This is a genomic window from Photobacterium sp. 270122K (assembly GCF_059941365.1).
Genome location: NZ_JBPOEN010000012.1, coordinates 1 through 182496 on the forward strand (window position 1 = coordinate 1; position 182496 = coordinate 182496).

The 182496-nt window shown below is 47.3% G+C and carries 124 protein-coding genes, 6 tRNA genes and 3 pseudogenes; 54 read left to right on the forward strand and 79 right to left on the reverse strand.

Annotated elements, in window-relative coordinates; genetic code table 11:
- From ACSF8W_RS19165 to ACSF8W_RS19195, 7 genes are all read right to left on the reverse strand, one after another.
- Positions 1-1792: retention module-containing protein (locus ACSF8W_RS19165; RefSeq protein ID WP_500848762.1), on the reverse strand; the 1792-nt coding region annotated here is incomplete at its 3' end.
- A gap of 15 nt (positions 1793-1807) precedes the next feature.
- Entirely contained in the window at positions 1808-3727 is a 1920-nt protein-coding gene (locus ACSF8W_RS19170) for a bifunctional diguanylate cyclase/phosphodiesterase (protein WP_500848763.1), read from the reverse strand.
- Position 3728: 1 nt separating this feature from the next.
- Positions 3729-4361 (reverse strand): transglutaminase-like cysteine peptidase, encoded by a 633-nt coding sequence (locus tag ACSF8W_RS19175; RefSeq protein WP_500848764.1) that lies wholly within the window; start codon positions 4359-4361, stop codon positions 3729-3731.
- A 43-nt stretch (positions 4362-4404) separates the two neighbouring features.
- Positions 4405-5016 carry an OmpA family protein gene (locus tag ACSF8W_RS19180; RefSeq protein ID WP_500848765.1) on the reverse strand — a complete coding sequence of 204 codons (612 nt, stop codon included), beginning with the start codon at positions 5014-5016 and terminating at the stop codon, positions 4405-4407.
- Positions 5017-5019: 3 nt separating this feature from the next.
- Positions 5020-6324: a TolC family outer membrane protein gene (locus ACSF8W_RS19185; RefSeq protein ID WP_500848766.1), complete on the reverse strand. Its 1305-nt coding sequence runs from the start codon at positions 6322-6324 to the stop codon at positions 5020-5022.
- A gap of 42 nt (positions 6325-6366) precedes the next feature.
- Complete coding sequence (locus tag ACSF8W_RS19190; RefSeq protein ID WP_500848767.1) at positions 6367-7734, reverse strand: HlyD family type I secretion periplasmic adaptor subunit; 1368 nt, start codon at positions 7732-7734, stop codon at positions 6367-6369.
- On the reverse strand, positions 7724-9856 hold the full coding sequence (locus ACSF8W_RS19195) for a type I secretion system permease/ATPase (RefSeq protein WP_500848768.1): 2133 nt from the start codon (positions 9854-9856) through the stop codon (positions 7724-7726). Before ACSF8W_RS19195 ends, ACSF8W_RS19190 begins: the two co-directional genes overlap by 11 nt.
- Positions 9857-10496: 640 nt before the next feature.
- Between ACSF8W_RS19195 and ACSF8W_RS19200 the strand changes: the two genes are divergently transcribed.
- The 7 genes from ACSF8W_RS19200 to ACSF8W_RS19230 all read left to right on the forward strand — a co-directional run bounded on the left by ACSF8W_RS19200 (position 10497) and on the right by ACSF8W_RS19230 (position 12638).
- Positions 10497-10573, forward strand: a tRNA-Val gene (locus tag ACSF8W_RS19200).
- Positions 10574-10608: 35 nt separating this feature from the next.
- Positions 10609-10685, forward strand: a tRNA-Val gene (locus ACSF8W_RS19205).
- Between the two features lie 51 nt (positions 10686-10736).
- Positions 10737-10812: transfer RNA gene (locus ACSF8W_RS19210), tRNA-Val, on the forward strand.
- 9 nt (positions 10813-10821) lie between these two features.
- Positions 10822-10898 (forward strand) — tRNA-Val (locus ACSF8W_RS19215).
- A gap of 35 nt (positions 10899-10933) precedes the next feature.
- Positions 10934-11010: transfer RNA gene (locus tag ACSF8W_RS19220), tRNA-Val, on the forward strand.
- Positions 11011-11060: 50 nt separating this feature from the next.
- A tRNA-Val gene (locus ACSF8W_RS19225) sits at positions 11061-11136 on the forward strand.
- A gap of 353 nt (positions 11137-11489) precedes the next feature.
- Positions 11490-12638 carry an S-(hydroxymethyl)glutathione dehydrogenase/class III alcohol dehydrogenase gene (locus ACSF8W_RS19230; protein WP_500848769.1) on the forward strand — a complete coding sequence of 383 codons (1149 nt, stop codon included), beginning with the start codon at positions 11490-11492 and terminating at the stop codon, positions 12636-12638.
- 56 nt (positions 12639-12694) lie between these two features.
- Here ACSF8W_RS19230 and ACSF8W_RS19235 read toward each other — a convergent pair whose 3' ends face one another.
- The 6 genes from ACSF8W_RS19235 to ACSF8W_RS19260 all read right to left on the reverse strand — a co-directional run bounded on the left by ACSF8W_RS19235 (position 12695) and on the right by ACSF8W_RS19260 (position 19031).
- On the reverse strand, positions 12695-13192 hold the full coding sequence (locus tag ACSF8W_RS19235; protein WP_500848770.1) for a DUF3299 domain-containing protein: 498 nt from the start codon (positions 13190-13192) through the stop codon (positions 12695-12697).
- A 34-nt stretch (positions 13193-13226) separates the two neighbouring features.
- A complete protein-coding gene (locus tag ACSF8W_RS19240) occupies positions 13227-14486 on the reverse strand; it encodes an ABC transporter permease (protein WP_500848771.1) in 1260 nt (419 codons plus the stop codon).
- Complete coding sequence (locus ACSF8W_RS19245; RefSeq protein WP_500848772.1) at positions 14483-15199, reverse strand: ABC transporter ATP-binding protein; 717 nt, start codon at positions 15197-15199, stop codon at positions 14483-14485. Before ACSF8W_RS19245 ends, ACSF8W_RS19240 begins: the two co-directional genes overlap by 4 nt.
- Before the next feature lie 137 nt (positions 15200-15336).
- A complete protein-coding gene (gene zrgA, locus ACSF8W_RS19250) occupies positions 15337-16002 on the reverse strand; it encodes a zinc uptake protein ZrgA (protein ID WP_500848773.1) in 666 nt (221 codons plus the stop codon).
- Positions 16003-16045: 43 nt separating this feature from the next.
- The gene (locus tag ACSF8W_RS19255) at positions 16046-16342 is read right to left on the reverse strand and encodes a DUF2607 family protein (RefSeq protein ID WP_500848774.1); all 297 of its coding nucleotides are present in this window, start codon (positions 16340-16342) and stop codon (positions 16046-16048) included.
- 139 nt (positions 16343-16481) lie between these two features.
- A complete protein-coding gene (locus ACSF8W_RS19260; protein ID WP_500848775.1) occupies positions 16482-19031 on the reverse strand; it encodes an Ig-like domain-containing protein in 2550 nt (849 codons plus the stop codon).
- A gap of 468 nt (positions 19032-19499) precedes the next feature.
- Here ACSF8W_RS19260 and ACSF8W_RS19265 point away from each other — a divergent pair, with 468 nt between their 5' ends.
- Positions 19500-20582 (forward strand): TonB-dependent receptor, encoded by a 1083-nt coding sequence (locus tag ACSF8W_RS19265; RefSeq protein WP_500848776.1) that lies wholly within the window; start codon positions 19500-19502, stop codon positions 20580-20582.
- A gap of 38 nt (positions 20583-20620) precedes the next feature.
- A complete protein-coding gene (locus tag ACSF8W_RS19270; RefSeq protein ID WP_500848777.1) occupies positions 20621-23269 on the forward strand; it encodes an ExeM/NucH family extracellular endonuclease in 2649 nt (882 codons plus the stop codon).
- Between the two features lie 100 nt (positions 23270-23369).
- Here the strand turns inward: ACSF8W_RS19270 and deoR are convergent, their stop codons facing one another.
- Complete coding sequence (deoR, locus tag ACSF8W_RS19275) at positions 23370-24143, reverse strand: DNA-binding transcriptional repressor DeoR (protein ID WP_500848778.1); 774 nt, start codon at positions 24141-24143, stop codon at positions 23370-23372.
- Positions 24144-24634: 491 nt separating this feature from the next.
- Here deoR and ACSF8W_RS19280 point away from each other — a divergent pair, with 491 nt between their 5' ends.
- The 3 genes and pseudogenes from ACSF8W_RS19280 (at position 24635) to ACSF8W_RS19290 (ending at position 30583) form a co-directional block, all read left to right on the forward strand.
- Complete coding sequence (locus tag ACSF8W_RS19280; RefSeq protein ID WP_500848779.1) at positions 24635-25753, forward strand: efflux RND transporter periplasmic adaptor subunit; 1119 nt, start codon at positions 24635-24637, stop codon at positions 25751-25753.
- A pseudogene (locus tag ACSF8W_RS19285) lies at positions 25753-28827 on the forward strand (efflux RND transporter permease subunit); the annotation flags it as partial. The gene ACSF8W_RS19280 and the pseudogene ACSF8W_RS19285, both read left to right, overlap by 1 nt.
- Before the next feature lie 508 nt (positions 28828-29335).
- Positions 29336-30583: an NADH:ubiquinone reductase (Na(+)-transporting) subunit B gene (locus tag ACSF8W_RS19290; RefSeq protein WP_500848780.1), complete on the forward strand. Its 1248-nt coding sequence runs from the start codon at positions 29336-29338 to the stop codon at positions 30581-30583.
- 106 nt (positions 30584-30689) lie between these two features.
- On the opposite strand, the gene ACSF8W_RS19295 is transcribed toward ACSF8W_RS19290, so the two are convergent.
- The 3 genes from ACSF8W_RS19295 to ACSF8W_RS19305 all read right to left on the reverse strand — a co-directional run bounded on the left by ACSF8W_RS19295 (position 30690) and on the right by ACSF8W_RS19305 (position 36225).
- On the reverse strand, positions 30690-31559 hold the full coding sequence (locus ACSF8W_RS19295; RefSeq protein WP_500848781.1) for a GNAT family N-acetyltransferase: 870 nt from the start codon (positions 31557-31559) through the stop codon (positions 30690-30692).
- Between the two features lie 161 nt (positions 31560-31720).
- Positions 31721-33721: a diguanylate cyclase gene (locus tag ACSF8W_RS19300; protein WP_500848782.1), complete on the reverse strand. Its 2001-nt coding sequence runs from the start codon at positions 33719-33721 to the stop codon at positions 31721-31723.
- A gap of 146 nt (positions 33722-33867) precedes the next feature.
- Positions 33868-36225 carry an ATP-dependent helicase gene (locus ACSF8W_RS19305; RefSeq protein ID WP_500848783.1) on the reverse strand — a complete coding sequence of 786 codons (2358 nt, stop codon included), beginning with the start codon at positions 36223-36225 and terminating at the stop codon, positions 33868-33870.
- 312 nt (positions 36226-36537) lie between these two features.
- On the opposite strand from ACSF8W_RS19305, the gene ACSF8W_RS19310 reads away from it, so the two are divergent.
- Positions 36538-37644, forward strand: a complete 1107-nt coding sequence (locus tag ACSF8W_RS19310) for a phosphoribosylaminoimidazolesuccinocarboxamide synthase (protein ID WP_500848784.1) — start codon at positions 36538-36540, stop codon at positions 37642-37644.
- 179 nt (positions 37645-37823) lie between these two features.
- Here the strand turns inward: ACSF8W_RS19310 and ACSF8W_RS19315 are convergent, their stop codons facing one another.
- The 3 genes from ACSF8W_RS19315 to ACSF8W_RS19325 form a co-directional block, all read right to left on the reverse strand.
- On the reverse strand, positions 37824-38087 hold the full coding sequence (locus ACSF8W_RS19315) for a hypothetical protein (RefSeq protein WP_500848785.1): 264 nt from the start codon (positions 38085-38087) through the stop codon (positions 37824-37826).
- Between the two features lie 124 nt (positions 38088-38211).
- On the reverse strand, positions 38212-39276 hold the full coding sequence (locus ACSF8W_RS19320) for an efflux RND transporter periplasmic adaptor subunit (RefSeq protein WP_500848786.1): 1065 nt from the start codon (positions 39274-39276) through the stop codon (positions 38212-38214).
- Positions 39277-39371: 95 nt separating this feature from the next.
- Positions 39372-42491 (reverse strand): efflux RND transporter permease subunit, encoded by a 3120-nt coding sequence (locus ACSF8W_RS19325; protein ID WP_500848787.1) that lies wholly within the window; start codon positions 42489-42491, stop codon positions 39372-39374.
- Between the two features lie 424 nt (positions 42492-42915).
- Here ACSF8W_RS19325 and ACSF8W_RS19330 point away from each other — a divergent pair, with 424 nt between their 5' ends.
- The 3 genes from ACSF8W_RS19330 (at position 42916) to ACSF8W_RS19340 (ending at position 50042) form a co-directional block, all read left to right on the forward strand.
- Positions 42916-46158, forward strand: coding sequence for a hypothetical protein (locus ACSF8W_RS19330; protein ID WP_500848788.1), 3243 nt, complete (start codon positions 42916-42918; stop codon positions 46156-46158).
- A gap of 2 nt (positions 46159-46160) precedes the next feature.
- Positions 46161-47804, forward strand: a complete 1644-nt coding sequence (locus tag ACSF8W_RS19335; RefSeq protein WP_500848789.1) for a hypothetical protein — start codon at positions 46161-46163, stop codon at positions 47802-47804.
- 387 nt (positions 47805-48191) lie between these two features.
- Complete coding sequence (locus tag ACSF8W_RS19340) at positions 48192-50042, forward strand: reverse transcriptase family protein (RefSeq protein WP_500848790.1); 1851 nt, start codon at positions 48192-48194, stop codon at positions 50040-50042.
- A 241-nt stretch (positions 50043-50283) separates the two neighbouring features.
- Here ACSF8W_RS19340 and ACSF8W_RS19345 read toward each other — a convergent pair whose 3' ends face one another.
- Positions 50284-51483 (reverse strand): 8-oxoguanine DNA glycosylase OGG fold protein, encoded by a 1200-nt coding sequence (locus tag ACSF8W_RS19345; protein ID WP_500848791.1) that lies wholly within the window; start codon positions 51481-51483, stop codon positions 50284-50286.
- A 354-nt stretch (positions 51484-51837) separates the two neighbouring features.
- Between ACSF8W_RS19345 and ACSF8W_RS19350 the strand changes: the two genes are divergently transcribed.
- The gene (locus ACSF8W_RS19350) at positions 51838-54231 is read left to right on the forward strand and encodes a hybrid sensor histidine kinase/response regulator (RefSeq protein WP_500848792.1); all 2394 of its coding nucleotides are present in this window, start codon (positions 51838-51840) and stop codon (positions 54229-54231) included.
- Between the two features lie 93 nt (positions 54232-54324).
- On the opposite strand, the gene gnd is transcribed toward ACSF8W_RS19350, so the two are convergent.
- The 7 genes from gnd to ACSF8W_RS19385 all read right to left on the reverse strand — a co-directional run bounded on the left by gnd (position 54325) and on the right by ACSF8W_RS19385 (position 63826).
- Complete coding sequence (gnd, locus tag ACSF8W_RS19355) at positions 54325-55773, reverse strand: decarboxylating NADP(+)-dependent phosphogluconate dehydrogenase (protein WP_500848793.1); 1449 nt, start codon at positions 55771-55773, stop codon at positions 54325-54327.
- Between the two features lie 9 nt (positions 55774-55782).
- A complete protein-coding gene (pgl, locus tag ACSF8W_RS19360) occupies positions 55783-56505 on the reverse strand; it encodes a 6-phosphogluconolactonase (protein ID WP_500848794.1) in 723 nt (240 codons plus the stop codon).
- Positions 56502-58001 carry a glucose-6-phosphate dehydrogenase gene (gene zwf, locus ACSF8W_RS19365; RefSeq protein ID WP_500848795.1) on the reverse strand — a complete coding sequence of 500 codons (1500 nt, stop codon included), beginning with the start codon at positions 57999-58001 and terminating at the stop codon, positions 56502-56504. Before zwf ends, pgl begins: the two co-directional genes overlap by 4 nt.
- A 214-nt stretch (positions 58002-58215) precedes the next feature.
- Positions 58216-59808, reverse strand: coding sequence for an ABC transporter ATP-binding protein (locus ACSF8W_RS19370; RefSeq protein ID WP_500848796.1), 1593 nt, complete (start codon positions 59806-59808; stop codon positions 58216-58218).
- A 14-nt stretch (positions 59809-59822) separates the two neighbouring features.
- Positions 59823-60839 (reverse strand): ABC transporter permease, encoded by a 1017-nt coding sequence (locus tag ACSF8W_RS19375; RefSeq protein ID WP_500848797.1) that lies wholly within the window; start codon positions 60837-60839, stop codon positions 59823-59825.
- Positions 60840-60844: 5 nt separating this feature from the next.
- Entirely contained in the window at positions 60845-61933 is a 1089-nt protein-coding gene (locus ACSF8W_RS19380) for a microcin C ABC transporter permease YejB (protein ID WP_500848798.1), read from the reverse strand.
- 6 nt (positions 61934-61939) lie between these two features.
- Positions 61940-63826, reverse strand: coding sequence for an extracellular solute-binding protein (locus ACSF8W_RS19385; RefSeq protein ID WP_500848799.1), 1887 nt, complete (start codon positions 63824-63826; stop codon positions 61940-61942).
- 273 nt (positions 63827-64099) lie between these two features.
- Here ACSF8W_RS19385 and ACSF8W_RS19390 point away from each other — a divergent pair, with 273 nt between their 5' ends.
- The 5 genes from ACSF8W_RS19390 (at position 64100) to fusA (ending at position 69202) form a co-directional block, all read left to right on the forward strand.
- Entirely contained in the window at positions 64100-64432 is a 333-nt protein-coding gene (locus ACSF8W_RS19390) for a PBPRA1643 family SWIM/SEC-C metal-binding motif protein (protein ID WP_500848800.1), read from the forward strand.
- A 128-nt stretch (positions 64433-64560) separates the two neighbouring features.
- On the forward strand, positions 64561-65022 hold the full coding sequence (locus ACSF8W_RS19395) for an RNA methyltransferase (RefSeq protein ID WP_500848801.1): 462 nt from the start codon (positions 64561-64563) through the stop codon (positions 65020-65022).
- A 123-nt stretch (positions 65023-65145) separates the two neighbouring features.
- A complete protein-coding gene (locus ACSF8W_RS19400) occupies positions 65146-65463 on the forward strand; it encodes a c-type cytochrome (RefSeq protein WP_500848802.1) in 318 nt (105 codons plus the stop codon).
- A 37-nt stretch (positions 65464-65500) separates the two neighbouring features.
- Positions 65501-66688 (forward strand): PcfJ domain-containing protein, encoded by a 1188-nt coding sequence (locus ACSF8W_RS19405; protein ID WP_500848803.1) that lies wholly within the window; start codon positions 65501-65503, stop codon positions 66686-66688.
- A 426-nt stretch (positions 66689-67114) separates the two neighbouring features.
- Positions 67115-69202 carry an elongation factor G gene (fusA, locus tag ACSF8W_RS19410; protein WP_500848804.1) on the forward strand — a complete coding sequence of 696 codons (2088 nt, stop codon included), beginning with the start codon at positions 67115-67117 and terminating at the stop codon, positions 69200-69202.
- Between the two features lie 752 nt (positions 69203-69954).
- Here fusA and ACSF8W_RS19415 read toward each other — a convergent pair.
- The 4 genes from ACSF8W_RS19415 to ACSF8W_RS19430 form a co-directional block, all read right to left on the reverse strand.
- Positions 69955-71133, reverse strand: coding sequence for an amino acid permease (locus ACSF8W_RS19415; RefSeq protein WP_500848805.1), 1179 nt, complete (start codon positions 71131-71133; stop codon positions 69955-69957).
- Positions 71134-71590: 457 nt separating this feature from the next.
- Complete coding sequence (locus ACSF8W_RS19420) at positions 71591-71842, reverse strand: hypothetical protein (protein ID WP_428476086.1); 252 nt, start codon at positions 71840-71842, stop codon at positions 71591-71593.
- Positions 71843-72023: 181 nt separating this feature from the next.
- The gene (locus ACSF8W_RS19425; RefSeq protein ID WP_500848806.1) at positions 72024-72458 is read right to left on the reverse strand and encodes a DUF6691 family protein; all 435 of its coding nucleotides are present in this window, start codon (positions 72456-72458) and stop codon (positions 72024-72026) included.
- A gap of 20 nt (positions 72459-72478) precedes the next feature.
- Complete coding sequence (locus ACSF8W_RS19430) at positions 72479-72898, reverse strand: YeeE/YedE family protein (protein WP_500848807.1); 420 nt, start codon at positions 72896-72898, stop codon at positions 72479-72481.
- Between the two features lie 191 nt (positions 72899-73089).
- Here ACSF8W_RS19430 and ACSF8W_RS19435 point away from each other — a divergent pair, with 191 nt between their 5' ends.
- The gene (locus ACSF8W_RS19435; protein WP_500848808.1) at positions 73090-74745 is read left to right on the forward strand and encodes an FAD-dependent oxidoreductase; all 1656 of its coding nucleotides are present in this window, start codon (positions 73090-73092) and stop codon (positions 74743-74745) included.
- 102 nt (positions 74746-74847) lie between these two features.
- On the opposite strand, the gene ACSF8W_RS19440 is transcribed toward ACSF8W_RS19435, so the two are convergent.
- Both ACSF8W_RS19440 and ACSF8W_RS19445 read right to left on the reverse strand, forming a co-directional pair.
- Entirely contained in the window at positions 74848-75741 is an 894-nt protein-coding gene (locus ACSF8W_RS19440; RefSeq protein WP_500848809.1) for a hypothetical protein, read from the reverse strand.
- 148 nt (positions 75742-75889) lie between these two features.
- The gene (locus tag ACSF8W_RS19445; RefSeq protein ID WP_500848810.1) at positions 75890-76267 is read right to left on the reverse strand and encodes a DUF805 domain-containing protein; all 378 of its coding nucleotides are present in this window, start codon (positions 76265-76267) and stop codon (positions 75890-75892) included.
- Positions 76268-76457: 190 nt separating this feature from the next.
- On the opposite strand from ACSF8W_RS19445, the gene ACSF8W_RS19450 reads away from it, so the two are divergent.
- Positions 76458-76832, forward strand: a complete 375-nt coding sequence (locus ACSF8W_RS19450) for a YcgJ family protein (RefSeq protein WP_500848811.1) — start codon at positions 76458-76460, stop codon at positions 76830-76832.
- Between the two features lie 11 nt (positions 76833-76843).
- Here the strand turns inward: ACSF8W_RS19450 and ACSF8W_RS19455 are convergent, their stop codons facing one another.
- The 9 genes from ACSF8W_RS19455 to ACSF8W_RS19495 all read right to left on the reverse strand — a co-directional run bounded on the left by ACSF8W_RS19455 (position 76844) and on the right by ACSF8W_RS19495 (position 87419).
- The gene (locus tag ACSF8W_RS19455) at positions 76844-78100 is read right to left on the reverse strand and encodes a hypothetical protein (protein WP_500848812.1); all 1257 of its coding nucleotides are present in this window, start codon (positions 78098-78100) and stop codon (positions 76844-76846) included.
- Positions 78097-79479 carry a DUF3131 domain-containing protein gene (locus ACSF8W_RS19460; protein WP_500848813.1) on the reverse strand — a complete coding sequence of 461 codons (1383 nt, stop codon included), beginning with the start codon at positions 79477-79479 and terminating at the stop codon, positions 78097-78099. The genes ACSF8W_RS19455 and ACSF8W_RS19460 overlap by 4 nt, the downstream gene beginning before the upstream one ends.
- A 22-nt stretch (positions 79480-79501) precedes the next feature.
- Positions 79502-80896: a DUF3131 domain-containing protein gene (locus ACSF8W_RS19465; RefSeq protein ID WP_428476096.1), complete on the reverse strand. Its 1395-nt coding sequence runs from the start codon at positions 80894-80896 to the stop codon at positions 79502-79504.
- A gap of 24 nt (positions 80897-80920) precedes the next feature.
- The gene (locus ACSF8W_RS19470; RefSeq protein WP_500848814.1) at positions 80921-82240 is read right to left on the reverse strand and encodes a DUF3131 domain-containing protein; all 1320 of its coding nucleotides are present in this window, start codon (positions 82238-82240) and stop codon (positions 80921-80923) included.
- Positions 82230-83936 (reverse strand): glycosyltransferase family 2 protein, encoded by a 1707-nt coding sequence (locus ACSF8W_RS19475; RefSeq protein ID WP_500848815.1) that lies wholly within the window; start codon positions 83934-83936, stop codon positions 82230-82232. Before ACSF8W_RS19475 ends, ACSF8W_RS19470 begins: the two co-directional genes overlap by 11 nt.
- Positions 83937-84210: 274 nt before the next feature.
- On the reverse strand, positions 84211-84663 hold the full coding sequence (locus ACSF8W_RS19480) for an ATP-binding protein (RefSeq protein WP_500848816.1): 453 nt from the start codon (positions 84661-84663) through the stop codon (positions 84211-84213).
- 11 nt (positions 84664-84674) lie between these two features.
- The gene (locus ACSF8W_RS19485; protein WP_500848817.1) at positions 84675-85862 is read right to left on the reverse strand and encodes a nucleotidyltransferase family protein; all 1188 of its coding nucleotides are present in this window, start codon (positions 85860-85862) and stop codon (positions 84675-84677) included.
- A gap of 13 nt (positions 85863-85875) precedes the next feature.
- Complete coding sequence (locus ACSF8W_RS19490) at positions 85876-86208, reverse strand: STAS domain-containing protein (RefSeq protein WP_500848818.1); 333 nt, start codon at positions 86206-86208, stop codon at positions 85876-85878.
- Positions 86160-87419 (reverse strand): PP2C family protein-serine/threonine phosphatase, encoded by a 1260-nt coding sequence (locus ACSF8W_RS19495; RefSeq protein ID WP_500848819.1) that lies wholly within the window; start codon positions 87417-87419, stop codon positions 86160-86162. Before ACSF8W_RS19495 ends, ACSF8W_RS19490 begins: the two co-directional genes overlap by 49 nt.
- A gap of 212 nt (positions 87420-87631) precedes the next feature.
- On the opposite strand from ACSF8W_RS19495, the gene ACSF8W_RS19500 reads away from it, so the two are divergent.
- Positions 87632-88627: a hypothetical protein gene (locus tag ACSF8W_RS19500; protein WP_500848820.1), complete on the forward strand. Its 996-nt coding sequence runs from the start codon at positions 87632-87634 to the stop codon at positions 88625-88627.
- Positions 88628-88855: 228 nt separating this feature from the next.
- Positions 88856-93712, forward strand: coding sequence for a beta strand repeat-containing protein (locus ACSF8W_RS19505; protein ID WP_500848821.1), 4857 nt, complete (start codon positions 88856-88858; stop codon positions 93710-93712).
- A gap of 50 nt (positions 93713-93762) precedes the next feature.
- Here the strand turns inward: ACSF8W_RS19505 and ACSF8W_RS19510 are convergent, their stop codons facing one another.
- From ACSF8W_RS19510 to ACSF8W_RS19535, 6 genes are all read right to left on the reverse strand, one after another.
- Positions 93763-95085: an IS4 family transposase gene (locus ACSF8W_RS19510; protein WP_500847844.1), complete on the reverse strand. Its 1323-nt coding sequence runs from the start codon at positions 95083-95085 to the stop codon at positions 93763-93765.
- A 116-nt stretch (positions 95086-95201) separates the two neighbouring features.
- The gene (locus tag ACSF8W_RS19515) at positions 95202-96395 is read right to left on the reverse strand and encodes an ISL3 family transposase (RefSeq protein WP_500848873.1); all 1194 of its coding nucleotides are present in this window, start codon (positions 96393-96395) and stop codon (positions 95202-95204) included.
- Positions 96396-96513: 118 nt separating this feature from the next.
- A complete protein-coding gene (locus ACSF8W_RS19520; protein WP_500848822.1) occupies positions 96514-96780 on the reverse strand; it encodes a hypothetical protein in 267 nt (88 codons plus the stop codon).
- Between the two features lie 13 nt (positions 96781-96793).
- The gene (locus tag ACSF8W_RS19525; protein ID WP_500848823.1) at positions 96794-98101 is read right to left on the reverse strand and encodes an HlyD family type I secretion periplasmic adaptor subunit; all 1308 of its coding nucleotides are present in this window, start codon (positions 98099-98101) and stop codon (positions 96794-96796) included.
- 1 nt (position 98102) lies between these two features.
- Complete coding sequence (locus tag ACSF8W_RS19530; RefSeq protein ID WP_500848824.1) at positions 98103-99854, reverse strand: type I secretion system permease/ATPase; 1752 nt, start codon at positions 99852-99854, stop codon at positions 98103-98105.
- Positions 99855-99946: 92 nt separating this feature from the next.
- Positions 99947-102034 carry a tetratricopeptide repeat-containing diguanylate cyclase gene (locus ACSF8W_RS19535; RefSeq protein ID WP_500848825.1) on the reverse strand — a complete coding sequence of 696 codons (2088 nt, stop codon included), beginning with the start codon at positions 102032-102034 and terminating at the stop codon, positions 99947-99949.
- A 510-nt stretch (positions 102035-102544) separates the two neighbouring features.
- Here ACSF8W_RS19535 and ACSF8W_RS19540 point away from each other — a divergent pair.
- Together ACSF8W_RS19540 and ACSF8W_RS19545 are read left to right on the forward strand one after the other, a co-directional pair.
- Positions 102545-103993, forward strand: coding sequence for a DUF3131 domain-containing protein (locus ACSF8W_RS19540; RefSeq protein WP_500848826.1), 1449 nt, complete (start codon positions 102545-102547; stop codon positions 103991-103993).
- 336 nt (positions 103994-104329) lie between these two features.
- Complete coding sequence (locus ACSF8W_RS19545) at positions 104330-105061, forward strand: family 16 glycosylhydrolase (RefSeq protein ID WP_428476109.1); 732 nt, start codon at positions 104330-104332, stop codon at positions 105059-105061.
- Here the strand turns inward: ACSF8W_RS19545 and ACSF8W_RS19550 are convergent.
- From ACSF8W_RS19550 to ACSF8W_RS19565, 4 genes are all read right to left on the reverse strand, one after another.
- Positions 105055-105318, reverse strand: coding sequence for a hypothetical protein (locus ACSF8W_RS19550; protein WP_428476110.1), 264 nt, complete (start codon positions 105316-105318; stop codon positions 105055-105057). The genes ACSF8W_RS19545 and ACSF8W_RS19550 overlap by 7 nt on opposite strands.
- Before the next feature lie 203 nt (positions 105319-105521).
- On the reverse strand, positions 105522-106739 hold the full coding sequence (locus ACSF8W_RS19555; protein WP_428476111.1) for a NupC/NupG family nucleoside CNT transporter: 1218 nt from the start codon (positions 106737-106739) through the stop codon (positions 105522-105524).
- A 287-nt stretch (positions 106740-107026) separates the two neighbouring features.
- Positions 107027-107947 (reverse strand): LysR family transcriptional regulator, encoded by a 921-nt coding sequence (locus ACSF8W_RS19560; protein ID WP_428476173.1) that lies wholly within the window; start codon positions 107945-107947, stop codon positions 107027-107029.
- Between the two features lie 130 nt (positions 107948-108077).
- Entirely contained in the window at positions 108078-109706 is a 1629-nt protein-coding gene (locus ACSF8W_RS19565; RefSeq protein ID WP_500848827.1) for a methyl-accepting chemotaxis protein, read from the reverse strand.
- 372 nt (positions 109707-110078) lie between these two features.
- On the opposite strand from ACSF8W_RS19565, the gene ACSF8W_RS19570 reads away from it, so the two are divergent.
- From ACSF8W_RS19570 to ACSF8W_RS19595, 6 genes are all read left to right on the forward strand, one after another.
- Positions 110079-110897, forward strand: coding sequence for a phosphate ABC transporter substrate-binding protein (locus tag ACSF8W_RS19570; protein ID WP_428476113.1), 819 nt, complete (start codon positions 110079-110081; stop codon positions 110895-110897).
- Positions 110898-110997: 100 nt separating this feature from the next.
- On the forward strand, positions 110998-111909 hold the full coding sequence (gene pstC / locus ACSF8W_RS19575) for a phosphate ABC transporter permease subunit PstC (RefSeq protein ID WP_428476114.1): 912 nt from the start codon (positions 110998-111000) through the stop codon (positions 111907-111909).
- A gap of 5 nt (positions 111910-111914) precedes the next feature.
- Entirely contained in the window at positions 111915-112781 is an 867-nt protein-coding gene (gene pstA / locus ACSF8W_RS19580; protein ID WP_428476115.1) for a phosphate ABC transporter permease PstA, read from the forward strand.
- Between the two features lie 19 nt (positions 112782-112800).
- A complete protein-coding gene (pstB, locus tag ACSF8W_RS19585) occupies positions 112801-113550 on the forward strand; it encodes a phosphate ABC transporter ATP-binding protein PstB (protein ID WP_500848828.1) in 750 nt (249 codons plus the stop codon).
- 297 nt (positions 113551-113847) lie between these two features.
- The gene (locus tag ACSF8W_RS19590; RefSeq protein WP_500848829.1) at positions 113848-115536 is read left to right on the forward strand and encodes a mechanosensitive ion channel family protein; all 1689 of its coding nucleotides are present in this window, start codon (positions 113848-113850) and stop codon (positions 115534-115536) included.
- A 330-nt stretch (positions 115537-115866) separates the two neighbouring features.
- The gene (locus ACSF8W_RS19595) at positions 115867-116307 is read left to right on the forward strand and encodes an META domain-containing protein (RefSeq protein ID WP_500848830.1); all 441 of its coding nucleotides are present in this window, start codon (positions 115867-115869) and stop codon (positions 116305-116307) included.
- Between the two features lie 123 nt (positions 116308-116430).
- Here the strand turns inward: ACSF8W_RS19595 and ACSF8W_RS19600 are convergent, their stop codons facing one another.
- Together ACSF8W_RS19600 and metE are read right to left on the reverse strand one after the other, a co-directional pair.
- On the reverse strand, positions 116431-118092 hold the full coding sequence (locus ACSF8W_RS19600; RefSeq protein WP_500848831.1) for a sensor domain-containing diguanylate cyclase: 1662 nt from the start codon (positions 118090-118092) through the stop codon (positions 116431-116433).
- 301 nt (positions 118093-118393) lie between these two features.
- Positions 118394-120703, reverse strand: a complete 2310-nt coding sequence (gene metE / locus ACSF8W_RS19605; protein ID WP_500848832.1) for a 5-methyltetrahydropteroyltriglutamate--homocysteine S-methyltransferase — start codon at positions 120701-120703, stop codon at positions 118394-118396.
- A gap of 329 nt (positions 120704-121032) precedes the next feature.
- On the opposite strand from metE, the gene metR reads away from it, so the two are divergent.
- On the forward strand, positions 121033-121944 hold the full coding sequence (gene metR / locus ACSF8W_RS19610) for an HTH-type transcriptional regulator MetR (RefSeq protein ID WP_500848833.1): 912 nt from the start codon (positions 121033-121035) through the stop codon (positions 121942-121944).
- Positions 121945-122052: 108 nt separating this feature from the next.
- Here the strand turns inward: metR and ACSF8W_RS19615 are convergent, their stop codons facing one another.
- Both ACSF8W_RS19615 and ACSF8W_RS19620 read right to left on the reverse strand, forming a co-directional pair.
- Positions 122053-122241, reverse strand: coding sequence for a DUF4250 domain-containing protein (locus tag ACSF8W_RS19615; RefSeq protein ID WP_428476123.1), 189 nt, complete (start codon positions 122239-122241; stop codon positions 122053-122055).
- 95 nt (positions 122242-122336) lie between these two features.
- Complete coding sequence (locus ACSF8W_RS19620; protein ID WP_500848834.1) at positions 122337-123014, reverse strand: HI_1241 family integral membrane domain; 678 nt, start codon at positions 123012-123014, stop codon at positions 122337-122339.
- Positions 123015-123343: 329 nt separating this feature from the next.
- Between ACSF8W_RS19620 and glpA the strand changes: the two genes are divergently transcribed.
- Genes glpA through glpC form a run of 3 tightly spaced genes read left to right on the forward strand, consistent with a single transcriptional unit; the run spans position 123344 to position 127568 of the window.
- Positions 123344-125041 carry an anaerobic glycerol-3-phosphate dehydrogenase subunit A gene (gene glpA, locus ACSF8W_RS19625; RefSeq protein WP_500848835.1) on the forward strand — a complete coding sequence of 566 codons (1698 nt, stop codon included), beginning with the start codon at positions 123344-123346 and terminating at the stop codon, positions 125039-125041.
- Positions 125038-126360: a glycerol-3-phosphate dehydrogenase subunit GlpB gene (gene glpB, locus ACSF8W_RS19630; protein WP_500848836.1), complete on the forward strand. Its 1323-nt coding sequence runs from the start codon at positions 125038-125040 to the stop codon at positions 126358-126360. Before glpA ends, glpB begins: the two co-directional genes overlap by 4 nt.
- Positions 126357-127568, forward strand: coding sequence for an anaerobic glycerol-3-phosphate dehydrogenase subunit GlpC (glpC, locus tag ACSF8W_RS19635; RefSeq protein ID WP_500848837.1), 1212 nt, complete (start codon positions 126357-126359; stop codon positions 127566-127568). Before glpB ends, glpC begins: the two co-directional genes overlap by 4 nt.
- A 126-nt stretch (positions 127569-127694) precedes the next feature.
- Here the strand turns inward: glpC and ACSF8W_RS19640 are convergent, their stop codons facing one another.
- Complete coding sequence (locus ACSF8W_RS19640; protein ID WP_500848874.1) at positions 127695-128975, reverse strand: glycoside hydrolase family 18 protein; 1281 nt, start codon at positions 128973-128975, stop codon at positions 127695-127697.
- Between the two features lie 598 nt (positions 128976-129573).
- Between ACSF8W_RS19640 and dcuC the strand changes: the two genes are divergently transcribed.
- Positions 129574-130941: an anaerobic C4-dicarboxylate transporter DcuC gene (gene dcuC / locus ACSF8W_RS19645; RefSeq protein ID WP_500848838.1), complete on the forward strand. Its 1368-nt coding sequence runs from the start codon at positions 129574-129576 to the stop codon at positions 130939-130941.
- A 298-nt stretch (positions 130942-131239) separates the two neighbouring features.
- Positions 131240-133690, forward strand: a complete 2451-nt coding sequence (locus tag ACSF8W_RS19650) for a YgiQ family radical SAM protein (RefSeq protein WP_500848839.1) — start codon at positions 131240-131242, stop codon at positions 133688-133690.
- 126 nt (positions 133691-133816) lie between these two features.
- Here the strand turns inward: ACSF8W_RS19650 and ACSF8W_RS19655 are convergent, their stop codons facing one another.
- Together ACSF8W_RS19655 and ACSF8W_RS19660 are read right to left on the reverse strand one after the other, a co-directional pair.
- Positions 133817-133972: a hypothetical protein gene (locus tag ACSF8W_RS19655; protein WP_500848840.1), complete on the reverse strand. Its 156-nt coding sequence runs from the start codon at positions 133970-133972 to the stop codon at positions 133817-133819.
- Between the two features lie 218 nt (positions 133973-134190).
- Complete coding sequence (locus ACSF8W_RS19660) at positions 134191-134937, reverse strand: YggN family protein (RefSeq protein ID WP_500848841.1); 747 nt, start codon at positions 134935-134937, stop codon at positions 134191-134193.
- 197 nt (positions 134938-135134) lie between these two features.
- Here ACSF8W_RS19660 and ACSF8W_RS19665 point away from each other — a divergent pair, with 197 nt between their 5' ends.
- On the forward strand, positions 135135-135617 hold the full coding sequence (locus ACSF8W_RS19665; RefSeq protein WP_500848842.1) for a LabA-like NYN domain-containing protein: 483 nt from the start codon (positions 135135-135137) through the stop codon (positions 135615-135617).
- A 123-nt stretch (positions 135618-135740) separates the two neighbouring features.
- On the opposite strand, the gene ACSF8W_RS19670 is transcribed toward ACSF8W_RS19665, so the two are convergent.
- Positions 135741-136454 carry a cation efflux transmembrane domain-containing protein gene (locus ACSF8W_RS19670; RefSeq protein ID WP_500848843.1) on the reverse strand — a complete coding sequence of 238 codons (714 nt, stop codon included), beginning with the start codon at positions 136452-136454 and terminating at the stop codon, positions 135741-135743.
- A gap of 189 nt (positions 136455-136643) precedes the next feature.
- Here ACSF8W_RS19670 and ACSF8W_RS19675 point away from each other — a divergent pair, with 189 nt between their 5' ends.
- Positions 136644-137528 (forward strand): LysR family transcriptional regulator, encoded by an 885-nt coding sequence (locus ACSF8W_RS19675; RefSeq protein WP_500848844.1) that lies wholly within the window; start codon positions 136644-136646, stop codon positions 137526-137528.
- A gap of 162 nt (positions 137529-137690) precedes the next feature.
- A complete protein-coding gene (gene aqpZ, locus ACSF8W_RS19680; protein WP_500848845.1) occupies positions 137691-138383 on the forward strand; it encodes an aquaporin Z in 693 nt (230 codons plus the stop codon).
- Between the two features lie 93 nt (positions 138384-138476).
- Here aqpZ and ydiJ read toward each other — a convergent pair whose 3' ends face one another.
- On the reverse strand, positions 138477-141545 hold the full coding sequence (gene ydiJ, locus ACSF8W_RS19685; RefSeq protein WP_500848846.1) for a D-2-hydroxyglutarate dehydrogenase YdiJ: 3069 nt from the start codon (positions 141543-141545) through the stop codon (positions 138477-138479).
- Positions 141546-141705: 160 nt separating this feature from the next.
- Entirely contained in the window at positions 141706-143175 is a 1470-nt protein-coding gene (locus ACSF8W_RS19690; protein WP_500848847.1) for a phosphatase PAP2 family protein, read from the reverse strand.
- Positions 143176-143522: 347 nt separating this feature from the next.
- Between ACSF8W_RS19690 and ACSF8W_RS19695 the strand changes: the two genes are divergently transcribed.
- The 6 genes from ACSF8W_RS19695 (at position 143523) to ACSF8W_RS19720 (ending at position 152683) form a co-directional block, all read left to right on the forward strand.
- Positions 143523-144350, forward strand: a complete 828-nt coding sequence (locus tag ACSF8W_RS19695; RefSeq protein ID WP_500848848.1) for a pirin family protein — start codon at positions 143523-143525, stop codon at positions 144348-144350.
- Positions 144351-144696: 346 nt separating this feature from the next.
- Complete coding sequence (locus ACSF8W_RS19700; protein ID WP_500848849.1) at positions 144697-146841, forward strand: TonB-dependent receptor plug domain-containing protein; 2145 nt, start codon at positions 144697-144699, stop codon at positions 146839-146841.
- Positions 146841-147383 carry a YfiR family protein gene (locus ACSF8W_RS19705; RefSeq protein ID WP_500848850.1) on the forward strand — a complete coding sequence of 181 codons (543 nt, stop codon included), beginning with the start codon at positions 146841-146843 and terminating at the stop codon, positions 147381-147383. The genes ACSF8W_RS19700 and ACSF8W_RS19705 overlap by 1 nt, the downstream gene beginning before the upstream one ends.
- A 694-nt stretch (positions 147384-148077) precedes the next feature.
- Complete coding sequence (locus ACSF8W_RS19710) at positions 148078-150114, forward strand: TonB-dependent receptor plug domain-containing protein (RefSeq protein WP_500848851.1); 2037 nt, start codon at positions 148078-148080, stop codon at positions 150112-150114.
- The gene (locus tag ACSF8W_RS19715) at positions 150114-150674 is read left to right on the forward strand and encodes a YfiR family protein (protein WP_500848852.1); all 561 of its coding nucleotides are present in this window, start codon (positions 150114-150116) and stop codon (positions 150672-150674) included. The genes ACSF8W_RS19710 and ACSF8W_RS19715 overlap by 1 nt, the downstream gene beginning before the upstream one ends.
- Positions 150671-152683, forward strand: coding sequence for a diguanylate cyclase domain-containing protein (locus ACSF8W_RS19720; protein ID WP_500848853.1), 2013 nt, complete (start codon positions 150671-150673; stop codon positions 152681-152683). The genes ACSF8W_RS19715 and ACSF8W_RS19720 overlap by 4 nt, the downstream gene beginning before the upstream one ends.
- 121 nt (positions 152684-152804) lie before the next feature.
- On the opposite strand, the gene ACSF8W_RS19725 is transcribed toward ACSF8W_RS19720, so the two are convergent.
- Together ACSF8W_RS19725 and ACSF8W_RS19730 are read right to left on the reverse strand one after the other, a co-directional pair.
- The gene (locus tag ACSF8W_RS19725) at positions 152805-153281 is read right to left on the reverse strand and encodes a DUF2947 domain-containing protein (RefSeq protein WP_500848854.1); all 477 of its coding nucleotides are present in this window, start codon (positions 153279-153281) and stop codon (positions 152805-152807) included.
- Between the two features lie 159 nt (positions 153282-153440).
- A complete protein-coding gene (locus tag ACSF8W_RS19730) occupies positions 153441-153659 on the reverse strand; it encodes a hypothetical protein (RefSeq protein WP_500848855.1) in 219 nt (72 codons plus the stop codon).
- 361 nt (positions 153660-154020) lie between these two features.
- Between ACSF8W_RS19730 and ACSF8W_RS19735 the strand changes: the two genes are divergently transcribed.
- Both ACSF8W_RS19735 and ACSF8W_RS19740 read left to right on the forward strand, forming a co-directional pair.
- Entirely contained in the window at positions 154021-155565 is a 1545-nt protein-coding gene (locus ACSF8W_RS19735) for a long-chain-fatty-acid--CoA ligase (RefSeq protein ID WP_500848856.1), read from the forward strand.
- Between the two features lie 107 nt (positions 155566-155672).
- On the forward strand, positions 155673-156449 hold the full coding sequence (locus ACSF8W_RS19740; protein WP_500848857.1) for a DUF3108 domain-containing protein: 777 nt from the start codon (positions 155673-155675) through the stop codon (positions 156447-156449).
- 70 nt (positions 156450-156519) lie between these two features.
- Here the strand turns inward: ACSF8W_RS19740 and ACSF8W_RS19745 are convergent, their stop codons facing one another.
- From ACSF8W_RS19745 to ACSF8W_RS19765, 5 genes are read right to left on the reverse strand one after another with little or no spacing between them, the layout of a single operon-like run.
- Positions 156520-156771 (reverse strand): hypothetical protein, encoded by a 252-nt coding sequence (locus tag ACSF8W_RS19745; protein WP_500848858.1) that lies wholly within the window; start codon positions 156769-156771, stop codon positions 156520-156522.
- Position 156772: 1 nt separating this feature from the next.
- Positions 156773-157333, reverse strand: coding sequence for a gamma-glutamylcyclotransferase family protein (locus tag ACSF8W_RS19750; RefSeq protein ID WP_500848859.1), 561 nt, complete (start codon positions 157331-157333; stop codon positions 156773-156775).
- A gap of 19 nt (positions 157334-157352) precedes the next feature.
- Positions 157353-158309, reverse strand: a complete 957-nt coding sequence (locus ACSF8W_RS19755) for a 5-oxoprolinase subunit C family protein (protein WP_500848860.1) — start codon at positions 158307-158309, stop codon at positions 157353-157355.
- Complete coding sequence (gene pxpB, locus ACSF8W_RS19760; protein WP_500848861.1) at positions 158294-159040, reverse strand: 5-oxoprolinase subunit PxpB; 747 nt, start codon at positions 159038-159040, stop codon at positions 158294-158296. The genes ACSF8W_RS19755 and pxpB overlap by 16 nt, the downstream gene beginning before the upstream one ends.
- Positions 159037-159777 carry a 5-oxoprolinase subunit PxpA gene (locus ACSF8W_RS19765; RefSeq protein WP_500848862.1) on the reverse strand — a complete coding sequence of 247 codons (741 nt, stop codon included), beginning with the start codon at positions 159775-159777 and terminating at the stop codon, positions 159037-159039. Before ACSF8W_RS19765 ends, pxpB begins: the two co-directional genes overlap by 4 nt.
- Positions 159778-160250: 473 nt before the next feature.
- On the opposite strand from ACSF8W_RS19765, the gene ACSF8W_RS19770 reads away from it, so the two are divergent.
- On the forward strand, positions 160251-162224 hold the full coding sequence (locus ACSF8W_RS19770; protein ID WP_500848863.1) for a methyl-accepting chemotaxis protein: 1974 nt from the start codon (positions 160251-160253) through the stop codon (positions 162222-162224).
- 10 nt (positions 162225-162234) lie between these two features.
- Positions 162235-163545: an ABC transporter substrate-binding protein gene (locus ACSF8W_RS19775; protein ID WP_500848864.1), complete on the forward strand. Its 1311-nt coding sequence runs from the start codon at positions 162235-162237 to the stop codon at positions 163543-163545.
- Positions 163546-163731: 186 nt separating this feature from the next.
- Here the strand turns inward: ACSF8W_RS19775 and ACSF8W_RS19780 are convergent, their stop codons facing one another.
- The 8 genes from ACSF8W_RS19780 to dpdE are packed head-to-tail and all read right to left on the reverse strand — an operon-like array spanning position 163732 to position 180306.
- Entirely contained in the window at positions 163732-164952 is a 1221-nt protein-coding gene (locus ACSF8W_RS19780; protein WP_500848865.1) for a hypothetical protein, read from the reverse strand.
- Positions 164933-165496, reverse strand: a complete 564-nt coding sequence (gene dpdK, locus ACSF8W_RS19785) for a phospholipase D-like domain-containing protein DpdK (RefSeq protein ID WP_500848866.1) — start codon at positions 165494-165496, stop codon at positions 164933-164935. Before dpdK ends, ACSF8W_RS19780 begins: the two co-directional genes overlap by 20 nt.
- Positions 165493-169926, reverse strand: a complete 4434-nt coding sequence (dpdJ, locus tag ACSF8W_RS19790; protein ID WP_500848867.1) for a protein DpdJ — start codon at positions 169924-169926, stop codon at positions 165493-165495. The genes dpdK and dpdJ overlap by 4 nt, the downstream gene beginning before the upstream one ends.
- Positions 169926-170660, reverse strand: a complete 735-nt coding sequence (gene dpdI, locus ACSF8W_RS19795) for a protein DpdI (RefSeq protein WP_500848868.1) — start codon at positions 170658-170660, stop codon at positions 169926-169928. The genes dpdJ and dpdI overlap by 1 nt, the downstream gene beginning before the upstream one ends.
- On the reverse strand, positions 170650-173838 hold the full coding sequence (gene dpdH, locus ACSF8W_RS19800) for a protein DpdH (RefSeq protein ID WP_500848869.1): 3189 nt from the start codon (positions 173836-173838) through the stop codon (positions 170650-170652). The genes dpdI and dpdH overlap by 11 nt, the downstream gene beginning before the upstream one ends.
- Positions 173835-174800: a protein DpdG gene (gene dpdG / locus ACSF8W_RS19805; RefSeq protein WP_500848870.1), complete on the reverse strand. Its 966-nt coding sequence runs from the start codon at positions 174798-174800 to the stop codon at positions 173835-173837. Before dpdG ends, dpdH begins: the two co-directional genes overlap by 4 nt.
- Before the next feature lie 5 nt (positions 174801-174805).
- A complete protein-coding gene (gene dpdF / locus ACSF8W_RS19810) occupies positions 174806-177214 on the reverse strand; it encodes a protein DpdF (RefSeq protein ID WP_500848871.1) in 2409 nt (802 codons plus the stop codon).
- 2 nt (positions 177215-177216) lie between these two features.
- Complete coding sequence (gene dpdE, locus ACSF8W_RS19815) at positions 177217-180306, reverse strand: protein DpdE (RefSeq protein ID WP_500848872.1); 3090 nt, start codon at positions 180304-180306, stop codon at positions 177217-177219.
- Between the two features lie 534 nt (positions 180307-180840).
- Here dpdE and ACSF8W_RS19820 point away from each other — a divergent pair.
- Positions 180841-181185: pseudogene (locus ACSF8W_RS19820) on the forward strand (transposase); the annotation flags it as partial.
- 60 nt (positions 181186-181245) lie between these two features.
- Here ACSF8W_RS19820 and ACSF8W_RS19825 read toward each other — a convergent pair.
- A pseudogene (locus ACSF8W_RS19825) lies at positions 181246-182172 on the reverse strand (IS5 family transposase).
- Between the last annotated feature and the right edge of the window lie 324 nt (positions 182173-182496).

A 182496-nucleotide genomic window follows, 5' to 3' on the forward strand; every position in this document is an offset into this window, starting at 1 on the left:
TCGCAGTGACCGTACCATCAGCGCCCAGTTCCTCACCGTTGTAGACGCCGTCGCCGTTGGTGTCGCCTAACAGTTCGACAGTCGGAGCGGATGCGGCTTCTGCATCAACCAAGGTACTATCACTGGCTTCAGGAGAAATATTGCCAGCGGCATCTTCCACTTGCGCCGTAACGCCCACATTATTGCCGGCACCAACCGGCACCTCGACCTGAATACCGTTATCCAAATCATCTTGGGTGATCACGCGATCGACAAGAATCGAGCCATTCGTATCTTTGATGATGATACGGTCGCCGACTTCGGTGCCATCAGTAAGCGTTACATTGGCGGTAATGGTGCCATCAACGCCAATTTCATCGAGATTAAAAATGCTATCGCCGTTAGTATCACCGACGAATTCAACGCTTGGTGCCGGACAAACAATGTCGGCATCCGGTGCAGTTTCAGATGCCAAATCGGACGTATTACCCGCCGCATCGGTGATCTGCCCTGTCACCGTCTCATTTGGGTTAACTTGAATCTCAACTTTACCCGCCGCAATTTCATCGTCCGTCAAAGAGTGTTCAACACCATTAATCACGAGCTTGTCTTTGCTTGGGTCAAAGTCATCCGGCAAGGTTACCGTTGCTGTTACCGTGCCGTCTGGGCCAAGTTCGGCTTGGTTGTAAATACCATCTGCACCTGGGTCTTCAAACGTAATGCTTGGTGGCGTCGCAACGGTATCAATTGTCAGGGGATCGTCGAGTTCACTGGTCGCCGTATTTCCGGCCTCATCAGTCACTGTAATGGTGACATCATAGTCACCATCTTCAAGCGGTTCAGAAGGGATAAACACCCAACCATCATCGGTTTCAACCGCTTCACCCGTAATCGTACCAGAAGGGCCCGTTAAGGTGACTTCTACATGGGTAATGTCATCGTCGATGTTGCCGAGGTCTAAGGTTGGCTGTGTTACATTAGTGATCTGATCATCTTTATCACCACTGTTTGAATCTGGATTTAAAGACACGGTGGGCACAGAGATCTCAGTGTCTACCTCATACTCGATCTCATCGTTCACATCGCTATCAGCCGCTAGTTCTGCCGACACTTCCGTGTCTTCTGCTAACTGCGAGCCCGGCACCGACACGGAGAAATTCCCTTCGCCATCCACAATCGCAACATAGGTCTCATCCCCTACCGTTACGATCACTTCCGCACCCGGCTTTATACCGCCCGACACCGAACCGGTAATCGTAATATTCACTGACGTCTCTGCGTCATTGATAATATTATCATCTGTAATCGGTCCATGCAGTGTAATGGCAAACTCTGGGCCATCGTCATCGGACTCACTGCCCTTCAACTCAACGTCATAACCATCGAGGAAAACATTCCCCGTATCGTAGCCCGCTTCCGCGATGGTTTGACTATTCAAACGCGTAATTTCAACAAACCCAGCATTGGTCGACGAAACCGCCATCCCCCCCGCAGGGGCTTCAAAATCTTCTGTTGGATCGGCACCTGCTAGAATGGCGTTCTGCAATTTCGCGATTTCATCGTCCGATGCCAATGCTTTAGAAACAAAACCACGATCATCATCGTCACAGGTTGCACACTGCCCAGCGACACGGAACTGACCACTGGATGAATGAATTTCATATTCAGCACCGGAAAGACTCACCACCACCGACCCGGCAGGGATCAGATCACCCGACTTTACAAAAATCTGCACACCATTCGCATCAACATAAAAGACGCGGCCTTCTACGTTCTCAATGACAGCTGTTTTAGAAAAAGTTTGTAATTCCATAAAAATCCATCCACCTTACTCAGTCACAGTCGTGTGTGACTTTGTGATATATCCCTGATAACCATCCACACCAAGCTCAATAAATTTCGCTTTTTGAACGTTATTTTCAATTCTTGTCGCATAAACATCAATATCGATGTTATGCGCTGATTTAATGATTGCTTCTATAAGTTCGGCACATGACTGCTGACGAGACAGCATTGACACATACAAATAATCTAATTTTACGTAATGCGGCTTATACTGAACGACAACATCCAGTGATTTATAATGACGACCAAAGTTGTCTACCCCCCATTTAATACCGTGCTTATTCAGTATCGTGATAAATTCTTTTATATTGCTCTCGAAATGAATAAATGCTTGTTCCGGTATTTCAAAGGTACAATTTTTAAATGCATACTTGTTTTTTTGTAATACTGCATCAACCCAGTCTACAAACGATGCGTTTGTAAATGTATTGACCATTAAGTTAATGGCGATATTTCTCTTATCCATCACCGTCGTAGTAATATACTCCACCACGGAACGGTCAAAGATAGCACATAATTGATGTTGCTCGATGATGTGAATAAACTCACCGGCATTGTGTACCGTGTCTTCGTCGCAAATTGAAATAAAAACCTCATCATGAACGATCTTTTTATCCGTCAATGACAAAGTAGGAATACTGCGTAACTGATAATTTTTGTGTTCAATAGCAAACTGGATTTTTTTCAGCCATGCCGATTTACTCAATACAGATTGATCATCCTGATAAATACTGTACCCCCACACCAAACCTTTTGACGACTGAAGTGCGTTGTCCGCCATAGAAAGCAATTGTGTAGGAGAGGATGCCGAGTCAGTAACAGCGCCACCAATATGCACCTTGATATCAGTGAGATCGGTATAGGGTGCAAAGGCCTTCTTAACCACCTGATGAAGCTTCTTCGCCAGCTTTTCTGACTCCATCACCGACATACGAGATAAACACACCGTAAATTCGGCAGCAGAAATCCGCGATAATGCAACAACTGTGGCATCGCTCATCAGTGACTCTAAAGAGCAACCAATTTGCTTTACCACTTTGTCACGGGCTTCAAAGCCATACACCTGATAGATGTCCTCTAAACTGTCGCAGGCAATCAAAAATGCGGTACAACTCTTGGTTTCGTTTAAATACGACGAAACGTGATCAGTAAAATGACCACGATTACCCAAGCCAGATACGCCATCTTGCTGTACTTGCTTACGCAGGCTATTCACCACATGCTGCTGACGCTCATACTCCGACTTCAACTTCGACGCCATCTTCTGCATGGCCTGATTCAATGTCTTTAATTCAGACACGGTGGTTTGAGAAACATGCGCTTCAAATTCATTGTTTCCAAGCTGTTCTGCATAATGCGTCAACGCGGCAAGCGGCCGGAAAATATAGGTAATAATGCGATTGATAATTAGCGCGGTCGCTAAAAAGGCAGCGAAAAACCACATCGATAAATCTAACGTGCTTTTCCATAATTGATCTTCCGCCATGCTGGTATTGCTGATAACAACCAACTCTCCCACTTGCGCCCAGCCAGACGTAATCACCACACTTTCTCTTACTTCCTTGAAGCCATAAGAATCCGCAAACCATGCAGGGACATGGCTTTCATCATTACTGGCTAAGCGAGTAACGTAATCATCCTCTTTATAAAGCAGGAAGCTAATTTCTTTGTAATAGCCGCTGTCAAACGCAGCAAAAATGGCGGCTTCAACGCCTGAATTGCCATTTTCGTCATACTGATGAGGAATAAGCAGAGACAGTGAACTCACGGTATTATTCACCGTATTCACTTGCTGTTCATGAAGATAATTTTTAACCGATGCGTACTGAATATAAAATACAATGCCGTACAACACCGCAAAAACGCTTAATACGGAAATCAGAATTCTTTTGTACAAACTCATATTATTCACTCAAATTAATCAGAGGCTTTTGAAGCTCACCACGACTATACCTATTGCGCATTTTTGTCCATTTGCTCAATCTGGACGCCGTGCCTGCAAGTTGTCCCCTTCCTCGTTCTTTCATGAGCCAAAGATGGTCGGCATTAAAACTGTATATAGGTATTAAGTCTTCACGCTGTGTAGCTAATTTCACTTCGCCGTCTAAATTATCAAGAATCAACGGTATCGCATGTTTTTCTGGATAGTAGGCCAACACCATGTGAAATTGGTTTATCGACGTCGCTTTAACATAAATCAGGCGCATTTTTTCATCAGACACACCCAATTCACGCAGCGTAAAATATTTAGCTAGGCTGAAATCTTCGCAATCTCCGCCTTTTGCCCCCAGAAACTCAATCGGTGTGGCCCAATAATCTTCTCGCCCCCATAGTTTTTCATCATCAATAAACACTAACTGATTAAAAAACGTATTAACGGTATTGAGTTGTTGTGTTTCCGGAATAGGGGCGCGTAGCAAATCATGCACGATGTTTTTCCATGCAAGAATGCGCGCCTCCGCAGTGTGCCCATAAACGGACACGGCATTGGCTAAGTCGATACTGTCTAGCTCTCTGAGCGCGCTGGCACGATTCATTAGCATGCCAGCGCAAAGAGCAACGATGATCAAGCGCCTCAATTTACACCCCGCTTCGACGAGGCTCCATCGAATAAATATGCCACTTGAGATCGGTCGCTTCATCCATCAGCTTAAACTGTGCCGTGACACGGCGGTTTAGTGATTCAGCCTGTAACGTTTCATCTTTCAGTAACAGCTTTGACTCGCCCAATGGCTTAATATTGATACGGTTACTCGCCACCCCTTGTGCGATCAACGCCTTGCGTACTGCTGATGCACGGGATTTCGACAAACGCTCATTGTAATCAGACGCCCCTGAAGCACTGGCATGCCCTTCAAGTACAATCATCAGCTGCGGGTTTTGCAGCATTTTCTGCACGGCACGGTTAATTTCCACTTTCTGTACCGCATCAATCAACGAAGAGTCATGCTCGAATAACACGATCAAATCGTTCTTCTTGGCATTCGATACCACCGCAGGGCAGCCATCATTATTGATTGTGGCTCCCAACAAGGTATCCGGACACTTATCGCGTTCATTAATCACGCCATCGAAGTCATTGTCTAACTGATCTGCCACTTGCTCTGCCGCCGTGCCAACTGGTTCGCTGGCACAACCTGTTAATAACAAACTGCCGGTGAGCAATGAAAGTACGAGTCCCTTATTTGTCATCGCTTATTCTCCTTTTTCCCATTCTTCTGGCGTGTTGACATATAAAGCGTCAAGCAACTGGCCCGTCGCATTCAGCAAACGATATTGTGAATCGATATGTTGATAATCCGCCGTCACAAACGACTTTCTTGCTTCAAACAATTCGTTTTCCGTGTTTAACACATCCAAAAGTGAGCGTGAGCCAAGCTTAAACTGACGCTGATACGCTTTAAGGGTCTGATAACTTTGCTCAACATGCTGACGGTAGAACACTTTTTGTTGGTTAAGAATATCCACTGCACTCCAAGCAAGGCGTGTGCCTTCTTCAACCTGACGCACCGTATTTTCACTGATGTTTTTCGCCTGATCTAAACGCGCAACAGACTCCGCCACTTTCGCGGTATCACGCCCACCACCGAACAAGTTGTAATTCAAACGTACCATGGCGCTGAAGTCATCATCGCTGCCACGCGTGCCGTCATAATCTTCACTCAGGCGCTGTTCGACATAGACATCGATCTCTGGGTAATAACCCGATTTAGACGCTTTATATGCCGATTTTGCAGCATCGATATCTTTAACAGAGGAAGACACCGTTGGGTTATTTTCTTTCGCAAACGCTAATGCTTCTTCTAGACTGGCTGGCAAGAAACGATCATCCACATCTGGCTGAACGAGATCTTTTGGCCATGCATTCACGAGACGTAGAAATTGGTCATTCACGTCGATAAGGTTATTTCGTGCTGACAGCACATTGGCTTGTGCTCGGGCCACACGGCCGTTAATTTGCGAAACATCAGCCGTCGAACTCAACCCTGACTTCACTTTTTTCGTGATGTCACGTTGATACTTCAAATGCGTCTTGAGGTTTGATTCTGCTAATACCAGCAATTTTTCTTCCCGCAACACATTGAGGTAAGCATTCGATACACTCAAGGCATAATTCTCGGCGGAGAATAAAATACGGTAACGTTCAGCCTCGGCTTCTGCTTCTGTGCGGTCGATATTTGAACTCACACCAAAACCATCAAAAATAAGCTGACGTAAACGTAATGACACTTGACGGGCAGTGAGGTCTTCCGTTGAACTGTACGTATCACGATCTTTCTCTCGACGCTGATAACCCACTTCGCCAGATAAATCCAATGAAGGCAGGTAATCTGCGACGGCTTGATCAGAAAGTGCAAGACGTGAATTGTAGCTTGCAACCACTTCTTTAACTTCTGGGCTTGTTGCCAAACCTTGTGACACGGCCTCTTCTAAAGACATTGCCCATGAGGTAGGCACACATAACGCCCCTATCACTAATGATAACACCTGCTTTTTCATAATCTCTCCATGAAACTCAATCACCTAAAAAACAAAACGTGGTTAGCGCTCTCTCAACGCGCTTTGTTTTGCTTTCAGCAATGGTTTTAATAAGTAATCCATTACTGTTTTTTTACCGGTCATAATGTCTGCTTGAATTAGCATTCCCGGAATAATTTTGTATTGCTTATCCCCTGACGATAATTCGTTGGTATGTGTTCTTACGCGCACAATATAAAACTCGTTGCCTTCTTCATCTTGAATGGTGTCAGCCGAAACATGCTCAACCACGCCATTCAAACCACCGTATATTGTAAAATCATAAGCGGTGAATTTAACGATGGTTTCTAAACCATGGCGAATAAATGCGATATCTTTCGGATTTATATTGGCCTCAATCAATAAAGAATCCTGACTTGGCACAATTTCAAGTAACTCCATGCCAGGTTGAATAACCCCGCCAACTGTATTGATATTTAACGTTTTAACAATGCCATCAACCGGTGATACCACCATGGTCCGCTTAACTCTGTCTTGAAGCCCGACAGAGGTTGCGGTGACGGCACTGAGCTTTTCGTTTAAATCATTTAATTCTGCTTGTGCTTCATTACGAAAAACAAAGGCCGCTTCTCGGTAACGCGTAATCGCCCCCATTTGTTCCGCTTCCAATTTAGGTACGGATAATGTCAGCTGACTCACTTGGCCACGAAGATCATTTAATTGGCGTTCTAATTTGAGAATATCCACTCGCGATACAATGCCTTCTGCGGCTAAAGGCTTGCTCATCGCCAATTCTTGACGGACTAACTCAACACTACGCTTTAACGTTTCAATTTTTGATTCAGTTTCTTTAATCGACTGCTGCTTTTCATTCACCTGAAGAGAAATGGTCTGCAATTGATTATTCAGTTTTGCTAAACGGGTTTTCTTCTCACTTTCTTGGCCTTGTACTATCGCCGGGTGTTCTTGAATGAATAACGGTGAATAAGCAATCGGTGCTAACGAGACCGACACTGTTTTTTCCCACTGTGCATGCTGATCTACCGAGCTGACCTGAACGCTCTCGACTTCATGCTGCAATCGAATGACGGCCGCATTCAAGCTGGCAATTTCCCCTTCTCCCGCCACCAAATCGGAACGAAATAAGGTGTCATCAATTTCTAGCAAAGGCTGTCCTTTTTCAACGGACTGCCCTTCTTTCACCAAAATGTGTTTAACGATGCCACCTTCAAGGTTTTGAATCACTTGAACTTGATCGGCCGGTATCACTTTGCCGACACCGACAGTGACTTCATCTAGTTGTGCAATGCTCGCCCAGATAATCGCGACAAAAACAAACGCAAACGATCCCCACACCAACGCGCGCGCTTGCTTAGGCACATCCAAAACGACAGCGGCAGCTGTCTGACTATAAAAAGCATTATGCTGCATGCGCCCTCCCTGGCTGGCGAATTCGCCCTTCAGCCAACGCCTCTAACACCTGCTGGCGCGGTCCATCTAAGACAACGCGGCCTTGATCGAGCACAATCACGCGATTCACCACATCCAACATCGAGGTTTTATGGGTCACTAAGAGCAAAGTCTGATCATCCGCTAAACCCGCTAGTTGCTGCTTCACATGATTTTCCGTACGCGAGTCCATCTGTGATGTTGGCTCATCCAACACATACAGTGACGATGTACGCAAAAATGCACGGGCTAACGCAATAGATTGTCTCTGGCCTCCCGACAAATAACGGCCCCCTTCGCCTACTTGGCGATCCAGACCTTCAGCATCATGACGCGTAAACTCTGTCACGCCAGCCATTTCGGCGGCGCGCTGAACGGCTGAAGCCGAGATGGCGGGTTCACCCAGCATGATGTTTTCACGAATGGAGCCATAGAATAGATTGATATCCTGTGGCACGACCCCGATTTGCTTACGAACAAAGCTGGGGTTGTATTGCTCGATATTGATATCATCAAGCAGGATCATACCTTTCGATGGCTGATAGAGATTAAGCAGAAGCTTTTCAACGGTTGTTTTGCCCGCCCCGATACGACCAATGATGGCGACCTTTTCCCCTTTTGCGATGGAGAAAGAAACATTAGACAGAATGTTTGGCGCATCATCGTCATAACGGAAGCTGACGTTACGAAACGCCACTTTGCCATTGAGTTGTTCCGCATGAAGATAACGACGCTGCGGCTCTTGCTCTTGCGGTGTGGCCATGATGTCATTCAATTGCTGATATGACGTGATCACCTGCGAGTAACGCGTCGCTAACCCCGCCAGTTGTAACATCGGCTGTAAACAACGGCCCGAAAGCATCACTGACGCAATGATCGCCCCCATTGAGATGGCATTGTCAGCCAACAAATACACGCCGAAGACAATCAATCCAACGCTGACTAACTGCTGCGCAAACCCGGCAAACGTTAATATCGCGCTTGATAACCAACGAGTCTTGTTGCCCCATGTCGCCATATGGCCAACGGATTGTTCCCATTTAAATTGATATTGCCCTTCGCCCCCATGCAGCTTCACGGTTTCGATGCCGTGCAAGCTTTCGTATAAGTTGGCATTTTTCTGTGCCGACAGTTGGTTCGACTCATCAATGGTGCGATTAAGTGGCGCTTGAACTAAAAAACTGGCCAATGCGACAATCAACATGGCGACGATCGGGACAATCACTAAAGGGCCTGCAATCATCGTCAATACAATCAACATGAATACGGCAAAAGGCAAATCAATCAACGCAGTGATCGTACTGGACGCTAAAAAGCTACGTACCGATTCAAATTCATTCAAATGTCGGCTATAGACCCCGACTGACTCTGGGCGGTACTTTAACTTCATGCCCAAGGTGCGTGCATAAATATCAGCAGACATCAATATGTCCGTTTTTTTCCCCGCCAGATCAACAAACCAGTTACGCATTAATTTGAGTATCAGGTCAAAAACAAAAACGATCACAGCCCCAATCGCCAGTACCCATAATGAATCAAAAGCTAAATTCGGCACCACACGATCGTAAACGTTCATGGTAAAAAGCGGCGTCGCCAGTGCAAACAGGTTAATCAATATAGAAGCAACAAAGACGTCAACATAAATACGCTTTGCACTCAATATTGGCCCCCAGAACCAATGATCGGTCAATGCTGTCTTGTCACTGACACGGGCTCTTTCTTCTATTACGGGTAATGCTTTTAATACAGCAACATCTTGCTGAGTCATTTGGCTTAATGCCGCCACAGACATCGTTATTTGTCCATGCGATGTTAAACATGTCGCTTCTGTTTTATTGATCTGGGTAATAACCATGCCTTTATTGTCATTGATAACAATAAAAGGTGAGGCCAATTGGATCAGAGCATCCACATTAAAAGGTACCCATTTTGCTTCCAATCCAAGATTTTTCACTGCCGGTGGAAGCTGCGAATAATGGAATACGCCGTCAGGCATCGGAATGCCTGAGACTAATAATTCGTGTGAATATGCCAAATTAAAATACGTTGTCACTAATCGAACAGCATCTGTCAATGTTTCTGATACATGATTATCGTTTTTCATATTCACCCTCCTTATCAATAAGCGTCACTATCTTGACGCTTATATTACCTGTTTTTTTTCTTCTGTCTTGCCTCTGAACGATGTTATTAGCGCTATTACTTACCGTCAGATAACTATTTTATACGGGCGCTCAAACCGTAAAAGTGGAATACATAACCAACAGGGCATAATAAATTCCTAAGGCGTATTTGATATTCCGCATTAAAGTCGCTCAGCGCTATGGAGCAGGCGAATAATTGATATTGAGTATATTGATTTTAAATGTATATTTTTTTGTTAATTTACTTCATCAACTTAGTTATGAGTCAATTTTGCAGCATATTCACTCAGTTTCAAGCGCCAAATAATTAACTACACACTCAACAAAAGTAACCAAGCGATATAATATGCTTCACATACCGCCATATGTAAGACTATCCGTTCACCAACAGCTTTGGGACTTTCTTCAACAGTCATTAATACCTCCCCCCTCCATCTATGTGACTCAAATCACGTGTTCTTATCCATGCATCGTTCATAAAAAAGCCTTGCAGCTCAAAGCGTAAGCAAACGATACGTAAAGGCTAAAAAAAGCCTGTTGAAAGGCTTGCACCGACGATCATCACTCGCTAATATGCTCAACGTTCCTTGAGAACACTGTACGACCGTAGCTCAGTTGGTTAGAGCACCACCTTGACATGGTGGGGGTCGGTGGTTCGAATCCACTCGGTCGTACCAAACATCTTGCCTAACCAGTAAGATGTACAAAATTTGGGTCTATAGCTCAGTTGGTTAGAGTACTACCTTGACATGGTAGGGGTCGGCGATTCGAGTTCGCCTAGACCCACCAAATTCCAATAATTGCACTGTTTCTTCGGAAACACCCCAACGCGATTATTGAGGGCGATTAGCTCAGTTGGGAGAGCACCTGCCTTACAAGCAGGGGGTCACTGGTTCGAGCCCGGTATCGCCCACCATTTTATTGTACGACCGTAGCTCAGTTGGTTAGAGCACCACCTTGACATGGTGGGGGTCGGTGGTTCGAATCCACTCGGTCGTACCAAACATCTTACCTAACCAGTAAGATGCGAAAAATTTGGGTCTATAGCTCAGTTGGTTAGAGTACTACCTTGACATGGTAGGGGTCGGCGATTCGAGTTCGCCTAGACCCACCAAATTTGATAATCGCATCGTTTCATTAGAAACACCCCAACGCGATTATTGAGGGCGATTAGCTCAGTTGGGAGAGCACCTGCCTTACAAGCAGGGGGTCACTGGTTCGAGCCCGGTATCGCCCACCATTTTCGTAAGAAGTAAAAAAGCCTGCTCATTGAGCAGGCTTTTTTGCGTCTGGGCACTTCCCTGCTTTCCCTTTTTCCCCTTGTACGCCTTCCTTTATCATCCCTCCTCTTTTGATATCCATCCCATGCACTGACGGTCATTCTTTCCCTGCAAACAAAACACATTATTACATATAGGTAATATTCATTTTCGTTTTGATGGGATTATCAAATTTCCACAATCCCCTATACTGCCCACCAACAAGGCGATAGAGCAAATGAGGGAGCTTAACGACACTCATACACATGCTCATCCTTACCCCATTTTTTTCTGTTTATTTGTCTATCAAGACGTAAGCAATAAGGACAATCCAATGGCACTTGAAATCAAACCAGGTCAAACACACATTAAATCTAAAGCAATGGTCGCTTGGGCGGCGGGCGAACCGCTAAAAATGGAAGAAGTGGATGTACAGCTTCCTAAAGCGGGCGAAGTGCTTGTTCGCATCGTTGCAACCGGTGTTTGTCATACTGATGCTTTCACTCTATCGGGTGACGATCCTGAAGGTATCTTCCCTTCTATTCTTGGCCACGAAGGCGGCGGCATCGTTGAAATGATCGGCGAAGGCGTAACAAGTGTGGAAGTTGGCGACCATGTTATCCCACTTTACACTGCTGAATGTGGTGAGTGTAAGTTCTGCAAATCAGGCAAAACAAACCTTTGCCAAGCGGTACGCGTCACTCAAGGCCAAGGCCTGATGCCTGACGGTACTAGCCGTTTCTCTATTAATGGTGAAACCATTTTCCATTACATGGGTTGTTCTACGTTTTCTGAGTACACGGTTCTGCCTGAAATCTCACTGGCGAAAGTGAACAAAGAAGCACCGCTTGAAGAAGTGTGTCTACTTGGCTGTGGCGTAACCACCGGGATGGGCGCAGTACTTAATACGGCGAAAGTGGAAAAAGGCGACAACGTGGCAGTCTTCGGCCTAGGCGGTATCGGCCTTTCTGCCATCATTGGTGCACGCATGGCCGGTGCTGATCGCATCATCGGTGTGGATATCAACGAGAGCAAATTCGAGCTAGCAAAACAGCTTGGCGCGACTGACTGCATCAACCCAATGAAATTCGACAAGCCTATTCAAGATGTGATTGTTGAAATGACAGACGGTGGCGTTGAATACTCATTTGAGTGTATCGGTAACGTAAACGTGATGCGTCAAGCACTTGAGTGCTGCCACAAAGGTTGGGGCGAATCTGTCATCATCGGTGTTGCCGGTGCGGGCCAAGAGATCTCAACCCGTCCATTCCAGCTTGTGACAGGCCGAGTATGGCGTGGTTCTGCTTTCGGTGGTGTTAAAGGCCGCTCTGAGCTACCAGAAATCGTTAACCGTTACATGGCGGGTGAATTTGGTCTGCAAGAGTTCATCACCCATACCATGGGTCTACAAGACGTTAACGAAGCGTTTGAACTGATGCACAAAGGCGAATCTATCCGTACTGTTCTACACATGGATAAGTAAGCTGTCGATGAGCCTTCTTCGGAAGGCTCATCACGTTAGCGATACAAGACAATCACTCACATATCATCATATTCAGCAATCTCTGTTCCTTCGATGACATAACCCACTTCTGCCAATTCATGGCTTACGTGCACGGTTTTCAGCCTACCAATCACATAAATCACATCCCATAACGCTTGCACTGGCGCACCTTTGGGGAATTTTACGTAAATAATCTGGTTTGCTGGCGGCGGTGGCACATGGATACAGGCCCCAAAGTAAGGCACCAACAAAAACTCCGTCACGACTTTCTCATCACCTTCTAAAGGGATAACAAAGCCGGGAATTTTCACGGTACTGCCGTTTAACTCTGGCCTCACCTTCCCGACCGTTGATTGTTGTACCTGCTCCCCTGAATGATCAATCATTGGCATACCATTCAGTTCAAATTGGTTGCGTTCATTTTCTGGCACGAGATCAATCCAATCCAAAACGAGGAGATCATCAGAGGCGTAACTGATCGTCGGAACGAGGGTGGCTATAACACATAGCAGTGATAACAGTATTTTTTTCATGTTTGTATTCATACCCGTCTATTCATATTCGTATTTAAATTCGAATTGTCATACCATCGCTAAGCGACTGTTTATACGCACTGAGTGCAGGAATAAAGCCCATTGCCATACCGGCAAATTGTACGATCCCCAGTAACATCCATTCATATGCCGTCATCCCCGTCAATGCGAGGTTGATACCATACTGTTGCTGAATAATGGGATGGGCAACACCCAACACAAGGTATAACCCTGCCACACCGACAAGAATACCGGCGAAGGTTAGCGCACTGGCTTCACTGATCAGCAAGGCAAAAACGTGCTTAGGTCTTGCCCCCATCGCTCTCAGGATCGCCATTTCACGCCGTCTTTCCTGTAAGCTGGTCAATAAGCTGCTGAGCATGCCGAGCAACCCTGCAATCACAACAAAAGCAGACACCGCCATCAACGCTTGTTCAGCGACAGACATCATGCCCCACAACTCATGCAATGCGACCCCCGGCAAAATGGCGCTCAACGGCTCTTGGCTGTAAGTGTTGATCTGCCGTTGTAAAGCAAAGGTCTGAATTTTCGATTTCAGTCCCAGCAACATCGCAGTGATTTGCTTCGGCTGGAACTGATGCTGAGTCAATTGTTCTGCCGTCGGCGTGCTACCGAGATGGGCACCCGACTCCCACCCCACATGAATGGCTTCGATGGCTTCTAACGACACATGCACCGTTTTGTCGACAGGTGTCCCTGTTGGTGCAAGAATACCCACGACCTTAAACGGCAACTGATCATGGCGGCTAAAGCCAACATCACTGATACCGTGTGCAATGATGATTTCACTGCCGATGTGGTAACCCAGCGTTTTGGCGACATCCGCCCCAATCACCGTATCAAACAACCCTGCAAACGCTTTGCCTTGTGAGAACGCCAGTGGCTGTTTACGGCCATATTTAAAATGCGCGAAGTACTGGTCGTTCGTTCCCATGACTCGAAAACCTTTATGCGAGTCCCCCAGCGAAATCGGGATCGCCCACTTCACAGCACGATGCTGACTAAACGCCTGATAGCTTTTCCAGTCGATATTATTGGTGGCGTTACCTATGCGAAAAACAGAATAAAGCAGTAAATTAACCTGACCCGATCGGCCGCCAACAATAAGGTCGGTCCCTGACAGGGTATTGGCAAAGCTAGTCTTAGCTTGCGTACGAATGCGCTCCACCCCCAGCAACAGAATCACGGAAATCGCCACCGTGAGTATCGTTAGCATGGCCGTAGCTTTACGGTTCATCACGCTTTTCCAAGCGAGCATCGCAATCGCTTTCATGATGCCATCTCCGCGTGATTCAGTTGCTGTAAATCAATGACGCAATCAAACAACGGTTCGAGAGTGGGATCGTGACTCACAAAGATCAGTGTTGATTGGGCAGCGTTCGCTTGTTCCATCAGTAATTGAATAAAAGCATGGCGATTATCATGATCCAGCGCTGATGTCGGTTCATCGGCAATAATTAACGCAGGCGATCCAATCAGTGCTCTTGCTGCCGCGACACGTTGTTGCTGACCAATACTGAGCGCGACAACTGCCTTGTTGAATTGCGCTTCAGGCAAGTGCAAACGTTGCAATAAATGCCTTGCCGTTTCGTCGGCAGGCATCGTGAGTCGCTGTTTTCTTTGTTTAGAAAAGTGACAAGGCAAGATAACATTTTCAATCACATTCAAATAAGGCAATAGATTAAACTGCTGGAAAATATAGCCAATATGGTCCGCTCTGAATGTGTCTCTTTGGCTGGCGGTCAATTGACTGACATCCGTCCCCAAAATCTCAACTCGCCCGTGCTGGGCTTGGTGAATACCGGTTAACAGGCCGAGCAAGGTCGATTTACCGCAACCACTCGGGCCTTTAATAAATACATGCTCCCCTTGGCCAATCGTGAGTGCTGGAATGCTCAATACGGGGGAAGACGCTTGTGGCCATGAGAAAACCACCTCACGCAATGTCACCACTGGGGGCGTTATATTCACTGTTACATCACTCATTGTACTGTCCACATTCATGCTTGTAGGGCAGAGGCTACCCTGCCCTACAAACCTGTTACCTTAAAATCAATCACCTCAAAACTGGCACCTCAACATCAGGCACCTTGAAATCAAGCATTTTGAAATCAAAAACCTGACTATAACGAAATCACTGCCTTACCTGCAGACAGCTCAATGGCTGTTTGAGCGTTATCCGTCAGAAGGTTAACGTGAATCATTTGGGTGTCAGTAAAATGAGTGAACCACTGAGTTTCAATACGTTTTAAATCGGCAATATCATCACAGTGGTAGTGATACTCGACAGTAAACGCACCATGCCCGTCATTGTGATTATCATGATGCGCATCTGTTTCATGTTCATGATGGTCGTGATCATCATGAGAGTCATGTTCTTCGTGAGACGTATGGTCTTTATGAGCATCATGATCATGGTGCTCATCGTGTTTAGCGTGAGCATCCATCTCACCGAGTGTGTGATGCACCGATGCCTGTTCAAGTGTGCACTGTGCGCCACGATTAAGGGTAAACAGTGTATTTGCCTGAGCAAGTTGCTCCGTCGCTTGGTTAACGTGTTGCTGCTGCTTTTGGGTTTGTGGCTGATGTTCAAAACCAACAACATCAGCCCCTGGCGCGGTGATTTCAATCAATAAATCATGGCCATCTTGAGCGATGTTAAACTCAACTTGCCCGTGCACATGGGCATCATGCTGGCGAAAATGATCCTCTGCAAACGCAGAAGCCGTGAAAATAGTGGCACTTAAAACAAGCCCCACAGAAAGAGCAACGTGAGATTTGGCCGTCATGAATCCAATCCTTAATAATCAATAGTCAAAATAGTAAACGTGATTAATCAGTAAGGAACGGCGGTGAACGCGCAAGATAAGCAAAATGCTGGGTTCTGGCTTTTTCCGTGAAAAAAGTAACATCAAACCCTTCAAATGATGGGATAAGGGGCACGACAGGCACGGCTTGAGACAGGCCATATTGCGCGGCTGAGAATAATTCACAGTGGTGATGTAGATGGTGGCTTGGATCACTGTCGACCTGGTGGCTTACCACCGCGACATTGAACCATATCGCTAGAACGATCGCACACACCGCAATACAACGCGTTTTTAAATGGTGAGATCGGCGACTAGCCATGACTGAATACTCTTCATCCTTGATATTGTTATAATATAACAATACCGAACAGCCGTGTCAGTGCTTTGTGAAAAATAAAACCGCCAGCGCATAGGCTGGCGGTTTGATCATTTATCGAGAAATAACAGAAGAATGACCGTTACTGCCCCGCATTCATGGCTTTCAACTTATCGCCCACAGGGCCAGAGAAGTTGTAACCGTCATGCTTATCCCAGTTGATAGACCATGTCATTACCCCACCGTAGTTCGGGTAATTAAACGCAGGTTTCACCGTGCCACACTTGGTGCCTTTGGTCAGACAGTCCAGTGCGTCCAAAATGTTCTGCGTTGGCGCTTGACCTGAGTTGGCTGAACTTGGGCCTGATGGCAAACCAATCGCGACCTGATCATCACGCAGTGGTGCAAAGCGCTGACCATTGGCCAATTCAAAACCTTCAATCAACATCTTAGACTGTGCCACCATCATATCCACAGAGCCTTCTGGCGCAGCACCGGGTAGGTATGGGTTTGGCATGCCACCATTGTTATAAAGCTGAACGTGTAGGAGATCTAACGTATCACGTAGCTCATCAATCAATGGAATGTATGCGCCCCAAATACCACTGTACGCAATCATACCGCCTTGTACGTAAGGGTGTTCTGGTGCCATAGTCAGGTACATATCCCCGCCCATGTTTGCTTCAATTTGTTTCAGTGCTCTCGGTAAGCGCGCCTGAATTTGTGTGCCATGCAGCAAGTTAGAACCGCTTTCTAAGTCGATGTCTAACCCGTCAAAGCCCCACTCTTTCACGACATCCGTCAAGCTGCTCACGAAGTTTGCTTCATCGGTATCGGTGTTTAGCGTAATCGTGCCTTCTGCACCACCCAGCGACAGAACAAACACTTTGCCTTCGGCTTGAAGCGCTGCCATATCTTGCTTGAATCGCTGAGGGTCAAGTGCCGGACAATCACTGTGAATGTCGCCGCTGTAAAGATTAAAGTGAACGGTACCGTCACTGCCACGATCATTTTCTGCAAATGCGATATCAATGATGTCCCATGCTTTCGACATTTCGCTCAAGTTCATCGGACAGCCTGCGCCGTTAACAAAGTTGTGCCAGTAGCCGATCAACTTATGTTTCACCGCAGATTGCTCGAACACTTTCACAGTTGCACCCGCGGTCGCCGCCGTTAAGCCCGTATTATCCGTCGCAAGCGCAGAAATACTGTAGCTACCTACCGCACCAGGCATCCACGTCGCGGTGTAAGGTGCAGACGTATCGGTTGCAACCACGCGGCCGTTAACCAAAAACTCCACTTTTGTCACGGTACCGCTCATCGACGTTGCTTCAGCGGCCATGTTGATCGCTTTCCCTAAGCCGACCGTCGTACCGCTGGTTGGCGAGGTTAAAGAGGCAACCAATGGTTGATCGCTCACTTTCACCAAGACACCGGCTTTACCTTCATTCCCTTCATTGTCGGTCGCGACCGCACTTAGGCTCACTTCGCTGTTACCACTGGCTAGCCAATTCGCGCTGTACGGTGCTTGTGAGTCCACACCAAGGCTCTGCCCTGCGGCAAAGAATTCGACACCGCTGATTGAACCGTCGGCATCCGTTGCTTCTACCGCCAAGGTCACGGTTTCACCCGCTAATACCGTGGCGTTATCCGCTGGCGTAGTGAATGTGACAACAGGGCCAATGGCACAAATGCCCAGCTCTGTCCAAGCTTCCTGCCAGTAAGCGCCCGTGTTTGGCTCATACGCCCACGCTGAATCCGATGAACACCAACCGGCAATGTCACACTCGTACTTGTAGTTCATGTTCTGAACCACATCGCCTGCCGCGTATTTCGTACCCGCTTTATATTGCGGCACTCCGGCACAACCGCCAGTGCCCGTTGCCCCTTCGACAGCAACCGTCACGTCTTGTGACCATACGGCCAAGTTATCCGAATCGATAGCCTTCACTTTAAAGCTGTGCGAGCCTTGTGTCGCTGCCCATACCGTTTCAAAAGGCGCGGTGTCATCACTGCCCACCAGCTGGTTATCCACGTAGAACTCAACGCGCGTCACCGTACCGTCTGCATCAGAGGCATTGGCCTTCAAGACGACTTGTTCACCGTCTTTGATCTGTGCGTTGGCTGTTGGGTAAGCCAAGTCCACCACCGGAGGGACGCCACCGTCAGCGGGGTTAACCGTGATTTTCACCTTATCTTGTGTCACCGCACCTTCATTGTCGGTCACCACTGCAGTGATGGTGTGTTGGCCAGTCATGGCTTTCCATGTCAACGTATAAGGAGCAGTATCAACGACCCCGACGCTTGAACCGTTCAACAAAAATTCAACATCACGCACACTACCGTCGCTGTCTGCAGCCGTTGCTGAAAGCGTAATACTATCGCCGTCCGTAAATTGGGCATTGTTCAAAGGAGAGGTTACGTCGATAGTCGGTGGCTGGTTTGTGTTACCGCCATTATCACATTGGCCAAGTGATGACCACTCTTGCCATTGTCCGGAATGTTGATCAGGACTATTGCCTGACGACCACCAGTTGGATTGATACGCTTCGCCGCCCTGCTGGACTTTCGCCCCGCCATTATAAGCGACGTTACTTTGCCATTCTGGCAATGCCGTACAATCAAACGCTAACGCAGGATAAGCAGACGCCAAACCCAACGCTATCGCTGACGGTATAAAAATTTTACGCATAGTGAATGTCCTTACTCATAGTTACTTTAAAGGCATATTTATTTTTCCGATGGGCTACCACCAAGAATTCAAGATCCCTTCATTCATCATGCGTAATAAATCATTCAGTGCAGGGAATTCACACTTAATTTTCTAAACTATTAATAGAATATCCCATTTTAATTTCACCGTGTTACGCACTCTCTCATTACAACATGCATAACCATCACCTTTTCTCTTTAACCACCATGATGAACAACACAAAAATAACGTGTTGTCATTCGTGAAAATCCGTCATTTAACACCCAAAATCACGGGTCAATATTAACTCTTGATGATTACTACACGTCACATTTTACTCGTATTTCTCGCAAAACAATTGATAAAGGTCTCATTAGCTTTGTCGGGCATTTGATCATACCAACCATTGAATGTGAACATTGAAACAATAACAACGTAAATTGTTTTAATCATCACAAAGGTTGCATAATGGACATTGCCACACCTAAAAAAACAGCCATAGCTGCACTGCTATCTGCGCTATTTATTGCCCCATCGCTACACGCTGCAACGGTTTATCAAAATGATAATGGTGACCATTTAGACGTCTATGGTGAAGTTGGCATTGGTGGCCACTTCGGCGCAGACTATTCTTCTGGCGAATTTTACAAGGATAAGAGTTTCATCGACGATTCTTTTGCTACGCTGGGCGCAAAAGGAAAAAACGGTGACATTCATTACCGCCTAGAACTCGATTATGAGCGCGAGAACTGGAAATACGGTACAGGCGACATGAAACTGAGCATCGATAAAATGTTCTTGGGTTATGCCTTTAATCCAAATCATTACATTGAAGCCGGTATCACCGACACAGCCTTTGATGATTATGACAAATACGGCGATTTCACACTGGATACGACCGTAGAAACCGGTGAAGCTGGCGATCAGGCAGCGACGGTCAAATATGAAGGCCGCTTTAGCGACATCAAAGTCGGCGCTTCTTACAGCTACGATGCTGAATCAAGCTCAGGTTCATCCCTGGGTGATGTGATCAACGGTTACGCGGGTTACTTTGGTAAAACATTCTCTGTGGTACTAGGGCTAGAAACCCGTAATGGCGCTGCAGGAGAATCCAAGTACGGTGAACAACGCCTTGTCGGCCTTGGCGCTCGCCTTGCGTTAACGCACGACCTTTCCCTTGGTTTCAATGCATTCTATGAGCAAGAAGACATTGCTCAGGAAAAAAATGCGGTTGATGTGACCGATCCGAACAATGAAATCCACACCTACAACGATTACCAAACCCTTGATCACGAAGGGGCACTGGTGTCGGCAAAATACGTTATCTCACCGAAATGGGAAGTAACGGGTTCTGCAAACTATGAAGCCTATGAGCACTGGGATGAAGACAGTGAATATTGGGATGGCAAAGACAATGACTGGGGCAGCAGCCGCACATGGGGCACCTTAGGCGTGAACTATAAGCCTACACGTTCGTCTTTGCTGGCCATTGAAGGCAGCATCGGTGAAGCCGCGCAAGATGTGTATGCGTACGCCCGTGTTTACTTCTAACCCGCACTCTTTTTGCATCTTAGTGATATAGGTTTTCTATGAACAATAAACTTACCTTATTATCTGTGGCAGTTGCGACTGCCCTTTCCGCCCCAGCGATGGCGGGTATCAACATTGATACAACAACAAGCACACCAATAACTGTTACTGTTGGCGAAATTCAAGGGGAAGGATTTTCATCGCCTTTACTCGGGAAAGGTGAATACGAAAGTAAAGAAACGTATCAGGTCACAGGTGTTGTATCTGCGATCGTAACAAATGAAGATGCAGCACAAGGTTTTTATATCTACGCCGAAGATGGTGAGCCACTCACTTCTGACGGATTATTTATTGAAACAAGCAAAACAGCGCCAGAAAAAGGTCGTCAAGTCACGGTTATAGGCAAAGTAAAAGAAAATTACGGCCTAACGTTAATGATTCCTGAAAGCTGGTCTGATACTGGGGTTGCCCTCGAGGCACCAAGTGCTATTGATCTAAAAATAATCAAAAGCGATAACAACGATTTCAAAAAAACGCTTGAGCGTTATGAAGGTATGGTCGTTAATCTACCTGCAGATATCGACCCATCAACAGAAACATTAGAGGATATGCGCGTATCGCGTACCTTTAGCTATGACTACAAAGGCCGTAAAAATAACATGGTGCTGGCGTATAAACGCCCCAACATGCAGCCAAACCAAGAGCATGTCGCAGGTAGTCAGGCATCCAAAGATCAGGCTAAACAAAACGCTAATTATCGCTTATTTGTAGAAAGCGATCAAAACGCTCCTAATGGTCACATTCCATACTATGACGATTTTAGGGATAACGCCTCATCTTATAAAACAAAAGATTACATCCGCATTAATGACAGTGTAATTGGCTTAGAAGGCGTCATTCATTATTCATTCGGTGAATATCGTTTAATTGCAATGAATAAAATCGATAAAAATAACCTGAAACACAATACACCTCGTGCGGAAGGTTATGATGACCCGACCCCTACACTAAATGATAAAACCGAAGAAGATGCCTTTGCGATCCGCATCGCAACACAGAACGTGTTGAACTACTTCAACTCACCGTATGGTGGCTCAGACAATCAACACGGTTCCAACCGTGGTGCGGAAAGCCGAATTGAATTTGAGCAGCAACAAGCCAAACTGATTGAGGCCATTTTTGGCCTTAATGCCGACATTGTTGGCTTGATGGAAATTGAAAATAACGGCTTCGGTGATTTTGGTGCAATCAATGAATTCTTGAATGCCCTTAATGCTAAATATGATAGCGAATACATGGATGATCCTGAGTCCATTCATAACCGCTATACCTTTATCGGATTTGATTCCAATGGCGATTCGATTCTCGATGAATTAGACAGTATTGGGGGTGATGCGATCACGTCTGGTTTAATTTACCGTCCAAATAAGGTTTCATTGGAATCTTCAAAAATTATCACAATGCCTCGCCAAGACGCCCCTATGGTTACCTATGAAGATGGCAGTCCAATCATAGATAAAAAAGGTGAACTACGCGAAAGTGGGAAAAATTACCAACGTGATACCGTCGCTGCTACCTTCAAGCTTCACAACACCGGCAAAACGCTTACTGTCGCCGTCAACCACTTTAAGTCGAAAGGCTCTAATTGTTGGGAAGAGTGGCAAGGTTGGGAAAAATGGGAAGACTTCTCACCTAAATATGACAGCGTGAAAGACATTGATTTCCAAGGCTCCTGTGAAGCCTTCCGTGTCGCTGCCGCTGTTGAGCTTGGCAACCAAATGGCGAAAATTGGTGGCGATCAGGTTGTGATGGGTGACTTCAACTCTTACGGCCAAGAAGATGCGATGTTGGTACTGACTCAGATCCCAGCAAAGCTGCCAGCCGGCAAAACGATCCGTGCAGCACGCGATACGTTCGTGGGCTATAAGCCACAGTTTGGCGAAAGCGGTGCAGAAATCACGCAGTCTTTCGGCTTCCTAAATGCCGTCGCCATGAAAGATGCCGAGAAAAAGCAATCAAGCTGGAGCTACTCGTACAATGACGAAATTGGTTCATTGGACCACGTACTTATCACGCCGTCATTGGAAGCGAAACTCCTTGATGCAACTGATTGGCACATCAACTCTGTTGAATCAACATTGTTTGACTACAAGAACAGCTACAAAGATTCTCAAGACTACGGTAACAATCCGTTCTACGCTGAAACACCGTACCGCTCATCAGATCATGATCCTGCAATCATCGCACTAAGCTATAAGTACGGCGAAACTGACGGTGAACCGGTTGTGCTGGCAGCGAAGAGCGGCCGCATGGAAGTGGCCTACCCGATTAGCCTAGACACAGCGAAAGCCGGTGACATTGCGACAATTTCCTTCTCGCCAACACCGGAAGAAATGGATCGCGTTACTTTACCGAAAATTACGTTGAAAAAAGACGGTAAACAAACGGTCTTCTTTGATGTGAACGGTGTTGATACCGGTCGCTACAACGTCACAATGACACTAACACGCCCAGCAGAAACAAAAGCGGAAAATGCTGATCTTGCAGATGCGAAAGTCGTCATGACTGTGGATGTGGTTAAACGTGATTCGCTAGAACCTGAAATCACCATTCCACCGTATGACGGTACAGGCGGTGGCGGTTCGACAGGCCTAATGGGTCTGCTATCCCTGCTTGGCTTGGGCTTTATGCGTCGCTTGCGTAAATAACTTTCCCCCAACGTCATAAACAAAAAGAGGCTGAAATCAGCCTCTTTTTTTATCTCTTCATTCCGCCAAAAAACAGAATGCTTGCCCCTAAGCCGACGCATTAAGCCAAATGGGATACATCTCTTGAATGTTCGGCCATGCGCGTCGTCCACTCAATCGGTAAGGGTTGGTCAGATATCACGGAGTCGACGGCTTCAAGCGCACATACTGCGGCTTTACGCACAACGCCAATTTTGCTGCTGTCCACCACCAATATGACAGATTGTGATTGCTTCATCGCTTGGCGCTTATACGGTATTTCCGTGAAGGCATGGCATGTGATCCCCTGCTGACCGTCCACTCCCGCCGCAGAGGCAAACATGGTATCAATGCGTAAATCGTCCAGTTCATTATTCTCTGAAATCGGATAAAAATGATTACATTGCGGATCAAATCCACCACCACATAGAATTGGGCTGCAATTGGGTTTGTTTTTTAAGGCTAAAAATACATTGAGAGAAAAACACACACCGGTGAATGCAATACTGTCATCGATAGCATGAATAATATGGACGATGGTTGTACCATTATCAAAAAATGCCGTGTCGTTATTTTTAATATACGCAGCAGCTCGCTTGCCTATCTCAATCTTTTCTTTCAAATGACTTTCATGCTGTTCATTTAAGCAATAAGAAAAATCATCTTCATGGCGCAGATTATTAATAATATACCCGCCAATCACACTGAGACCGCCATGGGGTTCAATGAGATCACGCCGCAATGTCATCTCAGACACAGAAAGCGCTTCAGACGCCTGTTTTAAATGTATTTTTTCTTTCCTATGTAACAACTCCACCAGTTGCCGGAGACGTTTCTCCTGCTTGGTTTCAATCATGGTGCTTCCTGTTCAACGATTCTTTTATTTATTGTTCTGTAAATTATACGCAGTCATTGATGAATGATTAATTTTCTCTTTCCAGCACTGTGACCCAACCCATAAAGTCATTACCCTTATTTTCATCCCTCTCTCTTACGTAAGCGATATCTGCATTTTTACGCAAAAAAAACATCACTATAAAAACCTTCGCAAGCATAAATCTGCATTCATTTTTTTATTTTTCGTCAACGTTAATTAGTGCTCGTGTAGTGGCAGAGAGGCACGGACGTTAACCACGAAACATCGGCAATATTCACCTTTTGTTTATCCCGCATCGGTGTATAGAGCAATCCTTACCTGTGATTCGCGAGTCAAAAACGTCACAACAACCCTTGCTGTAATGCTGATATTTATTTACATCGCATTAATATTTACCAAACATTAACAACGTGAATCCAACCTGATAGAGTCTAGGTAATAACGATCCGTCGGCTAGGATGAGACGAACCATGAGCATAACAAACACTTTTTCTCGAAAACCTTGGATACTGTCAGTATTGATACTGATTGTGATTGCACTCTGGCTATTGAGCGGATTGGGTTCCTCTTCTTCAACGGATGATAAAGAAGAAGGATCATCAACAGAGAGCACCACTCTTACCGCGACCCAGCAAACCATTCCCTTGGCGACCGTGAAAGTGGATCAGTTTCACACCCAACCTGTCACCCGCACCCTCTCCTTGTATGGCCGAACGGCACCTAATCGACAAGCCACACTGGCAGCAGAAGTCTCTGGCACCATAGAGAAATTACTGGTCAAGAAAGGGCATGCCGTCAAAGCTGGACAAGCCTTGGTACAATTAAGCAAAGCCGACCGAGAGTTGCAACTAAAACGCGCCCAAGCACGCTTGAAAGTGCACAATCAAGAATACAAAGCAGCCCAATCATTGCGTAAGCGTGGCCTGCAAGGTGAAGTGGCGCTAAGTAAAACCGAAGCGGCATTGGTAGAAGCAAAAGCGACCTTGCGCAGTGCACAGCTTGCGGTTGAAAACACCGTGATCTATGCGCCGTTTGACGGCATCTTAGAGTCTCTGCATGTTGAAAAAGGCGGCTATGTCGGCATCGGTGATCCGGTTCTCAATATCGTCGATTTGGGTCCCTTAGTCATCAGCGCTGATATCAGCGAGCGCCATGTAAATCATGTGTTCAAAGGCCAAAAAGCCACGGTAGAATTGGTTTCTGGCCACCAGACCGAAGGCAAATTACGCTACCGCGCCTCTGTCGCCTCCGCAAACACCAACACCTACCCCATTGAAGTGGAAATCAGCAACCCTGACATGCGTTTCACCGCGGGCACCAGCACCAATCTGGAACTCGTACTGGAAACCCAAGCTGCGATTAAGATGACCCCTTCCATGCTCGCGCTGGATGAAGCGGGTAACTTAGGGATCAAAACCGTTATCGACACAAACAAGGTCAAATTCATTCCGATTGCGGTGGTGAAGGTGGAGCCTGACGGTGTATGGCTGGGTGGCACACCGAACCCTGTGGATGTCATTACTGTCGGTCAAGGCTTTGTCCGTGATGGTGATAGCGTGATCCCAACACGCGAAGACGGGAGCCAATAATGCATAGCTTGATCGATGCGGTACTGAGCCGCTCCCGCACCATGCTGACACTGTTGGTGTTGATCCTTATTGCAGGCATGATCACCTACAAGGTGATCCCGAAAGAATCGAATCCTGACATCACCATCCCAATCATTTATGTCTCGGTATCACACCAAGGGATCAGCCCGGATGATGCAGAAAGGTTGCTGGTTCGCCCGTTAGAGCGTGAACTGCAATCAATCGAAGGGGTGAAAAAGATGACAGCCACGGCCTCTGAAGGCCATGCTTCGGTTGTCTTGGAATTCAATGCCGGCAGCGATATTGATATTGCCCTCACCGATGTCCGTGAAGCGGTGGATTTGGCCAAAAACAAGCTGCCCGAAGACAGCGATGAACCCACCGTCAACGAAATTACGTTGGCCAACGAAGTTCCCGTGCTGTCGATGGTCCTTTACGGTACCGTGCCAGAGCGCACCACCATCCAAATTGCACGTAAACTGCAAGACAAATTGGAAAGCTTTCGCCAAATATTAGAAGTCGACATTGCCGGTGATCGCCAAGATGTGGTGGAAGTGATTGTTGATCCCCTATTGATGGAAAGCTACGGCTTAGACCAACAAGATGTCTTCAACTTAGTATCACGTAACAACCGTGTCGTCGCAGCAGGCTTCGTCGACACAGGCTACGGCCGATTTTCAGTCAAAGTGCCTTCGGTGTTTGAATCACTTAAAGACATATTAGAACTGCCGATCAAAGTCGATGGCAACACCGTCGTCAGCTTTGGGGATGTGGCGACCATTCGCCGTGCATTCCGTGATCCGAACAGCTTTGCTCGCCTCAATGGGGAAAGCGCCGTCGTATTAGAAATAAAAAAACGCGCGGGCGAAAACATCATTGAAACGGTGGAGATCGTCAAAGCCGTGATGGCCGAAGCGCAAAAGCGCGACGAGTGGCCGGATAACCTATTGGTGGAATACACCCTTGATGAATCTGAAGACGTTAATAACATGCTCACCGATCTTCAGAACAATATTTTGTCCGCCATTATTCTGGTGGTTGTCGTTATTCTCGCCATCTTAGGGGCTCGCACCGCGTTCCTGGTTGGTATTTCCATTCCGGGTTCTTTCCTCGCGGGGATTCTGATCCTTGCCATGGGCGGGGTCACGATAAACATCGTGGTTCTGTTTGCCCTTATCATGGCCGTCGGGATGCTGGTGGACGGGGCTATTGTCGTCACAGAATACGCCGACCGTCGAATGCAAGAAAACATCCCACCCGCACAAGCGTACCGTGAAGCCGCCAAACGGATGGCTTGGCCAATTACGGCCTCAACCGCGACGACACTCGCCGCGTTTGCCCCTCTGCTATTCTGGCCAGATACCACCGGTGAATTTATGCGCTATTTGCCGCTAACCCTTATTGCCACGTTATCAGCATCCCTGCTTATGGCCCTGCTGTTTGTGCCGGTACTCGGCCAAGTATTGGGTAAACCCCAATATGTCAGCAAAAAAGAACAAGCCCGTAAGCAAGCATTAGAGCAAGGTCGTTTTGACCAGGCAACCGGCATGACCAAGCTGTACCTCAACAGCTTATCTATCGCGATTCGCCACCCTCTGAAAGTATTGGCCGGTGCGATTGTGTTTGCGATTGGGGTCGGTTTTGCCTACGGCAAAGCCGGTTTGGGGATGGAATTCTTCCCTGATGTCGATCCCTCTCGATTCACCGTGAATGTCCGTTCTCATGGTGACTTATCTATCTATGAAAAAGACGCCTTAGTCAAACAAGTGGAAAAACGCTTGATCGGCCATGAAGGGATTGAAAATGTCTACACCCGCACCGGCGGCAACGGCCTGATCGGCACACTCCAATTCAGCGCGGTCGACTGGCAAGACCGTGAACCGGTCAACGCCATCATTGAAGATATGCGTGAACAAGTGCGCGATCTACCCGGGATAGAGATTGAGTTTAAAACCGAAAATGCAGGCCCATCAGGGGGGAATGATCTCGAAATCGAAGTCGCTGGCACCCATCATGCCGCCATGCAAGATGCTATCTTTCAGGTGAAACAATGGCTATCAAGCCAACCCGCCTATACGAACTTGTCAGATTCGGGGGATAAACAAGGCATCGACTGGCAAATCAACATTGATCGTGATGATGCCGCACGGTTTGGTAGTGATGCCACCTTGGTCGGTAATACCGTTCAATTTGTCACGAATGGCCTAAAAATCGGCGACTTTCTCCCGGATGACACCGACGATGACGTCGACATTTTAGTGCGCTACCCACAAGATAAACGAGACATTGGCCGCTTTGACGAGTTACGGGTGAAAACCCTGTACGGCATGGTGCCCATCACCAATTTCTCTGACATTAGTCCTGCACCAAAACAAAACACCATTAACCGTACCGGCGGCAAACGGGTGTTGGAAATTTTTGCAGATATGTCTGAAGGCTACAACTTGAGCCTTGAACTGCCAACAGTGACCGCGGCCATTGAAGGCATGAGGTTCGCTGATGGCGTCGAAGTCAAGATAAAAGGCCAGAATGAAGATCAGAACAAGTCATTGGTATTTTTACAGTACGCCTTCTTAATGGCGATTGCCGTGATGGGGCTGATATTGATCACCCAATTCAACAGCTTTTATCAAGCCTTTCTGATCCTCAGTGCGGTGCTGTTTTCCACCGTGGGTGTCTTCCTCGGGCTATTACTTTTCCAACGTCCGTTTGGCATTGTCATGTCGGGGATTGGGGTGATTGCATTGGCGGGTATCGTCGTGAACAACAACATCGTGTTGATCGATACCTACAACCAGTTGAGAAAAGACGGATTAGATAAGGCCAGCGCCATTATGCACACTGGTGCCCAGCGTCTGCGTCCAGTGATGCTCACGACCGTCACCACCATTCTGGGGTTAATGCCTATGGTGTTAGAAATGAACATCGATTTAATTAGCCGCAGTGTGGAATTTGGTGCGCCGAGTACACAATGGTGGACATCGCTGGCAACAGCAATTTCAGGCGGGTTAGCCTTTGCCACCGTACTCACACTGATCCTCACACCGTGTTTGCTGATGCTAGGACGTGATAAGTCACCGGTAGAAAACGCTGGATCCACACCGCAACATGCGCAATCACACAACACTGACGCACACGAAACACACACGTCAATGCAAACGGCCTCGCGCTCATACGCAAACAGCGCGCAACCTGCATTGCACACGGCATCCACACACGGTGATCCCGCTGACATTGTGCAGCAAGAACTCAGCAAAGCGTTCACCGCCTCAGCAGTAACACCAACATCGTCACCAGCAACATCTACGGCCACAACGCCGTATACGCCGTTGAAGAACGATAAAGAATCAACCCGTTAACGCAACAAGGTGGGACGCAAGTCGTCCCACTTTCCTCCTTCACGTCACTGCACTTCCTTCGCTTCAATGCGCCTCTCACTTCATACGCCTCTCAGCGCGTCAAAAACGGGCTTATCGCCTATGATTAAAAAGATGTCATCTTTCTTACCACTCAGCCCGTAACAATAGTGATGTATTGGCGAATCGACTCGCCTATTGATTTTGCTACCGTGAGGGCTAATCCATGAGTCTGAAATCTGCGTTAGAAAAACTCGAACCCGCTTTTGAACCTGGCGGCAAATACCAAAAATGGCACGCGTTGTATGAAGCGGTCGCCACCTTGCTGTATACCCCCGGTCAAGTGACCCAAAGCCATACCCATGTACGCGACAGTATCGACCTGAAACGGATCATGATCATGGTGTGGCTGGCTGTCTTCCCCGCCATGTTTTGGGGTATGTATAACGTTGGCCAGCAAGCCATTATGGCGTTGCACTCGCTGTACACGCCTGAGCAACTGGCGGCCATTGTGGCAGATAACTGGCGCTACAGTGCCACGCTTGCGTTAGGTGGCAGCTTGGCTGAATCTGCAGGCTGGGGCAGTAAAATGTTGCTCGGTGCCATGCATTTTTTGCCCATTTACCTCGTGGTCTTTCTGGTCGGGGGATTTTGGGAAGTACTGTTCGCCATGGTCAGAAAACATGAGATCAATGAAGGCTTTTTTGTCTCTTCAATTCTGTTTGCGCTGATCGTGCCGCCAACATTGCCACTGTGGCAAGCCGCTCTCGGTATCACCTTTGGTATCGTTGTTGCGAAGGAAATCTTCGGCGGAACAGGACGTAACTTCCTCAATCCCGCGCTCGCAGGTCGTGCTTTTCTCTACTTTGCCTATCCGGCACAAATTTCCGGTGGTTTAGTTTGGACGGCCGCTGACGGCTACACAAGTGCAACGCCCTTAAGCCAATGGGCAGATAACGGGCAATCAGCATTGGTGCATAACACCACGGGAGAAACACTGACTTGGATGGATGCCTTTATCGGTAATATTCCGGGCTCGATCGGGGAAGTCTCGACCCTGTTTTTACTCGCCGGCGGGCTGATGATCATCTTCATGAAAATTGCCTCTTGGCGCATTGTAGCCGGGGTTTTTCTGGGGATGGTACTTACTGCCAGCCTGCTTAATGCTATTGGTTCTGACACGAATCCGATGTTTTCAATGCCCTTCTGGTGGCACTTAGTGTTGGGAGGCTTTGCCTTCGGGATGCTGTTTATGGCGACCGATCCGGTCTCTGCCGCTTTTACTAATAAAGGGAAATGGGCGTATGGGATCTTGATTGGGGTGATGACGGTCTTCATTCGTGTAGTGAATCCCGCTTACCCAGAAGGGATCATGCTGGCGATTCTGTTCGCTAACTTGTTTGCGCCACTGTTCGATAATATGGTGACTCGGGCCAATATTCAACGCCGACTGAAACGTCATCCCGTCAAATAATGCAGTAACATAATGCAGTAACATAATGCAGTAAAATAACGATATGCCGCCACGTGACTTCAGGAGTATGTTTCTATCTCATATCCTGCCAATCACACTGGCGGCCTCAAAACAGGCTATCGACAAAAATCATCGGTTCTTGGTAGCGCACCGCATACCCTTCATCAAGCAATTCATCCACCAGATCATCGGCCATTTCGACAAAGGCTTCGCTCAGTATGTCGCACACCGCTTCGCCCCCTTCTGTAATGGCTAATGCGGAAAACCACAATTTGACATTCATCCCCAAGCCTGACACCTGCCGATAAATAGACTCACTGTCTTTACGCGCGATATTCACGATCAACGTCGATAATGCTGTGGCAATCCCAACACCGCGATAGTCCGCTTTCACATACACCGTATGTAAGGCAATTTCGTAATACAGTTCAGAGGATTTCGTCGGAAAACGGTGGTCTTCTAAATATCGGCTAAACGTCGCGAGGGCAATTAACTCACCTTGATGATACACCGTCAGGGCAATATCATTTTCTTGCTCTGACTGACGATGCAACGGGGAATACAGTGTGGTGTCTTTGGCGGCGGCTTGCGACAGCGCAGAAAACGCCGCGTAATCGTCATCCAACCCGTTAATATCAAGCAATGCGTTTTGTAATGGGCAAATCAGAATGGACGCATTATCTATCGATAACGTCGGCGTCAATGCGGAAAATGATAAATTAGCCAGTGACGTTAACGCCAACGTATTGAGCAGAGGAGAGGCGCAATGGCCCGTCGGTGTCATCACGCCAACCGCGTCGACACTGAACACATCAGGTGCCCCTTCAGCCGCATGCGCATCATATAACCAACATGCTTTTCCATCGGTACTGCGTTGCTGAATCGCGGCGAGTGCATCAAGCAGAGCATCATACTGCCCCGCTAGGGTGATTTCACTGTCACTTTTGATAAAGATTTGATATCTAAACGCTTTCATCCGTTTCGCCAACTCATCTTTCGTGGCTTCAGTTTATCAAAATTTGACGATAACAAACGACGTATCGCGATAAGTTGTGATGCCACAGACACTCCGAGCATGTAAGCCGAATAGAATTCGGCCATAATGACGAGAACATCATCAAATATATTTCTCTCTCGTTATGTCACGATTTCATTCGGCTCTGCCGCAGGCATTGATGGCATAAAATGATAGCCATTTCGACCTGACGATTTCACTTGATAGAGTGCTTTATCTGCCTGAATCAAAATATCATCCCAATGATCAATCAATGCGCCCGCATTAGGCACAAACATCGCCCCCATCGACACCGTCACCTGCTGCTCACCACAACTCAGCGCAAAGGGTTCGCCCGCAATCTGTTCACAAATACGTTGCAAGCAGCGCTCACTGTTTTGTTCATTACAGACCAACATCAAGATGAATTCTTCTCCCCCCCAACGCACCACAAGATCATGGCTTCTGACCAACTTTTTCAGGCGTTCCGCAATACTGACCAACACCTCATCACCAATATGGTGACCCAGCCTGTCATTGATTTGCTTGAAGTGATCGATATCCACCACCACCACAGCTAGCCCTTGTGGATAATCATCCCGCTTCAGGGCCACCTTCCACTGTGACAAATAACGACGATTACTCAGACCGGTTAATGGATCGGCCACCAGCTCAATTTCCAGTTTTTCGTTAGATTGGACCAAAACAGATTTGTCTTTATTCACCGCAGAATAACGACGATACAATAAATAGAACAGTAAAAGAATAAAGCCCGATGTCATTCGCAGTATATTGGTACCCGCTTTTTTTTCAGCCAAGGTCGCGGTTGCCTGTGCATTTTCTGACTTTAACATCGCGATTTCATTTTCATGCACTTCTTCATCAAAACGGTCTTGCAGATAAAATAACTCGTTATGACGAATATCGAATAAATACGCTTTCCCTGCATCGGAATACGCTTTATAAAAAGCCAACGCCTGCTGATAATTTTCAGAACGTTCATAAATTTCTGCCAGTAACTTGTAAGTTTCAAGCAAGCGGATCTTCTCGTGATACGCCTTATAACCGACCATCGCTTTTCTGGCGAACTGCAACGCATCAGCATATTGCCCCTTGGCCAGAGCAACGTTAGCCAAACTTTCATTACAATTAGCCGTATTAATGGGATGTTGGTCAATCTCGCTGTTGGCGACAGCAACACACTGTTGGGCGACATCAAACGCACGATCATATTCGCCTCTATCGACATAATAAGACGATAAATTCATGCGAGCGATCACTTTCGCACGCACAACCGGCGTGCGATCAGCCAACAGAACAGCACGCTCAACGTGTTTTTTACGATCATATTGCCCCATTGAATGCGCGGCAATTTCACCTAAATTGATGTGTAATAACGACTCAATGAAAGGGTTATTCAAACCATGATCGTGATACAACGCTAAGGCACGTTCGGCATACGTTTTCGCCTCGCCCCATTCTTCCATATGGATATATACCGTGGTTATATTTGAAAGAATGAGTACTAACTGCGGATAATTGCCACACTGTTGGAAGATACGATATGCACGCTGATATTTATTCAGTCCCTGTTTATATTTCAACGCTTCAACGTCAATGTTTGCTAACCACTTTAGGCTACGCGCTAATAAATGCTGATTATTTGAAACCTCTGCACGCATTTTCGTCGCCTCAAGCTGCGCTTGAGCAAGCGAGTAATCCTTATTATCGTAATGATTAAGCGCCACTAAAAAAGCCACTTCATCAGTGAGCCAACGCTGTTTTGTCTGTACAGCAAGCTCAGATAATTGCTGTAAAATCTGCGACGGCTTATGCGCACTCTCTTTTTTGTCTTGCGCAACTTTATACTGTGCCAGCAGATAGAGAGCTGTCTCAGTAGGATGTGTGTGCTTTTTACTGTCGATATCTAATTGACCAGACAATTCATCCGCCAAAACAGGGCTATTAATGGCCAATTGATAATATTTCAGATAGACATTTGATGCGGAAACATCATGCTCAGATAAAGCCGGGTGGCAAATTGGAGCGATGATCGGGTCTGCCCACGCTAAAGAGGCATCGATACATACCCCCAAAAAAAGCAGGCAAAAACGCGTTAAAAAATACGAAATATTACTAAACATTAGACACTTGCGTTGATGTAAATAGACACAATCCGTTGTCTTGTTATTTCCAGCCGCATTTTTAACAGACTATAAGGAATAAATATAGCCCTGTAGGAATATTCCCACCTTGTTATGGGTGGTCTCGCCTAAAATTTCGCCAGTAATTATCGTCTAACTCGACTTCTCGCATTCACCGCCACAATAAGGCGATTAATCAGCACCTGCTTTTTCGTTTGGCTCACAGCGCCCAATTCGCGCAAAATGCGACTAATTTCTGAGTCCAAATATTTGGCCGTTTTGGTTCTAACCATGGCATGGATAACCTTCTCTGCCTTATCCGGTAACGGTTGAGCCAGTGCCCAGGCAAAACTGTAAACTTCATCATTACTCTTAGTCCGCTGACGCTTCACGCTTTTTTCTGGGATCGCCACATCCTGCTCACGCCCTAAACGGCGGCAATATTCTTCTGCAACTGGGCTGGAGTAATACGGCAACGGGCCTTCTGAATACAATTGAGGGCCCAAGTCATTGGCCAATGCCGCTTTGGCTTCTAACACAAAACGGCTGGCGTTAGTCACTCTCCCCAATGATTTGTCTGGTACGGTGTAATACACACAGGCTTTCTGTTTCGCTCGCGTCATTGCTACGTAAGCCAATCGGCGTTCTTCCTCAATATCTGCCCCCATCGAACCGGACGCCTTGTTTACATAAGGGAACGCGTCTTTATCCCAGAACGGCAAATGCACATGATCATACTCACACCCTTTCGCGCGAAAAATAGTGGTCAGTTGCACACTTGCCTGCCCCCCCTCCGGATCAACAGGTGCCTCTGCGCCCATCATCGGTGGCATATTCTGCGGCGCCGTCTGAGTGTTTGGCTGATTGACGGACTGGTACAGGTAATACTCAAAATACTGCAAGGCTTTGGCACAATCCTGATCCATCGTGTCCAGTACCGTACCCACACTGTCGAGCCGTTCAATGGCTTCTTCTATTTCACTCGCCGTCGCTTCCGTTTTCCAAATCCAGGTATCTAAACCACTTTCATTGCGGTATTGCTTGTAGACCACAGCCGCTTTAAAACTGCCTTTACGCATCAGTTGTACCAACAGCAACAACCGATCGGTCAGGTTATCCAATTTCAAGCTGCCATTGGCCTTCTCATAACGGCCAATAAAGGTCATCCACGTATTCGGATCCATCCCCGCCAACTGGTCGCATAAGGGCTTCAGCGTTTTGTTGGGAACATAGCAGTGTGGAAAACACAGCAAATTAAACAGCAATGTTGATTTCGCAGGGGTCGCCAATTCGGTAAAGCGGCCTGTTGCTAACGTCATTAATTCAATCAGCAATTTGACTTCACGACTATTGGCCAAGACGGAAGGCACCGGCATGTGGTACGGCACTTTCTTACTGAGAAACGCCAATTCAAATAACAAGGTCTGCGACCAACGGCGTACCAATATTGCCACTTCAGACGCTTTACCGCCCTCACTCAAATACGTATGAATGGACTGCGCGATTTCACCCACTTGGCGCGCCGAACCACATTCAACAAAATCCGTATCGGTGATCCCCTCACCGGATGTGGTCAAGAAATCACTGAAGCGTTGTTTGTTATTGGCAATCAAGTGGCTCGCTGCTAACGCCAAGCTGTGACCAAAGCGGAACGTTTGTGACAAGGTGTAGGTCGTCGCTGGCGCAAAGTCTTGCTCGAAGTTGAGCATGAATTGCGGCGCGCTCCCTCGCCACTTGTAGATACACTGATCCACATCGCCCACTGCCAGTAGTTGCGTCTCTGCCCCTAACAACTGTTTCAATAAACGGTATTGGGCTGTGTTAATGTCTTGGAATTCATCCACCACTATCAACTTGCCTTGTTGATGGTAGTGCGCACGAATCGCGTCATTGCCTTCCAGCAGCTTTACCGACTCCACCAGCCAATCATCAAAGAACAACAACTTCTGTGCTTTACGACGGGTTTCAAACTCGTCATACGCATCCAGAATAAACAGATAATCGCGATTGATGTCAGCTAATTTGAACACTTCCATTGGCGAGAGCATGTAGGCTTTCACCAACCCAATGAAACTCAACAGCAGTTCGATGGTTTTCGGATCTTTGATCATCTGCTGGCGTTGATAGGTTTTTTCCAGCCCAGAAAGATCACGCAATACGTTCTTCACCAACGCTTTGTCACTTTCACCGCTTTGATAATCGACGCGGTAGCCCGTTTCCCGAATAAACCCGGTTTGGTTAAGAAACTTCAAACAAAAACTGTGGAAGGTATGCACAGGCACTGGCGCCTGAATCCCACTGGCTTGCAATTTAGCCTGAAAATCTAACCGAATATCACGGTTAAACATCAACACCAACATCTGCTGGGCAGGAATAGTGGCCAACTTTTGTGCTATTACGCCCACGAGTGTGGTGGTTTTCCCCGTACCCGCACCAGCAATGCACAAGGCATTACCTTGTTGGTGCTGAATGAATGCCAATTGTTCCGAGGTAAAACGCGTCATAGTGAGCCTGATCATCAAAGTGGAACCCGTGATTTTGCCACACTTGCTTGTCATACGAGGAATAAAATCTCGCCACTTAACCGTAACCTGCGCCTTGTCGCTGTATTCCCGACCGCGTTTCACCGTCTATCACATGAAATTCCCGCTGTACGATGAAAAATAAAATTGCGCAATCGTTTGCTTTTCTAGCTGAAAGCCACCTTGAGTTCTGTTATTATCGCCGCAACAACGGTCCAAACACCGTACTAAGGCAGACTTTTAGCCTTAACTGACAGGGTTACCTTCGTTTAACTTTTGAAATAGGAATTCGCCATGAGCCTTGCTGATCAAGTTCTCGCTGTAAATGATGACCTGCCCATTCGTACTGACAAGCCGGTTCACAGTGGTAAAGTACGCTCCGTATACTGGTTAACCGAAGCAGACAGCCGCCGTCTGATCAAAGAAAAAGGCTATAACGTTCAGCCTGATGCCCCACTGGCAATCATGGTGATCAGCGATCGCATCTCAGCGTTTGACTGTATTTGGCGCGCCGAAGGCGGTCTGAAAGGCGTACCAGGGAAAGGGGCTGCGTTAAATGCCATCTCTAACCATTGGTTCCAACTGTTCCGTGACAACGGCCTTGCTGACAGCCATATTCTTGATATTCCCCATCCTTTCGTATGGATCGTACAAAAAGCCAAACCAGTGATGGTTGAAGCCATTTGTCGTCAGTACATTACCGGTTCGATGTGGCGTGCTTACAGCCAAGGCGAGCGTGACTTCTGTGGCATTGCCCTGCCAGAAGGTTTGGAAAAAGATCAGAAACTGCCGCACCTACTGATGACCCCTTCCACCAAAGGTATTCTGAAAGGCATTCCTGGGGTGCAGGAAGTGGATGACGTGAACGTGACCCGCAGCGATCTGGAAAACAACTTTGCTGCCTTTAATTTCAGTCGGCCGGAAGACATCACACATTACGAAACCTTGCTGCGTGAAGGCTTCAATGTGATCAGCCAAGCCTTGGGTGAATTGGATCAGATTTTTGTCGATACCAAGTTTGAGTTTGGTTACGTAACCGATGCCAATGGCAAAGAAAAGCTGATTTACATGGATGAAGTGGGCACGCCGGATTCTTCCCGCATCTGGGATGGCGCGGCCTACCGTGACGGTGAAATCGTTGAGAACTCGAAAGAAGGCTTCCGCCAAATGCTGCTCAACCACTTCCCGGATCCCGATATCCTGTTGAACAAAGACCGCATGGAAGAGCGCTTTGCACTGGCGCGCGATAACGAACTCCCTGTTGAAGCATTGATGGATGTGTCCCGCGTGTATACGGGCATTGCAGAAAAAGTAACAGGGCAACCCATTGTGCTGAGTGACAACCCAAAAGCGGAGATCGTGGCGATCTTACGTGAACAGTATAATCTTATCGCGGACTAGCGTTAAGCGCAGTATTAAGAGCGATACCAGATAATAACGATACATCACTACAATAATTATTTGGCGTTCGCTATGACGCCAACACACAGAGATAAGTGACTGACATCCCCCCTGATAAACCGGCCTTGCGTTCGCGTCTATCAGAGGGGCTTTTTTTGATCATCCAAGATCAACGCTGATCAGCGTGCAGTGGTTATCCAGCCGTATACTTTCCTACCGATCACATAACCAATCGCCGCAAACGCGGTAAAGATCAAACAAGCAAACACATAAGCGAGCCAAACCGGTACACCCAAGCCCCACGCAAACGCAAAGGCGATCCCGTTTAATGCCTCAACTGGCCATAAATACACCACACTTGGCGCGCCCATGGCTATCGTTGCAATCACTGTCGCTAACACGATAAGTGCACCCACAATACCGGCGATATGTTTGTTATTCATTATTGTCCGCTTTAAAAGAAGTAAGCCATAAAAAATCGGCCAGATTCTATCTCTCAACGTACAATCACACCACTGATATCAACGCGTTAAAACGCTTTCTGCATGATTTTCTGTATTCGCTGCATTAACTGCCTTCTAACAACTGTACGTGCTGACCATCCACCAATCCGCTGGCACCCCGCACGACAACTTCCCGGCCAATCGCAATATCGCCTTTCACTGCGACTTTCCCGCCACTGCTATATAGTACGTCGACAGGGATGGATGTCACAGTAACATCCGCGGGGCTATCATCGGTACGTGCCACTTCACTGATCACAAACAACGCACTGCCCTGCTTGCTTGTCACAATGGCATCACGGGGCACTAATACGCCGCCAGATTTGAAACGCGTCGGGATCGCCACTTTTACGGGCTGGCCAATCGTCATGGTTTTACCTTGTGGCAATAAACGTAACTCAATCAAACGAGAACGTGTATCTGCACTGACACTGCGCGTATCCACGGTGGCCGTCAACGCTTCTGTACCCACGGTGACATCTAACGTGGCCGCCGTCGGCAATAACGCGGTCACTGAAATCGGTGCTTGCAAGCGGATTTCTTGCTGCGCAGTATTGACCAAATGCAACACACTTTCCCCTTGATTGATGTATTCACCTTGCGATTTGAAGACGCTGTTCACCGTGCCATCAAACGGGGCAATCAATTGGGTACGGGCTAATTGTTCTTGCACAACATTCACTTGCAGCCGCGCATTATCCAGTTCAATACGGCGAATCGCCAAATCATGCCGCGCTTGGGCTTGATCGGTTTCAGACACATTGCGCTTTTTTGCCAACTTGTTTAATCGGGCCAACTCCACCACCAAATGATCCACATACGCTTTGGCTTTGCGGGCTTCCATCTGCTCGATTTTTAACTGTAAGGTTAAAGAATCGGCATTCACTTCTGCCAATACATCCCCTTTCTTCACGGTCTGACCAAACGTGGCCACGGCCGTTAAACGGCCGGTGGCTTCCATGCTCAAACGCGCTTCTTGCTGACTCTGTACCGTACCACTGTACCAACTCACTGGCGCAGCTTGTTCTGCTTCAGCAACAGCCAATACCACCGGCTTGGCCGCCCAAAGAGGGAGCGCGGCCATCATCAGAACACTGCCGATCGCCACGCGTACACAACGTTTTATCATCGCTGATGTGTGCTTGTTTTGTCCTGTTGATGTGTATGCTTTTTGATCGAATCTTCGCTTACCTACTTCCATGGCTAATCATTTCCTTTTTGTTCTTATACTTCCGTTGCCAACAACGTTGTTTCTTTTTTTGTTTGAAGTGTACTGTTTGCCGCCTTACCGATGCGCAGCAACGCGGGCAGCAGGATCAACGTAAACAGCGTGCTGACCAACATTCCCCCCACAATGACCGCCGCAAGGCCACGATAAATCTCACTGCCCGTCGCAGGGCTCAACAAAAGCGGTAGCATGCCAAACACGCTGGTCAGGGTCGTCATGAAGATCGGGCGGATCCTGCGGGTTAATGCATCTTCCACCGCAAGGGATCGTTCCATTCCTTCACGCTCATTGGTGCGAGTTTGATGCACCAACAAAATGGCGTTGTTCACTACCAAGCCCAACAAGATCACGAAGCCAATCATGGTGAGCAGATCCACCGGTTGATCCACCAACACATGCATAATTTGAATGGCTATTACCCCGCCAACGGTCGCCAATGGCAGCGTCAATATCACCAACAGGGCATCGCGCAACGTGCCGAACAAGCCCCACAACAGCAACAATAAAATACACAGCGCAAACCCGAAGATGGAGAGCATATTATTAATGGCCTGTTTGAGGCTATCGGCATTGCCCGACAACTGCACCGTGCCGCCATCCGGCAGAATACGTTCTATCTTTTCAATGGCTTGATCTTGTAACTGCTCCATTGCCACTTCCAGCGTCATGTCATCACTGGGCTGCACGGCCAAGACAAACGCCCGCTTGCCGTCGATCCGATCAATCGATTTTGGCCCCATCACGGTTTCAACCCGTAACAGTTCTCCGAGCGGGACAATCGCCCCAGACGGGGTAGCCAGAGGAATTACGCCTAATTCTTCCGGTGACCCTGCACCTTGCGTCATTAGCATCATGTCGAGTTGCTGATTACCGTCAAAAAAGTTACCTAAATAACGTCCCGAGCCTAATGAGCGGATCACTGAGGGCAAATCCCCCCGACTCCAGCCGACTTCAGCCAGACGACGATCATCGGGGATCAACCGCAACTCAGGCGCAGTAAACTCTAACGATCCGTGTGGCCAAACCTGGGCATCCGGCATTGCTTCTTCTAAGATGACCTTTGCTTCCTTTGCAGCACGAAATAACTGTGGCATATCGTTCGCTTTCAGCACCACAAGGATCTCTTTGCCGGATCCAAAGGTACCAAATAAGGATCCTTGCCGCGCAAACGCCCGAACATCCGGCAGGCCAACGGTAATTTCATCCCTTACAATCGTTTCAAGTTCTTTAATGCGGGATTGATCGATCGCTCGCACTCCCATCGTGGCGCCACCAGGCCACATGATGAAGTAATAGTTTTTCAATGCGGGCTCTTTCTCGCCATCCATGTACGGCTGTAAGCGCTCCACCATGGTATTCATCACTTCTTCGCCGACGGCATTAATGCCAATGCCCGGTGCAATAGAGAACCACACATCCACCGCATCTCGCTTAACATCCGGCAAATAATCCATCTTAGGTAAACCAATACGGGTGAGTCCCAACGGCAATGCCAGTAAGGTCACAATGACGATACCGCGTCGGACTGGTGTGGCCGTTAAGCGCATACTCCACCCCGCCAAGCGCTGCCACACCGAAGCGTAACTATCCTGCAAACGGGTATCCGCTAACCACCGTGATGCCGCAACGGGTAACACTGTAACCGCTACAATAAGTGACATTGTCACGGCAACAGCAATGGTGATGGCAAGATCAGCAAACAACTGCCCTTCCACATCATTGAGCATCAATATCGGCAGGAAAATCGCCACCGTGGTCAGAGTGGATGCTAACAGCGCACTCCACACTTGTTGTGTGCCCTGCTCGGCAAGGCTAACCGTCTGATCACTCGCTGTATCCCGCTGGTTTGTTCCTTGCAAATTGGCTTGTTTCTCACGTAAACGGATGATGTTTTCCAGCACCACAATGGCCGCATCGAGCACCATGCCCACCGCAAAGGCCAAACCCGCCAGTGAGATCACATTGAGTGTTCGACCCGTCAGTTTCAGCACGCAAATGGTCAATAGAATACTGATTGGGATCGACATGGCGATGATCAAGGTCGCACGGGCTTTCCGAATAAAGCACCACAGCACTGCCACGGCGAGCAATACCCCGAATAATAAGTTACCCGTCACCATGTTAAGCGCCCGCACAATGAAAACGGACGCGTCGTAAGACATTTCTAAATGCACACCATTACGCGCCAAGACAGAATCATTAAGTTGCTTAATGGCTTCTTTCACCGACAGCAGGGATTCCAGCGCATTGGCACTGTTTTCCTTCATCACACTGATATTGATCGCCGGATTGCCGTTTTGAACCCGCAACGTACGCGGCACCGCACGTTGTACATTGACCTCAGCCAAGTCGCGCAGATACACGGGCAAGCCGCCCCGCCACGCCACCACCATGTCACCGAAGTCCTCCAATTCGTAGCGGCCGGCAAACCGCAATTTGTATTCTTTTCGACCAATGTCCAGTCGCCCAGCAGAGGCATCGCGCCCTGCAGATATGCGTCCGACTAATTCAGGAATAGTGATCCCTAATTCCGCTAACCGGTAAGGATCAAATCGGATCTCCACTTGCCGATCGCTTTCGCCACGCACCTGAATGCGCGATACCCCATCGACGGCGGTGAGCGCGGGTTCTATCTGGCTCTCCACCAAATCCTGATACGCTTGAATGGGGGTGTCATTGCCTGGCAGTTGCTGTAAAAAGAGGGAGGTTAATTGATCATTGTTTGAACCACTGTGAATAAAGGGTCCATCAATATCAGAAGGGAGATTCGTCGCTTGGTTAACCCGACTGATCACCTCCAACATGGCCTTGTCCATGTCAGTGCCAATTTCAAATTCAAGGTCGATTTCCGCCCGTCCGTTCCCCGCTTCGGTATAGACGGCTTTGGTGCCGGATATCCCTTGCAACACCTGTTCTAATGGCTCTGCGACTTCCGACTCCATCTCTTCGGCTGCCGCCGCACGCCAATGCACAGTGAGCGACAAACTCGGCCGAGTGATATCCGGGAATAATTGAATTGGCAGGGTTTTGATACTGAGCAAGCCAAACAAGGCTGTCAGTGCAACGGCCACCGCAATGACGGCGGGGCGAGAAATGGCATAGCGTGTGAGAAACATAACGTCCTGTCTTGTCTTTACTCTTGTTGTACGGTTCATACAAACCGCGTCATTCACAATATCAGCCCATCCATGGCCGCCTGATTGCGGTAACAATTTCGCAACAGCTACGATAGCAAAATTCACTGCCTTTTACAGAGTCTTGTTATGTTTTGGTTACATTTTCATAACGCACACAGTGAATATACCTAAGCCGGATAGTTTTTGAGTCATAAACGGCAAAATGGACCCGAGACTGCACACGCACGCCGTATTTTCACACGTCGAGATCCCCTTTTAAGGGGGGATTTTTTCTGTGAAGTGACTGCTAATTTCGCTTTCTCACCGCCTAAAGCCATCCACTGGGTGTGGTAATCTGGTGAATGATATTTGGGTATATACGTCTAACGGGAAAGGATGAATGAAGCGGATAAGGACATCGCGATTGCGCTTTCAAGAAGGCAATTCTGATAAAGTGTATGAGGTTGATCTCGTCGAAACATCAGTAATGACGGAGGCAAAATACCTCGTCAACTTTCGTTATGGTCGATACGGCAGTGCGTTGCGGGAAGGCACGAAAACAACCAGCCCCGTTCCTTTTAATCAGGCCGAAAAGATCTTTGATTCCGTCGTGGTGGCGAAAGAAAATAAAGGCTACCACTCAGAAGAAAGCCTGGTACTGAGCACCTCTTCTTCTACGACCGCTGATGACCCTGCCGTTGGATCGGTTTCCCATTACACCGAAGCCCTGCTAGCGCGGATCAGAAATGAAAGGCATGATCCTACGCGATCCCGACAGATCTGGCGTTTACCTCCCGAACCGCACCCTGAAGCCGCCACGCTCATCACTGGTTTTCTACAATCTCATGGCAAACGTAACGACTGGCGTGATGACTACAGCATATTATGGGTATTAGGCCGTATCGGTTCATCGCTGGATATCAACACCGTCACCCCGTATCTCAAGGATCGGAACCCTGTCATGGCCAGCCTTGCACTGGAAGTGATTTTGGCATTAACCGCAGCCGATCAACGCCAAGCCACGTATCAGGCACACTGCCCGTCGCCGATGCCCTTAACGCCTGACACACTCCACCAGCGTATTACCGAATTTTGTCACACCGCCGCTCAAGAAAAGTACATAGGTGCACCTGTAGAACACCCAATCAATACCGTATTAAAACACGCCTATTTACAATCTTGGTTTAACCCTGAACTCAAGCGGACTTTAGTGACATTATTGCCAAGCATTCCGTTTTCACCCGGCGCCTTCAAAGGGTTACGTTACCTGTTAAAAATGAGTGAGTTCCGCTTAGACAGCGAGATTCAGCCACTCATCAATATCCATTTAGAAGCCAGTGCGCCCCACTTTAACCGACAATGGACGTATTACTACAGCGTACACGGCAGGTTCAATGTGTCGGATGAGTTAGCGTCGGATAATGCCCGGTTAGCCCATTCACAACATACGCACCGCTATTTTACTGCGCGTTTCTCTCGCACATTGAAACAATTGGGGATCGCCAACAGCCCACTGTTTACTGTGATGGCCGAAAAAACGTTGTTGCACTATACCGACGAGCATGCCAAAGCCCCGCGTACGATTAACGACTACCACTATGATCGCAACTGGCAACGCCATGTCACCCAAACCCGTCATTATGATGGCTATGCGCACTGTTCAGCCCTGAATACCCTGCTGCATACCCATGCGAGCAACTACCTTAAAAACGCACGTGGCATTTGGCGACATAACCCAGACGAAGCCTTCACCGGTCGAGGAGAAGCCTTCCCTCACCTGTGGGATAACGCCCCTGAATCGCTATTGCGCATTGCATGCCATACCCGCTGTCAGCCCGTTGCAGATTTCAGTGTACGGGCATTGCGTGATAATACCGTGTTCTGCGAGGGCATATCGTCAGAATCACTGATCACGCTCTTACTCAAACCTTATGCCTCATTACAGCAGTTTGCCTTGCAGCAATTACGCACGCGGCAATCTGACACGCCACTGCCGGATCACATTATCAGCCAGCTGTTTTTAAGTACCTCTGACGATGTAATTGCCTTTGCCTTCACTGAACTGGATAAAATCCGTGATTTCAGCCGTTCGGTGCCATTACTGAGCACACTGCTGTGTATCGACCATGCGGCACTCCGTGCATGGCTGGATGACCCAACACATCGTAATACTTTCACACTCGTGAACCCCACTGCGCTGTTAGAAACGACACTCAATACCGTCACGGGCGTCAACGCCAACGCTGACTTGAATATGGATACCGACACAGAAAGTCAACTGTCTTTGCCTCCCCTCACCGACGCCCACGGCGAATGGCTGTTTCAATGGAACATGGAACACTGTCGCGAGGCCATTCAGCGACTCGCGATTGCCCCTGTTGAGACACTGATCCACAGCCCTTCACGCGCCGTTCGCTTGTTGGGATGTCGATTATTGGATGCAATGCCGATCCGCTATAGTCAAATATCCGAATCGACGTTGCATGTCATTGACCGTTCATCGTCTAAAGCCATACAAGCCTTCAGCTTTGCCCTGTTGAAGAAACTCGCCCCTGAAGAACTCAGCGAAAAAGTCGATTACCTTATTACACTACTTCCCCAATGTGGTTCTGATAAGCAAGCCGCTATCTTGGGCGTAATAGCCACGGCTATTCATGCACATAAGCCTTCTCGCGCCCTCATTTTCCAGCACATTGTCCACCAGTTGCACACCCGTGATCATGAGCAGTCATTGCAGCAACAACTCATCCCGTTTTTATCGCAGCATTTTGATACGGCGTTGGCTGCAAACAAAGCGGACGGGCTCTGGCTATTGGCCACCGCCCGCTCCACCATGGCGCAATCACTGGCGGCTGCGTATTTGGCTGCTCATGTCCAACGCACAGAGTTACAACCTGCTGACGATCCCATCCAGCATGGCAATGATCGTCTGGTTGATCATCAAACAAAACACGCGTTTTTCTCAGCAGACTTTTTATCCGCAAATCAGTGGTTTTCTCTGCTTTCCAGCCCCACGCTGTCACTGCGTAAGCTGGCAAGAACTTACTTTAGCCACCAGCCAGACACCTTTGTCGCGCAAATGGACAACATTTTGCAGGTCCTCGAGAGCCCGTGGCCAGACACCCAAAGTTATGGGTTTACCTTTTGCCGTGAGCACATGACAAAAGAAGATTGGCAACCCGATCAAATCATCGCGGTGTGCGACAGCGTGGTAGACGCCGTTCAACAATACGGCCGTGAACTCATTCAGACCTATTTTGACGAAGCCGATGGCCCACAGTATGTGCTGCAACTCAGTCAGCATCCTGCTGCGAACGTGGAATTATTTGTCAGCCAGTTACTGCCCCAATATGCCGCGGGCGATAGCGACATGATTGTCGCACTTCAGCCTTATTTCGTGTCGGTGTTATCACGGGTGAATTGTGGCCGCGTCGCAAAAGACAGGGTGATGGCCTTTCTTCAGGATCACGCTGACACCTCGCCGCAAACGCGAGAGATGACCTGTGCGTTACTCACACGGTTGTCTTTAACGTCCGTGCAGAAAGACAAAAGTGCATATCTGAAAATGATGCTGCATCTGGCCTCGCGCCATGATGCGCTCACGGCCGATTTGCCGATACACATCAGCCCGATCCCCACGTCATCACCGCGCCGGATAGAGGAATAAACATGGAAGTCGCTTACCGCTATGCAGCGTCATCACACGTCGGTTCAAACAGCAAACAGACGGACATGTCATTTGCCCCTGATCTTTCTCGTGCGCCCACATTTTTTGTCGGGGAGGTAAAAGATAAACGGCGCTTCAGAGAAGCCATTTCCTGCCTGCATGATGTGGTGATCTCTGATATGCGCTTTCAGCCGAAGAACCGCGAAGAGTATGAACGATGGCTCGCGGACGAAGAGCCCCGCTTGCTGGCTGAATTTGCCAGCCAATCCAAAAAAGTCAACGCCGAACTCGCCTCGGTCAACGCCGAGCTAAACGCGATGAATAAAGAAGCCCATACTGTAATGGCGCCTTACTATCACGCTCAGCAACAGTATTTCAAATACCTGTATAAACACGATATTGATGCATGGTATGTGCTCGATCCCGTGATCACCATTCATCCTGATCAGGTGTTCTTTGAATGCTTCTCAGAAGACGAATCCAGTTATGGCAAACTCACCTGTCACTATGATGTGTTCGAGCATGTCAGTGATAAAGCGTATGGCACCACCAACATTGATTATTCCACCGGCTTGTATCATGAATTTCAAAAAATTCGCGACTACCGCACTACGCGACTAAAAATCGACCCTGATGGTTTCAACATCCAAACCTCAGGGGCAGCGGCGTATGACGAGAAGAAAATTGACCTGCCAGACAGTTGGGTTCGGGGATTCTTGCAAGTCAGTTCAGCCATGACCTTACCCATGGTCACGCTGCGCTTACAGCCAATGGACATACATAACCTGTGCGCACAATTGAAACGCAGGAAAGAACGTGTCGGCCCCCGCGCCATGCGCTTTGAATTGGTACCCGGTCGCCCTGTTCGTGTGGTGATGGAGCCCTGGAATGAGGTGTTGCAGTTTGACCGCTCTATTTACCAAGGCGATACCCCACGCACCATTCGCGTGTGGGGACGCCGCCGTTTACTGATTCTTGAACGCTTGCTGCCAGTCGCCAATCATTTTGATGTGCATTTAATGGGCGATGGTTTGCCCTCATTTTATATTGCCAATATGGATAACCTGTCTTTCACGCTCGGGCTCTCTGGCTGGAGTGCCAACGACTGGTCAAAAGCCGGTAATTTTGATCTGCTTGCGCCGCGCGAACCAGTGGATCAATCCACCGCCCAAACCGTTTACAACGCCCTGTCGGCCCAGCATGTCGAAAGTGCACAGCGGCTGGCGACCCGTTTACAACTCGATATCAGCACCGTGAAATCGGCCTTGGCACAATACAGCCAGTTGGGGTTAGTGCTCTATGACATGGAGGGGGATGTGTATCGCCTGCGCCAACTCTACAACACCCCGATTGAGCTTAATGACATTCGTTTTAATAACGAGCGAGAGAAAAAAGCGGCCAATTTTGTGCAAGCCAACCTCGTCACTGTCGATAAGGTTGAAGCCAATACTCAGGGCACCGCCCTGTCTGGCAGTGTGCTGGATAACGCACGGGCGCATCAAGTTTTCCTCACCATCGATAAAGACCAGCGCTTAACGCAAGGCCAATGCGAATGCCATTTCTGGCACCAGAATAAATTACGGCTTGGCCCCTGTGAGCACATGCTGAGTTTACGATTACACGTCGCAGGAGCCGCGCTGAAATGAACCTAATTACGGGAGTCACTTCACTGTTCGCACACCCTCGTCTTGTATTGAATTTTGTAGCCAATAGAATTTGGATTAACGGTAGCGCGGCTAACGAACCTTGCATCGCGAATGGTGGATCACCATTCTGGTTTACAGGCTACCCACGCGTCACTGGTGAAATCTTAACTGGGCCGCACAGTCACCCATATCGCTATTGCGGTATGACTTCAAAGAAGTCAATGAGCGATATGGGTAACGTGCGGCATCGAGTTGATTACCCCAGTACTGAGAACTCTTCGAAGGAAGATGCCGCGCTACCGTTCCTCCCTCACCATACCGACAGTTCGCATTCTTCTCCTGCGTTTTTATTCTGTTCTTTCTTCCTGCCACAGGAGGTACGTTGCCATGCGTAATTCAGACCCAAGCCAAAACAACAGCAGCAACAACAACAACAGCGTATTGCCGCCTGAACCGTCACCCAAACTGACACGCCAGCAGATCTATGATCGCATCCGTCAATCGAGCAAAGAGGAATACATCCTCAGTGAAATGATCCGTTTAGGCTTCTGGCAGAAAGATCGCGCCAAACCCAGCATTGCAGAAAAATTCATCGAAAAACGCAGCGCATTACTCAGCAAATTGCGTGAACTGGCACGCCTTGAACGCCGTTATCAGGATCCTGAAAAAGCCCTGCTTGAACTGCATAAAGAACGCAAAAAAGCGGCGCTAGATAAACGCGAACAGACCCGGATTAACCACAACCTCGCCCGCTATGAAAAAGCCTTGCACTGGCACCAGAAACAGCAAAACCACTTCACCTACTTGGGCGATGCTGGCTATGGGGATAAAGCCTTAACGGCAGGACTGAAACAGACAACCAGCGATACCGCACGACTGGCTGAACACGGCTTGCCCAAGTTCAGTCATGTGGGTGATCTCGCCGAGGCGATGGGGATTTCCACCGCAGAATTGCGTTTTCTGTGTTATCAAAAAGACGTGTCGACCGTCAGCCATTACCAACACTTTGCGCTCAGTAAAAAATCCGGTGGCACACGGCTGATTTCCGCACCAATGCCAAGAATGAAGCGCGCACAATACTGGTTACTGGATAATGTATTAACGATGCTGCCCATCCATGATGCCGCACACGGCTTCATCCAAGGCCGCAGCATTGTGAGCAACGCGAAACCGCATACCAACAAGCAGGTTGTGATCAATTTTGACCTGAAAGATTTCTTCCCGAGCATCACGTATCCCCGAATAAAAGGTGTATTTAAGCAGTCGGGATACAGTGAAGCACTCGCCACCACCTTTGCTTTACTGGCAACGAAACCGGACTCACAAGCCGTCGAAATGGACGGACGGGTTTGGCATATTACGAGCGGTCAGCGCGTGTTACCGCAAGGGTCGCCTTGCAGCCCAGCCATCACGAATGTACTGTGTCGCCGCCTTGATGCCCGCTTGCAGGGCATGGCACACAAACTGGGTTTTACCTACACCCGTTATGCGGATGACCTGACCTTTTCCAGTCACGAGACCGATAACATTCAGTCTTTACTCTGGCGCTGTGAACGCATTGTCACTGATGAAGGTTTCACCCTGCACCCCGACAAAACACGGGTCATGCGTAAACATCAAAAACAGGAAGTCACTGGCATTGTGGTCAATGATGGACTGTCGGTCGATCGCCCTACCCTGAAACGTTTTCGGGCAGCGCTGCGTCAAATAGAATTGGATGGCCCTGACGGGAAACACTGGGGTGCCGGCGAACTGTTCCAGAGCCTGACCGGATACGCCAACTTCGTAGCCATGGTCGCGCCAGAAAAAGGCATTCCGCTGCAAAAGCAAGTTGCTCACCTCAAACGCCAATACAATATTCCGGTCGCCAAAGGAAAGATCACCGCGCTGAATAAGCGTTTGTTCCGCCTGAAAGCCGCCAAAGGCGAAGCCCCTCGCGAGGCATGGTGGCAACCGGCAGAAAAAACGGCTCCGGTATTAGCATTGACGCAGCAGCAAATGGCCGCGCAAAAACAGCAAGCGCGTAAAGCGGCGGCGGCAAGCCAAAACAATACGCTCTCAGAGCAACGCGATGCAACACCTGACCATACCAATCCTATGTTCATTTCAGGTACGGGTTTTGGTGCCAGCGCTGAAGGCCACAGTGAAAGAAGTTCAGCGAGTTGGAATATCATCGGCAGCCCTATTGTGTGGCTGGTGGTGATAGTGATGTTGCTGTTGAAAATATTCGTGTATTGAACGGAGAGGTTCAGCGGCTAAACCACAGCCGCTGATTCGCGACTTGACCTATCAGCAGGCCAATCACAACGAAGGGGGTCATTAGCCTGCTGGTGTTGTAACTCATTTCTGGGCAATTTCGTGTTACCCGCCACGTCAACACTCCTTTTGACAAAGTGTCTCAGCGCTTTACTAATTTAGAAATCAATGAAAATTTCCTAGGTATACTAAGACAGCGGAATGGGCTGCCTTGTATCCACACCTATCGCCCTATCTTCTCAAACCCTCTATCCTTCGCAAGTTGCTGCGCTAACTTCTTAGCGACCTTCAACAGCGCACTATCTGTGAATTGTTCAGCTTCTGACTTGTTATGTACCAAATAACCACCGCGTAAATATAAAACTTTTAAAGATGAGTCGTTGCGCATTGCCTTATGGCTACCCGTTACAATTGCACCATCTTCACCAGAAAAGACACGATACCCTCGAGCACCAAGCCCGCCTTGAACAAGTGTTAATGGATCCTTTCCATACGGCTTATTTGCATCCAGTAAATCGATATTGGTTGATGTGTAAGCTGTTTTGTTTGTTGGGGATAAGTATACCGCTACAATGCGTGGCATTATTGACTTTCCCTTTTTTAGGATAGTTAAGGAATGCGACACTTTTTCTTTTGGGGTCCTACTAGGTATTGAGGTTAAAGTGTCGAATACTTCTGCGTGGCGATCCGCAACATACGATTCAAAGTAAAAGCGGGGGTTATGGCTTGTTTTATCTTTGGAGCGATTAGTACCAAAGATAAAACTTTCGAGTTGACTCACCTCTACATCACACTCATTCGCCCATCGATTCATCCGCAGAACAAAATCATTGAAAGCGGCACTGCGCATTGCTGATCGCAACTTAACATCAACGCCCTCTACTCTAGAAATATACTGCTTAGCTAATTGCTTATCTCCTTCATCAATAAGCAATGCGCAGTATGCAAGTCTTGTCCACTTATCAAAAATAGGTGAAATAATCGCTAAATTATCCGCCTCTGAAATGAAGAAAAATAACTTAGTAAAGTACGCATCGCCTAAGCCCTTTAGCTTTCCCTCTCGTTCCATGTAGTCGTATGCTAGAGAAAATAATTGTTGCTGCAACAATCGCTTAATAACCAACACTATCCCGTCTATTCGCCCTGGAGTCACATCTAGTAATTTGCTTAGGTTGTCTCCCGTTACGCCTCCAGTCGATACCCCGCCCCAAATCATTGCAGCAAAAAAAACTTTATAGTACTCGTGGTTCTTAAAATACTCGGTCACTTGCTCTCGACCGATATAACCATCTGAACAATCATGTAAGATGCCATCGATTACTTTATGGTGACGATAATTGAAATACCTATTTGCAATCTTAAAGCTTGGCTGCTTTGTCCTCTTTATTTTTTCAAGATTGCTTTTCAGAAACAGCGGAATCATTTTTAATTTTGCCTACTCTGTTTGTCATGGATTCAGTTCATCGAGATTCTACCAAATTAAAATAAGTGTAGAGGTAACTAACTCAAAAAGAAGCAAAAATGAGCTATCCCAAATCCCACCGTTAGCAAAAGTGTGGGTGTCATCTTTACGTTGTCATCTGCTCATTGACTCACGAAAGATGCCAATCTCACATATTTACAAAAATACCCTATCAAAATAGGCACTAAGCATCACTAAATGGGAATAGTTTAGTAAGTTAAAAGAGTAGATATTTTATGTTCAAGGACGATCACAATGATCTCGAAAAAAACACATTCAATACAAACACTGCTCTATTGGGGAACAGGCATTATCATGTCTTTTCTTCTCATATTCTTTTATGCCGACAACCAAGTAGATAAAAAAGAAAACGCGCTTCATCTGTTGCAACTCGACATCGCCCTCTCCTCTCAGCAAATGCTCATGATGCGCCGGCATGAAAAAGACTTCCTTGCCCGCCAAGATGATAAATACATTGCAAAAATGACGGATGAAGCCAACGCCATCAAAGCGCGTCTGAAGACAATCAATGACAACATGACATTGTATGGACTCGCCACCGATTTCGATTACAAAGAGACAGTATCCGCCATTGATGCGTACTTGGCGCAATTCAACCGCCTGACCGAGACGGTTTACCTGATTCATGGCGACAGCCAGAACAAAGGGGCGATTGATGACCTTAAACAATCGACATTGGCGTTTGAGCGCGTCGCCTTTACCGCAAATGATATGTTGTTAACGAACCAGTTAATCGACTTGCAGTCTTTATTGATTTCTTTTTTCAAAGATTTTGACACCGCGCTTATCCCAAAGATAAATGCGGCTTTAGATACACTTCAACAACAAGTTAACACCCATTCTTCGAATACGCTGCTCGCCACACAGTTCACACGTTTCTCCGACCATTATTCTGCCCTCAAAAATGACTTTGAAAAACTGGGCTATAGCCATAATGAAGGGCAACTGGGGCTGTTACGTTCCACCATCCACCGTGTTGAAACGAACTTAAAAACACTCTACGACGATATGCCTACATTGATAGAAAATAAGCTTTCTACTTATATGTTCTATCACAACCTATTGGCGGGCTTACTCGGGTTGTCTATTCTTGCGGTGCTCTATTTTGTGATTCGTTCCGTCTCGAATTTGGAATCTGCACTGCTTGCTTCCAAAGAAAAAGCCACCCGCGCTAACCGTGCAAAGAGCTCTTTCTTGGCCAATATGTCTCATGAAATACGTACCCCGCTAAATGGTATTATTGGTATGACGGAAATACTGGCGGACTCTAAGTTAACGGCTATTCAGAAAGACTATCTCACCACCATCAATTCATCATCACAGACATTGCTGATGTTAATTAACGATGTCCTTGACCTGTCTAAGATTGAATCCGGTCACTTGGAAGTAAACGCCCATACCTGCGATATTCGTGAAATCATATTCGACACCGCCGCGCTCATCGCCCCGAAAGCACAGCAAAAGAACGTTGATTTACGGATTAACATGGACGCGAATATTCCTGATTATGTACGTGCTGATGAACAGAAAATCCGCCAAGTCATGATGAATCTTGCCTCCAATGCCATCAAATTTACGCAAACCGGTTCTGTCACTTTCACACTCAATCTCGTTCAGCAAAACGATCACGGTTTTGATTTCTACTTTGCGGTCAAAGATACCGGGATCGGTATTGATAGCAGCAAGCACGACCAAGTGTTTGAAGAGTTTAAGCAAGAAAGTAATAGCACCTCGACAACGTATGGGGGCACCGGCCTTGGATTGGCGATTTCATCTAAAATGATAAAAATGATGGGAGGTGAAATTCAAATCACCTCAGAGAAAGGCCAAGGCTGTGAGTTCTACTTCACGATCCGTCTTGCAGAAGATCCTGAGAGAAAAGTGCGCAAAGGTGAGCCTAAATCCGTCATCTATTGCACCCCCAAACCGGATAGTTTGTTGATTCAAAATTTAAAGACGATGAACTACCCCGTCACGCTTATATCCTCACCAGAGGAAATCCGCCAACACCTAAATAGTGATACAGCGACTAACCCGCACGCTGTGCTTATTCTTGATGCTCCCTATTTTGATGGCCAAGTTAAGACGGTCCACCAGCAATACCCTCACCTGCCGCTTCTACTATCACGCCCTAACAATGCTGAAAAAGTGGATTATGGTGACATCATTGCTGGTTACATCACGCTGCCGCTGCTGGGCAGCCGATTAGACGCGCTCATTAAATCCGCAAAAGTACACGATCCCGAATCAAAAGAGAGTGATGAAGCAGCCGTAGCAAATGTACGCGAAGATTCCGCCGCGAACGGCATGGTATTGGTGGTTGAAGACAACACAGTGAATCAGAAAGTGGTTTCCATTAACCTGAAGAAACTCGGCTTCCAGTATGAAATTGCCAATAACGGTGCTGAAGCCCTTGAACTCTTCAAACAACACCATGATAAAACACGGTTAATACTCATGGATTGCATGATGCCGATTATGGATGGCTTTGAAGCGACGACTGAAATCCGTAAATTTGAGCATGAAGAAAAACTCAATGAGACGCACATTATTGCGCTCACGGCGTCCATTCTCGATGACGATATTCAACGTTGTTTTGATTCTGGCATGAATGATTACCTGCCCAAGCCGTTCCGTCGGGAAGTGTTAATCGAAAAGCTGGAGAAACATGCGGTTTGTGAAAGCTAGCGTACTGTTTATATAGGTACGCCTCTATCACAAGCATAAAAAAACGCGGGTTATAAACCCGCGTTTTTATCTGTTCAGTAAAGTAAAACGTGATTACACGTCGTACGTGGTCGATGAAATGTCGCCACCTTTACCTGTCCAGTTGGTGTGGAAGAACTCGCCACGTGGCTTGTCAGTACGCTCATAAGTGTGCGCACCGAAGTAGTCACGCTGTGCTTGCAGCATGTTTGCTGGCAGGCGTGCAGTGGTGTAACCGTTCAGGAACGTCAACGCAGAAGACATACATGGCATTGGTAGACCTGTCTCGAACGACTTCGCAACCACTTTACGCCATGCAGGTAGACACTGCTCTAGGATATCTTTGAAGTAGTTATCCAAGCCTAGGAACGCTAGCTCTGGGTTCGCTTCAAACGCATCACGGATGTTGCCTAGGAACGCACTGCGGATGATACAACCGCCACGCCACATTAGCGCTACGTTACCGTAGTTCAGTGACCAATCGTTCTCTTCAGACGCTTCGCGGATCAACATAAAGCCTTGTGCGTAAGAGATGATCTTAGACGCAAGCAGTGCCTGACGCAGTGCATCAACCCACTCAGCCTTGTCACCTTCAATCGCTAGGATTGGGTTGTTGAAGACTTTCTCTGCTTCAACGCGCTGATCTTTCAGTGAAGACAGGCAACGTGCGAATACAGAATCGGTGATCAGTGTTAGCGGGATACCGTGCTCAAGGGCATTGATACCTGTCCACTTACCCGTACCTTTCTGGCCTGCGGTATCAAGAATTTTCTCAACCAGCGCTTCACCGTCTTCATCTTTGTAGCCAAGGATGTCAGCGGTAATTTCAACTAGGTAGCTATCTAGCTCAGTCTTGTTCCACTCCGCAAAGATAGCTTGCATCTCATCCGCAGACAGACCCAAACCTTCTTTCATGAAGTGGTAGGCTTCACTGATCAGCTGCATGTCACCGTATTCGATGCCGTTGTGTACCATCTTAACGAAGTGGCCAGCACCTTCTTTACCGACCCAATCACAACACGCTTCACCTTGCTCGGTTTTCGCAGCAATGCCTTGGAAGATTGGCTTCACATGTGGCCATGCTTCAGGATCGCCACCTGGCATTATAGAAGGCCCGAAACGTGCACCTTCTTCACCACCAGATACGCCAGCACCGATAAAGCGGATGCCTTTTTCACGCAGTGCAGCAAAACGACGATTGGTGTCTGGGTAGTTTGTGTTACCGCCATCAATGATGATGTCGCCTTCGTCTAGCAAAGGTACTAGGTTGTCAATGAACTGATCCACGACATCGCCCGCACGTACCATTAGCATCACTTTACGTGGGCTTTCTAGCTTGCTGACAAGATCTTCCAGTGATGTTGCACCAACAATGTTCGTCCCTTTTGCCGGACCATTAAGGAACTCATCAACTTTAGCAACGGTGCGGTTATACGCGACCACTTTGAATCCATTATCGTTCATGTTCAGGATCAGGTTCTGACCCATTACCGCTAAACCGATAACACCAATATCTGCTTTCATTTTCGCTCCTTATGCCAGCTCTTTGGCTGCTTCTGAATCGAGATACCACTCGGTCACGCCTTCTTTGGCAATAACTTTTGCGGCAGGATAATTATCTGCTTCGGGTGCCTGCTCGGCAATCTGCTTCAATACAGTCGCTTTGCTTTCACCCAGCACTAAATACGTAATGCGTTTGGCGTGTGCCAATAGATGCGCCGTTTTGGAGACGCGGATCTGACGCGTTTCAGGATGCGCGGCAATCGTGGCTAATTCTGTCGAATCGTACTTGGTTTGCCCCGGGAACAACGATGCCGTGTGGCCATCCGTCCCCATGCCGAGCAATACCCAATCAAACGCCGGTACACCGTGTTCAAGTGGGATCTCGGTCAGCATTTCTTCCGCGAAACGCCCCACTTCCATTGCCGCAAACGCTTCACCTTGAATACGATGAATGTTTTCAGCAGGAATGTCGATATGCTTAAATAATAAGGCGTTGGCTTGACCATAATTGCTTTGTTCGTGATCCGGTGCCACGCAACGTTCGTCGCCCCACCAGAAGTGCAGGTTTGACCATGCAATCGACGTCGAAAACGCTGAATTGGCTAAGAAATCGAACAACTGTGATGGCGTAGTGCCGCCCGACAGCGAAATGTGCACCGGACGCCCTAACTGGCTATACGTTTCTAATTCCTGAGCAAGCGCTTCAACCACCTGTTGGGCGCTGTCAAAAACGTGGTAATTCATGTGACTCATAGCTCGCAGTAATCCGTGTTCGCCAAGTTTTTACAAGGGAAACGCCATTCGCGGTTATCGCGAGACAACAAATCGTCGGCCTCTTTCGGCCCCCATGTGCCTGCCGCGTAACCGTACAGGTGCTCTGGGTTCTCTTTGTAATCCAAGATTGGCTGGACAAATTCCCAACACGCTTTCACCGCATCAGAACGAGCAAATAAGGTTGCATCACCTTTCATGGAATCCAACAACAGACGCTCATAGGCAGTCAGCATGTGGGTTTCTTCCAAGCTTTCGTAGTGGAAGTCCATCGACACTTCTTTGGCTTCAAAGCCTGCGCCCGGCTTTTTCAGCCCGAAGCTCATCAAAATGCCTTCGTCTGGCTGAATACGGATGATCAGTTTGTTTTCTGGCGCATTGGCACCAAAAACAGGGTGTGGGGTTTTCTTGAAGTGAATAACCACTTCGGTCACACGCGTTGGCAAACGCTTACCGGTACGTACGTAGAACGGCACACCGTTCCAACGCCAGTTGTCGATAAACATTTTCAAGCCAACATACGTTTCGGTACGGGAATCTTCCGCAACGCCGGGCTCTTCACGGTAACCCAACAAGTGATTGCCACGCACATCTGATTCGGTGTACTGGCCAAGTACCAGGTTATTCTTCAGGTCATTTTCAGATAACGGCTGCAAGCTTTGGAACACTTTCATGACTTCATTACGCATGGTGTTCGCGTTAATCGCTGCTGGCGGCTCCATCGCAACCATCGCAAGCACTTGCAGTAAATGGTTCTGGAACATGTCACGCATGGCGCCAGAGCCATCGTAATAGCCGCCGCGTTCTTCTACACCTAAGAATTCTGCCGCTGTGATTTCAACGTAATCAATAAAGTTACGGTTCCAAAGCGGTTCAAACATGCCATTGGCAAAACGGAAAACAAGCAGGTTCTGTACCGTTTCTTTACCCAAGTAATGGTCAATGCGGTAAATTTGGTGTTCTTGGAAGTGATTATGCAGCTCGGCATCAAGCTGTTCAGCGGTCGCCAGATCGTAACCAAATGGCTTTTCAACGATCAAACGTTTCCAGCCACGTGCTTCACTGTTCAAGCCATAAGCGGACAAACATGCAGGGATCACACTGTAGAGGCTTGGTGGGGTGGCTAAGTAAAACGTGGTATTACCGTTGGTTTGATAAGCCTGATCGATATCATCAAGACGCGCTTTCAATTTAGCGTAGTCTTCAACATCTTTGGTATCAATCGCTTGATAGTGAAGACGCTGACAGAATTCCTCAAGGGTTTGTGGGTCAACTTTTTCGTTGGCCATCAAAGAGGCTTTGAGTTTCTGCTGGAATTCCTCATCAGAGTATTCTGTGCGGCTTACCCCCAAGATAGCGAACTGCTCAGAAAGGAGTCCGTTAGCAAAAAGATGGTAAAAGGCAGGGATCAATTTGCGATGGGTCAAATCACCCGACGCGCCGAAGATGACGATACAATTATTTTCAGGCTTAACCATAATACTTACCCACTTGTCTGACTCCGTCAGCACAAGTCATTCATATATTGAGGATCGCGATGTTATCACCAAGTAGCAAAAGTAACAGTAGGTTTTATCTATAAAATTAATAGGTAAAACCTTTCTTGGTGATATTTTAGTCAATTACAGAATTTACGTCGGCAAAATACGCCTGAAATGCTGATTTAACGCGCTTTCCATGTGGTATTACCAGCTAAACCGATGATAATGAAACTAATTGTTTAGTGTATTCCTCTTGAGGCTGTGAAAATAGCTTTTCGGTATTTCCTTGCTCCACCACACAGCCATTTTTTAGCACAACCGTATAATGACACAGTGATTTAACCACACTTAAATCATGGCTAATAAATAAGTAACTCAGTTGGTATTTGGCTTGTAAGGTTTTTAATAACGTAAGCACTTGGCACTGCACGGTACGATCCAACGACGAGGTGGGCTCATCCAGCAAGATAAATGCGGGCTTTAAGACCAGCGCCCGTGCAATGGCGATACGCTGACGTTGCCCGCCGGAAAACTCATTGGGGTAACGGTGACGAGTAGCCGGATCCAACTCGACCTCGCGCATCGCTTCACAGATGCGTTGATCGGTTTCTTCTGCTGTCAGGCTGTGATGCACGGTCAGCCCTTCCCCGATAATTTGAGCCACAGACATACGCGGGTTCAACGCGGAAAACGGGTCCTGAAACACCACTTGCAACTGGCTGCGATAAGGTAGCATCCCTTTGCGGTTTAACGTTGAAATATCGATACCATTATAAGTAATACCGCCTTCGCTCTCCAACAAACGCAATATCGCCATGCCCGTGGTGGATTTGCCAGACCCACTTTCCCCTACCAAGCCAACACTCTGGCCTTTTTGCAATTGGAAACTGACATCGGTGACAGCTTTGATGTGATCTTTTACCCGTTTAAGCAGCCCCCCTTTAATGGGAAACCAGACTTTTAATTGCGACACATCAAACATGGTTGGGGCATTCGCCGTCACCGCAACAGGCTCGCCAGACGGGTCGGATTGAATCAATTGTTGGGTGTAGGGATCTTGAGGATGATTAAAAATGGCATCACGGGTATTGGTTTCGACCACGCGCCCTAACTGCATGACCGCGACCCGATCCGCAAGTTGTTTGACGATGCTTAAATCATGGGTGATAAACAGCATCGCCATGCCCATTTCTTGCTGGAGCTGTTTTAATAAATCCAAGATCTGCGCTTGTACCGACACATCCAATGCGGTGGTGGGTTCATCGGCAATCAACAACTCAGGCTCGTTAATCAGTGCCATGGCGATCATGACCCGCTGACGTTCTCCGCCTGAGAGCTCATGGGGATACGCCATCATGCGTTTTTCTGCATCACGCAAGCCGACTTTTTTCAGCCATTCAACCGCCCGTTTCTCAGCCGCGGCCTGACGCATCCCGCGGTGCAATGCTAATACTTCACACAATTGACGCCCCACTCTGTGCAAGGGATTAAGCGACATCATCGGTTCTTGAAAGATCATGCCGATACGATTACCCCGCACTTGGCGCATATCACGCTCACTGCAACGCACCATATCTATGGCATCGTAATGCACACGGCCTGAAAGATAACGGGCGGAGCGTTGGGGTAACAAACGTAAAATGGCATTCGCGGTGACCGATTTACCTGAGCCACTTTCGCCCACCAAGGCGAGCGTCTCGCCACGGTAAATCTGCAAGCTCACATCGTGCGTGACCTGATCGACCGTCTGGCCACGCTGAAAGCCCATCGATAAATTATCAATAGTCAGTATCGGTTTTGTCATTCGCCTTCCCTCTGCTACCGCTGATGATGCGGATCAAACGCATCACGTACGGCTTCACCGACAAAAACCAATAAACTCAGCATGATCGATAACACGACAAACGCCGATAGCCCCAACCACGGGGCCTGTAAATTGGTTTTTCCTTGCGCCAACAATTCCCCCAACGACGGCGAACCGGCTGGCAGGCCAAAGCCGAGAAAATCTAACGAGGTTAACGTGGTGACCGATCCGCTGAGAATAAACGGCATCATGGTCAAAGAAGCGACCATGGCATTGGGGAGCATATGGCGCAGCATGATCCGCCCATCCGCAACACCCAGCGCTTGCGCCGCCCGCACATAATCAAAATTACGGCAACGGAGAAATTCGGCACGCACCACCCCCACCAGCCCCATCCAACTGAACAGCACCATGATCCCCAGCAACCACCAGAAATTCGGTTCAACAAAACTCGACAAGATAATCAGTAAGAACAGCGTCGGCATCCCCGACCACACTTCCATAAAACGTTGGCCAAATAAGTCTACCCACCCGCCGTAATAGCCTTGGCACGCCCCCACCACCACACCAATAACGGTAGAGATCACGGTTAACGCAAAACCAAACAGCACGGAAATGCGAAAGCCATAGATGATTCTCGCGAGCACGTCCCGCCCTTTATCATCGGTGCCCAGCCAATTCACACGGTCTGGCGGTGACGGCGCAGGCCCCGGTAAATCATAATTGATGGTGTCATAGCTGAAACGGATGATCGGCCAGATCATAAAGCCGTGGGCGTTGATCAAGTCAGCAACGTAAGGATCAGTGTAATCGGCCTCTGCCTCGAACTCACCGCCAAATTCCGTTTCCGAGTACGCGTGAAGGATAGGAAAATACCACTGTGATTGATATTCCACCAAAAGGGGCTTATCGTTGGCGATGATCTCCGCAAACAAGCTGATCACAAACAACAGAGCAAAGATCCATAACGACCAATACCCTCTTTTATGGGCCTGAAACCGCCCCCAACGTTCCTGTGTTAATGGGCTCATTTTCACTAGCGCGCCTCAAAATCGATCCGCGGATCCACCAAGGTATAAGTAATATCCGAGATAATGTTCAACAACAGCCCCAGCAGGGTCATGATATACAGCGAACTAAACACGACGGGATAATCACGCTGAATCGTGGATTCAAACCCCAGCAAGCCAATCCCTTCTAACGAGAACATCACTTCTATCAACATGGCACCGGTAAAGAAGATGCTGATAAACGCAGCCGGAAAGCCCGCAATGATGATCAACATGGCATTACGGAACACGTGACGATACAAGATCCCGCGTTCATCCAGCCCTTTCGCCCGTGCGGTAACGACATACTGCTTATTGATTTCATCCAAAAACGAATTCTTGGTCAGCATGGTCAACGTGGCAAAGCCTCCGACCACCATAGCAATAATCGGTAAAGTGAGGTGCCAAAAGTAGTCGGCGATTTGTTGATACCAGGTCAGTTGGTCAAAATTACTCGACACCAAGCCACGCAATGGGAACCAACTGAAATAGTTACCGCTGGCAAAAAAGATGATCAGTAAAATGGCAAACAAGAAACCGGGAATGGCATAGCCGACAATCACCAATGCACTGCTCCAGACATCAAAACGGGAGCCATGCTTGATGGCCTTGGCGATCCCCAAGGGAATAGACACCAAGTAGATGATCAACGTACTCCATAGCCCAAGAGAAATGGACACCGGTAAGCGCTCAATGATCAGGTCAATCACATTGCCGCCTTTAAACAGGCTTTCACCAAAATTAAAGGTGGCGTAATTCACCAGCATATCGACATAACGTTCGAGCAAGGGCTTATCGAAGCCGAACTGCTTTTGTATCGCTAACACTACTTCCGGATCTAACCCTCGCGAGCCGCGATAGCCAGTATTGCCTTCCCCACCCGTATCGGCAGTTACCACTTCTTGGCCACCGCCAGTGAAACGCTCCATGATGCCCGAGCTGTGACCTTCTAGTTGGGCAACAGCTTGCTCGACGGGGCCACCGGGCGCAATTTGAATGACGAAGAAGTTAATAGTAATGATCGCCCACAAGGTAGGGATCACCAGCAACAGGCGTCGTAGAATATAGGCTGACATAGGCGGTTACCGACGCTTTTCGGGTAAGCGCGCGGCTTTTTCTGGATCCACCCACCACGTATCTTTCCCTAAGGTGTATTTCGGACGGATTGCCGGGCGGGCAAACTTATCCCACGTGGCGACGCGAAACTTGCTGATGTGCCATTGCGGAACCACATAGAAATGCCATTGCAGCACACGGTCTAACGCACGCCCCAGAGGCAATAATTGTTCGGGATGTTCCTGCTGCTGAGCTATCTGCTCGGTCAAATAATCGATCGCCGGATCGCTCACCCCTGCGGTGTTATACGTACTATCAATGAACTGGCTATTCCACGCAATCAACAGATTAGGGCTGGGATAAGGGTTGGCACTGTAACCCGCTGACACCATATCAAAATCGCGATCGCGTAGGCGTTTGATATATTGGGTGGTATCGACCGTGCGTAATCGCATATCGATCCCCATCAGCTTCAAGTTTTTCTGAAACGGGATCGCCAAACGTTCGGTGGTCGGGCTGTACATGAGCAACTCAAACACAAACGGTTCGCCTGTTTCAACGTTTGTCATGACTTTGTTTTTTACTTCCCAACCTGCCGCTTTCATCAGGCTCAGCGCTTGGCGTAGTTGCGACCGAATACGGCCGGAACCGTCCGTTACTGGCGGTTGATACTCATCACTAAACACCCGTGCAGGCACTTTGTCTTTAATCGGGGCTAATACCGCTAATTCTTGTGCAGACGGCAACCCCTTGGCTTCGTATTCCGTGTTCTGAAAATAACTGCGGCTGCGGCTGTATTGGTTGTAGAACAAGCTCTTGTTCATCCACTCAAAATCCATCGCGTAAGAAAACGCTTCACGCACTTTTGAATCGGAAAACATCTCCTTTTGTGTATTAAACACAAAGGCCTGCAAGGTTTGAGGAATTTGATGGGCGATTTCTTCTTTGACAATGTAGCCATTATCGAAGTTTTTACCTTGGTACAAGGTAGCCCAGAATTTGGCGACGTTCTCTTCGCGGATATCGTACTCGCCCGCTTTAAACGCTTCTAATGTGACGGTTTCATCACGGTAATAATCATAGCGGATTTGCTGGAAGTTATGACGGCCAACGTTCACAGGCAAGTCTTTCGCCCAATAGGTCGGCATACGCTCATACGTCACACTCTGGCCGGGCTTATAATCCGCGATCTTATAGGCGCTGCTACCAATGGGGGGCGTATTTAACGGCTCACTGAGGTTTTTATCTTGCCAATAATGCATAGGCAGCACCGTCATGCCTTGCACTAAGGCTAATAGCACTTCGCGATTGGGGGTTTTCATGATGATGCGCGCGGTCAGCGGTTTGATCGCGGTAACGGTATCCACGTCTTTGAAGTACACCTTATATTGTGCGACCCCTTCTTTCATGAATTTGTCGAAGGTAAACGCAACATCCTCGGCGGTAATCGGCTGGCCATCATGAAAACGGGCATTGGGATTAATATCAACTTCCATCCACGCATAGTCTTGCGGATAACGGACTTTCTCTGCAATTAAGGGGTAATAACTGTCGATTTCATCGCTGGAGGAAACAAACAAAGTGTCATACAAGGTATCACTGCCGGCGACAGACACCCCCCGAGAGGCATAGCGATTAAAACTGTCAAAGGTTCCCACTTGCGCATACACCACCTTGCCACCTTTGGGGGCGTTGGGGTTAACGTAGTCAAAGTGGGAAAAATCATCGGCGTACTTCGCACTGCCAAAACCTACCAGCGAGCGTGACTCCACAATCGTGTCTGTGGCGTTGCTTATCGTGGTGTCTGCAGCGCTTTTTCCTTCGCTTTTTGCCGGATTTTCGCCCTGACTAACAGCATAACCCGGCAGTGCAACGATCCCGAGCAGTAATCCCCAAACGTGCCATTTCCCCATTTGTGCCTCCTTGCTGATACGTGGCGATATGGACGTTGTATGCCATTATCGCCCCCATCGATGCGGTTTTATGCGGGATATCTTCTTCATTGAATTGAGGAATTATCTATCTTCCCTCTAGTTACGATAGGTCATGAATGGGAAATCAACAAACCGCTATGCCGACAATGGATTATTGCAGAGGACTTGCGAGAACGCGGCTAAGCCGCTAATATCGCGCCCTTTCGCGCATGCGAACTCTTTATCCACTACTTCGCAAGACAGGTACAAACGATGTCTAAGTTCTTTTACAAAGGCCGCATTGAAAAAAAACCAAAGTACGAAAGCTTTGGCTACAACACGAAGCGCGCTCAAAAGCTCGGCACTGAAAGCAATCCATTACCGTTGATCGTTAACAGTGAAGAGAAAAAAGCAGAAGTAGAAGCCCTGCTGGCTGAACAAACGCTTTTCGCGACCATCACGGTCGACAGCCAAGCGGAAGAAAACTTGATGGAGCTGGAAACGCTGCTCAATAAGCCGCAAACCACCGTATTTGATAAAACACCTAACCGTAATGACCCATGTTCATGCGGTAGCGGTAAAAAATACAAGAAGTGCTGTGCATAATCGCAGGCTTCACGTTACACACAGTAAGCGCTGAGCGATACTCGTCGCGTCAGCGCTTACTGCGTTTTACCGGCACACACTTTGTGTACGTCGGCAGTCTTTCAAATCAAACAGGCAATAAAAACATTATGAGCAAGAGCAAAGGGTATTCTTGTGTCGGGTTATTTAACCCCAAAACCCCTGAAAACGTCGGATCGGTCATGCGTGCTGCAGGGTGCTATGGCGTCAACAGTGTGTTCTATACCGGTACACGTTATGATCTTGCTATGAAGTTTTGTACTGACACCAAAAACATCGTGGGTGATATTCCACTGATTGGTGTAGAAGATCTGAAAAAAATCATTCCGCATGACTGCGTACCCGTTGCGGTAGATTTAATTGAAGGGGCGAAACCGCTTCCTGAATATAAGCACCCGAAACGCGCTTTCTATATTTTTGGCCCTGAAGACGGGACATTGAAAAAAGAAATTACCGACTTTTGCCGTGAAACCATTTATGTACCGACTAAAGGTTGCATGAACTTGGCAGCAGCGGTGAATGTGATTTTATATGATCGCATGGCGAAAGGTGACTGCTTTTCCAATCATTAAATCGCGGTTCTGCGGTTGATACTTTCTTCTCTATCGCTTTGATTGTATAAAGAGAGAACATAGCTCAATGCCTACATGAACATGGGCTATGCTTCTCTGACTTTACTGGACAATCAATTTCCGATGAAAAATGCGCTTTTCCTCCCTCTTCTTGCCCTTTTGAGTTTCCCTGCCTTTTCAGCCATGCCTGAAGGTAATGCCGATATCGGTAAAAATAAGGCTTTTTCTTGTCAATTTTGTCATGGCACTAACGGTGTTGCGATGAAAGAAGGCTACCCTCATATCAATGGCCAGAACGCGTTATACCTCTATAAAGCAATGAAAGCCTACCAAGACGGCGAACGTTTGGGTACTTACGGCAAAATGATGCAACAACAACTATCAGCACTTAACGATCAAGATCTGGCTGACGTTGCGGCGTTTTATACCCAGCAACCTTAATGTTCTCCCCCTTTTTCTTTTCACTGACGAGGCCGCCATGCAACTTGCCCCTCAATATACGCACCATGACGATGAACGGTTCCAGATTGATCTGAGCCCCTTCGGTTTTCAGTTTTCCCTTGTCATTCACCCATGGCAAGATGGCCTCACACTTGAGCGCCACTATCATGATGGTACGATTGAAGCGCTTGAAGGCAGCATCGATTTTTCATTGAGCCAAATCGCTCATTCACCGGGTGGTGTGCATTGGGTCAATACCATTCCCGATCATTTCATTGATTTGGTCGAGCCCTACCCGGACTTAGGCGTGTACATGCTAAGCCTTGCGGCCACAAACCGGCGGGCAAAAGATTTGCTGATCACGCGCCCCATCATGCTGTACTTAATTTGTCAGGCTTACCCACTAGACAGAGAGCAAGCCATCGCTCTGTGCCAATTTGGTCAGCGTGAGATCTTACATATGCTTGGATTTGCATCGAGCAAAGGCGCATTACGCTTTTTGGATAAAATCGATGTGACTTTTAATAGTCGAACGACCCATACCCAAGTCACCCGTCTATTGCATCCTATTGCAGAACGGTACCGTTACTTTAATCATTACCCGACAATCAATGAACAGGCATTACAGTTAGATATGCTACTGCCTTATCTAACTGGCTCGAAATTAGCGCATGGCCTGACACAAACCAGCTTAAAGAATCGTGTTCGTTTGCCCACGCTACTGAACGAAACGGTACAGCTGGGGCTGCGTCTTGGCTATGAAGCCCCCATGGATATTCTGGGCCAGCTTGATAGCGTCGAAGCTGTTATCCAGTTACATGATAATTGGGTACAACGTCGCCGCACCAACGAGTACGTGCCATGCCCAACCCACAATAGTCCTTACCCTGTTGTCTTTACCGGTAACGTCCATATTGAACCGATCACACACTACTTTGCCCTGCGCGAAGAAGGGGAAATATTGCAGCATTGCGTAGAGGTTTACCACTCGCGGATTTTAAAGGGTGAATACTTAGCCTTTAAGATGACTGCGCCTGAACGCATGACAATCGGGATCCGTATCATTCTGCGCGATGATGCCCCGCCCTTTTATGATATCGAGCAAATCAAAGGGCTGAAAAACAAGGCCCCCAAAGACGCGACCATCAAAGCGGTCTACCAGTGGCTGGATGCTGAGAAAAAGCACCTGCATGCCACCGATCCAGCAGCAGATCGCTTGCACTGATCGCTTCTCTTGCCATTCTCGCTTCATCAGCAAACATCAGAGACGAGAAAAAGGCGACCACCCACTGGTAGCCTTTTCTGATAACGACTAGAATTAACCCGATTTGATGGCTTCGGGTTATCCCTTTAGCATTGGTGTATATCAGGCACTTGTCTGACAAACCCAATGATATTGGCAATTAAATCACCGATTTCGAGCGAAGTAAGCGGGCTCATGACAGCATGATCCTGCTATTTTGCGGAACAGATTATGTTATCACGTCAGCCTCTTGTGGGTTTATTGAGCGTTTGAGCCATAAATCTCTAAAAGGCGGAGCAAAAACAAGCAAATGTTCATTTTATCTCAAATGAACTATGTAATATTTGTCTAAATCAGTGATATACTCCCCCCCCGAATAGTGACAGTAATTGTTTATAGAGAAAAACAATGACAGATTTATCTAAATACAGAAACATTGGTATTTTCGCGCACGTTGATGCGGGTAAAACCACTACTACCGAGCGTATCCTTAAGCTTACAGGCCAAATCCACAAGATTGGTGATACGCACGACGGCTCAACGACTACTGACTTCATGGAGCAGGAAGCTGAGCGTGGTATCACAATCCAGTCTGCAGCTGTTAGCTGTTTCTGGAACGATCACCGTCTAAACGTTATCGATACTCCTGGACACGTAGACTTCACAGTTGAAGTATACCGTTCACTTAAAGTACTTGACGGCGGTATCGGTGTATTCTGTGGTTCGGGCGGTGTTGAACCTCAGTCAGAAACTAACTGGCGTTACGCGAACGAATCAGAAGTATCTCGTCTGATCTTCGTTAACAAACTAGACCGTATGGGTGCTGACTTCTTCAACGTTGTTGATCAAGTTAAAAAAGTACTTGGTGCTACTCCACTAGTTATGACTCTACCAATCGGCCGCGAAGAAGACTTCGTGGGTGTTGTAGACATCCTAACTCGTAAAGCATACGTATGGGATGACTCTGGTCTTCCAGAAAACTACGAAGTACTAGACGTTCCAGCTGACATGGTTGACGACGTTGAAGCTTACCGTGAAGAGATGATCGAAACTGCTGTTGAGCAAGACGATGATCTAATGGAAGCGTACATGGAAGGTGAAGAGCCTTCTATCGAAGACATCCAGCGTTGTATCCGTAAGGGTACTCGTGACCTAGCATTCTTCCCAACGTTCTGTGGTTCTGCTTACAAGAACAAAGGTATTCAGCTAGTTCTTGATGCAGTTGTAGATTACCTACCTGCACCAACTGAAGTTGATCCTCAGCCGCTAACTGATCCAGAAACTGGTGAGCCAACTGGCGAAGTAGCAACTGTATCTGCAGATGAGCCACTACGTGCTCTTGCGTTCAAAATCATGGATGACCGTTTCGGTGCCCTGACTTTCGTACGTATCTACTCTGGTAAGATCAATAAGGGTGACACCATCCTTAACGCTGCTACTGGTAAGACTGAGCGTATCGGCCGTATGGTTGAGATGCAAGCAAACGACCGTAACGAACTTACTTCTGCTCAAGCGGGCGACATCATCGCTATCGTTGGTATGAAGAACGTTCAAACTGGTCACACTCTATGTGATCCTAAGCACGAGTGTACGCTTGAGCCAATGATCTTCCCAGTTCCAGTAATCTCTATCGCTGTTGCTCCTAAGGACAAAGGCGGTTCTGAGAAGATGGGTATCGCTATCGGTAAGATGGTTGCAGAAGATCCATCATTCCAGGTTGAGACTGACGAAGAAACAGGCGAAACTATCCTTAAAGGTATGGGTGAACTTCACCTAGACATTAAGGTAGATATCCTTAAGCGTACTTACGGCGTAGACCTAGTTGTTGGTCAGCCACAGGTTGCTTACCGTGAAACTATCACGAAGCCTGTTGAAGACAGCTACACGCACAAGAAGCAGTCTGGTGGTTCAGGTCAGTTCGGTAAGATCGATTACCGTATCAAGCCTGGCGAACAAGGTTCTGGCTTCAAGTTTACATCAGTAGTTGTTGGTGGTAACGTTCCTAAAGAATTCTGGCCTGCAATCGACAAAGGTTTCGCATCTATGATGCAAACTGGTCCTCTAGCTGGCTTCCCAGTTCTTGACGTTGAAGTTGAGCTATACGACGGTGGCTTCCACGCAGTCGATTCATCTGCAATCGCATTTGAAATCGCAGCGAAAGGCGCATTCCGTCAGTCTATGCCTAAAGCAGGTCCTCAGCTTCTTGAGCCAATCATGCACGTTGACGTGTTCACTCCAGAAGACCACGTTGGTGACGTAATCGGTGACCTTAACCGTCGTCGCGGCATGATCAAAGACCAGCAAGCTGGTGTTACTGGCGTACGTATCAAGGGTGATGTACCTCTTTCAGAAATGTTTGGTTACATCGGTACTCTACGTACTATGACATCTGGTCGTGGTCAGTTCTCTATGGAGTTCGCACACTACGCACCATGTCCTGCAAACGTTGCTGAAAAAGTAATCGCTGAGCAGAAAGAAAAGAACGCTAAGAAGTAATTTTTAATTACGACTAACGTTTAAAAACCCGGTTGCTTCGGCAACCGGGTTTTATTTTATCTGTTGCTTACCATCCATACTCTTCTCTCGTCCCCCCCCTCTCCTACTGCTATCCTCCAGCTCCCCTTCTACTTATCCTGTCTAGAGAGATGACACTGAGTCTTCTAAGGGTATACGCGCCATGGGTTCATTGGTTCAGCTTCTCTCTCAATCTCTCCACCACTCAGCCTCGCAGCCTCGCAGCCTCGCAGCCTCGCAGCCTCGCAGCCTCGCAGCCTCGCAGCCTCGCAGCCTCGCAGCCTCGCAGCCTCGCAGCCTCGCAGCCTCGCAGCCTCGCAGCCTCGCATAATCATCCTTATTTGCTATATATCAACCACTTAAGTGTACTTTTTTCTTTACAGTTCACGCGTATTTACGGCAATCCGTCTTCCGCCACTATCTGGTTCATTCACGCGAAACTTTGTATTATGAATGCCATTGGAAACACGACTTTAGTTATGTATTACGTACTCCATAAAGTCTGTGTGAGGTTTTTGTTTGGTCACTAAAACTTCAAAACGGCATTTTTGTTTGGTCGCATCTTGCCATGATTCCACCTCGCTTTACCTCTGCTTAGGCAGAGACGTATCTGTTTAATAAAACACGGATACAAAAAAAGGGCGTTTACGATATCGTAAACGCCCTTTTCTCGTTGCTTTTTTTTACCAAGGTGATGCCCACATCACGGCGGTGTCACCTTGGTCGCTGTCAGATTAAATCAACTCCGCCATCAGCAAGAAACAACCGAATAGGAAGCTCAGTCCCATCGCCAGATGACCACCTGCAGCTTGATACACCACACCGGTTGCATCCACTTCATAATTGGCGTCATCGTTATCACGGCGTAGCTTAATGGTCATCGCCATCGGTACGAATACCGCAAGGAACACTAGAATAATACCCGCGTAGCCCAGTACCGACAAGAACTGGTCAGCGGCAAATAGCGCACCGATCAATGGGAAAATAAACGTCAGCACGTAAGTGACTGCACGGTTTTGACGGAAGGTATCCGCATTTTGGTCAAACAGTGCCATGGCAACACCCAAGAATGACGTTAACAGTGCAAGGCCCGTGAAGACTGACAGTACGGCATTAATCATGCTGTGCTGTGCGCCTAACGCGGCAATCAATTCAGACACACCGCCCAAATTCACCATTTGTTCTGCTGTCAAATTCCCCATCGCCGCGTATAGCCATAGCAAGTAACTGAATAGTGGAATAATAGAGCCCAATACCACCATGTTGCGCAGTTGCTTGTGTGTCGCTTCTTTGTTGTACGTGACCAGTGATGGAATAACCACCATGAAACCAAAGCTGGTGAACAAGACTGAGCTGGTTTTGATCAAGGCCACTTTGTTATCGCTGGTCGCAGACATCAAATTGTCAAACGAGATAGACGGTACAAGCGACATCAGGGTCATCCCTAGCGTCACAACCATGATGACAAACAGTACGCGGTTAATCTTATCAATCACCGCCGTCCCCGCCGCCACCACCAGACCGGCTAACAAGGTAAAGGCGATCTGGCTTTGCATCATTGTCAGTTCAATGCCCATGCCTGACAGCAATTGCAGCAACAGATCCCCGGCACCAATGATGTATGCCATCAACAAACACACCAGTAAGGCGTACAGCAAGCCGTTAGTCACTAACTGCCCACCTTTACCCAAGGTTTTACGCGCGATGGTATTCATGCCGAGGCCACCACCGGCTTTAATGCTGGCCTCAAGCAGCAAGAGTGCAGCGTAGGTTGTCCCCATCCAGATCACCAACATCAGGGTGGTTCCCCAGAATAAACCGAATTGGGCCAATACCATTGGTATAGCCAACATACCGGCACCCAGTGCCGTACCGGCAATGATTAACGAACTTCCAAGTAATTTAGTATTCACAATGTTGTCTCTAAAATTTATCGAGCATGCCTTGTATGGACACAAGCCGTGCTTCAAATTTGAAAAAAGAAGGGTGTTAAACGCCAGCTTTGCGTGATGCAAAGCGCAATTAACTAGTGACTAAATCGGAATGCTGAATAATAGCCAAATAGCATGTCGCTACCGGACGGAAGTGCGGATTGGTAATGAGAGGGTAATGTATGCGGCTGCGAATGTGCACCGACAGAGAGAGCACAAGCTCGCCCATCAGATCGTGTGTTCATGTATCGTACTCCAAAAAACGATATGTCCTTGTTACTCAGTAATCATCCTGTGATTACCTGCTTTTGTTTGGTCATTTAGCAACTTATATGGCTAACCAAGTCACATCAACTATCGTTTTTGGGATCTTATATTGCAATTTTATCAACAGGCATATTCACCTCTTCACGCTGACAGACTTTGTCTTTCTTGCGCGTTATTGCGCCTTCCTTGTCGAAGCGGCACAAGATGCCACAAGCGTCAGTTTATTGAATGACGTCGGGTACACACTGATACTGCTGCCATCATCAAATTGAATACCGTCGTAATACTGGCCCGCCCACTTAAGACGGGTAAACCGCGCATAACGCGCTTTACTGTATAGCGCTTCCAAGGTGTTGATTGCCCCTTGCTTGTTGATTTGCGCCATGATCGTTGTCGTAAGCAGTGTTTCCGCGACTGTTTTCAAAACGGTTCTCTTTTCCCTGATAGCTTGCCGTAACCCAGTTGTACCAAATCTCCCCACCATTGCAAACGTAGAGCCGATTAAACGTGTAAATGACGGGATACCATTACAGTGAGCGGGCTTCATTCAAACTCTTCGATGAAAACCCGCCCTGCTTTTCAGTCTGATTGTGCTGAATACGCCATTATCTGGCCTCTGCGGGGCGCTCAAACGCAGTAACGGCTTTCATTCCAATCAGCATTGCAATGAGAAAGACCCACATTGTGCTATTCAAACTCGGCAACGCGGTCACGACAGGACCGGGACAAATACCCGCTAAGCCCCATCCGACACCAAACAGCCCAGCCCCTATCAATAAACGCTTATCAATCTGCCTTTTTGTGCTTATCGAAAATGTGGATGCACACACCGGCTTCTGCCGAGGACGGATCACTAAAAAATACATCGGCATAAACACCAGCAGCGCGCCGCCCATCACAAAAGCAAGACTGGGATCCCACATACCTGCGATATCCAAAAAGCCGATCACTTTATTCGGATCAACCATGCCAGATAGCATCATTCCCATACCGAACAAAAGACCAGAAGCCAGAGCGGTTATATTGGTTAATCGTGACATCGTGTTTTCTCCTTTCTCTTTTAAAGCAGATGAAGACGGATAAACACCGTCACCATCGCCACCGCCATGAACATCAGCGTGGCCACCACCGAACGCGGTGAGAATCGCCCCATGCCACAGATACCGTGGCCACTGGTACATCCGTTACCGAGCTTTGTGCCAATGCCCACCAGCAGACCAGCCATCACCACCATGCCGATTGAGGTCACGGGGAGTTCAGTAGGAAACGACAAGCCCAATAACGGCGCCATGGCACCACTGACCAGCATACCGACCAAGAAGAATAGCCGCCAAGGCCACTCTCCCTTCTCTGGCTTCAGTATCCCAGACACAATGCCACTGATCCCGGCAATACGCCCATTCATCAACATTAACAATGCTGCAGACAGACCCAGCAACATCCCCCCAAGCAATGCTTGCCACGGAAATTCACCACTCATTCATGCCTCCTTGTTGGCGCCCAACTCTCAGATAACCTGCACACTTTGCATTATAGTGGCTTTTTTAACCATAATTAGTCAAGACTAAATTAGCATTTACTAATTTAACTTGTGTGATATTATCCCTTCATCATAAAGTAAAAGACTGATCTTATTTGTTGATTCCGCTGATGGGACGTATGGAGAGAACAATGGCAAAAACGAAAATTTTGATTGTCGGTGGTGTAGCCGGTGGCGCGTCAGCCGCAGCAAGAGCACGACGCTTAAGTGAAGATGCACACATCATCATGTTTGAGCGGGGTGAGTTTGTCTCTTTTGCCAACTGTGGCTTGCCGTACCATATCGGCGGGGATATTACGGATCGCAGCAAGTTACTGTTGCAAACACCGGCCAGCTTCCTTGCTCGCTTCAATGTCGATGTGCGTATCATGAACGAAGTCACACACATCAACCGCGACGCTAAATCGATCACGGTCAGCAACCTGCTTGATGGCACGAGTTACACCGAAAGCTATGATGTGTTGCTGCTCAGCCCAGGCGCAGCGCCAGTGGTACCGCCTATCGCCGGTATCGATAACCCATTAACGCATTCACTGCGTAATATCCCGGATATGGATAACATCCTCTCGACTCTAGACACCCACCAACCGACCCATGCAACCGTCGTCGGAGGGGGATTTATCGGGTTGGAAATGATGGAGGCCTTCCACCAGCGCGGCATCACTACCACACTGATTGAAATGGCAGATCAAGTGATGACGCCTGTCGATCGTGAAATGGCCGGCGTTGTTCATGACACCATTCGCACACAAGGTATCGACTTGCGCTTAGGCGTCGCCCTTGATGCGGTACAGCATGATGCTGCCTCAGGACAATTAACCTTAACCCTCAATAATGGCGACACACTGAACACAGGCATTCTGATCATGGCTGTCGGGGTACGCCCAGATACCCAATTGGCTGAAGCTGCGGGGCTGAAAATTGGCGAACTGGGTGGGATTTGGGTCAATGCGCAAATGCAGACCAGCGATCCTGCTATTTATGCCGTGGGTGATGCGGTAGAAGATCCCGATTTTGTCACAGGCCAAGCGGCACTTGTGCCACTGGCGGGCCCCGCTAATCGTCAAGGACGCATGGCCGCCGATAACATGCTGGGGCGTCAGGCGACCTATCAAGGCACGCAAGGCACAGCAATCTGCAAAGTCTTTGATCTCGCCGTCGCCGCTACCGGCCAGAATGAAAAACAGCTAAAGCGTGATGGCATTCATTACGAAAAAGTCTTCGTTCACACCGCCAGCCATGCCAGTTACTACCCGGGAGCTGAAGTGGTGTCGTTCAAACTGCTGTTCGATCCACAAACGGGGAAAATTTACGGCGCACAAGCCGTAGGCAAAGACGGCATCGATAAACGTATTGATATCATGGCGGTGGCACAACGTGCCGGAATGACCGTTGAGCAATTGCAGCATCTTGAGCTGACCTATGCACCGCCGTTCGGCAGTGCTAAAGATGTCATCAACCAAGCCGCATTTGTGGCGACCAACATCATGCAAGGCGATGCCACTCCGATCCATTTTGATGAGATTGATCATCTGACAGACACGCAGTTACTGCTTGATGTGCGTAATCCGGGTGAGCTGAAACAAGGCTACCTTGAAGGGGCGATCAATATCCCCGTCGACCAGTTACGTCAACGTATGCATGAGTTGCCGAAAGACAAAGAAATCATTATCTACTGCCAAGTGGGCTTACGCGGTAACGTTGCTTATCGCCAGTTAGTGAATAACGGCTACAAAGCACGTAATTTAATTGGTGGTTACAAAACTTACTTAGCAGCCAAACAGTAACGCACATTGATATCACCTAGACGTTTGCGTAAGACGTTCACACAAGGTACCTAGGCCACCATCGCATAAAAGCCAGAAGCCTGTCGCTTCTGGCTTTTTGCGTTAGTACGTTTTTTGCTGAGTGTAGTGTGATGATTCACGCCACGTATGATTCGACTCCGACGATGACTCTTTTCTGTATTGGCGATAACCGTTGTTATCATAGCGGTCATCTTGATAGTGATGATGACGATACCAATTGTATCTGTGTGGCCAACGGTATTTCACTTCTTTGAGTTGCAAGGTGAACAAACAATCAAAATGAATAGGATCACCGACAGATTGGGTAAATTGACTTAAATCCACCATTCCTGACAACCTGACCGGTCCTTGATGCCATGCATAGTCACCGTATGCTTTAAGCACACCGCTTTCATCACTGGAAGCTCCCGTGATATGTGTAATCATATTACCGTTCGGCGTGACCGTTTCCTGCAGTACGGGCTGTACCGTGGTAAGTCCTCGGGTCACAATGAGGCCATCCGGTAAATAAAAATACGTGGTGCCTATTAATTTGACTCCGCCACTTTCCTCGGTGATTTCAGACAAACAGTCTGTCGCATACCCGATAGATGCATTCGTTGCGGGGTCTTTCAAATCCACATCGAAGCACATGGCCATATCTGGTGTTTTATCACCGTCAATATCAGGCACCTCCCCCTCGTACATGTAACCCGTCCCCACAAGGTTGAGCACTAACCGTTTACTGTCATTCTGTTCACCGCCAGTCTCATCAGCATAATGATTGTCATAGGCATTGTCGCGATGTTTTCCCTCCTGTTTCTCTTCATGATAGTAAGCGGATGGCGAGCGTTGATACGAGGCATTATCCGTCGATGATGTGCGGTGTTGATAAGAGGGATAATGATTTTTTTCAGACATGACGGGCGCTTCGGCCGCACTGTGTCCGGACACACTCACACCCAATGCAATGAGTGCAACTTGATGAATTTTCATTGTATTACTCCACGAACTTCGATGGCATCACTGGAGTTTTTTTGCCAACTGGTCAAATATCATGAGCCTTTTATCGGCACATGCGTGAAGTAAGTGTAGATGAAATAAGACGCCAGTATGGTTAATGAGAACGCCGTAACATTCACCATCAAGACGATGTGGGCTGCGACGGTGGCGCATCCCCGTATTCATTCGGGTCAGGTTGCGTGGGTTGAACGAAGAAATAAATCAACACAAAAAAGCCAATGATAGGGATCAAACCGATAAGTAACCACCAGCCCGTTCGTCCGGTATCATGCAAACGGCGAGTCGCAACCGCCAAGCTGGGCAGCAAGACCAACAGAGAATAAATAAAACCAAACACACCGCCGCCTTCACCGTCCCCCGGATTACCGAGCAAGTTATTCACTAAGGCCAAAATGATGCTAATAATGATATTGAACAACACAAAGTACCAATACTCAGGCCGACTGGCGCGGCCCTTAAATACGGCATATTGCTTTAAGACATAGAGATACCACTGCATAACAACAACTCCTACATAATCAAACGCTCATGGAACATTCTATATAGATCTCGGTTGTCTCTTTTCTTAAACAACAGACACACCGAGGTATGCATAGACTTTTCAGTGACAACATTGTGTAGGCGACACATCAAAAAGCAGACATAAAAAATCAGCGTAGAAAACCCAGCATAGAAACCATAGGTAACGTATGAAACCGCTTTTATTATTACAAATTGCTCTGTTTATTGGCTTTGGTTTAGTCCAAGCGAAAACCGATTTCAATGAAACCGTTTACTCCCCCGACATGGGCGTCATTTGCGATAAGAAAGCCGGATTTTGTGTCGATAGTGATGGCATTTCAATGGCCTTTACCCAGATGTTCCTCGGGCAAGCTGCACAAGATCACTTCATGGCCATCATTGATGAGGTCGGCAGTAAAAATTTCGATACCCAACGCTTCTCCTTCAGTAACAACGTCTACTGCGATACCGAAAAAAAACAATGCGTCACTGACCGATTCAATAACACCCCAGAGCCCGATTACAATCAAATCCTCTTTCCCGAAACCAGTGACAGCGAATAAGCCCTCCCGCGTTATTCTTTAGCGCCTTCCGCTGCCGGTACATGCTGGCCTGTTGGTGCAAAACTACGTCGACGAATGGCTTCAACCCCCGCTTCCTCGACGGTTTCAAGATGACCACGAGCGATGACGCCTCTGGCGACCTCTTTATTCTCGGCCACCGTCACGGGATCAATCGGTGTCGATGTCGCCCGTTCATCCGACACGGCATTGGGTGAGGCAAGTTCGGATAAGGAGGTTTGTGTTGTCCGCGTTTGAAGTTCGGGGGTATGCGCGACAGCTGCTTGGCTTGCTGGTGTATCATGCATCGGTATAGGGGAACTGGGCCCTGTCGGCTGCTGGTTAGGCTTCAAGTTAGATTCATTAAAAACAATCGGTTTAACCGGCGTAACAATCACATTCGGCGTAGGGTTAATGTCACGTTGGGGTTCAAGCTTTTGCTCCGATTTCGGCGCTGGTTGTTCACTTAAACGCTTTATTTGAAAAGAAGACGCAGAAGCGGTAGGGACACGGGGTGGATGAGAATAAAGAGACTCATTGGGGAGCGCATCCGGTCCGGTAATGGGTACCGTGGTCGGGCGCCTTTTGTCATGACTGAATGTACTGTTAATACCACTCAATTTTTTACCTGTCGCAGACACGACCGGGCGAATATAACGGGGCTGAGCAGGCAAATCTTCATTGCCGTTCAAAGACACGGCGGGAGAGATCCCACCGCCGGCTTCACTCAACCCCAGCTGGGGAGAGGCAAAACGAAACAGCGTTAACTTGTCATCCCACACTTGCAGTAAACTTAATTCTTGTTGCCATGCATTGTCGACACTACTGACGACATCGGCCACCTGTACTTGTGTCGATAACAACGTATTGGCTTGCTCAAACCGGCGATGCATCCTTTTTTGTACCTGCGGCCAGTCTGTCCCTCCCGTCATCAAATAGCGCGTACTGTCAGCCCAATACTGGTAAGCCAGCGCACTGTTAGCTTTATCCGCTGCCATCGCCGCTAAAGCCGCAGACATGCCGGCATACTGCCACATTTTTTTTCGTCCAAGCTGAGCTTCTGCGCTCAAAAAGGCCAGTGATAACCGGTGCCATTGCTCAGCAGCTTGTTCATAACGACCGAGGGTGATCAAGTGCGTCCCTTTTGCAAACGGCGCGAGATCCAACTCTACCGCCGAGGCCATCACGCGTCCACTGCTGACTCCTACACCCAATACCAACGCACACAGTACGAACACATACACCCTGCCGAGCAACATCGTTATTTTCATCGGAACGTCTCCACCAAGCATTTTCCAGGATGGTAAAACCGAGAATCAAACTGTACGTCCCTAAACTCACGTTCGGTTGAACGTTGATACAGCTTGCCATTCGCTTTATATAACAATGCCTCTAGTACACCTGCATTGGTTTGCAATGAGATGGTTTTTTCATACGCACTGGTTAACTCATATCGCCCTTCATACCACCCTCGTGTTGGATCATACAATTCTTGCACCAAGGTCAACAAACGGTCGGTATAATCGGTTCGCCATAACGTCCACATTTGAAAGGCCACGCGGGTAGATACCAACGCTTTTTCATCATGATCGCTGCCATCTTCCGCCACTGAAATCCACGGCGTGCCTAAGGCATAAATGCTGTCGTACACAAAATACGGCTCCCCCGTGACCACATGCTCCCCGCGGGCTGTATAAATGCGTTCTCGATCCCAGCGCGAGGCTTGAAGCTGATACACCGCATCTGCCATCGCAGACAGCGTATGATTAGAATGAATGGCATCGTTTGAATGACTGTCACTGATCTCATCCCAATTAAACTCCATCCCCAACAGCAAGTAAGGCGTGCTGTAGACCGGACGTAACACATCGTAATGACGAGGATCGCGACCATCAAATAGCAGGTCTATCCCATTGATGGTGACGACTTCATACGGTTCAAGTAACATGGCTTTTTCAGGCACAATTTGCCAATCGAGATACCCATACGCGGTGTATTCCTCAATCCCTAAACGGCCTTCTTTGTAGCGATGTACCTGCCCGTTATTGATGGTGCCCCCAAACAGTTCACCCTCTGTACTGACTAATTCACAAAAATTCCAACGCAATACGGCTTTATCAATGTATTCAGAAAAGGTCGGATTACGCTGCTTGGTGATCGCCAAGACAATCAACAATCGGCCAATATCGATAGATGACCACCCTAACTCCCCCGGCTGATTCGCGTAGTCGACCATTTGCCCCGATGTGGTGCTGTACACTTTATTGGGAACACCTAACAAGCCTAATGGCATCTTGTTCAAAAAACTGATGACCAAGGTTAAGCGTTCATCGTGCTCTTTGCTGGTGATAAAGCCGAATTCATCGGCCGCCATTAACGCGACTAAATAATCGGCAATATGCGATAAATTTGTTGTTGGGTAATTATCAATAGAATTAACCAACCCCGTGGTGGGGTTGGTATTATTTTCCACATAAGTCCACGCCGTTTTCGCCCACGCCAGTTCATCTTCTGTGAGTTCACCGTATCGCCCCTGACGGATCAACTGTGACTCATTCACAGAAGTGATGCCGTCTTGCACGCCTCGATACACCACGCCACATGCGGCTAATTGGCACGCGACCAGCACAACTATTGCTTTTTTCAACATGGGCTCCCCTTACCAAGCCCCCTTATAATTGGGGCTTTTTCCGAGGCAAGCACTGTCCTTCGTAGCCAAACGGAGACTCGAGGGCTTTCTCCCACAGGCTAGGGGCAACATTGTCTTTATATGTCAACAGTTTCCCCTGCTCTTTATAGAGCAAGATCTCTAGCGTAATACCATTGTTATTGGACGTGAACGTATTAATTAGCCCTGTACCATTTTCAAAAATCCCTTCATAAAAGCCTTTTTCACGATCATAACTGTGGGAAATATGGTCAAATAACAAATCGGTGTATGCGGTGTCCCACAGTACCCACATCCCCATCGCCCCTTTAATGGCGACGGCAGCATACTGGGGTAAAAACTCGCCCACTTCAGAAATGGTGTTCCAGGCGAACCCATCCGTATAAATGGTGTCATAAACGAAATACGGCGGCCCCGCTAACTGATGCTCAGTACGGGCGGTAATGATACCAGTTTGCTTATAACGCTCTTCCTGTACGCGGTAAATTTGCAGTGCAAACTCAGCCATCCATTCATTAGAATAACGGTAATCGTGTGGTGATCGGTCACTGACCAAGTCCCAGCCCATCTCGATCCCATCCAAGACATAACTTTCTGTTACCACATAACTGTGCGCTTTCAGCTTTCGCGGATCACGGGTGTCATAAGGCACATCGTAACTGTAGAGATTGATGGTGCTATAAGGCTCAGGCATTGAGGCTTGCGTTGTGTCAAACCCCCACAATTCAAAGCCTTTCGCAGCATATTCTTCATACCCCAAACGCCCTTCCTGCAGGTATTGAACCGGCTTGTCTTTTTCAAGCAAGGCACCAAACATCGTGCCGTTTTCGTCCACCACGTTACAGAAATTCCAACGCAGCACGGCCGTGTCGATCCCTGTCGCATATTCAGGATAGCGGTGCTTGATGATATGAAGCCAAATCATCAATCGGCCCAGATCCAAGGCTGAATAGCCGATTTCCCCGGGTTGGTTGCCGTAGTCCACCTTCGCTGCCGTTTGGGTGTTATAGGCTTTGTTCGGTAACTCATTACGGAACAAATCAAGCTTATTGAGCGTGGTGATCATCTTACGCAAACGACGATCAAATTCCTCTTTGTCGATGATCCCCAGCTCATACGCACTGACCATGCCGGCCATATAAGATGCCGCATCCCACCACGTGACCGAGGGATAATTGTTTACCGCGTTGACCAGCCCGGTTGACTCCTGATAGTTATTCTCAAAATACTTCCAGGCAATTCTGGCCATATCCATTTCTTTTTCAGTCAACTTTCCTTGTCTGGCTTTGGGTGTCGACCAGTGGTTTTTCCGTTCAACCACATCATCAGAGAAGCGGTTATATTTATTACCACAACCGACAACCAACATCCCAATCAGACCCACGATGATATAACGCATCTTACACTCCTGACGCTACTGCTCTTACTGGACACCGACGCTCAACAGTGAACCATTTTCTATATATGCTAACGATTCCAACACAATCCCATTGGTATTGGCCGTTATCGCTTTATTGACTCGCCCATCGACTTCATAACGCCCCGAGAACCAGCCGTCTTTATTGGAATAAAGGGTTTTTGCATCCTCAATCAACAAGTCCGTATACTGACTGTCATACAAGGCGTACCAGCCAAAAGCGGCCTTGGTGGACAATGATTTCAAATGTGAGGCATCATCACCTTTATCCGTGATGGCATTCCATTCTTTCCCATCAGAAAAGACCGTGTTGTAAACGAAATACGGGGCCTCATCGGTATTATCTTCACTGACAGCGGTCAAAATACCCGTGCGCTTATAACGGTTTTCTTGTGCTTTATACACGCGATGGGCAAATATCTTCGACACACTGTCAGCCCCAAACTCCAAGCTATCCAAGATGTATGATTCGCTCACTACATAGTTGTGTGCATGGAACTTGGCGGGATCACGTAAGTCGGTTGGAATATCAATGCCATCAATCTCACGCATTTCGAGATAATCGATATATTTCATTGCATTAAAGACATCTCGACCCATCAGCGACATAGCTTTTGAGGCGTACTCTTCATACCCAATTCGGCCTTCTTGCACCCGCTCCATCACGTCACCGGTTTTCGCCGGACGTGAACCGTAAAGATAACCGTCTTTGATCATGGCGCCGACATCCCAATGCATGAGTACATCATTCACTTGCTTGTTGAATTGAGGGTACTGCCACACCATGATATTCAGCGGTACGAGAATGCGACCGATATCAATCGCTGACCAGCCAATACCGGCTTTAACCGGTTTATTGGTGTAATCCACCATTTCCAGTGTCTGCGTGTTATAGGCTTTATTGGGTAGTTTTCCTTCGACAAGCGGCAGGCGGGCTAACGTATGTAGCGCCTTTTCCATCCGCAATTCAAACGTTGATTGACTGATTACATTCAACTTTTCAGCTGAAATGAGCCCCATCAAATATGAAGCGGTATCCCACATGGTGGTGGATGGGTAGCCATTCACTGAATTAACCAGCCCGGTATTTGACTGATAGTTATTTTCAAAGTACTTCCACGCCGTATTCGCCCACAGCACTTCTTCTTGTGTCAGCACGCGATTCTCACGCAAGGGAATGGTTTCTGTCGCCTCAAACGTAATATTGCCCAAGACCCGACCGTAATCACGATCTTCAACAGTGAACGCAATTGCCAATGCGGAAAAAAGTCCCAATAAAAACACGATATGATGCCGCGCATTCAATGCTGCTTGTTTAAATTCCATATTTTAATTCCTCAGATCCTGCTTCTTCTTGGGTAGTTTCAGACGGTGGTGGTGACCAATACGCAGCAGCAATCATGCCCCACATCGCCATCATGTTATTCATGGTCCAGAAACTGTTAAATACGAGCCCACCAAGGGAGTAGTTACCGTAACCGCCGAGGAAATAACTGCCCCACGCATAGAGCATGCTCAGTAAACTCAATCCAAACACCGCCATTTGCGGGATCACCAATTGGCCAAACGTGCCACTTTTCCGCTCTTTCGGGGTGGTTGGGAAACTGATTTTCTTGCCACGTAGCACCGTCCACAAGGCTCTGAGATTAACCGGGAAGAAAGACAGGAAATTCGTTTTTCCTTTATAGCCTGCGACACCCCACGTCCCGACCATCATGGCCATTTCGGCGGTTAAGACAAACGGGATAAAGTGCAAATAAAAGGTCACATCGTACGCACTGACCGGGGCAATACTGGTTAAGAAGTAAATGATTGGGCAAGCTAAGAAAATGATGTTCCAGATCGCCGATAAATTCGACCAGAAGCTCGCCCCATACATCAGCTTCTGTTTCAGGGTCATGCCTTTGCGGAAAATCGGGTTGTCATTCATGAAAATATCAATCGACCCACCGGAATACTTAAAGCGTTGCACCGTCCACGTTTGCAGATCTTGTGGTGACAGCATCTTGCTTTCCACATTGGGGTGCATGACCGAACGCCAATTACGCGCACTGTCAGAATGCAGTACTATCGAGGTATAAATATCTTCAGAAACGTGAAATTTGTACGGGGTAAATTCCGTATCAAAAATTAACTCCTGACGCAGATTGTCAGATACCGACTGATCAACATTCTTTTCTTTGGTGATTTTTCGGATTTGTTTCTCAACTTCAGACTGCTCTTTGCTGATCTGCTCACTGTAACTACGCAATGCCGCTTCCATAACAGCTTCGCGACGGTGAATCGAACCGGCGCCGCAACAAAATGACGCATTCACCCAATTACGACGGCGTTGAATGACGTCATAAAACATCTGAGGGTCGTTCACATAAGGGTCTTGTCCAAGGGTAACGGGACCGTACACTTTTTCAACGGTGTGCCCTATCCATTTACCGACGCGCCCCACTTTGCGATTGAGCCATTTTGGCAAACGCTCACCTTCAGGCAAATCAAAGAACCACTGCGGGGTTTGTACCCATGCCACGTCTGGGTCACGAAAATACCCCATGGTATGTTCAAGAATCGTCGGGAAAGGACGCGTATCCGCATCACAAATAACAATGAAGTCACCGTATGTTTGCTCTAGCGCGTTACGTAAGTTACCCGCTTTGAACCCCACGTTATTTTCACGGGTGATGTATTCCACCCCCATTTCTTCAGCGAGTGCGCCCATGGCTGGACGTTTACCGTCATCAAGAATGAAGATTTTCATTTCAATATTGTGCGGGTAACGCACTTTCTGCGCATCGATAATGCTCAAACGAACCAGTTCAGGCTCTTCATCATAGGTAGGAAAGAAAATATCAATGCTGATCGGCCGTCCCGAACCGGCCTCAGGGCTATCATCAGCGACACATTCATCGATCAGATGCGGCGCTGGCTTGCGGGGTTCATCCTGCGTTTTCCATAAGTTAAAGGTAAATAACACCGAACCAATAAATGCACAGGACTCAGCAAAAACCAACGGAAAAGAAAACCACATGGCATCATAATTGAGCGCATATGACCATCGCCACCATAAATACCATATCCCCAGAGTTAAATTGCACGTCGCAAGATACTGGTACAATAACTCCCGCGATATACTGTGAGGGACAGGCTCTGGCGGTTTTCGGTGCTCAAACTGTTTAAAATAAAAATCCATTTCGCGCCTTCCAAAAATACATAAATCCGTGCATGACCGTGCTGAATCATACCGAGGATAACGCGGGCATTATCCTCAGCATGTTTATCAACAGTAGAATGAAGTCGAATGGTTATATATCGGCTCTTTTTAATATCTTGAATGTGTTTTTATCACCAACACTTTTATATTCAAGACCATCTGTAAGTTGCACAACAATAATGAAACCGCGCCCTGACGTCGTCCATGTTTCCGGATCCTCCGGATCCGGTTCGATGAACTCCCCTTGTATTGCCCGGCTAAATTCATCTTGTGACATGGCCTTGCCATAATCAGACACTTCAATCACTAATTCTTCATCTGAATTAAAGAAACAGGTTAAATCAATGGGCAGTTGGTCTGACGATTCGTAAGCATGTTCATAAGCATTATTCACGACTTCAACCAAACACAGTTCTACCTGTTCAACCATTTCATTCGAAATAGACTGGCTATTCAAAAATTGTTGCATGTCATCCGCAATATAACGCGACACATCTGATGAGCTTCGATACTGCTTGCTAAAGCTCCCACTAACCCTTTCCATTAGGCAAGCTCCTATTGATTTAAAATATCTTCCTCTGTACTAGCCGGATTAGATGGAACATAAGTTGGTATGCTACCGATGCTGCCTACCATCGCTTGAGTCTGTCGTCGATCTTTCAACATATGTACGGCATCCAGTTCAGATAAAGACTGGATATACCCGTCATGACTAATGAAGTAGTCACCAAATACGGTTTTATTATCCACGTAGGCCGCACCGGCAACATGAATATAGTCACTAACTAAACTCTGTTTAATTTCAGCACCACTTTCAATTTTACAATTAGCGCCGATAACCACAGGACCTTCGAGCACAACATTCGGCTGAATTTCACAACCGCTACCAATGATTACCGGTGGGATGACTTGGCACTGACTCTCATCAAAGACGGTATTGATCCCCACCCAAATACCTGGCTTTACTTGCGTGCCGGGAATCGGGTATCCAGGCACTTTGCCATGCAAAATTTCACTGGTGACGCCCCAAATATCACTAATATTACCAACATCCAACCATTGGAATTCCATGCTTGTGCCATAAAAGTCGACGTTATTCGCCACTAAAGCAGGAAACAGCTCGCTACCAATATCGTATTCTTTCTCGCTCGGGATATAATCGAAAATCTCTGGCTCGAAGATATAGATGCCTGTGTTGATCTCTGTCGATAGCGCATCTTCAATAGCGGGTTTTTCTTGGAAACTGGTGACTTTTCCTGTGTCATCGGTCACAACAACACCGTATTTGCAGACTTCTTCCAAAGGCACTTCACGAGTAACGATAGTGGCTATGCCCCCTTTGGCTTTATGGCGTTTTACCGCTTCTGTCAGATCAAGATCGATCCACGCGTCGCCACACACCACCACAAAGGTTTCGTCGAAGAAGCCTGAAAAATCCTGAATTTTTCGCATGCCGCCCGCAGAACCTAACGCTTTACTGACAAATTTACCGTCAACCATTTCCCCTTCATAGGAATAGGACAACTGCACATTAAAGTGGTGGCCATCACTGAAGTAATTCTCAATCACTTCGGCTAAGTGGCTAGTATTGACTACGATCTTATCAATGCTGTGCGCTGCAAATAATTGGATCATGGATTCCATAACCGGCTTGCCCAAAATGGGGATCATGGGTTTAGGAATGGTATGTGTAATCGGCTTAACCCGAGTACCTTTACCTGCCGCGAGAATCATCCCTTTCATTGCAAGCTCCTTGTTATGCCAATGCATCCAACGCTGTTTCGACGCTGTCGTAATGCGTGATCAGTTTGTCCATACGGGTAAGTTTCAATAATTCACGTACAGGACGCTGTGGGTTCACTACGCTGATTTTTTTCCCGCGTAGCATTTTATACACCGCCATTACAGCACCCAAGCCACTACTGTCCATGAAACGTACATCTGTCAGTTCCAACACAAGATGCTGACCAATCTCATCAATATTTTCTTCCACTGCGCCACGAAATGCAGGTGCCAGCTTGGCATCAAATCGTGCTTCTTTTACTTGAAGAATTGTGCACTGACCTTTGTGGATAATCTCATATTGCATGCTTGCTCTCCTTCTGGGTATCCTGTCCATTCAACAGCCATCACGCTGATGTCATCATCAAAATTATCGGCTTGCTGCCAATCACGAACGCTGCTGACCAATAGCTCTGTCTGTACTGAGGTCGGGTGATCTTTCAATGACACGACCAAATCTTTAAACCGCGGCTCTGAAAACTGCATGGCTCCATTTTCTGCTTCGGTAATGCCATCGGAGTAAATCCACACTTTATCGCCGGGCTCTAGCTGTATATAAGCCGTTTCAAATTCAGCAAAATCAAATGCCCCTACCACAAAGCTGTCTTGCCCGATAAATTCAGCCTGCCCGGTTTGCGCATGTAGCCACACCAACGGAGGATGCCCCCCCACTGCAAACGCCAGTTTCCCGGTTTTCACATTCAACGTGGCGTACACCATGGTGAAATACAGCATGTTCTCTGCCCCACTCAAATACAGTTCATTCAAGCGGCCCAACACTTCATGGGGGGCATTCAAACGGTAATAAGGCGCTTCAGATATGGCTGTTTTCACCACCGAGCCGTTATCAGAGTTCACCGATATACTTTGTTGCACAGAAAATGACATCAGTGCCGATGACACGCCGTGACCGGCCACGTCCAACAAGTAAAACGCCACATTTTCTTCATCGAGTTGCATGTAGCCCAGCATGTCACCGCCAATTTGCGCACTAGGAATCGATACATAACTCAACTCCACCCCAGTCAGCTTTTTCTCTTGTGGCAATAGCCGCTGCAGTAATTCACCCGCTGACTCTAAATCTTTCTTGATGGTGGCGTAGGCTTTGTCCAGCTGATGATTTTTTGACGTGATTTCATTGTGCAGAGACAGGGTTCTAAAACCCGCTTGAATACGGGCGGTTAACTCATCGATATGGGTGTTTTTCACCACGAAATCATCCGCGCCAGCATTGATCCCATTAATAATGGAGGCCTGATCGTCCTTGCCCGAGAGCAACACAAAAAAGAGGTAACGGGCGTAATCCACTGATTTCAACCGGCGGCACAGTTCAATCCCATCGATGCCTGGCATCATCCAATCGCTGAGAACAAACTGGATATCTTCCCTCTCTTCAAGAATTTTCAGTGCTTGTGCGCCATCATTAGCCGTCGTGATGTGATAGCCCCGCTTCGATAGCTGCGTTTTTAGCAGCAACAGCATGGTCCGGTTGTCATCTACGAGTAAGATCTCTGGCATACCGTTCACCACCCAAATAAGCACTTAAAGAATATAATCAGCATGTTGCATATTCATTTCTATTCTGTCAACACATATATTAAACCGTTCACATATACACAAGAGTCTAGTAACCTTTACTAACAGCAACAAAGAATTAGACAGTTTTTGTTTGCGCGATCAAAAAAATTCATGAGATCAATGTGCGATCTCTCTTTTGTTAAGGATTAACTGTGTGGGCTAACCGTTGGCATCCCCTCTTTTTCATTGCGATCACCTTGCCCTGCCACGCAGATACCTACTTGGCAGAAACGCGCAAACACGCCCCTGCACCACAGTCTCCCTCTCTGACGCTCGGCCAACATATGGAAGAAAATGATGACGTCGCCCCGTCTGAAGCGAACTTAATATGGAAAGGCGTTTCTAGCTCGTTTGCGCTGCCTTTTGAAGAATGGGAAAACGATGAAGATGGCACGTTTTTACAAGGACTCAGTGGTAACCTTGGTGCCGGTTATCCCCTATTATCGACCCCCGCAGCCAATATTCCGGCCAATGCCACAACGGGGCCCTCTAACAACAATGCCACGGGTACGCTGTCGCTCAAATACACCCTACTTGGCAATTGGTTCGTTTCTGGCACCTTCTATTATTATTTTGATGCCGACCAACAACAGCCTTGGAACCCCGATTTTACGTATGTGTTTGGCTACAGTGACTGGCGCCCCTATACCCTCAGTTTGGTGTATGCCAATTACGGGGGAAACCGCTTTAAAGCGACCGATGAGCAACCCATTACAGAGTTTCGCCAAGGTACGTGGTCGTTAGGCTGGAAATTCCCGATCACCGCGCCTTTCATTGATTGGTTCGCCGCCACGGATGAAGGGGCGATAGGCTGCCAACTCGATTTCAACTACACACCGGAATACTTCGACCTCGCCTCCACAACCTACAAAACCGGCCATAAAACACTGAGTTTGGGGTGTAAGTACGCCATTACCGGTAACTGGTACGTTAACGGCACCGCATTTTATTATTTCGACAGCAATCAAAAGCAACCTTGGAACCCTGATTTTACCTACGGTTTCGGCTATTTTGACTGGCGACCAGGCACCATCACGCTGCAATACAACAACTACTCCGGTAACCGTTGGCACCCTTCTGATCGCGGAGAAGAGACTGGCCGCTTTAAAGACGGCGCGATCACTCTTTCTTATTCGTTCGCCTTTTAAGTCAGGTTATTCGTGACAATGAAGAAAAATAGGCATTCGTGTCTATTATTCCGTCTATCCTTGTTTCATGACCAATAATGACTAGGTTGCATATAAAAGTCCCCAAGGAAATAAAATGCAACTCTGATCACATTAGCTGACAAATGACTCTCAACTTGGTGCACGTTGGCATAACGCGCGTCTGCTCAACAGTGTGAGTCTCGGCATGACCATCAAGCGAGGTGTAATATGGCAGGAACTAAATTCAATGACACGGTCACGGGAACCGATCAGGATGACAGCATCAACGTACGCTCTGGCAGTGATGACGTAACCGCCAAAGACGGGGATGATTATGTCGTCGGTGGCGAAGGAAGTGATCGCCTTGCAGGGAATGAAGGGAATGACACCATTTTCGGTGATCTTGAATACACAGACGAAGCCCCTGCTGCCCCTTCCCCGACCGATAATTGGGGCACCGCACAAAATGTGTATCAATATAACGCCGCGGAAGATAACAGCGAATCAATAAGCCACAGCGCCCGCCTAGGGAATTATCTGGTTGATAACAGTGGCCTCATTAATGCCTCTTTCACGACCTCTTCGACATACGAAACGGTGACCGTTGATCTCGTCGATGAGAATGGCAAAGTGGTCGATTCCACGCCTGCCACAGTAAATCCCGATGGCAGCATCTCGCTAGATTACACCTATACCCAAGATCAATTCGATACCGATGCACTGATTACGTTCCAATTACTCAATGAAAACGGTGACCCGATCACTGACATTGATACGGTGAGTATTGTCGCCAATAACATCTATGATGATGACATTTCAGGCGGTGCTGGCGACGATACGATCTTTGGTCAGCAAGGGGCAGATACCCTACTTGGCGGTGACGGCAATGATTTCATTGATGGCGGGATTAACAGCGATACCCTGCACGGGGGAACCGGTGACGACGTCCTGATTGGGGGTAATGCCGATGATACGTTATACGGTGATGAAGGTGCCGATACGCTGCTAGGCAGTGACGGCGATGACACCTTATATGGCGGCGATGGCGATGACACCCTGCTCGGGGAGCTGGGTAACGATACACTTTTCGGGGGCGAAGGCGCTGACATTTTGCTGGGCGATGACGGCAACGATGTTCTGTCTGGGGATGCCGGCGATGACAAACTGTTTGGTGGGCTCGGTGAAGACATAATCACCGGCGGCACGGGCAATGATGAAATTCACGGGGACGCGGGCGTCGATACCCTCAGCGGTAATGAAGGTAATGATTTCATTATGGGTGGCGCGGGGAACGATACCATCACCGGGGGCAGCGGTAACGACCACTTACTCGGCGGGGATGACGACGACCTCGTTTCTGGCGGCGAAGGCGATGACCAAGTCTACGGCGAGCTGGGTGATGATATTGTCGAAGGGGGTGCTGGTGACGATTTAGTCTTTGGCGGCCTGGGCGATGACACCCTCTCTGGGGATGAAGGCCATGACTTCCTCTATGGGGGTGAAGGCGACGATAAACTCGATGGTGGTGAAGGTAATGACCACCTTCATGCCAACGAAGGTGATGATACCATTATTGCGGGCGCCGGTGACGACTTTGTATTCGCCGGTGACGGGGACGATACCATTGATGGCGGTACTGGTAACGATACCCTCTATGGAGAAGGCGGTCACAACACCATTACCGCCGGTGATGGTAATGACATCGTTTACAGTGATGCGGGTAATGATGTGATTGATACCGGCAACGGGGCCGATGTGGTGTTCGCTGGCGCGGGCAACAACACAATCACCACTGGCGCCGATAGCGATACGGTTTACGCGGAAGGCGGCGATGATAAGATAGACCTCGGCGAAGGTGACAACACCGTATACGCCGGTGACGGTGATAATACGATTGTCTCTGGCGCAGGTCACGACAGTGTCTACACCGGAAGTGGTGATGACAACATCACCGTAGGATCAGGTAACGACCAAGTTTATACCGGTGATGGCGCGGATAACATTGATGCTGGCGCAGGTGATGATGCCGTCTTTGCCGGTGCGGGTGATGATGTCATTAAAGGACAATCTGGCAATAACCAACTGTTTGGTGAAGATGGCAACGATACCATTACTGCCGGTGCCAATGCGTCAAAACTCTACGGTGGCCAGGGCGATGATACGCTAACCGGTTCGGCAGAGAACGATTACCTCCATGGTGGTGAAGATAATGACATTCTCACCGGGGCGCTGGGGGACGATACCTTAGAAGGTGCGGCGGGTGATGACGTACTTACCGGCGGTGAAGGTAATGATGTCTTACTGGCCGGTACCGGTGACGATATTCTTGATGGCGGTACGGGTAATGACACCTTGGTTGGCGGGACGGGTAACGATGCCCTCACAGGGGGGGACGGTGACGACGTACTTGCAGGGGGAGCCGGTAATGACACCCTCGACGGTGGCGCGGGCATATCACAGCTGTACGGTGAAGCCGGTGACGATACCCTCGTCAGTGCCGATCAAGATGACTTCTTAGGCGGCGGTGAAGGTAACGATACCATTACCGCCAATGCCGGTAACGATACGATTTTTGCCGGCAGTGGTGATGATAAGATTGATGCCGGTGACGGGGATGACCTCGTGTACGGTGAATCAGGTGCCAATACCATAGTAACCGGGGCCGGTAATGACGTCGTTTATGCTGGGGTGGATAACGACACCATTACAACCGGTGAAGGCAACGATACGGTATACGGTGAGTCCGGTGCCAACACCATTGATACCGGCGTGGGTGATGACCTCGTGTACGGTGGGATCGGGGCTGATACGGTAACGACCGGTGACGGTGTTGACCAAATCTATGCGGGTGACGGTGACGATAACATTAATGCAGGCAGCGGGGCTGACCATGTCGATGCAGGTGCTGGCGATGACATTATTGCGGGTGGCGACGGGGATGATGCCCTCTTTGGCGGTGCCGGTGACGATACCTTGATCGGGGGCGCGGGTGCCGACTACTTGGCGGGTGGTGATGGCGATGATCAGATCACCGATGATGGCACCGATACCGTGCTCGGCGAAGGTGGTAATGACACCTTGATTGCCGCAGAAGGCGGGAGCCACCAAATCTTTGGGGGGGCCGGTGACGATACATTGGTCGGTAGCGAGGCCAGCGATACGCTCTACGGCGGGGCCGATGAAGATACTATTACAGGTGGCGGAGGCAATGACACACTGTTTGCGGGAAGCGGCAATGACACGGTCAACGCCGGTGACGGTGACGACACCGTGTATGGCGAAAGCGGCAATAACACCATTGATTTAGGATCCGGCGATAACACCTTATTTGGCGGCGATGGCGATGACACCGTCGTTGCTGGTGACGGCACAGACACCTTCTATGGCGCAGCCGGTAATGATGCTCTGGATGGCGGTGCCGGTAACGACATGCTTGACGGCGGTGAAGGCAATGATGTGCTCGACGGGAACGACGGTATCGATTTACTCATCGGTGGTGCCGGTAACGATACCCTGCGCGGCGGAACCGGTGATGACAAACTCTTTGCGGGTGAAGGCAACGACACCCTCTCTGGCGGCGACGGCGATGATGAACTGCATGGCACGGCGGGCAGCAATACCCTGTCAGGCGATGCCGGTGACGATACGATTTATGGTGGAATAGACCGCGATATCGTCGATGGCGGGATCGGCGATGACAAAATTGAAACCTTTGCTGGTAACGACGATCTCCAAGGTAATGACGGCAACGATACATTAGATGCTGGCGAAGGTGACAACACCTTAGACGGCGGTACAGGCGATGATATTCTGACGGCTGGCGACGGTGACAATACCGTTAATGAACTCAGCGGAGGGAATGACACCATCACACTGGGTGACGGGAATAACACCGTCTTTGCGGGTGAAGGGGTCGACAGCATCATTACCGGCGACGGCAATGATGTGATTGATGCCGGTGATGATAATGATACCGTCAATGCAGGTAACGGTGACAACACCGTCATCGGCGGCTTGGGCAATGACACCCTCATTACCGGCAGCGGTACCGATCGCCTTGAGGGCGGTGACGGTAACGATACACTCAAAGCCGGTGATGGCGATGACCGGGTTATCGGTGACCTCGGTAATGACAAACTCTACGGCGAAGCGGGTAATGATACCTTAGAAGGCGGTGACGGTAACGACAGCCTGTATGGTGGCAGTGGCGATGACCTCATCTTCGGGGAGGCAGGTAACGACACCCTGAAAGGAGAAAGTGGTAACGATACCTTGTATGGTGGCGACGGCAACGACACCTTACGCGGCGGTAACAATGATGACACCCTGTTTGGTGCCACCGGCGACGACAAGTTATTTGGCGACAGCGGCACTGACACCTTATACGGGGATGTGGGGGATGACCGTCTTAGCGGGGGGTCTGGTGACGACACCCTTTCAGGTGGTGAAGGCGATGATAGCCTCGCGGGGGGGAATAACGATGACACCCTGGATGGCGGGGTCGGTGATGACACACTCAGCGGTGACGCGGGAAGTGATTTACTGTTTGGTCAAGAGGGCAATGACACCCTTGACGGGGGTAGCGGTGTCGACCAGCTATTTGCAGGCAGCGGCAATGACACCCTCATCTTTGATACGGATGACATAGCGGGCTCAGACGGTACCACCGTCCACTTTAGTGGCGGTTCCGGTTTCGATGTATTAAGCGTCGGCAGTGATGGCGATAGCCAGATCATCGACATGACAGCGACGGCTTTCCAAGAAATCGAAGCCGCAGTGATCACCGCAACAGATGCAGAGCTCAAACTAGGGCTCGATAAAATCTTAGCCAACAACACAGCCGAAGACAGTAACGCCCAATTTGTTACCACAGGGGCAACCAAGTTGGATCTTGAAGGGTTTGGTTGGGAGCTGACGGCGAATACCACCGATATGCCGGAAGGACTACAAGGGGCCTACGAAGCCAGCAATATTGATACGCAGTCTCTACAAGGCTATACCTTCACCAATTCCGATGGCCAAGAAGTCACTATTTGGAGTGATAACGAAAGTGAAGACATCAGCTTTAACGGCGGCGATATCTAACCCATCGACATAAACAGACTCAAGCCCGGCCAGTCCGTAATGCATGTAAGTTAAGATAACTTACGTTTCTTCAGAGGCCGAGTCGCATAGCGACTCGGCCTTTTCTTTACTGCTCTCGGATAACTCCGCTCTTTTCTATCGGGCAAAACAAAGCTTTCCGCCATATCCAGTATGTAATTCATCACTTCTGGTATACGACCCGGTGCTACTGCGGGCAGGAGTTGAAGTTGGCTGAGTAAGAAGATTGATGCTTGTTTAAAACCTATTTGGTACGGCATTACTGATTTCAGTGAGTAGGCCATTTGGCACATCATGAACCGTAATAGGTTGTAAGCTAATAACATTCCCCATAGCTCTTGGGTCACTAACTCTGGAGTCTTGCTTCTCAGTGTTAGGTTGTTTTGCAGCATATATTGCTTCATTTCCCGATAACCCAACTCTATTTCCCAACGGTGACTGTATAGCTCAGCGATATCAGCCCCCGGATACCGCATCGGATCAGTCATTGAGGTCAACAGTTTTACCTCTTTTCCTTTAATTGTTTTTGTTATTAAACGAGCTTGCAGTGTCTCAGGTGCATCCGCCCATTTCTTTCTCGCTTGAGGGGAAAGTCTCAACTCCACAAGTTCCTGGCCTTTACCTAGCTTGCCTATCGTTGTGTATTGTGCACCTTTGCGTAACGGGATTAACCAATGCTTTTCTTCACCACTACTTTGCCAACGGTGAAGTAATCCTAAGGCATAAAAACCTCGGTCAAATACGGTAAGGCTGTGGGATGGAGATTGGTCAACAAGTTGAGCAGTCAGGTCAACTTCACTCACTGATACGGAGTCAAAAGCAGCACTATTGAGAAGGTGACTCGTGAGTTCCATATGGCAAACCATACGAACTTGGGGGTAATCCGAAATGGTCGTCTTGTTACCTGTTCGACCAAAATGCGCGTCATTACCAGCCGTGTCCGGTGTTCGCCACACTACGCCATCTACAGCATGTAATGTTAAGCCGTGCCAGTCTGGATGCGGTGTTTTCTCATGCCAAAGTTGTTGTGTCTTGTTAAATACGGCTTCAACCGGTTCATGCCCCAGCCGTTTTCGAGCTTGAATGACAGCACTCGGTGCGACAAATGGCTTCTTACCCGGCAAGAGAATATCGAGTTGAGAAACAACTTTTTCCATAGAAAGATGCCGATACAACGACATCCCAACGACACTCCACACCATTAGCTCCATTGGTAGGCGTCGTTTTCGAATTGTGGCAACGCCGGTATCGTTTAAGCACTGTTCAATGATGTCTGGAGACAGGAGATCTGATAACCCTGATAGTTCTGTTGCTGAAAATGAGTGGACTTCATGAAGTGCTTGTCTGAGGAACATAAAAAAATCCGAGTGCAGTGAATACACTCGGATTTTGACATGCTGTAAGGATCGTTCAACTGATCATTTTTTCGTTAACTGATCAGCATTACGGCCAGTCCGGGCTTTTTTATGGTTCATCGCGGCTTTCCGGGGAAAGCCGCTTTGATCTTTAAGAAGAAGTAATCGGTATCTCGGTAACCATAGTCCATCCGTTTTATTAATTTTATCTTGTTATTGATCCCTTCAAGCGTACAGGTGTTCAACGGATAGCGTGCTGAAGCGGTAATCCCATGAAGGTAAGGACTGAGCTTTCGGGCAAACTCTTGTAGGGGTTTAATTCCACTTTCATTGACTTGAGCCCACCACACCTTCCATAAGCTCTTTGCCTGATGCTCTGACTCACAACGCCAGAGTTCCTTCAACTGTGCGCCCAATACATAGGTCGTCATCAAGTCCTTATTTATCTCCAATATTTCATTGAGATAGCTGTTCTGCTGTGTATTTAAATTATCTCTATTTTTCAATAATACCCAGCGTGACCGCTTTACCCATTGCCTCGCTTTCTTATCATGTTTTAGCTTATTGGCTTGGTCGACTCTGACCCTATCCATCACTTCTCGACCGAACTTTGCTACAACGTGGAACAAGTCATAAACAATACGTGCATTTGGGCAATGCGCTTGAACCTCAAGATCAAAAGCCGTATTCATATCCATGGCTACCGCTTCGATATTCTTGCCATGTTCGCCTAACAACTCGAAGAATGGTCGTATATCTTTGCGGCTGCGACCTAGACCAATCCAGATAACCTGATGACTTTTCGCATCTGCAATGACAGTGGCGTAGCGGTGCCCCTTAAAAATGGCGAACTCATCCATGACGAGTTGCCTCAATTCACCCCATTTAACTTGAGGTACCACTTGTTGAAGCCGGCGCTTATCTATCTCTTTGATGGTGTGCCAATGCACTCCTGTCATCTCGGCGATATGCTTGATCGGCAAAAGAGGCAGCAGTTGTTCGATATAACTTCGCATGCGATTGGTGATACGAGCATAAGGCTCCAGCCAAGATAATCGCTCCGTTCTAATACCGCAGTGACTGCATTTAATCCGCCGAGTTTGAACAAAGAGTTCAACTGGCGTTCCAAGCAGCGTTGCTTCCTTCACGTTACGCCATTGGTACTCATGCACGGATTGAGCATTAAGTCCGCAAGGGCACTTTGCGATAGAGTGAGGTTCAAGCGTGAGCGTAATAAGTGATGCAGTCTGATGAGACTTTACTATCTGAAAGCCTTCCCAGAATGAAGATAGGAAAGTATGATTCGGCATGAAAACGGTAGTTTGTGTTGGTTTTGTTTGGCGATAAAACTCTATCACTTACTACCGTTTTTGTTTTGAGTTCCCGCTTATCCGCGATGAACCTTTTTTATACCTTAATAACGAGGAATTATTTTGAAGCAGATTTTATCTGTCCCCTCACCTGCGCAGTACATTTCGGACAATAATACGACTTATAGTGGATTTCCGCCTGACAAGCCCCGCAAACAATATGCTTTTTATCTTTGCTGAAATACATCAGCAATGCCCCTATCGGTCCGAGCACATAACCCAGTAAGATACCGGCGATAAAGTGCCCTTTTTGGTAGCCAATTACCGACGAAATACAAAAAAACACCAGGTAAAATCCGAACCAAAACCACGTGGTCAATTCCATTTTCCCCTCCTGCTTATGATTCACGAAATGCGCGGTAATACGAATTAAACAGCGGTGCCGTGAAATACTCCCACAGCGTTTGTTGCTCGAGCAAAATGAACACTTCCGTTGGCATGCCTGGGTACAACTTGATAGACGCTAACTGCGCAATTTCCGCTTTGTTCAAGCGCACTTTCACCCAGTAACCGGTCGGTTGATTGTCATTTGATAGGTTCACCCTGTCTGCCGCCACATGGATCACTTCGCCGGTCACGGGCGGCGTTCGACGCACGTTATAAGCACTTAACCGCACTTTCGCCTGTAAACCGTCATAAACCACATCAATGTCTTTCGGACTGACCAGCGCCTCTACTATCAACTCATCACTGTCTGGCACAATTTCCAAAATGACATCACCGGCATTGATCACGCCCCCCACTGTATGTACTTTCAACCCCACAACCGTTCCCGTATGTTCACTACGGATAGTGACGCGCTCTCGCACATCTTTTGCCACTTTTAAAGATTGTTTTACATCGCGCCATTGCGCATCCAACGTGGCTAACTCCGTGGCCAATAGCTTATCTGTTTCAAATTGATCCGCTTCGTACTCTTGATCCAACGACCGCAACTGCCCGCCAAGCACTTCTTGTTCGGCTTTTAATTCTGCCGCTTGTGCCTCAATACCCGCTTGGTGGCGCTGTAATTCCAGCATCCGTGTTTTTGACACAAACCCTTTTTCCAACAGTTTCGCCGTCATACGGATCTCTTGATTCACCAAACTTAACTGACGCGTAATGGCCTTCAATTGAAAACGCACACCGCGCAATTGCTCATCAAGCACCAATTTACGTTGCTGATATTGGCTTTCTTGCAACGACAACCGCATTACAGACTGCTGAAACTGCAACTGCTGCGCATTCAGTATGTTATTGCGTGCAAGCGCCACATCGGGTGACGTATTCTCGGTCTGAAATCCACTCCAATCGACATTCTTGGCATCATCCAGTTCCGCTTGCAGGCGAAGACGCTGCGCTTGTAACGCCATGGCTTTTAACCGTAAGCGATGAAAATCCGCTTCCGCTTTACTGTTTGCCAACTCCAACAGCACATCCCCTGTTTTCACATGCTGGCCTTCCCGCACATGAATGGCTTTTACCCAGCCCCCTTGCAAGTGCTGCACTTTTTTCCGTTGAGACTCCACCACTAACGTACCCGGAGCGATAGTGGCCGCACTCAGTTTGGCCGTCATCGCCCAAAACAGAAAGCCGCCGACGGTGATCGCAATAAACACACAGCCAAACACAATGAACTTGCGCGTGCTAAAGGTTGCATTATCCATGTTAGGCCTCTTTCTTTTTGGTTGTGGATCGCGTGGCTGATGATGCCGATTGTGCGCCTTTTCCTGCCGCTTTTACTGCAGAAGGTTCATCCACTACCTCACTCACATTGCCAAGGAATTGATCACAAGTACCGGCTTTTTCTATCTTGCCGTCTTTCAATACAATGACCCAATCCATTTGACGCAGGAAGCCCGGTCGATGACTAATCATGATCACGGTGATACTGCGTTCTTTGCAGTACTGCAACACAATGGCTAATGCCACCTCGCCTTCCGGATCCAAATTGGAATTCGGCTCATCTAACACCAACACACTGGGGTTAGAAAAAATGGCACGCGCTAACCCTATTCGCTGCTTTTGACCACCGGATAACTGCACGCCGCCTTCACCCAAATACGTGTCATAGCCTTGAGGCAAGGAAATGATCAATTCATGGATACAGGCTAACCGTGCGGCATGAATAATGTCGCTCGACGCCGCCTCTGAAAAACGGCAAATATTTTCCCCGACAGTACCGGCAAGTAGCCCCACCTCCTGCGGCAAATAACCAATTGATTGTCCGAATTGATCTTCCGGCCAAAGCGCGATGGAAGCACCATCAATTTTAACCGCCCCCATCGTGGGCTGGTGGATCCCCATGATCAACGCAGCCAAGGTGGATTTACCGGAACCACTGTTACCCATAATCGCCAATGCATTACCCGCCCCGAGTTTAAAGCTGATATTTTGCAGCACCGGTTCATTCATATGACGAAAACGCAGCCCGACATTGTGGAGTAACAACTCACCTTTAGGCGCCGGTAACGCCGTTTTATTCTCTGCTCGCTGCTGCGTCGGGTACGCTTTAAGGCGCTGATAAGCACGGTAAGCACTCAACCACGTTTTCCACCCCGTAACTGCTTGTTCAAACGGCGATAAGACACGTGCCATGATAATGGAGCTGGCAATAATCGCCCCGGCTCCCAGTGCATTTTGCAGCACCAACACAACCCCTACGGTCAGAATAATGGCTTGTAACAGTGAACGAAAATACCGACTGAGTGCTAACAATTGGCCCGTTTTTGCGTTTAGCCCCCATTGCATCATTAACAACTGTGCGTTGCGCTGACTCCATAGCCGCCCAATACTCTCCGCCATCCCCATTGCGCGTAGCATAGGGGCATTGCGCAGAAAGTCGTTCAACTCCATGCTGGTTTTATTGCCTTGGGCTTTCACCGCCTCCGTAGAGTCTTTGGCGGTATAGAGCATGACCACGGCCAGCACGCAAAAAATTGCACTGCCGATACACGCAACCAACCCGATGTAGGGATGTAAGAGAAACAAAATGAGAAGAAACAGCGGTACCCAAGGAATGTCAAAAATGGCCGATGTCGATGGCGTTACCAATAGCTGGCGCAACTCGGTCAAATCTTGCAATCCTTGTTTTTCAATCCGGTTTTGTTGAGAGGAATGGCGAATACTGTCAGCGAGGAGATCGGCGTTCAACGCCGCATCCAATTTCAGCCCTGAACGTTGTAATAGCAAAGTTCTGACATGCTCAATCACGGCTTGTGCCGTTAACAACCCGACTACAATCACAAAAAGCATAAGCAACGTATCGAGACTGCCACTGCCCAGTACCCGATCAAACAGCTGTAAACTGTAAATCGGCAAACTGAGCACTAAAAAATTGATCGCTAAACTAAACAAGGCAACAAATAAAATGTCCCTTTTACAGGCGCGCATCGCCTGACTGTATGTATCCCTGTTCAAGTTTCGGCTCCATGTATCCGAGAACAATACATAAAGTATAGACAGCGATGTTGATAAAAATAGGCAATAATCGTCGATATTGCCTACAGGTTTCAACTTGTGGGATAGTGCAGATGCACAACACAATTTCGCCCCTGTGCCTTGGCAAGGTATAGTGCCTTATCTGCCACGTCCATCAATTTAGAGGGTAATCCCGTCGACATGCTCTCCCCAGTCGCAATGCCAATACTGAGCGTCACACTATCACTGACCTCCGACATGACATGTGGAATGTGTAACATTGCCATCGCCGGTTGGATACGGGTCGTGACGACATTTTTCGCCTTTTCAGCGTCTGTATTTGGCAATACTAAAATAAACTCTTCACCACCATAACGACCGACAAAATCTTCATTTCTACAGCAATTACGCAAGGTTTTCGCCACCTGTTTTAAGGCGTTATCCCCTTCGTGATGGCCATAGTGATCATTAAAGCGCTTAAAATAATCAATATCGATCATGACTATCGAGCACATATTATTTCGCCCTACAGGCATATCTTTCCATGTTTGCCAAAAATGCTCCAATGCATGACGGTTTGACACCCCTGTCAGGCCATCGGTAAAACTGAGCATGGCTAATGATTTATTTAACTCTGTGATTTTCCCATTTTTATACTTGAGCAGTACCGCAAATAACACCATGCAAAACAATAATAATAGAGATAAAAACAAGGATATTCTGGACGTTTCTGATTGATGCTCTAACTTTTCAATTTTCGCTTCTTTGTTTTTTACATCAAACTTGCCGTAGATATACTGGGAATACTGCTCATTGTGGTCATCTCGCTGACCTTTAATAATAACATTGGCTTTTTCAAGGTAATCAATCGTCAAAGCCAGTTCACCTTTTGCCTTATAGCTTAAGTAAAGCTTCTGGTAAACATCATCATTCAAATAAAAAATATCACGCTGAACAATTAACTGCTCTGCTTTTTTATAGTAATCTATCGCTGGATCATATTCTTTTTTACGTCGATGAATATCACCATAAAGCAGATTTAATTTAATATCGAAATGATACAATTTCGTTGCTAGACCATCTTGAAAACGTTCTTTTGCCAACTTGATGTGTTGTAAGGCAATGTTATGATTGTTTTGACGAGAAAAAAAGTCCGCCTTGATCAAGTGAAGGTATGTAATCTGATTATCTTTAATGAATTGACGTGAGATCTGTTGAATTTTTTCTTCTGCGAGAAGTAAGTATTTTTCTGCGTTGGTAAAATCACCTAATTGAGAATACGCAGTATACAATTGATTCGCGATATAATAAACCGACTCTCCACCAGGTTCTTTCCCTTCGACTTCATAGTTAATCGCGTTAGTTAAGTATTTAATGGCATTCTTTTCATCGCCAAGTAACAGGTAGTCGATACCGATATCAGTCAGAATATGAATAACATCTTTATGTCTGTTCTTTTTACTATATATCTCTATCGATGTTAATTTATAATTGATCCCTTGAACGATGCGTTTTCCATTCCAGTAATTCAGTCCTAATGTGTAATACACATGTTCAATTTTTTTATACTTTGTTGCTTTGGCTAAGGCTAATGTTTTTTCCGTCTGCTGTATTGCTAGTTCAGCTCCTCTGTCTGAGTGTGATAAGTCATATGCACGAGCCAGTAAAATAGGGATCAACAAATTAATATCGCTCTTACCCTCATCGTATTTGTCAACGAGAGAAAAGCTTTCATTTGATAAAACAACCAACTTTAATTTCAATTGTACATAGCTTAATTCATAATAGAATCGAGCACGGAGTTCATCATCAACCGTCTCGTCAATATTATCCTTAGCTATGTTTAAGTAATCTAATCCAGATTGATATTTACCCTTATTTAACTCACTGTACCCGATAATAAAATGACTGATAAAACGCGTTGTTTTACTCTGACTATTAAGCCAACCCGCTTTCTTGATTTTCACCACTATATCGTTGTAATCGCCTTTTCTCATTGTGGGATTTTGATTAACAATACTATAGATTTGGTCAACAATAATACGAGGGACATCTTCTGAGTAAATTTCGACGTGAGATAACTTATTATCCTCTTTAGGCATCGTGCAATGCACATATATACCTATAGCGGAAATCAAAAAGAAACCAACCAATAATGTTATTTTTTTATTATTTATCATTTTTGTAGAATAACCATGAAATTTAACGCGAAAAATGGCACTTTTTTAGATTAAACCGACCATTTTTCATTCATGCTAATATAACGGAAAAAATACACATGCATTTTATAAGTGTATTATTTAGGAACGTCTGATAGTAATTTATCTATGAAAAATGATGAAGCGAATCCCCTCTTTTTTGCACTATCTGTGCGCTGTAGCACAGACCTAGACCCCTTTACCATCGCACTTTGACACTTTCATCACGGCATCGCACGTTTAAATGCGCCAAAAACATCCCCCATTTATAAAAAGATGCCCCCATTCGCAAAAAGAATATGTATCACGATTTGATCGCGCACCACATAGTACATTCACACACTTATATGAACGCACCCGCATACTTTAGCCAAAAACAGTGTCACCGTCATAGATACGCTAGAAGAATCTCTTGCATCAAACGTTTTATGGCAATTTCTCACTATAATCTGTTAAGTTATCATACTGTTTTACTTAGAGATTGGAGCGTCAATGGCTGATGGACAATGCCATTTATCATTCTACCGCAAGGGACTTGGCCTACTCATGGGCATAATGAGCCTTGCGGCTGTTGCCGATCCCGTTAATCATGAAGCCACATCCCCCAGCTTTTATGGTCACCGCGCGGTTACCCAAGTTGCCATTGAAGATACGCCTCCAAAAATTGAGTTTCAACGTCGTGCCATTGCGCCACCCATTGTGCTGACAGATACCGTCAACAATCATCAGGAATCGCCAACCACACCGCAATCCACCAGCCAAGATTTCCTCCACCCTCTTTCTGAAAAAGCGCTGACATACACAAAAGGTACGATTCCTTTAAGCCGTGATGAACGCTTGCTGGCCAAAAAAGCCCAATATTACATTGATAGAAATTGGCAAGCAGAAACCGGATTCATTAATTCGGTACAAGGCTACCCACACAGCACCATGTGGGACATTGCGAGCGGCCTGTCGGCAATATTGTCATTGGAAGGACTCGGCTTGTATTCCACTGAAGAAACCGAGCTTAAAATACAGCGTACTCTAGATACCTTATCATCACTGGTATTGTACGATAATCGACTACCTAATCGGGAATATAGCACTCACACCGCACAACCTTCTGGCAGCATGAGCCAAACCGCTCAAAAAGGTAATGGCTGGTCAGCGCTAGACATTGGGCGCTTGCTCATTTGGCTGGAAATCACCGCACGACACAAACCCCAATTAAAATCGGATATTACAACGATTTTGACCCGCTGGCAGCTTGATGACGCCGTGCACCAACAAACACTCTATGGTGAGAAAAACACGTCATACAAACGCTTTTATCGACAAGAAGGGCGCCTTGGCTACTTGCAATACACTGCACATGGATTTGATATGGCGGGCTTTGATGTCCGCAAAGCGTTTGCCGATGAACCGACCACCACAGCACAACTTAACGGTCATACACTCTACATTGATACGCGTAATCTGCCCTACTTTACCTCCGACCCGTATGTCTTACATGCTATCGAACTAGGGCGTACTGATGCATGGTGGGATCAACTCGATACACTCTTTACCCTACACAAGAAACAATCCCAATCAGAAAAAGCCTTGTGGATTTTTGCTGAAGACGCGCTCAATCAGGCGCCATGGTTTTCCTATAACAATATTTTCATTTACGGGCGAGCGTGGGTGAGCACGGCTCCCGGAGGTAAGCCAATTGAAAATCCACAAATTTTTAGCAATAAAATGGCGCTGGGTTTCAGCGTCCTGTTTCCTGAGGATCCCTTTGGGCAACAGTTACATCAACAAGTCATAGATAACAGTCTGCCTTACCGCGCGATACCGACCGGTGTGCTCCGCGATGCGGCACCCAATCTCGCCTTCAACATCAATACCAACGCCTTTATTCTGTCGGCGCTGTGGTACAAACATAGGGCCTATCAACCGCTGATCCTCGCACCATAGTCTTTTCACGCACCTGACTTTTCAAGCTGTCATTCTGTTACATGCCTTTTCATAGAAATTAATACCCACTCGCATTATAGGGTTTATCGTTCCCAACGCATCTCTTGTGCATTTGCATTTTGCTAAGATCAATTAGGCAAGCCTGTCTGCTTTATTTGCAAAATACAAATATGTCTCAGTATTGAAACACAATACCCGTTATATCGCGGTGTATCGACTGCTAATTTAGTAGTCACATATTTGCATATTGCTCACAGGGAACATTTTACTATGATGAAAAACCCGCTTATCTCCACACTGATTATTTCCGCCTTCAGCGTATACACGGGAGCGGCCATGAGTAACTCAGGCGTGTTTGATGATCCATTAACAGAACTGAATACCGCCATTTGGTGGAAAGCTGATGGGTGGAGTAATGGATTTCCTTTCTTGAGTCGATGGGAAGGTGAATCGGTCACTTTTGATGAAGCGGGCATGACATTGCACTTAATGCATGATCCCATTGCAGAGAGTGAATTGGCTTACCGTGGGGGAGAGCTGCGCAGTCATCATTACTATGATTACGGCTGCTTTGAAGCGGAGATTAAGGCGGTTAATGCCCCTGGGGTGATCACGGCATTCTTTTTGTTTGCGGGGCCTTACGATACCCCACCGGGCGGAAATGGCCGCCACAATGAAATCGACATTGAATTTCTCGGTCACAACACAAACCTACTGCAAGTCAATTACTGGACCAACGACGACAATTACGCCTATTCCAATGAGCGGATCATTTTTCTTGATTTCGATGCGTCGGAAGATTTCCACCACTACAGCATAAAATGGTCATCGGAGGCAATACGGTGGTACGTCGATGGTGAATTGGTGTATCTGGTGCATCAAAACACGACAACCCCCATCCCGAGCTCGGCGGATAGTCAATTGCGGATCATGGCAAACCTGTGGGCAACCGACCCAGCCATTGCGAATTGGGCGGGCACCTTTGATGAGGCTAGCCAAGCGAGTCATCAAGCCCATTATCGCAATTTTCGCTTCACGCCAGGCGATGATTGCGAGATAACTCAGTAACGTTTTATCCGTACCACTTTCATGTATTCGATGGTGAAACCCGCAATCACTTCACTGGCGGGGTAATAGGTCATATTCACCTTTGCCCCTTTTAAACTTTGGTATTTTTTCTGTCGTTTGAATTTAAACGGCACATCCACATTCTTGATCATCAAGGTGTGAAGGATCCAATCTTCGTCTTCACGCTGAGTGTGTGACACGACTTGTAGCCCTTCAGAATGCACGAGTTTTTCATGCGCACTCAGTAGCTTATCCATCTCTCTATTTTTCAAATGGCTAACCTGCGTATTAAAAATAAGACAACTTAGGGCATCTTATCTCACTACATTTAACTTGTCCTTAGGTCTTACCTCGTAACACTGGGTGCTATATGTTGCTTAACGCCACAATAATGCACCATAAACAAAAACAGAGTGCATAAGCACTCTGTTTTTTTCTATTCGCGATGGCAACTATCCAATCAAAACGAAAGGAATACGCCCGCGATCGTTGCACTCATCAAGTTTGCCAAGGTCGCCGCGAAAATCGCTTTAAAACCAAGACGCGCAATGTCTGGACGACGGCTTGGTACTACGCCCCCTAGACCACCCATCAACATCGCAATCGATGTCAGGTTAGCAAAACCACACAGGGCAAAGGTCACGATAGCCTGAGAATGCGCGCTCAGCTGATCTTTCACTGCCATAAGGTCAGCAAAGGCGACGAATTCGTTCACCGCAATTTTCTTACCGATCAAGCTTGCTGCAACCGTGGCTTCAGACCATGGCACACCAATCAACCAAGCAACTGGCGCAAACAGGTAGCCGAAAATCAGTTCAAGACTCAGGTTATCAAAACCGAACCACTCACCCACATGACCCAAGCCACCATTGATCAAAGCAATCAAGCTAATCACAGCCAACAAGCTCGCACCCACAGCCATCACAATTTGTAGACCGTTAAGCGCACCTTGTGTCGCCGCATCAATGATATTTACGGGATCATCATCGTGACTTTCTTCTTCGTCGTTAGTTTCATTGATGATTTCAGTTTGTGGCACCAAGATTTTTGCCATCATCAAACCCGCAGGGGCAGACATAAAGCTCGCCGCAATCAAGTAGCTGATGTCAACGCCAAGGCCGGCGTAACCCACTAGCGTACCGCCCGCAACAGAAGCCAAACCACCGACCATGACAGCAAACAATTCAGAACGGCTCATTTTCGCAAGGTAAGGACGAACAACCAATGGCGCTTCTACTGAACCGACAAAAATATTCGCCGTCGCAGACATAGATTCCGTACGGGTTGTGCCCAGTACGCGCTGCAACAGGCCGCCGATAGTGCGGATCACAAAACCCATTACACCCAGGTAGTACAACACAGAAATCAAAGCCGAGAAGAAAACGATGGTTGGCAGTACGTTGACTGCAAAAATGAAGCCCAGCTTAAATTGTGCAAGTTGACCGAACAGGAACTCAGTACCAACACGACCGTAGTCAATGATGCCTGACACCCCTGATGACACGCTGTTCAGGATCTCACGACCGACAGGGACATAAAGGATAAACCCCGCAAAGATCAATTGAATAGCAAACGCACCACCGACGGTACGCCAATTGATTTCACGACGATTTTCAGAAAAAAGAACTGCAACCGCAAAAAGCGTAATAACGCCTAGCGCACTGACCAGATAATTCACGGTCAAACTCCACAAATTTATTAGTAAACGATTGCGGAGGCATTCTATTCAGATTAAAAACTGTGACAAGGATCAACTTGTTACACCTGTTTACAGTTTTTATACATCAAGGCAGGATATGGCGCATTCTTCGTCGAATACGGCGAAATATGTGAGATTGGTTCAAATGCGGGATACTATTGTCACACTGAGTGACAATAGTGCCGTTACTACGAGGAAAAAAACCAGGTAAACGTTCTCGTTATGATTAATTTGAATACAGCGGACACCAAGTATTCTCAAAAGGCCTATTTCAGCACTTTATCCCAATAAACAGGCTCACCGATGTGATGTCGAATGAAATCAACAAATGCCTGCACTTTTTGGGGTAAATACTTATGTCGAGGGTAAACCGCATACAACGGCATGTATTGGGACAAATGCCAATCCGGCATTAAGCGAACCAAACGCCCTTCTTGAAATTCTTTATCCAATAAATAAGTGGCGAGATACCCAATACCATGTCCAGAAACCGCCGCGTCAAGAATGGCATCCGCCGAGTCGACCCGAAAATTCCCCGTGACTTTCACGCTCAGTGACGCTTCACCTTGCTGGAAACTCCACAGATTGTCTTTACGTTCACGGCTGTAATACGTAATACAGTTATGCTGCTTAAGATCATCCGGATGATACGGTACGCCATGTTTAGCCAAGTAATCTGGGCTAGCAGCCAACACAAAGTGGCAATCAGCCAGATGACGCGCGACAAACCCTTCGGGCGGCGAATCGGTCATGCCAATCCATAAATCCAATTGTTCTGCAATCAGATCAACACGGTGATCAAACAAGCTCATTTCCACATCGAGCTGTGGGTATTGCAAATGAAAATCGGCGATATACGGGGAGAGATGGTGGCGGGCAAAAGATTGTGCACTGCCTACCCGCAGTACGCCTTGCAAACTGTCTGTGCTTTGCAGCAATGCGCTTTCTGCTTCATTTATTTCACCCACAAGGTTCGCGCAATGTACCGCAAACCGTTCACCGGCTTCGGTTAAGGCAAACGAGCGCGTGGTACGTTGCACCAATTGCACCCCTAGCCGTTCTTCAAGCTGTTGGATTTGCTTGCTCACTTGGGTACGGGAAATATCGAGCAGTTGTGCAGCTTTGGTAAAGCTACGTTGATGGATCAGTGCGTTATACACCACCATTTGTTGGGCTTTTTTTATCATCATCGGCTGTTTTGTTGCGGATGGGGTATCCCCTGTCTGTGGTTATCATAACCCATTTCCACAGGGAGCGACCAAAAGAAAAAGGGCCTTAAAAAAGGCCCTTTCGATCAGTCAGTTGAAAGTGCCGTGCTTACAACTTAAAGAATGACAACTGTTGCTTCTGCTGTTCAGCAAGGCGTGACAATTCATTACTCGCCATCGCGCTCTGGCTAATACCAGCGACATTCTGATTGATGATCTCAGACATGTTGCTCACATTACGGTTAATGTCTTGTGTTACCTGAGACTGCTGCTCAGCAGCGGTAGCCACTTGCGTGTTCATATCACTGATCTGCAATACCGATTCGGTAATGCCCACCAGCGCATCATTGGCTTGGCTAGCTAAAAGTTGGTTACGATCAAGCATTTCAAGGCTGACTTGCATGCTATCGTTCGCATTATTAGATTGTGATTGCAGCTCTTCAATGATGGATTGAATTTCTTGTGTTGACGATTGGGTACGCGCCGCCAGCATACGCACTTCATCGGCGACCACGGCAAAACCACGGCCAGATTCACCGGCACGGGCCGCTTCAATGGCGGCATTCAGTGCCAACAAGTTTGTTTGCTCTGAAATACCGCGGATCACTTCGATCACTTTGCTGATCTGCTCAGATTGATCGCGCAAGCGCGTCACCACACCCGCCGCTTCAGACAGCGTTTGTGACATCTGTACACTGGCACCGCTGCTTTCTTCAAAGATGCTCAAACCTTGGCGTGCCAGTGCATCGGTTTGCTTTGCCGTTTCATCGGCAGCCGTCGCATTATCACTCACATTGTCAGCGGTACTCGACAATTCGTTCACTGCAGACGCAACCTGATCGATCTCATTTTGTTCTGACTGTGCGTTCGCTTCCGACTGTGTCATCACCGCCGCCAATTCGGTGGCTGCTGACGCCACATCTTCACTGATGCGGATCATTGAATCTACCGTGGTGCTTAATTGCTTCACCGTATTATTCACATGACCACTTAACTGTGCCATTTCATTGGTACCGTCTTGCTCAGCACGCACGGTTAAGTCACCGGCCGCGACGGCTTGCATCACCTGCTGTAGTTTCAAGATCGGATTCACAATTAAGCCCGACAACCACCATGCCATCAGCAGTACAACCACAAATACCGAGCTAATCACCACGGTTGCTGTCGACATCACTGCATCATTGTCCGCATTACTTTGCGCCAATTCACGCGTTGATACATCGTTCACATGTTGTGATAGCTGATTAATCGCCGTCACCATCTCATTACCTACATTGCGGTATTGGTTAGTGAAGTTGGTGAACTCTGTGCTCGTCACTTCGCCGCGCTGATAACGGTCAAAAAAAGCCACAGCACGTTTTGAGTAATCAATATACGCGTCAATCGCTTTACCCACTTGCTGGGCCTGAATGCGGAACGCGGCTTCTTGCGCAATCACCTGAATATCATCACGCAGCGCACTGCTTGCTGAATTTAATTCATTCATAAAGCCGCTACGGCGGTTCGCATCGTAAATCGCATAGACCGCACTGATACGTAACGGATAAACACGATCACCGATTTGCGCTAACGTGTCTTTATACGTAATTAATTGCTGTGTGGTTGAAGAGACTTCGTGTTGTTCTTCTACAAGTTTGGTTTTCGTCGTTAATAGCGCAACAAAGAGCACAACAACCATCAACATAACAGGCAATAGAACCTGATAACGAATGGAGATGTTTTTTAATGAAAATTGCATGATAGCCCCAAGGGAAGTAATTTGTGCCGCTTCCATGCGTCTATTTTTCGTGTATTTCCAGCGCGCGAATATAGATCTTGATCGCAAAAATGTCTATCGGTAAACACTGATTAATCAATAAGATAGATGGCATATTTTCGTCAGTTTCCAGATGAAATACAGCCATTATTTTGACCATTCAAAAATTACCCATTGTTTTTCAATGAGATAACCAAACACCTCTATATTTATTGCTTTAAAAATAGCCTATTAGCATGACCGTCATAGAGTGTTCAAACTTCTGAAACATGATTGTCATATTTCTTCCCTAATCTTGGCCTCGTTCATTCAAAACCTATTGGCAATGTAGCCAAACGAATAAGGATTAGGAAAATGAAAACACAGGTTATTGGTGCACTAGCCCTAGCAGGTTCAATGGTATTCAACCCCGCTGTCGCTAATGAGACGGTATCCGTTGTAGGTTCTAGCTCCGTATCCCCAATCATGGAAGTATTGGGTGAAACCTACGCACAATCACACGATGTAACGGTTGAGGTACAAGGCCCTGGCTCTTCAGCGGGTGTACGTGCTGCACACGACGGTTCATCAGACCTCGGCATGAGTTCTCGCGACCTTAAGAGCTCTGAAAAAGCCGATAACATTAAAGAAGTGGTCATTGCTCGTGACGGTATCGCCGTCGTTGTTCACAACAACAACACAGTGACTGACCTCTCTAAAGAAGACGTAGCAAAAATCTACAAAGGCGAAATCACTAACTGGAAACAAGTGGGCGGTGAAGACAAGCCTATCGTTGTTGCAACCCGAGATACCGCATCAGGCACACGTGGCGCATTTGAAGACATCATGAAGCTGAAAAAGAAAATTAATGGCATCAAAGTGTCAGCGATTTCACAGCGTGCACAAGTGGCAAGCGGTAACGGCCAGCTAAAAACCATCGTTGCGAACAACCCTTTTGCTATCGGCTATATCTCTCTTGGCTCGGTTGACGCTTCAGTGAAACCACTGGCTATCGACAACCACAAGCCTTCGATTGCAGCCATCAAAGCGGGTGACTACAGCGTACAGCGTCCATTCCTTGTCGTGTACAAAGAAGGCCGCCCTTCTCAAGCTGCATTGAGCTTCTTAACATGGGTACAAAGCCCTGAAGGTCAAAAAATCGTTGCAGATAAAGGCTTCATCTCTATTAAGTAAACCCTTTTATCGGTCATCGTCAGGTGACGATGACCGATTTTTTTATTGATTCCTCGGTATTGGACTAAACCTTGTTTAACCGATATCTGGAGTAAGAACTATGACCATCGCGAATAATATAGCTACTTCAAGCAAAAACACATCGCTAAAGGCCAAAGACAAAATTGATTGGCGCGAACTGTTTTTCAAATACCTTTTTCTTTCAAGTGCAGTACTTGGCACGCTTTCACTCATTTTAATTGGGTATTTCATTTTCCGTGAAGGCTATGCAGCTTTTGCCCATGCCGGTGTCGGTAACATCGTATTAGGCAATGATTGGCTTCCGCCTGCTTTATACGGTATTGCACCCATGATCGTTGCGTCTGTGGTATCCACCGCCGGTGCTGTGGTTATCGGTGTGCCGGTCGGTGTTTTGACCGCCATCTTTATTGCTGAAGTGGCACCTAAGCGCCTTGCCAACATCATCCGTCCGATGATTGAGTTACTCGCAGGTATCCCTTCGGTCGTATACGGTTTCTTTGGCCTTGTGATTATCGTGCCATTGATTCAAGACGTATTTAATGTACCTGCAGGTAACACCGTACTGGCGGGTATCGTTGTACTGGCAGTGATGATCCTACCTACCGTGATCACCGTGTCTGAAACCTCTATCCGTGCCGTACCACGCACCTACAAAGAAGGCTCATATGCCCTTGGCGCGTCACAGATGTTTACGATTTTTAAACTGCTTGTTCCCGCTGCACGCTCGGGCATCATGACCGGGGTTATCCTCGGTGTAGCACGCGCACTGGGTGAAACAATGGCTATCATCATGGTGATGGGTAACTCCCCAGCCATGCCAGAAGGTTTATTAGAATCGGCTCGTACGCTAACAGCCAACATTGCGATTGAAATGTCTTACGCAACCGGCCTACATGCAAGCGCACTGTATGCCACCGGTATTGTGTTACTCGTTTTCATCATGATGCTAAATGCTGTACTTCTTTATCTAAACCGTGAGCGTGCGAGGTAATTACTATGTCTTTACAAGGTACAAATACCGCAAAGCAGCGGATGAAAGATAACATTTCATTAGGCCTAATTTGGGCGGCTGCATCAATTACTGTGGGTTTTCTTTTATGGGTAGTCTGGTACATCCTGAGCAACGGTTTGTCTCATGTGAACTGGTCATTCATTACTAGCGAATACACCACTATCGGCCAAGAGTCCGGTATCTGGTCAATGATTGTTTCCACCCTGTACATGGTCGCCGCCTCTATCGGTGTTGCTGCACCGTTGGGGATCATGACTGCAATTTACCTAACGGAATACGCCAAAGTCGGCAGCCGTTTGGTGAAAGTGATCCGCTTTTGTACGGAATCACTGGCGGGTATTCCGTCCATTATTTACGGCTTGTTCGGTATGACGTTCTTCGTGGTCGTCATGGGCTTTGGTTACTCGATTCTGTCAGGCGCCCTGACGTTGAGCATCCTGATCCTGCCGGTCATTATCCGTACAACTGAAGAAGCATTAATGGCTGTACCACAAACCTACCGTGAAGGGTCATACGGTTTGGGGGCATCTAAGATTTACACCATCTGGAGACTCATTCTACCAAGCGCAATGCCGGGTATTGTGACCTCTATTATCCTCAGCGTAGGTCGTGTTATCGGTGAATCTGCACCGGTGTTCATGACAGCAGGCATGGTTGCACGTATCCCAGAGAGTGTTTTTGACTCTGGCCGTACCTTGACTGTGCACTTGTATAAGTTAACGCAAGAGCTTTACACCATTCACGAATGGAACCAGGCATATGCAACTGCCACCATTCTGATTGTGATTGTTCTGCTGATTAACTTAATGACCAAACTGATTGCTAGCCGTTTCAACACTGCGACTTACTGATTTTTGAGGAAGAGAAATTATGAACAAATTTAATATTGAAAACCTGAACCTTTTTTACGGCAGCAACCAAGCACTGAAAGAAATTTGCTTGCCTATTCCGAACCGCCAAGTAACGGCACTGATTGGTCCGTCAGGTTGTGGTAAGTCAACGCTGTTGCGCTGTCTGAACCGTATGAACGACCTGATTGAAGGGGTGAAAATCAATGGTCGCCTGACTATGGACGACCAAGATGTGTACGGCAACATTGATGTCGCGCAGCTACGCATTAAAGTCGGCATGGTGTTCCAGAAGCCGAACCCGTTCCCAATGAGCATTTATGAAAACGTGGCTTACGGTCTGCGTGCACAAGGGGTGACGGACAAGAAACAGCTTGATGACGTGGTAGAGCAATCACTGCGTGGTGCCGCACTGTGGGATGAAGTGAAAGATCGTTTGAAATCACACGCCTTCGGTTTATCCGGTGGCCAGCAGCAGCGTCTGTGTATTGCCCGTACGATTGCGATGCAGCCCGAAGTAATCCTGATGGATGAGCCGACCTCAGCGCTTGATCCGATTGCGACCAAAAAGATTGAAGATTTGATGGAGTCACTGAAAAAAGACTTCACCATTGTTATCGTTACCCACTCCATGCAGCAGGCACGCCGTATTTCCGACCGCACCGCCTTCTTCCTGATGGGTGAACTGGTTGAACACGATGACACCCACGCATTGTTCACGAACCCACGTGATGATCGCACCCGTGGTTACGTAAACGGTGACTTTGGCTAATCCCTACTCACAAACGCTATTCCACACAATAAGACTTCCTCAATGTCTTATATCGCGTGAATCGAATAATAACAGCGATGGTAAAACTTGCCCCCACTCGTTGGGGGCCTTTTTTGCCTGCTGATCCCCCGCTTATTTTCTCCACAGCAACATATATACATACCACATTACACACTAACGTTACGGTTATTTCTTTCTCGTTTTGCTTGCCTTGTCACCAAATAAGTCTCTCTGACAAAAAGAGAATTCACTACAATTAGTAATTATTCCGTCAGTGTCAGACATAGAGGTATCACAATGCGCTGGTCGTTACTTTTTCTTCTTTTCTTCAGTTTCCATCTTTTTGCTGAATCGGCGCCTGCCGAGTCACCCACAACCGCAGATAGCGCAGAAGTAGCTGAAGCTCGCGTCACACTCTCCCCGTCAGAAAAAATTCTCGAAAAAATTGATACGCTTGATGACGATCTCAAAGTCTTAGCCAAACAAGCGTCGGGCAAAACCGGCACAGCCAAAAATGTCATCGACATGCAGATGCTAAAGAAAAATGAAGAGATCCGTACCGAAGTGCAATCTCTGCTCAATCAGCATAATGACGATGAAAAACCGTTAGTCATCAAGCTAGTTAACGAGCAAGTGGCCTATTTAAAGTCAGCTATCGACTTTTTATATAAACAGCTCACCGATCAACAAAATGAAATCGATAAAGCCGATCCTGAACAAAAACTGTTGATGCAAAAATCCTTACAGGAAACCACCGGCCTTTATCATCAAATGCTCAAAGAGCAATGGATCAATTTCCGTTGGTTAGATCGCCTTGGTGTACCCAAACCCAAAGAAGCGGCGGCACTGGTAGAAACCGTGCGTCAACGATTAGATTTCATGTCGGCCATGCTCAGCTTTGACAGCCAACAAGAAGAAACGCTGAACAATCAGTTGAAGGCCGCGGCGGAAGGAGAAAAAGCCACACTGCAACTGCAACAAATTTTAGCCCAGCGTAAAGTCGAAGGTGACATCAATGCTGTGCAGTATCTGGCGGATCTCGGTAAAGAGATGGGACTGGAAACCACCGACTACACCAAACAGCTGTTTGAAACCACCGGTAACCTGACCAACGAACTACTTAACGTAAAAGTGATCATTTCGATCCTGTCCGGTTGGTTCGATAACATCAAATCTTGGTTACTTGAGAACACCCCGCAAATGCTGTTCAAGTTGTTCATCTTCTTGCTGATCGTATTTGTGTTTAAAATTCTGAAAAACATCACCCGCCAGATTGTGACCCGTGCAGTGTCATCCCCGACCCTGCGTATGTCGCAATTAATGAAAGATTTCTTTATTTCCATCACGGGTAACGTGGTGTTGTGTATCGGGCTATTGTTTGCCTTGGCACAAGTCGGGTTAGATCTCACCCCTATCCTGACCGGTTTCGGTGTGGCCGGTGTGATCATCGGTTTCGCGTTGCAAGATACCCTCTCCAACTTCGCCTCAGGCATGATGCTGCTAATATACCGTCCGTTCGATGTGGACGACTTTGTCGAAGCCGGCGGAACATCTGGCAAGGTGAGCCACATGAGTCTCGTCAGTACCACGATTAAAACCTTTGATAACCAAATATTGATCGTCCCCAACAGTAAAATTTGGGGCGATACCATCAAGAACATCACCCATGAGCGCGTACGTCGCGTCGATATGGTGTTTGGTATTGGTTACAGTGATGACGTTGAACTCGCCGAACGTGTACTGCATGACATTGTGACTGAACACCCAATGGTACTGCGCGCACCGGAAGCCATGATCAAGTTACACTTGCTCAATACCTCCTCGGTGGATTTCATTGTGCGTCCATGGGTAAAAACCGAGGACTATTGGGATGTGTACTGGGACATTACCCGTGAAGTGAAAATGCGCTTTGACCGTGAAGGGATTTCGATTCCGTTCCCACAACAAGATGTGCACATTATCACCACGCCAGAAAAGAAAGCCTGAATCGCGCGCCAAACCGTGTGATCCGGTACCATCAACACAGGGCAGCTTAATCTGCCCTGTTACTTTGTCTCATGGCTAGATTTCATGAAAGATGCATAGTGAGATAGCCCCTGCTCCCAGTTTTCATTGTTATTCACACAGGCATGACATAACGAACCCACATTTCTATTTCTTCTTTTGCTATCCTGAGATATATTTGCTTGTAAGCAATAAAAAACAACGTGCAATTGTGCTTCGTTCAGCGATTCGCCAATACGTAGTACAAGGGCACTGGATTTCTGCCCCGATGCAGAAACCACACACCGAAGCCACTTTTTTGGGACAAACAAAATGAAGAAACGTTTTCTTGCCGCGCTAGTACTACCTATGATGCTAGCGGCTTGCGCCTCTAACGACAGCAACAACGAACAGGTACAGACGATGACAAATCAAACTGATATCGCTGCACAGAACTGGGTATTGACTAAAATCGACAACCAAGTGATTTCGACAGAAACTCAGGCGCCAAACCTTCAGCTAGCGTCTGACCTAAATGCAAACGGCAACGCGGGCTGTAACCGCTTCTTTGGCCAAGCAGAGCTGCAAGACGGTAAACTGCGCATTGAAAAAATGGGTCTAACCATGATGGCATGTCAGGGCCCTGGCCAAGACATGGAACAAGTGATGAGCAAAATGCTGATGGACTGGAGCACGGCGACAGTTGCTGGTGACGAGCTAACGTTGAAAAATGCATCACACAGCCTAACATTCTCTCGTGCTGACGCTGAATAATCGCTTCTGCCGATGAATACCTGAAACGCCTGCCTCTGCAGGCGTTTTTTGTTTCTACGGCTGAAAAACGCAGGAAGTAGATAAGAGAACATGGATGAGCATGGGTGAACATAGGTTAAACCATTAACGAATGTGGCTCAGTACCGCGGTTGGCTGGGACTGGGCTTTGATCTTTGTCGCCCGAATCATATTTCGCCCACTGCTTTTGGCTTCATACAAAGCATTATCGGCCAATTCATAAATGGTTTCTGTGGTATGATGCGCTACAGTATCTAATGACACCACCCCAATAGAGATCGTGACCAAATCCGACGTGCTTGATCCCCCATGCGCGATCCCCAACCGTTCTATCGCCATACGGCACTGCCTTGCCACCACTTCACCATTGTTGGTATTAGGCAAAATAACACCAAACTCTTCCCCACCGACTCGCGCTAACATATCCGCAGGACGCCGCAATACCCGCTCTAATTCACTCGCCACGAGTTTTAAGCAGCGATCACCCGCTTGATGGCCATAGGTATCATTAAACGCTTTAAAGTGATCAATATCGATCAACAATAACGCCAGTGGCTTACCTTCTCGGCTCGCTCGGCTGAATTCTTTCACCAAGGTTTCATCAAAAAAGCGGCGATTTGCCACCCCGACCAATGCATCCATCCGGGTGAGCCGTTCGAGCTTTTTGTTACTGGCACTTAACTGTTGATTATGCGCATCCAAATTCTCGAGCAATACCTGATGACGACGCATTAACACCCGCCCGTAATACGCCAACACACTAAATAGCAATAACACACCCGCAAAAACATACAATGGAAGTGCTGTGCGCCGCTGATCAAAATACGCTTGCATGGGAACCGCCTCTATCACCCACTCTCGCCCGCCTTTGGCAAGCACGGTGCGTGTCACTTTCTCTGTATCCAGCCAAAATCCAACCTTTGATGTGACTGCGACGGGCGATGTGGCTGTGACAGACGGGGAGGCAGGCGTAACATTGTATAGTAGGGCATGATCAGGGGAGGCTTGAAGATCCATCACGCGATAATGCATCAGGGAAGATTCAGCGACAGGGAAAAGGGCCTGCATAATGTCAGATAAGCGGATATAACCGAGAATAAAACCTTCCAGCATTTGTCGACGCATTGTGCGCGTCAATGGTTCAACCTGACGATAGACCGGTAACACCAACTGCACACTGCCATTTGTTTGTGGCAGCATTCCCCGCTCGACACGTTCAGAAAGCTGCAACGTGCCGCTGTCACGAGCCTGATTTAATAAGGTGCGTTGCAGTGCATTAGAACCTAAATCGTACCCTAACACCGCTTCATTACCCGCCAGCGGGGCGACACTGTGTAACGGATAGTAATCCGCACGTTCTGTCGCCGTCACCATGTCACCCGACGCCACACGTTCTGTAAAATGGTAATCAGAGAGCACTTTCGCCGCGGAATCTTCATGCGCCGTTCGTTGTGCCGCCGGTACCCAGGGTACCCACGCTAACGCTTGCAGAGGGGAATGTTGCGCCATCACCTGTTCAGCCAACGCAGCGAAGTTGTCTCGCGCCAATACGCCCTGATATTCGTAGGCGAATTTCAGGCTGTGTAATGCACGAATATGCGAATCTATCGATTGTGACAAGGAATCCGCTTTTTTGTCGACCTCTCGTTCAAAGTCGCGCTGAATATGGGTCGTTTCTAATTGGTAGACAATCCGAAACAATACGCAGGCCAGTATTATCCCAATGACAACAGCGCACACCGTGATGGAATACAGTCGGCGTATCATGTGAACCCTATGCTTGAATGACGATGCCTTAAGTAAAGACAACTCTGTTTAAAATTCAACTTGTTGCTTATTTTTCCCTGCGAAAATAGGGGCATTTCACAGAACCCATGCGTCATGATGATAATTGCCGAGCAATGACTCTTTCTTCATCACACTGTCATGCTTTTGAGGTATTCATAAAGAAACCGCCACAACACGCTGGTTTACACATAAAAAAAGAGCGCCACTGCGCCCTTTTTACCGTTCATCGTTAAACGTTTTACCTGCCTGATAAAGATTCACCTCACCGGCAGAACACCGCTTACACCGCCTTCGCTTGCCACTGCTTACGCAACTGTTTTGCCGCTTCGACCATATTGGTCAGTGCCGCTTCAGTCTCTTCCCAGTTACGGGTTTTCAGACCACAGTCTGGGTTGATCCACAAACGCTCAGCCGGTACCAAACTTTCCGCTTTTTCCACCAAATCCACGACTTGCTCGACAGTCGGAATATTCGGTGAATGAATATCGTACACGCCCGGACCAATTTCATTCGGATAGGAAAACGCTTCAAACGCTTTAAGCAATTCCATGTCTGAACGCGAGGTTTCAATGGTGATCACATCCGCATCCAATGCCGCGACAGACTGAATAATGTCATTGAATTCGCTGTAACACATGTGAGTGTGAATTTGCGTGCCCGGCTCCGCGCTGGCGGCCGAAATCTTGAAGGCTTTCACGGCCCAATCGAGGTACGTTTGCCATTCACTCGCTTTTAGCGGCAACCCTTCACGAATAGCAGGCTCATCAATTTGAATCACCTTAATGCCTTTCTCTTGCAAATCCGCCACTTCATCACGCAGTGCTAACGCAATTTGGTTGGCAATGGCTTCACGGGTCAGATCTTCACGCGGGAACGTCCAACCCAAAATAGTGACGGGGCCCGTCAACATGCCTTTGACCGTTTTCTCCGTCAACGACTGCGCATAACGCGTCCATTCAACGGTCATCGGTGCGGAACGATAGATATCTGACACAATCACCGCTGGCTTCACACAGCGGGAACCATAACTTTGCACCCAACCAAAACGCGTGACAGCAAAACCTTCAAGCAACTCGGCGAAATATTCCACCATGTCGTTGCGCTCAGGTTCACCGTGTACCAATACATCCAAATCCAAACGCTGCTGACGCTCAATGGCATCGGCAATGTGCCCTTTCATGGCCGTGTTATAGTCTTGCTCTGACAAGCGGCCGGCTTTGAAATCACTGCGCTGTGTGCGTATCTCGCTGGTTTGTGGGAAAGAACCAATGGTCGTGGTTGGCAGCAAAGGTAAACCAAGCGACTGACGCTGCACACGGGCACGTTCTGCATAAGGCAGTTTACGCTCCGCCAACGCATCGGTAATGGCAGCAGAACGCTGACGGACATCTGGATTATTTACCAAGGCACTGGTTGCACGGGCTTTAATCGGTGCGCTGTAATGGACACACCTTGCGATAGCTTCGCTGTCACCGTCCAAGGCACTTGCCAGTAACGTTACCTCGTGACACTTCTGCTTAGCAAACGCCAACCATTCACGCACCGTTGGGTCTAAATCGGTTTCTAATTCAAGATCGATGGGCGTATGCAGCAATGAACATGACGTGCCCACCCACAAACGATCGCCCAGTGCGTCTTTCACAGGTTGTAGGCGTTCAAGCTGCTCGCTCAAATCCGCACGCCACACGTTGCGCCCATTAATCACACCGGCTGATAACACCCAATCATTTGGCAAGGCAGCAACAACGGCATCTAGCTGCTGCGGCGCGGTAGCAAGATCGACGTGCAAACCGTCGACCTTTAGTTCAACAATTTTATCGAGGTGGTGCGTGATGTGGTCAAAGTAGGTCGTCAACAACAGTTTCGGTCCACCTTGGATCACTTGATACGCAATCTTAAATGCATCGCGCCAAGCATCTGGCAATTCGAGAGCAAAAACAGGCTCATCAATTTGCACCCACTCCACACCCAGTTTCTGCAATTTGGTCAGAATCTGTTGGTATGCCACCAGCAAACGAGGAAGCAGTGATAAACGGTCAAAGCTGTTTTCTTCCCCCACACCGTCTTTTTCTTTCCCAAGCCACAGGTATGACACAGGCCCCAATAGCACAGGTTTAACGTCTTTACCGCTAGCCTTCGCTTCCGCCACTTCTTCAAACAATTGCTGCCAGCTCACGGTGAACTCATCGTCAGCACTGAACTCTGGCACAATGTAGTGGTAGTTGGTGTTAAACCACTTGGTCATGTCAGAAGCGGCACACGCACACCCGGTTGGCGCTTTACCACGTGCCACACGGAACAAGGTATCGAGATCAGGAAAACCGTTACGGTGGCGTTTTGGCAAATGGCCCAGCAGCATACTGGTGCCTAATACATGGTCGTACCACGCGAAATCACCGGCAGAGACAAAATCCAGCCCCGCTTCAGCTTGGTCAGCCCAATGGCGCTGACGTAGTTCGCTACCCACAGCTTTCAATGCATCCTGACTGATCTCGCCGCGCCAATACTTTTCTTGGGCAAATTTCAGTTCGCGTTGGCTACCGACACGTGGGTAACCCAAAATATGTGTTTTGGTTGCTGTTGTTGTCATCTTTCATCCCTGCCTTTCAAATGCGTTGATTCAAATTGTCACGACGTATGCTTCATTCAGATACGGCGTTGATGAGAGGTACAATGAAGCAAGGCATTATGATGAGCAATTTCTAATGATTAATGTTAAACATGAGCATTTTTCATACACACATCATCAACACCCTTGTCTCTCGCCACGATTAGCGTGTTAAGCCTCGTCATAATCACTTAGCCGTCCAGATGTTTACACATCCGTATTTACAGCGTGCACGTTTACCCGTACAGTTGAGGTATTAACACACGGCAGGATGCCAAACGTGTGATTCACAGGGACAGAGAGAACGCATTTTGATTGAAATTAAGCACCTAAAAACACTGACGGTATTGCGAGAAACCGGCTCACTGACAGCCACGGCCAACACGCTTTGCCTGACCCAATCAGCCCTCTCACACCAGTTAAAAGATCTCGAACTGCGCTTAGGTAGCCAACTGTTTTTACGCAAAACCCGTCCGGTTAAATTTACCGCGGAAGGGGAAGTGCTATTGCGTTTAGCCGATGATGTGATCCCGCGTCTCGCCCGAGCGGAACACGAGTTGGCCAGTTTAAAAGAAGACACCAATGGCCGCTTGCACATGGCCATTGAATGCCATTCGTGCTTCCAATGGTTAATGCCAGCCTTGAAGGAATACCAAATTCACTGGCCAAACGTTACGTTGGATTTCTCCTCCGGTTTTGGCTTTGAGCCCTTACCTGCCCTCAGTGCTGGCGAATTAGATTTGGTGATCACCTCTGACATTCAACCGCGCAATGAAGTCCATTTTGAACCCCTGTTTGATTTTGAAATGCGCTTGATTGTGTCACCACAATCCCCACTGGCGAGCAAAGCCATCATTACGCCGGAAGATCTGCTTGATCAAACCATGATGACCTATCCAGTACAGAAAAATCGCCTCGATGTGGTGAAGCACTTTTTGCAGCCTGCAGGCGTAGAACCTGCAAATTGGAAACAAGCAGATAACACCTTGATGCTGATCCAGATGGTGTCAGCAGGATTAGGAGTGGCAGCGCTGCCGAATTGGGCCGTGTATGATTTTGCCCGCCAAGGCTTGATTGTGAGTAAACCACTCGGGGAAGGATTATGGCGTCGACTGTTTGCCGCGATTCGCGCATCAGAACGTGAGCGACATTACTTGTCGGCCTTCTTTGCAACGGCCAAACAGCAGTGCCAAACCCATTTAGAAGGCATTAAGGCGGCATAACCAATACGTAATACGTTTGGTCATACCGCCTTAATGATCACAACAGATAGCCGGGGCAATGGCGATCACATAACCGCTATTCGCCCCGCTTATCTTTACATTAATCGATTATTTAAATTGATTGTTGATGGGATCGTAATGGTAGCCCATGGCTTCCATTTTTTCGCTAAGCTCATCAAAATCGAGTTCATAACGGCTGACAAGCTCTTCAACGGTGGAGCATTCCAGGCGAAGTCGTTCATTCACGATCCCCAGAACAATGTTGCCATCCATGCCCAATAAATTGGTGATCTCCATGCCTACCTCCTTGCTAACGTGACGTTACTCAGTAAGCATAGACAGGATCATTAGGAAAGAAAAAGCCACCCATCACAGTTTATATACAAGCTCGCTTAGACAGCCATGATCAGCACAGACTCAAAATAGGCCGATCCTACCAGCAGCGCCGCCGCGGTCAGCAATTGCCAACGGTTGACGGTTTTGGCGCTCAATAAATGCATTGCCCATACCAGTAATGCCGCCACTAAACATACCAACGCTGCAATCATGGTACTCACCATTGCCTGCGCCTGTGCGTCACCCAATTGCATCGCCACCCATAACAGGCACAACACGCTGAGGATTGCACTCGCTACGCCCGCAAACGGCAATAAACGGTGGAACGCTTGTAAACGGGTACGCGCTTGCGTCAATAACAGGTGCGCCAACAATGCCCCAAACAATGGAATAGCCATCAGACTCAGTACCACCACAGGCAGCGACAGGCTTACCGCAGTCATTAACCACACCGCCGCCGCCAGACCGTCTGCGGCATAAAACACGTTAAGCGGCCCCGCATCACGGGTTTTACCCGTTTTCACCTTCATGGTGAAATACGCCAATGCCAGCAACGGCAATACCGCCAACGGCTGGAAGACGGTCGCGATCAACCATCCCACCAGCAAGACCGGCAAGGTTTTATGGACACGGCCACGCTGGCCGGGGCAGATCTCCCCTTTCGTGAGTACCATGGTCAAAACAAGTTGGGCGCCGAGCAGCGCGGGGATCAAAAAGGGTAAGCCTACGTTCATGGGTTGCGATCTTAAAATGCGAAAAAAAGAGCGGCGATAATACCAACTCCCTTCCCTGATACCAAATAGCACCGGTATTTTCGAGAGATAGGTCATTGGCAAGCCCGCCTGACACATTACTCATCTAACTCATTGCTCATCTAATACATTGCTCACCATTCGCGCATATTCGTGCCAAACGCACAGAAATGAAAATCAAAATGCTCGAACGCTCATAATTGCGCTTTTGATCACCAAATATCAGGTTCTTAAATGGCATATTGCTGACCATATTGAAAAGGAAGACACCCTTTCCTGAACCACGAACCAAACAATAAGCGAAAACGAACATGACTAGTTGGTTTGAAACAGATGTTGTGATTATCGGCGGCGGCGCGACGGGAACAGGCATCATGCGTGACTGTGCACTGCGAGGGATCCGCTGTATCTTAGTCGAAAAAGACGATCTCGCGTCCGGTACCACCGGGCGTAACCACGGCCTACTCCACTCTGGCGCCCGTTATGCTGTCACCGATCAGGAATCGGCCAAAGAATGCATTCAAGAAAACCGTATTCTGAAAAAGATTGCTCGCCATTGTGTTGAAGACACCCAAGGCTTGTTCATTTCACTGCCAGACGACGATCTGGATTTCCAGAAAACCTTTATGTCCGCCTGCCAGCAAGCGGATATCAACGTTGAACAACTCAGCCCACAAGACGCCCTGCGCCTTGAGCCAAACTGTAACCCCGCCATGATTGGCGCGGTCAAAGTACCCGATGGCACGTTAGATCCGTTCCGCTTATCGGCATCGAATGTGATTGATGCGGTCGAGCACGGCGCAAAGTTATTTAACCACACCCATGTCACCGGCTTGATCCGTGAAGGCGCAAAAGTCGTTGGTGTGCATTGTTTGGATTCAAAAACTGGCCAACGCATTGAGATCCGCGCCAAGCAAGTGGTTAACGCGGCGGGGATCTGGGGACAGCAAATCTGTGAATACGGCGATCTGTCGATCAAAATGTTCCCCGCAAAAGGATCGTTATTGATCTTGGATTACCGCATCAACAATTTAGTGATCAACCGCTGCCGCAAGCCGTCTGACGCTGACATTCTGGTGCCGGGTGACACTATCTCGTTAATCGGCACCACCTCTGAGCGTATCGACTACGACAAGATCGATAACCTCCATGTCACCAGTAAAGAGATCGATATTCTGTTGGCAGAAGGCACCAAATTAGCGCCTATCATGGCCAATACCCGTGTATTGCGTGCGTATGCCGGCGTGCGTCCGTTAGTGGCGGTCGATGGTGATACCAGTGGCCGTAATATAAGCCGTGGCATTGTACTGCTTGACCACGCCGAACGTGATGGCCTTGACGGCTTCATCACCATTACCGGCGGTAAGCTGATGACCTACCGCATGATGGCGGAATGGACAACCGATTTAGTGGCGAAAAAGCTTGGCAATACCCAACCGTGTATCACCCATGAAAAACCGCTGCCCGGCTCTGAACAAGCGAAACCGAAAAAAGCCCCGACTGCCAGCTTAGCGAAACCCGTTTACCAATCCGCCCTGTATCGTCACGGCGAACGCGCTGAAAAATTCTTGAGTAACGACAAGAAAAGCCAAGCGGTGATCTGTGAATGTGAAATGGTGACCTGTGGCGAAGTAGAATACGCCATCAAAGATCTTGATGTGCATAACTTGGTTGATTTACGCCGCCGTACCCGTATCGGTATGGGGCCATGCCAAGGCGAATTATGTTCTTACCGTGCGGCAGGCCTGTTTTCGGAATTTGGCAAGAAAACCGGCAACCAAGCCAGTCACCTGTTAGAAGAATTTTTAGAAGAACGCTGGAAAGGCATTAAGCCTGTGTTCTGGGGCGATGCCCTGCGCGAAGGCGAATTCACCTACTGGATTTATGAAGGCCTGTTTGGGGTCAGTGATTTACCGGAACAACAAAACCACAGCTCTGAGCAACAAAGCCAAAATGTTCACCCATCTACCCAAACAGCGACATCTGCAACGGACGAGGAAACAGCATGAAATTTGATAGCATCATCATCGGTGGCGGTGTCGCCGGCCTGAGTTGTGCCATCCGTTGCGTAGAAAGTGGCATGAAAACCGCCGTGATTACCGCAGGACAAAGTGCCATGCACTTCTCCTCAGGTTCCATTGATGTACTGAGCCATTTACCCAATGGCGATGCCGTCAGCGCCCCGTTTGCGGCATTTCCAGCACTTGCAGAGCAGTGCCCGGATCACCCTTACAGCAAAATTGGCGTAGACGCATGCCGCGAGGCCATTAACTGGTATCAGGCCATGATGGAGCAGTCTGGTGTGTACTTAACGGCGCAGGACGATGGCAGCAACCATTACCGCGTGACGCCCATGGGCACCTTCCGCTCAACCTGGCTATCGCAGCAAACGGTGCATCAATTCCCGATGCATAAACTGGCCGAAGGCATCAACACGCTCGCCTTGGTGACGGTTGACGGATTCCGTGATTTTCAACCGCAACTAGCCGCCAGCAACTTGGCCGCCCTTGACGCTTTCCGTGATGTGAAAATCAAGACGGCCACAGTCGAACTGCCTGACTTTGAAACCATGCAGCGTAACCCGTGCGAGTTCCGCTCTATCGATATCTCTCGCGTGTTGAAAGACGAAGCCAAATTACACGCCTTTGCGAAATCCTTGATCCAACAAGTGGGCAAAGCCGACTTGGTGATCTTACCTGCGATTTTCGGGAACGGTGATGGCGCGGCCACGATCAAACTGCTGGAAGGCCTGACCGGTTTCTCCCTTTGTGAGATCCCGACCATGCCCCCTTCACTGCTGGGGATCCGCCTTGAAGAAACCATGAAGTCCCACTTTAAACAACTCGGTGGCTTGCTGCTCATGGGTGATGAAGTGCAAGGCGGTGACATTGAAAACGGCCAGCTCAAGCGTATTTACACCCGTCACCATGAAGACATTGCGCTCGCAGCAGATCACTTTCTGATCGCCAGCGGCAGCTTTTTCAGCAAAGGCCTAAAAGCCGAGCGTCACTGTGTGACCGAGCCGATTTTTGGTCTCGATATCACCGATACCCCGCACCGCGATCACTGGTATCAGCCACAATTTTTCAGCCCAAGCAGCCACCCGTTCATGAAGATGGGTGTCGCGTGTACGGACAACCTGAACCCAACAATGGCCGGTGACGCCATCACTAACTTGTACTGTGCGGGCGCAATTCTGGCCCATTACGATCCGGTACAGGAAGGTTCTGGTTCCGGCGTGGCCATTTCAACCGGCCACTATGTCGCCCAACAGATGATCCGCGCACATAACAGTAAGACCGACACACAAGAAAGGACACACGCATGAGCCTGATTAAAAAAGACACCAGTTTCGATCAATGCATTAAATGCACCGTGTGTACGGTTTACTGTCCGGTCGCCAAAGCCAACCCGCACTATCCAGGACCGAAACAATGCGGCCCAGACGGTGAACGCCTGCGCATTAAAAGCCCAGACTTTTATGACGAAACGCTCAAGCTGTGCACCAACTGCAAGCGTTGTGAAACCGCGTGTCCGTCAGGCGTAAAAATCGGTGACATGATCGCCGTCGCCCGGGATGAGCACGCCAAACTGCCGATGAATATCAAAACCATCCGTGATTTTGTGCTCAGCCACACCGACATGATGGGCTCGGTCGCTACGCCGTTTGCCCCTATCGTCAATACCATTACCGGGCTCAAACCGGTCAAAACCCTGATGCATAAAACCATTGGGGTGCATGATCACAAGAGCCTACCGAAATATTCACACGGTACGTTCCGTCGCTGGTACAAGCAAAACTGCACCAGCCAAGCGTTGTACCCCAAACAGGTGCACTATTTCCACGGCTGTTACGTGAACTATAACCACCCGCAACTGGGCAAAGATTTTGTCAAAGTGATGAATGCGATGAGCATTGGGGTGCAACTGCTGGACAAAGAAAAATGCTGTGGCGTGCCGCTGATCGCTAACGGCTTCTTTGATAAAGCGAAGAAAAATGCCCGTTTGAACGTGAAAAATTTCTCTGCCGCGATTGAAAAATACGACAGCCAAATTGTCTCAACCTCTTCGACCTGTTCATTCACCTTGAAAGAGGAATACCCGAATGTGTTGAAGATCGACAACAGCGGCGTCGCAGATCGCATTGAATACGTCACACGCTTTTTGTTAAAGCAATTCATGAACGGCAATGCGCCAAAGATGAAGCCAATCAACAAAAAAATTGTGTATCACACACCGTGCCACCTTGAGCGTACGGGCGGCAGCTTGTATACCATTGAACTACTGAAAATGATCCCAGGCTTGGAAGTGACCGTGCTGGACAGCCAATGTTGTGGCTTAGCAGGCACCTATGGCTTTAAGACCGAGAACTACGAAACCTCCATGGCGATCGGTAACGATCTGTTCAAGCAAATCAAACGTTCAAAAGCCGACTTTGCGATTACCGATTGCGAAACCTGTAAGTGGCAAATTGAAGAGAACACGGATTTAGACACGATTCATCCGGTTTCTTTGCTAGCAATGGCGCTGGCCTGATCCGCGCTAGAGTGAGCGTTACCGCGCGCTAACCAACAAAGCCATTCGTCATCGGTTTTCAGGCCGGACGAATGGCTTACTTCTCTATCGTTTCAGGAGCATTTCAATATCGCTTCAACGTTGCGGCTAACGTTTCAGATTATCCGCCATGGTCTCGGTTAATACATTATCCGGATCGCCCGATAACTCCCACACGAACATCCCCGCATATTTGTTTTTCTTCACCCAATCGGCTTTGGCTTTTATCGAGCGCATATCTTCATAGGTGATAAAGACTTTTTTCTTCGGGTGCCACAAGAACGGCGCATGGGCTTTTTCATCATACCCGTTCTGGTAACCGTCCTTCACAGTGTAGTTACGCACTAAGTCCCAGTACATGAAGTACCCCGGCTCTTTCGGATCAGTACCGAATGTCGCACCTTTTTCTGACACTAAATCAGAGGCTAACGACTGGCCATCAAACCCTTTGGTGCCTTCCCAGCCACGGCCATAATATGCCGCACCGACAACGAGTTTTTCTTTCGGGATCCCCAAAGCGACCATTTTTTCAATGAACACATCCGTTCCCATGCCCCACCAGCCATCCGGCGTAGCATGCAAGTTCGTCAAGTGGCCTGTTTGCTGCCCCCACCCACCAAGGTAGTCATAGGTCATGGCAAACATGTTGTTCATCAATGGGGCGACCGCCGCCCAATCAATCCCTTCCGCTTTGGCGCCGACGCCGACAGCAGTTGACAACTCATACTCACGCTGTGTTTTCGCCGACAAGGTATCGAGCTCTGCACGCAACGATTTCACTAAATGGGTGTACGCGTCTTTTTCGAGGGCTTTTTGTGCATCGGTCAGCTTGGTTTCAGGGTTCCATGGCGAGGTTGTTAACCCGCCACCACCCGGGTATTCCCAATCCAGATCAATGCCATCAAAGAAATCATACTGCGCAATCAGTGCCACTGCCGTGCGAGAGAAATGCTCAATCGCCGCCTTGTCTTTTGCCATCGCATGGAAAGGTTCAGACATGGTCCAACCGCCAAACGACGGTAAAATGCGCACAGTGGGGTGCGCCGCTTTCAAGTCTTTTAACTGAGCAAAGTGTCCTTTGTAATCAACTCGGGCGTTAACGGGGCCAAAGTCATGCTCCAGCGCCGCTTCTTGATCGACAATAATCGCCGAGAACGGCTTTTTACCTTTGCAGGCTTCTGCCACTTGCTGCTGTACTTTCTTACTCGCGCCATCGTGAGGTCCACACATGCTCAAAAAGGCGTAGATAATATGGCTGAGCTTGTCAGCAGGGATATCATCCACGGTATAGGGGTTTTGTTCATTGTCATACTGCCAATCGGCAAAGTAGCCCGCCACAACGGGGGCTTGTGCCGAAGGCGCAGTTTGTGCCATTACAGTGGGCACCATGAGCAATGAGGCGACTGCCAGTGATACTGCCGTTTTCATGACGCTTTCCTTCTCATCGTTATTATTGCACGGGCCAGTGTAACGGCTGTATCGCTCATTTTTTGTACAGCACCCCCATTTTGACGTAATGCCCTTAATGGGTAATCAGAAATGCGACACGCTATAACGTTATTGATTGATGAGAAAATAGTTACATATCAATCTGTGATGTCATCCATTCCATTACAATCCCGCACAAGGTGTTAACAACAAAACCAATCAGCAACATCTCACTTACAAACCAATTCTCCATCGCTTTCTCTGGCGCAAACACAACCTTTTATTTACAAGCACTTGAATTGAAATTGTGCAAAATACAGCCGAAAATTAATACTTAACCGCTACAACACAGACAAAAATCAATTCATTTTCATTTCTGTTGCACAAGGCTAACAGGCTGCTAAAAATACGGCTTAAGATCATAAAGAAGCGGAATTTATGTCGAGTTAGATGATCTTTTTCGATAGATTTATCGGTAGTTTATTTGTAAGCAAGTACGTCACACTGACATATTTTGACTTATTCCATCAGCATTAATGGTTAAAGAGGATGTTTTACCATGTTGGAGCTATTTATTGGCCTTGCGGTCACAATTGCCGTTGGCTACTTCATTATCAAGGGATATAAAGCCGCAGGGGTGTTACTCGCCGCCGGTTTACTACTGCTTCTGATCACTGGCTTAATGGGCCATGATGTTCTGCCCGCCAAAATCAAATCCACCGGTAACTTTGTTACTGACTCGCTCGAATACATCAAATTCATGCTGCAAAACCGGGGTGGCGGTTTGGGTATGCAAATCATGTTGCTGTGTGGCTTTGCGTCTTACATGACGCACATTGGTGCCAACAACGTCGTGGTAAAACAATTTTCAAAGCCTCTGTCTATCATTAAGTCGCCTTACACCCTGCTGGTTGCGGCTTACATCGTGGCGTGTTTGATGTCGTTGGCCGTCAGCTCTGCAACGGGCCTTGGCGTATTGTTAATGGCGACCTTGTTCCCAATGATGACAGCCATGGGGATCTCTCGCCCTGCCGCTGTTGCCGTGTGTGCCTCGCCGGCCGCAATCATTCTGTCTCCGACGTCTGGGGATGTGATTGTTGCAGCAGAAAAATCAGGGCTGCCTCTGCATGTCTTTGCCGTTGAAACAGTATTGCCGGTTTCAATCTGTGCCATCATCGTAATGGCCGCCGCCGCGTTCTTCTGGAATCGATTCTTGGATAAGCGCGAAAATATCGTGATGGAAAAAGTCGACATTTCTGAAATGGAAGTGAAGGCGCCAGGTTACTACTCTATTCTGCCATTCTTGCCAATCATTGGTGTTTTTGCGTTCAACGGCGAAACGATTCCAGGTCTGACACTGGATATTTACACCATTGTGGTGATGTCTATCGTGATTGGCGCACTGGTGGATTACGTCACTAAACGTTTCAACGGTAAACAAACGTTGGAAGATTTAGAATCTTGTTACCAAGGCATGGCTGAAGCGTTTAAAGGCGTGGTGATGCTATTGGTTGCTGCGGGCGTGTTTGCACAAGGCCTGATGTCTATCGGTGCCATTGATAATCTGATTGGCTTAGCAGAATCAGCCGGTGCCGGTGGTTTTGCGCTGATGCTATTGCTGACAGGCCTGACTGTTGCGGCAGCTATTGCAACCGGTTCAGGTAACGCACCTTTCTACGCATTCGTGGAATTGGCCCCTGCACTGGCCGGTAAGATGGGCTTGAGCCCAGCGTTCTTGATCATCCCAATGCTGCAAGCCTCTAACCTGGGTCGTACTATTTCACCAGTATCGGGTGTTATCGTGGCAACATCGGGCATGGGTAACGTCAGTCCGTTTGAGGTAGTAAAACGTACCTCTGTCCCTGTACTTTGTGGTCTGTTGACCGTGATTATCGGCACCATGATACTGGTACCGATGCACGCTTAATCCGTCACTAGACAGTTATTCAAAACAACTTAGGCCCTGCATGATAATGCGGGGCTTTTTTTTCATTCCACATTCCTCCAACACTGATTCATCACCCAATAAGCTATGCTTCTGATTCACAGACAAAGACACAAGAAATCACCGCCTCTGCGCGCAACGGCTTGGATAAATCCCGTGAAAACACACCTTACCCCTATTTATAACAGGGTTAATAAGCCGCCAGCCCTGATGGGATAAGGGCTAGATAGTTGTTTTGCTAAGGGCTATAATTCCCGCCTTCAAAAATTGAGGTCAAAATATGCACACTGAAGTAACTCCTATTAACAGCTATCCTAAATACTGGGCAGAATGCTACGGTACGGCGCCTTTCCTGCCGACCTCTCGCGCAGAAATGGACGCCCTTGGCTGGGATAGCTGCGACATTATTATCGTTACCGGTGATGCGTATGTTGACCACCCAAGCTTCGGCATGGCGATCATTGGCCGCTTGCTCGAATCGCAAGGCTTCCGCGTCGGCATCATTGCCCAGCCTGAATGGCAAAACAAAGATGCCTTCATGGCACTGGGTAAGCCGAACCTGTTCTTCGGTATTACCGCGGGCAACATGGATTCCATGATTAACCGCTACACGGCTGACCGTAAACTGCGTCATGATGATGCCTACACGCCAAACAATGAAGGTGGTAAGCGCCCTGACCGCGCGGTATTGGTGTACTCACAGCGCTGTCGCGAAGCCTACAAAGATGCGCCTGTCGTGCTGGGTGGTATTGAGGCGAGCCTACGTCGCCTCGCGCATTATGATTACTGGTCAGACAAAGTACGTCGCTCAGTATTGATGGATGCGAAAGCCGATATTTTGCTGTTTGGTAACGCAGAACGTGCGTTAGTGGAAGTCGCACATCGCCTGTCTAATGGCGAAGACGTGAAAACGCTAACAGGCATCGCGGGCACCGCGGTCATGATGAAAGCGATCCCTGAACATTATAAGGAAATCGACTCATCTCGCATTGAAAAGCCGGGGCGTCCAATGGTGATGCAAAACCCGTATGCCACCGAAGAAACCTGCGCAACCAATAAAGAAGAAAAAAGCGAGCAGCCACAAGTGGTCCATGTGCGCCCATCACGCCACGATGCTGCGACCACCGTCGTGCGTCTGCCTTCTTATGAAAAACTGGCGAACGACCGTATTTTGTATGCACACGCAAGCCGTGTGATGCACTTGGAAACCAACCCGCATTCAGGCCGTGCATTGGTACAGAAACACGCAGATCGTGAACTGTGGATCAACCGTGCACCCATTCCATTGACCACCGAAGAGATGGACTTTGTGTTCGGTTTGCCGTTTGCACGTGTACCGCACCCAAGCTACGGCAAAGCAAAAATTCCCGCTTATGACATGATCAAAACCTCGGTTAACATCATGCGTGGCTGTTTTGGTGGCTGTTCATTCTGTTCTATCACCGAACACGAAGGGCGTATTATTCAAAACCGTTCACAAGCATCGATTTTGAACGAACTCGAAGAAATTCGCGATAAAGTCCCGGGCTTTACCGGCACAATCTCTGACTTAGGCGGCCCAACAGCGAACATGTATCGCCTTGGCTGTTCCGACGAAAGAGCGGAAGCCAACTGCCGCCGTCCTTCGTGCATTTTCCCGAAGATCTGTGAAAAGCTAAATACGGATCACCGCCATACGATTGATTTGTATCGTAATGCCCGTAACGTGAAAGGCATTAAGAAAATCATGATCGCCTCTGGCGTACGTTATGACTTGGCGGTTGAATCACCAGAGTATGTGCGTGAATTGGTGACACACCACGTGGGCGGTTATTTAAAAATTGCCCCAGAGCACACAGAAAAAGGCACGCTGGATCTGATGATGAAGCCGGGCATGGGCACCTATGACCGCTTCAAAAACATGTTTGAAAAATACAGTGCGGAAGCGGGTAAAAAGCAATACTTGATCCCGTATTTCATTTCAGCGCACCCAGGTTCCACCGATGATGACATGCTAAATTTGGCGCTGTGGTTGAAGCAAAACGAATACCAGTGTGATCAGGTACAGAACTTCTACCCGTCACCGATGTGTAACGCGACCGCCATGTACCATTCGGAAACAAACCCATTGAAACGCGTGAAATACAAAAAACGTGAAGATTTGTTTGTGGCCAAAGGGGAGCGTCAACGTCGCTTGCACAAAGCCTTGTTACGTTACCATGACCCACTGAACTGGCCGTTGATCCGTGAAGCACTGGTCAATATGGGCAAGAAGCACTTGATTGGTGATCGCGCCAATTGTTTGGTTCCTGCAGAAGGCAGTGATGCGGAATTGACGCCAGCAGAGCGTCGTGGTTCAGGCCGTCACGGTGCGAAGCGTTTCGCCACGAAACACCCGAATCAGCCGGATATCCGTAAAGATGGCAAACGCGGCGGTCAATCGTCTAACCGCAACCACGGCGGTAATCAAACGGGTAATCAGCATACCGGCGCGAACAAGCCCGCAGGTGCAGGCAAAGGCAAACCGGGGCAACGAGCAGGCGCAGGTACGGGTGCAAGTAACGGTAACAAGCCATCCGGTCAAGGCAAAGTGCGCAGCCAAGGTAATGGTGGTGGCAATGGCGGCAGCAACAATGGCAATCGCCCGCAACGCAGTAACGGGAAACCCGCAGGCCAACGCCAAGGCGGCGGTCAAGGTCGCGCTCAAAGTGGTGGTAAAGGTGGCAAACCGAGCCATTCACGTGCGCGTTAATCACGCCTATGCGTTGTAACTTAAAATGCCATTAAGCCAAACATAACACTTTTCAGCCCGCCTCTTGCGGGCTGTTTTTTATCGTGCTATCACTGTCGCTATTGCGGTATCGCTACCAAGGTATTGCTATCGCATCAACTCGTAAGCCATCACGCCGACGATATACAGCGCGCCTAACAGCCCCAATCCCAACACGAATTTCTTCTGTGATCTCTCATCCAAATATTTCGTCACCAACCCACCGACCAGTAACAATATAAAAATAACCGCCAGTTTAATCATCTTCGACTCCTTGATTGAGTGCTCACTCACCGCAAGCCTACCGACAACTTACTCATACCCCCACCCTATCAATAAACGGTTCAGTCTGTCTGCGCGATGACACCAATTTCGCTTTTTACGTCAAAATAAACAATCTCGGCCAATAAAAAAGCGATGGGTAACCATCGCTTTATGCTTACTTTTATATTCGTTATGTTGTTAAGCCTTACACGCTTGGCTTAGATTTCAAACATCGGGTAGTTTTTCAATTCAGGGATCAGCGTTTGAAGCTGCTGCTCTTCTTCTGCCAACGCCTTCACGTCACCACAGACCTCATCAGCCTGTTTCGCCACGACTTTTGAACGTTCTGTTATGCTCGTTTGCATGCGCGTTTTCAAATCCAACATCTTTTGCTGGAACTCGGTGAAGTTCAACTCGCCGTCTTTCATCTCCGCTGATAATGCAGCAAACATGGCCGCCATCGATTCGGCACTCACATGCTTCATCGCCTGCTCAAACTCTTGTCGCCAATCGCTTTCGACGGTAGAAAAAATATCAGCGGGCAGCACAAATTGCCCCTCTGGATAAAATTTCGCTTTGGCTTTCTCGCTGTATTGGTCGATCAAGGCATGCGTGCCCGCAAAGGCCTCTTCACCGCCCAAGCTTGCCGCTAATTCCGTCACGACCCCGTTGGCGATGGCGACACCATCATCCGCCAGTTCAGCCATTTTAGGCAAATACGCCTGCACATGTTCACGGTATGCCGCGATTGCTTTTTGCTGCGCGGCATCCAAATCCATTTTCTTTCCATTAATGAATAATTGATTATTTTCATCAATCACCATTTTTGCAGCACCTTGCTGATACAACGCCACCTGCTTATCGTTGACATGGATATCATTGGGCACGTTCACTGGGCAACTTTGCGCTTGCACGTTCAACGATGCAGGCAACAGCAACAGGGCTAATCCTAACTTTTTCATCATTAATCTGTTTTCTTTTTGTATCGAGTCATCATGCATATACTTTCACACGATTACGGTGCAGGGACAAGCGTTCTGACCAGCCTCCCTGTGATGATGTTTGCCCCACTTCTGTAACGAAACAAGGCGTTATCCATATTTTGTGACTATGGTGAGGATCTGTTACTCTACAGCTCTACTCATATCTAAGAAGAGTCACTGTGGAAAAAGTTGCCATTTTTGTTGATGTTCAAAACATCTACTACACCGTTAAAGATACGTATGGCTGTAATTTCGATTACAACGCCTTTTGGGCTGAAGCTACGCAAGGGCGGGACGTGGTGGCAGCCTTTGCTTACGCCATTCATCGTGGCGATGAGAAACAGGGGCAATTTCAAAATATCCTGCGCGGGATCGGGTTTGAGGTCAAACTTAAGCCGTTTATTCAGCGCAGTGATGGCTCCGCCAAAGGTGACTGGGATGTGGGGATCACCTTGGATGTGATTGAACAAGCACCGTCTGTGGATCGTGTGATCTTGCTATCCGGTGACGGTGACTTTGATCTGCTGGTAGAGAAAGTGCAGTCCAAATACGGAGTCGATGTCGAGATCTACGGTGTTCCAGGTCTAACAGCCGCTTCTTTAATCAATACCGCGAATCACTTCCGTGAAATTGAAGAGACGTTACTCCTTAATCGTAAATAGCGGTTAAACAAACGCCAAACAATCGTGACTGCGTCGTACGCACACATAAAAAGGCGGTAAGTAAAAACTGACCGCCTTTTTTGATCCTGACTATTCAGCATCGCTTTGCTCAGACCGTTCTGCTCAGCAATGTGGCATTGCACCTACTATTTTGCTGCTTTTCGCATGACATGATGTTATTGCCTGTTCACGAGAAAGTGCACGTAAGGTCTTTACTGCCCCCACCACCATTTTCATCGGAACCACTACAAAGTACAACGAAGCAATAATAACCATAGCCGGGTCGGCATACACCGCGTACTCACCCAGGCCGATATACGCCAAAACGGTCGCAACCACAAAACCCATCATGACTGCCGCACTGATCACGGTATCCATCATCCACTGTTTCGACTCTGCTGCAATTAATGCAGAACCGGTACGCGCACCTTGGGTTTTAATGATCCAGTACGTCGCCAAACAACCAGCAATGTTCACCACACCAAATGCCAACGCTAAACCGGTGTTCACTTCTCGACCACCGGTACTGATGGCTTCAGCCGCGGAAGCCAATGAGATACCGCACATCAGGGTAATGACCAAGCCTTTAATGGCGATCACTGCAGGCTCAATCATCTTCACGTTAGCCTGTTGGCGACCTCTTGGGGAGCGAATGTAACTGGCTGCCGCCAACGAAAGTACAGTCAGTGTCAAGCTTACCAAGGAGTAGGCACCGTCAAACACAATGACGAGTGATCCCATCCATAAGCCTAAGCCGATACCCATCAACGCAAACAGCAACGCTGACACTGTTGATAGCTGTAATAGTTTTCGTTCTAAAGATACATTACACTGCATATAAACCTCGAACCGACATGCTTTTCGTCAGTTACTTTTGAATTTCTTAACTTGATTCTTAGTTTACCGCCAAGGTTTACATTAGGATAATCACTGAGCGACAAGTTTTTCGTCGCTGAATATACTCTGTGCATTCTTACCCCCAGCACACCGTACGCTATCGTCTTGTATTTGTTTTGTGGACTAATCATGAAAATCAGCCAACTAGAGATGTTTATTGAAACCAGTTCGTGTGGTTCTATTGCGGAAGCAGCCCGTAAATTAGGCAAAAGTCGCACCACCGTGAGTGCCTCTCTCAGTGCATTGGAAGATGAATTGGGGGTAGCGTTACTCGAACGTTCCGGCAACCAGGTACTGCTGACCGAAATTGGCGAATCCATTAAAAACGACTGTGAACGCATCGCGATGATTGCAGGGGATATTCATGCGAAATGCCACCAGCATCATCAAGGGGTCGAGTCTGCATTGCGTATTGCCCGGGATGATGCCCTACCCGAACCGTTCTGGCGCCAATTAGTGCATGACATGCGCATACAGTTTCCCAATACCAGCGTGTCGGTCTACATGGCCCCGCCGCCAGAATTGGATGAAATGGTGGAACTAGACATGGTGGATGTGGCCTATTGCTTACTGCCAAACAGCGACAGTTTGCCGCATAACTACCACGGTAAGTTGGGACAAATTCGCATGATGTCTGTCGCGCACAGTTCGCACCCCTTGTGCCAACTGAGCAAAGTGGTGAGTGCCGATCTTGCCCGTTATACCGAGTTTGCCTTAGCAGCCATTGATGAAGAAGGGCTAAAGGCGGTATCTCCCGCCTCCAGTAATTACATTGCCCTGCCCTTTTATGAACACCTGCGTAACGCAGTGCTTGATGGTATTGGCTGGTCTAACGTGCCTTCCGTGCTGATTAATACCTATTTGCGTGACGGTACCGTAAAAGTGCTGAACCACTACCAAGCCATGAGATGGCAACCTTACGGTGTGATCCACAACAAGAACCGCCCACAAGGCACACTGACGCAGTGGTTGGCAAATCAATTACAAACCTACCTCGACGACGAATCCCACTGATTTTCGCCCCTATTTCACCTTATCCAGTGCGTACACGCACTGGCACATGATATTTGCCCAGCGTTTAGCCTGTTAGTGTCCGATCTTTTTACAGTCATCGGCCGACGAAGCCCAATGAAGCCCTCTATACTTTGCACGGGTCTTTAAAAAGGAATCATCATCATGCTCAAGAAGTTAGTGGCAGAGTTCATTGGTACGTTCTGGTTGGTACTCGGGGGGTGTGGCAGCGCTGTGTTAGCCGCCGCTTTTCCTGATGTCGGTATCGGCTTATTAGGGGTGGCGCTGGCCTTCGGTTTGACGGTTGTTACCATGGCCTATGCGATTGGCCATATATCTGGTTGTCACCTTAATCCCGCCGTCACGGTAGGTTTATGGTCTGGGGGACGTTTCCCCACCGCAGAAGTGATCCCTTATATCATCGTCCAAGTACTGGGAGGGATTGCCGGGGCGTATGTACTCTACATTATCGCCAGCGGCCAACCGGGATTCAGTCTCGCGGGCGGACTCGCCTCTAACGGTTACGGTGATCATTCCCCCGGTGGTTACGATCTCATGTCCGGCTTTATTATCGAAGTGGTCATGACGTTCATGTTCTTGATTGTGATTCTCGGTGCGACCCACAAACTGGCCACACCCGCCATGGCGGGGCTCGCTATCGGCTTATGTTTAACCTTGATCCATTTGATCAGTATTCCTGTCACAAACACTTCGGTGAATCCCGCTCGGAGTACTGGCCCGGCAATTTTAGTGGGTGATTGGGCAATGGCACAGCTCTGGTTGTTCTGGTTAGCGCCGATGATTGGTGCCGTGATCGCCGGTGTGGTGTATCGCTGGCTCAGCCCTAACGAAGAGTGATCACCGCAGATCAATATTGATCTTTCTGGTATAAAAAATGCGGCTTCAATAAGCCGCATTTTTATTGCTGGTACACAACATCAAATGCTGCCGTTATGGGTGTCCGTTCAGTACCTGCAACAGCACTTGTGTCGGGTGCTTCATTTTGATCTTCTCAAAACGCTTCACTTGGCTGCGGCACGAATAACCGGTTGCCATGCAATGCGCTGGATCAAGCTGTTCGATATTCGGTTGCCAGCTTAAATCATAGACACCGCGTGACATCTCGAGCTTATCTTTCTCATGACCAAACGTGCCCGCCATCCCACAACAACCTACCGCGACCGGCACCAATTTTGCGCCAAAGTGATGGAAAATGGCCGACCACTCTTTCTCTGCGTTAGGCATCTTGGTTTTCTCGGTACAGTGGGCAAACAAATACCAGTCGGTCGCCCCCAGTGAGGTCGCCGAAGGATGCGCCGGTAATAATGCCCCCAGCCATTCATGCGCCGTCAGTACCTGAAAGTCACCCCGCTTGTCGCCTAAGATCTCGGTATATTCATCGCGATAACACAACACCAAAGCCGGATCGACCCCCACCATCGGAATTCCAAGTGCGGCCAACTGATTTAAGAATGCAGCGGTATTGGTCGCGGTTTTGGCAAACTCACGCAAGAAGCCTTTAATGTGCTGTGCTTTACCGTTCGGTTTAAACGGCACGAGTACAGGCTTTTTACCCAGTTTTTCCGCTAACTGCACAAAGTCTGACACCACATCGGCATCGTAGTAACTGGTGAACGGGTCTTGCACAATCAGCACATAGCCATCTTTCGCTTGTACTGATAACGCTTGCAGTGCAGACAAATCAAACTGCGTGGCATCATGCCCTTTCAGCGTGTTCGCCAATGTCGGTACCGACAAGGCCGGCATATCCACATAGCCGATGGTCTTTTCTGTCAGCACTTGTGACCAACGCGGACGCATCACGGCATTAAACGCCACCGGTGCTTTGGCCATTAATGGCAAATAGCTTTCTACGTAGGCAACCAAATAGTCTTTGACTGGGCGCTGATAACGGCTGTAATAAATTTGCATGAAACGCGAGCGGAAGCTCGGCACATCCACTTTGATGGGACACTGACTGGCACAGGCTTTACAGGCCAAACAACCATTCATGGCATCCATCACTTCATGTGAAAAATCATAGCTATGACGATTTTTCCCAAAGCTATTTCTAAAGCGATCAATGATCTGCTTCACCGTGGGCGCTTTCTCCATCAGCTCTTTTTCTAATACTGTGGGATCGATGCCCTGTTCGGCAAGCTGACGTAACCATTCACGTACAAGGCCAGCACGGCCTTTGGGTGAATGACGGCGGTCGGCGGAGATCTTCATCGACGGACACATCGGTGAGCTGGTGTCATAGTTAAAACACAACCCATTACCGTTACATTCCATCGCTTGTTTGAAGCTGTCACGCACTGCGACGGGGATCTGACGGTCGTAATAACCCCGTTTCACCCCATCAACTTGCACCAGTTCTGCCGTGCTGTCGAGCGGGGTACAAATCTTCCCGGGGTTCATGCGGTTATCTGGGTCAAACGCCGCTTTAATCCGTCTTAATTCAGTAAATAACTCTTCACCAAAAAAGGCGGGGCCGTATTCAGAGCGGTAACCTTTACCGTGTTCGCCCCACATCAAGCCACCGTATTTAGCCACCAACGCCACGACTTGATCGGACACCGTCTTCATCAGTAATTCTTGCTCAGGATCGCACAAATCCAGCGCCGGACGCACATGCAACACGCCAGCATCGACGTGACCAAACATCCCGTAGTTGAGCTGATAGCTGTCGAGCAAGGTACGGAACTCCGCAATAAAGTCGGCGAGATTTTCAGGTGGAACACAGGTGTCTTCGGCAAAGGCCACTGGCTTTTTACTGCCTTTTGCCGCGCCGAGTAATCCAACGGCCTTTTTCCGCATGCCGTAAATTTTCTGGATGCCCGCCAATTCATTACACACTTGATAGCCAATAATACCGTGCTGCTGCGCGGCAATCATGGCATCCAATCGGGAGCACAATGCCGTAACTTGCTCTGCGTTTTCAGCGGGATCATTACTGGCGTACTCCACCATATTGATCCCCTGCATGTCTTTGCCCGGTACATCTTCCAGCAAATCACTCACGGTGTGCCAGACGATATCTTGTTTGGCGAGGTTCAGCACGCGAGAATCAATGGTTTCGACAGACAAAGCTTGTGCTTCCACCATCATCGGCGCGTTTCGCAGGGCGGAATCAAAGCTGTCATATTTGATATTCACTAAAGCCCTTGCTTTAGGAATTGGCGTGATATTCAGTTTGGCTTCGGCGATAAAGGCTAACGAACCTTCTGCACCACACAACAGGCGAGCGATATCGAAATGCTCAAGCGCATCATCAAAGCCATTTTTCAAATCATAACCGGTCAAAAAGCGGTTTAAGGGGGGGAATTTATCGACAATTTGCTGGCGTTTATCACGACAAACGACCGCTGCGGTTTTGAGTGCTTGGCTGGCTAACGTTGACGCATCCGGTAGGGCAAGAATCGCGTCGTTACTTAACACTTCCGTATCCAGCACGGAACCGTCCACCAGCACGGCTTTCAATGACAGGACATGGTCGGAGGTTTTACCGTATTTCAATGACCCTTGGCCGGAGGCATCAGTATTGATCATACCACCAATGGTGGCACGGTTACTGGTCGATAAATCCGGTGAAAAGAAGAAGCCAAGAGGGCGCAACGCATCGTTGAGTTGATCTTTTACAACCCCAGTTTCTACCCGTACCCAACCTTCTTCCGCGTTGATCTCTAGCACTTGATTCATATAGCGCGAAAGATCCACCACGATGCCTGGCGTCAATGACTGGCCGTTGGTGCCTGTGCCGCCGCCACGTGCGGAAAACGTAATGCTAGAATGTGCGCAGCCTTGGCCTGTGTGACCCAGCGTCACCAGATCATGATAATCACGAGGAAACACAACAGCTTGTGGGATTTGCTGATAGACACTGTTGTCTGTCGCGACCGCTAAACGGCTGGCATACGTCTGTTCAATGTCGCCTTTAAAGCCGGCATTGTCTAACGCATGAAGAAATGACAGAACCGCATCATCGGTACTGTCTTGATGAGTTAGTGCAGGTAACATTGCTCTCCTTGTCCAGTTTCCTGTCATATCCTATGACAACTGGCCTTCTCTATATCGGATGTGTGCTTCACTTTACCTCACCCATAGAGGGAAAAAAAGTGTGATGTTAAACAGGGAAATATCGCGCACATCACACAGTTACCTTTTTCTTTTCGCTAGCCTACGCACGTAATTGACGGTGGAGCCACGCCGTACCCGCCACTAACCACAATGTAATCACTAAGCAGCCGCTCGCTTTTATGCCGAGAACAATCAAGCTAACCGTGTTCTGACCGGCAATATACTGTAAGGCGCCATACAAAATGCCAGTGACGCCACCAATCACCACACAAGACAGTAACGCTTTCGGTACCGATAATCTGGCCGAGTCTGCCCTCTGTTTAGACGCAAATTCCACTGATAAGAAGATACCGAGCATCATCGCAAAAATATAGGCTTGCGCGGGTACCAGCGTGTAACTGGCAATAATACCGACAGCCATGGTTAAGAACAGCCAAAACCAACGGTTATACAGGTACGTCTGTAACGGTGGCTCATGCGTGCGCCACACAAGCAGTGACGACACAATCATGATGCCAAGCATCATGGTGATCACCACATCACTGATAAATTGTACCCCAAACCAAACGCGTGCCACCCCTTGCCCAATAATCAACAATGCCGCTATCACACCCATGATGACTTTCAGTGATGATGGCCGCTTTCGTGTCGTCACATGCCAGACACTCCCCCACAACAACGTCGCCATCAACGTGTGGCCGCTCGGGAAACCGAAACCGCTGGCATCAATACGTTGCAGTTCTGGCAGGGCAAAAAAAGGACGCGGTGACGCAATACCGTGTTTCAGTAATGAGGTGGTAAACAAGCCAATCAACAAAAGAAACAGTAATTCCACCAGCGACTTTGTCCCCAAACAGCCCGCAGTTAAGACGACCACCAGCATGATAAACCACACTTCACCGGGTAGGTTCAACACATAAGCGAGGCTCTCGAACACAGCTTGCGCCAACGGTGGCCATTGTTCAACGGCCTGTTGGAAAGCCTGAATATGACGAATTTCATATTGATGCAGTAGATTGACTTTGTCATCAAGCCGATCATACACCAGCACGTCACTATTGGGGGTGCGAGCCATCCAACCGGGCAGCAGTGAGACATCCGACGCGTAGCGATAATCCGACATAGCCACTTGTTGGGGATCAATCAAATATACACGCTCGACTTCAGAGGCGAAATGTTTAGAAAACCACGATGCCACGATCGGAAAACCGCGTTTATCACGAAATGATGAGACCAGAATGGGGGATGTCGCTTGGCAGGCATAAATGGCCGCTCGACCGCGGTATTGGAGTAAATCTCCCACGTGCACTTGAATGCCCGATTCTTCCAATGCCTCTCTGGCCGCCGCTTCTTTCGGCGTATCCGGCTGATCAATGTACCCGCCGGGCAAGGACAACTTTTTCGTGATAACTTCAGAGAGCATCACAATTTTATTGTCATGCCGAATAATACACACTGCGCCGACAAGATCATCAGGCACCTGCGGTGAGGCGGTTTCACTGGCTGAAACCCAACTACTAAACAGGTACAAACACAGTACACACCACCAGCGAATGACTTCCATTGCCATGACCTACTCTACAAACCGGGTAAAAGACCATCTATGATGGAGAAAAAGCGCGGTTAGCAATATCGCTAACTTATTGACTATCATAACTGTTTTTTACCGACAGGAGCAATCGATTGCCCAGCCAATCCGTCATTGAACTCGATGAACGGCCATTCAACGTAACATCATGCCAGCAGCACCATCATCCATTGCCTGATATTGCCTCCAACAACTCTTCTGCTATTCATGCCATTTTTTCATCTTCAACGTCATTTCTCACCTATTATTATTGTTATTAATAGCAATATTTTTATTAACGATAAGACCCGAGGGAAAAGGTCGAATAATCATGATTTTGGTGGCGGTTCATGAGCGAAACACGCAAAGTACACACAATTCGGTTTGGTAAAAAAACAGGCGCACTGACGGCTTATATTCACAATGAGGATCATCACCAACTCGACCCCTTTGTTCTCTGGGATCATTTCTCCGCCAAAGCGGTGATGCATTCTGCCGGGCTAGACTATCATGGCCACTCCGGTATTGATGCCATCAGTTATCCGGTTATTGGCAAACTTAACCACTGCGATTCTGCGGGCAGCCACATCACATTGGCCAGTGGTGATGTGCACATCATGACCAGTGGTAATGGTATTATTCATAAAGACACACTGACGCCTAAAAACGGACAAATTGAAGCGTTTAGTTTATGGACTGCTCTGCCTGCGGGAGAGTCCGAAATGGCACCGGCTTCCAGTACCCATATGCAGGCACAGCACTTACCTTTAGTCGAGGAAAAGTGCACCATCACCAAAGTCATTATCGGGCACTATCGAGATGCCAGCAGCCCCGTGCAATATAGCATCCCAATCACCTATCTTGATGTCATGATCGCGCCCTACAGCCGCTGGCATTTTATGCCTGACAGCCAGCAGCAAAGCGGATTTATTTATCTACAATCCGGTACCAGTTACGTCAGCGGCAGCCAAATACAATCTCAGCAGATGGCCACACTGCACCCCTCCTCGCTCCCGATTGAAATCCGGACAGGAAAAATCGCAGCCCGCCTCTTTGTCGTATTGGGGCAACCGCTTAAACAACCCTTCTGTGCCACCCCAAGCTCCGTTCACTCCTCTCAACAAAACCTGACAAAAGCGACCCAAAATATCGAGAATTTACTCCTCGCAAGAAAATAACACCGAGGAAACACACCACTTAATGTGAGCATGTTCACAATTATGAGGTTCCATTTTTTTGACGTTGTCAGTAGTACGGATTATCGCTACAGGAGATTGCCTCATCACATCATTCAACATTTTCATCAATTCATTTACTTCTTAAATGAAAACTTCATATTCGTGTCAATTTATTGTCTTCAATGCTCTCTATTTTCGGTGATAAATACGGCAATCATGCAAGTACGCCATAAAAAATGCCAATTTGTAACCGTCATTGAGAAACGAATGCCCCCTGCGCTCTGAAAGAAAACCCGATTTTATTTGGTAAAATATTCCGGTCTTTCATATCTGAATATTTATAAGTATGTCATCGCTTTTTTGTCACCCTGCTGGGGCGTTATTTCGCGCTAAGCCCATTGCCCTTTTCGTCTCATTGACTTGTTCCATTTCCATCGCGCATGCGAATACCGATCCGTTTGCTGATATCGATCAGCTTGATCTATTAATGTCGATGAGCCTAGAAGATCTTGGCAATGTTGACATCAGCATGACCTCTGCGGCAAAAAAAGAACAAGCCATTTCTGACATTCCCGCCGCAGCTTATGTGATAACAAACGAAATGATCCGCCGTAGCGGCGTGCGCTCTGTGGCTGAAGCGCTGGGGCTCGCGCCTGGTGTGCAAGTCACGCGTCTTTCAGAATACAACTGGCAGGTTTCACTGCGCGGTTTAAATACCATTCTCTTTAATCAGCTCCTCGTTATGATTGACGGGCGCAGTGTGTATAGCCCGCTGATGTCAGGAACCTTCTGGCATACCATTGATACAGTCTTTGAAGACATTGAGCGTATTGAAATTCTTCGCGGTACTGCTGGCACCATGTGGGGCGGCAACGCGGCCAATGGCGTGGTAAATATCATCACGAAAAATAGCCGTGATACTCAGGGCCACTATGTAGAAGTGGCAAATGGTGAACGCAACTATCAAGAGGTGAACTACCGTTACGGCACCACATTCAGCGATAAACTCACTGCCCGGGCGTTTGTGAAAGGGATCACTGGCGACTATTACAGTATCAATGATGATATTTGGCGTAATGTGCGCGGGGGGATCCGTGCCGACTACGATGACAACACCCGTAATATCACGGTACAGGCCGGGGGATTCGAGACAAAATCGGATCATGACTGGTTCTACGGTAGCTTTGACAACGTCAACTTTGGCGATAAAGTCATGTTCAACGCCGCTATCGTTGACGTGTATTCTCGTGGTCTCTATGCCAGCCTAGACTGGTTTGAAACGGTTAATGAAACCGACTACGAACTACACCTATGGACAGACTATAACTTTACCGATGAAGCTTCTGCACAAGGCGAATTTTATTCATTTGATGTCGATGCACTCGCGCGTAACCCATTAAATGAGAAACATGAGCTCACCACAGGTGCAGGCCTACGAGTGATCCACCGCCGAACAGAGCCTTACCCGGACAATTTCTATTCTAAAATGGAAGCATGGGGCCGCTACAGCAATGACCCTGTCGGTACCGATGTGAATGTAAACGGGTATATCCAGTTAGAATCGCAACTGAGCGATAAAGTGACGTCAACTATCGGCGCTAAAATGGAGTATTTCTCGCTCAATAATTCGGTGGAATTCCAGCCACAAGCACGCTTATTGTATGCATACAATGACGAGCAACAGTTCTGGGTTGGCGCTGGTCGTGCCGTCGTGACACCGTCATTTGTCGCAACCAAAACGGATTTCTACCAACTGAGTTATGCGCACCACGCTGAAGGCAACCAGTATGAAATCACTGGCGTCTTTATCTCTGAAGCCAAAGAAGATTTAGACAATGAAAGCGTCATTACCATTGATGCTGGCCACCGTTTTACCCCTATGCCATCACTCAACATTGATAGCACCGTATTCTATAGCCAATATGACAACACGCTGATGGAAGATCCTAGCCGACGACTGTGTATTGATGGTGGCTGTATTGATGGCAGCAGCGCTGAACATACGCTGCCTATTTATCTTGACAGTTACAATGATGACTTAGACGTTGAAACCTTCGGCTTTGAAACCGCTATTCGCTGGACGCCCTTTGACGCACTGACGATCAACACCAACTACACCTTCATGGAAACGAATGCCAGTTGTTCAGGGTATGCCGCTTGTGAAAACGACAACACCCCCGGCTACAACATGAAATATAACAACCAACCTAAACACTTTGTATCAATGCAAAGTCTGTGGGATTTTGCCCCCGGTTGGCAGCTCGATTTGTGGTACAAGTACAGAAGTGCAGTATCAACGGATAGTCCTTACTACAATACGCCTTCCATTAATACGGTTGATCTGCGTCTTGCGTGGCAGAAACAACCCAATTGGCCACGTGTCGAATTAGTGGTCGATGGGTTTGGTGAAGATGCCTACGCCGATCAGCCGGGTGCTTATCCGTCGCTGGAAGAAACCATTTACTTTAAAGCATCTTGGAATATCCAATAATGAATATTTCCCGCAAATACACCCTGTTGTTTTATGTTGTCAGCCTATGGGGACTGACAACCGGATCGGTGCGTGCTGAACTCGCTTTTTCCGAGTATAAAATCAAGGCGGTTTATATCTACCGCCTCACCAATTTTATCAGATGGGACAACGCTTCAACCGCTGCGCCGATTTTTTGCACCCTCGGCCAAGACAGTACCACTGCGATCTTAACGCAATTATTGGCCAAAAACGGAAACATAAAACCCGTTCGGCATATGAACAATTTAGAAGATGCCGATCATCACTGTGACCTCCTGTATATCACAGAGAAAGAACTTCACGCGCTGCATACACTACCGCAATACCCGGGGTTACTCACAATCAGTGACAGTGTGGATACGTTACAGTTAGGCGGTATGATTGAGTTGCGCACATTGGGCCAGCAAATAAAACCCGTTTTATCTTTATTAAATATTGAGAAAAACAACTTATCAGTGAGCTCGCAATTACTGCGTATTGCGATTCTATCGCCACCGCGAGAGACTGCGATTCAAAGTTAACCGCTCGGTAAGATATTACTGAACATAAAAAGAACGCGATAAGTCTTTATCGCGTTCTTTTTTTATCCACCGAACCCAATAACCCACTGAAAAATAAAATCACCGCTCACTTTTACATGCCTTCCCGCCCTTTAAAAACACACCGTTCAAAATATCCCACCTCAACAGCCCACTTAAAAACTGTCATAAACGACTCAAAACGCAAGCACTTTACCGCAATCACGAAAGTGATCTTCGTTCAAAAAACGCTATCGGAGAGATCTTTGTCACAATAATAAACATTCATTTTTTTGACATTACCTCGCCTGAGAAAATCATCAAAACGAGTCAAATCCATCACTTTATTCAACATCCCGTTATCGATATTTACACCTCAAGGGAAATACTCATCGCAGTGTCAAATTAATGCCTTTCTTCAAGTGCAATAATATGAACATAACCATTATTGGATGATTAATATATTCTTAATAAGAATATATTTCACGAGTGTATATTTTTCCATCAATGCTAAACCACAAGGAAATAACGTATTTTTTGATAAAATGTTTGTGTCAATTGCATATGGATTTGTCTCAGCATGTCATCACTTGTGTGCCCTCAATTACGTCCAGTATTTCGAATTAAACGCTTAGCGCTTTTTTTATCGCTTGCTTGTGCCTCAGCCTATGCACAGAGCGAAGAATTAGACCTATTAATGTCAATGAGCCTTGAAGAGCTTTCGAATGCTGACATCAGCATGACCTCTGCTGCGAAAAAAGAACAACCCATCTCCGACATTCCTGCCGCGGCGTATGTGATCACCAACGAGATGATCCGCCGCAGTGGGGTTCGCTCTGTGGCCGAAGCCCTTGCACTGGCCCCCGGCGTACAAGTCACACGTATTGCCGAATATAACTGGCAGGTCTCCCTGCGCGGTGTGAACGAAGTCTTGTTCAATAAGCTGCTGATAATGGTTGATGGCCGTAGTGTCTACAGCCCTTTAATGTCAGGTTCCTTCTGGCACACTATTGACACGATGCTTGAAGACATTGAGCGCATTGAAATTATTCGTGGCACGGCGGGCACCATGTGGGGCGGTAACGCCGCGAATGGTGTCGTCAATATCATCACGAAAAACAGCCGAGAAACACAAGGCCACTTTGTGGAAGTGGCGCATGGTGAGCGCAGCTATCAAGAGCTGAATTACCGCTACGGCACCACCATTAATGACAAACTCACGGCCCGTGCGTATGTGAAAGGCCTAACCGGTGATTACTACAGCATGAATGATGATCTGTGGCGAAACCTGCGCGGCGGTATTCGCGCCGATTATGAAGATGAAAACCGCCAATTCACCTTCCAAGTCGGCGGCTATCACACCAAGTCCGATCATTATTGGTATTACGCCAATTTCTACAATGATACTGACCATTTATATTACAATCCTGCTGATTTCTTTACCTATACGACCGTTGATATTTACTCACGGGGTGCTTATGCCAGTTTTGATTGGTATGAACAAACCCAAATTGCCGATTATGAACTTCACGTGTGGGCGGATAACAACTCAACCAACGAACCTTCTGCCCAAGGCGAATTCTATACCTTTGATGTCGATGCGCTGGCGCGTATAGATCTCAATGAACGTCACGAACTCACCACAGGAGGGGGAGTACGCATTATTCACCGCCGTTTTGAGGATTATCCTGAGGACTTATACAGTTACGTTGAGCCTTGGGGACGATTCAGCAATGAACCTACTGGCACAGATGTGATCGTCAACACCTACGCACAGTTGGAAAGCCAACTGACGGATAAACTGACCTCTACCTTAGGCGCAAAGGTCGAATACTTCTCACTGAATGACACAGTAGAGTTCCAACCGCAAGCCCGTTTGCTCTACAAACACAGCCAAGAACAGCAATTTTGGGCAGGCGTGGGGCGTGCCGTGGTCACGCCGTCTTTTGTTGATACCAAAACAGACTCTTATTTCTTAGGTACTGTCGAGATTATGGATGATATCGATGATGATGGTGTAAATGAAGTCGTTGATTTACGTCCAGGCGTTGTCTTTACCAAAGCCAATGAAGATCTGAAGAATGAATCAGTCGTCACCGTCGATGTCGGGCACCGTTATTCGCCTACATCAACACTCAATATTGATAGCACCCTTTTCTATAGCCAGTATAATAACACCCGTATGGAAGGTGATAGCAATTGGGATTGTCAGTATGGTCAATGTGACGATGGTTCAACCTTGCCTAACTACCTTTTTACGTTGGTTGAAAGTTACGGCGATGGACTCGATGTTGACAATTATGGCTTTGAAACTGCAGTCCGTTGGGCGCCTTTTGAGTCACTAACGCTCAACACCAGTTACAGTTATATTCAAACCGAGGCGACATGCTCTAATCATTACACGTGCGATATTGACGCACCAGCAGGAATAAAAACAAAATATAACAGCCAACCTGCACATCTAGTGTCAGTACAAAGCCTGTGGAATTTTGCCCCAGGCTGGCAATTGGATCTCTGGTATAAACATAAGAGTGCCGTTGATACCGATAGCCCGTATTACAAGGAATCTTCCGTTTCCACCATGGATTTACGACTCGCTTGGCAGCATCAGCCAACATGGCCACGCCTAGAGTTAGTTGTTGATGGTTTCGGCGAAGCATCGTATTCAGAACTGCAAGGAAAGGCACCCGTTGAAGAAACCGTTTATTTTAAAGCGTCTTGGAACATCCAGTAATGAATTTTACCAACCGGTATAAACTTCTGTTTTATATTATCAGCCTTTGGGGGCTGATGATCTGGCCTGCACAGGCTGAAAACAGTGCGCAAAAAGCCTTCTCGGAGTACAAAATTAAAGCGGTGTATATTTACCGCCTTGCCAGCTTCATCCGCTGGAATGACAGCGCACAAACCAGCCCGCGATTCTGTGTGATTGGACGAGACAGCACCACGGTGACACTGGAAAAATTATTTGCCAAAAGCAGTTCAAACAAAGCGTTACTGAGCATGACTAACCTCACTGAAGCCAGTGAGCAATGTGACTTGCTGTACGTGACCGAAAGTAAACTGCAACTGCTGCAGACGCTGCCCCAATATCCGGGGCTACTGACGATCAGTGATAGTACCGATACACTGCATGTCGGCGGCATGATTGAACTACGTACATTAGGCCAGCAAGTAAAGCCCGTTCTTTCATTGTCTAACATCGAAAAAGCTAACCTCTCTGTCAGTTCGCAATTAATGAGGATCGCGATAGTCAACGACCCAAAGTCGAACAGCGTTGGGGGTAGCTTATGAATTCTTGGATTTCCAAACTCAGCCTCAACCAACGCTTGTCTATTCCTATCATGAGCTTTATTTTGCTTGCGTTTTTAGGGTTTCAGTTCATCAGTTACCAAAGTTATTTGGCCATTGAACGTGACAACCTGCTGTCACGCACACAAGCATTAGCCAATGGTGTGGGTATGAACTTAACAGCCTCTGTCTTGTTTAATGATGCGCAATCCGCTCAAGAAATCCTCTCGGCATTAAAAGCAGATTCGCTGATTGTCGAAGCGCGTCTTGAGCTGAACAACCACGAACAGTTTGCCAAATACGCCAACAACAAATTTCAATCGGTCTACCCGACGGAGCAACAGCAACAGCTCATTATTCAAAATGGCTATCTTTTTGCCCCCGAGATGCTGTACCTGATTGTACCGATCACGATTGATGCTGAAGAAATCGCTCATATGCACATCGCGGTTTCACTGCAAGCATTGCAAGAAATGCGTATCTCACACCTTAAATACAGCCTCATCATGCTGGTTTTACTGTGTGCGAACAGTATTTATATTATCAATCGCCTTCAGCATTGGATTGTGAAACCCATCACCCAGCTCAATGAAGGCATGCGCCGCATCATAAAAGGGGATAAGCACCAGCCGTTGCCACAAAGCCAATACACAAACGATGAGCTCTATGAACTCACCGATGGCTTTAACAACATGGTGGATACCATTAACCTGCGTGATCTGGAAATTCGCCATACGATGGATGCACTAGGCCTAGAAAAAGCCTTTGCTGATGAAGTGGTCGAAACGGTACAGCACGCCTTAATTGTTGCCGATCCAAACGGCATGATCACGCTCGCCAACAAAGCGTGTGAGCGTGTGTTTAACCAAGCACCTGAACGTTTAATTGGCCAACCACTGATGACGCTATTAAAACCGGTTGAACGTGACGCCATGCAGCAATTGTTAAACAGTGCGCTGCAAAAGAACCATCAAATCGACCATTTATTAGTCGATAGTGCGCATGATACCGGCACACGTACCTATCAAATTGTCAGCCGTCCTCTTCTGCACCGTCTGCAAACCTTGTTTGCGGTTGAAGATGTCACGGAACATCAAAAAGCAGAGCGCCAACAAAAAATGGCCGCGAAAGTGTTTGATCACAGCCAAGATGCTATCTTGCTCTTTGGTCAAGACGGCAATGTTAGCATGGTTAACAATACCTTCTTGCGCCTGACGGGTTATCAGGAGCGTGACATTCTAGGCCAGCATTACCTTCAGCTGATCGACCCAGAAGAATACGCGCAAATTCAAGATGACATTCGCTTTTCGCTAATGATGGAAAACCACTGGAATGGTGAGATTCAGGTAAAAACCACTGACAATGAATTTGTGCCGTTACTGGCGCGAATTAACTGGATCGCCGATACCCACAATCAGGATAAACAAACGGTCGTGATCGCCTCGGATCTCCGTTCGATGAAAGAGATCAAACGCCTTGAACACTTGGCGAACCATGATCCTCTCACTAACTTGGCGAACCGAGTCAAACTCTATCAAACATTGCAAAATCAAATGGTATTGCAAACCACCACTCGTGAAACGTTTGCTGTTTTGTTCCTCGATTTAGATGGTTTTAAAGGGGTCAATGATACCTATGGCCACGATGTCGGCGATCAGGTACTGAAGATCATTGCGGAAAAATTACGCCGCACTGTACGTACCCGTGACATGGTGTCCCGCTTGGCGGGTGATGAGTTTGTGGTGCTGTTATCTTCCATGCACGATGTGGACATGGTGAAGCAAACTTGCCAGCGTCTGTTTGAGCGCATTTGTGAACCCATGCATATCAACGGCTTTACCGTCACTATTGGTGCCAGTATTGGTTGCTATTACGTGCATGCCAGCGATTATCAAGATGTGGATGATATTTTACGCCGTGCAGATAAAGCCATGTATGAAGCAAAACTACTGGGTAAAGGGCAAATCATTGAATATAACGCAGGGTTGCCACACCCTGTTCTGGCTTGCTAATCACACACAAGTCACGGCACATGTCCACTTGCCACAATAAAAAACGCCCCGTGCCGACTCATCGGTTCACGGGGCGTTTTTTCTCAGTTCAGCATCCGTTTATGCCTGCGGCTAAAAGCCGTTATTCACCGCGCAATGCAAGGCGGTAAGTACCTTTTGACGTAAACCATACCGCTTGCTTTTTCTTACGACCAAGCAAGATTGGGCCGTCATCAAAGAACAAGAAGTTCTTCCAGTTACGCTTAAAGACACCCCATTGGGTTTCAATCACATTGTATTTTTCATAGCAGAAGAACACCGTGGTGTTGTCTTCCCAGTCAATGAATTCCGCCATCTCCGCCGGCAGCGCCGTGTCATCCCCATCCCAGTCATCCTGCCAGTTAAACGCATTCGACCAGAGGCTGTCATTCGACGCCCAATCCCCTTGACCAAAGTGATCAGCATCGGGGCTTTGTTTACTGATGTGCTCAACCCAAATTTGCGAGGAACGCGCTTGGGTAAATGGCTTGATCAGCGCCAAATCGGCTTCCGCTACAGGCATGGAAGCATGGGTGAAAATCCACTTGCGGGTATAACTATTTAACTCTACGTAGTTCATGCGTTGACCTAACAATCTATGACGTTCAGAAATGTACCTGAGTCAGTCACATTCTGCCAGTATTAATCCACGTCACCGCCTTGTCTGCACGCACAAAAAAAGCGGCATCAATACCGCTTTTCTTCGCCTTTTCGTGGCCATTATTCTCAGTGTATCGAACTACTTTTTCGCGTCCCACACATTACTGACCCACCCCCCCACACTGTCGTCATAATGGCAGCCCGTAAACTGTTTATCGACAATGGGGCTTTTTTCATGGTGACCATCCAGCAATTCAGAAATGTGGCAAGCCATGGGATCACCTCGAGACGTTAAACGCCGACGCGTCGCGACTTCTTTGATGATTTGTAAACGATACGCTGAGTTCATTTTCTTCACCTTTCCACACCTCTGTCAGTTGAGCCCAACTAAAAATAGAAGTCGCTAACACAATCGTCAAATTAACGACATGAAACCGTCATCTCAGTGCGTTATGGCCCAATACTGTAATCCCCCTACCTTTCAATGGGTTAATAATGCCGTGAATGGCTATCATCTTATATCCTCCCCCCCCGTCCATCTCGATTCTACACGTCGCTTGGCTAACCCATTGGATAGAAAAATAAAAATCGCTGTCATGAAAAATTCGTATTCTCTGTGAAATTTTCATCAGAAAGACAATTATTACGCGGCAAAGCGCGCATCTTCCCCACGCTTGGGGTTAAAATGTTTATCAAATACTCAAAAACAAATAATCACTATGTATAACTTAGCCACCAACCTTGAACGCAACGCCGTATTTCGTGGTGATGACACAGCATTAATTTTCAATGATGAAAGCCTGAACTATCGTACCCTGAATACACACGTCAACCGTATTGCCAATCACCTTCTCGCCTTAGGCATTCAACCTGACGACAAAGTCGCGCTTTCATGCCCAAACACACCTGCGTTTGTCATTGGTTACTATGCTATTCAAAAAATCGGGGCGGTCACGGTACCACTCAATGTGATGCTAAAAGGGCAGGAAGTCGCCTATCACTTGGATGACTCTGATGCTATTGCGCTGATCAGCTTTGAAGGGAACAGCACCCTGCCATCCGGTGAATATTGCTTTGAAGGCTTTACCCAAGCGCCTCAATGCCAGCACTTCATTACCATCGAATCAGGTGCCAACACTCCAATCCCTGAAGGGGCACACCGCTTTAATGCCTGGTTGGAAAGCGATCACGACCAGTTTGATGCGGTATACCGTCATGCCGAAGATACTTGTGTCATTTTGTACACCTCAGGTACCACAGGACGGGCGAAAGGCGCTGAATTGAGCCAAAGCAACATGTTGTGTAATGCACAGGCATGCCAAGCATTAACCAACCAAAAAGGCACCGATGTCAGCATTGCCATCCTGCCGTTGTTCCACACCTTTGGCCAATCATTGATCATGAACACCTCCATGTTGGCAGGCAGTGCATTGGTATTGATCCCACGCTTTGTGCCAAAGAATGTGATGCAGCAGATGCAAAAACACAAGGTCACACACCTTGCTGGCGTGCCAACCATGTTCATCGGCCTGCTGGCTTTTGCTGAGAAACACGGGGCTGAATACATTGACGACATTGCTGCACACTTAAAAGTGGCCATTTCCGGCGGCGCATCGATGCCTGTCGAAATCCTCAAGCAATTTGAAGCCAAGCTCAACGTGCCGGTCATTGAAGGCTATGGCTTGTCTGAATCATCCCCTGTGGCGGCATTCAACCACCTTGAGTACGAGCGTAAACCGGGCAGCATTGGTCAACCGTTACCAGGTGTTACCATGAAAGTGGTGGATGACAAAGGCAACGACGTACCGCGCGGCAAAGAAGGTGAGCTGTTGATCCGCGGCCACAACGTCATGAAAGGCTATTACAAGAAGCCCGAAGAAACGGCAGTAACCGTGGTTGATGGTTGGCTACATACTGGCGATATCGTTCGCATGGATGAACAAGGCTACGTGTTTGTGGTGGATCGCCTGAAAGAAGTGATCATCCGTGGTGGCTTTAATATCTACCCACGTGACATTGAAGAAACGTTCATGACCCACCCTGACGTACACATGGTGGCCGTGATTGGGATCCCACACAAAACCTACGGTGAAGAAGCCAAAGCGTTTGTGATCTTAAAAGAAGGGGCAGAGATCACAGGTAAAGAATTGGTGGCATGGGGTAAAGCCCGCCTAGCCGATTACAAATACCCGCGTCTGATTGATGTGGTCACTGACTTACCGATGACGGCAACCGGTAAAATTCTCAAGCGCATGCTGAAATAACCCAACCAATCCATCAGGCCAGCTTGTGCGTTAACCGGCTGGCCTTTTGGCATAACCCCCCAATCCCTGCTAACTTCATACTGAATGCTCACCGTTATTGTCGAGGTATGGATTTGCAGGTACCGTCTTTTTTCACACTGTCCACATTAGCAACCTTGCTGTGCGCCACCAGCGTGTACGCCAAGCCCGCCCCCGACTTACACCAGTGTACCAAAACCTTTACCTATCAACTGTTTTTCAACAATATCAAAATTGGTCAACTCAGTCGGACATTGCGCTGGCAAGACAATCAAGCGCAAGTCAGTGCTTACAGTAATATTAATGTGCTCGCGACCAAAACCCGCTTTCGGCAACGTAGCCAAATATACTGGTCACCGGAGCAGAAATCCTTTCTCTCTAAGGGCTTCACCCGCCAAGTAGACGGCTTATTAGCCGGCAATACCCAGGCGACATTCAGCGCAGACGGTAAACATTCCACCGTGGATGAAGACGGGAAAACCCGTGAATTTTCCAGCCCCTCACAACCCTTGCTCGACAGCGATGCGGTCGGGAGCCAGATGCGTTTAGCATTGATTCAGGGCAAAACGCATTTCAACTTCAAGTTGCAAGACAGTGATGACGTGAACCATTACTATTTTCAGGTCAAAGGCAAGGAAACCATTAACTCGAACTTCGGCAAAATATCCGCGATTCGTGTTGAACAGGTAAGAAAAAGTGATCGAAAATTGGTGATGTGGTTTTCACCGGATGTGGACTATCAATTGGTACGCGCAACGTATCAGCGCAATATTTTAGATGTGAAAGCCGTGATGCTAAGCAAGCAAATTAGCTGTCCGGTCGCCGTCACGGCGAAAGCTACCGTGAAAGCCAGCGTGAAACCGTGAAACCGTGAAACCAACCGTGAAATCCAGCGCCACAGAAACAACATCAACGCGCCAACGTCCCTAACCGCCCTTATTTCATCGTGACTTTGCCACCAATCATTTTCAGGGCTGGCGCACCACGAATTAAGGTATCACGGGCAAACTGTCCCCCGCACTGCGGGCAGACCCCTTCCTGCTCGGTGAAATCTTTCACAATGCGCTCTTTAAAGCATTTCACCAATGCGCCTTTGCCGCCTTTTCGGTACTTATATAACGGGGCTTTGCACCCCGCACACGCGATATCAACCGTTTTGGTCGGTCCTTTTTTATTGGGTTTTGCCATGTTATTTCTGCTGTCTGACTCGTGCGACTAATCGATCGATATACGCCAAATGATCAGCTTCCACACCGGCATGATTACCGTATTTCGGCTGATGGCGATCATTTTCAAACGGATAATGCCAGCCTTGTGTCGTCTCGACAAACTCTTTGGCAAACTGCTCAGAAATACTCAAACACCCCGCCAGTACCGTATCCACATACGTTTGCATGATCGGCGACAGCGGACACGGCGGCGTTAACTGCGACTGCGTATACACCCATACCGGCAAATCGACATCATGCCCAAAGTGCGTGACCACCTGTGCCGGATCCAACTGCACCCGCTGATAACCGCGTTCACGTTGGTCAAAACACGCCAGTCCTTCATCGTCAACACGCACCAACACACCATTGCATTGGCCATCTCCTAGCGATGCCACTAACGGGGCAATCGGGTAGTTACCATTCACTTTCCCCCAATGACGCTGCAACCCTGACACCGTCGCGGGCAACGCCCCTTCTGTTTGTCCGGTGAGCTGGCGTGAATGGTGGTTAATCAAGCTTCCATAGCCAAATATATACATCGCGTTCCTTCCTCTTCATTTAAAACGGCAACGCAAAAAAGCGTGAAAACTGCTGCCATTCTTCCGTTAATGTTTCAATATCGCCGGGTTCAAAGCGTACCGTCGTGCCAGGACGCGCTTGTGCTAAACGGGGTAAATCCACCCGCGCCACACACCCTAACTTGGGGTAGCCCCCCAGTGTTTGTCTGTCATTAAGCAATACGATTGGCTGGCCATTGGGCGGAATTTGTATTGCCCCTTGCGCAATGCCTTCTGAGATAATCCCTTCCACGTCGCATTGAATTGATTCGCCTTCCAATCGGCAGCCCATGCGATCCGTCTCTTGTGTCACAGTATAGTGGCTCGCATAAAACCGCGCTTTTTCAGCCGGTTGAAAATGTGCCGCTTGATATGACTCCACCACCCGCAGCGTGATGCTTTCTGCGTAGTCAGGTACAAAACGGGACGGAATTTGAGGAAGGCGAATGTGAGGAGAATCGGAATGATCCTGAAGATCGTTCGGGGCCTCCCTGAAAGGCACCTGATCACCGGCGACTAAAGACCGCCCTTGGACCAATCCCCCTAACTGATTGCGTACAACCGTCGCACAACTGCCCAACACTGTCGGCACATCGAATCCCCCTTGTATGGCCAAATAGGCGCGCAGCCCATGGCGGGCAAAGCCTAATTTCAACGTTTGTCCTTGTCGGATAATCCCACTTTGCCAAGGCTCGACCGGTTCACCATCGAGGGTGGCCTGCATATCGGCTCCGGTTAACACAAACACGCAATCCTTAGTGGCGGTAAACTGGGCTTGCCCGAGGGTCACTTCCAAAACAGGCACCTCTGCCCTATTACCCACCAAATAATTGGCCCAACAGGCCGCATGGAGATCCAACGCGCCGCCTTGGCTTATGCCCTGATCGGCCACACCCAAGCGCCCCAAGTCCTGCAGTAAGGTCAACATCCCTGGGTGATCCACTACCAATGCGGCCATATTTCCCCTCCTTGTTGTAAAAACTGCGCACGGCTGATCGGTGTAAATTGCACCGTATCACCGACTGAAAACGGGCTCATCGGCGTTTTATCCGGTGTAAAAAGTGGCACCGGACAGTTACCGATAATTTGCCAGCCGCTCGGAGAAGCATTGGGGTACACCGCGGTCTGTTGATTCGCTATCCCCACACTGCCTGCGGGTACCTGTTTGCGGGGTGTCGATTGACGTGGCATCGCAATCTGCTCATCCACCGCCGCCAAAAAGGCAAAGCCCGGCGCAAAACCAATGGCGCACACGGTGTAAGTTTTCGCACAGTGCCGTGCAATCACATCGGCGACCGATAACCCAGCGTACTCTGCCACTGCCGCCAAATCCGGCCCCACAGCCTCATCATAAAAGACAGGGAGTGTCAGAATACGATCACCTGAGTCGTTATCTTGGCGTGAACGTTGACGATCATGGTGTTGGTGATCAGCACGCGGCTGTTGTGGAAACAAACACGCCCTTTCATACTGTCGTAACGCCGCGACCAATTGCGCGTAGCGAAGGTGATTCGGATGGTATTGCACAAGCACCGAGGTATAAGCGGGGATAACGTCAACGATCCCCGGTAACGGAAAATGTTGTAAAAAGTGGGTCAAACGCCCAATCGCTGGGATTAAATCAAGATCGATCGCTTTACCCAGGTAAATAATCAGGTGCGTTTCCGAAACAGGTTGAATGTCCATCATGCGCGTAAATCCTCAGACAAGGTTTTTACCAACGCAATGGAGGCATCGTTATCCCCATGCACGCACACGGTATCGACCTGCAGTGTCAAGCATTTGCCTGACAGCGTCTTCACCGTCCCTCGCGCTAACAAGGTCACTTGCTGACGGATCTGTGTCGGATCATGGTACACCGCATTAGGCTGAGTTCTGGGTACCAATCGCCCATCATCGTCGTAAGCGCGATCGGCAAAGGCTTCAAACAGCAATGGCACACCCTGTTGATCCGCCCATTGTTGATAGGTTTGATTGTCCACTCGCGCCAATATCATCAAGGCCAACGGTGTCGTTCGGTGCTGATTTAAACCGGCGATCGCGGCTACTATTGCTTGATACACCGTCTCATCGCGCATCATGTCGTTGTACAGTGCCCCGTGCGGTTTCACATAAGTCACCGCCGCGCCTTGCAACTGGCACAACGCGTCCAATGCCCCGACTTGATAGCCCACCAGCGCCGTGATGGCAGGTGTCGAATGCGGGATACTGCGGCGGCCAAAACCGACTTTATCGTCGTAACCGGGATGCGCCCCAATATCCACATGCCGAGACACGGCTAAGGCGATGGTCGCCGCCATATTCTCTGGATCAGAAGCATGAAAGCCACACGCGATGTTCGCCATGTCCACCCATGGCATCACAGCTGCGTCATTGCCCATGACCCAGCAACCGTAACTTTCACCCATATCACAATTGAGTTTCATCTTTCATCCTTGCTGATGTACACGCTGTTTTTACCCTATACCCACAGCATAATGGACGCAATCACTCACCTCTCATGCTGATGTATTCGCAGCGCGAAATTACCGTTTCCTCTTTTATCTCCTTAACCTCCTTCTATATTCCATTGTAAAACGTGAATTTGCGAAACAACCATAATGAACACTTCACTTCGCCGAACAATAGGCAAAAGGGATAACCAATGAGTAAAAAGAATAGCCAGCAACGCTTTCTTTTTTTATTTATTTTTTATCTAAAAATAAATGTGCGCACGATTGCAATTATCATTTTTGCCTGTCCATTATGTTTTTTAATCTTCTCGATTGATGTCACAATAAAAAACGAAAAGGACTTCCCGCAACGCCTTGTTATGGAATGTATATTCCGTATTTACAGCATCACGTGAAGTTAGGTATTTATCTCAGCGACTATTCCTCGCTGTTGTAGAGTGAACAACATGAAATTGTCCGTTGTACAAAGAACTGTCGGTGGCTTTGCATTAATGTTTGTATTAATGGCTTTGCTCAGTGGCGTCAGTTTATTCAATGCCCAATCCCTGCAAAATAAAGTGGAACACATCACCGAGCAAACGACGCCGATGGTGGTCACCTCTGGCCACTTAATGACTCAGCTCATTCAAACAAGCCTATTGATCAATACATTTCATGATGATCCGGCACAAATGCACCGTGTGAATCAAACCTTTTCCGATCAAAAGCAGGCATTTTTCCTGACACTGAAACAAGCACAAAGCGGTACACAAACCGCACGTGAGCGTCAGCAACTGGAGGCGATTGCCCAAGCGTCCACCCGTTACTTTACTCAAGCTGAGGCTCTGATTGCCTTACAGCAACGTTCCAATGCATTGATTGATCAACGCAATACGCTGGACTTACAATTCCTTCGCTTGGAAGACACCTATTTGTGGGCGGCAAACCTACTACTGCAAAAAGCATCCAGTAAGCGCTCGCTACATAACCGCGCAGAGTTGATCACCAGTGGCATTGCCCGTGACTTAAAATCCCTGCGTCGAGCGAACCAAGCCACAGATCTCACCCAGTTACGTACCGTGCTCGCGAAAGATATTGAAATAGCCTTTAAGCGCCTGGCCTTGATTGCCGTCGAAGACGATGTGAAAGCCCGTTATTCCCGCAACCTAAAACAGGTCGAATCCCTGACGTTGGGTGATAACGGCTTACTGGACGTACTGCAACAACAACAGCTGATCAACCGCCAATTACAGTCTGAACGTACCCGCACGCAAGACGAGTCGGCAACCATTCAACGCTTGTTGGAAAACTACGCCCAGCATGCGCAGCAATTAACGCAAACCAGTCGTTTAGATGCAGAAGCTGCCGTAAGCAACGCCTTCCTGTACGTCTTTATCATGATCGCCATTGCTGCCGTGATCAGCCTTTGGGTGGGGATCAGCACCACGCGCAGCATTCAACAGCCCCTCATTTTGATCAATGCCATGCTAGATAAAATGGCGGACGGGGACATGCGTAACCGTGCCAACTATGACGCGGATGACGAGTTCGGTGAGCTCAGTCGCTCCATGGACAAACTGGCCGACATTATGTCGCACACGCTGGGGAAATTTGGCGAAGGGGCAACCCACCTACTGGAAGAAGCCAACAGCTCTGCCGTTGTCAGCGATAATGCGATGTCACGGGTTGAAGATCAAAAAGCCCGTACTGACCAAGTGGCGGCTGCGATTTCAGAAATGGAAGTGAGTGCCAAAGAGATCGCCCGTTCTACCGACATGACCGTGGCTGAAGTGGAAAATACCAACCAAGCCGCCAACGATGGCCGAACACAAGTATCGCGCAGCCGTCAATTGACCGAACAATTGTCAGGTAACATCGAAGAAGCCGTAACCAATACTCAGCAGTTAAACCATTACTCCAACAATATCGGGTCCATTTTGCATGTGATCCAAGATATTGCTGAGCAAACCAACTTACTGGCGCTCAACGCGGCCATTGAAGCAGCGCGAGCTGGCGATCATGGGCGTGGTTTTGCGGTGGTGGCCGATGAAGTGCGTGCACTGGCAACCCGTACTCAGCAATCCACCGAAGAAATTCAGCAAATGATCACCAACCTGCAAGGCAATGCAACCCGCATGGTGGACACCATGGGCGTCAGCCAAAAGCAAATGGAAGACTGCCTGATTCAAACCCGTTTAACGGATGAAATCTTGCAAGATATCGCCACGCGTATGTCATCGATTCAGAAGATGGCCGTTCACGTTGCCCATGCAACCGAAGAGCAAATCAAGGTCTGCCATGATGTGGCTGAGCATATCAATGGTATCGCCCATGTTGCCTTTGAAGCCGAACAAGGCGCGCGCGACTCGGCAGCCAGCAGCGAATCGCTTGCCAGCCTCGCCCAAGAGCAACAAACCTTGATTTCAAATTTCCGAGTGTAAGTATTTCAGTATGAAAAAAGTAACGTTACTCCCAATGATCGCCGCGCTGCTTTCGCTGGCGACTGCCGCGCATGCCCAGCAACGTGTTGTCATCGAGTCTTGGCGCGCAGATAACGCTATTTGGAATGAAAAGATCATCCCTGCGTTTAACAAGCACTACCCCCACATCCAAGTCGACTACGTGTCACCGTCTGATGCAGACATTGCCGAGTGGAATGCCAACCCTATCGGGTACTTGCAACAGCGCATTAATACAGGGCAAGCCGGTGATCTGCTTGCTTGCCGACCGTTTGATGGTGCGTTGCCACTCTTTCAGCAAGGGTTACTCAAAGAAGTGACCGAGATGGAAGGGATTGAAAACTTTCCCAGTTTTGCTTTAGCCCCTTGGCAAACCGACTCTGGCGCACAGACATTCTGTTTGCCAATGGCCTCAGTGATCCACGGGTTCTTTTATAACAAAGACATCTTCAAAGAATTGGGTGTGAATGAACCCGTGACCAATGCCGATTTTTACTGGGTATTGGAAAAAGCCAAACGGGCCGGTTACCTGCCGCTGGCGATGGGACTGAAAGACCGCTGGGAAACCGATGCACTGGCATTCCAAAACATTGGTCCGACGTACTGGAAAGGGGAAGATGGCCGCGGTGCGCTGATTGATGGCACGGCGCGCATCGACAGTAAACCGTACCAACAAACCTTTAGTACGCTGGCGAAATGGGCGAACTACATGGGTGACAATGCTGACCAACGTGGTTACGGCGACTCACGTACCCTGTTTGCAGAAGGCAAAGCCGCCGTTTTCCCTGCTGGTTCATGGGATATTCTAACGTTCCAAGGCAAGCTTAACATGGGCGCTTTCCCGCCGCCTGTCGAGAAAAAAGGTGATGCCTGTTACTTCAGTGATCACACTGATTTAGGCATGGGGATCAACGCCAAAGCGAAAAACCCAGAAGCGGCAGAAATCTTCTTAAAATGGATGACCTCGGCCGAGTTCGCTGAAATCCTGACCAATGAAATATCTGGCTTTTTCTCACTGTCGAACCACTTCTTTGATATTAAAGATCCGGTCGCGCAAGAGATGATGAGTTGGCGTGAACAGTGCGATTCCACTATCCGAAGCTCCAGCCAGATTTTGTCACGCGGCACCCCGAACTTTGAACAAGAGATCTGGAGCACCAGCGTGGCCGTCATGAAAGGGGAAATGACACCGGCACAGGCGACCTCTCGCCTGCAAAGTGGCTTAAACCGCTGGTATGCGCCGCAACAGCAGAGCAAAGCGAGCACCAATGGCGAGAACTGCAACTGTACGCCCGTACTGTAACAGGCTTACCTACCGCTCAAGCACCATATAAACCGGCTTCGGCCGGTTTTTTTATGGCATCGAATGTTAAGTAAAGTGAGGCCGTATAAGGCCTCACAGCTTAATTGCACTAGCTTTACTTTCATAAACTTAATAAAGCTAACGTTCTTATTTAGGAGTCAATTAAAGCGCTGCTACCACACCATACTAATATGCTTGCATACGTAAAAGGGAAAAAGTACTCTCTTCCAGTTTGACCCACAGACGGTAAAACAAATAGTCTTGTTTAAGCTCCATTTTTAGCCTTAATGGCATACTATCCAACCATGCATATATCTGAGTTAACTCACATTCATGACATGTTTGCGCATAGTTCAGCACAAATAAGACTGATGGCTTATCATATTCTTGTATAGCTAAATCCAACTCTGTCGTAACATCTATCGGTATCGCATTGACACTGGTATCTTGTTTAGCAAGAGTGTTCAACCATCCTTCGTCTAGATGATGTCTTACTCTATCCATCCCCTGCTCTATCTTGAATAAATGAGCCAACAAAGCCCAAAATTTCCAATGATACTCACCTTCGAATAACAGTGGTTTGGTAAAAATGGGCAAAAACTCAATACCTCTTTCATACATTGAAGGCCAGTCTAATTCGAACGAATTTATCCCTTTATCGCTTGCGGTAGACAGTGAAATAACAGCGTGCATGATAGCTACACTGACACCACTCGAAATAACCTGAGCAGATACATTTCTTTGACGAGCAAACTCAATGATCTGTTCCCATTTCTCTTCTGCCTCAAGCAACATGAACTTCAACGTATCTTTGTTGCGGCGCTCAATGTCTTCACTGCTCGCAATCAAATCATAATACTCAACCATCGATGCATGATCATTATTTTCGTATGCATCAATGAAGCCTTTCACCAGCATCCCAATTGGTTTTGAGGTCTTACTATTAATCACTGGCGAACTCAGATAGCGAGCAATCAACCTGTTCAACGCCTCTTGACTCTGCTTCATCGCTTCTGGCAAAAACATGCGGTATTTGGCTTGCTCCATACCTACACTCTCACGTCTCCAAACTGTAACCTTGAGAAATCCATGTGGCCAATGCTGAAGTAATACTCCTTCAAAGTCATATTCTGCTATTTTACAAGGGCGTGCAAACTGACAGTAATAGCGGGGTAAAGCGCAATTTAACCAATCTTTGGTATGCTCCATTAACTCTTCACTATCACACAGTATGTAAAAACTTGGTGATGAACCTTGAGGGTAGCCGACCATATATTTGATCGCACTGCCACTTTCCAGTTGAGTCTGTGCATTGTTCACTTTTTCATGCCATTGACTGTTAGGGGTGATCTTATTCTCACCCTTGAAAAAGCCTTGTAATATTTGATTAGAATAACCAGTCATCATATTCCTCCTCATCTACCGTTGTAACAAGGTTGGAGAAGTACAAATCTTCATACGTGTTTTTCTTTTCTGCAATCGCACTCGGGTTAGTGGTGTAGGTAATTCCTTCGAAATTGATACTTGCACCGAAAAAGGTAAAGTTCATCGAACCACGTATCAAACATGAATCCGTGAGCAAACCCTTTTCGTGTAAGTCTTTATGTTCAGCGACCACAAATCGGCTCGGATAGTTCTTTAACGCTTGCTCTAACAAATATATTTTGTCTCTGTTTTCACGAATGGCTAATTTCAGCGTCGCACCTGCTTCAACACAATTTTGCAACAATTCAAAAAAATGAATTTGGCGGTGTCCCCAAGCAGGGTTTATCGAATCAAAATTGCCAGATGTATTATCTAAAACAGGAAAATCAGAAATCCATGGGCTTAATATATAGATCTCTCCAGGGTTTAAAGCCTCGCCCACTAATATAGAGGTGAGAAGATCTTTGACATGGGCTCGACCTATCGCTTCTTTTGTCTCAATAGAGCGCTCTGTTTGAATCATCATTGGAGGATATCCCTCACTTCAACCGTGATATGCATTGCTGATAAACGAGCTTGAACTTTCGTTATTCGTGGATAGAACATCATCTTATTGTATTCAATCATGCTAACATTTAACTCACAGAGCACAGATTTTACTTGTGACCTATCCCCACCGTTAAATACCAAGATACACTTACCTGATAATTTTAACTCAGCTGATAGTTTGTTACGCCAAGTTCCAATAGTATCGAAATCGACTAGAACATCTTTCGCAGTGATAATTTGAGTTAACAGAAGGCGTTCGGTCTTATTTTTATCTGCGCTAAACTGGTTATAAAAACCTAACTCTTGCTCTCGGATCATTGCACCACGCTGCCATAATTGAGACTGGATACGGTTTTTATTGCTATAAATGTCGCTATGCGTACCTCCTAGGTTACGAACTGCAAGATAAGCCACAATATGCAATGGAATCTCGATATCAACACACGCTTCGTAATTACTCCATTCCTCGAGCAAATCTACAAGACGTTGATCCGTAGAAGAATTAGCACCTTTTTTCAGGATGCGAGAATAAAGCACACTATTCCAAGCATGTGAAGGTAAGATACCTAATCGAGAGATCTGCAACTTCAGCGCTTTTGTCGCTTGTGAACGGTCATCTAAACTATTCGCCGAACGAATATTATTTACACCCTGCTGCAACACTTGATTTTGAGATAACTCTAACAAGAAATGCTGTAGATCAAAGTTTACCTGCTCATACTCGCCAGTCTCATACGCATGACTTAGATAACCCAACGTACGAAGTGGATCTTCCCGATATGCCTCTCTGAACTTAGTGATATAACCAATCCCACCGACTTCGTTTTCATTCAACCAGATGTTTAATTTACCCCCTTCCCAACTATGATCGAGATTAAATGACTGCTCCGAGACATCAGATACCAACTTCAAGAACATCGCATTAATACCCCCGCACAAAGTCTGCCCTAGAACCTTTTTGCCCCACTCAAAATAGCGCTCCGATTGCCCGTAACAAGGGTCAAGGTCAAGTGCACACCTAACTGCGCTCATGTTGGAATCACTTTCAAAATAGTCTGATAGACGCTGATGTAAACCTTGCTCTTCATCCCCAACCTCTGTGCTACGGCGTTGGAACATACCATTCACCACCTCAAGCAACAATTGTTTACCAGTAGGTGAACAAAGGACTTCAAAGGCATCATTCAGTGCTAATTTTCTTTCATGACAAATTACAAACAATGCCGATATAACACATTCAAATATCCAGTTCGCCAAGAAGTACTCATGTTCGAACTGGTCTGAATTTAGAAAAGTGTCATGTAAATACTGATAATAAAGACCTTTCTGGTTATCGTTATGCGAGAGCAACTGTTGAATTTTCTCCTCAGAAAACTCAAAACTAAATTTCGCACTATCGACCCACAATTTAGTCCCTATAGCAACTTGCGCATTTTTCTGTTGCCATTGAAAAAATATGTTTGCTGGATCTAGATTTTTTTGAGCAAATGGAATATTTGCTTTTGCTCCTGTACAAAATCGAATCAATTCTACTGACGTGGAGTGGTCATGTGTAAAAAAGTCGATAGACTTCAACACTTCAAACCATTCGCTATTTTTCGGTACCGGTGTCAAATTACTGATCGAAGGCTCACGAATATCAAAGTGCCACTGAAGAACGCTACTGCTTTTATTAGTAAGCGTTTTGTTCATCGCTCGCGTGGTTTTAACGAACCTAGGCTGATAAACTGCTATTTGGTTGCCATCAAACTCGACATAATCTTGCAACACTTGTTTGCTTACATCACCGAAAGCATCTTCAATATCAAACCCTAAAATGTCTTTCTGACCTGGCGTGGGTTCGAAATTTACAGGTACCAACCAGTCCGGTACATTCAACGCCTTAACCGTGTAACGTTTAGACATTCGCCCCGGAGCAAACTCCTTAAGAGTCTGAAAGAAAGCCATGTTTTCTCGTTTATAGCATTCTTCATTCTTAGTCGAGCGATCCAGTACAACCGATAGACCTTGAGTGTTGAGTCCAGAAAACAACTGAGATGCAATGTATTTAGGCATTGGCCCTGAATTACCATCGCCAATTCCCTGCCAATACTGACCTCTTGCTCCCCAACTATATGCGAGATTTTGTTCAAGTTCAGGAAGAAAAGACATCATTATTGAACGAGGTGGAGCCCACATAACCACTTTAACTTGCTCATCGTTCAGCCCCAGCGTATTTTTTATGTGGGTGGTTAATTGCGCTATCTTTGAAGGGTTGTCCAACAATTCACTCACTGCGCGATGTAAATTCTCGAGCCTTTCTGCATTTTTCTGTGGGTCTTTCAATGCGCTCCAAATATTTAACCATTTTAGCTGATGGTCATTTTTAACAAACCACTCCAAGGTAGCAAGAGAGGCGTGCATCTTATGAATATGCGAATTTTCTATCGGCAACTTAGTGGTACTGACTTTAGGGTCAATGAGTTGCTCATACTGCTGAAAGGCAATCCTATCTCGGCCAAAATCAGACAAAATAGTATACATCCACGGTCGCATACCGCGTCGACGCCCAGCTCGTCCCTTACGCTGTAGATAAGATGCTACGTTTCTTGGCGCTTTATGTTGAATTACAGCACCTACTGTAGGATCGTTATAGCCAACTTCTAATGAAGCGGTTGCAACAACCACATTTGCACCTTGGTTAACACCACTATCCTGACTAGATGTGCGTTCAACAATGTTAGCTTGTTCAAGATTGTGACCAATATCCTCAGTAGCAAACCAGTCTTGCCCTAGTTGACGCTTAAGCGCTCGTGAGAAATTCGTATTGTCAGAAGAACGCAAATAAGCTAACGGCTTTTCATTTCTTAAACTCGGCCGTAATTGTCCAAAAAAGTCTTGCTTACCTTCTGCATCCAAATAATCGTTGTAAAGACGGTTAATAACATCAAGATCATCGGTAAACACAAAAGCCTTTTGACCAAATACATCGTGCGATATATTTCTCTGGGCACCAACATGGGTATCCAGCATACGACTTCCAAGCATCGTAGCCTGAATCGTTGCAGAAAGAAGACCTGTTTGAGAGGCAGGATCTCCACGAAGTGCTAATAGATATTCAGCACCTTCTTCCTCAATCTCTCGCTCAAATGACTCAACCAATTCGGTATTTTGGGGCAAGGTGCCAGTAAGATCCGCAAAGAAGTTCTTTGCATCAGCAAGCGTTGCAGATAAACCAACAAAATGGGGCTTAATACTGCTAAATGCCATCCAGCGTTTCAATAGAAATGAGGTTTGCGCTCCGCTACTACCTTCATAAGTATGCACCTCATCAAGCAAAACCAAAGGTATAGCAATGTTACTGTCGTTTACACCAAAAAGCTGATTGAAATTCTTGTCACTAAGACGCTGGTTCAACATTTCTGTTGTTGTAAAAAGGATATCAGGGGGATTTTTTTGAGCACCTTCTCGTGTGGTGATGACTTCCTCGGAAGAAAGAATCGCATGACAACTCGAGCAAACCACCTGCTTTGATTGCTTATTGAGCTTTAGGATGCCACCACAATCATGTTTTGGGCAAACCATTGGCCCAAATACCGCACCATCCTCTGCATAACGCTCAGATAACGTATCACCATAAAACGTGCCAATGGTGATTTTTCGCTTACCTTTGGATGTTAAGAAACCATCCAACTTACGTGCTTCTCGATAGGTTTCCGAAAACTGGTCTTTCAGAAGTTCTTTACGAGGATAAATCGCAAGAATGCGTACTCGCCGATCATCATCATTAATTAAATCGGATGCCAGTTTAGTCATCGCAGGTAGGTAAAAAGAGAGTGTTTTACCGCTACCAGTGCCGGCACAAACAATCGTCGCGCTAGGATGATAAGCCCTTTTACGTCTATGCTGCTCATATTTTGTAAGGATGCGCTCTGTCGAGCGCACCTGAAACCCTGACAACTGAAACCAGTCATCTCCTTTTTTCAATAAACTACTAAGAATGGCTTTCTCATTCGATGACTGAAATAGATTCTTTTTCTCCCATTGAGAAATTAACGCTTGTGCATCGTTATCTCGCTTTGGATATTGGCGCGGTCGCTTTAAAAAACGAAAGTCCGAGATTAGCGGTTTAGCGTCCTCAATTTCTTGTTTAGAGAACCACTGGCGAGACAATACTTGCAAGCGCACCGTCTCTGCCATTCGTGTTCGATAGACACCATTATCAATCGGAAAGATAAAACGACGCTCTATAAGAGCGTCAAAATAATCGTTCACATAATAATCAGAAATCCCGACATCTTTGAGGCTAGACTCAATTTCCGCGCGGCTAGAGAATACTTCTACGTCCCCCCAAGCCAATAACTCAGATTCCTTGTCTTCAATTTTATCCAGTGCTTCAATGAGCTTATATTTATCGATTATGGTCATTATCTTTGTTTTACCATCAATGTATCGAGTTTATTGTTCTTTTCTAACCAGTCCATGACTTCAGGTGTCAGCATAGAGACAAATGCTACCGCTCCCACCATATTTAACGTATCAAACAGTTTCTTTACACCTTCTGGCAGTGCTTCTGTATTCATCTGAGACTTGAACTCGGCACATTGCTTAGCAAAACGTTGAATGCGTAACAATTGCCCCTGATCAAACGTGAAACCATCCATCTGACTATCGAATTCTTTCTTTGCACGCGTATAGTTATTGTACAAATCAATATTACGATGCACGGACTTCTGCTGTTCTAAAATCACTTCGTTTACATTCGCCAAACCTTTTTGTTCATCCGCCCACTCAAGCCATATTGATTGATGGTTTGCAGAGAATAGTTCCGCGACTTTACCCAGCGATTGAGTCAATTCATAAAGCGTATTCGCTTCATCACTTAAGCTTTTGTCTTGCGTTTCATCCCACAACGTTTTCAATGCTTGATAACATTGCTTAGCGTGTGTGAGTGCGAGATCTCCACCATCACAATATAAATCAATATTCTCAATCGTCTTTAAGCATGCCTTTTTTCTGGCCTCAGTCTCAATCGTCGAGGATGGACTTGCAATGCGCCTAGAGATCGTCTCGAGAGCCTCTTTCTGCTCTTGGAGATTGGCGCTATCCTTAAAATATCCAATCTCTTTGTTTAACTCTGCGAGTTGATTCTTAAGACTCATGTTGCACCTCAAGTTGTTCAAGTGATTTCTCAATGGTTGAAAGACGCTGATTAATCACGTCTTTGTAGTTCTCGATTTTATTTGCGCCATTGGTTTGATTGAACTTCTGGATCTCTTTAATCACTTTTGGATAGATCCCTTTCCAATCATTAAGCACTTTGACCCAAAGTTCTAATTCCGCCCCACTGATTTTATTGAGCAACTTCACCGGATCGTCAGAAGTACCATTCAGAGCAAGCACTGATTTCGATGTCCCTGAGGTAACAATGTCAATTAACTTTTTAACCCTGTCGCGTACCGTGTTTAGACTCACCTCATAATCAGGTACCATCTCAGCAGGGATATTTTTGTATCCCTCAAGCATGGACATGAGAAGTTCACGCAGTTCTTCTTTTGTTTCTGTGCCCTCTAGATACTCCCTTAAAAGGACACCACTCGCTTGAACTTCTGTGATGACGGGTTTTAGATCTAATATACTTCTGGTTATTTTATCTCTTTTAGTATATGCACAAGAAAAGTCTATTGGATGCACCGCATTATTTGTACCGACTAACATGGTATTTAACCACTTAGCGCGCAATTCATCCCACTCAACAAGCCATTTATCATAGACCTCTGTATGACGGTGGTTTATGGCTGGAGGCAATTCACTTTTTATCTGGATCGATGTCTTCACCAATTGATTAAGCGCTTTTTCAATACCCGATAAATCAAACCCCATACTGTTCGCTAGAGCAACATGCCGACTTAAAGGATCATGAGCGGTTTGTTTTGCTAATTCAACACATCGTTTGATTGCAAGTGGTACCCATTTTTGGGCGAATTGCATGTAATGTGCGTAATCTTCTAAACCTTGATCGTAGGACCAACCCACGTTAACGTCTTTTTCGTTTTTCTGTGCATGACGTAAAATCGCTAACATCTGCTTTTTCAGGTGTAGGGAATCCAGAGAGTCAGATAACTCTTTATCACCAAATGAATTGATTTGTGTGTTTGATGGATTTGAACGAGAGCCAGGCAGATTAATTAACGTTAGCTTTCCACTGGTCAAAAATGCCTGTACTAAACTCTTCTTTGGACCCCATACATTAGATGTATTTAATGAATAGTCTAATACGCCCTTATGACGTTCAATCATCTGTAACAACGCTTTTCGTAAGCTATTGCTAAGATCTTGGCCAAGCGGAGAACGTCTTGCAAACCAATCGTCAACCAACGTAACTAACTTTTGATCAGGACTCACTTGAGGAGGTTCATCTCTCCTCTCCGGCATAGTTTTATTTTTTCGGTCATTATCCACAGACCTAGCACCATCTTGCGCGGTTTTTACTGTACGCCCACTACCCGACGTTACAATCACTTTGCCAGTCGCCTCAAGTGAGATTTCATTGGGGAACAGGTGTGCATCTAGGCCAAAAATCTCTGCCTGTCTTCTGCTCACTTGCTTAAAGCAAGCGTCACTTGTCACAGCATCAGAGTACAAGGACATGAAACCAATCAGACGTCGGGCCATATCCTCGTTCTGAATCTGGCGGTTAATATGTATTGCCGTCTCATCATTTCGGAACTCACTTAACTGCCCCTCGAACCATGCGCTTGGATACGCATTTTGAGTAAAACGTACCCTGTGATCACGAAGAATCGCCAACACTACTTCTTGAATCACAACACGAGGGTTAAACCGAACATTATTACCATTAAACACATGTTTTTGAGTGAGTTTAGTAATGGCTTGTCGGTTGTACGGGAACAGCGGAATTTCCGTCATTACAGCACTGTCGGATATTGATGGGATTTGAGCATACCCAAAGTCATTTAATACCTTTAATTCTGATTCATCAAGATCCATTCCCCACGCACTCAACGTCGTTTCGGTCTCTTTTACATCGATGAGTTGCTCAACTGCACCTATACCATAACGAGCAGTGTTGATATAACGCGCACAGAAATTAACCACATCATCGGTAGTAAATTTAAGCTCAGGGAAATTAGCCACATCGAGATCTGATGGCAAGCGCCATTCAAAGCGACCTCGCGTCCAAATTGTGCTTCGGTGACTTTGGTAACTTTCTAAACCATCGGTAGCAGCAATAACTGACTTCATCGGGCATAGAACTTGAACACCATCATCCTTATCTTGCTCCAATAGACTCTCAATCAACACGTCGTCAATTGCAGAAATAGCAGCAAGGTCTTCGACTAACACCACCAAAGTCATGCCTTTTTTAAGTAGATGCTTTCGTATCTCCTTAAACAAATCCTGGAAACTGCCGGTACTAAACTGGAACAAACGGTTAAACATCAGTTTACAAGCACGTTCAACAGCTTTGTTGGTCATTTTCGCAGCCATCTGGCGCTTGGAAGCGTCAGACTCTAGCTGAAGCTGGGCATATGCCCTTCTTGCCCTTGCTCCTAACTGATTCGACACCTCATCACCACTTGAAAACTTAAAGTCTTCATCAATGAGTTCGAATTTATCTTCTAAGAGTTCCGCATACGATCGAATCTCAATCAGTCTCGCAACACGATTATTAATCACTGATTCTTTGCCGGAAAATCGAGCTTTGATATGAGGGTCATCAAAAAAATGTTGAAGTTCGTTCGCAAAGGACATTTCAGTCATGAATGATTTGCCAATTTCATTCGTCATCTTCCCTGTGGACTCAAACGCTTGATGTTTCTTGTGTATCTCAGCAGGTACTTCTCTGAACGCTTCTACAATATGGGCAAACAGTAAGCTTGTTGTTGTCTCATGACTGAGTGAATTTGCGACCTTACCAATTTGCTCTCTGGCACTATCGAAGACTTCACCCTCAAGATTGCGAAGCATAATTTCCAGCACTTGGGATAAACTCGCATTCTTGGGTATACGAATAATATGCCATTGCTCTTGCTTGGCTTTAGGATGATTGTTCGCGACCGCATGTAACCATCGCACAAGGTGCGACTTACCACTGCCTGACTCTCCAAGTAAAGGAATGATATGGTTATGTTCTAACAACTGCTCCAACAAGTCTTGTTGTGTCTTAACGATGGTGTCGTTTGAACCATATTGCGTTGCCACCAACTTCATCGGGTGGTGTACAGCTAAAAGCAACTTGTCACTCAGGCGCTCAGCTTCACTTAAAATGCAGTTTTCAATATTTTCAAGGCTTGGCCAATATGCTTGGATTGTCATTTCTGCTTCGCACCAATAAATTTGATATTTGTCACATGCTTAACGGTCGAACCGGGCAACGTAAGTTCAAAGCGCTCACGACTGTCTGATCGCGCCTCTAAATAGAGCATATTCATCGACTCTAAACGGTAAAGAGCGAGACTCATTGACGACGAAAGACGAATATCTCCGTTGAAAGTGATTAACTCAGGTCGTTTAGTATTTAAATACTGTGGTAATTCTTTTTGATATGCTCCTGTATCAAAAATAGGTAACACTTGATTCAATTTATTTAAAAACTCTTGAATGGTTAATTCATTACAACCTTTAAAAATATCTTCAAGATACCATTGGATAAATCGTGTTGGATCAGGAATATAATCGTCATTTCCAACAGGTTCGATAAATCCAAGCATCTGGCCATAATTAATTACGCCCTTTGATTCTTCATTGTTGTATGTTATACGGTTAGCGTCTGGCAAAACACTGCTTAACATAAACTCATATGCGGATTTTTGAGTAAATGGCATATTACTCTTGAATGTATATTCTTCTTGATACAAGAAAAAACACATAGCTAAAATGAATATAGAAAAGTCTTTTGATAACTTGTCATCGTTAAAATAGCGTTCTAACGGAACCAATAACTCTCCATCTTGAACATATTCATTAGAAATAAGGTCTAAAATACGCTTAGACAAGTTCGAGTGATTTGAAAACAAACTGACTGAAGAGTAACCTTTTTCATTAGATAATTCACTGACATCCCACAGTCTATATCCCCCCCAAAATGCTAGAGACTCTTTCATCTTCTTTTTAGCATTAGGGTTCAAATATAACGCTTCTGGCATCGTTGCATTTAAAATCTTTGATGCTGGCGTCACCGCATCATTCTTTTTCGCCTTAGCCGCATTAAGTAATTCATCAATCAGCAGTAGCGTGGGTATGTGACTGCCAGGATTCGCATTGTTAATAATTGCCATTTTTATTAATTCGCTTCAATCGTAATATTTTGAATATTGTTACTCGACTGCCACCATTTTCGATAGATGTTTTGTGGATCTTTTAAGTCTGAGTTGCCAACGTAATAGTTAGAAAATTTTTCCATGAAGGTAAAAGGTACCTTTAAATCTGACTGTAGGGTAATGTCATCCTGTACGATAAACTTACCGTACTCATAAAGCGATTGTTCATTGTTTTCATAAGCACTAAAAGGAATATAAAACCATATTTTATTTGAAAAATTATCAAGATAAGGTTTTGCCCGCTGTAAAAACCGCTCACTACAAACAATAGTTGATACTTCTCCTCTATTTACCGCTTGTTTAAACACACTAACAACAAGCTCAACAGCATCATGGGTTAATTCAAAGTAAAACTGTCGTAACCCATTCGATGTGTCACTCGGTTGCGATACGGTATAAATATCACCAATTAGCATTTTATCGAGCGCTCTGCCATTTTCTATATCACTGCGTCCGCATATTTTTAATGGCATAAAGTTGTCCAGTTTAAAACTCTGTTGCAATATATCGCCCAGAAATTGTCGATCATTTACCCATTCTAAAAGAAGTTCAGAACGTCGCTTAAGCACATGATTCTCTTGCTTTCGATGTGGGTTAACGACTTCTTCCCATGTATCCTTAATGACATGTCTGTCATGGATAACGTCTACCACCACTTTATTGGTAAAGTCAGCCCAGAATGCTTCCCATCCTTCTTCATGATCTGGTACATTTGAAGCATCAGAGTAAGATAAACGGATCAAACCTGCTCGCTGCATCAACAGTAACGTTTTCCAGTTCCATGTCGCGTTGGCATCTGTCTTTCTTGTAATGTGCCATGCTTGAGAACTGACTTTAACCTCAAATAAATTATCCCCAACCTCAGCACGATCTCGCCACATCGCGTTCCATCGTTCGAAACCTAATTCGATACCAATTGTACTACTACGCCCTCGGTAATTCAGTTGTCCCGAGTGGTAGATCATCTCACAGTACGATGCCTTGCCGTCTCGCCCACTTCGTCCAATTTCCTGATAATAACTGTCGATATTCTGACTTAAGCCCGCATGAAGCACGGTTCTCACGTCACCTTTATCCATCCCGACACCAAACGCGCTCGTGGCAACAATAATGTCTAAATGATTGGCATCCCACTTTTCAATCGCTTCTAGGCGCTGGTTATCGACGGTATCACCCGTGAACAATCGAACTCTACGAACACCTTTATCCCTGAGGTGCTGATAAATATCGTTACACTCTTGTTTTGTCGAAGCATACACAATTAGAGGTTTAGGTGAGCTAAGTACCTTTTCGACCACCGTATGAATATAATTCTCTCGTGAAACTTCTTGTTTTATACAAATCGGCTCTGGGCGTAAGAAAGCGCCATTTATCAAAGTAGGCGTCGTTTGGGGATCACCAAACAATGCTTTAATGGTTACTAAGGACTGATCCGTAAATGTCGCAGATAAGAATACCTTTCTAAAACATCCGCCTTTCTTTTTCAGTGCTTGTAAAAGCGCCCCCAACTTTTGAAACTCTGGACGAAAGTCATCACCCCACGTATCGATCAAATGTGCTTCATCAAAAACGATATTCTTGAGAATCTTCGCTTCAGCCGCTTTAAACAGAGTCGGTAAGATTCCACTTACCATAGACTCAGGTGAAACAAATAATACTCTCTGCTTCCCGGATAAAATATCAGCTTTGATTTGCGCTTTAGCATCCTTGCTTAATTCACCACGCCAAGCATACTCTATACAAGGTTGATACCCCATTCTGGTGATGGATTTCCTCATGCGCTTCGCTTGATCTAAAGCAAGGGCTGTCGTGGGTATTACCACGACAGTTAACTCATCTGAACGACTGAAAGCCGTTAGCGTTTCGGTAATGAGTGTCTTACCACAACCGGTTGGCAAGTTCACAATCACGGTCGCATCTGGCTTTGAGACAAGTGTCAATCTTACTGCTTCACGTTGAGCCGGTGTTGTATAAGTATCAAACGGTAGGTTTAACTGTGCCAATATCGGATCATGGGGCGGTTGTTCAGAGTAACGTTTAATGACTTGCTGATATACAGACTTTGCATATACATCTACAGCATTGCTCTGCATAACAATAGCGTTAGACGTAGCATCGAACTTTAAACCGGTCTCAACAGCTAACTGAAATTGTTCTGACGTTGGCTTAAATCCAAGTATCAACTGAGCATTCTCTGGATTTTTTTCCGTCGCCAAAAGATCTTTGACCAAGTACCAAAACTCGGCAAGTGTCAGGTCTGAAGAATCCAGCGCCTGTAACAAGCGACTCTTAAACTGAGAATCATAAAAAACATCAATTTCTTGTTTTAGCTTGCCTAATAAATGGCTAGGGAAAAATTCACAAAACTGCATATCTAAGCTCCAATAAGCAGCACATACTTAACTGTGAGCAATTTCGCTTTAGGAACAACATTACCCAGTTCACTTTGTTGCTGAAATTGTTCAATGGCATTAGCCTTACTACGCTCTAGTACTAATTCAAAAGCGAGTACAAACCGGTTTTTATCGACGAGTTGCTCAACCAACTGCCATACATCTGTATTATTAACATCCGATTGGATGCTGATGTTCGTGTCTTGATAAGGTACAGAACTACTACCAATCTCTACTAGAGATTGTTTCGTGCTGTATCCCGCTTTAACCAAGGTCGCCATATTCTGCGCTGTAGGCTTGCCATTTTCACCAAACACCTCTTGGAAAACAACCGGTGGATATTGGGAATCAACCGCGATTTGTTCAGATGCAGTGTACGCCTCACCTTCGACTAACCATTGCGGAATAAAATACAGCGATGGTTCTTGCTTAATTGGGATCTGACGGATAATGGCGCTGCAGTTCCCTAGCGGTGACAGTAAAGAAGCCTCAGCAATCGCATCAACAAAAGGCTGCCCATATCGTAATGGGTAACTGCCATTCCTCACACTATTCACCCGTGAAAGGGACAATTCTTGAGTCACTGGCGATGAGTAATCTGATGCTTCAATATCAAGACCAACAATACATTTGTCGATTAACGTCGACGATCGCATTTTGGTCAAACCTGACGCATATTTAAAACGATAAAGGTCTTGAGTTTCACCACGAAGCTTTTGGAATAAAATACCTTGTGTGATCCACTCAGTAAGTGCAGAAGACTCTTCAAACTTCTCATCATCTTGGCGCATCTGCGCTAATAGATACTTTGCCTTTTCAGCATCGATATCTACCGTTGCAAGCTTAGCGATAATATCTAAGTGCTCATACGTCTGCTTTGTCTTATCTTTTAGCTTTACTTCAGCATCTTCAAATGCAAGGTAGCCCTCTTCCCAAACCCCTGGCCACACTTCTTGGTTTAGCAATGTATCAATTTCATCTTGAATATTGGCACGATAGTGAGAAAAACAACCAACACCCATCGTCAAAGCCTGAACCCACTTACTATATAGAGACTCTCGCTCCGTCGATAAAATCATGGTATCGATAGGGTTTACGCCAGTCGACAGAGCACTGTATCGATTTAAGCGGCCATTACGCTGTTCAATACGACTGATTGACATTGGAATACTATAATGTATTGCTAAACGACGCTGTCCCTGAAGGTTCAACCCATCTTCACCTTTTTCATCACAGACCAAGACTCTTACCGCGCTATCGGAAACAAAAGCAGGAGTTTTGCCTTGTTGATGACGTTCTACGCCAGTTGAAATATTATCAATAAGGAACTGATACACATTGTCGGCAGTTAAACAATCTCCGCAAAAAATGACCGCCTTACCGTCAGGCATATCCTCTAACCATTTTGTTAGCGCAAATGCCGTTGCTTTGTTTTTGCTTAATTGCTCGCAATCTAATTGCTCTAGCATATACTGCCAATGAGAAAGTTCATCACTGGTACAAGTCACTGTTTTCAGATAGCGATCAACTGCTGATTTGAAAGAAATTGGACTGGTTAGCAATGCTTCAACTAACTGCTTAAACTGTGAGATGTTCAATTGCTTAAACGCGTCATTGCCCACCATTTCAGAGCGATACTGTTCAAAATGCTCATCTAGGTAAGCTTCATTATTTGGTGCATTCCATGTAACCGTTTGAACAGGATTTAGGCCTGGGAACAGGTTTTCAATTTCATTAACGTCATTATCTAATAGACCTGTTGATCTCGAGGTACGAATCATTCGGTAACTAAACAGGCACTTATTATTCAAATAAGACGACAACTCACCGATGAGACGATCACGTAACTCAAGGTCTTTTTCAAGTGCAAACATGTTAACCTGAGGAAGCAACGCTTCTACCATTACTTCTAAGTTAGGGTCTCCAATATCCAGATCCAATAAGTCATTGAGTGAAGTATAAAGAAGAAAGTCTTCATTCTCAGGTACAAAGATACGGATTAACTCACGAATTCGATCTTGAATAGGCAGTAACTCATTGAACAGTTCAATCGTTCTATCGGTCAATGGAAAGTCATTGGCATTCAATAAGTGCAGCAATGCCAAATAAGCTGAATCGTGCCCAGCCATCGGCGTCCCCGTTAGCAACAGAGTTACACATGAATGATTGGCAAGCTTAGAAATAGCAATAAATTGCTCTTTCTCTAACCATTTCCCATTAAATGGATAACTTGAAATTTGATGCGCCTCATCAATAACCACCATCGTTGGGTCGAATGTGTACGTCAGCGCCTGAGCATAGGTCAAAATATGAATATTTGGATCAGCATTATCTTCATCTGTATTGAGTAACGATCCAAGATGGAAACGATCTGATAATTCTCTCACCCATTGATGAGTCAGTGCCTCAGGAACCAATACAAGTACCTTTGATTCTCGTCCTCGCTCTAATACATGCTGACGAATGATAAAACCGGCTTCAATCGTCTTACCTAGACCAACTTCATCACACAGCAAATATTTCTTTTCTGAGTCCTTAAGGACTTCATAGACAGCGGCCAATTGATGCTTTTCTAACTCAACCGAACTCGACAGCAACGCTGAAATTGAACGACAAGAACGTCTCTGAGCAAAATACTCTTTATAGAAATTCGCTAATGCATTACACAAAAAAGGGGATGAAGTGCCTTGCCCTTTCAAAAATTCTTCAACAACAAATTTCTCGCCAGGATAAGCATTAGGAATGAATAAATCACCGAGATCATAAACACCTTTCATCTCTCGAGAAAAGGAGATGAGCGCTTGCTCATTTGGTCTTTCCCCTTGGTAGTGCCCCATTTTCCATGAATGAGAACCAGGGAACTGCACAAACACCTCTGTATTAAGTCCAAGAGAAGTCACCGAACGTAACTCAGTTGCCGGCACATTCATCGTGTTGGCATAGGGCCTTAGTGGAGACGCAAAGAAACCAATTATCGCAGATTGCTCTTGAGCATTAATTGATACAATTTTACCAATACCGCTAAAGGATGCTGGGCTCTTTACTAGCGATCCTACCCTTACCGAACACATAGATACCTCAAAAAATGTATATGCAAGGCTTCAGAACCAAGCATGTCAAATTGACATCGAAATATATAAATCATACAGCACAAACAATCAGTAAAAACGATTTTCAATCACAAAAATACCACATAAACCCTAGAACAACCGTCAATAATAACACTAATCGTTACCATTTTAGCCAGGTAGACTAAATATGTTCCATTTTAGTTCGCCTCTGATAGTAACCGGCAATTATAAATAATTCACAAGACATAACGCCTTACAATCCAGTTATATTAAATATAACCAGATATAAATCCTCCAAATTTAACAAAAAAACAACAACATAAACAACAAGGAAACAACGCGCACAACTGATGAGGAAATCAGTAACAAGTAAAAAATCACAACCAAAATCCGTCTTTAGCTATAGTTATCCGCTCTTCAGTGACTAAATAGGTTTAAATCTATCTCATGATCAGTGTTCTGAATAAAGTAATTTAATACTCCAGGGATATTATTTTAAGTGGTAGAGTTACCGCCTAGTTTTAGAGGTGTTTCATGACAAAACAACGTCGTACTTTTTCTGCTGAATTTAAGCTTGAAGTTGCCAGTCTGGTTCTGGATGAAGGCTACACTTTTTCGGAGGCTTGCCGATCACTAAATGTGAGTGAAAACATCCTTCGCCGATGAGTAACCCAGTTAAAAACAGAACGTGGTAGCCAAACGCCATCAAGAAAAGCGCTAACCCCTGAGCAACAACAAATTCAGGAACCCCAAGCGCGCATTAACCATCTGGAACGGGAAGAATCGATATTAAAAAGGCTACAACTCTTTTGATTGTGGGATGATTACAGAACGTATTCGCTGATAGACCAGTTAAATTGGTCTGCTCCGTTTTCGGTATCTCACGGCTTTGTTGATCAATTCAGATTCTGAGCAGAGAACTCCCATTTTTACGAGCGGTTAATCTGCTCGCCGTGTTTCAGGCATACCTAGCCTTGTGAGCTTATTTAACGCTCTAACACCAGCGTAAGACTCTGCTACTTGTGCATCATAATCTCTCATCGACAACGAGGGATTGATCAGTTTCTTATAACGAGACATACCCGTCTCGGAGATTGAACGAGAATGATAGCCTGATATGGATTTCCAATGTTGATTACAGCCATGAATTCGTTGGTTCGCCACAGCATGATTTCTTGGATGCCCATCCTCCCAATATGCTGCACCTGTTCTTGGCGGTATCAGTGCATTGGCTTTTTTACTCATGATTGCTTGATCGCACCGACGGGAATCATAGGCTCCGTCACCCGATATAGCCTTAATTTTTCGGTGAGTTTGTTAAGTAACTCTGGCAATACTTCACTATCAGCGACATTTGAGAGGGAGAGTTCGGCCACGACAATTTGATGGGTATCAGCATCAACGGCAATGTGTAATTTTCTCCATACTCGTCGTTTGTCCTTACCGTATTTTTTCATATGCCACTCACCTTCACCGAATACTTTGAGGCTCGTTGAATCAATGGCTAGGTGACGAATTTCGCCCCCTGACTGGCATTTTGATACTGATACCGACTGTCTTGGCCCTTTTACTAATACTGCTGTAATTAGGACACTTTGAAGGGACATTCATTAAGGTAAAAACCGAGTCCATAAAACCTTGCAGTGAACGAAGTGATAAGAGAAAGAAACTCTTCACCATCAGTGCCGTTGTTATTGCCGTATCAGAATACTGGAAACCTCGACCTCGCCGACCATGATGAATTGAGCAATTCCAAGCTTTAATCGCCTCTTCATCGATCCAAAAAGTAAGCGAACCTCGGTTGATAAGAGCCTGGTTGTATTCTTTCCAGTTATGCGTTCGGTAAGTGGCTTTGTTCTTCTTCATCTATTTCGTCCAGTACAAGGTGTACCAGATCAGATCGTGATAGTAGAAGATAGTTCAGAGAGATTTAGTCAACAAAGCCATATCTCACCCTCAAGCTATTACGAGTATCGGCAATGCCACCATGCTATAGACGTTGAGCGCATCGGATTACTCAGCGAAATCAAACGACTTTTTACTGAAAGCCGTAGTTCGGCGGGCAGTCGTACACTCATGATGATGCGCGATAACGACTACAGCATTGGATGGTTTAAAGTTCAACGCTTAATGCAAGAAGCGGAGCTAACGTAAGCGCGCAATTAAGCAGTGAGGCCTTATTCGACCTCA

Coding starts and splice junctions, on each gene's coding strand:
- ACSF8W_RS19170 (WP_500848763.1), bottom strand. CDS start 3,727: ATGAGTTTGTACAAAAGAATTCTGATTTCCGTATTAAGCGTTTTTGCG.
- ACSF8W_RS19175 (WP_500848764.1), bottom strand. CDS start 4,361: ATGAATCGTGCCAGCGCGCTCAGAGAGCTAGACAGTATCGACTTAGCC.
- ACSF8W_RS19180 (WP_500848765.1), bottom strand. CDS start 5,016: ATGACAAATAAGGGACTCGTACTTTCATTGCTCACCGGCAGTTTGTTA.
- ACSF8W_RS19185 (WP_500848766.1), bottom strand. CDS start 6,324: ATGAAAAAGCAGGTGTTATCATTAGTGATAGGGGCGTTATGTGTGCCT.
- ACSF8W_RS19190 (WP_500848767.1), bottom strand. CDS start 7,734: ATGCAGCATAATGCTTTTTATAGTCAGACAGCTGCCGCTGTCGTTTTG.
- ACSF8W_RS19195 (WP_500848768.1), bottom strand. CDS start 9,856: ATGAAAAACGATAATCATGTATCAGAAACATTGACAGATGCTGTTCGA.
- ACSF8W_RS19230 (WP_500848769.1), top strand. CDS start 11,490: ATGGCACTTGAAATCAAACCAGGTCAAACACACATTAAATCTAAAGCA.
- ACSF8W_RS19235 (WP_500848770.1), bottom strand. CDS start 13,192: ATGAAAAAAATACTGTTATCACTGCTATGTGTTATAGCCACCCTCGTT.
- ACSF8W_RS19240 (WP_500848771.1), bottom strand. CDS start 14,486: ATGAAAGCGATTGCGATGCTCGCTTGGAAAAGCGTGATGAACCGTAAA.
- ACSF8W_RS19245 (WP_500848772.1), bottom strand. CDS start 15,199: ATGAGTGATGTAACAGTGAATATAACGCCCCCAGTGGTGACATTGCGT.
- zrgA (WP_500848773.1), bottom strand. CDS start 16,002: ATGACGGCCAAATCTCACGTTGCTCTTTCTGTGGGGCTTGTTTTAAGT.
- ACSF8W_RS19255 (WP_500848774.1), bottom strand. CDS start 16,342: ATGGCTAGTCGCCGATCTCACCATTTAAAAACGCGTTGTATTGCGGTG.
- ACSF8W_RS19260 (WP_500848775.1), bottom strand. CDS start 19,031: ATGCGTAAAATTTTTATACCGTCAGCGATAGCGTTGGGTTTGGCGTCT.
- ACSF8W_RS19265 (WP_500848776.1), top strand. CDS start 19,500: ATGGACATTGCCACACCTAAAAAAACAGCCATAGCTGCACTGCTATCT.
- ACSF8W_RS19270 (WP_500848777.1), top strand. CDS start 20,621: ATGAACAATAAACTTACCTTATTATCTGTGGCAGTTGCGACTGCCCTT.
- deoR (WP_500848778.1), bottom strand. CDS start 24,143: ATGATTGAAACCAAGCAGGAGAAACGTCTCCGGCAACTGGTGGAGTTG.
- ACSF8W_RS19280 (WP_500848779.1), top strand. CDS start 24,635: ATGAGCATAACAAACACTTTTTCTCGAAAACCTTGGATACTGTCAGTA.
- ACSF8W_RS19290 (WP_500848780.1), top strand. CDS start 29,336: ATGAGTCTGAAATCTGCGTTAGAAAAACTCGAACCCGCTTTTGAACCT.
- ACSF8W_RS19295 (WP_500848781.1), bottom strand. CDS start 31,559: ATGAAAGCGTTTAGATATCAAATCTTTATCAAAAGTGACAGTGAAATC.
- ACSF8W_RS19300 (WP_500848782.1), bottom strand. CDS start 33,721: ATGTTTAGTAATATTTCGTATTTTTTAACGCGTTTTTGCCTGCTTTTT.
- ACSF8W_RS19305 (WP_500848783.1), bottom strand. CDS start 36,225: ATGACGCGTTTTACCTCGGAACAATTGGCATTCATTCAGCACCAACAA.
- ACSF8W_RS19310 (WP_500848784.1), top strand. CDS start 36,538: ATGAGCCTTGCTGATCAAGTTCTCGCTGTAAATGATGACCTGCCCATT.
- ACSF8W_RS19315 (WP_500848785.1), bottom strand. CDS start 38,087: ATGAATAACAAACATATCGCCGGTATTGTGGGTGCACTTATCGTGTTA.
- ACSF8W_RS19320 (WP_500848786.1), bottom strand. CDS start 39,276: ATGATAAAACGTTGTGTACGCGTGGCGATCGGCAGTGTTCTGATGATG.
- ACSF8W_RS19325 (WP_500848787.1), bottom strand. CDS start 42,491: ATGTTTCTCACACGCTATGCCATTTCTCGCCCCGCCGTCATTGCGGTG.
- ACSF8W_RS19335 (WP_500848789.1), top strand. CDS start 46,161: ATGGAAGTCGCTTACCGCTATGCAGCGTCATCACACGTCGGTTCAAAC.
- ACSF8W_RS19340 (WP_500848790.1), top strand. CDS start 48,192: ATGCGTAATTCAGACCCAAGCCAAAACAACAGCAGCAACAACAACAAC.
- ACSF8W_RS19345 (WP_500848791.1), bottom strand. CDS start 51,483: ATGATTCCGCTGTTTCTGAAAAGCAATCTTGAAAAAATAAAGAGGACA.
- ACSF8W_RS19350 (WP_500848792.1), top strand. CDS start 51,838: ATGTCTTTTCTTCTCATATTCTTTTATGCCGACAACCAAGTAGATAAA.
- gnd (WP_500848793.1), bottom strand. CDS start 55,773: ATGAAAGCAGATATTGGTGTTATCGGTTTAGCGGTAATGGGTCAGAAC.
- pgl (WP_500848794.1), bottom strand. CDS start 56,505: ATGAGTCACATGAATTACCACGTTTTTGACAGCGCCCAACAGGTGGTT.
- zwf (WP_500848795.1), bottom strand. CDS start 58,001: ATGGTTAAGCCTGAAAATAATTGTATCGTCATCTTCGGCGCGTCGGGT.
- ACSF8W_RS19370 (WP_500848796.1), bottom strand. CDS start 59,808: ATGACAAAACCGATACTGACTATTGATAATTTATCGATGGGCTTTCAG.
- ACSF8W_RS19375 (WP_500848797.1), bottom strand. CDS start 60,839: ATGAGCCCATTAACACAGGAACGTTGGGGGCGGTTTCAGGCCCATAAA.
- ACSF8W_RS19380 (WP_500848798.1), bottom strand. CDS start 61,933: ATGTCAGCCTATATTCTACGACGCCTGTTGCTGGTGATCCCTACCTTG.
- ACSF8W_RS19385 (WP_500848799.1), bottom strand. CDS start 63,826: ATGGGGAAATGGCACGTTTGGGGATTACTGCTCGGGATCGTTGCACTG.
- ACSF8W_RS19390 (WP_500848800.1), top strand. CDS start 64,100: ATGTCTAAGTTCTTTTACAAAGGCCGCATTGAAAAAAAACCAAAGTAC.
- ACSF8W_RS19395 (WP_500848801.1), top strand. CDS start 64,561: ATGAGCAAGAGCAAAGGGTATTCTTGTGTCGGGTTATTTAACCCCAAA.
- ACSF8W_RS19400 (WP_500848802.1), top strand. CDS start 65,146: ATGAAAAATGCGCTTTTCCTCCCTCTTCTTGCCCTTTTGAGTTTCCCT.
- ACSF8W_RS19405 (WP_500848803.1), top strand. CDS start 65,501: ATGCAACTTGCCCCTCAATATACGCACCATGACGATGAACGGTTCCAG.
- fusA (WP_500848804.1), top strand. CDS start 67,115: ATGACAGATTTATCTAAATACAGAAACATTGGTATTTTCGCGCACGTT.
- ACSF8W_RS19425 (WP_500848806.1), bottom strand. CDS start 72,458: ATGTCACGATTAACCAATATAACCGCTCTGGCTTCTGGTCTTTTGTTC.
- ACSF8W_RS19430 (WP_500848807.1), bottom strand. CDS start 72,898: ATGAGTGGTGAATTTCCGTGGCAAGCATTGCTTGGGGGGATGTTGCTG.
- ACSF8W_RS19435 (WP_500848808.1), top strand. CDS start 73,090: ATGGCAAAAACGAAAATTTTGATTGTCGGTGGTGTAGCCGGTGGCGCG.
- ACSF8W_RS19440 (WP_500848809.1), bottom strand. CDS start 75,741: ATGAAAATTCATCAAGTTGCACTCATTGCATTGGGTGTGAGTGTGTCC.
- ACSF8W_RS19445 (WP_500848810.1), bottom strand. CDS start 76,267: ATGCAGTGGTATCTCTATGTCTTAAAGCAATATGCCGTATTTAAGGGC.
- ACSF8W_RS19450 (WP_500848811.1), top strand. CDS start 76,458: ATGAAACCGCTTTTATTATTACAAATTGCTCTGTTTATTGGCTTTGGT.
- ACSF8W_RS19455 (WP_500848812.1), bottom strand. CDS start 78,100: ATGAAAATAACGATGTTGCTCGGCAGGGTGTATGTGTTCGTACTGTGT.
- ACSF8W_RS19460 (WP_500848813.1), bottom strand. CDS start 79,479: ATGTTGAAAAAAGCAATAGTTGTGCTGGTCGCGTGCCAATTAGCCGCA.
- ACSF8W_RS19465 (WP_428476096.1), bottom strand. CDS start 80,896: ATGCGTTATATCATCGTGGGTCTGATTGGGATGTTGGTTGTCGGTTGT.
- ACSF8W_RS19470 (WP_500848814.1), bottom strand. CDS start 82,240: ATGGAATTTAAACAAGCAGCATTGAATGCGCGGCATCATATCGTGTTT.
- ACSF8W_RS19475 (WP_500848815.1), bottom strand. CDS start 83,936: ATGTGGTTTTCTTTTCCGTTGGTTTTTGCTGAGTCCTGTGCATTTATT.
- ACSF8W_RS19480 (WP_500848816.1), bottom strand. CDS start 84,663: ATGGAAAGGGTTAGTGGGAGCTTTAGCAAGCAGTATCGAAGCTCATCA.
- ACSF8W_RS19485 (WP_500848817.1), bottom strand. CDS start 85,862: ATGAAAGGGATGATTCTCGCGGCAGGTAAAGGTACTCGGGTTAAGCCG.
- ACSF8W_RS19490 (WP_500848818.1), bottom strand. CDS start 86,208: ATGCAATATGAGATTATCCACAAAGGTCAGTGCACAATTCTTCAAGTA.
- ACSF8W_RS19495 (WP_500848819.1), bottom strand. CDS start 87,419: ATGCCAGAGATCTTACTCGTAGATGACAACCGGACCATGCTGTTGCTG.
- ACSF8W_RS19505 (WP_500848821.1), top strand. CDS start 88,856: ATGGCAGGAACTAAATTCAATGACACGGTCACGGGAACCGATCAGGAT.
- ACSF8W_RS19510 (WP_500847844.1), bottom strand. CDS start 95,085: ATGTTCCTCAGACAAGCACTTCATGAAGTCCACTCATTTTCAGCAACA.
- ACSF8W_RS19515 (WP_500848873.1), bottom strand. CDS start 96,395: ATGCCGAATCATACTTTCCTATCTTCATTCTGGGAAGGCTTTCAGATA.
- ACSF8W_RS19520 (WP_500848822.1), bottom strand. CDS start 96,780: ATGGAATTGACCACGTGGTTTTGGTTCGGATTTTACCTGGTGTTTTTT.
- ACSF8W_RS19525 (WP_500848823.1), bottom strand. CDS start 98,101: ATGGATAATGCAACCTTTAGCACGCGCAAGTTCATTGTGTTTGGCTGT.
- ACSF8W_RS19535 (WP_500848825.1), bottom strand. CDS start 102,034: ATGATAAATAATAAAAAAATAACATTATTGGTTGGTTTCTTTTTGATT.
- ACSF8W_RS19540 (WP_500848826.1), top strand. CDS start 102,545: ATGGCTGATGGACAATGCCATTTATCATTCTACCGCAAGGGACTTGGC.
- ACSF8W_RS19545 (WP_428476109.1), top strand. CDS start 104,330: ATGAGTAACTCAGGCGTGTTTGATGATCCATTAACAGAACTGAATACC.
- ACSF8W_RS19550 (WP_428476110.1), bottom strand. CDS start 105,318: ATGGATAAGCTACTGAGTGCGCATGAAAAACTCGTGCATTCTGAAGGG.
- ACSF8W_RS19560 (WP_428476173.1), bottom strand. CDS start 107,947: ATGATAAAAAAAGCCCAACAAATGGTGGTGTATAACGCACTGATCCAT.
- ACSF8W_RS19565 (WP_500848827.1), bottom strand. CDS start 109,706: ATGCAATTTTCATTAAAAAACATCTCCATTCGTTATCAGGTTCTATTG.
- ACSF8W_RS19570 (WP_428476113.1), top strand. CDS start 110,079: ATGAAAACACAGGTTATTGGTGCACTAGCCCTAGCAGGTTCAATGGTA.
- pstC (WP_428476114.1), top strand. CDS start 110,998: ATGACCATCGCGAATAATATAGCTACTTCAAGCAAAAACACATCGCTA.
- pstA (WP_428476115.1), top strand. CDS start 111,915: ATGTCTTTACAAGGTACAAATACCGCAAAGCAGCGGATGAAAGATAAC.
- pstB (WP_500848828.1), top strand. CDS start 112,801: ATGAACAAATTTAATATTGAAAACCTGAACCTTTTTTACGGCAGCAAC.
- ACSF8W_RS19590 (WP_500848829.1), top strand. CDS start 113,848: ATGCGCTGGTCGTTACTTTTTCTTCTTTTCTTCAGTTTCCATCTTTTT.
- ACSF8W_RS19595 (WP_500848830.1), top strand. CDS start 115,867: ATGAAGAAACGTTTTCTTGCCGCGCTAGTACTACCTATGATGCTAGCG.
- ACSF8W_RS19600 (WP_500848831.1), bottom strand. CDS start 118,092: ATGATACGCCGACTGTATTCCATCACGGTGTGCGCTGTTGTCATTGGG.
- metE (WP_500848832.1), bottom strand. CDS start 120,703: ATGACAACAACAGCAACCAAAACACATATTTTGGGTTACCCACGTGTC.
- ACSF8W_RS19615 (WP_428476123.1), bottom strand. CDS start 122,241: ATGGAGATCACCAATTTATTGGGCATGGATGGCAACATTGTTCTGGGG.
- ACSF8W_RS19620 (WP_500848834.1), bottom strand. CDS start 123,014: ATGAACGTAGGCTTACCCTTTTTGATCCCCGCGCTGCTCGGCGCCCAA.
- glpA (WP_500848835.1), top strand. CDS start 123,344: ATGACTAGTTGGTTTGAAACAGATGTTGTGATTATCGGCGGCGGCGCG.
- glpB (WP_500848836.1), top strand. CDS start 125,038: ATGAAATTTGATAGCATCATCATCGGTGGCGGTGTCGCCGGCCTGAGT.
- glpC (WP_500848837.1), top strand. CDS start 126,357: ATGAGCCTGATTAAAAAAGACACCAGTTTCGATCAATGCATTAAATGC.
- ACSF8W_RS19640 (WP_500848874.1), bottom strand. CDS start 128,975: ATGGTGCCCACTGTAATGGCACAAACTGCGCCTTCGGCACAAGCCCCC.
- dcuC (WP_500848838.1), top strand. CDS start 129,574: ATGTTGGAGCTATTTATTGGCCTTGCGGTCACAATTGCCGTTGGCTAC.
- ACSF8W_RS19650 (WP_500848839.1), top strand. CDS start 131,240: ATGCACACTGAAGTAACTCCTATTAACAGCTATCCTAAATACTGGGCA.
- ACSF8W_RS19655 (WP_500848840.1), bottom strand. CDS start 133,972: ATGATTAAACTGGCGGTTATTTTTATATTGTTACTGGTCGGTGGGTTG.
- ACSF8W_RS19660 (WP_500848841.1), bottom strand. CDS start 134,937: ATGATGAAAAAGTTAGGATTAGCCCTGTTGCTGTTGCCTGCATCGTTG.
- ACSF8W_RS19670 (WP_500848843.1), bottom strand. CDS start 136,454: ATGCAGTGTAATGTATCTTTAGAACGAAAACTATTACAGCTATCAACA.
- ACSF8W_RS19675 (WP_500848844.1), top strand. CDS start 136,644: ATGAAAATCAGCCAACTAGAGATGTTTATTGAAACCAGTTCGTGTGGT.
- aqpZ (WP_500848845.1), top strand. CDS start 137,691: ATGCTCAAGAAGTTAGTGGCAGAGTTCATTGGTACGTTCTGGTTGGTA.
- ydiJ (WP_500848846.1), bottom strand. CDS start 141,545: ATGTTACCTGCACTAACTCATCAAGACAGTACCGATGATGCGGTTCTG.
- ACSF8W_RS19690 (WP_500848847.1), bottom strand. CDS start 143,175: ATGGCAATGGAAGTCATTCGCTGGTGGTGTGTACTGTGTTTGTACCTG.
- ACSF8W_RS19695 (WP_500848848.1), top strand. CDS start 143,523: ATGAGCGAAACACGCAAAGTACACACAATTCGGTTTGGTAAAAAAACA.
- ACSF8W_RS19700 (WP_500848849.1), top strand. CDS start 144,697: ATGTCATCGCTTTTTTGTCACCCTGCTGGGGCGTTATTTCGCGCTAAG.
- ACSF8W_RS19705 (WP_500848850.1), top strand. CDS start 146,841: ATGAATATTTCCCGCAAATACACCCTGTTGTTTTATGTTGTCAGCCTA.
- ACSF8W_RS19710 (WP_500848851.1), top strand. CDS start 148,078: ATGTCAATGAGCCTTGAAGAGCTTTCGAATGCTGACATCAGCATGACC.
- ACSF8W_RS19715 (WP_500848852.1), top strand. CDS start 150,114: ATGAATTTTACCAACCGGTATAAACTTCTGTTTTATATTATCAGCCTT.
- ACSF8W_RS19720 (WP_500848853.1), top strand. CDS start 150,671: ATGAATTCTTGGATTTCCAAACTCAGCCTCAACCAACGCTTGTCTATT.
- ACSF8W_RS19725 (WP_500848854.1), bottom strand. CDS start 153,281: ATGAACTACGTAGAGTTAAATAGTTATACCCGCAAGTGGATTTTCACC.
- ACSF8W_RS19735 (WP_500848856.1), top strand. CDS start 154,021: ATGTATAACTTAGCCACCAACCTTGAACGCAACGCCGTATTTCGTGGT.
- ACSF8W_RS19740 (WP_500848857.1), top strand. CDS start 155,673: ATGGATTTGCAGGTACCGTCTTTTTTCACACTGTCCACATTAGCAACC.
- ACSF8W_RS19745 (WP_500848858.1), bottom strand. CDS start 156,771: ATGGCAAAACCCAATAAAAAAGGACCGACCAAAACGGTTGATATCGCG.
- ACSF8W_RS19750 (WP_500848859.1), bottom strand. CDS start 157,333: ATGTATATATTTGGCTATGGAAGCTTGATTAACCACCATTCACGCCAG.
- ACSF8W_RS19755 (WP_500848860.1), bottom strand. CDS start 158,309: ATGGCCGCATTGGTAGTGGATCACCCAGGGATGTTGACCTTACTGCAG.
- pxpB (WP_500848861.1), bottom strand. CDS start 159,040: ATGATGGACATTCAACCTGTTTCGGAAACGCACCTGATTATTTACCTG.
- ACSF8W_RS19765 (WP_500848862.1), bottom strand. CDS start 159,777: ATGAAACTCAATTGTGATATGGGTGAAAGTTACGGTTGCTGGGTCATG.
- ACSF8W_RS19770 (WP_500848863.1), top strand. CDS start 160,251: ATGAAATTGTCCGTTGTACAAAGAACTGTCGGTGGCTTTGCATTAATG.
- ACSF8W_RS19775 (WP_500848864.1), top strand. CDS start 162,235: ATGAAAAAAGTAACGTTACTCCCAATGATCGCCGCGCTGCTTTCGCTG.
- ACSF8W_RS19780 (WP_500848865.1), bottom strand. CDS start 164,952: ATGATGACTGGTTATTCTAATCAAATATTACAAGGCTTTTTCAAGGGT.
- dpdK (WP_500848866.1), bottom strand. CDS start 165,496: ATGATGATTCAAACAGAGCGCTCTATTGAGACAAAAGAAGCGATAGGT.
- dpdJ (WP_500848867.1), bottom strand. CDS start 169,926: ATGACCATAATCGATAAATATAAGCTCATTGAAGCACTGGATAAAATT.
- dpdI (WP_500848868.1), bottom strand. CDS start 170,660: ATGAGTCTTAAGAATCAACTCGCAGAGTTAAACAAAGAGATTGGATAT.
- dpdH (WP_500848869.1), bottom strand. CDS start 173,838: ATGACAATCCAAGCATATTGGCCAAGCCTTGAAAATATTGAAAACTGC.
- dpdG (WP_500848870.1), bottom strand. CDS start 174,800: ATGGCAATTATTAACAATGCGAATCCTGGCAGTCACATACCCACGCTA.
- dpdF (WP_500848871.1), bottom strand. CDS start 177,214: ATGCAGTTTTGTGAATTTTTCCCTAGCCATTTATTAGGCAAGCTAAAA.
- dpdE (WP_500848872.1), bottom strand. CDS start 180,306: ATGTGTTCGGTAAGGGTAGGATCGCTAGTAAAGAGCCCAGCATCCTTT.